The sequence below is a fragment of the Brevibacterium oceani genome (genome assembly GCF_013623835.1).
GTDB classification, from domain to species: Bacteria; Actinomycetota; Actinomycetes; order Actinomycetales; family Brevibacteriaceae; genus Brevibacterium; species Brevibacterium oceani.
The window spans coordinates 115,343-346,028 of the sequence record NZ_JABKDE010000002.1; the positions used below are offsets into that span (position 1 = coordinate 115,343).

The window sequence follows — 230,686 nt, forward strand, 5'->3', positions numbered from 1 at the left end:
CTCTTCTCCGCCCTCTACATCCCGCTGACCCTGTGCCTGCTGTTCCTCATCTTCCGCGCCGTGTCGATCGAATACCGAGGCAAGGGACACACGCAGGCCTGGAAGTCCTTCTGGACGTGGGCGATGGCGATCGGCTCGGCCGGCACCGCGTTCTGCGTCGGGGCGATGCTCGCGATCACGACGCTCGGCCTGCCGCTCAACGCCCACGGCGACATCGTCGGCGGTGCGTTCGCCTGGGCATCGTGGCCGGCGCTGCTCGGCGGACTGGGAGGGCTCGGATATGCCTTCGTCCACGGGCTCGTCTTCCTCGGGCTCAAGACCGAAGGCGACATCCGCGCACGGGCGCGGTCCTGGGCGGGGCGGATCATGCTGCCGGCCGCGGTGCCGTTCCTCATCTGGTTCGCCCTGTCGATCACGCAGCGCACATGGCTCGTCGTCCCGGTCCTCCTCGCGGTCATCGCGCTCATCGGTGCCTTCCTCGCGGTGCGCGCCGGAGCCGAGAAGCGAGCATTCGCCCTCCACGGCGTCTACCTCGTCGCGGGGCTGGGTTCGGTCTTCGCCGGCGTCTTCCCGAACGTGCTGCCCTCGACGCTCGACCCGGCTGATTCGCTGACGATCGAAACCGCTTCCTCCTCGGACTACACGCTGACTGTGATGCTCATCGTCACCGTGGTCATCCTGCCGGTGATCATCGCCTACCAGATCTTCAGCTACCGGCAGTTCCTCGTCCGCATCGCCGAGACCCACATCCCGGAGGCGCACAAGGTTCCGGTGGCGATCCGATCGTGAGCTCGCCCCTGTCGATCCTGCTCGAGCTGCCCCACGGTCGGCGGGGGTTCGCGCTCTCGGTGTTCGGTGCGCTGGCCCGCTCGGTGGGGATCGTCCTCATCGCCGAGGCGGTCGCGCGCGCGATCGTCGGCCACAGTGCCCCCGCTCTGTGGATCGTCCTCGGCCTCCTCGGTGCGATACTGCGCGGCGGGGGACTGTGGCTCGACCGCCGCCTCGGCGTGTCCCTGGCCGCCGAATCCAAACGCGGACTGCGCTCGGGGATTCTGTCGGCACTGCTGCGCGGACGCGGCCGGCCGCGGACGAACTCGGCGGTGACGGTCACCCGGGGCATCGATGACCTCGACGACTACTTCACCACCGTCGTCCCCGCGCTCGTCGCGACTGCTGTGGTGCCGATCGTACTGCTCGTGCGGATCGTGTTCAGCGATCTGCTCTCCGCGGTCATCATCGCAGCCTGCCTGCCGCTGATCCCGCTGTTCATGGTGCTCATCGGCCGCTACACCGCCGAGTCGACGTCGCGGACCGTCCAGGCGCTCGAGCGGCTGTCGGATCATCTGGCTGAACTCGCCGAGGGCCTGCCCGTGCTCATCGGCCTCGGTCGTTCGCGCGATCATGCCCGGCGGCTGCGCGAACTCGGCGAACGCTATCACCAAGCGAATCTGGCGACCCTGCGCGTGGCGTTCCTCTCGAGCCTCGCCCTTGAGCTCATCGCCACCATCTCCGTCGCACTCGTGGCCGTGGTCATCGGCCTGCGCCTGGTCAACGGGTCCATGGATCTCAGTGCGGGACTCTTCGTCCTCCTCATCGCACCCGAATGCTTCATCCCGCTGCGCGAACTCGGGGCCGGCTACCACGCGAGCGAGAACGGCCGCGAGGCCCGGACCCGAGCCCAGGCGCTGCTGCGCGAAGTCGAGACCGGGGCGGATGCCGACACCGGGGCGGAGACGGAGCTCGGAGCGGAGGCCGAGTTCGGGGCGGATGCCGACTTCAGCGGCGGCTGCGTGACCTACGGCGACGGCACCGTCATCTCCTGGACCGGGGCGATCGACACCCGTCCCGGAGTGACGACCATCAGCGGTCGCTCCGGGGCTGGGAAGTCGACGGTGCTGGCCGCCCTCGTCGGCGGGCTGCCGGCCGCGGCCCGCACGAACGTCGCACCCGTGGCTGCGGCCTTCGTCCCGCAGGCCCCGCGCATGTTCGCCTCCACGCTCGGTGCCGAACTCGAACTCTTCGGACTCGAGCCCGAGCCGGCCGGGCGCGCCCTCGCGACGGCGGGGCTGCCCACCGATCCGCTGACCTCGACGGCTGCGCTCAGTCCCGGCCAGCAGCGACGCCTCGCGATCGTGCGAGCGATGCACCACCTCGGTGATGGTGCCGATGTGCTCGTCCTCGACGAACCCACCGCCCATCTCGATGAGGACAATGCCGCCCTCGTCATCGACATGATCGCCGAGGCGGCCGCCACCCACCGAGTCATCCTCGCCAGCCACGACGACCGGGCCCGGGGCCTGGCCGACACCGAGATCCGACCCGAGAAGACCCGCACCGTCTCTGCCGAGGGTGCCGAGGGATCGCAGGCCGACTCCAATGGTGAACTCGTCGGCGCCCCGGGGGAGTCGTCGAGCTTGTCCACGATGGGTGTGTACGGGACCTCGACCGCGACTGCGACCCTGACCTCGGCAACGGCAGAGACCGGGAAGTCGGCGCGGACGCGAGTCCTGCCCCGTACGGATCCGTCGTCGGAGTCCGTGCGACCGCGCGATGGCGCCTCGCAGTGGGGCGGACCCTCGACCGCGGACGCTTCGCCGGAGTCGCCGACCGCGGTACTTCGCCGACGGTGGGCGATCCTTACGCAGAGCCTGCCGCTGTTCACTCCGGCGATGCTCATCGCCGCCCTCACCGCCTGTGCCTCCGGCCTCGCCGCGATTGCGCTGACCGCTGTCTCCGGCTGGCTCATCGTCGAGGCCTCGTACCAGCCGCCGATCATGCTGCTCCTCGTCGCCATCGTCGGAGTGCGGTTCTTCGGGCTGAGCCGGTCGGTGCTGCTCTATGTCAGCCGTCTGCGACTCCATTCTGCGATCTTCTCCGCCCTGACCCGGCTGCGCGCGAGCCTGTGGGAGCACTTCGAGCGCGTGGGCATGAGCGATCGGAAGCTGCTCACCTCGGACTCTGCGCTGCGCGCCATGGTCGCCGACGCCGATGACGTGCGCGACCTCGTGCCCCGGACCCTGTTCCCACCGATCGTCTCGGCGATGGTCGTCCTCGGCGTCGGCATCACCGTGGGACTGCTCGACCTCGGCTCCCTGCCGTGGTTCGTCCTGCTCGCCGTCGTCGATCTCATCGTGCTGCCGCTCATCGTCATCCGCGCCGAGACCAAACTGGCCCGGGGCGTCCGAACCGACCGCAACCGCATCCTCTCCCTGCTCACTCGAGCATTGGACGCGAAGGACGATCTGCACATCAACGGAGCCGACGGCCGCGTCCTCGGCCTGCTCGCCGACCACGAAAAGAGCCTCGAAGCCAAGCAGGCCGCCTCGGCCCGCAACTTCGGGATTGCGCAGGTGTGGCTGCAGCTGAGCACGACGGCCACCGCAGTCATTGTGGCCATGACATCGGGTGCGCCCACCGAAATCGCTGCAGTGCTCGCGCTCATGGCTGTAGGACTCGGCGACGCGTTCGCCTCAGGTATTGATGCCTTCCGGCAGATGCCTGCCCTCGCCGCGGCCCTCGACAGTCTTCCCGAACCGCAACCGGCTGCGGTCGCCTCGGGTGCGTTCGGTGCTGTGGAGGACGGGGTCACCTCGGTGACGGGCGGGGATGTTCCTGCTGACGACGGGGCTGCTTCAGGGGAAGGCAGGACCACCTCGGCGCAAGGCTCTGTAACGGGGGAGAACAGGACAGGGACGGTCCCCGGCATCGAGGAACTCGACCTCGAGGCGATCACCGTGGGCTGGGACGACGAACCCGTGCTCGACGGACTCGATCTGCACGCCGAACGCGGCGGCTGGACCCTACTGTGCGGTGACAGCGGGACGGGCAAGTCGACGAGCCTGAGTGTGCTGCTGAGATTCCTCGATCCCTGGGCCGGCCGCTACAGTGCTCGGACCGAACGTGACGAGGACATCGATATGCTCACCGCCTCACCGTCCGACCTCGTCGGTCGCATCGCCTGGTGTCCGCAGGAAGCCCATATCTTCCGTTCGACGGTCCGCGGGAACCTCGCACTCGCGGGGCAGGGCGTGCCGGACGACGATGAGATGATCTCCGCGCTCCGCGGGGCCGGCCTGAGCGAATGGGCCGATGCCGACGGCCTCGAACGCTGGGTCGGCGACCACGGTTCCGAGATCTCGGGAGGTCAGCGGCAGAGACTCGCGGTGGCCAGGACGCTGCTCACGGGAGCCGACGTCATCGTCCTCGACGAACCCACCGCCCACCTCGACGATGAGACCGCCGGCCGGCTCATCGGCGATTTGCGGGAGAATCTGCGCTCACGCACGGTCGTCATGGTCACTCATGACCGTCGCCTCATCACGGACGAGGACACTGTCGTCGACCTCGGGAGCGAACGGCCGGCGCTCAGTCGCGCAGTCGGCGGCGTCGGTTCGTGGCCCCCGGTTCCGGCCGTCGGCCCTTCGACGCTCAGTCCCGCTTCGAGCCGAACATGATCTCGTCCCAGCTCGGGATCGAGGCACGCGAGTTCTTCTTCGACTTCGACTTCGCATCCTTCGCGGGAGTCGAATCCCTGTACTGATCGGATTGATCGCTGACGCCGGGCTCATTGAGCAGCGAGAGCTGATTGTCATCGTCGAAGGTCCCGACCTTCTCCGTCGGCTCCTGCGGGTCGTCTGAGTCCTGTGCCGGGGCCTCGAACGCGAAGACCTCGTCATCGGTCGCGGCTTCCGGCTGACCGGGTGCGGTGTGAGCGCCCTGCGGGTGCGTCTCGGGATCCTCGGTCACCGCACGCAGACGCGTCCGCGGCTCCTCCTCGGCCTCATGATGACGACGCTTGCGCAGGTTCTCCAGGATCCGGCCTGTCTCGGCCTGGTGGTCGCGTGCCTGCTGAGAGGGCGCCGAACCTGCGGTCGGACGCGCCGGGGGATCGGCGGCGATGCCCTCGGCGGAGTCGACCTGCGGGAGGACATCGACCTCCTCGGTGTTCTTCTGCCGTTCGGCACCGGAACCGTAGTTCGGGATCGGGCCCGTATCGGTCGGACCCGAATCGGCCAGCCATTTGGCCTCATCGTCGATCGGGGTGAGCGAGCGGCGGTAGTAGTGCCAGCTGGCCGTCCGGACGCGATCGGCGGCGACGAAGCTGAGCTGGACATACCAGTTGCCGTCCTGCTGCTTCCAGGAATCCCATTCCATCGTCTCGATGTCGACATCGCGCATGGCCAGGCGCTGCTGACACAGCTCGATGAGAGGGGTGGGTTCCCCATTGGGATCGTGATCGGAGTAGATCGGGTGGCGGCTGGCGAGGTAGGCGGTGCGCGAACGCTCGGCCATCGCCGGTCCCTCGTAGGTGCGCACGTACTCCATGTCGGCACCCGTCGAGGCCACGACCTCCTCGGCGTCCATGCCCCCTCGGATCATGGCCTGGATGTCCTTGGGACGCACGGGAGTGTCGGACTTGTGGTGGGTGCGGTCCTTGCGCACCGCGGCCATGAGAGCGTCGTCGAGAACGACTCGGTACTGAAGCCCGTTCTCGTCGTTCAGCAGCAGATGGGTGCCATCTGCGTCGACTCCGTTCAAGATCAGTTCACGCATGCCTGTAGCTCCTTTATCGCGTCTCCTCTGCATCGTGTCACGTTCGGCAGGGCGAGTCGGGCAGATTTGCGCGCGAGTCGCGAAATCCCGGGCCGGTTCGGCCCTCGACGATCTGAGCACGCTCTCAGGACGTGAACTCGGCCACGAATGGGCTGGATGCCTGCATGGGTCGGGCAGGCGATCTCGCGTGCGGACGGGTTCGGAGTTCGAACCGTGAGTGGCGAAGGCTCACTCTGCGGACAACGGGCCCTGTGTCTCTACAGCCTGTAAAATCGTGAGCGTGAATAAAACTGCACCGATCGATGCCCTGATCCTCATGTCATTCGGAGGACCGGAGGCTCCAGAAGAAGTGGTTCCCTTCCTCCGCAACGTCACCGCCGGCCGCGGCATCCCCGAGGAGCGGCTTGAGGAAGTCGGTGAGCACTACTTCGGGTTCGGTGGCAAGTCCCCGATCAACGATCAGAACAAGGCGCTGCTGGCGGCCCTGCGCGAGGAACTCGATCGCCGGGGAATCGACACTCCGCTGATCTGGGGCAACCGCAACTGGGAACCCTACCTCACCGATGAGGTGCGGGCGCAGGCCCTGGGGGGACGGACCCGCTTCCTCTCGATCGACACGTCCGCCTACTCGTCCTACTCCTCATGTCGGCAGTATCGCGAAGACTTCGCGAAGACGGTCGAGACTCTCGAGGCCGAGGGCCTGAGCGTCCAGATCGACAAGATCCGACAGTTCTACAACCACCCCGGATACGCGGAAGCATGCACCGACCGCCTCGAAGCCGGCCTCGCCGACTTCCGCAGCCAGGTCGGCGAGCTCGATCCCGCTCAGCACCGCCTGCTGTTCGTCACCCATTCGATTCCGAATGTCATGCAGGACGCCTCGGCCGTGGCGACGAACGGCTACCTCGCTCAGCATGAGGAGCTCATGGGCCGCCTCGTCGGGCGGCTCGACGAAGCCGATCGTCTGCCATGTGAACTCGTCTTCTGCTCCCGGTCGGGTTCGCCCGAGGTGCCGTGGCTCGAACCCGATGTCAATGATCGGATGGAAGAGCTCGCCGAGGAGGGGGTGACCGGGGTCATGCTCGCGCCCATCGGCTTCATCTCCGACCATATGGAGGTCGCCTTCGACCTCGACACCGAAGCCAAGGAGACCGCCGAGAAGCTCGGCTTCGCCTTCACCCGTGTCGCCACCGTCGGCACCCATGAGACATTCGTCTCCGGTCTCGTCGACCTCGTCGAGGAGCGCGTCGCCCAGCTGCGCGGAGATGCCGTCGAGGCTCCCGCGCTGCCCGGCACGACGGCACTCGTTCCCGGCAGCGGAGCCTGCAGCATCGAATGCTGCCGCGGCCGGATCGAACGCGCCACGCACCCGAACTGGGCCAGCTGAACTGGCGTCGGGTCGGCAGCCCGGGCGCTTGGCCGGCTGACCCGAACCGGGCGAGCTGAACCGAGCGCAGACGAAGGACCCTCCCTCACCGAATCGGTGAGGGAGGGTCCTTCGTCTCAGCGCCCGCTGACGGCTGCCCGCCGCCGGGGGCGAATGTCTTATGACTCTTCTGGGCTCGGGATGACGGGCAGGGCGCCCGTCTCGGCCTGGATCACCTCGGCGATGGGGCCCGTGTCGACGTCATTGCGTCCGGCGAGCTCCATGAGGTTCTGCAGGTCGTCGATGAGATTCTCGACGAGGAAGTCGTCACCGGCGGACCGGGCCTCGTGAATGCGATGACGGACATCATCGATTCGGGTGTCGAGCTGATCTGCGAATTCACTCATTGTGGATCCGTCCTTCCTCGGGTGACCCCCGAAGGGGACGATCCCGGTCATCTACCGGCAGCCTGGCTGGCGGTATTGTCCATCACAAGTATTCTTGCAGAGCTTTTCGAGAACTCTATGTGTGGCTGACATATGCGGACAAGCAGGTGACGAGAATCACCGCATAGGGTACCCGTTCCATCTTGCCAACGGCAAGCATACAGTGCACAATGCTGGGGACACACTCCACGAGAGGATTCGACGATCCTCTTCGGCACCCCCTGGACAGAGAGCGATGAGGCCATATGGCAACAGATTACGACGCACCTCGCAAGCAAGATGATGAGATCAAGAGCGATTCGATCGAGCAGCTGAAGGCTCAGCGTTCGCAGGCACAGGCGAGCAAGATCGACGAGGACGAGACAGCGGTCGCCGAAGGGTTCGAACTCCCCGGTGCGGACCTGTCGAACGAAGAACTCTCCGTTCGTGTCCTCCCCAAGCAGAACGACGAGTTCACCTGCATGGAATGCTTCCTGGTCCGCCATCGTTCGCAGCTTGCGAGCGAAGAGGGCGGTGTACCCATCTGCACGGACTGTGCAGGCTGAATCGCTTCAATCCCCTCAGACGGAACGCGCCGATCACATCGATCGGCGCGTTCCGCATTTCCGCCCTTATTACTACGTGACGGCGGCCCAGCAACCTCGCGCCAGGTTGCTGGGCCGCCGTCAGGTAGCAATTAGGGGGTGAGAGCGGCGGCCAGTTCCTTGGGGCGTCGGGTGGAGACCAGCCAGTACGGTGTGGGGTCGTTGTCGTCGTCGAGCTCGATGCGCACCACCGGCTTCACCCACGGACGGATCTTGAGGAAGGCGCGTGCGTCGAGGTCGACGCCGCGGGCGGCACGGGCCTCGTCGCCGTCATAGGCGGTCGCGCCGGGGACGAACCTGCGGTCGATGTGCGCCTCGCCGACGAAGAGCTGCCGCTGCGTGACGATGATCGTAAGCGTCAGCGAATTCAGCCACCAGGCGAAGAGGACGAAGCTGATGACGGGCAGGATGATCGTGCCCAGCTTCCACACGGGCAGAACCATGAGTGCCGTCGATGCCGCAGCCACCACGACGAGGATCCACATGCCGACCGAGGGCCGGACCTTCTCCTGATAGACCACGTTGGTCCCCGATTGCGTTGTTGCCATGGGTTCATTGTCCCATAGCGAGAAGTTTGGCCGCGTTCAGGCTTCGGCGTTAGAGTGCATCTTTGTGACGGAAACCCTCAAGATCGACCTGCAGCTCCTCGACGCGGGCGCCAACGCCCCCGCCTACGCTCACGCGAGCGATGCCGGAGCGGATCTGCGCTCGACGATCGACATCGTCCTCGAACCCTTCGAACGGCATGTGGTGCCCACCGGCATCGCGATCGCGCTGCCCGAGGGTTACGCGGCCTTCGTCCACCCCCGTTCGGGCCTGTCGAGCAAGCACGGGGTCACCGTCGTCAACGCACCCGGCACCATCGACGCCGGCTACCGCGGCGAGATCAAGGTGCCGCTCATCAACCTCGACGCGAAGACCCCGGTGCGCATCGCCCGCGGAGACCGCATCGCCCAACTCGTGATCCAACGGATCGCGCACGCCGACTTCACCATCGTCGACTCGCTCGACGACAGCGACCGCGGATCCGGCGGATTCGGATCCACCGGCGGAATCGACGCCGGGCTCAGCGACAAGGAGAAGTGAGAACTCATGGGACTGTTCTCCAGGTTCAAGAAATCCACCCCGCACACCGATGACGACGTCGTCACCGACGACGAACTCGGAGGCGATGAGGACACCGTCGCCGAGGCGGCCGACCGCGACGAGGCCGACGACGACCCCAGCGACACCGAGTCCGATGAGGCCGCGATCGCTGCGGACGCATCCGATGAGGACTCGGATGGCGAGGACTCGGACGACGAGCTCGACGACGAAGACGCGCTGCTCGAGAAGTCCGCACCGTTCGACCGGTCGGAGAAGGGTCCGTTCGACATCTCCGAGGACTACCCCGAACACGACCGCCTCGACCTCGGCGCCCTCAAGGTTCCCGTCGTCGACGGCATGCAGGTCCGACTCGACACCGACGACGACTCCCAGCGTGTGCTGGCCGTGACCCTCATCCACGAAGGCGGAGGCATCCAGCTGCAGGCGTTCGCAACTCCGCGCTCGGAAGGACTGTGGAACACGGTGCGTCGCCAGCTGTCCGAATCTGTGGACAAGCAGGGCGGCGAATCGAGCGAACTGCACACCTCGCTCGGCAAGGAGCTGGCCATCGAGGTTCCGGCGAAGACCGAATCCGGCCGCCCGGGCAAGCGGGCCATGCGCTTCGCCGGCATCGACGGTCCCCGCTGGTTCATCCGCGCCGTGTTCTCCGGCAAGGCCGTGACCGACGACGAGATCCGTGCCGAACTCTCCGCTCTCTTCCGCGGCGTCGTCGTCGACCGCGGCCAGGAGGCCATGGCTCCCCGGGAACTCATCGCACTCACCGCCCCGCAGGTCGACAGTGACAACGACGAGGAGACATCGGACGAGGACGAGCTCAACCCATTCGAGCGCGGCCCCGAGATCACAGAGATCCGCTGAGAACCGATGCTCGATCTCATCACCCGCCTGGTCCGCGACTTCGGCTCCCGCGATGCGGAAGCCCGCGCCGATCTGCGCCTGGTCTCACAGGTGCCCGGAGTCGTCCCGGTCGAATCGCTGGAGGCGCGGAAGGCCTCACGCATCGCCGGAGTCGTCTCCTCGGCGACCCGCTCATGCTCCGATGACAGCCCGCGGCTCGACATCACCGTCGCCGACGGCACCGGCGAAGCCCGGGCGCAGTTCCTCGGCCGGCGGGAGATCAGCGGCATCCGTCCCGGTGCCCTCATCGTCCTCGAGGGCCGATTCTGCGGCAGCGACGGAATGCTCACGGCCCACAATCCCGTCTACGAACTGCTTCAGACGAAGGACGACACCGAAGACTGACGGAGCCGGTCTCGGGTCGCGTCCGGTCTCGGTTCACAGCCGAGCCGGTTCGCGTCGGCCCTGAGCAGAGCCGAACACAGTTCGGTCAGCCCTCAGTCCGCGGCGGCCTCACCGTCGCCTGAGGACACTTGCAGCAGTGCCAGCAGTGCGTTCTCCTGATCAGGAGACGACAGGAAGAACAGCTCGTCGCCGGCTTCGATGACGTCATCGGCGCTCGGGGCGAAGGCCCGCGAATTGCGGATGATCGCCACCAGCACCGTATCCATCGGAAACGCGATGCCGCCGACGCGCTCGGCGACGAGTTCCGCGTTCTCATGCACGGTGAACTCCAGCAGCCCGGCCTGTCCGCGTTCGAAGCTCATGAGATGCACGAGCCCTCCGACCTCGACGGCCTCCTCGACCAGCGCGGTCATCAGGCGCGGGGTCGACACTGCGACGTCGACGCCCCAGTTGTCGTCGAAGAGCCATTCGTTCTTCGGGTTGTTCACCCGCGAAACGGTCCGCGGCACCCCGAATTCGGTCTTCGCCAGCAGGGACAGGACGAGGTTGGTCTTGTCGTCCCCCGTCGCGGCCACGACGACATCGGCCTCCTCGAGCCCCGCCTCGGCGAGTCCCGCGAGCTCGCAGGCGTCCGAGAGCAGCCATTCGGCGCCGGGAATGCGTTCATGCCCGAGCGCGTCCTTGTTCTGATCGATGAGGAGCACCGAATGATCCTTGTCGAGCAGCTCCCGGGCCACCGATCGGCCCACGGAGCCGGCTCCGGCGATGACGACCCTCATTCTTCTTCCTCCACGGTTCGTACGGGCTGATCGAGGATCCGTTCGATCTCGCCGAGGCGGTCGACCGGACACATGAGATGGACGAGGTCCCCGTCCTGGAGGAGCAGGTCGTCGTGGGCGACGATGCCCTCCGACAGTCGGGTGACGTAGGCGACGCGTGCCTTGGTCCTCGACTCGACGTCCTTGATCGGTCGGGCCACCCAACCGGGATCGAGGTGCACCTCGGCCAGCACGAGGTTGCCCGAAGGCTCCCGGTACTCGGTGATCGACCCCTGCGGGACAAGCTTGCGCATCACCTGCTCGGCCGTCCACCGAACGGTGGGAACGGTGGGAATGCCGAGGCGTTCGAACACCTGCGCCCGATTGGGATCGTAGATCCGGGCGGCGACATTGCTCACCCCGAAGGTCTCCCGGGCGACACGCGCGGCGAGGATGTTCGAGTTGTCACCGCTCGAGACGGCCGCGAAGGCGAAGGCGTCGGCGGTCTTCGCCTGGGAGAGGGTCTCCCGGTCGAAGCCGACTCCGGTGATCGTCGACCCGCTGAAATCGCGACCGAGTTTGAGGAACGCATCCGGATCCCGGTCGACGACCGCGACGGAATGCCCATTCGCGTCGAGGGCTTTGGCCAGGGAGGCCCCGACTCGACCGCAGCCCATAATCACGAAGTGCATGGGGTTTTCCTCTCCGCAGTGATCTACCATTGGTTGCCGTGGCCAGCAGTTTTTCTGATGCCGTCAAAAGACTACTCGTTGGACGGCCCTTCCGCAGTGAGGACAGGCGCGCGCCGGCGCTGAAGAAGCGCATCGCGATGCCCGTCTTCGCCTCCGACATGCTCTCATCGGTGGCGTACGCTCCGGACGAGATCCTGCTCGCGCTCTCACTGACCTCGCTCGTGGCGCTGACCGTCGCTCCGTGGATCGGTATCGCCGTCGGCATCGTCATCCTCGTCATCGTCGCCTGCTACCGCATCAACGTACGGGCCTATCCGTCCGGCGGGGGAGACTACGAGGTGGCGTCGAAGAACCTCGGCGCCGGTGCCGGGCTCGTCGTTGCGGCGGCTCTGCTGGTGGACTATGTGCTCACCCTGGCCGTGTCGATGACGGTCTTCGCCGCCTACATCACCACCGCATTCCCCGCCCTCGCTCCCTACCGGGTGCCGGTGGCCATCGTCGGCATCCTCGTCATCTCGCTGGCCGGTCTGCGCGGCTCCAGGGCGACACCCGTGCTGCTGGCCGTGCCGACCTACCTGTTCCTGGGTGCGGTGTTCCTCACGATGTGCGTCGGTCTCATCCGCGTCGGCGTCGGCGACACCCCGCACGCCGAGACCGCCGACTACACGATCGTGCACAGCGGCATCGGCGATGAGGCGACGCTGGGCCTGGCCACGGTCCTCATCGTGCTGCGCGCGTTCTCTTCGGGATCGGTGGCCCTCGCCGGCGTCCAGACGGTGGCCACTGCCGTTCCGGCGTTCAAGAAGCCGCGCGGGAAGAACGCGGGCAACACTCTGCTGCTGTCGGGTCTGCTCGCGGCCCTCATGCTCACGGGTCTGACGTATCTCGCATCTGTCACCGGCATCAAATACGTCGATGACCCGCACATCTACCTCGTTCGCGGCGACGGCAGCCCGATCAGCGCCGAATACGAGCAGGAACCCGTCCTCGCGCAGCTGGCCCACGCGATCTTCGACAATGCGCCAGTGATGTTCTACGTCGTCGTCCTCATCACCGCGCTCGTGCTCATCGTCGCCGCGAACACGGCTGTCGAGGGATTCCCCGGACTGGCCTCCCGGCTGGCCCGCGACGAGTTCCTGCCCAAGCAGCTCGCCACGAAGGGCGATCGTCTGACATTCTCCAACGGGATCCTCCTGCTGGCCGCCGCGGCGATCGTGCTCGTCGTCGCCACATCCGCCTCGGCGACCGCCCTCATCCAGCTCTACCTCGTCGGAGTCTTCGCGAGCTTCGTCCTCGGCCAAGCTGGAATGGTCCTGCACTGGACGAAGCGCCTGCGCCTGGTCATCGACGCGAAGGTGCGGCTGCGGATGCACCTCAACCGCATCGTCAACGGCGTCGGATGCGGCCTCGCCGCCGGCGTGCTCATCGTCGTCATCGTCTCGAAGTTCCTCGCCGGGGCCTGGCTGGCCGTGGTCGCCATGGCCGGTCTCTACCTCATCATGGGCACCATCCACCGCCACTACGCCCGAGTGGCCAGGGAGCTGGCACCGGATCAGGACGTGAACTCGCGGACGATCCCGTCGAACACCCACGCCATCGTCGTCGTCGCCGAGATCGACAAACCCACGATGCGGGCTCTGTCGTACGCGCGTGTCACCCGGTCGAGTCAGCTCGAGGCCGTCACTGTGTCCGTGGACGAAGAAGCTGCGGCGGCGCTGCAGAGGAAATGGAACGACATGGAACTGCCGGTGCCGCTGACGGTGCTGGCCTCTCCCTACCGCGAACTCGTCCGTCCGATGCTCGCGCACATTCTCGCCATCCGCCAGCGCTCACCGCGGGACCTCGTCATCGTCTACATCCCGCAGTTCGTCGTCGGTCGCTGGTGGGAACACCTCCTGCACAACCAGGTGGCGCTCAAACTCCGGACCCGCCTGCTGCTCGTGCCCAACGTCGTCGTGGTCTCCGTGCCCTGGCGGCTCAAATCCTTCTCCCGGCAGTACGGGGGAGACGGCCCCGATACCGACACCGCGCTGTACAGATAGGGATAGACGCCCAATGAGCGACACCATGATCCCCGCCCGGGAACTGATTCTCGACATCGAATCCCCGGCGGCCGGAGGGACGTCCATCGCCCGGCACGACGGCCAGGTCGTCTTCGTCTCCGGGACACTTCCCGGTGAGAGGGTCCGAGCCGTCACCGAGGCGGGTCCGGCCGGGAGATTCCTCCGCGCCGAAGTGGTCGAGGTCCTCGAAGCCTCACCGCACCGGGTACCCGATCGTCGTGCCGGATATGCGCCGGCCCGGCGTGCCTCGGACCGGGCTGCGAACTGTCGGCTCGGCAGTGCCGAGTTCGGCGGGATGGAATACGCGCACGTCGACCTGGCGCACTCCCGGAAGCTCAAGGCCGAGGTGCTGACCGATCAGCTGAGCCGCATCGGACACATCGACCGCGATGTCGAGGTCCGATCCGCGCCGGGGGAGACCGACGGCACCGACTGGCGCACCCGCGTGCAGCTGGCTGTGGATGCCGATGGCCGGGTGGGCATGCTCGCTCCGCGGTCCCACGACGTCGTCCCCGTGGCGACCCCGCCATTGGCGGCGGGAGCGCTGCACGACCTCGAACTCGTCGCGCTGCGCCTGCCCGGGGTGCGCCGCCTCGAATTCGCCTGGGCCGGTGACCACGGGGCGCTCATCGTCCGCGGCGCTCCGTCGGGCGAGGGTCTCGAGACGCTCGAGAACTGGCTGCCCGACTCGTTCTCCCTGCTCACCGAGGCGGCCGCCGGTGAGTCCGGTGACGACCGCAGGAGCGGTGACCGGAAGTCCGGACGAAGCGTGGGACAGCCCCGCGGTCGGGGTTCGCGTGGGAAGGGCCGCGGACCTTCCACGTCCGGACCTGCCGAACTGCGGGTCATCCGCGGCGGCCCCACCCTGACCGAAACGGTCGCCGGTCGGGACTTCACGGTGGGTGCCGACGGGTTCTGGCAGGTCCATCGGAGCGCCGCGGAGCTGCTCAGCAGCGAGGTCATCTCCGCCCTGCCGGAGCGCGTCGCGGCGATCGCCGACCTCTACTGCGGAGTCGGGCTGCTCGGCATCGGTGCGGCACGGGCCACCGGGGCACCGCTGTTCGGAGTCGAAGGCGTCCCCACCGCGATCGAATACGCCCGGGCCAATGCCGGTGACCTCGACGCTCGGTTCCTCGCGCGCGGCGTCGATCGCACCCGCCTGCCCGATTCGGACGTCATCATCCTCGACCCGCCGCGAGCGGGAGCGGGGAAGGCGGTCACCTCGGCGCTCATCGGATCGCAGGCCGGCACGCTCGTCTATGTCTCGTGCGACCCGGCCACCCTGGCCCGGGATCTCGCCCGGCTCACGGCCGGGGGATTCGACATCGAGAGCCTCGCCGGGCACGATCTCTTCCCTCTCACCGCGCATCTGGAGACGGTCACCGTCCTCCGACGGTGAGGACCGGATCTCGGGGGCACCGCCTCGGCGCGAGTGGAAGACTGGGTCGGCGTCACCTCGGCGGCGGGTGCGGACTGAGTCGGCACTGCCTCGGCGCGGAACCGGGGTCAACAGCTCAAGCAGCGGTCTTGCGGGGGAGGAGGACGAGCGCGATGAGGGCGATGAACGTCGTGAGGAAGCCCCACAGGCCCCACCAGCCGGCGGATCGGCCCTTCTCCTTGGCGAACGAATTGCAGATGACGGCGAAGATGACGCCGACGAGCAGCGCGCCGAAGCCGAATCCTGCGCCGAGCGTGAACGGGTCCATGAGGTCTCCTCGGTGACGATTTCCCGGTGACGACAGCCGAGTCCGGCGGTGTCGTCGTTATCGATTCCAGGCTATGAGCCGGGGGGTGCCCGAGTCCCTGGTGATCGCCGGATTCGCGGCGGAGGAAAACCCCCTGAGGTGCTGTCGGCCCACCGTGTCGCCCGGTGGTCAAAGCACTGCGGATGCGATAGAATTTATCTTGACGTCAAGATACTTTTGGAAACATATGTGTCGCGTAAATCGGTGCGCGGCGCAAGGGCATGCCCCGGTTTCCCGGATGGGTATCGGATGAAACAGGAGAATCACGATGAGCAACGTCGACACGTTCAAATCGAAGAGCACCCTGACCGTGGGCGATAAGGACTATGAGATCTATCGCCTGGACAAGGTCCCAGGGTCGGAGAAGCTTCCCTTCAGCCTCAAGGTGCTGTTGGAGAACCTGCTGCGCACGGAAGACGGCGCGAACATCACAGAGGAGCACATCAAGGCGCTCGGCAGCTGGGATCCCAGCGCCGAACCCAACACGGAGATCCAGTTCACCCCGGCTCGTGTGGTGATGCAGGACTTCACCGGTGTACCCTGCATCGTCGACCTCGCCACCATGCGCGAGAAGGTCGTCGAGCTCGGCGGCAGCCCGGATCAGGTCAACCCGCTGGCTCCGGCCGAGCTGGTCATCGACCACTCGGTGCAGATCGACCGCTTCGGCACCGCCGACGCCGTCGAACTGAACATGGACATCGAATACCAGCGCAACGGTGAGCGCTACCAGTTCCTGCGCTGGGGCCAGACCGCGTTCGAGGACTTCAAGGTCGTGCCCCCGGGCATGGGCATCGTCCACCAGGTCAACATCGAGCACCTCGCCCGCGTGGTCATGCCGCGTGAGGTCGACGGGGTGCTCCGCGCCTACCCGGACACCCTGGTCGGCACCGACTCGCACACCACCATGGTCAACGGCCTCGGTGTGCTCGGTTGGGGCGTCGGCGGCATCGAGGCAGAGGCGGCCATGCTCGGCCAGCCGGTGTCGATGCTCATCCCGCGCGTCGTCGGATTCAAGCTCACCGGCGAGATCCCTTCGGGTGTGACCGCAACGGACGTCGTGCTCACGATCACCGACATGCTCCGTCAGCACGGCGCCGTCGGCAAGTTCGTCGAGTTCTACGGCAAGGGCGTCGCCGAGGTGCCGCTGGCCAACCGCGCCACCATCGGCAACATGAGCCCCGAGTTCGGTTCGACCGCCGCGATCTTCCCGATCGACGACGTGACCATCGACTACCTCAAGCTCACCGGTCGTTCGGCCGAGCAGATCCAGCTCGTCGAGGACTACGCGAAGACTCAGGGGCTGTGGCACGATCCGGACAACGAGGTCGAGTACTCCGAGTACCTCGAACTCGATCTGTCCACCGTGGTGCCTTCGATCTCCGGGCCGAAGCGTCCGCAGGACCGCATCGAACTCTCCGATGCCAAGAGCCAGTTCGCCAAGGACATCCACAACTACGCCGCGCCCGGCGAAGAGAACAAGTCCGCTGAGGTCAGCACCGCTGACGGACGCAACTTCGAGCTGGCCAACGGCGCCGTGGCGATCGCCTCGATCACCTCGTGCACGAACACGTCGAACCCGTCGGTGATGATGGCCGCCGGCCTGCTGGCCCGCAACGCCCGCAAGCGCGGACTCAACTCCAAGCCGTGGGTCAAGACCTCGATCGCACCGGGTTCGAAGGTCGTCACCGACTACTACAACAAGGCCGGCCTCATCGAGGACCTCGAGGCGCTGAACTTCTACATCGTCGGCTACGGCTGCACGACCTGCATCGGCAATTCGGGTCCGCTGGACACCGAGATCTCCGAGAGTATCCAAGACAACGACCTCTCGGTCACCGCCGTCCTGTCGGGCAACCGCAACTTCGAGGGCCGCATCAGCCCCGATGTGAAGATGAACTACCTCGCCTCGCCGCCGCTGGTCATCGCCTACGCGCTGGCCGGAACCATGGACTTCGACTTCGAGAACCAGCCCCTGGGCAAGGACTCCGAGGGTGTCGACGTCTACCTGGCCGACCTGTGGCCCTCGCCTGAAGAGGTCGAGTCGGTCATCGCCGATTCGATCTCGACCGATATGTTCGACAACGAGTACGGCCGGATCTTCGACGGTGACGAGCGCTGGCAGCAGCTCGACACCCCCGAGGGCAAGGTCTTCGAGTGGGACGACAAGTCGACCTACGTGCGCAAGCCCACCTTCTTCGACGGAATGGGGCTCAAGCCCGAAGCCGTCTCGGACATCAAGGGTGCACGCGTGCTGGCGAAGCTCGGCGACTCGGTCACCACCGACCACATCTCGCCTGCAGGTTCGTTCAAGGCCGACACTCCGGCCGGCAAGTACCTCATCGAGCACGGTGTCGAGCGCAAGGACTTCAACTCCTACGGTTCGCGCCGAGGCAACCACGAGGTCATGATCCGCGGAACGTTCGCGAACATCCGCCTGCAGAACCAGCTCCTCGACGGAGTCCAGGGTGGCTTCACCCGCGACTTCACTCAGGAAGGTGCTCCGCAGACCACGATCTACGATGCCTCTCAGAACTACCAGGCAGCCGGCATCCCGCTGGTCGTCCTCGGTGGCAAGGAGTACGGTTCGGGATCCTCCCGTGACTGGGCCGCCAAGGGCACCAAGCTGCTCGGAGTCGGCGCCGTGATCACCGAGAGCTTCGAGCGCATCCACCGCTCGAACCTCATCGGCATGGGCGTTCTGCCGCTGCAGTTCCCCGTCGGCGAATCGGCCGAGTCCCTCGGACTCGACGGCACCGAGACCTTCTCCATCGAAGGCATCACGGAGCTCAACGAGGGCAAGACCCCGGCAACTGTCAAGGTCACTGCCGAGAAAGAAGACGGCACGACCGTCGAGTTCGACGCAGTGGTCCGCATCGACACCCCGGGTGAAGCCGACTACTACCGCAACGGCGGCATCCTGCAGTACGTGCTGCGCCAGCTGGCCGAGGGCTGATCCTCAGGTTGCTCTGACCCAGTTCGGTTGACGACCGGGTGAGCGCTGGTGACGAAGGCCGGTGGGTATTGAACCCACCGGCCTTCGTCGTCCCCCGGGCTCGACGGCGGGCGTTCGAGGGCGCGGGTACGACGGCGTGGCTCGACGGCGGGCGCTCGACGGCGTGGCTACGACGGCGTGGCTCGACGGCGGGCGCTGGACCTCGAGGCTACGACGGGGCGAGCATCACGCACCGGCAGCGGCATATCCTCCCATTGCTGCAGCATCCGACACCGTCAGCGGCACAACTTCCCGTTGCACCGGGGTGGTGTGCCGCGAAAGGTGCGGGATGGTGCGCTGCCGGCGGCGGAGCTGCGCCAGGCTACATGCTCAAGCAGCCGGGCCCGCCTTCCCGAAGTGCGGCAGCGGCACGGGCGACGGTCGGTCCTCGCTTTCCGCGGCTGGCTCGGACAACCTCGGCGACGTAGCGAGGATCTGCCTGAGGACGATCCGGTGCGCCTGCGTCGAACGGAGGATCCGGGTCGTACTCGATCGTCAGCTGAGCGGTTCTGGCCACCTGCTCGCCGCAGAGCTCAGCCGCGACCGTGAGCGCAAAGTCGATCCCGCTCGTCACTCCTCCTCCCGTAACGACTCGGCCGTCTCGAACGACTCGGCCGTGAGTAGGGATGGCACCGAGTTTCGCCAGCAGCGAATGCACCGCCCAGTGCGTCGTCGCCCGCCGACCTGCGAGCAGCCCGACAGCCCCGAGGACGAAGGCACCGGTGCACACGCTGGTGACGAACGTCGCACCGGCTGCCTGGCGGGCGACGAAGTCGAGGATCGCCGGATCGTCGAGGGCATCGAACGCCCCCTGACCACCGGGAACCATGAGCACATCGGCCTGAGGCGCCGATTCGAACGTCGCGGTCGGGTTGATCGAGAATCCGGCGTCGGTGTCGACAGGCTCGAGACCGTGCCACACGAGGTCGATCGTCGCTCCGGGCAGCAGCGAGAACACCTGCACTGAGCCTGTGAGATCGAGCTGGGTGACCTGCGGAAACAGCAGCGAGACGAAACGGATCGGAGTGGTCATGGTCTGTTGTCCTGTCCTTGGGTGGTTGTCAGAAGGGCCCGGGCTCTCCGAGTGGGGGAGCTCGGGAGTCTCATGGTCACTGCGGAGGCTGCGGCCGCGGCCAGGGTCGCCAGCGCATACACCACAGCCGCCCACCGGAGGCCGATGCTGTCGCTGAGCAGTCCGGCCGCGATGGCGGAGAGTCCGTACGCAAGGTATCCCACGAGGTAGAAGGCGGCGAAGAATTCCGCTTTCTCATCGTCCCGGACGTTCGGCAGGAGCTCTCGCAGAATGCCGGAGAACACCGCTCCGAACCCGAACCCTGTGATCACCGCGCCGAAGACGAGCACAGGCGCTGCTTCGGTGAGGAACGACGCGCCTTCCGCCGTGACGCCGACGATGACCGCGGTCGTGCCTGCGGACTGGAGCAGCCTCGGGCGCAGGTGGGGAGCGATGACGATCGTGCAGACAGTGGCGGTGAGAGGCTGCAGCGCGACGACGAGTGCAGCCGCGAACCCGTCGCCGAGGTGGAGCGTCGCATGGGCGAGCGACGCTCCGAGCCCGAGAATGAGTCCCGCCGACATCCAGATGCCGACGATCGCTGGGATGAGTCGGATGAACCGCGGTCTCACGGCCTCCGCGATCCGGACCCGAGGGAGTGCGGGAACCCGACGCCTGGGACCAGCCGACACCGACTCCGGAGATGCCGACAGGATCGCCCCGGTGATGACGATGACGACGAGCGCCGCGCCGAACACCACGTTGTTCGGCGCGCTCGTGTCTTCGGCCGCTGCGCCGGCGAGGACGGCTCCGATGCCCAGTCCTCCTGCCGTCGTGATGATGACGATGACCTCCGCGGTGCGCCGACCGCGCGGAGAGGCGAGCTCCATGATCCACGCGCTGAAGACGGTCGTGGCGACGCCGGTCGCCGCGCCCTGGACTGCCCTGGCCGCGATGAGCTCACCGATCGTGTCGGCGGTGAGGAACTGCACCATCGCGATCGCGTTGAGCGCCAGCGCTGCGACTGCCACCGGACGTCTTCCCACGCGATCGGAGACCGAGCCGCAGACGACGAGTGCGCCGAGGAGGACCAGAGCGTAGATCGAGAAGGCGACGGTGAGAGCGGCGTCCGGGAACCCCCACGCCTGCTGGTCGCGGCTGAGCAGGACGCTGGGTGCGCCGGCCGCGGCCATGACTGAGAGGAATGCGATGATCGCAGCGACGAACGCCAGCGGCTGCGGAACGGTTCGGACTGACATAGGGCTCCTTTCCCTTGGTGGCATCTCCATATTCGTCGGGTCCGGACCGACACGACAGTGGCGGAAACGGCGACATTCGTTAGGATTACGTCATGATCGTCAGTGAGTCCTCGCCTGCGCACAGAGTCGTCGTCGTCATCATCGAGGGAGCTCTCGTCATGGACGTCGGCATCCCGCTTCAGGTGTTCGCGGACAGACCAGGCTTTCCCTATCAGCTGCGTGTCTGCGCCGAAACCGCTGGCATCGTGAACACCTCCTCGGGAATCGGGATGTCGGTGCCGTTCGGGTTGGAGGCGCTCGAGGATGCGGACACCGTCATCGTGCCGGGGTTCGCGCCGGCCTCACGACCGACGCCGCTGCCCGTCTGCGAGGCGCTGGTCGCCGCCCACGCGCGCGGGGCGCGAATAGTCTCCATCTGCTACGGTGCCTTCGCCCTGGCCGAGGCCGGACTGTTGGAAGGTCTGCGGGCAACGACCCATTGGGAAGCGGTCGGCGAGTTCGCACATCGGTATCCGAACGTTCAGGTCGAACCCGATGTGCTCTTCGTCGATGAGGGCTCCGTCCTCACATCAGCGGGAGTGGCGGCGGGACTCGACCTGTGCCTGTACATCGTCCGCAAGGACCTCGGAGCCAAGGCGGCCACCGAGATCGCCCGTCGACTCGTCACTGCCCCTCGTCGCTCCGGCGGACAATCTCAGTTCATCCCGACGGCCGGCGTTGACATCGGTGCCGGTACGTCGCTCGATGACCTGCGCGCGTGGGCAGCTCAGCACCTCGGCGAGCGACTGACCGTCAGACAGCTGGCCGAACGGGCGAATCTGTCCACCCGTACATTCGAACGACGATTCGCGGCCGAGACCGGAACAACACCGCATCGCTGGCTTCTGCGCGCCCGCCTCGATGCCGCGCGACTGCTGCTGGAGGACACCGACTTGCCGATCGATCGTATTGCCGGGCAGGTCGGATTGGGAACGGGGGCGAACCTGCGACTGCATTTCCGCAGGTCCTTCGAGGTGTCGCCGGTCGAGTACCGCAGAACCTTCACCTCGATGTCATCGTCGGAGTGAGAGGCTAAGATGTTCCGATGGAAACCGTGCGCAATGAGGCAGCCAGGAGCGAGACCGAATGACATTTCTCGAGTCGATCACGTCGCCCGAACAGCTGCGCGCGCTCGACGCCGGCGAATGTGAGGTCCTCGCCGAAGAGATCCGGGACCACCTCATCACGACGGTCGCCGGCACCGGCGGACATCTCGGCCCCAACCTCGGCGTGGTCGAACTCACCATGGGCATCCACCGGGTCTTCGATTCCCCACGTGACACCATCATCTTCGACGTCGGCCACCAGACCTATGTGCACAAGCTGCTCACCGGCCGGCACGACCGCCTCTCGACGCTGCGTCAGCAGGGCGGGCTCTCGGGCTATCCGAGCAGGTCCGAGAGCGAACACGACGTCGTCGAGAACTCCCACGCCTCGGCCTCGCTGTCCTGGGCCGACGGCATCGCCAAGGCCCGTCAGCTCAGAGGCGAGGACGACCGCCACGTCGTCGCGGTCATCGGCGACGGCGCACTGACCGGAGGCATGGCGTGGGAGGCGCTCAACACCATCGCCGCCGATACCTCGAGTCCGCCGCGCCGACTCGTCATCGTCGTCAACGACAACGGCCGCTCCTACGCCCCGACCGTCGGCGGATTCGCAGCCCACCTCGACGAACTGCGCACCATGTCCGGCTACGAGAAGCTCCTGACCTGGGGGAAAGAGACGCTCCGATCGTCCGGTGCCCCCGGCCGTGCGGCCTACAGCGCCATCCACGGAGTCAAACGCGGGCTCAAGGACATGGTCAGCCCCGCCCAGACCGGAATGTTCGACGAACTCGGCATCAAATACTTGGGCCCCATCGACGGCCACGACCTGTCCTCGGTGGAAAAGGCTCTGCAGCTGGCCGAACAGTTCGACGGCGGACCCATCATCGTCCATATGATCACTCAGAAGGGCCACGGCTTCGACCCGGCCGTCAACGATGACGCCGACCAGTTCCACTCCGTCGGCGTCATCGACCCGGTCACGGGAAAGTCCACCCCGTCGAAGTCGACGTCATGGACCTCCGTGTTCGGCACCGAGGTATGCGATCTCGCCGCAGAGCGCGACGACATCGTCGCGGTCACCGCGGCCATGCTCATGCCGGTCGGGCTCGCGAAGTTCGCGGAGGAATTCCCTGCCCGCGTCTTCGACGTCGGCATCGCCGAAGCGCACGCGGTCGCCTCGGCGGCGGGCCTGTCCTACGGAGGACTGCACCCGATCGTGTGCATCTACTCGACGTTCCTCTCCCGCGCCTTCGACCAGATGCTCATGGACGTCGCCCTGCACCGGCAGGGCGTGACCTTCGTCCTCGACCGCGCCGGCATCACCGGGCCCGACGGCGCCAGCCACCACGGCATCTGGGACATCGCCATGCTGCGCATCGTCCCCGGACTCCGGCTCGCTGCACCCCGCGACGCCGCACGGCTGACCGAAGAGCTGCGCGAGGCCGTCGCCGTCACCGACGGGCCGACGGTGCTGCGGTTCCCACGTGGCAGCGTCGGTGCCGACATCCCGGCGCTGAGGCGGCTGACCGACGGCGTGGATGTCCTCCGTGAGGTGCCGGCCGGGTCCTCGGCCGAGGTGCTCATCGTCTCCGTCGGACCGTTCGCACGGCTGGCGGGGAACGTGGCCGATGAACTCGAGCAGCGCGGAATCCCTGCCACGATCGTCGATCCGCGGTGGGTGCTGCCGGTGCCCGAATCCGTCGTCGACCTCGCCGCGAACCACAGCCTTGTCGCCGTCATCGAAGACGGAGTGAAGATCGGCGGCGTCGGTTCGCAGATCCGCTCGGACCTGCGCGAGGCCGATTCCCGGATCGGCGTGCTCGAACTCGGTGTTCCCGACGAGTTCCTGCCGCAGGGTACGCGCGAGGAGATCCTCGACCACGTCGGCCTCGACACGGACACGATCGTCGGCGACATCGTCAGGGCCCTACCCGCCGAGGTGGCTGACCGGGCCGCGAAAGGCACGCGCCGAGCCGTGTGAGAGCACACCGGCGAGGTGGGGTGGATCAGGTGCGGGGGAGGCCCGCCAGGGTCTTCGTCAGCACCGGGGCACTCAGCTCGATCTGCCACGGACGTGCCCCCGCCTCGGCGAGGTAGTCCGCGACATCGACGTGCGTCTGTGCGGCCAGCGACTTCACGAGCGTCGGCTGGAGAAGGACGTCGTGGGGAATCGACAGCGACTCGGCCAGCTCGGCCATCGCCGACTTCAGCGCGGCAACCCGATCTTTGAGATCCGTGTGGCTGAACGGAGTGCTCTGCGTACGTCCGCGCTCCTGCCGGCTCGGCAGCTCATCGACGGTGAGACGAGACGCCTTGCGATAGGCCCGGAAGAGTCGAGCCGCCTCGGCGCGGGAGAGTCTGCGCCACTTGGTCATGATGTCATCGCTCGACTTCACCCCGGACTGGGCGAGAGCGACGAGGTCGCGATCACGCAGAACCTTGCTGGGCGCCAGATCGGCCTCGCCGGCCATGGCATCTCGGGCCAGCCAGAGTTCGCGGACGCGGGCGATGTCGCGGCGCGACTTGAGCTTGGAGAGGCCATGCGTGCGCCGCCACGGTTCGGCGAAGTGCTTGGGCTGGAAATCGAGGAGATGGTCGAACTCCTGCTGTGCGAACTCCCACCGGTCGGCATCGAGCAGCTGCTGGTGGAGGATGTCGCGGATGGGCAGCAGCACCTCGACGTCGAGGGCCGCGTAGTTCAGCCATGCCTTCGGCAGGGGACGCGTCGACCAGTCGGCCGCCGAATGCTCCTTGGCCAGCCGGACCCCCAGGGTGCGTTCGGCGACGGCGGCGAGTCCGAACTTCTCCCACCCCAACAGGCGAGCGGCGAGTTCGGTGTCGAAGAGCGCTGCCGGTCGCATCCCGCGGTCCTGCAGGCAGGGAAGATCCTGGGTGACGGAGTGGATGACCCATTCGTCGGAGCCGAGAGCGGGATTGAGGCCGCTGAGATCGCCGAGCGTCTCGGAATCCAGCAGGAAGGTCCCTGCCCCGTCCCGCCGCAGCTGGACGAGGAACGCCCGCTGGCCGTAGCGGATTCCCGAGGCGCGTTCGGCGTCGATGGCGATCGGACCGGTCGCGGCCGCGAGGCTGGCAACGGTCGAGGAGAAGTCCTCCGGGGTGTCGACGACGTCGGGGATGCCGTTCGCGGGTGTTTCCAAAAGCGGTAGTTCAGATGTCATCGACGACGCCCGGGCAGGGCTGTGACTCCTTCAGGAAGTGGTGGCAGTCCGGCGACTGTGCTGAGCAGATCGATCCAGGCTTCGAAGTGATTGCCGATCAGATCCGGCTCGTCAATCACAGGCGTCCACGAAGCCCGCAGCTCCAAGTCTATCGTGGCCGGACGTTCGGCCAACGTCCCGAAGCTCTCGGACAGCACCCGGGTCGTCGTCCCGCCGGCAGCGAGGACCTCACAGTTGTTGGATTCGAGCGCGTCCTCGAGCCAGCTCCATGCCACATGACCCAACAGGGTCTCATTGCCCAGTTCGTGTTCGAGCTCGGCACGGATATAGGAGACGATGCGGAAGCGGCCCTCCCATTCCTCGGGAGCGGCCGGGTCGAAGAGGACGACGATGCGCCCAGTGGCCAGTTCGTCGATGGTCTCCCCACTCGCGCGCAGGAAGGTCTCGTCCGCGCTGACCTCGGCACCGAGCGCATAGGAATAGGGTGCGAGGCGGGCCGGCGCGGGAATCTCCGAGATCGTCACATTGTTCGTGCTGCGTGCTTCACGCAGCACCGACGTCACGGCCGAGAACTCCGCCGGAATGCGATTGAGAGGTGAGGTGTTGACCACACTTGCCACGATAGATCAGCCGTCGTAGCGGGGGAATCATCCACGCCGAGGAGGAACCGGAGAATTCCCGTCTCGCCACGTTCGCGAAGTGGGGCAGGACTGTCCGCGGAGTGGGGCAAGACACAGCGTCTTGAAACCGGCCTCCGGTGGGCATCGACGTGAGAAGGATGGGAGGATGGAGCCATGACATCACCCCTGTTGGCCGCGCTGCGTTCGGAGCCGGTGTCCCATACTCCCGTCTGGTTCATGCGGCAGGCAGGCCGTTCCCTGCCCGAGTACCGGAAGCTGCGCGAAGGCACCGCAATGCTCGATGCGTGCCGGAACCCCGAACTCGTCTCCGAGATCACCCTGCAGCCGGTCCGTCGGCACGGGGTCGACGCAGCCATCTTCTTCTCCGACATCGTCGTTCCGCTGCAGGCGGCCGGTGTCGATGTCGAGATCGTGCCCGGCACCGGCCCCGTCATCGCCGACCCCGTGCGCAGCCGCGCCGACATCGACGCCCTGCCCGAACTCGATGCCGATGACATCCCTGACATCGCCGAATCGATCGCTCGGATCACTGCCGAGCTCGGCGACACTCCGCTGATCGGTTTCGGCGGCGCCCCATTCACCCTGGCCAGCTACCTCATCGAGGGCGGCCCGAGTAAGAACCATGAGAAGACGAAGTCGCTCATGGCCTCCGATCCCGAAGCGTTCTCGGCCCTGTTGGCCAAGCTCGCCCGGATCTCCACGACCTTCATCGACGTGCAGCTCAGTGCCGGCGCCAAGGCCTTCCAGCTCTTCGACTCCTGGGCCGGCTATCTCTCCCGCCGCGACTACGACGACCATGTGCTGGCGCACTCCGCCTCGGTCTTCGACGGCCTGGCCCACCACGCGGTGCCCAGCATCCACTTCGGCGTCCAGACCGGCGAACTACTCAACTCCATGTCCCGGGCCGGTTCGACCGCCGTCGGCGTCGACTTCCGCGTCGACCTCACCGACGCCGCCACTCGTGTCCAGCCCGGTCAGGCCCTGCAGGGCAATCTCGATCCGGCGCTGCTGTTCGCCCCCTGGGAGGCGCTGGCCCCGCGGATCGAGGACATCGTCAGGGCGGGACTCGACCTCGACCGCGGTTTCGTCTTCAACCTCGGCCACGGCGTGCTTCCCGACACCGATCCCGAGGTTCCCGGCCGCATCGTCGAGCACGTGCACCGGGTCTCGGCCGAGATCCTCGGCTCCCGCTGACCCGATGAGCGACATCACCGTCGTCGGGGGAGGGGTCTCGGGCCTCGTCACCGCCTACCGGCTCAGCGCCGACCACCGGGTCACCGTGTTCGAAGCCGGCACCCGGCTGGGCGGATGCCTCAAGGCCACCATCCTGTCCGGTGCCGTCGAGACAGGCATCGACACCGGTGCCGAGGCGAGCCTCAACCGCCGCCCGGAGACGAAGAGCCTGGCCGCCGAGCTCGGCATGCCCACCGTCTTCCCCTCGACCGAGCACAGCTCCCAGGTGCTCAACCGGGGCGAACTCCACCCGATCCCGAAACGACAGATCATGGGCGTCCCCGCCGACGCCGCCGAGGTCGAATCCCTCATCGGCGCCGAGGCAGCCCGTCGTCTCGCCGCCGAGGAGCTCACACCCCCGATCGGGGGCGAGGACGTCTCACTCGGAGACTTCCTGGCCGAGCGCCTCGGCGATGCCATCGTCGATTCCCTCGTCGATCCGCTGCTCGGAGGCGTCTACGCCGGTCGCTGTCGTGACCTGTCGCTGGCCGAAACCGTTCCAGCACTTCTGCCCGCCGCCGTCGACGGCACCTCGGTCCTCGATCTCGTGGCCGGCCTGCTGGCCGCCAGGGACGCCCGCGCCGCCGAGTCGACCGGGGCAGCCGAACCGGTGTTCATGAGCTTCGAGGGCGGCATCAACCGGCTCATCCCGGCCCTGCACAAGGCGATCGAAGCGCGCGGCGGGACGATCCGCCTCGGCGCCGGTGTCACCGGAATCGCGCGAGACGAGCAGACCTGGCAGGTCACCGGGAAGGGATTCGACATCGAATCCGACGGGCTCGTCCTGGCCACGCCCGCGCATGTGAGTGCGCGGCTGCTGACCGACATCGCACCGGAGTCGTCCGCGGCACTCGGTGAGATTCCCTATGCGTCCACCGCGTTGGTTCCGGCGCTGATCGACCTCGACGGGACCGAGCTGACCGGTTCGGGATTCCTCGTCCCGGCGCCGGAAGGCACCTACATCAAGGCCTCGACATTCGTGTCGAACAAATGGCCGTGGACCCGCAGCCACATTCCATCCGGCACCGCATTGGTGCGGATGAGCATCGGTCGCTTCGGCGACGGACCCGAGGGATGGCGCAGCGACACGGACGCCGAGATCATCGACCGGGCCTTCGCCGACTGGCGCACGATCACCGCGCGACCGACCGCTCGCATCCTCGCCGCCGAGGTGGAGCGCTGGGACTCCGCATTGCCGCAGTACCTGCCCGGCCACGCCGCCCGCATCGCCGCCGTCGATGCGCAGATCGCCGGCATCGACGGACTCGAACTGGCGGGATCGGCCTTCGACGGGGTCGGAATCCCCGCCTGCATCGCCCGCGCCGAGGCGGTTGCTGCGCGCCTGAGCTCACCCACCGACCGAGACACCGAATGAACAGATCACAGAAGGAGCACGAATGAGCGACTACACACAGCCCACGGACGCCCAGATCGAAGAAGCGAACTCGCAGACCCGGTACATCGCGTACTCCGTGTACGCCTCGGCCGGGGAACTCGGCGACGCCGACCGCACCGAACTCGCGAACGAGCTAATCGCAGCCCTCGAACCCCTCAAGGAGCAGGGGCTCGTCGTCCGCGGTATCTACGACGTCTCGGCCCTGCGTGCCGATGCCGATGTCATGTTCTGGTACCACGCGCCGACCATCGAGCTCGTGCAGGCCGCGTACTCGGTGATCCGTCGGAGTCTGCTCGGCGGCATCCTCGAACCTGTGTGGTCGGTCGTCGGCCTCCACCGTCCGGCCGAGTTCAACAAGGGGCATCTGCCGGCGCTGCTCGTCGATGACGTCCCCGGCGACTACATCTGCGTCTACCCCTTCGTGCGTTCCTACGACTGGTACGTCCTCGACCCGGCCGAGCGGTCGACGATGCTGCGCGACCACGGCATGGCCGCCGCCGCGTACAAGGACGTCAAGGCGAACACGATCGCGTCCTTCGCCCTCGGTGACTACGAGTGGCTGCTGGCGTTCGAGGCACCCGAGCTGCACCGCATCGTCGACCTCATGCGGGACCTGCGCAACACCCAGGCTCGCCTCCACGTGCGCGAGGAGATCCCCTTCTACACGGGACCCCGCCGCGAACTCGCCGACATCATCACCGACTGGCGCTGAGCCGTCCGAGGCCCGGCACTGGGCCACTTGCCGGCGCCTGACAGCTGAGCAGACAGTCGGAACCGCCGCCGCACTCGAAGGTGCGGCGGCGGTTCCGACTGTCCGGGGCCTCGTGACCCGGCGTTCGTCAGTCGGCGGCCGTCAGTCGGTGGTCTTCTTCACGACATAGGAATGGCCGTTGGCGTCGGTGCGCATCTCCAGACCCATGGCGTCGAGCTGCTGGTGGCGCAGGGACTCGTCTTCGAAGTAGCCGCCGGGCCGCGTGTTGTCGACCTGTGCGGGTCCGATGATCTTGCGGAAGAAGTTGTTGAGCCAGCCGACTCCGCGCTGCGAGTCCCGGGTTGCGCGAGAAGAGCGGTCGGAACCGTCAGGGGGTGTCTGCGAGGCGGGCGACATGGGTGGGTCCTATCGACGAGGCGCGCGGAACGGGCTGGTGGACGAAGGCTGAATCTACGGACAGTGTACACTAATGGTTAGTGCACTAACTAATTGTCGGCAGTGCGGTGCATCGGTGCGGCGGCAGCCGATGGGCAGAGGCGAAGGAGAAGCGATGTTCGGATCCGAGGGGACGACGGAACCACTGGAGAATCCTCTGGCGCTCGAAAGTCAGATCTGCTTTGCACTGGCGGTCGCATCACGAGGGGTGATCGGCGCCTATCGGTCGGTGCTCGATCCGATCCATCTCACCCATCCGCAGTACCTGGTCATGCTCGCCCTATGGCAGCACGAGAAGCTGACGATGCGTGAGATCGCGAACCTCCTGCGGCTCGAACCCGCCACCGTCTCGCCGCTGGTCAAACGTCTTGAGACCCTGGAATATGTGACGAAGACGCGGTCGGATCACGACGAGAGGATCGTCGAAGTCACGCTCACCTCCACCGGAGCCGAGCTGCGGACGACCGCGGAGGAGATTCCGGGGACGATGATGAAGAAGCTCGGCATGGACGTCGACGGAGTGCGCGAGCTGCATGCCGTCATGCAGCGCATCATCGCCTCCGTCGACGCCGCCGAGGCTGAGGTGCACTGAGCCGAGCTGTGGCGGTTGCTCAGTTGGCGAGGCGCTCCATCGGGGTGTGTTCGATCCCGTCCTCGAGGAAGCGCGGACCACTCGGTGTGAACCCGAACGACCCGTAGAGCCCTTCGAGATGGGACTGCGCGTTGAGGGTGAGATCGTGGTCAGACCAGCGTGTGATGAGGTCGGCCAGCAGTCTTCTGGCCCATCCCCGGCCGCGCGCATCGGGATGGGTGATGACCCGGCTGATGCTCCGGGCGCCCGGTCGTGCCGCCGGACCGTCGGGGACGTCGGCGGGCAGGAGCCGCGCATAGGCCCAGGGCCCGAAGTCGCGGCCGAATTCGGATCCATGAGTGTCGCGCATCGGCTGCGCCGGTCGCGGGTAGAACACGTGCAGGGTCTCCGGCAGTGCATCCACACCGTCGGGATCGAGGAACACGCATTCCTGTTCGACGACGAAGACCCTCGATCGCAGCTGCAGGATCCCGTAGAGCTCGACGGGCGTCAGCTCCGCGAAGGTGCGGATGATCGGCTCGGCCGTTCCCACGGTCACTCGCGACGGGATGCCCGAATCGGTCGGGGCCGCCTCGGCGGATCGCGCTGCCTCTGCGGATCTCACCGGCTGGACGGAATTGCCCGCCTCGGCGGATTGCTTCGTCTCGGTCGTGGACCCCATTCCCTCAGCCTTGGGCATCGGCGGTGGTGAGCTTGAGCGAGATCGAGTTGATGCAGTACCGCTGATCGGTGGGGGTGTCATAGCCCTCACCTGCGAAGACGTGGCCCATATGGGAATCGCAGTTCGCGCAGCGGACCTCGATGCGCTCCATGCCCATGGAGGAGTCGCGGATGTAGCGGACTCGATCCTCGGCCAAGGGTGCGTAGAACGACGGCCAGCCGCAGTGCGAGGCGAACTTCGTCTCGGACGGGAACAGGTCGGCCCCACAGGCCCGGCACTGGTACATGCCAACGGCGGTTTCGTCGTTATACTCGCCGGTGAAAGGGCGTTCGGTCGCGCCCTGACGCAGGACGGCGAACTCTTCGGGGGAGAGCACGTCCTGCCAGCGGATCTCCGGACCGGCCGACTCGGTCGCAGCGCTGTTCGATCCAGCGGATTCGGCGCCCGCCGTCTGGGGTGCTGCGTTCGTGTTCTGTGTCATCGTGACCTCCGGTGTGCAGTGACGGTTCTGAGCGAACGGACGCATGTGTGCGTGTGGAATCCATTGTCCCACCGACTCCTGACACGGGCGTTCGTCCCTCTGTGTGGGACAACAGCGTTTGGCTCCTGCTCATTCCTTAGGCAACAATGAACCCAGGAGGTTTTCATGGTCCGCGAGACGAAATTCCCCACCCGTCTGCTGGTGGCCGCTGTCGGCATCGGCGCCGGAGCCGGCGCGCTGATCTCGGTGGCGTCCTCGGGGCTGGCCGCCTACTTCGCTCGTCGGATCGTGGTTCCGGAGAATGCTCCCGAAGAACTCGACATCCTCCACATCGACGGCTTCCCTCCGAATATGCGCATCCACTTACCGGCGGATGAGGAGACGACGGTGCCCGGCACCTACGGTCTCTACTTCAACCAGGGCTCCGGTCACGCAGTGATCGGGGACATCGTCGAATACGATCCGCGCTCGCGCACCGTCTCCCGTGAGATCATCTCCGTGACCAAGGGAGACATCCGCCGGGCCTGGCGAGGACGCTGGACCGGGGTCGTCTACCCCGATCCGCTGGCCGCCGGGGTGAACTTCGAGGACATCGAGATCGTCTCCGACGCCGGTAGTCTGCCCGCATGGCTGCTGCCCACCGATCACCCGGAGCCGCAGGAGACATGGGCGATCCTCATCCACGGTCGGGCGAGCACTCGCGCCGAAGGGCTGCGCGCCGCCGGCGTGCTCAACACCCTGGGTGTGCCCGCGATCGCGATGTCCTACCGCAATGACGCCGAGGTACGGGTGGAGACCACCTCCCGCTACGGACTCGGCGACACCGAATGGATCGACGTCGATGCGGCCATCGACTACGCCGTGTCACAGGGGGCGAAGAACGTCGTCCTCTTCGGGTGGTCGATGGGCGGAGCCATCGCCCTGCAGGCGGCCTCACGCGGACGCAATCGCCGCTACGTCACCTCGCTGGTCCTCGACGGTCCCGTCGTGGACTGGGTGAACGTGCTCGACGGGCAGGCGCGGCGGAACCTGCTGCCGACCCCGGTCGCGAAGCTCACCCTCGAGATGATCACGCAGCCCTGGGCCCGGCCCATCACCGGGCTCGAGACCCCGCTCGACCTCGACCGGATGGATTGGGTCACCCGGGCAGCCGAGCTCGACGTGCCCGTCCTGCTCATCCATTCCGATGACGACGAGTTCGTCCCCTCGGGGCCCTCGCACGCACTGGCCTCCGTCCGCCGCGATCTCGTGACGATGCCCGCCTACAGCAAGGCCCACCACACGAAGGAATGGAACATCGACCCGGTGCGCTGGGAAGACGATGTCGCGAACTTCCTCGAAGCGAAGATCCTGCCGAAGACCTGAGCCCCCTCGGGGTTGGAGCGCGCTCCTCAGGGTTCGAGGGTGAGCGTCTCCTCGGCCGCCGCGTCGACGGCCTGCGGCGAGTACGGCCAGGGCCGATTGACGTTCGCCGCCCAGTCGTTCGTCTGATCGTCATAGTGCGGGTGGTAGGCGTGCCCCGAGGCGCCGGTGAGGTTGATCCAATTCGACCTGTCGAAGTTGGACAGATCGACGATCTGCCGCATCGAGGGCACCCAGTTCGTCTCGTATCCGACCGAAGCGTCCCATCCAGTGGCGTGGACGACTCCCGAACCTCCCGAGACCTCGTAGGGTCCGCGGTTGAACAGCTTCTCCACCGGAGTGATCCCCGATTCGCCGAGGCTGGCGTTGCGGATCGTCAGCCGGTGCAGGATGCCCCACCGCCAGGTCACCGGCTCGGGACCGAGCAGGTCCTCGGTCTCCGTCCACGCGTCCTTCATCGCCTTGCGCAGCGCATCGTCCTGACTGTCGACGCCTTCGGACTTCCACCACGAGGAATCGGGATCGTCAAGCAGATTCGACAGCACGAGGTACCAGCGCGAACCTCCTGCCGGTGCCACGCCCTTGGGCAGCTTCTGCGTGATCGTCTGGTCGAGCAGGTTCTTCGTCAGCACGTTGAAGTAGGCAGCTCCGGCGCTGCTGGCGGCATCATGGCCGTTCCAGCCCTTGAGCAGCTTCTTCGCCCGGAGGATGTCCTCATCGCCGTGGGAATGGATCTTCACGGCCGCCGGCACGAGCTTCGCGGCGAACGGGTTGAGGTCATCGTCTTGGATCACGGACATGTCCGCGGCGGTGAGCTTTCTGTTCTCGGCCACGGCGTCGTTGATCCGCTTCGTGATCCGTCTGGCCCGGTCCCCGTAGTCGTAGTCCTTGGTCAGCTCGTCTGCCTCACCGGGAGCGGTGACGGGATTGTTCGCGGTGACGATCCAACCTCGCTTCGGGTTGTACAGGCTCGGCAGGTCGTCGAAGTCGATCCAGCCCTGCCAGTCCTCGGCGGATTTCCAGCCGCGCCGGGGCAGCGTCCCGTCGGTGTCACCTCGGCGGGGGATCATCCCCGGGGCCTGATAGCCGATGTTGCCGGCGACGTCGGCGTAGATGAGGTTCTGCGAGGGCACGTCGAACTTCTTCGCCGCCTGCCGGAACTCGGACCAGTTCGTGGCCTTGTTGATCGCGAAGATCGCCGAGGCGGTCGTGCCCGGACGCAGTGCCGTCCAGTCGAGGGCGAGACCGTAGTGCTCCTTCGCCGGCCCCGACTTCGTGTCCGTCGAGTCCGCTCCGGTGGCGGCGTCGAGGGCGCGCCGGTAGCTGCCGTCGAGCGTGGAGACGAGCGGACCGTTGCGGGTGGAGCGGATCGTGATCTCTCGGGATTGGCCTCCGGCGACCTTCACCGTCTCCTTGCGCGTCCGGACGGGTTCGTCGCCGTCGTCGTGGACGACCGTTCCGTCGCGGAGCTTCTCGACGACGAGGTCCGTGACGTCGGCGCCGAGGTTCGTCAGCCCCCACGCGATCGACTGGTTGTGGCCGATGACGACGCCGGGCAGTCCGGAGAACGAGAACCCGGTGGTGTCGAACGGGCAGGCCTCGGTGACTTCCTTGCAGCGCAGCCCGACCTGGTACCAGACCGAGGGCATCGACGGCGACAGGTGCGGGTCGTTGGCGAGCAGAGGCGCGCCGGTCTTCGTATGCTCTCCGGAGATCACCCACGAATTCGACCCGATGTCGTCGCTGCTCATGCCCAGCAGCTGCGGGAGGGAAGCGACGCGCTCCCGCAGATCGAGGAGGTCATCGATCTGGGCGCTGTCGTCGGCCGGTGACGGGGCATCAGTGACGGAGCCGCCTGCATTCGCCTCGCCCTCGGTCGAGTTCGCAGCGGAGTCGCTCGGGGCAGGGGAGCCGCCGGATGTCGGTGTGCCGCCCGGCGCGGGGGCGCGAACCTTGTCCTGGCCGCTCTTCGCGGCTTTCTGCCCTGCGATGCCGCCCATGATCGTCGGGCGCGTGGCATAGGGGTAGTCGGGGAAGAGATCCTTGACCTGATCGTCGTCGAGCTTCGACGTCAGCACTGCGCGGTCGATCTCGTCCTCGAGATTCGAGCGCAGGTCCCAAGCCATGGCTTTGAGCCAGGCCACGCTGTCGACGGGTGTCCACTTCTCGATCTCGGTCCCACCGTTCTGGAGGCCGAGGACACCGTATTCGAGGGACACCTCGGTGGGGGACTTGTCCTTGAGGTACGCGTTCACTCCGTCGGCGTAGGCCTGGTAGTAGGCAAGACTCTGCTTATCGAGCTTCTTCACCTCCTGCTCGGCGACCTTCCGCCAGCCGAGGGTGCGGATGAAGGTGTCGGTCTCGAGCTGAGACTTCCCGAAGAGTTCGGACAGCCGCCCGGAGGTCACATGGCGGCGGAAGTCCATCTCCCAGAAACGGTCCTGAGCGTGTGTGAAGCCCTGGGCGAGGAAGAGGTCATGGGCGGTCTCGGCCTCGATCGTCGGAACACCCGATTCGTCCCGATGGACGGTGACCGGACCGTCGAGTCCGGGCAGAGAGATCTCACCGTCAGTGGTGGGGAAGGACCGGCGGACAAAGAAGACGCCGATGAGAGCGAGGATGAGGGCGAGGACGACGATCCCGGCGATCACGCGGAGAATGACGCGTGCGCTCACCGGCAGGTGCGAGCCCCTTGATGGTCGGAGCACCCTGAGCAATGCACTCGGTTCCCTCTCCTCCTGCGCACCGGGTGCTGCCATGAGTCTCCTTCTCCACGTCCACAATCGTTGGGATTCACAGTATCAGCGTCGACCGTGGTGACCGGGGGTTTCCGCCGATTTCACGCGGGTGTCGGCGGCGCCTCGTCAGGGCCCGCAGGAGACGTGGACTCCGGCTCCGGAGGTCTGGGTCGGTGGACGAAGGTGACGAGGACGACGGAGATCATCATCAGCAGGAACCAGGCCACGAGCTTCGTCAGGGGCACCATGTGCCACCCGTCGTCCTGGCTCGGATACAGCCAGGCCCCGGCGGCCGTGCCGATGTTCTCCGCCAGCCAGATGAAGAATGCGACGAGGACGAAGGCGAGCAGCACGGGCATCGACAGCGTGATCCGGTGCACGCGGAAATGCATGCGGCAGCGGACGTAGACGATGACGGTGGCGGCGACGAGGACGAGACGGAGGTCGAGGACGAAATGATGGGTGAAGAAATTGATGTAGATGGCGGCGGCGATGGCCGCGGTCAGCCACCTCGGCGGGTAATGGCTGAATCTCAGATCGAACAGTCGATGCACACGGACGAGGTAGGAGCCGACCGAAGCGTACATGAAACCGGTGAACAGGGGAACGGCACCGATATGGAGGACGCCTCCGGTCGCGTAGTCCCACGAACCCACCGCGGTCTTGAAGATCTCCATGCCCGTGCCGACGATGTGGAAGACGATGATGACGATGAGTTCTCTGCCGGTCTCCAGGCGAGCGAGGAGCATACCGGCCTGGATGAGGACGGCGAGGATGACGAGCAGGTCGTTGCGGGCCAGTGGGGCGTCGTCGGGGTAGAGCAGGGAGGTGCCGATGATGGCCGTGAGCATGAGGGCGCCGAAGAGACACGCCCACGCCTGTTTGATCCCGAAGGCGAGGAACTCGCGGATGCCTGCGGGGATGCCGACCAGCCAGCGGTTCGCCATCCGATCGAGCAACCATTCGAGTCGGGTGAGCTCAGAGTTCTCTGCCATGGATCCTTCGTGCGGTCGACGTGTCAGCACTCTATCGCGGCCGGGCCGGTGAGGCCGCCGGTACGCACCCGTGTCACGACTGCGCGAAGGCTGAAAGAATTCCTCACGAATTCTGCGAGTTCTCTTCTCTCGCGGGGAGTTTCTCTCTACGCTGAGCAAGTAGTGATGATGACTCGTCCCGTCCACTGGCGGACTCGGAGACGGGCACGATGCAAAGGACCGAACACCCATGACCCTGACCCGACGACTCTCTGCCGCCGCGCTCGCCGGAGCCCTGCTCGCTGCCTCTCTTCCCTCGGCCGCGTCCGCACAGGCCCGGCCCTCTCTCGGAGACGGAGGCGCAGCGTCGCCGGCACCCTCTAACGAGAAGGCTGCTCGCGGAGGCTCCGATTCGAAGGACGCCCCGACGGTGACCCGCAGCGCGGGGTCGACGACGAAGACCTATGCGACCGAGCCGGACGACCTCACAGCCATCACGCTCGACGACGATGAGGTCAACATCGTGGGCGCGAGCTGGACGGGAGACGATCCCGAGCTCGAGATCCGCTACCGCGACGCGGACGGCTGGTCGAGCTGGGAGGAGCTGCCGGTCGACGACGAGGGCGGACCCGATCCCCGGTCGGCCGAAGGTCGGCAGCTGCCCGTCAGGGACGCCACGGTCCACTCGGCGGCCGTGCCCGTGGTCGACTCATCGAAGGTCCAAGTCCGCTCGACGGGCGCGACGAACGGCACCGACGATCTCGAGGTCACCACCGTCGCCACTCCAGTCACCAAGGCCGACACCGCGGTCGCGAAGAAGGCGCCGGAGGTGCTGTCCCCGCAGGTCGCCCATCATGAGCTCAAGGCGAACATCGTCACACGCAAGGAATGGGGCGCCGACGAGAAGCTCGTGCGCTGTGCGACGGACAAGACCGCCTCGGCGAAGGGCGTGTTCATCCACCACACGGCTGGGTCGAACACGTACACGAAGGCTCAGGCTCCGGGCATCATCCGCGGGTACCTCGCGTATCACACGCAGCAGCTCGGCTGGTGCGACATCGGCTACAACTTCCTCGTCGACAAGTACGGGACGATGTACGAAGGGCGGGCGAAGAGCATCGACCTCGCCGTCACCGGAGCACACGCCTCGGGATTCAATTCCTCGACGATCGGCATCAGTGTGCTGGGCACGTACACCTCCGCGGCACCGAGCACCGCAGCCCAGAACTCCGTCAAGCGCCTCATCGCGTGGAAGGCCAACCAGTACGGCTTCAACCCGACCGGGTCGATGACGCTGACCTCGGGCGGCGGCGGAACGAGCAAGTACCCGGAGGGAAAGAAGGTCTCGCTCAAGGTGGTCTCGGGACACCGCGACACGAGCTATACCGAATGCCCGGGAACGGCGTTCTACAACAAGCTCGGCACCATTCGCTCAGGGGCCAAGACGATGCAGTCGAAGGTCGGCGGATATCCGGTCAAGGGCGCGATCGGCACGTACTTCCGTGCTCACTCGTCGCAGACCGGCGAGGCCCGCAGCGTCGAAGGGTCGCTGAAGAATCCGAACGGGTCCTATCAGCGATTCGCGAAAGGCACCGTGTACTGGTCGTCGAAGACCGGCGCCCACCTCAACAAGGGCGGCATCCGCAACGGGTATCAGCGGGCCGGCTACACGAAGGGAATCCTCGGATTCCCCACCGGAGACGAGAAGACCTTCGCAAAGACGAAGGGCGCGCACTACCAGAAGTTCCAGAAGGGCATCATCACCTGGTCTACGAAGACGAAGGGGCATGCGCTGCGGGGCGACCTGCTCAGCAAGTGGAGGAGCACCGGCAGAGAGCGCGGAAGCCTCGGTCTGCCGACGAGCGGCGAGTTCTCGTCGAAGGGCAAGACCCGACAGAACTTCGAGCACGGCTACATGACGTACAAGAAGGGCGAAGGAGTCAAGGTCTACGCAGGCTAGTAGTCCTCGCGAGATAGTCGGGGACCGGGAATGGGGCTCATGGGCCGTCTCGACTCATGAGCCCTAGACTCGGGAGCATGCACATACTCATCTTCGGTGCCTCGGGGCACGTGGGAACCGCGTTGGCGAAGCACCTCGGCGACGGGGACATCGGCGGTCATCGGATCAGCGGAGTCGTGCGCTCGCAGCCGGACGGGCCGGTGCCCTACGAGCCGATCGTCCTGCCCGACTGGGTCGACGACCCGGACAAGGCCGCCGAGGCGATCCGGACTCGGTCCGGCCCACCCGTCGACGCGGTGATCGCCGCGGTGGGCGGGTGGTACGTCGACGAGGCGATGCTCGAGCGGGGGATCGAGTCCTTCGACGCAGACTATGGCTCCTACCTGCGGGGACACTTCTCCGCGTGCGCAGTGTCGAAGCTGCTGTCCGAAGCAGGGAAGACACGCATCGTCCACCTCGCACTCAATGGTGTCGCCAGCGTCGAAGCCTGCATCGGTTCGGGGGCGATCAGCGTGTTCGGTGCCGCTCAGAACATGCTGCTGCGGGTCGCCGAGGCGGAGACGGACGCCGTCGACTTCCGCGAGCTGAGGGTGATAGCGCCGATCGACGGCGACGATCGCAATGACCTGACCGGGGGAGTGGAGACGATCGGCATCGCCGAGGTGGCCGCGTCGGCCGCACGGATCATCAGCAATCCCGGCGACGTCGAACTGAGCTCCGAGATCTCACCCGAGTAGGCCGCGTCAGCGAGGAATCGGCGTCGTCACGGAGATTTCGACCTTGTCACCGATGTTGTCCCGACTCGGCCGGTCGTTCTGCGGCGGAAAAGTCCTCAGTTTTGCCGGCTGTCTCGTAGCAGACGAAGGCGCCGCTGTCCTTCTTCCAGCTCGGCGATGATCCCCTCGCGACTGCTTTTGTCCAGTCGCCGCAGCTGAAGGTCGAGGATTGCATTGGCCTGCAGGTCGTTGATGCCCAGTATCGTGCTCAGTTCATCGGCAGCGGATTCCGGGTTCGGCGCAGTCTCGAGGAGGTCGAGAACCTCTCGGCGTCGTTCAATGGCTGCACGGTAGCCCTCAAGGATCGAGATCTTTTCGAGCAGAGACTGTTCTTCATCGTTTCGACCGTCCATGGGTCACTGCCTCTCGTTTTTCACGTAGCGGATGAAGATCTGATCGTCGACGGTGCGGACATCGGTCACCCGCAGGGCGATATCGGCTTTGAGCCGGGAGAAATGGCTGCCGGAACTCCGGATATAACGGGGGCTGAGGCTCAGATGCAGCTCGGCGGCTGGATACGACTCGAGAAGTCGGAAAGCGAGATTCGGGCCCGACTCGCAGAGCACGTAGCCCGCATCAGAGGTGCCCGCTCCTCCCGGAGGAGTGGCAGTGGCCAGGGATTCGACCACCTCGGCGATGGTGTCGGGGGTGAAACTGCGGGCACGGTAGTCGAGTCCCGCCTCGGTGAGGGCCGCCTGCAAGGGAACCGGGTCGGATTCGGTCAGTACGTGCACGGGGGTGTGTTCGAGGGCCTTGCCCGGGGTGTTGACGACGGGCAGCTGCGGATTGAGCGCAGTGCGACGGTCGATGACGATCGCACTCGCGCCTCGGCGAAGGGCGATGAAGTTCCGGAAGTCGGCGTCGGTGGAGACTCCGGTCGACCAGCCGTCCTGCGCAAAGGAGCCATTGATCGATTGGACGAGAGAGATGACGAGGCGACGCACGCGGGCCTACTTCTCCACTTCGGGCGCCGGCCCCATCGCGATGCGCGGGTGGGCGTCGGGATCGATCGTGCCGAGAATCCACTTGAGGTCGGCTTCCTTGAGGGTCACGCAGCCGTTGGTCCCAGAATCATGGTCGAGGTGGAGCCAGATTCCGCCGCCCTTGTCCCAGCCCAGCGGGCGGGTCTTATCGGTCGGCGCCGTCCCCGGCTTCCGGTTGTAGTCGATGGCGATGATGTAGTCGAAGACGGAGTCGTAGTCCGCACCGTAGGCCACCGTCGCCGAGGAGGGCAGACGGTCATCCTGCGTATAGGGCAGCTTCGTGCCCGGGTCGGCCTTGAAGCCGCCAGCGTCGGAGAGCGTGAACACGCCGATCGGGGTCGTCTTATCGCCCTCGCGCCTGTCCTTGAGCCAGCCGTTGCTGCCGTTGTGGGTCGAGAAGGTCTTGAGCTTCGTCCACTTCTCGTCCTCGAACTGATAGAAGCTCAGCGTCGACGTCTCCGACTTCGCATTCGGGGACGTGGCGACGAGGACCTGGGAGGTCTCCTGCGGAATCTGATCGGCATACTCCTTCGCCAGCCCCGGGACCGGGACCGAATGAGCCGGACCCGTTGCGTCGGAGTCCGCTGTCGAATCGGAGCCTTGGTTCGAACCCGAGCCGCTGCCTGAGCCCGAGCCGTTGCCCGAACCCGAGCCGCTCGAAGTCGTCGCGGCATCGGATCCTCCGCCGGACGGGGAAGACTGAGCGGGAGCGGCGAAATCACCGTAGCTCGTCTGCTGCGCGGGTGCGGCCAACGCCGCGGAATCGGCGTCTGTCGAGTCGCCTCCGCCGCCGCCGGCATCGGTGCCGCAGGCGGTCAGCATGAGAGCAAGAACGACGACGGCGGTCAGCCCACCGCGCCGAAAGACACCACTGGTCATGAGGTCATCCTCTCACGAACCTTGAGAACCCACCGGTAATGACTATGCGAAAATGACCCCATGAGCATTCCACCTGTGCCGAACCATCCTCCGCGCCCCGGGCGTCGGAAGCCGGCCGAGGAGTCTCCGGAATCGATCACAACCCAGTTGTTCATCGGCCAGGACGAATCGGCGCCCGCGGATGGCTCTACCCAAGCACTGACCTCCGAGGAGCTGCGTCGACTGCGGTCGATGGTCGACTCCGACGGCTCTGAAGCCACCGAGGTCCTCAGCCTCGAGGAGCTGCGCCAGCTCGCCGCGGCCGAGGGTCACGAGACGGGAGGTCTTCCCGCCGCGCCCCGGAAGGCGAATTCCGATGACATCGCCGCTGCCGAAGAGCCGTCGGCGCCCAAGCAGTGGAACCCGCTGGGTGCCCCGTCTTCGCAGACGGGATCGCCGCAGGACTCGGCGCAGGCACGCGCCCGGTCAGGTGATATGCCGACAGCGGCACAGTCCGGACAGCCGCAGGACTCGAACTGGTCCGGACCGCCGCACCCGCATCAGGGGCAGTGGGGAGCGGAGTTCGGTGCCGCCGGAGCGGCTGCTCAGGCACAGAACTCGCAGGCCGCGCCCGGTGCCCCGCAACCGGCAGGCGCCGGTCTCCCCCCGGGCGGGCACCAACAGCCACCGGCCGGCCCCGGCTACCCCGGAGCCGGCGGTGGGGGCCACCCCTCCGGCGGCTACCAGCCCACGGGCTCCGGCGGCTACCAGCCTGCCGGCGGTCCTCCTGCCTATGCGGCCGCACCCGTGGCCGGGTACGGCGCCGGCGGGCCGGGCGGGCCTGTCGGCCCTGGTGGTCCTGGTGGCCCCGGGGGACCGAACGATCCCTACGGTCGGCGCTCCGAGACGAAGAAGGTTCCGGCATGGCTGTGGATCCTCGCCGTTCTCGCGCTCGTCCTCGCGCTCGGCATCGTCGGATACATCGTCTGGGACTCGACTCAGGGCCCCGACGAGACCACAGCGGCCCCGAGCGACGACCCCTCCATCGGCCGGACCGATGATCCGGAGCCGTCCGACTCCGCCAGCTCCGAACCGCCTGTCGCCGAGGAGACCTTCACCTCACCCTCGGGCAACATCGCGTGTACGATCGATTCCGAGCGTGCCCGCTGCGTGATCAAGGACTACGACTACTCGCCGCCGCAGAAGCCCGACGACTGCACACTCGACGACTGGGGTGCGATCGTCGTGGCCAACAACGACGGCGCCGGATTCTCCTGCGTCGAGGCACCGGAGACCGATGGGCCCGCCCGGGTCCTCGGGTACGGCGATTCGATCTCAGCCGAAGGCATGACCTGCACCTCCTCCGAAGAGGGAATGGAATGCAAGTCTGACGAATCCGGAATCGGATTCAACGTACGCCGCGCCTCGGTCGACTTCCTCAAGTGAGTCGGCCCGGGGCCGGGCGGTGTCCGTCGGCCCCGACCGAGCCGCCTCGGTGCGGGTGACCGTACGGTCAGGGAAACGTGCGTACTGGGCGTCGGGGCCACCTCGGCGATCTTAGGATGTGGACAAAATTAGGAGCGGCGGCGGAATGAGGTCTACGGTGATGACGTGGCACACAGGTTCCTCCTCCTTCCTTGCCGCGACGAGTCCTGATCGGACAGCACACTCGTCGCGGAGTCTTCCTATGCTGGTCATGCGTTGAGAAACTGAGATAGAGGAACAATGAAACTGCAGAAGCCATCTCCCATGCCGTTCGGCAAGTACAAGTCCTTCCAGGACCGCATCGCCCTGGATATGCGCGACCGCACGTGGCCTGATCAGCTCATCCGCAAGGCTCCGCGCTGGCTGAGCACCGACCTGCGTGACGGCAACCAGGCCCTCATCGATCCGATGACGCCGGACCGCAAGCGCAAGATGTTCGACCTGCTCGTCAAGCTCGGCTTCAAAGAGATCGAGATCGGATTCCCCGCCGCCAGCCAGGTCGACTTCGACTTCGTCCGCGAGATCATCGAACAGGACGCGATCCCCGACGATGTCCGAATCTCCGTGCTCACCCAGGCCCGTGAGGACCTGATCGAACGTACCGTCGAATCCCTCGTCGGAGCGAAGATGCCCACGGTCCACCTCTACAACGCGACCGCGCCCGTCTTCCGCAAGGTCGTCTTCGGCTTCGACGGCGAAGGCTACGACCAGACCCGGGAGATCGCCACACGCGGCACCCAGGCCGTGATGAAGCACGCAGAGTCCCTCCTCGGCGACGCTGACTTCGGCTACCAGTACTCGCCGGAGATCTTCGTCGACACCGAACCCGAGTTCGCCCTCGACATCGTCGGCTCCGTACTCGACATGTGGCAACCCGCCGCCGGTCGCGAAACCGTCGTCAACCTGCCCGCCACCGTCGAACGCGGCACCCCGAACACGTACGCCGACCAGATCGAATGGTTCTGCCGGAATATGCCCTACCGTGACGAGGTGGCTGTGTCCCTGCACCCGCACAACGACCGGGGCACCGGCGTCGCGGCCGCAGAGATGGGCATCATGGCCGGCGCCGACCGCATCGAAGGATGCCTGTTCGGCAACGGCGAACGCACCGGCAACCTCGACCTGGTGACGGTGGCGCTCAACCTCTACACGCAGGGTGTGGACCCCGAACTCGACTTCTCCGACATCGACGAGGTCATCCACACCGTCACCGAATGCAACCAGATCGGTGTCCACGAGCGTCACCCCTACGGCGGCGACCTCGTCTTCACCTCGTTCTCCGGATCGCACCAGGACGCGATCAACAAGGCGTTCGCCGACCGGGAGAAGAACGCGAACGCGCAGGGCACCCCGGTCGACCTGATGGAATGGGACATGCCCTACCTGCCGGTCGACCCGAAGGACCTCGGCCGGTCCTACGAGGCGATCATCCGGGTGAACTCGCAGTCCGGCAAGGGCGGAGTGACCTACCTGCTCAAGAGCGAGTATGGTCTCGACCTACCGCGTCGTATGCAGGTCGAGTTCTCCCGCGCCGTTCAGCAGCACACCGAGGGCGGCGGCGAAGTCAACGCCGAAGAGATCCGCAAGATCTTCAACTACGAGTACCTGCCCAGCGACGATGAGGACAGGACCTGGGGCCGTTTCCAGATCGTGGGTCTGCGCACCGACTCGGGCACTGTCGACGACTCGGGAGCCTCCGAACGCGTCGAGGTCGACCTCATCGTCGACGGTCAGGAACGCTCCTACGAAGGTCGCGGCAAGGGTCCGATCGATGCGCTCGTGAAGATCCTCATCGAGAACTTCGACGTCGACATCCGTCTCCAGGACTACCACGAGCACGCGATCGGCTCGGGCGCGGACACGATGGCGGCCGCCTATGTCGAACTCGCCGTCGAAGACCGGGTCTTCTGGGGTGCCGGTCTGCATCCGAACATCACGAAGGCCTCGCTCAAGGCCGTGGTCTCCGCGGTCAACCGTGCGGCCCGCGACCGCGACGCCGACCGGCAGGGCTGAGGCGACTGGCACGATTGAGGCGACGGCAGGGCTGAGGCGGCCGCAGCGCTGAGCCGGCCACAGGCTGAGTCGGCGGCAGCGCTGAGCCAGCCGCAGGTTGAAGTCTCAGCGGGCGATCTCACAGCAGTCACGGAGCGCGGCGGGGATGATTCCCCGCCGCGCTCTGCGATAATGGCCGGGTGCACAACTATCGTGATGAAGGCATCGTGCTGCAAGGGCACAAGCTCGGCGAAGCCGACCGCATCGTCACCGTGCTCACCCGCAGCCACGGGCTCGTCCGAGCCGTCGCCAAGGGGGTGCGCCGGACGAAATCGCGGTTCGGCTCCCGCCTCGAACCTTTCATGTTCGTCGACCTCCAATGCCATGTCGGACGCAACCTCGACATCGTCACCCAGGTCGAACTCATCGAACCCTTCGCCCGCGGAATCGCCGCCGACTACGATGTCTACTCGGCCGCCTCGGTGATGGCCGAGACCGCACGCAGCATCACCGAAGCCGAGCCCCAGTCGCGCACCCACTTCCTCCTCCTCGTCTCCGCGATCCGATCCCTGTGCAACCGCGAACACCCGCCGAGGCTGTCCCTCGACGCGTACCTGCTGCGCGCGATGTCCGTGGCCGGGTGGGCACCGAGCCTGCTCGACTGCGCTCAGTGCGGTCGACCCGGCCCTCACCGGGCATTCTCGGCCGCGCTCGGCGGGGCCGTGTGCACGAACTGCCGGCCCTCCGGTGCGGCACTGCCGGACACCGATGCCCTGGAGCACATGGCCGCGCTGCTGTCCGGGGACTGGGAGAGAGCCGAGGCGTCTGACCGGCACGACCAGATGGACGGGTCGAAGCTCGTGACCGACTGGGTGTCCTGGCACCTCGAACGCAACATCCGATCACTGAGAGTTCTGGAGAGCACATGAGCTACCCCGCACCACCGGCCCATCCCAGCGGGGCGAAGCCTCCGCGCATCGACGCGAAGTTCGTGCCGCGGCACGTCGCGATCGTCATGGACGGCAACGGTCGGTGGGCGAATCAGCGGGGACTGCCGCGCACCGAGGGGCACAAGGCCGGCGAGGCCTCACTGCTCGACGTCATCCACGGTGCCATCGAGATCGGCGTGGACTACCTGTCGGCGTACGCCTTCTCGACCGAGAACTGGAAGCGCTCACCCGAAGAGGTGCGCTTCCTGATGGGCTTCAACCGTGACGTCATCCGCCGTCGTCGCGATGAACTCAACGCCCTGGGCGTGCGCATCGTGTGGTCGGGTCGTCCCGGTCGGCTGTGGCGATCGGTCATCAACGAACTCGAGACCGCGGCCGAGATGACCAAGCACAACACAGGCCTCATCCTGCAGTTCTGCGTCAACTACGGCGGCCGGTCCGAGATCATCGACGCGGTCAACGAGATCACCGCCGAGGTGGCTGCGGGCAGGCTCAAACCCGGCAAGGTCACGGAGAAGACCCTGCGGTCGCGCCTGTACTCACCCGAGGTTCCCGACGTCGACCTGTTCATGCGCTCCTCGGGGGAGCAGCGGACCTCGAACTTCCTGCTCTGGCAGTCCGCCTATGCCGAGATGGTCTTCCAGGACGTACTCTGGCCCGACGTCGACCGGCGGACCCTGTGGGCAGCCATCGAAGAGTACGCCCGCCGTGACCGACGTTTCGGCGGAGCGGTCGACACGCCGACTGCCTGAGGTGGGTCCGCGCAGGCGACGTTCCGCAGGCCTGCCGCATCAGCTTGGTGAACCTGCAACAGCTTGGTCTCTGCACCGAGCCGTTGCAGGTTCACCGAGCTGATGATCAGTACGGCACTGCTGGGACTCGACCACGTACGCACAACGGCCCCGCAACCATCAGGTTGCGGGGCCGTGCCGTTGAGAGAGCTCCTCAGCCGCTGAACTCTAACGCAGCTGCGGCTCAGTAGCGGTCGCGGGGGCGGTCGCCACGGCCGCCGCCGAACTTCTTGCCGCCGCCTCGGCGGTCACCGCGGAAGTTGCGGCTGTCACCGGGCTGCTTATCGAAGTTGCGCTTCTTGAACGGGCGTCCCGGGCGTCCGGAGTCCGGGCGGATGTCGATGGGGCGTCCCTGGATCTCGGTATTCGCGAGCTTGCGCAGCACCGACGGGTCGAGGTCCTTGGGCAGGTCGACGAGCGTGTGGTTCGAACGTATGTCGATGTGGCCGATCTGCTTCGAGGTGATTCCGCCTTCGTTCGCGATCGCACCGACCACAGCACCCGGCTGCAGGCGCTCATTGCGTCCGACGGCCAGACGGTAGGTCGTCATATTCTCATCGCGGACGCGACCTCCCCGGGCCGGACGGCCACCGTCACGGCCGCCGTCACGGCCGCCGTCGCGATCGCGGTCGCGGTTCTGACGACGCGCCGGCTCGGGCATCGGCTCGGCCCTGAGGGTGTTCGACTCGAGGACGAGCGAGGCCAGTGCGGCGGCGATGTTCGACGCCGGCACATCGCGGGAGAGCGAGTACTGTTCGAGGACCTCGGTGAGTTCGGAGAGTTCGGTGGTGGCCAGCACGTCGTCGATGCGCTTGGTGAACTTCTCCACTCGCGTGTTCGTCAGCTGCTCCACGCTGGGCAGGGTTAGCGGTTCGACCCTCTGCTTCGTGGCGCGTTCGATGGAGCCGAGCATGCGCTGCTCACGCGGGGTGACGAAGAGGATCGCCTCGCCCGAGCGTCCCGCACGACCGGTGCGGCCGATGCGGTGGACGTAGGACTCTGTGTCGTGTGGGATGTCGTAGTTGACCACGAGCGTGATCCGCTCGACGTCGAGTCCGCGAGCGGCGACGTCGGTGGCGACGAGGATGTCGATCTTGCCCTCGCGGAGCATGTCGATCGTGCGCTCACGCGCCTGCTGCGGGATGTCACCGTTGATCGCGGCCGTCTTGAACCCGCGGGCACGCAGCTTCTCGGCCAGCTCCTCGGTGGCCTGCTTCGTGCGCACGAACATGATGATGCCCTCGTACTCCTCGACCTCGAGGATGCGGGTCAGGGCGTCGAGCTTGTGCGAATGCTGAACCATGAAGTAGCGCTGGCGGATGTTCGCACCAGTCTGCGACTTCGCAGCGACCCGGACTTCCTTCGGATCATTGAGGTACTTGCCGGTGATCCGGTGGATCGAGGTCGGCATCGTCGCGGAGAACAGCGCCACCTGGCGGTCCTCGCCGACCTGACCGAAGATCTCCTCGATGTCCTCGGCGAAGCCCATCTTGAGCATCTCGTCGGCCTCATCGAGGATGAGGTGCTTGAGGCTGCCGAGTTTGAGGGAGCCCTTCTTGAGGTGGTCGATGACACGACCGGGAGTGCCGACGACGACCTGAGCGCCGCGACGCAGACCGGCCAGCTGCGGGCCGTAGGCTTGACCGCCGTAGATCGGGAGCACGGAGAAGTCGGGCAGTTCGGTGGCGTAGGAGGTGAACGCCTCGGCGACCTGGATGGCCAGCTCACGGGTGGGGGTGAGGACGAGGGCGAACGGGCCATCGTCGGCGCGCCCCGCCTCGGCGAGGTCGGACAGTGCCGGCAGAGCGAACGCGGCGGTCTTGCCGGTTCCGGTCTGAGCCAGGCCGATGACGTCTTGGCCGGACAGGAGGGTCGGGATGGTCTCGGCCTGGATCGGGGTGGGGGTCTCGTAGCCCTGCGCCTCGACGGCCTTGAGCACGAGGGGATGGAGTCCCAGTTCGGAGAATTTCGGAGTGGTCGGTTCGTCGGTGGTGGACACGTCTGTCATGAGTGATCTCTCTCACGTCGGCACACACTTGATCGCAGATGACTGTAGTGGCGATCTACCCTGCGGCCGCTTGTGCAATCATCGTGAGCAATCCGGGCCGAAACCGTAGAGATCCAAGAACTCGCTTGGACAGACGTGGAAGACGTCCGTACGGAGAAAGGTTTGGGTGTAGTCCAAGTCTACATGCCACACCCGCGCCGAGGTGGCCCCGATGTGGGAGAGGAAGTGTGAGATCAGTCGCCTCCCGCGCTCATCGACCACGGTCGGGTCGTCGTTGAGGACGGGACCGGCCGACCCGTTAGGCTGGTACCTGCGAGCCACGGCAGCCGGCCGTAGGCGAACCGAAACAAGGAGAGAACAAGTGGCACAGTCGAAGTTGGATGCCGTCATCGCGCTGGCAAAACGCAGAGGATTCGTCTTCCAGGCCGGTGAGATCTACGGCGGTTCCCGCTCGGCATGGGATTACGGGCCTTTGGGTGTCGAACTCAAGGACAATATCAAGTCCCAGTGGTGGCAGACCTTCGTCCGCGGTCGTGAGGACGTCGTCGGACTCGACTCCTCGATCATCCTGCCCAAGCGCGTGTGGGAAGCCTCCGGCCACGTCGCCACATTCGTCGACCCGCTCGTCGAATGCCTCAACTGCCACAAGCGCCACCGGGAGGACCACCTCGTCGAGGCCTATGAGGCGAAGAACAAGAAGGCTCCTGAGAACGGCATGGCCGATGTCGTGTGCCCCGACTGCGGCACCCGCGGTCAGTGGACCGAACCGCAGGAGTTCTCCGGACTCGTCAAGACCTTCCTCGGGCCCGTCGACTCCGAATCGGGCCTGCACTATCTGCGTCCCGAGACCGCGCAGGGCATCTTCGTCAACTTCAACAATGTGCTCACCGCCGCGCGGAAGAAGCCGCCGTTCGGCATCGGCCAGATCGGCAAGGCCTTCCGCAACGAGATCACGCCCGGCAACTTCATCTTCCGCACACGCGAGTTCGAGCAGATGGAGATCGAGTACTTCGTCCACCCGGATGAGGCCGACGGCTTCTACAAGCAGTGGGTCGAAGACTGCTGGAACTGGTTCATCGACCTCGGCATCTCCGAAGACAACGTCCGCCGCCTCGACGTGCCGGCCGAAGACCGCGCTCACTACTCCTCGGGTACGATCGACGTCGAGTACCGCTTCGGTTTCCAGGGCTCCGAATGGGGCGAGCTCATGGGCGTGGCCAACCGCACCGACTACGATCTGGGCACCCATACCGAGGTCTCGGGAGCGAAGCTGCAGTACTTCGACCAGGCCAGCGGCGACCGCTACACCCCGTATGTCATTGAGCCCTCGTTCGGTCTCACCCGGTCGATGATGGCCTTCCTCGTCGACGCGTACACCGAGGACGAGGCACCGAACACGAAGGGCGGGGTCGACAAGCGCGTCCTGCTCAAGCTCGATCCCCGTCTGGCTCCGGTCAAGGCCGCCGTGCTGCCGCTGAGCCGCAACGAGAAGCTCACGCCGGCGGCGAAGGACCTCGCGGCGACGCTGCGCAAGCGCTGGAACATCGACTTCGACGACGCCGGCGCCATCGGGCGCCGCTACCGCCGGCAGGACGAGGTCGGTACGCCGCTGTGCATCACCGTCGACTTCGACTCGCTCGATGACAATGCGGTCACGATCCGCAAGCGCGACGACATGAGCCAGGAACGCGTGAGCATCGACCAGGTGGAGAAGTACCTGGCCGACCACCTCGGCGAGGTCTGACCCCTCCCAATTGCTACCCGACGGCGGCCCAGCAACCTGGCGCCAGGTTGCTGGGCCGCCGTCGGGTAGCACCATCATCGGGCGCCGTCTCGAATCGAGCAGCTATCTTCTGAAGGTCCGCCATGCATATGACGCTCCACCACGAACCGAAGGCTTCCCCGCGGGTTCGACTGATCATGATCGCCTGCCTCGTCCCGCTCGTCGCGGTCACCATTGCAGGTCTGCTCCTGCTCTGGCCCGACGGGCCGGACACCGATCTGCCCGGCGGCGGACCGACGACGAACGCGGCGGAGGGCGTCTCCGACACCGAGGCGACCGTCACGGCCGTCGACGCCTCGGAGTGTGAGACAGGGGAGACGGACCCCACGATCATGGCCGACTGCGTGGTCTACACCGCCGAGGCGGACGGCCATGACGGCAGCCTCTACGTCACTCCCGATGCCATCAAGGCAGGCGTCGGCGTCGGTGACAAGGTCAAGGTCCTCGACTTCACCGAGTCGCCCGACCGGGCGGAGACCGGATCGGACTTCGTGTTCATCGACTACGACCGGGATGTTCCGCTGGTGGCGTTGGCGATCGTCTACGGACTCGTCGTGCTCGTCGTCGCGGGTTTCCGGGGACTGCGGGCACTCATCGGGCTCGGCTTCGCCGGTGTGGTGCTGCTCGTGTTCATGCTGCCGGCGATCCTCGACGGCAAACCGCCGATCCTCGTGGCGATGATCGCGGCGAGTGCGATCATGGTCATCGCCCTCTACCTCGCCCACGGGATCTCGACACGGACGACGACCGCACTGTTCGGCACCGTGCTCGGAATCATCATCACCGGGGTGCTGGGCGCTTGGATGAGCTCATGGGCGAACCTCGGCATCGCCTACACCGAGGACGGCTATCTGCTCACCGACACGACGAATCTGTCGATGACCGACCTCATCGTCTGCGCGATCCTCATCACCGGCCTCGGCGTGCTCAACGACGTGACGATCACTCAGGCCTCGGCAGTCTGGGAACTGGCGACGGTGGCACCGGATCTCAAGGGCCGACAGCTCTTCGCTCGCGGCATGCGCATCGGCCGTGACCACATCGCCTCAACGGTGTACACGATCACATTCGCCTACGTCGGTTCGGCGCTGACGACGCTCATCATCGTCTCCGCCCACGACCAGTCGTTCTTCGACACTCTGACACTGGGGGAGATGTCGATCGAAGTCGTAAGCATCCTCGTGTGCTCGATCGGACTGGTCGTCGCGATCCCGCTGACGACCGCGCTCGGTGTGCTCGTCGTCCGCTCCGGTGTCCGTCCGCCCCGAGTTCCTGCGCGTTCAGCCGACACGGCGCGACCGGAGGCGACGAACGCGCCCACAGAGCTGACGAACGCACCCACGGAGTCATCATCGCAGACGTCGGCCGACGCACAGCCGATGACTCGTTGCGAGGCCCTCCGGCGCAACCGCTGACGCTTCAGACAACCTGACGGCGGCCCAGATACCCCGCAAGGTATCTGGGCCGCCGTCAGGTAGCAAGTGGGGAGGGTCAGAACATAGTCCAGGCCTCGTTGAGGACGCCGCGGATGATCTGCTCCATCTCGTCGAACTCGCTCTGGCCGACCGTCAGCGGCGGCGAGAGCTGGATGACCGGGTCGCCACGGTCGTCGGCACGGCAGTACAGACCGTTTTCGTACATCTTTGCCGACACGAAGTTCTTGAGAATCCGCTCGGACTCCTCCTCGGTGAACGACTCCTTCGAGTCCTTGTCCTTGACGAGTTCGATTCCGTAGAAGAACCCCTCACCGCGGACATCGCCGACGATCGGCAGGTCCTTGAGCTTCTCGAGCGTGAACTTGAACGCCGCGGCGTTCTCGTGCACGTGGTCGTTGAGCTTCTCGGCCTCGAAGACGTCGAAGTTCGCCATCGCAGCGGCACAGGCGACGGGGTGTCCGCCGAAGGTGTAGCCGTGGTAGAACGTATCGTTGCCGCCTGGGCCGAAGGGCTCGAAGAGGCGGTCGGAGGCGATCATCGCACCCAGCGGCGCATAGCCGGAGGTGATGCCCTTGGCCGAGGTGATGATGTCGGGCACATACCCGAAGTCATTGCAGGCGAACATATCGCCGATGCGGCCGTAGGCGCAGATCGTCTCGTCCGAGACCAGCAGCACATCGTACTCGTCGCAGATCTCGCGGACCCGGTCGAAGTAGCCGGGAGGCGGCGGGAAGCATCCTCCGGAGTTCTGCACGGGCTCGAGGAAGACGGCGGCGACCGAGTCGGCCCCCTCGAATTCGATGGCCTCGCCGATGCGGTCGGCGGCCCAGCGGCCGAAGGCCTTCTCATCGTGAGCGTAGGGCTCGGGTGCGCGGTAGAAGTTCGTGTTCGGCACCTTGTGGGCACCGGGAACCAGGGGAGCGAACTGCTCGCGCAGACCCGGCAGCGAGGTCACCGACAGCGCACCGTGCGGCGTGCCGTGGTAGGCCGTGGCCCGCGAGATGATCTTGTGCTTGCCCGGCTTGCCGACGAGCTTGAAGTAGTTCTTCGCCAGCTTCATCGCCGACTCGACCGAGTCGCCGCCGCCGGAGGTGAGGAAGACCCGGTTGAGGTCGCCCGGCGCGTAGCTGGCCAGTCGCTCGGAGACCTCGATGGCCTGCGGGTGGGTGTACGACCACAGCGGCATAAATGGCAGCTGCAGGGTCTGGTCGTACATCGCCTTGGCGATCTCCTCGCGACCGTGTCCCACCTGAACGGTGAACAGGCCGGCGAGACCGTCGAGGTACTTCTTGCCCTTGTCGTCGAAGATGTGGTGGCCTTCACCGCGTACGATGACCGGCGCCTCACCACCTTTGAACAGTGCCTGGTGTGGTGACATATGCATCCACACGTTGTTGCGGATGGCCTCCTGGTAAGGAGTGCCGGCCCTGGTGACATTCTCAGTCATCGTGTCCCCCAATTGTATTTCTGCTTCTCCAGTGAGAGGTACATGAAGAGCTCCGTATCCACGACAGCATCGATCGAACGGAGCTCCTCATTGACGAACTCGATCAGATGCCGATCCGATTCGCAGACGATCTCCACGAGGAGGTCGAATGAGCCTGCGGTGACGACGAGGTAATCGATCTCGTCGTAGTCGTGGAGCTGTTCGGCGACCGCGGAGATGTCCCCGCGGACCTTGAGACCCACCATCGCCTGCCGTGCGAAGCCGAGACTCAAGGGGTCGGTCACGGCGACGATCTCCATCACGCCGGAATCGATGAGCCTCGAGACTCGCTGACGCACGGCGGCCTCGGACAGGCCGACGGACTTTCCGATGGCCGAGTAGGACTTCCGTCCGTCGTGCTGCAGTTCGACGATGATCGCCTTCGACTTCTCGTCGAGGTTGCCCAGACGGGAACTGCCGCCGTTCGACAGGAACTGGTCCATTCTTCACCTCCGTGATGTGCGTCTCACGCCAATCTATCACCGATTCAATCGGAATGAGTAGTCGAATATGCGGAATCAGTCGAAACCTGAAAAATATGATTCTGGATTCGTCAGTTTCGTTCGGCTTGGCCGTCGATGTACTGCGCGCCGAGGTGCGCGGCGAGGTGCGCGAAGGTGTGCACCCGTGGGGCGGCAGGATCGCGCGGCCGGAATCCACTCGCAGCACCCGTCTGAGCGGCCCCGGCAACACGCGCGTGAACAGTGATTGACAGGCTGTGAGCAGGATCACCACACTGTAATCATGAATGAGGGTGAGCTGTTCTACTCCGCCGAAGAGAATAGGCCGGATGTCCACGGAATGCGGCCCGGTGCCGAGCAGGGTCAGGCCGGCAAGGAAGTCAAGGCCAGGCCCCAGCCGATTCCCGGCGAGGTCGACACGATCGGAGCCGAGGAGCTGTCCTTCAGTCCCGAGGAATACCTCGGGCGCATCGCCTCGGTGCGCAATCGAATGGTCGACCAGGGGCTGGCGGCGCTCATCGTCACTGATCCGGCGAACATCTACTACCTCACCGGGTACAACGCGTGGTCGTTCTACACCCCGCAGCTGCTCTTCGTGCCCTCATCGGGCCCGATGACGCTGTTCATGCGCGATATGGACGCACGCGGAGCCTCGCACACCTCGTGGCTGCCGCCGGAGGACATCGTCGGCTACCCCGAGCGCTATGTGCAGCGCCCGCACATCCACCCCTTCGACTGGGTCTCGTTCGCCCTGCGCCAGCGGTGGGAGGTCGCTCGGGCCTCGACCTCACCGGTCGGCGTCGAGATGGACTCGCACTTCTTCTCCCCGAGAGCCTTCCGTGCGCTGGTCAACGGGGTGCCCGAATGGCGCCTCGTCGACTCCTTCGAACTCGTCAACTGGATCCGCGCGGTCAAATCCCCGGCCGAGATCGCCCTCATGCGCAAGGCCGCCGAGGTGACCACCGCAGCCATGGACGCAGCGCTGGGAACCATCGGAGTCGGGGTCGGCCAGCATGAGGTGGCCGCCGCGATCTCGGCAGCGCAGATCCGCGGAGGCGAAGAGGCGTGGGGCGACTATCCGGCGATCGTTCCCCTCATGCCGACCGGCGAAAGCGCCGACACCCCGCACCTGAGCTGGACCGATCGGACGTTCGTCGCCGACGAGTCGGTGAGCATCGAACTCGCCGGCGTCCACCGTCGCTACCATGTCCCCTTGGCCAGGACCGCCGTGACCGGCAAACCGAAGCAGGAGCTCGTCCGACTCGAGGGTGTCGTCGCCGAGGCGCTGACCGCGGTCCTCGACGTCGCCGCTCCCGGGGTCCCCACGGCCGAACTCGCTCGCACCTGGAATCGTGTGCTCGCTCTGTCCGGACTCGAGAAGCCGAGCCGCCTGGGCTACTCGATCGGCATCGGCTACCCGCCGGACTGGGGCGAGCGGACGATCTCAATCCGCACCGAGGACGATCAGGTCCTCGAATCCGGAATGACCTTCCACCTCATCGGCGGCATGTGGATGAACGGCTACGGAATCGAGATGTCCGAACCGGTCCTCATCACCGACTCCGGCTGCGATCAGTTCACGCACTTCCCTCGCGATATCATCCGCGTCTGACCGGCGGAGCCGTACTCACGCGAAGAACTGGATCCACAGCCCCAGCAGGAGCGCATCGATCCCGGCCACGGCCAGTGCCCGACCCTGGACCCAGGAGACGTCCCGCGCCGAGGCGGGGGATCCGGGATCGGCCATCTGCACGGCCATCGCCACCCGCGGGGGAGCTGCGAGAGCCGCCAATGATCCTGCGGCGTTGCCGGCCGCGACGACGGGCAGTGCGGCCACGTGCGAAGAGCCGGCCACGGCCGTCAGGGTGCCGGTGAACATCGAATTGGCCCCCGTGTTCGAGCCCGTGAGTACGGCGCCCGCGGAATTGAGCCAGGGGGTGAGCAGGACGAGTCCGGCCGGCAGTGCGGCACCGATGGCCTCACTCATCCCGGTCGTCGTCATGATCCAGCCCATGAGCATGAACGCCGCCGTTCCCACCCCGATGGGCACCCACGATCGTGCGGCCGAGACCATGACACCTCGCCGGCCGGGCACCCTGAGGGAGGCGATGAGGCAGGCGACTGCCAGCCAGAACGGAGGTGAGGCGATGATCTGGGTGGCCACCGACGGCAGAGTCGCATGCAGCCACCGTGCCAGCAGGAGCCCGACGGTCAGGCAGCCGTAGGGCAGCACGGCCAACCCGAGGTTCCGCGTGAGGCCGGCGCTGCGCTGGCGGAGGATGAAGACGACGCCCATGACGATGATGACGAGGAGCGAGCCGACGATGCCGGCCGGTGCCATGCCGATGACGGAGCTGGCGGCGAGGATGCCCGCCCACATCAGCGCGGCAGCGCCGACGATTCCCAGCGCCGAGGCGGGGGATGGACGCATGATCGCAACCACCGCAACCGTGACGACGATGACCGGGATCGCGTTGAGCCACGCGGTGGTCAGCCCGAGTTCGTCGACGTCGAGACCGGCGAGCGCGGCTGCGACCGTGGTGCCGGGGCCCAGCGCGCCCCACGGGACGGCGATGAGCCCGAGGAGTCCGAGGATCGCCGACTGCCGCAGGGAGCAGGCGAGGTGGCGCAGGACCGGAACCCCGATCGTCACGCCGATCCCGAAGCCGGTGACCGACTCGGCGAACGGGACGAGGCCGAAGACGACGAGCGCGACGCCGAGCGAACGGCTGGGGGAGCGGGATTCGACCCATGAAGAGATCTGCGCCATGGACCCGGCGGACTCGAGCAGGCGCGCGAGCATCATCCCGAACAGCAGGATGAGTGCGACCTCGAGGATGAGTGGGAAGTAGTCGATACCGGATTCCACCAGCGCCGAGGTGGGGGTGGGGAAGGCGACCGCGACGAGGATCGCCGCGGCGACGGCTCCGGCGAGCGCCGCGATCCATGAACTCTGCTTGAATAGCAGCAATGCGACGGCCACGAGGATCGGGGTGAGGGCCAACACAGCTATCATGTGCACAAATTTCCTTTGTGAGAAGTAAATCTACTATTCAAGAATAGTCTATGATTCGACCATGGTGAAAGAAGAGGATCTCGGGGCGCGCGTCTTCGGTGCCCGGATCAGAGCGCGGCGCAAATTCAACAACCTCACCCTCAACGAACTCGCGGTCCGGGCGGGTCTGTCCCGCGCGGCGCTGTCGAAGATCGAACGCGGAGAGCAGGACACCTCGGTCTCGAATGCCATGGGCCTCTCTCGTGCGCTCGGCGTCGACGTCGGCGAGCTGCTCGCGGCCCCCGAAGTGACCATCACTCGCGCCGAGGCGATCCCCGCGTCCTCGAAGTTCGGCCACGGAGTGTGGCGCCGAGACCTGCCCTCGGCGTTCGAGAACATGGACGTCGTCCACTACCGTCTCGATCCGCGCAGTGAGACCTCCGCCTTCGCCGCTCATCGCAGCGGTTCGCGTGAGAGCTTCTTCGTCCTTGCCGGCAGCATCGAGATCGTCACCATCGACCGCCGGACCACTCTCCATGCCGGGGACTGCGCTCAGGCCCCCGGCGATGTTCCGCACCAGCTGGCAAACCCCAACGATGAGCCCGCCGAGCTCATGCTCATCATCGTCTGAACCGCCCGAAACCCCCTTTCTTACTACCCGACGGCGGCCCAGCAACCTCGCGCCACGTTGCTGCGCCGCCGTCGGGTAGTAAGAGGGGCTGGGTCGGAGGGTGGTCTTGACTCGTCGAGGCGAGTCGGCGATCCTTGTTCTGTCCCATTTCCTAAGAAGGACGTCTCTGCAGTGAAGTGAATCCTCATGCCGTGATCAGCGGGTGCCACGGGCCCGCAGCGCTTCTGCGTACACGAAATGAGGACCCTCATGCCTACCGCAATCACTGTGTCCGAACTGGACTACCGCCTCGGCGACGATACCGAGATCTTCTCCAGTCTCTCCGCCTCCATTCCGGCCGCACTCGTCGGATTGGTCGGTGACAACGGGATCGGAAAATCCACATTCGCGAAGATCCTGGCAGGATTCATTCCCGCCACGGCCGGATCTGTCACCGGTGCGGATGGTGTCGTCTACATCGATCAGCTCCTGCCGCATTCGCAGCAGCGCGTCGATGAGGCTCTCGGCATCGCCGACGTCCGTTATGCCCTTCGCCGCGCCCTGGACGGAGACGCCGGCGAAGACGACTTCGTGCTCATCGGGGACGACTGGGACATCGAAGAGCGGGCGCTGGCCGCGACCGCCGATCTCGGGCTGCACCTCGAAGCAGGCGACCTCGACCGCAGCCTCAGCAGTTTCTCCGGTGGACAGGCCACCCGGATCGGTCTGGCCCGAGCGGCTCTGGCCGGTGAGGCCTGGCTCATCCTCGACGAACCGAGCAACAACCTCGATGAGGATGGGCGCGGACTTCTGCTGACGCTGCTGAGGGCGCGTCGCGGGCCGACCCTGGTCATCTCCCACGATCGCCCCCTGCTGACGCATATGGACTCGATCGTCGAGATGACCGACCGTCTGCGTGTCTACGGCGGGAACTTCGACGACTACGATGCGATGGTCGCTGCCGAGGAGGCGGCGAAGGCCCAGCGCGTCGTCGATGCGAAGAAGGCCCACGCGATCGAGAAGCGCCAACGCATCGATCTCGAGACGAAACTGGCCCGGTCAGAACGCAAGGGAGCCAAAGACAAAGAGAACAAACGCCGTCCCAAGATTGCGATGAACGGGCTGGCGAACTTCGCCGAGAAGTCGGCGGCCAAGCGGCGCGGGGACACAGCCGCGGACGAAGCGAAAGCGCTGGCCGAGCTCGACGCTGCCAAGGATTCGCTGCGCCGCAGCACAAACGTGCGGCTCGACCTGCCCGATACACACGTGCACGCAGGCAAACGCATCCTCCAGCTCGCCTCGGCGAATCTGGACAGACCCGCCGAGATCGTCGGACCCGAGCGGATCCGTCTGACGGGACCGAACGGGGCAGGCAAGTCCACCCTGTTGGCGGCCGTCATGGCAGCCGCTGACGGACAGGGTGCCGTCGAAATCGGCCCACCGATCACCGAGCTCTTCGGCAATCTGTCGATCACCGTCTCCGTGCCCGTGGCCCACCTCGATCAGCAGTATCGGCTGCCGGCCGAACTCACGGTGATGGAGGCGGTGCGTTCGGGCAATCCGCATCTGGACCCGCATCGCGTCCACGAAGTGCTCGCGGCCATGGGGCTGCGCAGAGGTCGCACCGAGCAGATCTGTGGAACCCTGTCCGGCGGGGAGCGCTTCCGCGTCGCTCTGGCCGCAGGACTCCTGCAGGAGCCTGCCCCGCAGCTGCTCGTGCTCGACGAGCCGGGCAACAACCTCGACCTGTCCTCACTCGAGGCGCTGGTGACCGCGCTCGACGGATTCGGGGGAGCGATGATCGTGGTCACCCATGACGACCGGCTCGCATTGGAACTCGCCTTGGACACCGAATGGGACGTGCGGGAATTTCTGGGGTCCGAATCCGTTGACATGGACAGATGAACCGTCGATCTCAACCGTCGGACAGAGTCGGGCACGGCACCGGCGGAAAGCGCGCCTGGCACGCTTGCCGACCTGCGGCGGCCAAGGATGATGAGAGGTGAACATGAGCTGTTTTGACTGCACTGGGATAATGGTTTCGTGAGTGTTATCAGCCCAGCCTCAGAAACCGTGTCCCCGGCCTCCGCAGCACCCCTGCGCATCGGCCCCATCGAGCTTTCCTCACCGGTCGTGCTCGCACCGATGGCCGGGATCACGAACACCGCCTTCCGCCGCCTGTGCCGCGAATACGGAGCCGGACTCTACGTCACCGAGATGGTCACCACCCGGGCGTTGGTCGAGCGCAGTCCGAAGACGATGCGCATCATCCACCACGAACCGTATGAGACCCCGCGCTCGGTCCAGCTCTACGGCGTCGACCCGGTGACGATGGGCCAGGCCGTGCGGATGCTCGTCGATGAGGATCGGGCCGATCACATCGACCTCAACTTCGGCTGCCCCGTGCCCAAGGTCACCCGCAAGGGCGGCGGCTCGGCCCTGCCGTGGAAGCAGGACCTGTTCACCGCCATCGTCACCACCGCGGTCAACGAGGCGGCCCGCGGCGACATCCCCGTGACCGTGAAGATGCGCAAAGGCATCGACGCCGATCACACCACCTTCCTCGACGCCGCTGAGACCGCGCGCAACGCCGGGGTCGCCGCCGTCGCGCTGCACGGCCGCACGACCGCCGACCTCTACTCGGGGACGGCGGACTGGGAGGCGATCGCCCGACTCAAGGACCACCTCGGCGACACCGTTCCCGTGCTCGGCAACGGCGACATCTTCGCCGCCGAGGATGCCCTGGACATGATGGCCAAGACCGGCTGCGACGGCGTCGTCATCGGCCGCGGCTGCCAAGGCCGACCCTGGCTCTTCGGCGACCTCGCGAACGCGCTAAACGGCAGTGAGGAACGCCATCGTCCCGGCCTCGCCGAGGTGGCCCGTGCCGTGTACAAGCACGGCGAATATCTCGTCGACCATTTCGAGGACGAGTTCTACGGTGTCCGTGACCTGCGCAAGCACATCGCGTGGTACTTCAAGGGCTATCCGGTCGGGGGAGAGCTGCGCAGCCAGCTGGCGATGGTCTCCTCGCTCGAGGAACTGGCCGGACTGCTCGAACAGCTCGACAAAGACGCACCGTATCCCGGAGAGGCAGCCGAAGGCTCGCGCGGACGCACGACGAGGCCGAAGCGTCCGCACCTTCCCGAGGGCTGGTTGGATTCCCGCATCTTCGACCCCAGCGGCAGATCGCTGCTGTCCGAGGCCGAACTCGACATCTCGGGAGGATGAGCATGTCTTTCGACACTCACCCGCGCGCCTCCGTGCGGACAGGGACCGTGGCGGTGTACACGCCGCGTGACGAGGAACGGTGGGTGAGCGAACCGGCGAAGAATCCGCGGCGCTCGGCCTTCCAACGCGACCGTGCCCGCGTCCTCCATTCCGCGGGTCTGCGCCGCCTCGGGGCGAAGACGCAGGTGGTCTCTCCCGGCACCGATGACTTCGTGCGCACCCGGCTCACCCACTCCCTCGAGGTGGCTCAGGTCGGTCGTGAACTCGCCCGTTACCTCGGCTGCGACCCCGACATCGTCGACACCGCCTGCCTGTCCCACGACCTCGGCCACCCTCCCTTCGGACACCACGGTGAGACGATCCTCGACGCTCTGAGCAAGGACATCGGCGGGTTCGAAGGCAATGCGCAGACCCTGCGCCTGGTCACCCGGATCGAACCGAAGGTCATCGGCGCCGACGGCAGGCCGGCCGGACTCAACCTCACCCGCGCCAGCCTCGACGCCCTGACGAAGTACCCGTGGCCGCGGGCCGAAGCCACAGCCGGCCGCCGCGACTCAGGGGTGCGCAAGTTCGGCGTCTACGACGACGACACCGACGTCTTCGACTTCTACCGCGAGGGAGTCAAGAACGGACAGAAGTGCATCGAGGCCCAGGTCATGGACTTAGCCGATGACATCTCGTACTCCGTCCACGACGTCGAGGATGCGATCGTCGCCGGCCACCTCGACCTCGCCGACTTCGCCTCCGGCACTGTGGGGGAGGCCCGCCGGACCGAACTCTTCGAGATCACCCGCCAGTGGTACCTGCCGGAGACCAGCGACGCGGAGATGGACAAGGCGCTCGGCCGTCTGCAGGCAACCGCCTACTGGCCGAGTGAGGCCTTCGACGGGTCCCGTCGGGCCCAGGCCGGCCTCAAACACATGACCAGCCAGCTCATCGGCCGCTTCGTCGGCGCCGCGGAATCAGCGACCCGTGAGGAGTTCGGGTGGGAGCCGCTGGCCCGCTACTCGGCCTCCCTCGTCGTCCCCGAAGCCACCTCCATCGAGATCGCCGTGCTCAAAGGCATGGCCACCCTCACAGTGATGGTCGCCGAGGACCGACTGCGGCTGCACGACATCCAGGCCGCCGTCATCGGCGCACTCGCCGAGTGGTATTCGGAGAACCCGGAGAAGCTCGATCCGATGTTCCGCGCCGACCATGCCGAGGCCGCGAACGACTCGGTTCGCCTGCGGGTCATCGTCGACCAGATCGCCTCCCTGACCGACCATTCGGCCTGGGCGCTCTACCACCACCTCAACGCAGGAGCGGGGGATCGGCTCTAGACCATGGCCGGACTCATCAAGCGCGAGGACATCGACGAACTGCGCACCCGCACCCGCATCGACGAGGTGATCGGGGAGTTCGTCACCCTCAAGACCGCCGGCATCGGCTCGCTCAAGGGACTGTGCCCCTTCCACGACGAGAAGACCCCGTCGTTCACCGTGCGCCCGCAGGTCGGGATGTACCACTGCTTCGGCTGCGGGGAGTCCGGGGACGTGTTCACCTTCCTCCAGAAGGTCGAGCAGCTCAGCTTCGTCGAAGCCGTCGAGACACTGGCCGGCAAGGCCGGAATGCACCTGCGCTACGAGGACGGCAAGGGACCCGACCGCGAACAGGCGAGTCGGCGGCAGCGCCTGCTCGAGATGCACGAGGTCGCCCAGCGCTTCTTCACCCAGCAGCTCGACGCCGAGGCCGGACAGATCGGACGTGACTTCCTCACCGGTCGCGGCTTCCCACCCGAGTCCAGCCGTGAGTTCGGCATCGGCTTCGCCCCGAAGTCCTGGGACGCCCTGACCGCCCATCTGAGACGAGCCGGCTTCACCGACGAGGAGATCCTCGCCGCGGGACTGGCCAGCGAGGGCGGCCGCGGCATCTACGACCGGTTCCGGGGACGGGTGATCTGGCCGATCAAGGACATGACGGCCCGCACCATCGGATTCGGCGCTCGTCGACTCTATGACGACGACAAAGGCCCGAAGTACCTCAACACCCCGGAGACCGCGCTCTACCACAAGAACCAGGTCCTCTACGGGCTCGACCTGGCCAAGAAGTCGATCGCGAAGACCAAACGGGTCGTCGTCGTCGAAGGCTACACCGACGTCATGGCCGCGCACCTGGCCGGAGTCGAACAGGCCGTGGCCACGTGCGGAACGGCCTTCGGTGCTGAGCACGTCAAGATCATCCGCCGACTCCTCGGCGACGACCCCACCGGACAGGTGATCTTCACCTTCGACGGCGATGCGGCAGGTCAGAAGGCCGCGCTCAAGGCCTTCGAGTTCGAGAGCCTGTTCACCGCGCAGACCTTCGTCGCCGTCGAACCTGACGGCCTCGACCCCTGCGACCTGCGCATGCAGAAGGGCGATGCCGCCCTGCGGGAACTCATCGACGGGTGCAAACCCCTCTTCGAATTCGTCATCACCACCGCCATCTCCCGGTTCGACCTCGACACCGTGGAAGGCCGCATCTCCGCAGTGAAGGCCGCCGCCGAGGTGCTCACCGACATCCGGGATCAGGGCAGCCTCACCCACTACTACCGGTTCGTCGCGGGCCGCATCGGCGTCGACATTGACGAAGTCGAATCTGTCGTCCGGACGGCGCAGCGCCGCCCGCGACAGAATCGGCAGCAGAGCACCGAGGCGGCTCCGCGGCAGACGTCGTACCGTGACGGTCCGCCGCCGAGCGAACGTATGAGCGGGGCCGCTCACCGGGACCATGGGACAGGTCCGAGACAGCCGAACCCGGGGGCAGCCTCGGCGGGGGAGACCGGCGACGATAGGAGCATCGAATACGTCTACGATGAACGCCCCGACGTCTCCAACCTCTCGGCGCCGATCAGCCCGACGCGGCTGAAGACCGAAAAAGGCGCGCTCATGGTCGCTCTCCAGCACCCCGAGGCCGTCAACGCGAAGCTCTTCGACTCACTGTCGTCGAAGGCCTTCGAACACCCCGGGTACCGGCGGATCCAGGACGCGATCAAGCAGGCCGGGGGACTGACCTCGGCAGGAGCCGAGCAGTCGAAGTGGGCAGAGCGGGTCCTCGAGGCCAGCGATGACGAGCTCAAACCCTATGTCGCCCAGCTGCTCGTCTCACCGCTGCCGATCATCGAAGGCACGGAGACCAGCCGCTTCGCCCGGGGAATCGTCGCGCGTCTGTTCGACCACGACCTCGAGCGCATCGCCAAGGAGCTCCACTCTCGGCTGCAGCGCCAGGACACGGCCGACGGTGCGGGACAGGCGGCGCTGCTCGGCCAGCTGCAGACGCTCGAACAGCACCGTGCCAGGCTGAAGACGCTCATGTGAGTTCTGCGGTGCAGGAAGTCCGTGCCGAATCGGCGTCTGTTCAATCGCAGGTCTTCGGTTGGTGAGAACCTGCGTGAGGTGCAAGCATGGTCCTATGCCTGCAGAAGAATCCCTGCGCTCGAAGAAAGCGCGGATGACTCGCAACGCCCTCCACGAGGCCGCGATCACCCGCGTCCTCGAAGACGGACTCGCTGCCGCCACCGTCGCGACCATCGCCGCCGACGCCGGCGTGTCCACCCGTACCTTCTTCAACTACTTCGACACCAAAGAGGACGCAATCGTCGGACTCGGCGCCGATGTCAGTGTCGACGAGGGCCTCGCCGACGACTACGTCCATTCCGATTCCGGGCTGAGCACTCTGGCCGAGGACACAGCACGCTTCGTCCGCGAGGCTCTGCTCATCGGCTCGGTCGACCCCGAGCTGCCGGCGCGCCGGCGTCGTCTTTTCGCCCTCTACCCGGAGCTCGTGAGCAAGAGCTTCGACCGGGCCGAAGCCCTCGAAGAGATCGTCGCCGGACATGTGCTGCGCCGACTGCGACACCTCGGCCAGGAATTCTCCACCGAGGACTCCGCCTGGCGCAGTGCGCGCATGCTCACCCAACTCTGCCGCGTCCCCCTCAACCATGCTGGCCAGACGATCAAGCGGAACCCCGAGGCGGTCGAGGAGAAGGGCGGCACGCCGGCGATCTTCGACGACTCCCTGGGTCTCTTCCTCAAGGTCCTTGACCGACTCCGGTGAGCCGGTCTCGGTGAGCCAGCCTCGGTGAGCCAGCCTCGGTGAAGCAGCCTCGGCGCTTGGGCGGACCAAATCCGTTAGTCTGGCAGAAAGCACCCTGCCGGAGGAGATGAGGAATGACGGTACTGACGATTCTCAACGCGCCCGGGACCGAGATCCCCGCCCTGCTCACCGACCTGGGGGAGCGGGACGGCGTCGAGCTGCGGATCGCCGAGGCGGACACGCTGGGCCAGGCGCTGCCGGGCACCGATGTGCTGCTGATGTGGGACTTCTTCTCCACCGCGCTCAAAGACGCCTACGGCCACGCCGACCGACTCGAATGGGTGCATGCGGCGGCCGCAGGCGTCGACTCCCTCCTCTTCGACGAACTCGTCGACTCACCGGTGACGGTGACCAATGCGCGTGGGATCTTCGACCGTCCGATCGCCGAATTCGTGCTCAACTACATCCTCATGCACGCGAAGAGCGCGATCGGCTCCCTCGCCGATCAGCGTGCGGCGAAATGGAACCGGCGATCGACTCGTGACATCACGGGTTCCACAGCGCTGGTCGTCGGCACCGGGGCGATCGGTCGGGAGATCGCCCGACTGCTCACAGCCGTGGGCATCGACGTCACAGGGGCCGGTTCCCGCGCCCGCAGCGGGGACGCCGATTTCGGTGAGGTCATCGACTCGGCCACCCTGACCGAGCACGTCGCCGGCTTCGACTGGGTGGTCGACATCGCGCCCCTGACCGAGCGGACGGAGAGGCTCATCAACGCCGAGGTGTTCGCGGCCATGGGCGACACCGCCGTGTTCATCAATGTCGGTCGCGGCGACACCGTCGACACCGATGCCCTCGTCGACGCACTGCGCACCGGCCAGATCGCCGGAGCCGGCCTCGACGTCTTCGATGAGGAACCGTTGCCTGCCGGGCATCCGCTGTGGGCGATGGACAACGTCATCATCACTCCGCACATGAGCGGGGACACCGACGGGTGGCGGATGCGCTTGGCGAGTCAGTTCCACCGGCTCTTCGAGCAGTACCTGGTCGGCGAAGCCTTCCCGCACACCGTCGACAAGACCGTCGGGTACGTCCGTTGAGTCAGGCTGAGGACCCTCGGGCCGACGGCTCTCGGGCAGACGGTGTGCAGGGTGACGGCCACCAGGCTGACGGTGCTCACGCCGACGACGCTCAGGCAGATCGGGCGTATCTGGCTCGGGTGCTCGCCGAACTCATCGCGGTGCGCCGTGCCCGGCTGCTGAGCATGCTCGTGCTGGCCGGCGCGATGCTCGTGGCCGGTCTGGGTGCCGCCCTGCAGGCACAGGGCGATCACATCGATGCGGTGCTGCTGTTCTCCGCCTTCAGTCTCATCATGATCGGCATCGTCTGCGCGCTCGGAGCGATCATCGCGTGGACCCGGATCAACCGCGACATCCTCGATTCGGTCGCAGCGACCCGACCTGCGAAGGCGAAGGCCCCGCGCACCCGCTCAGCAGGAATGGCCGTGGCCATCGGCTTCGTCGTGGTGGGAATCCTGTTCGGAGTGCTGCTGTGGTCGCAGACCCCGATCCTCGCCGGAGCCGTCGTGCTGGCCTGCCTGCTGTTGGCCTGCCTGGGACCGATCTGGGCGGGGGAGCTCTCAGCGGCCGATGACCGGCTGGCCGTCATCCTCGACAGCGACGATGAACTCGCCGCTCGATTCGCCGACTTCACGCCGATCTGGCTGCACGAGGCGATGGAGGCCGACGCCGCGGAGTGATGCGGTGTGGCGTGGATTCTCCTACGGAAACGACCCGTATGCGGCACGCCTACGAAAGCGGCCCACTCTCGGCTGAGCAGCCCAAGTTTGGAACCGGGCTGCTCAGCCGAAAGTGGGCCGAATCTCAAATGTCCTTGAGCGCCTCACCAAGGAATCATCACAGGATTCGGTGAGCCGCCTCGGCGATATCAGCTGCTCTGCGAGATCAGGGGAATGCGGGAACGTCGACGTCGGCCATCTTCGCCACACAGCGGATGACCTGGCAGGAGTAGCCGAACTCGTTGTCGTACCAGACGTAGACGACGACGCGGTCGTCATCGACGATCGTGGCAAGTCCGTCGACGACGCCGGCGCGCTTCGAACCGACAAGGTCGGTCGAGACGAGCTCAGGGGAGGTGACGTAGTCGACCTGGTTGCGCAGGCTCGAATGCATCGAGACTTCGCGCAGGAAGGTGTTGAGCTCGTCGACGCTCGTCGCGGTCTCGAGGTTGAGGTTGAGGATCGCCATCGACACGTTCGGGGTGGGAACGCGGATCGCGTTGCCCGAGAGCTTCCCGGCCAGCTCAGGCAGCGCCTTGGCCACGGCCTTGGCGGCACCGGTCTCGGTGAGCACCATGTTCAGCCCGGCCGCCCGACCGCGTCGCGAACCCTTGTGGAAGTTGTCGATGAGGTTCTGGTCGTTGGTGAACGAGTGCACCGTCTCGACGTGACCGTTGCGCACACCGAACTTGTCGTTGATGGCCTTGAGCACGGGAGTGATCGCGTTCGTCGTGCAGGACGCGGCCGAAACGATCCGGTCGGAGTCGAGGATCGCATCGTCGTTGACACCGAAGACGATGTTCTTGACATCGCCCTTGCCGGGCGCGGTGAGCAGGACCTTCGCTGCTCCCGGGCAAGCGAGGTGCTTGGCCAGCCCGTCCTCGTCGCGCCACTTGCCGGTGTTGTCGACGATGATCGCATTGTCGATGCCGTAGGAGGTGTAGTCGACCTGCGAGGGATCGTCGGAGTAGATGACCTGGATGAGGGTGCCGTTGGCCTGGATGGTGTTGGCCACCTCGTCGACGACGATGCTGCCGTCGAAGGCCCCGTGGACCGAGTCACGGCGCAGCAGCGAGGCACGCTTGATGATGTCGTTCTCTCCATTGCGGCGCACGACGATGGCGCGCAGGCGCATCCCGGTGCCGCCGGCGCGGTCGATGAGGATGCGGGCCAGCAGACGGCCGATGCGACCGAATCCGTAGAGGACGACATCGCGGACCTCACCCTTGCCCGACTGGGAGTCGACGACCTCGGCGAGTGCTTCGGCCAGGTAGGCGTCGATATCGCCGCTCGGATCGTCCATCTTCTCGACGAGGCGGCCCAGATCGATGCGCGCCGGTGCCAGGTTGAGTCCGGCTAGGGCACTGACGATGCGGTGGGTGACCTCGATGTCGAGGTCCTCGCCGAGGAAGTGGCGGGCGTAGCGGTGCGCCTTGATCATGCCGGTCACCGACTTGTTCAGCAGCGACCGTCCGAACAGCGTGAGCAGCACGTCGTTCTCGCGGTACAGGCGTCCGACTAGCGGAATGAGTTCTTCGGCGGCGGTCTGCTTCTTCGCCCAATCGTTCAGGCGTGCCGTCGTTGCGTCAGTCAAAGGTCGTGTCCCCTCGGTCAGTTGAAACGGATGCGGGCTCAGTCTATCGCTTCGCCTATTCCTCAGCCGACCGGTGCTCCTCCCAGCGCCTGAAGCCGAGCAGGGTCAGCGTGACGATCCCGGCACCGGCGAGCAGCGCGCCGAGGCTCTGTGCCTGCACCTTGGGTTCGACGAAGCGGTATTCCGGTTCCTCCTCCTGCAGCCGCGGCGGGTTCGCGGTGCCGATCCATGCGGCGATGAAGAGGACGATGCGGGCGAACACATTGAGGGTGAGCATGATCGCGATGATCGAGCCGAAGACACCCGCGGCCTTGTTGCCCGAGAAGAGATTGATCAACACGGTGGAGAAGTTGATGAGGATGACGAACGCCACCGCGCCGATGAGTGAACCGCGGATCTTGGCCCGTTTGTCCACCGGCTTCTCCGGCAGCATCGTGAACAGGAACATGAAGATCAGCCAGGCCGCTGCGAAGACGAGCAGCAGCGGGACGATGAAGAGCAGGCTGCCGGCGAATCCGCCGAGACCGAGGAGGTCGGCGATGACCGACCGCAGTCCGGTGCCGACGACGGTGAGCGCCACAGCAATGAGGAGACCGACGATGAGACCGATGAGGGTGACGACGTTGTTCAGGATCTTCTTGACGAAGGACTTCTCCACGACATCGTCGAAGTCCTCATGCAGCTGGGCACGGACAGCCGCACCGAGGTTGCCGATGAATCCCTGCCCTGTGTAGAGGCCGGTGATGATACCGATGATCCCCACACCCTGCCAGTCGAGCAGATAACTCTCGAGCTGCTCTGTCAGAGAGGAGTTGCCTGCCGTGAACGACTCGATCTGCTCGGTGGCCATGGACAGCAGGTCGGGGCGGGCGACGTCGAGGACGAAACCGATGCTCGCGAGGCTGACCATCGCGATGGGCATGACCGCGAGGACGAGGAAGTAGGTGATCGCAGCACCGAACTGGTTGCCCAGACGCTGGCCGAAACGCTGAACGGCGCGCATGAGGTGTGCGGGTCCCGGCCGGTTGACGGCGTTGTGGCCGGCCTCGGCGACGTTGTTGCGCGAGGCCAGTACTTTGGCTGGTGCCACGTGGTTGCTCCTTCGATGTCGATGGCAGAAGTGCCTTCGATTCCTCCCTGAGGTGTCCGTTTCCACACTAGCCGCTGTGAGCGCACTGTGAGCGGCAGGCCGTGCCCTTATCTAGACTTTTGCCCATGCCGATTTCTCTAGCAACCGGTTCTGCTCCCGATTTCGTGCTCACCTCCGAGGGCGGTGCAGCTGAGAACCTCAGCGGGTTCTCCGCCTGGACTGTGACCGTCATGGAAGCCCTCGGGCCACTCGGCGTCGGATTCATGGTGTTCCTCGACAACATCTTCCCGCCGATCCCCAGCGAGCTCGTGTTGCCCTTGGCCGGCTTCACTTCGAGCCAGGGTCAGATGAACATCGTGCTGGCCATCGTCTGCGCGACCCTCGGTTCGCTGATCGGTGCGATCATCCTATGGGCCCTGGGCAAGTGGATCGGCATCGAGCGCATCGCCCGCATCGCGGTGAAGATGCCCCTCGTCGACGTCGACGATGTCCACAAGACCGTCGACTGGTTCGACCGGCACGGCGACAAGGCCGTGTTCTTCGGCAGGATGATCCCCATCTTCCGTTCACTGATCTCGATCCCCGCGGGCATGCGGGACATGCGCCTGGCCAAGTTCGTGGCCCTGACGACGGCCGGCAGCGCCATCTGGAACACCATCCTCATCATCGCCGGCTTCTACCTGGGCGAGAACTGGGCGGTCGTCGAGACCTACGCCGGCTACTTCCAGAAGATCGTCATCATCGCCGTCGTCGTCTTCCTCATCGTGTGGATCGTGCTCAAGGTCCGCAAACACCGGCGGAAGCGGGCGGCAGGCATCGACGTTTCACGCGCCGACGTCATCGAACCCGGAGAATTCGACTCATGATCACTTCGTCCAGGCGGCAGCCGTGTGATCGAACGGAACCTCTTCGCCCGGCTTGACCGGTCCCGGAGGGGTGCCGTCGCCGAAGGGCGAACCGCCGAACTTCCGGTCGCGTCCGTGGTCGCTGAGCCAACCGGAGAGGTCGGGCCCCTGGGGAACGATCTGCGTCGGGTTCACGTCCTGGTGGACGATGTAGTAGTGCTGTTTGATCTGCACGAAGTCGATGGTGTCCCCGAAGCCGGGCGTCTGGTAGAGGTCTCGGGCGTAGCCCCAGAGGTTCTCGAACGCCGTCAGCGGCTGACGGTTGCACTTGAAGTGGCCGAAGTACACAGGGTCGAAGCGGGCGAGCGTGGTGAAGAGTCGGACGTCCGCCTCGGTGATGGTCTCACCCATGAGGAAGCGGGACGTGCTCAGACGCTCCTCGACGATGTCGAGAGCGTTGAACAGGCGGTCGAAGGCCGCCTCGTAGGCTTCTTGTGATCCGGCGAACCCGCATCGGTAGACCCCGTTGTTGATCTCCGTGTAGATGTGGCGCATCACCTTCGCCATCTCGTCCCGTGACTCCTCGGGCCAGAGATTCGGGGCGCCCTCACGGTGATAGTCCGTCCACTGTGTGAAGAAGTCCTCGGTGATCTGGGGGAAGTCGTTGGTCACGACGACCCCGGTGGGGACATCAACCATGGCGGGCACGGTGATGCCGCGCGGATAATCGGGAAAGCGGGCGAAGAACGCCTGCTGCAGGCGCTCGATGCCGAGGACCGGGTCGACGCCGCCGGGATCGAGGTCGAAGGTCCATGACCGGGCATCGTGGGTAGGACCGGGCATGCCGAGCGAGATGACGTCCTCGAGCCCGAGGAGCCGGCGGACGATGATCGTGCGGTTGGCCCACGGGCACGCACGCGCGGCGATGAGGCGGTAGCGGCCGGGTTCGACGGGCCACTGGGCACCAGGATCATTGAGGATGCGGTCTTCGATGTAGTTCGTGTCTCTGTTGAACTCCTGCCCCGCGGCTACGTAGCTGGGTGTGTGATCGGTGTCCTCGGACATGAGTGTCGCCTCCATCGGATCGGTGAGAATCGGCTTCTGCCCTCAGCTTACGACGGGTGCCCCGACCCCGGCGACCGTGTCGGCCAACGACGAGAAGGCCCGGGCGCGAACCCATGATGGGTTCATGCCCGGGCCGATTTCCGGTGATCGCCGCTGATCGGTGTGCGATCGTCGCTGAGCGGCGCGTGATCGCCGCCGATCGATGCGCTCGGCGGCGATCACGCGCCCGATCAGTCCGCGTAGATCGCTTCGATGTCCTCGGCGAAGTCCTTGTTGATGAGGTGGCGCTTGACCGACTGCTTGGCCGACAGGTAGCCGTTCTCCTCGGTGAGTTCGATCGGCAGAATCGTGAACTTCTTGATTCCCTCCGCGCGCGAGACCGTCTTGTTCACCTGCTCGACCGCCTTGGCGACCTCGGCGTGGATCGTGTCGTCGTCGGCGGCTTCGTGAAGATCCATCTGCGGCAGGTCGTGGTTCTTCAGCCAGCCCGGCAGCATCTCCGAGTCGAGGAAGATGAGTGCGGAGACGAACTTGCGGTTCTCGCCGACGAGCACCGGCTGCCCGATGATCGGGTGACGGCGGAGGATGTCCTCGAGTGGTGCGGGGGCGATGTTCTTGCCGCTGGAGGTCACGAGGATCTCCTTCTTGCGCCCGCTGATGGTGAGGTAGCCGTCCTCGTCGAGGGAGCCGAGGTCACCGGTGCCGAACCAGCCGTCGTGGAATTCCTTGGCCGTGGCCTCCGGGTTGTCCCAGTACTCGCGGAAGATCGGCACGCCCTTGGCCAGCACCTCGCCGTCCGGAGCGATCGCCACCGAGACTCCCGGCAGCGGAACCCCGACGGTGCCGATCTTCGACCTCTCGGGAACATTCACAGTGATGGGCGCAGTGGTCTCGGTGAGTCCGTAGCCTTCTAAGACGATGATGCCGAGCCCACGGAAGAAGTGACCCAGGTGGGCTCCGAGCGCCCCACCGCCGGAGACCGCATGAGTGACGTTGTTGCCCATCGCCGCCCGCAGCTTCCGATAGACGAGTCGGTCGAAGAGGGCATGCTGAAGCTTGAGGCTCATCGGCACTTTGCCGGTGTCGAGCGCCTTCGAGTAGGCGACGGCGACCTGCTCGGCACGGCGGAAGATCTTCTCGTTGCCGCCGGCCTGAGCGGTTGCCAGCGCGGAGTTGAAGACCTTTTCGAAGACGCGTGGGACACCGAGGATGAACGTCGGGTGGAAGGTGCCCATCGCATCGGTGAGCTTCGTCAGATCGGACTGGTGGGCAAGCAGCGCTCCGTTGCTGATGGCGAGGACCTCGATGAAGCGCGCGAAGACGTGAGCCTGCGGGAGGAAGAGCAGGCAGCGCATCGACGTGTCCAGAACGCTGGGGATCTGATAGCGGGCCGCCTGCCCGGTCTGAACGAAGTTCGCGTGGGTGAGCACGCAGCCCTTCGGTTTGCCCGTGGTGCCCGAGGTGTAGATGATCGTGGCCACGGAGTCGGATCCGACCTGGGAGCGAGCGGACTCCAGCTCTTCATCGCTGATGTCCTTGCCGGCCTCGGCGAGCTCGGCGAAGGCGCCGTCCTCCCAGACCCTGAGCGCAGGCTCGGGGCGTCCGGCGGCAGCGGCCGCCGCGCGCACCCGTTCGGCGTGTTCACGTGTGGCGACGAGCCCGCGAGAGACATCGGCATTGGTGAGCATCCAGCTCAGCTGCGCCTCGGACGAAGTGTCGTAGAACGGCACGGAGATGCCGCCGGCATACCACACGGCGTAGTCGCTGAGCGTCCATTCGTAGGCGGTGGGCCCGAAGATCGCGATCCGATCGCCGACGCCGACGCCCAGGGCGATGAGCCCCTTCGCAGCCGCGCGCACCTCGGCGAGGAATTCTGCACCCGACAATTCGAGCCAGCCTTCCCCGTCGGGCTTGGCGACCATCGGACGACTCGGGTCCTCGGCGACTGTGCGGAGGAAGACATCGGTGGTCGAGGAGGTGGAATCGACCTCGAAGCCGACGACGGGGGTTGACGACTGCGGCATTGTCGTTGGGCTCATGGGTCTCCTTCGAAGACGTAAGTTACTGCCCGGTTATCTTACAGTTCAGCCAGGTCTCAGTGAAATCGATCACGTTTCCCGGGCGATCCACGCGCTCGATGCCCTGTGAGCAGTCTAACCAAGACGGATCAGGGAGTGTTCAGAGTACGATGGACGGAATCCGCCCACACCCGCTCAGTGAAGGAAGGTAATGACGACGAACCCTGAGGAGACCGGTTTCCGCTATGATGCGGCGCTGGCCGAGAAGATCGAGAAGTCGTGGCAGCGCACATGGGAGACGTCGGGAACGTTCCACACCCCGAACCCCACCGGAGACCTCAGCGAGCCCGCTTCCCAGGACACCCCGTCGCCATACAGCCCGCCCGCCGATCTCAGTGAGCGCGAATCCCTCTACATCATGGACATGTTCCCGTATCCCTCGGGCGTCGGCCTGCACGTCGGCCACCCACTGGGATACCTGGGCACCGACGTCTACGGCCGCTACCAGCGGATGCGCGGCCACAACGTCATGCATGCCCTGTCCTACGACGCCTTCGGTCTGCCCGCAGACCTCTATGCGGTCCAGACGGGGCAGCACCCGCGGATCACCACTGATGCCAACATCGCGAACATGACCGAGCAGCTGCGCCGTCTGGGCCTGGCACACGACGTCCGCCGTCGCTTCGCTACGACCGACGACGAGTTCGTCAAGTGGACGCAGTGGATCTTCCTGCAGATCTTCAACTCCTGGTATGACACCGAGGCGGACACCCCCGACGGCGAGGCCAAGGGACGGGCGCGTCCGATCGAGACACTGATCGACCAGTTCGCCTCCGGCTCTCGTCCCACCCCGGACGGCCGCGCCTGGGTTGATCTGACCGGTGCCGAACGCGAAGACGTTCTGCAGGGCTACCGTCTGGCCTATGTCTCCGAATCGCCGGTCAACTGGTGCCCGGGACTGGGCACCGTGCTGGCCAATGAGGAGGTCACCGCGGAAGGGCTGTCCGAGCGCGGCAACTACCCGGTCTTCACCCGCCGACTGCGCCAGTGGAACATGCGCATCACCGCCTACGCCGACCGTCTCATCGACGACCTCGACGCCCTCGACTGGCCCAACGCGATCCATGCGATGCAGGTCAACTGGATCGGCCGCTCGAAGGGTGCGCTGCTGCGCCTGCCCGTCGCCGGCGAGTCCTCGTCCGAGGTCGAGGTCTACACGACCCGCCCGGACACCCTCTTCGGTGCCACCTACCTCGTCCTCAGTCCCGAGCACCCGCAGGTCGCGTCGCTGACCGCGGCGTCCTGGGACGAATCCACGCCCGAATCCTGGCGCGGGGGTCGGGCCACCCCCGCCGAGGCGATCGCCGCCTACCAGCGTGCCGCCGCTGCGAAGACCGACGCCGATCGGCAGCAGAGCCGGGAGAAGACCGGCATCTTCACCGGCTCCTACGCATCCAACCCGGCCACGGGTGCGCAGGTGCCGATCTTCGTCGCCGACTACGTGCTCATGGGCTACGGCACCGGTGCGATCATGGCTGTGCCAGGCGAGGATGCCCGTGACTGGGACTTCGCGAAGGCCTTCGGCCTGCCCTATATCCGCACCGTCCAGCCGCCGGCCGATCACGACGAGGACACCCCGTTCACCGGCACCGGCGCGATGATCAACTCGGCGAATGCCGAGATCGACATCAACGGACTCGACATCGAAGCTGCGAAGGCGGCCGTGACGACGTGGCTGAAAGACAAGGGACTGGCCACCGAGTCCACGCAGTACCGTCTGCGCGACTGGCTGTTCTCCCGGCAGCGCTACTGGGGAGAGCCGTTCCCGATCGTCTATGACGAAAACGGCACCCCCATCGCCCTGCCCGATGAGATGCTGCCCGTGCAGCTGCCCGAGGTCGACGACTTCGCGCCGCGCACCTATGCGCCCGACGATGCCGACAGCCGACCGGAACCCGCGCTGAGCCGCAATGCCGAGTGGACGAGTGTCGAGCTCGACCTCGGCGACGGTCCGAAGACCTATCAGCGCGAGACGAACACCATGCCCAACTGGGCCGGTTCGTCGTGGTATCAGCTGCGCTACGCCGATCCGCACAACGACGAACGCCTCGTCGACCCTGCGAACGAGGAATACTGGCTGGGTCCGCGGGCCTCGAAGCCGCGCGGCGGCGCCGATCTCTATGTCGGCGGTCAGGAGCATGCCGTGCTCCACCTGCTCTATGCCCGGTTCTGGCACAAGGTGCTCTTCGACCTCGGCCACATCTCCTCCTCGGAGCCCTTCCACCGCCTGGTCAACCAGGGCTACATCCAGGCGTACGCCTACACCGACGCCCGCGGAGTCTACGTTCCCGCCGCCGAAGTGGAGGAACGCACCGAGAGCAACGGTGAGCTGACGTTCTGGTACAACGGCGAGCAGGTCAACCGCGAATACGGGAAGATCGGCAAGTCGCTGAAGAACTCGGTCATGCCCGATGAGATGTATGACGCCTACGGGGCCGACACCTTCCGCGTCTATGAGATGTCGATGGGCCCGCTGGAGCAGGATCGTCCGTGGGAGACCCGTGCCGTCGTCGGCGCTCACCGCTTCCTGCAGCGGGTGTGGCGTCTCTTCGTCGACGAGACCACCGGCGAGTCCGTGGTGCGTGAGGGCGAAGCCGACGCGGAGTCGCTCAAGGTCCTCAACCAGGTCATCAGCGGTGTCCGCGAGGACATGGACCATCTGCGCTTCAATACCGCGATCTCCAAGCTCATCGTGCTGACGAATCACGCGACGAAGCAGGGCGGGGCAACCCGTGACCTCCTCGAACCGCTGACGATCATGCTCGCTCCCTTCGCGCCGCACCTGGCCGAGGAGCTGTGGGCGCGTCTCGGCCATGAATCGACGGTCACCTATGCCACGTTCCCCGAGGCGGACCCGCGTCACCTCGTCGCCGACACCGTCACGTGCGTGGTGCAGGTCAAGGGCAGGGTGCGCGCCCGCCTCGAGGTCGATCCGGATATCGACGCCGCCGAGCTGGAGAAGCTCGCCCTGGAGTCGCCGAATGCCGTCAAGGCCCTCGGCGGAGCTGGGGTGCGCAAGGTCATCGTGCGTGCCCCGAAGCTCGTCAACATCGTCCCCGACGCGTAAGGCACGGTTGACACATCGCCGTAACACGGGATCTGGGAGACTGCACGAGTACTTGCGGCGATGAGCGCCGAATCGCCCCCGACTATGACTGGTGAGAGCATGACGAACGACAGAGCACAGGATGAGATCCGGCACGCCCTCGGCGTGCGACCGCGGATCGACCCGGCTACGGAGATCGAGCGGAGGGTCGAATTCCTCGTCGACTATGTGCTCACCACAGGGGCCAAGGGGCTGGTGCTGGGCATCAGCGGCGGTCAGGACTCGACCCTGGCCGGGCGTCTGTGCCAGCTGGCGGTGGAGGACCTGCGCCGTCGCGGTGCTCAGTCCGAGTTCTGGGCTGTGCGGCTGCCCCACCACGTCCAGGCCGATGAGTCAGACGCCCAGGATGCGCTGTCCTTCATCAGCGCCGACCATGAGGTGTCCATCAACATCGGTGCGGCCACCGACGCCGCCGCGAAGGAATATGCCGAGGCGACCGGCGAGGCGATCACCGACTTCGGCAAGGGCAATGTCAAGGCCCGGATGCGCATGATCGCGCAGTTCGAGCTGGCGGGGGAGAAGCGCCTCCTCGTCGTCGGCACCGATCATGCCGCCGAGGCGGTCACCGGGTTCTTCACGAAGTTCGGCGACGGAGCCGCCGACGTCATCCCCCTGTCGGGACTGAACAAGCGGCAGGGACGAGAACTGCTGAGCCACCTCGGAGCTCCCGATCATCTCGTCGTCAAGGCGCCGACCGCGGATCTGCTCGACGAGGATCCCGGGCAGACCGACGAATCATCGCTGGGGCTCAGCTACCACCAGATCGACGACTTCCTCGAGGGGAAGGAGATCGAGCCCGCAGCCGCCTCGGCGCTCATCGAGAAGTACCGCCGGTCCGAGCACAAGCGGCGCACCCCGGTGGCGCCGACGGACACGTGGTGGATCCGGCACTGACCCGGACGGGCCTGTTCTGATCGGGGCCGCAAGGGAAACGACCGCCGCTGACGCATTCGTCGGCGGCGGTCGTTTCGTACGAGGACCGATTCGGTCGGTGAAGGCTCGGGCCGGTGGAGGCTCGGTCGGTGAAGGCTCGGGCCGGTGGAGGCTCGGTCGGTGGGAGCTCAGTCGGTGAACGGGGGTGCGCCGGAGACGAGTCCGAGTTCGAGGGCCGTCTGGTTGAACTCCCAGCGGGAGGAGACGAAGTCGTCGCTGAGGCGCTCACCCCGGCTGCGCGCCTCCGTGTACTCCCGCCATCCGTCCTCGCGGGTGTCACCAGGGCGGATCTCACGGGTCGAGGAGTCGTCGGCCGAGACCGCGGTCTCCTCATTGACCCAGATCGACAGGCCCTCGGCGGCGCGGTAGAGGTTCATGAACGCGGTGTGCGAGCGAGGGTTGTCGAAGCTCGACTTCTTGAACTCCTGGCAGAACGTGTGCAGCGGTTCGAGTTCGTCGACCGCGAGGGTGCCGAAGGTCGCGTCGAGGCGCAGCGATTGGACGAGTCCGCCCGAGTCGGGGAGCAGCTCGAGGATGCGACGGGCTCGCTTCTCGTCGGGCAGCAGCTCGACGGCCTCTTCGACCGGGGTCAGGCCGAGGGTGTCCATCCGTCCGCGTTCGACGCTGAGCTGCTGACGCAGGGCATCGATCTGCTGCTGGGCACGGCGCCATTCGCCGTGGAACAGCAGCAGGGCCGCGATCATGCCCAGGCACAGGACGAGGCCGATGATCCAAGCCGCGCCCTGGAGTCCGGGAATCGCGAGCGCCACGATTCCGAGCACGGTGAGCACCGCGATCGTCACGGCCGCCGGTGAGTTGGTGAGGAAATCCAGGAAACGCTTCACATTTCCAAGCCTACTGTTTCAACCTCCACATATCGTGCAACCGGGTGGCATATAGTGTGGTGCGAAAACGCATGCCTATACGCAGGAGAGCTCAGCTTGAAGATTTCAGTCATCGGTTGCGGGTATCTGGGTGCGGTGCATGCGGCGGCGATGGCCTCTTTGGGGCACGAGGTCGTCGGAGTCGACGTCGACGAAGGCAAGGTCGAGGCTCTGTCATCGGGTCGTCCGTCATTCTTCGAACCGGGGCTCGGTGAACTGTTGGTCAGGGCTCAGGACAAGGGCCGCCTCGAGTTCACCACCGATGTCTCCCGTGCCGCCGAGGCGGTCGTGCACTTCGTGTGCGTGGGCACTCCGCAGAAGCCCGGCGAGTTCGCCGCCGACGTCACCTATGTCGATGCGGCCGTTGAATCGCTGCGTCCCCACCTGACTCGGACGTCGGTGGTTGTGGGCAAGTCCACCGTTCCCGTGGGCACTGCGGACCGTCTCGCGAAGGTCATCGCGGAGACGGGTGCGACGATGATGTGGAATCCCGAGTTCCTGCGCGAAGGGCATGCCGTCGATGACACCCTGCATCCGAACCGTCTTGTCTACGGCGTGACCGACGGTGACGCCGGGCACCGAGCGGCGGCGACTCTCGACGAGGTGTACGCGACGATGCTGGCCGAGGACACGCCGCGGATGATCACAGACTTCGCGACCGCGGAGCTGGTGAAGACAGCAGCGAATTCGTTCCTGGCCACGAAGATCTCGTTCATCAACGCCATGGCCGAACTCTGCGAGGCCTCCGGCGCCGACGTCACTCAGCTCGCCGATGCGATCGGCATGGATGATCGGATCGGACGGAAGTTCCTCAACGCCGGACTCGGCTTCGGCGGCGGCTGCCTGCCCAAGGACATCCGCGCGTTCATGGCCAGGGCCGGTGAGCTCGGCGCCGATCAGGCGGTGGCGTTCCTCAAGGAGATCGACTCGATCAATATGCGCCGTCGCGTGCGCATGGTCGACATCGCCCGCGACGCGTTGGGCGGGTCGTTCATCGGCAAGAAGATCACGGTGCTGGGTGCGGCGTTCAAACCCGACAGCGATGACGTCCGGGACTCCCCGGCATTGGCCGTGGCCCGACTCATCGCCACACAGGGCGGCATCGTCACCGTCACCGACCCGCAGGCCATCGACAATGCACAGCGGGCGTTCCCCGAACTCGGGTACGTCACCGACACCTCGGAGGCGCTGACCGGGGCCGATGCGGTGCTGTTGCTGACCGAGTGGAAGGAATACCGGGAGCTCGATCCGGCGGCCACGGCCGAGCTCGTGGTCGGCAAGGTCCTCGTCGACGGACGCAATGTGCTCACGCCCGAACTGTGGCGGGGCGTCGGCTGGACCTATCGCGCCCTGGGCCGTCCATGAGGGTCGGGCTCGTCACCGACTCGACGGCGCAGCTGACACTGCCCGAGCGGAACCGGCTGACCGTGGTCACCGGCGGTCTGTTCCGGATCGTCCCGCTGACCGTGCTCATCAACGGAATCGCCCACACCGACGGGGAGCTTGCTCCCAGCGTCCTCTGCCATCAACTGTCCGACCGGGCGGAGGTCACGACGTCGATGGCCACTCCCGCCCAGTTCGCCGCCGCGTTCCAGGAACTCATCGACGACGGCGCGGAAGCGATCATCGTCGTGACGATCTCCGGGGAACTCTCGGGCACGCGGGATTCCGCGGTGACGGCCGCCGCCGACGTCCCCGTGCTCGTCGAGGTCGTCGACTCACGCACCACCTCGGCGGGGCTGGCCGGGGCCGTGTCCGTCGCGGCCGCGGGCATCGCTGCCGGTGAGTCGGTGTCATCGGTCACCGGGACCGTCGCCGACTGGTGTGCGAGCGAGACCGTGACGATCTTCGCTCCCGAAACCCTCGAATATCTTCGCCGAGGCGGCCGTATCGGAGCCGCGTCCTCCCTCCTCGGTCGCGCCCTGCAGATCGTGCCCGTCCTCGGACTCAAGTCCGGAGTGGTCGTCCCGATCGCGCGGGTGCGCACCCGGGGCAAGGCCCTCCAGCGGATGAGCGCGATCGCCGCCGAAACTGCCGCCGACCTCGCGGTCGAACCCGCGGAGCTGCAGGCCGAGATCCAACAGTCGGAGGGCCTCACAGACGATCGAGACGTCATCGAACTCGACCAGCTGCTGACCTCCCGCGGCTTCACGACGAGCTTCCGCACGCTCTCGCCGATCATCACCGCCCACGTCGGTCCCGGCGCCCTCGGCGTATCGGTGCAGACGACGCCGTAAGGGGCCTCACTCCGACGCCGCATCCTGTGGACAGCGCCTCGACTCCACCGTCGTGAGCCTGTGGACGCAGACACGGTGTCCACAGGCCTCACTCCGGCCCTGGTCGTTTCCCTGCGCAGTCTCATAGCCTCGCGGGCATGGCTGTGTCTCCGGATGATCGATTCGCCGGCCTCCTGAACTCCAGTGCCGAACGGGGCGGATGGGTGCCGGGAGACGTCTTCACCGCCGATTCCGCCGGCGAGGAGGAGGTCGTCGAACCCCGGAGAGTGCGGCTGCCGGTGCTCGTGGCGGTCGCGATCGCCACGGTCGGCATCCTCGTCCTCGCGTTCTTCCTGTTCCGCCCCGCGGCCCAGCACGCGCCCACGGGTGCCGATGCCGACGAGCCGGCGGCCGGATCGGACGGGACGAACCCATCGACCGCCGAGGCGGGCTCGCCCGCCGGTGGGAGCACCGGGCCGGCCGAGGGCGCGCAAGGAGTCGGAGCAGGAGGTGCGGGCGCAGCCTCCGCGGCACCGTCGGGCGATGTCATCGTTCACGTCACCGGGGCTGTGAAGAAGCCATCGGTGGTCACGCTCAAGGCCGGAGCCCGCGTCCAAGACGCCGTCGAAGCGGCCGGCGGCCTGAGCAACGGCGCCGATGCCGAGTCGATCAATCTCGCTCGAGTCCTCGCCGACGGAGAGCAGATCCACATTCCGAAGGAAGGAGAAACCCCGCCCGGTGATGGGGCTTCCGGTGGAGCCGACGGGGCATCGGGAGGTGCAGACGCAGCATCGGGTACATCGGGCGGAGCATCTGATGCTGCGGGCGGAGCACCGGGTGCAGGCGGCAAGATCGATCTCAACGCCGCCGATGCCGCGGCCCTCGAAACCCTGCCCGGCGTCGGTCCGGTCACCGCCGAAGCCATCATCGCCCACCGCCAGTCTCAGCCGTTCGCCTCCGTCGATGATCTGCTGCTGGTCAAAGGCATCGGGCCGAAGACCTTCGAGAGTCTCAGAGACCTTGTCACCGTCGGCTGAGCCTCCACCGCACAGGAACGGACAGGAATCCCGATCACGCGGCGGCGGGCGCAGCGGTCGGGAGTCCGAACCTCGCGGGGGCCGGTGCGCCAGGCGGGACCTCCACACAGGCTGGGACAGGCTCAGAGACCGGGCGCACCGGTCGGCTGCGGCGATCGGCGGGTGGATGCGTGTTCAGGCGCGACTGTGGCCGGGTTCGGTTCGCCTGCTGTGCTGCGCGGCCGGACTGTGGACGACGGCACTGCTCGCACCCGGCCCGTGGGCACTGCTTGCGGCCCCCGTACTCGGAGCCCTCGGATTCCTCACTCTGCACAGGCACCACCACCTCGGCGTCGGGCTCCTCGTCTTCGCATGCCTGCTGACGACCCAGATCACTGCGCTGTCGACGGCGCGCGGACCCGAGGCCGCAGTCGAAACGGTCGGCACCGTCATCGGGCACAGCACTCCCGGGCCCAGCGGATGGTCACGGCTGACCCTGGTCACCGCCACCGGCTTCACGGAAGTGCTCAGTCCCGAGGTCGTCGCCGACGGGTCCCGGGTGCGGATGATGACCGAGCGGCTCGACGACATCCGGCTCAGCAGCGACGATCCTCGCGTCGTACGCGAACCGGGCGGCCTCTGGCAGTGGCGGGAGGTGCTGCGCGACCGATTGCGGGAAGACTCCCTGGCAGCGGGCAACGACGGTGGACGGCTGCTGCCGGGACTCGTCGTCGGCGACACCGGCCCGCAGGACGAGCGCATGCTCGACGACATGCGCGTGGTCTCACTCACCCACGTCTCGGCGGTCTCGGGCAGCAATGTCACGATCGTCAGCCTCGGCGCGGGACTGCTCGCAGGTTTCTGCCGGGCAGGACCACGGCTGCGGGTGAGCATCGGGGTGCTGACCTGCCTCGGCTACGTCTTCGTCGTCGGCTTCGAACCGAGCGCGATCCGGGCAGCGGGTATGGCGATCGCCGCCGCCGTGGTGTTCCTGCGCGGGGGAGGGATCTCCCCGGTGGCGGTGATGTGCTCGACGGCGAGCCTGCTGTTGGCCTTCGTGCCGGTTCTGGCGACCTCGGTGGGGTTCGTGCTCTCCGTCGTCTCCACGGCTGCGATCATGTTCGTCGTCCCGGTGCTGATGCGGCGGTTGGCGGTGCACGTGCCGTTCGTGCCTGCGGTGCTGGTGACCGCGCTCGTCGTACCTCTCGTCGCGCAGCTTGCGTGCACTCCGGTGCTCGTCGGCATCGATCCGCGCATCGGCCTGTGGTCGGTGGCCGCGAACGCCTTGGCCGCGCCTGCCGTGCTGCCGGCCACCGTGGCCGGTTTCCTCAGCCTCGTCTTCACAGGGACGGCCACGACGGGTCTGCCCGGGCCGGAGTTCGCCGCAGCCTTCCTCGCCTGGCTCGGGTCATTCCCGGCATGGTGGATCGTCGGGGTCGCCCGTGCCTGTGCGTCGTTGCCCGGTGCCGCGCTCGACTGGCCCACACCACCGGTGGGGACGTTGCTGGCTCTAGGGCTGTTGGCCGTCGCTGCTGTGGGCACGTGGATGCTCTTGCGCCGGCGGATGTGGGGACTGCCCATCCTCGTCCTGTGCATCGTGCTCACTGCTGCGGTCGTCGTCACGGTGCGCAGCAAACCGCCGGGGCCCGATTGGCGGGTGCTCGTCTGCGACGTCGGGCAGGGTTCGGGTGCGGTGATCAACCTCGGCGATGGGAAGGGGCTGGTCATCGACACGGGCAAGGAGTCGAAACCCATCGATATGTGTCTCGACGAATCCGGGATCAAGGAGTTCGACCTCATGCTCTCTCATTTCGACGCCGACCATTTCGCCGGCTATGCAGGTACGACGTGGGGGAGGACGATCGGCAAGCTGTTCGTGTCCGCAAATGTCGCGGACACGGCCGAGGCACGCAGGGTGGCGACGGACACGGGCGCCGAGGTGGTGGCCACCGACCGCGGGCAGAGCCTGAACATCGGGTCTGCTTCGGTGGAGGTGCTGTGGCCGCCGCTGCGCCCGACGGTCGGGGGAGAGGACGAGGAGCTGCGCAATGAGGATTCGCTCGTCGTCCGCGTCGAACAGGACGGGCTGTCCACCCTGCTGCCAGGGGACGTCGGGGAGGATGAGCAGTACGTGCTCGCGCAGGGGCTGAGTCCGGTCGACGTGCTCATCGCACCGCATCATGGTTCTTCGGATCTGGCGCCGGAGTTCTTCACCGCGGCCGCACCGCGGTTGGGAGTTGTGTCCGTGGGGGAGAACAGCTATGGGCATCCGACGCAGAAGTCGCTGCGCGCCTTCGGACCCGTCCCGGTTCTGCGCACCGATCACTGCGGGTCGGTCGCGATCTATGCCGACGGTCACTACAGCACCGGACGGGGATGCTCGGAAGACCGCCGGTGAGGACAGGCGAAACCGGTGAGGACAGGCGAAACCGGTGAGCGGGAGCCGGGCGGAGGCTCGGGTGGCCCCCAGGTGAGGGCCGCCTCGGCGAGTGCCACGTGTGTCGGCCCGCCACGATAGGCTGGTGGTCATGGCAGTGAAGAAGACCCTCGTCCCGTGGAGTTCGGCGAAACCGGCCCCGGTCGTGATGATCTCCGGCGGCGAATCGGTGCTCGTGCGCATGGCCAAGGACAGGATCGTCTCGGCGGCACGGAAGAAGGATCCCGAGGAGATCGAATTCGACGCGGCAGCGTATCAGTCCGGCGAATTGGCCATGGCCGCCTCACCCTCCCTGTTCTCCTCCGCGAAGCTCATCATCGTCGATTCCGTGGAGAAGTGCTCGGAGGACTTCCTGAGCGATGCGCTGGCCTACCTCGACGAACCGAATGACGACGCCGTCGTGCTGCTCATGCACGCCGGCGGCAATCGCGGAGCGAAGCTCGTCAAGAAGATCGACGCCGCGGGCTTTCCCCGCATCGATGCGGCGGTGTTGAGGAACGAGAGCGACCGGGCGAAGTTCGCGCAGAGTCGGTTCAAAGCCGCCAAACGCCGGATCGACGAGGCGGGCATGGCCGCGCTCATGTCGGCGCTGGGCTCGGACCTTGCCGAACTCAACGCCGGAGTCGACCAGCTCATCGAGGACACCGAAGGCACGATCACCGCGCAGACCGTCGACCAGTACTACGGCGGACGCGTCGAGGCCACCGGGTTCAAGGTCGCCGATGCGGCGGTGGCCGGGGACGCGAAGAACGCACTCAGCCTGCTCCGCCACGCACTGTCGACCGGTTCCGACCCGGTGCCGCTCGTTGCGGCGGTGGCGATGAAGCTGCGGGGAATGGCCAAGGTGCAGGGGTTCGCCGGCTCGAGCGGAGAGCTCGCTTCGGAGCTGAAGATGGCGCCCTGGCAGGTCGACCGCGCCAGGCGGGAGGTTCGGCGGTGGAACGAGGTCGCACTCGGCCAGTCACTCATCGCCGCGGCAGAAGCCGACGAGGCCGTCAAGGGCGGCGGCAGGGACCCGGTCTATGCCGTCGAATGGTTCGTCTCCGAAGTCAGCCGCTTGGCCCGCGTCCGCTGACCGCCCCAGTTGCTACCTGACGGCGGCCCAGCAACCTCGCGCGAGGTTGCTGGGCCGCCGTCAGGTAGCAATTGAATGTGCGCAGGGCCCGATCCGTGGTGGATCGGGCCCTGCGAAGCTACAGCCTCAGTCGTCTGCTCAGAGAGCGTTGATCTGCGTAGCCAGACGCGACTTGCGGTTCGCAGCGTTGTTCTTGTGCAGAACACCCTTCGAAACAGCCTTGTCGAGCTTGCGGGCGGCCACAGCATAAGCCTGCTGTGCCTCGTCCTTGTTGCCGGCAGCAATGTTCTCGCGGACGACGCGGACGTAGGAGCGAACCTCGGACCGGACAGCCTTGTTGCGCTGACGAGCCTTCTCGTTCGTCTTGATCCGCTTCATCTGGGACTTGATATTAGCCAATTTCAACACTCTTTCGTGTGAGTACTACATGGTCGTGAGGGCGCGTCGAACCGACCTGATCATCTCCGCGGGGAAACACATCGACGACATCGGATCCGACGGCGTCTTCACCCGACCGCGGCGAGACACACGCCTTGATGAAGACACAGCTGTCAATCATACAGCCTCCGTGCCCGGGCGGGAAATCCCGCGACGGACGAATCCGCCCTCAGCCGGCGATGGTCTTCGCCACGTGGTCGAAGACCTCACGCGGCATGATCGCGCCCTCACGGCGGATCGAATCCGGGTCGAGGCGGATGACGCGATCGAGTCGGATCTCCGAGGGCCGGCCCTGCGAGTCCCACTCGCCCGTGCCGATGTTCATCCAGCGCGCATGCCGGTCCTCACGCACCTCGCCGACTCCGCCGGGAATGTGGTCCTTGCTGGTGAGCATGAGTGCGAGTAGCCACCGCCCGTCGCGTCCGACGACGAGCGAGGGACGATCCTTGCCCTGGGAGTGATCCTCTTCGAAGGGGACCCATCCCCACACGACCTCGCCCGGGTCGGCATCGCCGTCGAGATCAGGGGAGTAGCTGACCGTGATCGGGCCCTCGTAGTCACCCGGATAGGAACCGCCGGATCCGCCGGCACCGCCCGACTGACCCCCACCGCCCGACTGAGGGGACGGCCTCGCCGAGGTGGCCCTGGTCTCGGATCCGCGCGATCCGGAATCCCGCCGGCGGGCGTCGGGACGACCGGCCTCCGGACGGTCGCCCTGGGGCGCGCCCCCGCTGTTCTTCTTCGACTGTGACTGGCGCAGGTAGCGCAGGCCCTCGCGGACCCCGATCCGCGCGGCACGGTTGACGATCGATCTCCAATTCATGTCCTCAGCCTAATCGAGGCCGCCTGATCGAGGCAGGGGAACGCGAGAGGATGACCGAACCGCGCACACGGACTCAATCGCAGGGTCACCAGGAGAAGACCGTGCCCTCACTCGAAGTCGAGGACGGCTTCGACAGGGAAATGATCGGAGGGGTACGTGCCGTCGAGGTTGAACGTGTCGATCCTCGTCGAGACCGTGCGCAGCCCCGCGGTGGTGAGGATCCAATCGATGCGCGGCTCACCCGCCTGCGGTCCCTTGTACCGGTGGAAGGTGCCGATGTCCTCACCGGGGACCTCGGCGGCGGTGTCGGTCAGCCCGAGTTCGGTGCAGAAGAGGTCGTAGATAGGGGATCCGGTGGCGACATTGAAGTCTCCGGTGACCACGGAGGGGAAGGCCGCCTCGGCGATCGTCTCGGCCATGATCCGGCCCGACTCCACCCGGGCGCGTTCGGACCGGTGGTCGAGGTGGGTGTTGAGCACCCGCAGACGTCGCTTCGTGACGAGGTCGCGGACGTCGACGGTCGTCAGCGTCCGCGCATGGGAGACGCCCCACGATTCCGAAGCCACGGTCTCGGGCTGCTCGGACAGCCACGAGATGTCAACCGCATCGACGTCGAAGCGGTGCGAGTCGAGGATCACGGCGGTGAACTCTCCGGCGTTGCCTCCGGAATGGCCTTCGCCGAGCCAGATGTACTCCTCGGGCAGCATCCCGATGAGGGTTTCGAGCTGATCGAGCTCACCCTCCTGAGTGCCGACGATGTGGGGGTGGGCGCGGCGGATGAGCTCGGCAGCGACCGGCAGCCGCTGCGCCACGGGATGACCGTCCATGGCGGGGTAGCGGAGATTGAAGCTCATGACTGTGAAATCGCTCATGCTCCCATCTTCCCCGATCGCGGCCCGTTGCGGCGGTGTCGGTGTGGATTCCGAGTCCGCACACAAGTCATGAAAGAATGAGATCTCTGGTCTGTTCTCAGATCCGATCTGTCAAAGGAAGGGCGTTCATGTCACCTCAGGTGAACAAGGAAGCATTCGCGCGGATCTCACCGTCCGCCACCTCACCCGAGCTGATCCGCAATTTCTGCATCATCGCTCATATCGACCATGGCAAGTCGACGCTGGCCGACCGGATGCTCCAGATCACCGGAGTCGTCGAATCACGGGATATGCGGGCCCAGTACCTCGACCGGATGGACATCGAACGCGAACGCGGCATCACGATCAAATCCCAGGCCGTGCGCATGCCCTGGGAACACGAGGCCACCCCGTATGCGCTCAACATGATCGACACCCCCGGTCACGTCGACTTCAGCTACGAGGTCTCACGGTCCCTGGCCGCGTGCGAGGGTGCACTGCTGCTCGTCGACTCCGCGCAGGGCATCGAAGCCCAGACCTTGGCCAACCTGTACCTGGCCATGGAGAACGACCTGACGATCATCCCCGTGCTCAACAAGATCGACTTGCCCGCCGCGCAGCCGGAGAAGTACGCCGAGGAGCTCGCGAACCTCATCGGCTGCGAACCCGAGGACTGCCTGCTTGTGTCCGGCAAGACCGGTGAGGGCGTCGAGGAGGTCCTCGACCGCATCATCACCGACATCCCCGCCCCCGTCGGCGACGCCGAGGCACCGGCCAGGGCGATGATCTTCGACTCCGTCTACGACACCTACCGCGGCGTGGTCACGTATGTGCGCGTCATCGACGGTTCGCTGTCCCCACGCGAGAAGATCGAGATGATGTCGACCGGCAGCACCCACGAGCTGCTCGAGATCGGAGCCTCCTCACCCGAGCCGAAGGCGACGAAGGGCCTCGGCGTCGGTGAGGTCGGCTACCTCATCACCGGCGTCAAGGACGTGCGCCTGTCCAAGGTCGGCGACACCGTGACCGCGGCCGCGGCTCCTGCGACCCAGGCGCTCGAAGGCTACCGCGAGCCCAAGCCGATGGTGTTCTCCGGACTCTTCCCCATCGACGGTTCGGACTATCCGGTGCTGCGCGACGCGCTGGACAAGCTCAAACTCAACGACGCCTCCTTGGCCTACGAACCGGAGACGTCCACGGCGCTGGGCTTCGGCTTCCGCTGCGGATTCCTCGGTCTCCTCCACCTCGAGGTGCTCCGGGACCGGCTCGAACGCGAATTCGACCTCGATCTCATCTCCACCGCCCCCTCCGTCATCTACGACGTGACGATGGAAGACGGCACCGAGACCGTGGTGACGAACCCGAGCGAATACCCCACGGGCAAGATCAAAGAAGTCCGTGAGCCGATGGTCCAGGCCACGATCCTCACCCCGAGTGACTACATCGGTGCGGTGATGGAGCTGTGCCAGGAGCGCCGCGGCAAACTCCAGGGCATGGACTACCTGTCCTCGGACCGGGTGGAGATCCGCTACCGCCTGCCGCTGGCCGAGATCGTCTTCGACTTCTTCGATCAGCTGAAGTCCCGCACCAAGGGCTATGCCTCACTCGACTACTCCGACGACGGGCGCGACGCCTCCGACCTCGTCAAGGTCGACATCCTGCTCCACGGCGATCAGGTCGATGCGTTCTCCGCGATCGTCCACCGCGACAACGCCTACTCCTACGGGGTGGCGATGGCCGGGAAGCTGCGCAAGCTCATCCCGCGCCAGCAGTTCGAAGTCCCGATCCAGGCGGCCATCGGCTCACGCATCATCGCCCGCGAGACCATCCGCGCGATCCGCAAGGACGTGCTGTCGAAGTGCTACGGCGGCGACATCAGCCGCAAGCGCAAACTGCTCGAGAAGCAGAAGGAAGGCAAGAAGCGGATGAAGATGGTCGGCACCGTCGAGGTTCCGCAGGAGGCGTTCATCGCCGCCCTGTCCTCCGACGAACCGGAGAAGAAGGACGCCAAGAAGTAAGTGCCGGCACAACCGAGCGGCGAAGTTCCCCCGCGTGACGGCTCCCTTCCCGCGTCGGCGGGCATCGGCGCCGGCGACCGGGGCCTGAGCCTCTACGTCCACGTCCCATACTGCCGGGTCCGCTGCGGCTACTGCGACTTCAACACCTACACCGCCGAGGATCTCGGTCCCGGCGCCTCCCGTGAGGACTACCGCGGCAATCTCGCCCGTGAGCTCGATCTGTCGGTGTCCACCCTCGCCGAGGTGGGGGCGGGCAGCCGTGAGGCGTCGACGATCTTCTTCGGCGGGGGCACCCCGACGATGCTCGCCGCCGAGGTGCTCGCCGGCATCATGGACGACATCCGCTCCCGTTTCGCCCTCGCCGCCGATGTCGAGGTGACCACGGAGGCCAATCCGGACACGCTCGATCCCGCCTACATCGCCACCCTCGCGGCTGCCGGATTCACCCGGATCTCTATGGGAATGCAGTCGGCCGTGCCGCATGTGCTGGCCACTCTTGACCGGACGCATGATCCCGAGAAGATCCCCGAGGTGGCCCGCTGGGTCAAGGACGCCGGTGTCGAACTCAGCCTCGATCTCATCTACGGCACCCCGGGGGAGTCGATCGACGATTGGCGGCGGTCCCTCGAGGTCGCCCTGTCCAATGAGGTCGACCACATCTCCGCGTACTCCCTCATCGTCGAACCCGGAACGAAGATGGGCGCGATGGTCAGACGCGGTGAGCTGTCGATGCCCGATGAGGACGACCTGGCCGACAAGTACGAGATCGCCGATGCCGCGATGACTGCGGCGGGCCTGCACTGGTACGAGGTGAGCAACTGGTCGACAGGGCCTGAGACCCGATGTGAACACAACATGGCGTATTGGCGCAATGCCGACTGGTGGGGCTTCGGCCCCGGTGCGCATTCCCATGTCGGGGGAGTGCGGTTCTGGAACGCGAAGCACCCCCGAGCCTGGTCGGACCGGCTGCTGGCGGGGGAGTCTCCGGCGATCGGCCGGGAGGTCCTCGACGATGCGACCCGAGAGATCGAACGGATCATGCTCGCCGCCCGCATCGACGACGAACTGCGCCTCGACTCCTTGGCCCCCGGCAGTGCGCAGGCCGTGCGCACCTTCGTCAAGCAGGGACTGCTGGATCCCGACGGAGTCTCAGCGGGCTGGTTCCGACCCACCCTGCAGGGGCGTCTGCTCGCCGACCATATGGTGCGAATCCTCACCGAGTACGTCTGAACGGACCATGCGCCCGAACGGGCTTGTTCGAGGAAGAAGACGAAACCGGGCCGCTCCCTGAATGCGGAAGCGGCCCGGAGGCGGGGCTGAGGGGAAGTCCTACTTGACGAGCTGGATGCTCATCGGAACCTTGTAGACCTCTCCCTTGTTGGCTGCCACAGCAGCGATGATCATGAAGACGAGAGCGACGATCCAGATGACGAAGTAGAGGATCGCGCCGAATCCGAAGGTGATCACTGCGAAGATGTCCGCCACGATGTAGGCGATGATCAGCGTCAGCTGGAAGTTCAGCGACTGGCGGGCCTGTTCGCGGATGAACGGCGACTCGTCCTTCTTCACAAGGAAGACGATGAGCGGGACGATCCACGCGGTGAAGATCGCTCCCACCTGTGTCCACGTCGCCGTGGAGCGCTCGGACGGCGAAGGCTGCCAGAAGCCCGCCGAACCCGGGCCGTAGGCCTGCGGAGGCAGGGCCCGCGAATCGAACGATCTGGTATTCGCCGCCGAGCCGGGGCCGTAGCCCTGCGGGCCGCCGTAGCCCTGCTGGGAGCCGTACGCCTGCTGGCTGCCGTATCCGGGCTGCGATCCGTAGGGTGATTGCGAGCTGGGCTGCTGCGATCCGTAGACAGGCTGACCACCCGGTTGCTGAGAACCGTACTGCGGTTGGGAGCCGTAAGGCTGCTGGGAACCCTGCTGTGGCTGCGATCCATAGGGCTGCTGCGCGCTCGGCTGCTGAGACTGCGGCTGCGATCCCGGCTGCGATCCCGGCTGGATGTATGGCTGCTGTGGCCCCGATTGAGCGGAGTAGTCCGGAGGCATCGGCTGTGCTCGGTTGTCGTTCGGCTGCTGGGGGTTGTCCGACATTAGCGTCCCTTCTCACGTCTGCGTCACACCACACTAGCTCAGTCTCTCCGCCGGAGAGTGTCTCCGAGGTGAACGGGGCCGAGCGCGATTACGGTTTCACGAACAAGATTACTTGACGAACTCGAAGACGAGGGGGATCTTGTAGCCCTCTCCGCGGTTGGCCGCGATGCCGGCGATGATATAGAGGACCGTGTACACCAGCGGGATGACGAAGGCACCGAAGACGATGAACATCCCGAGTCCGAAGGTGACGAAGGAGAGGACGAACCCGAAGAACATCAGGATCAGCGTCGCCGCCGTGGTGGCGATCGTGTTCGTGATCATCGCGTTGAGGCCCTGACGCGTGTGTTCGCGGACGAAGGGCGACTCGTCCTTCTTGACGAGGAACATGATGAGAGGGAGGTATCCGAAGAGAAGAGTGCCCAGATGCGACCACATCGCGGTGGTTCGCTCCCGCTCACCGGCCATCCAGAACAGTTCGGAGCCCGGACCGTACGCGTCATCGGGAAGAGCCTGAGAATCGAAGAGCACGGGATTGACGCCGGGCTGGGGCGGACCGAAACCGGGCTGCTGCCCGTGATTCGGCTGCCCATAGTTCTGCTGCGGGCCCTGCGACGACTGGGGTCCAGCAGCTTGTCCGTAGTTCGGCGGCATGGGGCGGCCGCTGTTCGGCGGTTGGGGGTTGAACGACATGATGGTCCTTTCACTGCCTCTGTCGTTTCACACTATCCCAGCGCCGTGTGCCGAGACATGCCGAAAAGACCCGATCGTGTTCCAACTCGGCAACACGTCTCAGCCGACGGTGACGAAGTCGATGAGCTCCTCGACGCGTCCGGACAGAGTCGGTTCGACGTCGGCGATCGTGCTCACCTTCCCGAGGATCCGCACCCACCCTCGGGCGACATCGCGATGATCGGCATGCGGCCAGCCGATGCGCCGCAGGATCCCGGTCTTCCAATCCTCGCCGCGGGGCACGACCGGCCACTCCCTGATTCCGACCACATGCGGTTTGACCGCCTGCCAGATGTCGACATACGGATGGCCGATGATGTGGACGACATCGCGGTATCGAGGATCCGCGCGCACCGCCTCGGCGATCTTGGACTCCTTCGTCCCGGTCACGAGGTGATCGGCAAGGACCCCCACCCGATGATCCTTGTCGGGGCCGAAGGCCGCGAGCTTGTCGGCGACGTCGTCCAGACCGCCGAGAGGTTCGACGACGACGCCCTCGATGCGCAGGTCATCGCCCCAGATCTTCTCGACCAGCTCCGCATCGTGTTTGCCCTCGACCCAGATCCGGGAACCGCGGGCCACGCGCGCCTTCGCTCCCTCCACCGCACGCGAGCCCGAGGCAGTGCGGCCCGGAGTGGTCGCCTTCTTCTTCGCGGGCAGGCGGACATCGACGGGCTGGCCCTCGAGAAGGAACCCCGGCCCCAGCGGAAAGGCGCGCACCTTGCCCGCCCGATCCTCGAGATTGACGACGACTCCCGCGGTGGTCTTCTCGGCACCGACCACTGCGCCGACGTACCCGCTCATCGCATCCTCGAGCACCATCCCGAGCCCGAGCTCGACGGGTCGGGACTTCTTCGGACGGTGTGAGGAGGGGGAGCTGCCGGAGAGGACGTCGGGCCCGTAGCGATCGAAAGCATTCACGCTCACCCACGATAATGGGCAGTCGGCGAATATTCCCGGTGCCCCACCGCGGCGTGCCGGACGGCACGTCCGGAAAGGCGTGCCGGACAGCGCTCCCGCGACGTGCCGCACGACACATCCTGGTAGGAGTGCCGGACGACACATCGCCGAGCGCGTGCCGGACGGCACGCCCCAGACGTGAAATCGACTGCCAAGAAGCGTAGAATTGGCACTCAGTGCTAGCGAGTGCCAAACGTGTGGGGAGGTCAGCGATGAACGACAGCAGGAGAGCTCAGGTGCTGCGCGCCATCGTCGAGGACTTCGTCGCCACGAACGAACCCGTCGGTTCGAAGGCCATCGTCCAGCGGCACACCCTCGGGGTGTCGCCGGCGACGATTCGCAACGACATGGCCCAGCTCGAGCAGGACGGGTACATCGCTCAGCCCCACACCTCCGCCGGTCGGATCCCGACCGACCTCGGCTATCGGATGTTCGTCGATCGCATCGACGAGTTCAAACCGCTCACGCAGGCCGAACGGCGTGCGATCTTCCAGCTCATCGACGGCGACGTCGAACTCGATGAGATGCTCGACCGCACCGTGCGCGTGCTCTCGGGTCTGACCCACCAGGTCGCGCTCATCCAGTACCCGACTGTGTCGCTGGCCCGCATCAAGCACATCGAGATCGTCGGGCTGGGACCAAACCGCGTCCTCGTCGTCCTCATCACCGACGCCGGCCAGGTCGAGCAGAAGACCGTGACCGTGGCGCAGGGACTCGATGACGACGGAGTGCGTGCGCTGCGCGACCGCATCAACGTCGAGTTCTCCGGCAAGAAGCTCTCCCGAGTCATGGGGGAGGCCGGAGCATCGTCACAGACCCCGACCGGCGCCGAGGCGGACCCGGCCGATGCCGTCGATCCCGACGTTGGCGAGGTGGAGAAGGTCAAGGCCGCGGTCGTCGACCTCGTCGCCGCGACCCGGGAGGACCGACTCATCATGGCCGGCACCGCGAACCTCGCCCGGTCCGGACGCGAATTCGGTGAGCAGATGGCCCCGATCCTCGAGGCCTTCGAGGAACAGGTCGTGCTGCTGCGGCTGCTGACTTCGATGGCCGAGGACCACGATGAGATCAGCGTGCGCATCGGACGTGAGAACACTCACGAATCGTTCAGTTCGACATCGGTCGTGGCCGCCGAATATGGTCATGACGCAGGTTCCTCGGCCCGCCTGGCGGTGCTGGGGCCGACGCGGATGGACTACCCGACGACGATCTCGGCCGTCAGGGCAGTGGCGAAGTATGTGTCCTCGCTCCTCGATCGAGGATGAAGCGACACCGCACCGGACCGGGCCCCGAGCCCGCCACCATGAACACGAAGAACACACACCACCAGGGAGAGAGAAGTTTCTGTGGCCGATCACTATGAAACACTCGGAGTGTCCAAGGACGCTTCCGCGGCTGAGATCAAGTCGTCGTACCGGAAGCTGGCACGCAAGTACCACCCGGACGTCAACCCCGGCCACGAAGACGAATTCAAGGCCATCTCGCTGGCCTACGATGTGCTCTCCGATCCGGAGAAGCGCCGCAACTACGATATGGGCGGCGGAGAGAACGGCCAAGGCGGATTCCCCGGCGGCGGCGGATTCGGAGGCTTCGGAGACATCTTCGAGACCTTCTTCGGCGGTGGCGGTGGGCAGGCCGGCGGCCCGATCCCACGCACCCAGCGCGGCAAGGACGCCCTCGTCGGTGTCAGCATCGACCTGAAGACCGCTGCCTTCGGCGGCACCGTCGACCTCGACGTGACCACCGCCGTCGTGTGCGAGACCTGCTCGGGTGCCGGCACCCAGGAGGGCACCTCGGTCGAGACCTGCAGCCTGTGCCACGGAGCCGGCAGCGTCCAACGTATGACCCGGACCCTGCTGGGCCAGATGGTCACGAACCAGACCTGCAACTCCTGCCACGGCTTCGGCACCGTCATCCCCAACCCCTGCCTCAACTGCCAGGGCGACGGCCGGGTGCGCAAGCAGCGGACGATGAAGATCCGCATCCCCGCCGGCGTCTCCGACGGAACCCGCATCCAGCTGAGCAGCCAGGGCGAGGTCGGACCCGGCGGAGGACCCGCCGGCGACCTCTTCGTCGAGGTCATGGTCACCCGCCACGAGGTGTTCCAGCGCGACGGCGACAACCTCCGCGCCTCGGTGTCCGTGCCGATGACCGCCGCCGCTCTCGGCGCGACCATTCCGTTCGAGACCTTCGACGGCACCCAGGACCTCAGCATCGCCCCGGGCACCCAGTCGGGCACGGTCGTCAAGCTGACCGGTCTCGGCGCCTCCCGTCTGCGCTCGGAGACCCGCGGCGACCTGCTCATCACCGTCGACGTGCACACGCCGGACAAGCTCGACGACGAACAGCGCGAACTGTTCGAAAAGCTCGCCGAGCTGCGCGGTGAAGAGGCCCCACGGGCTCAGATCACCACCGAGAAGTCCGGCATGTTCTCCCGCATGCGTGAGAGGTTCGCCGGTCGGTGAGTCTGCCCGTCTTCCACACCGCTGCCGCCGTCGAGGCGGTGCCCGGTCACGTCCTCACCGTCGGTGAGGACGTCGCCGGACACGCGGTGCGAGTGCGTCGGATCGGCCCCGGTGAGCAGATCGAGGTCGTCGACGGTCAGGGCACACGTGCCCGCGGACAGGTCACGGCCGCCTCGGCGACGGGCATGGATATCGACGTCACAGCGGTCACGCGCGAGGACGAACCCCGTCCCCGCCTGGTCCTCGTCCAAGCCCTGGCGAAGGGCGACCGGGACCTGCAGGCCATCGAGGCGGCCACGGAGATCGGCGTCGACGAGGTCATTCCCTGGGCCGCAGAACGTTCGATCGCCGACTGGCCGGCGAAGAAGCGGGAGAAGATGGCGGCGAAGTGGGAGAACCTGCTCCACGCAGCATCCCTGCAGGCGAGACGCTCCCGCTTCCCCCGACTGCACGAACTCGTCCGCGGCACCGCACTGACCCGGTCGCTGGGCAGGTCGGATGCGGTGTTCGTCCTCCACGAGACTTCGCAGACGAGACTCTCCAAGGCACTTGCCGAACTCGGCTCCGGCAGCACACCCGTACAACCACCCGAACGCATCGTCCTCATCGTCGGTCCCGAGGGCGGCATCAGCGACGGCGAACTCGAGGCCCTCATCGGTGCCGGCGCACAGCCGGTGCTGCTCGGGCCCACTATTCTGCGCTCCTCCTCGGCCGGATCGGCCGGCCTCGTCATGGCCCAGAATTCATTGGGCCGTTGGTGAGCCGAGCGACTACGATGGAAGCACACACAGGCGCCGTCTGAGACGGCGGCCCCGCACGCGAAGGAACATTCTGGACATCACCCCCACCACGAACCCTGCGAACACCACCGACCAGCAGGCACCCGGCGGCGACGGCACCGATGCCGCAGCGTCCGGCAGCGACAGCGTCCGCCTCGTCATCCCCGACTCCATCGACCTCGTCGAATTCTTCGGACCCGGGGAGGCGAACCTGCGAGTGCTGGAGAAGATCTTCAGCGACCTCGACATCCACGTCCGTGCCAACCAGGTCCAGGCCGCCGGCGATCCGAAGCGCCTCGAGGCCTTCGTCGCAGTCATCGGAGAGCTGAAGAAGCTCCACGCGGCGGGACACCGCATCAACGAGGAGACGATCGAGCGCGTCACGTCGTTCTCCGCCGAGGGGGCGGCCGCCTCGGCGGTGCTGGGCACGAACATCCTGTCCACGCGGGGCAAGTCGATCCGACCGAAGACGATGGGCCAGCACGACTACGTCAAGGCCATCCGCAATCACACGATCACCTTCGGCATCGGTCCCGCCGGCACGGGCAAGACGTACCTGGCCATGGCGATGGCCGTCAACGCCCTCCAGCACAAGGAGGTCTCGCGGATCATCCTCACCCGGCCCGCCGTCGAGGCCGGAGAGTCGCTGGGCTACCTGCCGGGCACACTCAACGAGAAGATCGACCCCTATGTGCGCCCTCTCTACGATGCGCTGCACGATATGGTCGACCCCGAATCCATCCCGCTGCTCATCGAGACCGGCACGATCGAGGTCGCACCGCTGGCGTACATGCGCGGACGGACCCTCAACGACGCCTTCATCATCCTCGACGAGGCGCAGAACACCACGGCCGAGCAGATGAAGATGTTCCTCACGCGACTGGGATTCGGCTCGCGGATGGTCGTCACCGGCGACATCTCGCAGATCGACCTGCCGGGCAAGACCCGCAGCGGCCTCAAGGTCGTCCGCGACATCCTCAGCGGAATCGAGGACCTGCAGTTCTGCGAGCTCGGCAGCAAGGACGTCGTCCGGCATTCGCTGGTGACGAAGATCGTCGACGCCTACGACCTGTGGGGGAGTGCCGAATGAACACCGAGCTGCTCAATGAGACCGACACCGAGGTCGACCTCGACGAGGTCGTGGCGCTGACCGAATACTTAGGCGAGGCCCTTCACATGCACCCGGGCGCCGAACTGGCTGTGACTATGGTCGACACCGAGGCCATGTCCGAACTCCATGTGAACTGGATGGATCTCGACGGTCCGACCGATGTCATGTCCTTTCCTATGGACCAGCTCCACCGGGGCGAACCCGACCGTCCCACCGAAGGCCAGATGGGCGACATCATCATCTGCCCCGAGGTGGCCCGCACCCAGGCCGAGACGGCCGGGCATTCGACGATGGACGAGATCCTGCTGCTGACCGTGCACGGATTCCTCCACCTGCTCGGCTACGACCACGGCGAGCCCGAGGAACGCGAGGAGATGTTCGCTCTCCAACGGCATCTGCTGCTGACCTTCTTCGCCGCCCGCTACGACGGCCGCACCGACATCCCCACCCCCACCGAGGTCTGAGCGTGTTCGCCTACTTCCTCGGAGCGGCCCTGTGCCTGGTCATCTCCGCGACCCTCTCTGCCGTCGACGCGGCACTGCTCAACGTCTCCCACCATGCGGTGGAAGAGGCGAAGGAGGAGGGCAGCCGTGCGGCCGTGCGGGTGGAGAAGATCCTCGTCGACCTGCCCACGAACATCAACGTCATCATCTTCGTGCGCAACTTCCTCGAGGCGCTGGCCACGGTCTTCATCGCCCTGGCCTATGACTCGACGTACTCCGTGGGACCGCTCATGGTCTTCCTCACGGTGCTCACCGCCTCGGTGGCGGTCTTCATCATCGCCGGAGTCTCCCCGCGCACGATCGGCAAACGCCGTTCCCTGGCCGTGTGCCTCAACCTCAGCTGGGTCGTGCGCATCGTCCTCGTCGTCCTCAAACCCCTGACGCGGATCCTCGTCGTCCTCGGCAACCTGCTGACCCCGGACAAGGTGTACAAGGACGGACCGTTCGTCACCTCCGAACAGCTACGCGACCTCGTCGAGCGGGCCAGCGAATCGGACATCATCGAAGACGGCGAACGCGAGATGATCCAGTCCGTGTTCAACCTCTCGGACACCTCGGCGAACGAGGTCATGGTCCCTCGCACGGATCTCATCACCGTCGACGCCGAGGTGGGGCTGCAGAAGACGCTCAACCTGTTCTTCCGCTCGGGGTTCTCCCGCATCCCCGTGTGCGGGGAGGACCTCGACGACGTCCGCGGTGTCGCGTACCTCAAAGATGTGGCCCGTCGCCTCCACCTGCATCCGGAGGACGCGGACCGGCCCATCGGCAACCTCGCCCGCAGCGTGCTGTTCGTGCCGGAGACGAAGCCCGCGGACGATCTGCTGCGGCAGATGCAGCTGGACTCGACTCACCTGGCGATCCTCATCGACGAATACGGCGGCACCGCCGGGCTCGTGACGATCGAGGACATCGTCGAGGAGATCGTCGGTGAGATCGAGGACGAATACGACAGCAGCGATGACGAACTCGTTGCCGAACCCGACGGTTCGTTCGTCATCAGCACCCGCATGTCGATCTCGGACTTCGCAGAGTACTTCGACGTGCGCATCGACGAAGACAACGTCAACAGCGTCGGCGGACTGCTCTCGAAGCTCATCGACCGGGTGCCCATCGACGGTTCGCATGCGAGCATCGAGGGCCTCGAGATCGAAGCGATGGAGGGGCAGGGTCGGCGCCACCGGATCACCCATGTGCGGGTCACCCGCTTGGGCGACGAACGGCAGGATCCCCGGATCGTCGGTGCCCCCGGGGCTGGCCGACCGGGACCGAGCGGATTCGGCGTCAAGGCCGGTCACACGAAGGAAGAGGACTGAGATGGAATTCCGCACGGACTACCCCGAGGACTACAAGGCGGGATTCGCCTGCTTCGTCGGCCGCCCGAACACCGGCAAGTCGACGCTGACGAACGCCTTGGTGGGGGAGAAGGTCGCGATCACCTCGGCGAAGCCGCAGACGACCAGGCACACCATCCGCGGCATCGTCCACCGCGATGACCACCAGCTCATCCTCATCGACACCCCGGGCCTGCACAAGCCGCGCACCCTGCTGGGATCACGCCTGAACGACCTCGTGGCGATGACGCTCAGCGAGGTCGACGTCATCGGCTTCTGCCTGCCCGCCGACGAGCCGATCGGACCCGGCGACCGCTACATCGCCTCTCAGCTGGAGCTGCTCGACGGGCGCACGCCGATCGTGGCGCTGGTGACGAAGACGGATCTCGTCCCCAAGGACGAGGTCGCCGAGGCGCTGCTGGCCGTCGGCGAACTCGCCGACTTCGCCGACGTCGTCCCCGTCTCCGCAGCCGAGGGCTTCCAGGTCGACACCGTCGATTCGGTGTTGGCCGGTCATCTGCCCGTCTCACCCCCGCTCTACCCGGACGGGGACCTCACCGACGAGCCCGAAGAGATGATGATCGCCGAACTCGTCCGCGAAGCGGCCCTCGAGGGCGTTCGCGACGAACTGCCGCACTCCCTGGCCGTCCAGGTCGAGGAGATGTACCCGCGGGACGGACGCAGCGAAGACAATCCGCTGTGGAACGTCCACGTCAACCTCTACGTCGAACGCCCCAGCCAGAAGGCGATCATCATCGGCAAGGGCGGCAGCAGGCTCAAGGCCATCGGATCCGAATCGAGGCAGGGCATCGAACGGCTGCTCGGCACGAAGGTCTACCTCGACCTGCACGTCAAGGTCGCCAAGGACTGGCAGCGGGACCCCAAACAGCTCGGACGCCTCGGCTTCGACTTCAACCGGAACTGAGGTCATCGGAGGGGCGGTTCGTGCCCTTGCCTGAGGCGACTGTCACAGGGTCCCGGTTGAATCGGCGGCTTCCGCCTGCCATAGACTAGGCCGAGTGAATGCCGAGCAGACTCTGGTCGCCCTGAGCGATCGATCCCCACAGGTTGCCCCCGAAGAGCTCATCGCAGGTCTCGTCCCGCCTCCGCAGTTCGAGGACGTGTCCTTCGACAGCTATCGCACCGACCCGGCCGAACCATCCCAGGCCGAAGCGCGCGCCAAGCTCGAACAGTTCACCGCTCAGTCGAACTCCCCGGGATTCTTCGGCAAGCTCTTCTCGAAGGGCAAGTCCGGCCCGAAGGGCGTCTACCTCGACGGCGGATACGGTGTCGGCAAGACCCACCTCCTGGCCTCTGCCTGGCACGCCAATGAGAAGCCCGCCACCTTCGGCACATTCGTCGAATATACGAACCTCGTCGGCGCCCTCGGCTTCGCCCGGGCTCGAGACGACCTGTCGAAGATGAAGCTCGTCTGCGTCGACGAGTTCGAACTCGATGATCCCGGCGACACCGTGCTCATGTCTCGGCTCATGCGCGAACTCACCGACGCCGGAGTGAAGATCATCGCCACGTCGAATACTCTGCCCGGATCGTTGGGGGAGGGGCGCTTCGCCGCTCAGGACTTCCTCCGCGAGATCCAAGCCCTGGCCGATCAGTTCGAGGTCTATCGCATCGACGGTCAGGACTACCGCCACCGCGCCCTGAGCTCCCCGGCAGATCCGCTGCCCGCAGACGAACTCGATTCGGCCACAGCGGAACTCAGCGGCGTCGTCGCCCGCGATGACTTCTCCGAGCTGGTCAGCCATCTCTCGTCCGTGCATCCGTCCCGCTACGGGCGCATGGTCGACGGCATCGACAATGCTGTGTGGGAGAACGTGAAGACCATCGAGAACGAGAGCGTGGCGCTGCGCTTCGTCGCCCTCGTCGACCGGCTCTACGACCGCAACGTCCACATCATCAACTCCGGCGTGCCCCTCGACAAGGTCTTCACCGAGGAGTCGCTGGCCGGCGGTTACAAGAAGAAGTACATGCGCTGCCTGTCCCGGCTCACCGCCCTGTCGTCCTGAGGGATCAGCGGCTCTGAGCGAATCGCACGGCCCGGGTCCGTCTGTGGTCACTGAACCGAGGAGTTTCGGCAGATTCACCGCGATCACCTCGGCGCAGTGACCGCACATCGCAGCTGTACGGGGAATCGCGGCGCTTGATCCATGAAACGGTGCGACCGAAGTCGGTCGTGTCGTTGTTCACGAACGTGCTGATGCCGCGAGGATGAACGCGAGGAGGCGGCGGACGCGAGGAGGCGGCGGCCTCAGCGCAGGCTGAGCAGTTCGAAGATGGGCAGATCCGGCACCCAATCCGGCAGGCCGACCACCTTGAGCACACCCCAGACGACCACAGCGACGAAGGCCGCCGTGACGGCGCCGACCGTCCAGCGGACCCAGAGTCGCTGAGCCATGATCCAGCGCGTCCACTTCTCGACATTCACCCGCACGAAATGGAGTAGTCTGCGCGCCCACTGGAACTCGCTCGAGATGATGAACAGCCCGATGATGACGATGAGCCAGCCGGGGCCGGGCAGCGGCACGAGGACGAGCCCGATGAGGACGATGAGGGTGCCCAGGCCACCGACGATGGTGCGATAGAGACGAGCCGTATGCGGGTTCGCCAGCACAGTCTGCCGCCAGCGCAGAAAGCCCAGCCGCAGCTTTCGCCACGGTCTCGGGCCCTGTCGATGATGGCGGGAGAACCACCTGCCGGGACGGCTGGATGGGGGATCGGGGTGCACTCAACCACTATAGGTCGGCGACCCTGAAAGCTTGATCAGCGCCTGTGACGACGATCACCCGATTCTGATTTTGCGTATGCCGCCACCTGCGTATAGAGTTGTATCTCGTTGCGAGGGAAACCGAGCAGCGAGAAATGCGGATGTGGCTCAGTTGGTAGAGCATCACCTTGCCAAGGTGAGGGTCGCGGGTTCGAGTCCCGTCATCCGCTCGGAGGCGTCATGGCACTGCCTTGGCGGTGGCGTGGCCGAGAGGCGAGGCAGCGGCCTGCAAAGCCGTATACACGGGTTCGAATCCCGTCGCCACCTCGGATGGGTTGACAGCAATGTCGATCAATCAGCGCGATTGGCGCAGCGGTAGCGCGCTTCCTTCACACGGAAGAGGTCACTGGTTCGATCCCAGTATCGCGCACAGGGACTTCACGGTTCCGGTGCAACAAATGAATAGAGCGCGATTGGCGCAGCGGTAGCGCGCTTCCCTGACACGGAAGAGGTCACTGGTTCGATCCCAGTATCGCGCACAGAAGAAGCCCCGAGTGATCCACTCGGGGCTTCGTGCATGTCTGCCTCTTGAGTCCTCGCCCCGCGTTACCGGGGGTCAGAAGTGCGGGCGTAGTGCACAAATGCAGGGTCGTATGCACGTTCGATGCACAGTTGTATTGAGTACGCTCGCCGAGCTCTCGTTCAAGGCGGAGCGCATGTGTCGACCCGTCCCTCGCTTAAAACGGGGCGTCGTTGGCTCGTTCAAGGCGAGGCGGACCTGTCGACCCGTGCGCCTTTCCGCAAGTGCGCTGCGGCTTGAACGACAGATTTGGGCGAGAGGCTACGGCTTGAACGACCATCTGGGCACGCTCGGGCAGTGCCGCCGAAACCCTGCGCTCCGAACCGATGGTGACGGTGAACGCCCTGATCGCCGTCGTGTGGCCGCTCTGTTGCAGGTCTGGAACGTGAAAAGCATGCGGAAGTAAGCCCGATTGCTAGTACGCTAGGCGTTGTACCTAACGACGAAGACTTCGGAGCACCTATGTCTACTCCTCAGAACCCGTACGGTTCCGGTGACGGTTCGGGCGACAACAACCCGAACAGCCAGAACCCCAACAACCAGCCGAGCGCCCCCGGCCAGGGCGGCGATCAGAACCCGGGTCAGCAGCCTCCCCAGTACAGTTCTCAGCCGCAGCAGCCGAACTACGGCCAGGGTGGCAGCGACGGTTCTCAGGGATACGGACAGCAGCCTCCGCAGTACGGATCGTCGAACGATCAGAACCAGTACGGCCAGAATGCCGGCGGTCAGGACCAGAATCAGTATGGTTCGCAGCCGCAGTACGGTCAGAATGCCGGCGGTCAGGATCAGAGCCCGTACGGTTCGCAGCCGCACTACGGCCAGAACCAGGATCCGTACGGGCAGAACCAGTACGACGCGAACGCGCAGTACGATGCCAACCAGTACGGTCAGCAGCCGGCCTACGCGGGAGCCGACGGTTCCTCCGATCAGTTCATCCCGGCCAACCCGAACGCGGCCTACGGCCAGTACCCCACGGGTTCGGGCGGCAACACCTCGAAGAACATCTGGGGAATCCTCGCCCTCATCGGCGGCATCGTCGGCATCCTGACATCCGGGTTCATCATCGGTGGCTTACTTGGTGTGGCGGCTGTGATCTTCGGGTTTGTCGGCCTTTCGGCTATCAAAAAGGGACTTGCGACGAACAAGGGCCTGAATATCACGGGCATCATTCTGGGCTTTGTCGCGATCGTCTTCACCATTATCGCTGTGATCGTCTACTTCGTCCTCGGCGTCGGTTTCATCTCGGCCGTCGATCAGGCTTCGAGTCAGTCACCGACAGCAGATCCCAGCCAGGGCGCCGGCCAGGATCCGGCCCAGGACCCGAGTCAGGGCTCCGACAGCTCCGACGGCGGAGACCCTGCCCCCGCACAGGGCGGCGAAGTCACGATCGGCGACGACCTCACTGCCACTGTTTCGGTCAAATCGGGCACCGCACCTTCGAGCGCCTCGGGCGCGGACTCGACGAACGGCCAGATCGCCGTGGTCACCATGACCGTGAAGAACAATTCGAGCGACGACGTCGAAATGACGCTGTCCGACCTGAGCGCGAACGACGGCAGCGGCAAGGACTACGACGATGTCTTCGACGGCTCGAACTACCGCGGTTCGCTCGCCTTCACCGATCCCGTCCCCGCCGGTGGCGAGAAGACGTACGAATTCGCCTTCGCCGTCGAATCGGCCGATATCGACGCCATGCACGTCCAGCTCAAGCTGAACGAGGACCACGGCAACGGCACGGACTTCGAGTGGAAGAAGCAGTGAAGCGAAGCACTCCGAACATGCGCTGAATGCGCGTGATCAGAGGCTCACGCGGCCTCCGCGGAACACCTCGATGAACACAGTTGGGTGGCAGTCGACCGACTGCCACCCAATTGATTTGGCCCCGCCGAATTGGTACTAGAATCTGATGGCGGGACGTCCTGGTTCAGGACGCACTCGAACGAAGACTCAACGAACGGAGAAGATCAGTGGCAGACAGCATCGACTGCGCGGGCGAAAGCATCCCTTGGAAAGAGGGGCTGACCGGAACGGAGATCTTCTCCTCCGACCGCACGGTCGTTGCGATGTGGCTCGGCGGCGAACCCGCCGACCTCAGCCGCGAGCTGGCGCCGGGTGACCAGATCGCACCGATCACCATCGACTCCGACGCCGGACTCGACATCCTCCGCCATTCGACCGGCCACGTCACCGCCCAGGCCGTCCAGGAGCTCTTCCCCGGCACCAAGCTCGGCATCGGCCCCTACATCACCGACGGCTACTACTTCGACTTCGACGCCGCCGACCCCTTCACCCCCGATGATCTCAAAGCGATCCAGAAGAAGGCCGCCCAGATCGTCAAGGCCGGCCAGACCTTCAACCGCGTCGTCGTCACCGAAGACGAGGCCCGCCAGCGTATGGCGAACGAGCCCTACAAGCTCGAACTCATCGACGACAAAGGCAAGTCCTCTGATGACGAATCCTCCGTCGAGGTCGGCAGCGGCGAACTCACCGTGTACGAAAACGTCGACCGCAAGGGCGAGGTCGTGTGGCAGGACCTCTGCCGCGGACCGCACCTGCCCAACACCAAACTCATCGGCAACGGCTTCGCCGTCACCCGTGCCTCGGCGGCCTACTGGCGCGGCGACCAGGCCAACGCCAGCCTGCAGCGCGTCTACGGCACCGCATGGGCGAGCAAGGACGACCTCAAGGCCTATCAGGACCGCATCGCCGAAGCCGAGCGCCGCGACCACCGCAAGCTCGGTGCCGAGATGGACCTGTTCTCCTTCCCCGAAGAGCTCGGCTCCGGCCTGCCCGTCTTCCACCCCAAGGGCGGTGTGATCAAGCGCGAGATGGAGGACTACGTCCGCGCCCGCCACATCGACGAGGGCTTCGAATACGTCGGCACACCGCACATCTCGAAGGAGACCCTCTACTACACCTCGGGCCACCTGCCCTACTACGGCGAGAACATGTTCCCGCCGATGTCCGTCGACGAGGTCCGCGACGAGGAGACCGGCGAGATCGTCAAGGAGGGCACCCCGTACCGCCTCAAGGCGATGAACTGCCCGATGCACAACCTCATCTACCGCTCCCGCGGACGCTCCTACCGCGACCTTCCGCTGCGCCTCTTCGAGTTCGGCACGGTCTACCGTGACGAGGCCTCCGGCGTCATCCACGGCCTCACCCGCGTCCGCGCCCTGACCCAGGACGACTCCCACTCCTACGTCGCCCAGGAGGACGCGGCCAAGGAGATCCGCCACCTGTTGAACTTCGTGCTCAGCCTGCTGCGCGATTTCGGGCTCGACGACTTCTACCTCGAACTCTCCACCCGCGACGAGGACGGGAAGAAGGCCGACAAATTCATCGGCTCCGACGAACAGTGGGCCGAAGCTACGCAGGTCCTCGAAGAGGTGGCCCAGGAGACCGGGCTCGAACTCGTCCCCGACCCGGGCGGCGCCGCCTTCTACGGCCCGAAGATCTCCGTCCAGGCGCGCGACGCGATCGGCCGCACCTGGCAGATGTCGACCGTCCAGCTCGACTTCAACCAGCCCGAGCGCTTCGGACTCGAATACGTCGCCGCCGACGGAACACGTCAGCAGCCGGTGATGATCCACTCGGCGAAGTTCGGATCCATCGAACGCTTCCTCGGCGTACTCACCGAGCACTACGCCGGAGCATTCCCCGTCTGGCTGGCCCCGGTGCAGGTCACCTGCATCCCCGTGGCCGAGGAGTTCAACGACTACCTCGCCGAGGTGGCCGCGCAGCTGCGCAAGGCAGGTGTGCGCGTCGAGATCGACGACAGCGACGACCGCTTCCCGAAGAAGATCCGCAACGCCTCGAAGTCGAAGGTCCCCTTCACCCTCATCGCCGGCGGTGAGGACTGCGACGCCGGTGCCGTGTCCTTCCGCTTCCGTTCGGGTGAACAGGACAACGGGGTGCCCGTCGCCGAGGCGGTGCGCCGAATCCTCGAAGCGATCGAGACCAAGGCCCAGGTATGAGCCACGACGCCGACCCGACGGCACAGGACCAATCCGGCGGCAGCCTCGGCGAAGGGATCCCCTTCCCCGAGTCGGCCGCCGGGTTCCCCGGCGAACCCGACGGCTTCCAGCGTCTGTGGACCCCGCACCGGATGGTCTACATCGACGGTCAGGACAAGCCGAAGGACGACGGCGAGAAGGAATGCCCCTTCTGCACCGCCCCGTCGAAGAGCGACGAAGACGGCCTCATCGTCGCCCGCGGTGAGACCGTGTACGCCGTCCTCAACCTCTACCCGTACAACCCGGGCCACCTGCTCATCTGCCCCTACCGTCACGTCGCGGACTACACAGACTTGAGCGAGGACGAGACGATCGAACTCGCTCACTTCACGCAGAAGGCGATGCACGTCATCCGCGCCGTGTCCGGACCTCACGGGTTCAACCTGGGAATGAACCAGGGACCCGTCGCGGGCGCCGGCATCGCTGCCCACCTGCACCAGCACGTCGTCCCACGCTGGGGCGGAGACTCGAACTTCCTGCCCGTGATCGCCCAGACCAAGGCCCTGCCGCAAGTGCACGCCGATGTGCAGGCACGCCTGTCGAAAGAATGGAATCGATGAATCCCGAAGACCTCGACACCCTCGCCGAGTACTCGACCCCCGTGCTGCGCGGCGATGAGGCCGTCATCACGATCCGCCGTCCCGACCTCGAGTCGAACACCTACCTGTCCCAACTGTTCGCACTCACCGAGACCAGCTCCCGCCGGCTGACCCACGCATGGAACGACTCCGCCCCTCAGGTGGGCCGGAACTTGTCGGGCTACCTCGGTGCGGAGAAGAAGGCAGCCCCTCAGCTCTTCGCCGGCCCCACCCTGGAGTCGGCGCACCAGATCACCGACAACCACCTCGGCGTGTCCGAATTCGCCCTCGACGACACCGGGAGCCGTGCCCTCTACACCGCACGGGTGGCCGAGCCCGGTCGCTACGGCTCCGATGACGACGTCCCCGCCGCCGAGGAGGCTCCGCGGCGGATCTCGTCCTCGAAATACCTCGCCAACGGGCTCGGCTACACCACCGACCGCCCCTCCCGGGCGTTCCTCGTCGACCTCGCCGAACCCGGACTCGGGAAGGCCGGGCTGCGCGGCGCCGCCGAGGTGCCTCTGTCGACCCTGCTGACGACCCCTGAGTCCGATGTGCACGACCCGCAGTTCTCTCCCGGCGGACACTGGGCAAGTGTGATCGCCGCGGTCGAACCCGATCACGGGCGACCCGATCTGCGCAGCACCGTGTGGCTGCTCGGCCTCGAGGAGTCGCGCCCGCTCGACCTGCCGCCGATGGACGTGAGCCTGCACGTGTGGATCGACGACGACACCGTGCTGCTGCTCGGCAACGCCCTGACCCGCGACGAACTCGACTTCGTCGGGCAGATGCCCGGGCTCTTCGTCCATGACCTTCACACCGGATCGACGAGGCGGCTGACCGATCCCGAGACCGTTGCCCTGGCCCCGATCCGTCCGCAGATCAACGGGGGAGAGGCGATCGCCGTCGTCGACTCCGACGGTGCGTCCCGCCTCGTGCGCATCGACCTCGGAGCCGAGGGGCTCGGTCTCGACGAACTGACGTTCCTCAGCGACGACACGACCGTGGTCACCGGCTTCGACGTTGCTGGCTTCGAGACGGCCGCCGACGCCGACGCCGGCACAGGCGCCGCCACCCTCGTCTTCACCGGGTCCACCCCGGAATCCCCGGCAGTGCTCGGACGTCTCGACCTCAGCACCACCTCGGCGGTGGATCTCCCCATCATCGACCTGCAGCATCCCGCGCCGGCGAACTCCGTGCTTCCCGAAGTGCTGCGAGTGCCCGGCGAAGGCGGCACGATCACCGGCTGGCTGGCGAAGCCGCAGGGTGAGGGACCGTTCCCGGTCATCCTCAACATCCACGGCGGACCCTTCGCGCAGTACACCCACTCCTGGTTCGACGAGACTCAGGTGCTCACCTCGGCCGGATACGCGGTCGTGTATTCGAACCCGCGCGGTTCGGGCGGTCGCACCCGCAGCTGGGGGACCGCCGTCCAGGGCAACATGGCGGCGCCGGCCATGTCCGACGTCCTCGCCGTGCTCGACCACGCGCTGGCGGCGAATCCGGACCTCGACGCCGGTCGCCTCGGCATCCAGGGCGGATCCTACGGCGGCTACCTCACCGCGATGACCATCGCTGCCGATCACCGCTTCCGCGCCGCGATCGTCGAACGCGGATACCTCGACCCGGACAGCTTCGTGGGCACCTCGGACATCGGACGCTTCTTCACCGAGGAATACACGAGCCGCAGCCGAGCGGCGATCGAGCGGCAGTCACCTCTGGCCCATGCGGACAAGGTGGGAACTCCGACGCTGGTGATGCACTCGGAACTCGACCTGCGCTGTCCTTTCGAACAGGCACAGCAGTACTATGCGGCTCTGCAGCGCGCCGGCGTGGAGACCGAGATGCTCGTCTTCCCCGGAGAGAACCACGAACTCTCCCGGTCAGGACAGCCACGCCATCGCCGGCAGCGCTTCGAAGCGATCCTCGACTGGTGGGACCGACATCTGGCCGGTGCTGAGACCAGCCCGGACGATGCCGCTGCGGGGCAGGCCGCCGCGGGTGAGAGCGATGCCGCCGGTGTCGCCGGTGCCGCACCGGCCGACTGAGCCCATGAACTCCCGCAGCGCCGCCATGGCGATCCACCGACTCCGTCGTGAGTCTCCCTTCGAGCGTGAGTCTCCGTCCGAGAGCCTTCCCGACTTGGAGGGAAGACCCCGATGCCGATATCGTTCTCTGGGCCCACTTCGGGCTCTTGCCGAAAACCCCCAGCATCACTATTCTGCAAACACTTGCCTCCCCTCGCCGTCGACCACTGGAGAACCATGAAACCTCGTAAAGCCTCACGGGTCGTATTACTCAATGAGCGCGACGAGGTTCTCCTGATTCGAGCCCAGGATCTGCTCACGCCCAGCCACCAGTGGTGGATGACCTGCGGCGGCGGTTCCGAACTCGGCGAATCCGCCGCACAGACCGCCGCACGCGAACTCGCCGAAGAGACCGGGATCGAATGCGAACCCCATGAACTCATCGGTCCCCTGGCCACGCGCGACGAAGTCTTCGAATTCACCGAGAAGAAGCTGCGGCAGCTCGAGACCTACTTCGCCTTCCGCACGACCGAGGACATCGAACTCGAGGATGCGGTGTGGACGGACATCGAGAAGCGCAGCCTCCTCGAATTCCGCTGGTGGACACGTGAGGACCTGATGTCGACGACGGAGACGATCTACCCGAAGAACCTGCTCGGCCTCATCGATCTGGCCACGACGGGCTCCGTGCCCGAAGTTCCGCTGGTCATCGACTGAGCGCCCCTGGTCCCCGGCAGCCGCCGGTGACGATGGGCAGGGAGCAGAGCGCCTCTGCGAGCATATAGACTTGAGAGGCTGAACTACAGGAAGGAACACCAGTGTCAGGTCATTCCAAATGGGCAACGACTAAACACAAGAAAGCTGCCATCGATGCCAAGCGCGGCAAACTCTTCGCCAAGCTGATCAAGAACATCGAGGTTGCCGCTCGCAACGGTGGACCTGATCCCGACGGCAACCCGACGCTCTTCGACGCGATCCAGAAGGCGAAGAAGAACTCGGTTCCCGCCGACAACATCACCCGCGCGGTCAAGCGCGGCGGCGGACTCGACGGCTCGGCAGTCAACTACGAGACGATCATGTACGAAGGCTACGCCCAGGGCGGCGTGGCACTGCTCATCGAATGCCTCACGGACAACCGCAACCGTGCGGCCTCCGAAGTGCGTGTGGCCGTGACCCGCAACGGCGGCTCGATGGCCGACCCCGGATCAGTGACGTACAACTTCAACCGCAAGGGCGTCATCACCGTCAATGCGGAGGAGACCGACGAAGAGGCCGTGCTGCTGGCGACGATGGATGCCGGCGCCGAAGAGGTCAAGGAATCGGGCGACAAGTTCGAAATCATCTGTGAGGCCACCGACCTCGTTGACGTTCGTACGGCCCTCGTCGACGCCGGAATCGACTACGACTCGGCCGAGGCCTCGTTCGTCCCCGAGCTCGAGGTCAGCCTCGACGCGGCGACCGCGCAGAAGGTCTTCAACCTCATCGACGCACTCGAGGACAGCGACGAGGTCCAGAACGTGTACTCGAACGCCGACGTCAGCGACGAGGTCCTCGCCGAACTCGATGCCTGATGCGCATCCTCGGCGTTGACCCCGGCCTGACCCGCTGCGGGCTGGGTGTCATCGACACCCTGCCCGCGCGGAAGGCGAGAATGGTCGCCGTCGACGTCCTGCGGACACCGTCCGCGGACTCCGTCGACCTCCGCCTCGGCGCCATCGCCGAGGCGTTCGACACCTGGCTGGACGAGTACCGTCCGGACATGGTCGCGATCGAGCGGGTCTTCGCCCGCAACGACGTCTCGACGATCATGGGCACCGCCCAGGTCTCGGGCCTGACGATGGGGCTGGCGGCCCGCCGCGGACTGCCCGTGGCCATGCACACTCCCTCGGAGGTCAAGGCTTCGATCACCGGCTCCGGTCGAGCCGACAAGAAGCAGGTGACGACGATGGTCACGCGGATCCTCGGACTCGAGGCACCGCCGAAGCCCGCCGACGCAGCCGATGCCCTGGCGATCGCCATCTGCCATTCCTGGAGAGGGGCGCTGTCGGCCCAATCCACCCCGGGGCAGAACAAGGATCTCACCCAGCGCAAGTCCGCCGGTCGGGAAGGATCGGGGCTGACGAAGGCCCAGCAGCAGTGGGCCGAGGCTATGCGTCGAGCCACCTAGCCGCGGGCGTGCCGCACCCGGCGGGACACACGGCTCCTGCTAGGGTGTATTCGTACACGTGTTCCCACTCGAAAGGCAGTTCGTGATCAGTTTCCTCAGCGGTACGGTGCATCGGATCGCAGCTGACCACCTCGTCGTCCTCACCTACGGCGTCGGCCGCAAGGTCCACGTCACCCCGGACACCCTCACGCACACCCGCCACGGAGCGGAGATCGAACTCGTCACCAGCCTCGTGGTGCGGGAGGACTCGCTGACCCTCTACGGATTCGCCACCGAGGATGAGAACCACACCTTCGAGGTCCTTCTGTCCATCTCCGGAATCGGCCCCCGGCTCGCGATGGCCATCCTGTCCGTGATGGGTCCCGACGAACTCTCCGCGGCGATCGCCTCACAGGATGCGAACGCACTGACCAAGGTGCCGGGCATCGGGAAGAAGGGCGCCTCGCGGATCATCCTCGAACTCGAGAACAAGCTGCCGAAGCTCTCCTCCTCCACGCCCGGACCGCCCCTGTCCTTCGGCGGCGGGAACCAGCAGGTCGTCGACGCGCTCGTCGGTCTCGGCTGGAAGGAAGCACAGGCCGAGGAGGTCGTATCCGAGGTCGTCAAGGAGACCGGAGCCGAGGCCGGCACCTCCGTCATCCTCAAGGCCGCGCTCAAGGTCCTGGGTGCGCGCAAATGACTTCCGGACCCGAGCACGCAGGCCGCTTCGACGCCGAGTCCTATGAGATGGACTTCGGCGACCAGGGGATGACCGGGGCCGAACGCGACCGACTCGTCTCCGGGCGCGCCGAGACCGCTGAACGCGACGCCGAGGCAGCCCTGCGCCCGAAGGGCCTGGCCGACTTCATCGGCCAGCCGCAGGTGCGCGAACAGCTCTCCCTCGTCCTCGACGCCGCGAAGGCCAGGCAGAAGGCCCCCGACCACGTTCTGCTCTCCGGGCCGCCCGGACTCGGCAAGACCACTCTGGCGATGATCATCGCCCACGAGATGAACTCGAGCCTGCGCGTGACCTCCGGTCCGGCCGTGCAGCACGCCGGAGACCTCGCGGCGATCCTCTCCTCCCTCGAAGAGGGTGAAGTCCTCTTCATCGATGAGATCCACAGGATGGCCCGAGCCGCCGAGGAGATGCTCTACGTGGCGATGGAGGACTTCCGCGTCGACGTCATCGTCGGCAAGGGCCCCGGTGCCACCGCGATCCCGCTCGACCTGCCGCAATTCACCCTCGTCGGGGCCACCACCCGCTCCGGTCTGCTGCCGGCACCGCTGCGCGATCGCTTCGGCTTCACCGCACTGCTCGACTTCTATTCGAGTGCCGATCTGCTCACCGTGCTCCATCGTTCGGCACGGATGCTCGGCATCGATGCCGAGCCTGCCGGGCTGAAGGAGATCTCCACCCGCTCCCGCGGCACTCCGCGCATCGCCAACCGGCTGCTCCGCCGAGTCCGCGACTGGGCCCAGGTGCGCGGCACCGGCGTCATCGATCTCGACGCTGCCCTCAACGCGCTGGAGGTCTACGAGGTAGACGGGCTCGGCCTCGACCGCCTCGACCGCTCGGTCCTGCACGTGCTGTGCAAACGCTTCGGCGGGGGACCGGTGGGCCTGGGAACCCTCGCGGTCTCCGTCGGCGAAGAGGCCGACACCGTCGAAACCGTCTCCGAGCCATACCTCGTGCGAGAGGGGCTCATCAGTCGCACGCCACGGGGTCGAGTGGCCACTACGGCTGCCTGGAAGCACCTGGAAATGCAGATCCCAGCAAACTATGAGTACTGAACCCGGCAATTGAGTTCGCCATGGGCAGTGAGGACGCACTAAGCTGGATCACTGGTTCATTCCTATGAAAGGCTGATATCTGTGGATTTGCTGATCCCTCTTGCGCTTGCCGCGCTGCTGATCTTTTTCCTGTTCAATTCTCGGCGTAAGCAGAAAGCGCGTGCGGAGCAGATCAAATCGGGCCTCGTGCCCGGCGCGACTGTGATGACGACCTTCGGTGTCTTCGGAACGGTCCTCTCGATCGATGAGGAGAACAATCAGGTGACCATCGAATCAGGTCCCGGCACGGTTCTGCGCGTCCACCGTCAGGCCATCGGCCAGATCGACAACCCCGAGGCAGCGACCGCCGTCGACGCACCTGCCGCCGACGTGCCAGCTGCCGATGCCTCTGCCGCCGATGCCGAGGGGGCCGCAGCGGAGACCGATGGCGAGAAGCCTGCGATCACCGATGCCGAACTCGACGCCATGAACGCTCGCAAACGTGCCGAGAAGGACTCCGACATCGATCCCGAGAGCACAGACGTCGCCGAGTCGAGTGACACGATCGCAGGGGCAGATAACAAAGCAGTCGAGCCGGCCGACTCCGACTCCGACGGCGAAGCCGATTCCGCTGTCGTCGACGATTCCGCTGCCGACACCGACGGGGCCGATGACGCCGCCGAGATCGATTCGGACGTCGATGAGGCCGATTCGACCGATTCGGACACCGACAAGAAGAACTGATCCGACCGCGCACTCTGCTCCCGATCGAAAGCTGAAACGTGTCCGATATCGAAGAAAAGCCACGCCCTGGTCTGCGCTTCCTGTGGCTGGTGATCGTCACCCTCGTCCTCGCCGGCGTCATCGCCGCGGGCGTCATCTGGTCGAATGCCACGGCGAGTCCCAAACTCGCCCTCGACCTCGAAGGCGGAACCTCGATCATCCTCGAACCGCAGGTGTCGAAGGATACGGACATCAGCAAGGAGCAGCTCGATCAGGCCGTGGCGATTATCCGTCAGCGCGTCGACTCGACGGGTGTCTCCGAAGCGGAGATCACGACGCAGGGCGATCGCAACATCGTCGTCAACCTCCCTGGCAACCCCGATGAGGAGACCCGCAACCTGGTCCGCTCATCCGCACAGTTGGTTTTCCGGCGGGTCGCGCTCGTCGGAGACCCGCGGTCCCAGGAGCAGATCCAGAAAGAGCAGGAGAAGAGCGGCGAAAGCAGCGACAAAGGCGATTCCTCTGGTTCCGATGACGGACTGAGCGACGAAGAGCGCAAGCGGATCGAAGACCTCACCGGAGGCGACTCCGCGTCGCAGGGCGACGCACAGGGGCAGGACCAGGCTCCGTCCGGCGGCGGCGAGGTCGCCAAACCGGGCGGAACCACCTCGGCGAAGGACTCGGACAAGACGTCATCGACTGGTGAAGAGTCCTCGGGATCGGCGAGCGAACCCGCCTCGGAGAAGACCGAGGGCAGCGGATCGAGCGATGACACGAAGGTCACCGACTCGACCCCGCGGCCGCTGTTCGACCCGGAGAAGGACACCAGCGAATGGCAGACCGAGGCGATCATCAAGAAGTACAGCGAGCTCGACTGTTCGAATAAGAAGAACCGCACGGGCGGTCAGCAGCAGCCCGCTGACGAACCGGTCGTCGCATGTTCCGAAGACGGCCAGGCGAAGTACATCCTCGGTCCCGTCGAACTCTCCGGTGACCACCTCGCCGACGCCAGCGCCGGATACCAGTCGGGGGCCAATGGCGTCCAGACCAACCAGCCGGCCGTCAACCTCAAGTTCGACTCCACCGGTCGGGAGATCTTCAAGCAGATCACCTCGGACATCACCGGAAAGCAGCAGCCGTACAACCAGTTCGCCATCGAACTCGACGGCCTGGTGCTCTCCGCACCGACGTCGAACGCCGCAATCACCGACGGCAACGCGGAGATCTCGGGCAACTTCACCCTCGATTCGGCCCAGACTCTGGCCGATCAGCTCAAGAACGGTTCGCTGCCGTTGAGCTTCCAGGTCCAGAGCGAAGAGCAGATCTCACCGACCCTGGGATCGAACTTCCTGAAGATCGGTATCTTCACCGGCCTGGCCGGTCTCATCCTCGTCGTCATCTACTCGCTGCTGCAGTACCGGGTGCTCGGCCTCGTCACGGTCTCGAGCCTCGTGGTCGTCGGCGTGCTGACGTATCTGCTGCTGCTCCTGTCCTCGTGGAGATACGGCTACCGACTCTCGCTGGCCGGGCTCGCCGGTATCATCATCGGCATCGGCATGGCCGCGGACTCGTTCATCGTCTACTTCGAACGCGTCAGAGACGAGCTGCGCAGCGGCCGCAATCTGCTCTCGGCCGTCGAAGTCGGTTGGGATCGGGCGAAGCGCACCATCTACGCCTCCAAGGGCGTGAACATGCTCGCCGCGATCATCCTCTACATCCTGGCCGTCGGCTCGGTGCGCGGATTCGCGTTCACCTTCGGCCTGGCCGTGATCGTCGACGTCATCGTCGTCTTCCTCTTCACCCACCCGATGCTCGAGGTTCTCGCCCGGACGAAGTTCTTCGGCCAGGGGCATCCGCTCTCGGGCATGGACCCGCGACTCCTCGGCGTCAAACCCGCCGCCTATCGCGGGGCGCTCGGCCTGTCCATCGACGACAGCGGCAAGTCCCCGGAGGCCAGGCGACGGGAGAAGGCCCGCCTGCGCAAGGCCGGACTCACCGCCGAGGACACGTCGGCCGAGACGAGTCAGACTGCCGATGCGAAACCGGCGAAGAAGTCGAAGAAGCGCGGGTCGACCGACGGGGCCGCTGCCGCGGGACCGACGATCGCCGAACGCAGACGTCGGAAGCAGGTCGAGGAATCCGACGACGAGCCTGTGACAAAGGACGATTCGGAGGGCACGACCTCGTCGAGCAGCGACGACTCCTTGACCGAGGCTGATGCGGCCACTGACGATTCGGCGGAGTCGAATACGTCGGCCGACGCGGATGACTCGGCCGAGTCTGAGGACTCGGCCGACTCCGAGGACACATCCGAGACCGACGGCCCGGCCGCCTCGGCGAAGGAGACCGCAGCGAAGTCCCGACTCAACGGCGGATCGATCGCCGAACGGAAGGCGGCCAGACGCGCCGCCGAGAAGAAGGCTGCCGAAGAGGGCAAGGAGGCAGACAAGTGAAACGGTTCTTTGCCTGGGGCAATCGCCTCCACAACGGAGAGACGTCGATCCCCTTCGTCGGCAAGGCGAAGCTGTGGCTGAGCATCGCCGGGGTCCTCGTGATCCTGTCCCTGCTCGTGCCGCTCATCGCCGGATTCAACTTCGGCATCGCCTTCAAGGGCGGTTCGCAGTTCCAGATCGACCACGTCAGCGACACCTCGGCGCCCAAGGGTGAGGGCATCGTCAACGATGTCGTCTCCGGTTCCGAACCGCGACTGACGCCGACCGGGGACACCGCGGTGCAGATCGAGACGAACCAGCTCTCGGACGACCAGATGCAGCAGGTCCGCGACGCACTCGTCGATGGCTACGACGTCCAGACCGAGGACGTGACCTCCACGTTCGTCGGTCCCGAATGGGGCCAGGACGTCACCGAGAAGATGGTCCGCGCGCTCGTGATCTTCGTGGCGATCGCGATGATCGTCATGGCGCTGTACTTCCGTACGTGGAAGATGTCGCTGGCTGCGATCATCGGACTCATCGTCGTCATGGTCGTGACCATGGGCATCTACTCGGCCACCGGCATCGAGGTCACCCCCGAAGCGATCATCGGCTTCCTCACCGTCTTGAGCTTCTCGCTCTATGACACGGTCGTCGTCTTCGACAAGATCCGCGAGAATACGGCCCGATTCAAGGACAAACGCAACCTCAAGTTCTCCGAGCTCGTCAACCTCGGCGTCAATCAGACGACCGTGCGCTCGATCAACACGACCGTGGTGTCCGTGCTGCCCGTGGCGTCGATCCTCTTCATCGGTGCGCTGGCGCTCAACGCGGGAACGCTCATCGACATCTCACTGTCCCTGTTCATCGGTATGATTGTGGCAGCGTCGTCGACGCTGTTCGTCGCCAGCCCGCTCTACGCTCTGCTCCGTGCCAACGAACCGGCCGTCAAGGAGCAGGAAGAGGCCGTGCGTGAACTACGCTTGAGGAACGGGGAAGCAGACGTCCCACCGGTGATTCACGCCGAAGTCTGACCCGCAGAGAGGAGATGTAATGGCTTCTTCAGCCGATTCGCGCCGTCCGCGAGGCATCTCCCGACTGGCATGGTGGGCGGCCCGGGCCCAGAACAACCCCGGCTACCCACAGGTGCTCGGGCCGATGATCCGAGCCCTGCAGTCGAACCATCCGAAGGCCGACATCGACCTCGTCGTGCGTGCCTACAAGATCGCCGAGGAGGCCCACCGCGGGCAGACCCGGAAGTCCGGGGACGCCTACATCACTCACCCGATCGCGGTGGCGACGATCCTCGCCGAGATCGGCATGCTCCCGGTGACCTTGGCCGCGGCCCTGCTCCACGACACCGTCGAGGACACGTCCTATTCCCTCGACGCCCTGACCGAGGAGTTCGGCTCCGAGGTCGCGGCCATGGTCGACGGGGTGACGAAGCTCGACAAACTCACCTACGGGCAGGCTGCGCAGTCCGAGACGGTGCGCAAGATGATCGTCGCGATGGCCAAGGACATCCGCGTCCTCGTCATCAAGCTCGCCGATCGTCTCCACAACGCCCGCACCTGGCGGTTCGTGCCCGCTTCCTCGAGCACGAAGAAGGCCAGGGAGACCCTCGACATCTACGCTCCGCTGGCTCACCGGCTGGGCATGAACACGATCAAATGGGAACTCGAGGACCTCTCCTTCCAGGTCCTCCACCCCAAGGTCTACGACGAAGTCGTCAGACTCGTCGCCGACCGTGCACCCGAACGTGAGAAGTACCTGGCCACGGTCTCGAGCGAGCTGCAGAGCGAGCTGCGGGAATCCGGCATCGAGGCATCGATCACCGGGCGACCCAAGCACTACTACTCGATCTATCAGAAGATGGTCGTGCGCGGACACGAGTTCGCCGACATCTACGACCTCGTCGGCGTCCGCGTCCTCGTCGAATCCGTGCGCGAATGCTATGCGACCCTCGGCATCGTCCATGCCCGGTGGAACCCGGTTCCCGGGCGCTTCAAGGACTACATCGCGATGCCGAAGTACAACATGTACCAGAGCCTGCACACCACGGTGATCGGGCCCGCCGGCAAACCCGTCGAGATCCAGATCCGAACCCATGAGATGGACCGGAGGGCAGAGTTCGGCGTCGCCGCCCACTGGAAGTACAAGGACCTGGGCAAGTCGTCGAAGGCAGTGACTTCGAACACCGCTCGCTCGGTGAAGGTCTCCGATGCCGGAGAGGTCGACGACGCGGCATGGCTGCGGCAGCTGCTCGACTGGCAGCGTGAGGTCAGCGACCCCGACGAGTTCCTCGACAACCTGCGCTACGAGGTGAATTCGAAGGAGGTCTACGTCTTCACCCCCAAGGGCGATGTGATGAGCCTGCCCTCGGGAGCGACCCCCATCGACTTCGCGTATGCCGTGCACACCGAGGTCGGTCACAAGACGATGGGAGCCCGCGTCAACGGGCGCCTGGTCGCGCTGGACACGGAACTGAAGAACGGCGACTCCGTCGAGGTCTTCACCTCCAAGGACGAAAACGCCGGGCCCAGCCGCGACTGGCTCGGATTTGTCCGGAGCCCTCGCGCACGCAGCAAGATCCGCCAGTGGTTCTCCAAGGAGCGCCGGGAAGAGGCGATCGAGAACGGCCGCGAACAGCTGGCCCGGGCGATGCGGCGCCACTCCATCTCGGCCGCGTCCCTGATGAGTCAGGAAGCCCTCCAGGTCGTGGCCACCGAGTTGCACCTGCCCGATGTCAGCGCCCTGTATGCGGCCATCGGCAACGGCGTGACCTCCGCGCAGCACGTCGTCGACCTGCTCGCCAAGGAGGTCGGTGACGATGACGACGAGGTCGTGCTTCCTCCGGAGCCGCGCAACCGCACCGGACAGTCCTCGGGGCACCACTCCTCATCTGAGGCGGTGAGCGTCAAGGGCGTCGACGATGTGCTCGTCAAGCTCGCCCGCTGCTGCACCCCGGTGCCCGGAGACGAGATCGTCGGCTTCGTCACGCGCGGTTCCGGAGTCTCCGTCCACCGCGTCGACTGCCCGAACGTCGTGTCCCTCGAACGCGAACCCGAACGGATGGTCGAGGTCGAATGGGGTGAGAAGACCAGCGGCGTCTACCTCGTGCAGATCCAGGTCGAGGCCCTCGACCGGTCGGGACTGCTCTCCGACATCACCAAGGTGCTCACGGAGACCCACGTCAACATCCTCTCCGCCTCAGTCGGCACCTCACGAGCGCGTGTCGCCCAGTCGAAGTTCGTCTTCGAGATGAGCGATGCCAGCCACCTCGACACGGTGCTCTCGGCCGTGCGCAAGGTCGAAGGCGTCTTCGACGTCTACCGCATCTCCGGCGGCTGATCCGCCCCGTTGTGTGCCGTGCCGACAGGTAGGCCCCGTTGGTTGGGCATAATGGTCGGTCGCTTCCCGAGATTCTTCCGACCGGAACGCCCACCTAGGCTTCGAACAGTGATCTCATCTGGGCCACGAAAGGGCGGCGGGAGACCACTGAGAGATAGAGCCCGAACCGGCGCCGCAGCCCCGTCGGGATCTCATCGATGATGCCGCGCAGCGCTTGGGCGGATTGACCGTTCGGGTGGTGGAAGTGGGGGAGGAGCACATCGTAGAGAGTCCTCTCCTCCCGTGTGATCGGCAGTGAACGGATGCGCTGCCACTCATCGTCGGCGAGAGCGATCTCATGGACGTCGAAGTCATCATCGGCGATCCACCGCCGTCGCGGAAGGGTGATGAAGCTCAGCGGGGTCGGCACTCGTCCCAGCCCGCGATGGACCCACCAGGCGCTGTCATGAGAGAGGACGAGACCGGGCGGTACGAGCGAATGCAGAGCCTCCATCCGGTCCTCCGGTGAGAGGATCGCCCCCTTGCGCACCCACGTGGTCTCGGTCAGACGGATGAGCAGACCGTCGAGAGTGAGCTCGGTGAGATGCTCGTACCCGTAGTCACGCAGATGAAACAACGCCTCCATACACCGACTATCGCCGGGTACGGAGGCGTTGGCAAGGGTTCGCATCGAGCCTGTGGACAGACACCGACTCGAACGCCGCTGTCTGTGGAATCAGTCGAGTTCGGCGGCCGTCTGCGCCAGCTGGTCACGCCACGCGCGACGGGCGTCGAGGGCGTCCTGTGCCTCGGCGACGGCCTTCTCGTCACCGCCGGACTTCGCGTCCTCGAGCTTCTTCTCGAGCTCTGTGATCGAATCGTCGAGCTGGCTCAGCGCTCCGGAGGTGCGGGCCTTCGTCTCCGGGTTGCTGCGCTGCCATGCGGCTTCCTCGGCCTCCGACAGTGCCCGCTCGACCTCGCGCAGACCGTTCTCCATCCGCGAGACGTCGGCCCGGGGAACCTTCCCGGCTTCCTCCCACTCGTCCTGAATGGTGCGCAGATCCCGCTTCGCGGCCACCGGGTCTGTGATCGGCAGCAGCGCCTGCGCCTTCTTCAGCAGCTCCTCCTTGACGACGAGGTTGCCCTTGTACTCCTCGTCGAGCGCGGCGTTCTCCGCGTCCCGAGCCGAGAAGAACACGTCCTGAGCGGCACGGAACCGTGCCCACAGTGCGTCATCGTCCTTCCGGGAGGCGCGCGGGGCACGCTTCCACTGCGTCATGAGGTCTTTGTACTTCTGCGACACCGTGCGGAAATCGGTCGAGGCCGACAGCGACTCCGCCTCGGCGACGATCTTCTCTTTGATCCGCTTGCCCTCGGCATTGACTTTGTCGAGCTCTGCGAAGAACTCCTTGCGCTTGTGCTCGAAGGTGTTCCGGGCCTGGGAGAACCGGCCCCACAGCTCCTGATCGACCGAACGCGGCAGACGCGGTCCGGTGCGCTGCATGTCCTTCCACTGTGCGAAGAGCTCACGCAGACGCGCACCCGACTGCTTCCACTGAATCTTCGACGGGTCCTGTTTGGCCAGGGACTCCGCCTCGGTGACGAGTTCCTCCCGCTCCTCTGCGGCGGCGAGCTTCGCTGCCTGAGCCTTCGCGGCCTGGCGGGACTCGGTGGATTCGGCATCGGAGATGAGAGTGTCCAACGTCGCACTCAGCCCCTTGAGATCGCCGACGACATTGGCCTCGGGCAACGACTCCTTGAGCGTCGTGGCCGCGGCCACGATCTCGCGTCCCGGGGCACCGGCAGACAGCCGATTGCGCAGCAGAGCCGCACTCTCGACGAGCTCGACGTACTTCTTCGCGAAGTACTCGAGCGCCTCGTCGGGGGTGGCATCCGGGTACTGTCCGACCGCACGCTCACCCTCGGTCGTCGTGACGAATACGCTGCCGTCTGCATCGGCGCGACCGTGCGTCACCGCGCGCGCCACCTCGGCGTCGTGGTCGATATGGCTGGCATTGACCACCTGTGCCGCCTGCGGGCGGGGCAGAGACGACGGGCGGGGGGTCGGCTTCGGTGTCGGGGTCGACATGGTTCTCACCTTGTTTCCATCGGTCGAACCGGCAGGTCTTCACACCCGCCGATCACTCGATTGTGGGATAGACGTTATCCCAGCATAACCATCAGGACGCTGCCAGATAGACTTTGCACATGGATGTATTCACAACCCACGCCGAATTCCTCGACGTCAACTGCTATGCCGTGCGAGCCGAGGGCCGCAGCGACTGCATCCTCATCGATTCCGGTTACGACTGCGCACCGGGTCTCGAGCGCCTCCTGACCGAGGAGGAACTGGACCCGCAGGCGATCTTCCTCACCCACGGCCATCCCGATCACATCCTGGGCCTGACCAACGTGCTCGCACGCTGGGATGTGCCCGTCCACCTCGGCGGGGCCGATCGGTACCGGCTCGACGATCCGGCTTCGACGCTCAGCCCCCAGTTCGCTCCGATGCTCGCGCCACTCGTCGCCGACTGGACGACCCCGGATGTCATCGACGTGCACGACGGTCGGAGCTTCGAGATCGCGGGACTGACCATCACGGCCGTCGCCGCACCGGGACACACCGAGGGTTCGACGCTGCTGCGCGTGAGCGACGGCGACGAGGAGATCATCTTCACCGGCGACGTCGTCTTCGCCGGGGCCATCGGCCGCGTGGACCTGCCCGGGGGAGACGCCCAGGCGATGCAGGACTCACTGCGGCTCTTCGCCGACCTGCCCGACGTGCCCATCTATCCTGGACACGGTCCGGCCTCCCGCGTCGGTCGGGAACTGGCCTCGAATCCCTTCTTCTGACCACGAGCGCCCACCACCGCAAGAACCACATCGCACCGAAAGCAAGGAGCACCATGGCGAAGTCAGCCCGTCTGTCCGGATTCCCGGAACGGCTACCGGCCGAACGCGTGATCGAGAAGACCATCATCGACACGCTCGAACACACCTTCGCTCTGCACGGGTTCTCCGCCCTCAACCACCGCGCCGTCGAACCGATCAGCCAGCTGGCCAAGGACGGGGAGATCGACAAGGAGATCTTCGCCGTCTCCCGTCTGCACTCCGACGGCTCCGAGCGCAATCCGCTGGGACTGCACTTCGACCTCACCGTGCCGCTGGCCCGCTACATCGCCGACAATGCGAACGAGCTGAGCTTCCCGTTCAAGGCCGCCCGCGTCCAACCCGTCTGGCGAGGCGAACGGCCGCAGGCCGGCCGCTACCGCGAGTTCATCCAAGCTGATATCGACGTCATCGCCGATGGTGAGCTGCCCGGCCACTTCGAGGTCGAGATCCCCCTGGCTGTCGCCGACGCCTTCAGACGCCTCGCACCCCTGGGCGTCCCGGGCATCAAGATCGTCGTCAACGATCGTCGCCTGCTCGAAGGCTTCGCCCGCGGCATCGGACTGACGAACATCCAGGCCGTGCTGCGGTGCCTGGACAAATACGACAAGATCGGACCCGACGAGGTCGCGAAGCTGCTCGCCGCCGAGGCCGGCGCGGATGAGAAGCAGCAGCAGCTGTGCCTTCAGCTGGCCGCCATCGAATCGGACTCTCCGGACTTCGCCGACGAGGTCCGCGCCCTCGGCATCGAACACCCGCTGCTCGATGCCGGCCTCGACTCGCTGACGACGATGCTGCGCGCCGCCCACGAGCGGGCTCCGGGCGTCGTCGTCGCCCAGCTCAAGATCGCTCGCGGACTCGACTACTACACGGGAGCCGTCTACGAGACGCAGCTGATCGGTCACGAGGAGCTCGGCTCCGTGTCCTCCGGCGGCCGATACGACTCGCTGGTCACGGTCGGGAAGAAGAACTATCCGGGTGTGGGCATGTCCATCGGCGTCTCCCGTCTGATGGCATTCATCCTCGGCGAGGACTCGAACATCCGCGCCACCCGCGGCACGCCCTCGGCGGTCGTCGTGGCCGTGACCGACGAAGCCCGCCGGGGCGAAGCCGACGCCGTGGCCACCGAGCTGCGCGCCCGGGACATCCCGTGCGAGGTCTCGCCGAACGCCGCGAAGTTCGGCAAGCAGATCCGCTACGCCGAACGCCGCGACATCCCCTTCGTGTGGTTCACCGACGGAGAGACAGGTCACGAGGTCAAGGACATCCGCTCCGGCGAGCAGTCCGCGGCCGATCCGGCCACCTGGACCCCGCCCGAGGACGACCTCTGGCCACGGGTCTACGGCGCCTGAACACGTTCACCGACCGTGCCCGCACCCGTCGTCGAGGCGAGTGCGGGCCGCCGGTCGTGAGCGACTATCATTGGTCACGCGCTGAACATCAACATCACTAAGGAGCCCTAGGTGCTGCGAAGCCACGAAGCCGGAAGCCTGCGAGCCGCGAACGCAGGAGAAACCGTCACCCTCACCGGGTGGGTCGATCGTCGTCGCGATCACGGAGGTGTGGCCTTCATCGATCTGCGTGACACTTCGGGAATCGTGCAGGTCGTCGTCCGCGAGGACGACGCCCACCAGCTGCGCAATGAGACCGTCGTCAAGGCCACCGGCACAGTCTCCCCGCGTCCCGAGGGCAACACGAACCCGAACCTGCCCACCGGCGAGATCGAGATCGTCGACACCGCCGTCGAGGTGCTCTCCGAGGCCGCGGCCCTGCCGTTCCAGGTCTCGGATCACGCCGAGGACTCCGGCACCGTGGGTGAGGAGACTCGCCTGCGCTACCGCTACCTCGACCTGCGCCGGTCGGGTCCGGCGAAGTCGATCCGTCTGCGCTCCGACGTCAACAAAGCGGCACGGTCGGTCCTCGATGCTCATGACTTCGTCGAGATCGAAACCCCGACGCTGACGAAGTCGACGCCCGAGGGCGCCCGGGACTTCCTCGTCCCCGCACGTCTCAAGCCGGGCTCCTGGTACGCCCTGCCGCAGTCGCCGCAGCTGTTCAAGCAGCTGCTCCAGGTCGCCGGCATGGAACGCTACTACCAGATCGCCCGCTGCTACCGCGACGAGGACTTCCGCGCCGACCGTCAGCCCGAGTTCACCCAGCTCGACATCGAGGCCTCCTTCGTCGAGCAGGACGACATCATCGCCCTGGCCGAGGAGATCCTCACGGCTCTGTGGAAGCTCATCGGCTACGACATCACCACGCCGATCCCGCACATCACCTACCACGAGGCGATGGAGAAGTACGGTTCGGACAAGCCCGACCTGCGCTTCGGCCTCGAGCTGACCAATCTCACGGAGTTCTTCGCCGACACCCCGTTCCGCGTCTTCCAGTCCGACTACGTCGGCTCCGTCGTCTACCCCGGCGGCGGCTCGCTGCCCCGCCGCCAACTCGACGCTTGGCAGGACTGGGCGAAGCAGCGCGGTGCGAAGGGTCTGGCCTACGTGCTCATCGGAGAGGACGGCACCCTGTCGGGTCCCGTGGCCAAGAACATCTCCGATGCCGAGAAGGCCGGACTCGCCGAGGTGACCGGAGCGAACCCGGGCGACGCGATCTTCTTCGCCGCCGGGTCCCCGAACGACTCCCGCTCCCTCCTCGGTGCCGCCCGCAACGAGATCGCCGAACGCACGGGACTCATCAAGGACGGCGACTGGGCGTTCGTGTGGGTCGTCGACGCGCCGCTCTTCGAATCCGCCGCCGATGCGCAGGCCGCCGGCGACGTGGCCGTCGGCGGGGGACAGTGGACCGCCGTCCACCACGCCTTCACCGCGCCGAAGCCCGAATTCCTCGATTCTCTCGAATCCGATCCCGGTGCCGCCCTGGCCTACGCCTACGACATCGTGTGCAACGGCAACGAGATCGGCGGAGGCTCGATCCGCATCCACCGCAAGGATGTGCAGGAGCGCGTCTTCACGATCATGGGCATCACCGAGGAAGAGGCGCAGGAGAAGTTCGGCTTCCTCCTCGAGGCCTTCAAGTTCGGTGCACCCCCGCACGGCGGCATCGCCTTCGGCTGGGACCGCATCGTGTCCCTGCTGGCCGGGGTCGATTCGATCCGTGAGGTCATCGCGTTCCCGAAGTCCGGCGGCGGATTCGACCCGCTGACCCAGGCTCCGGCTCCGATCACCGACGCCCAGAGGGCCGAGGCCGGCGTCGACTACAAACCGGAAGACGACGACGCCGAGTCCTGATGAGCCAGGAACCGAATCTGTTCTCCGACGGCCCGGACCAGGAATCACCTGGCCCGGGCTTCGCCGGTTCCTCCGGATCCTCGTCGACCGGGCGGGCGCTCGATCCGCTGGCAGTGCGGATGCGTCCACGCACCATCGCCGAGGTGGTCGGACAGGAGCATCTGACGTTCCCCGGATCCCCGCTCAACCAGCTCGTCGAAGCCAGCGGGGGAGACCGGGCGGGGGCCTCCTCGGTGATCCTGTGGGGTCCTCCCGGGGTCGGGAAGACGACGCTCGCACACGTGATCTCGCACGCTCCGGGACGCACCTTCGTCGAACTCTCGGCGATCACCGCCGGGGTCAAGGACGTCCGCCAGGTCATCGAGAACGCCCGCCGCGAACGTGAGATGTACGGCAGAACCACCGTGCTCTTCCTCGATGAGATCCACCGCTTCTCCAAGGCTCAACAGGACGCACTGCTTCCGGCGGTGGAGAACCGCCTCGTCGTGCTGGTGGCGGCCACGACGGAGAACCCGTCGTTCTCGGTCATCTCCCCGCTGCTGTCCCGTTCGCTGCTGCTCACCCTGCGGCCGCTCGACGACGAGGCGATCGGCAACCTCCTCGATCATGCCGTCGAATCCGATCGCGGCCTGGCCGGCGGCTTCGAACTCAGCGACGAAGCACGGGCCTTCATCGTCCGCATCGCCGGTGCCGATGCCAGGCGGTCCCTGACAGTGCTCGAGGCCGCCGCAGGCATCGCTGCTGCTCAGGCCGAGGACGACACCCCGCCGATCCTCATCACCGAGGAGGCCTGCGCCGAGGCGAGCAGTGAGACGGTGCTGCGGTATGACAAGAACGGCGATCAGCACTACGACGTCGTCTCCGCGTTCATCAAATCCATCCGCGGCTCGGATGTCGACGCCGCACTGCACTATCTGGCGCGGATGATCGTCGCCGGTGAGGACCCGCGCTTCATCGCCCGCCGCGTCGTCGTCTCCGCCGCCGAGGACATCGGCATGGCCGACCCACAGGCGCTGCCTATCGCAGTGGCCGCCTCGACGGCGGTGCAGAACATCGGCATGCCCGAAGGGCGGATTCCCCTCGCCGAGGCGGTCACCTACCTAGCGCTGGCTCCGAAGTCGAACGCGAGCTACCGGGCGCTCGATGCCGCGATCGCCGATGTCAAGAACGGTCTGGCCGGGCAGGTCCCCACTCATCTGCGCGACGCCCACTATCCGGGTGCGAAGGAACTCGGCCACGGTGAAGGCTATAAGTACTCGCATGACTTTCCGCACGGGGTCGCGGATCAGGAGTACTTGCCCGAATCACTGCGCGGCAAACGCTATTACACCCCGACGGGCAACGGCATGGAGCGGTCCATGGCGGAGAGGTTGGAGAACCTGCGGCGCCTGCTCCGGCCCGAGAACTGATCAGCCGACCGCAGGCAGAAGGCCCTTCTGAGCGGCAACCAGACGGGCGACGAGCAGGCAAGGATCGACGATTCCGCCGCGACTGACCAATCGGTCGAATTCGTCGACCGTCATGTCGACGGCACGAACGACCTCCTGAGGGTCGTCGGTGATCTTTGTGCCCGGCACTGTGCGGGTGCAGAAACAGAGATGGATCGGATAGGCGTGCCGGCCCGGGTTCTGGCTGAACGTGTAGAGATGGGTGAGATCGGCCGGCCGCAGTCCGAGTTCTTCCTCATATTCTCGACACGCCGCCTCGGCAGGCGCCTCGCCTGGCTCGACGCCACCGCCGGGCAGTTCGAAGATCGAGCGATCGAGCGGGTATCGGTACTCCCTCGCAATCCGCATCTGTCCGGATTCGGTGATGCCGAGCACTGCGACTCCACAGGGAATCGATTCGTCGACCTCGTGGATGATGCTTTCACCACTGGGGAGTTCGACCTCGTGCTCGCTGAGGATGACGAATCCGCGGTGCGTCTCACGTCGAGAACGCAGAGTCCAGTGGGGTTCCTCCATGGAGCGGGGCCCTATCCGAGACTCGCTGCGATCATCTTTCGGATCGCGGTGCTCGCGGGCTCTCGGGTCGGTGGGGTCGTCACCGATCCTTTTCCAGCTTTGCTCGGTGAATCAGCTCAAGGGCCGTACGCAGTGCTCGGGTTCGCTTCGTCATCAGTGTCGTCCTCGACGGGCTGAGTGTCGAGCCTTGGAGAACTGATTCGCACTTGTGCAGCAGAGAATCCAGTTCCTTTTCTGCGTTGTCCAGATCGGCGGTATCCATGGCACCCATCGTCACACACTCGCCTCGCGTCTGGCCCTGCGAACCGATCTCTCGGTGGAACTGACAGTGCAGTCGGGCTGCTTCGCACTCACCGGAGACCCGTCATCGATGGTTCCGGATTTCTGTGCGGCGCAGGGTGGGCCTTCGACCAGTGGGCGGTGGTGATTTTTCGCCTCCCAGGTCAAACGCGGTATTTTTGTCATAGCTGAGCGGCGAAGACGCCCGCTGAGACAGCGGCCGAGCGAGGAGGACGGCATGGCAGACATCGTCATCACCATCGCAGCCGCCCTGGCCTTCGGCATCCTCGCCCACGAGATCCGCATCCCACCCCTCGTCGGGTTCCTCGCCGCGGGTTTCTGCCTCCACCTCTTCGGCTTCACCGCCTTCGCCGGTCTGCAGGAGATCTCCGACCTCGGTGTCGTACTCCTCCTGTTCACGATCGGGCTGAAATTCGACCTGCGCTCCCTCCTTCAACCCGAGGCCCACGGGACCGCGCTGCTGCACATGGTCACGGTCGTCCTCCTCGGCGCCGGAACCATCGGGTTCGCCACCGTCATCGGCGTCGTCAGCGTCGGTGGGGATTTCGGCACGCTGGCTCTGCTGGGATTCGCGCTCTCGTTCTCCTCGACGGTCCTCGTGGTCAAAGTCCTCGAGGACCGGTCGGACGACGGATCGTACTACGGTCAGATCGCCATCGCCATCCTGGTCCTGCAGGACCTCGCCGCCGTCGCGTTCATCACCATTGCCGGTGAGGAGCCGCCCAGCCCCTGGGCACTGGCACTGCTCCTGCTCATCCCCGCGGTCTGGGTGCTGCGGCGGATCCTCGATCGGATCGGCCGAGGCGAACTCCTCGTCCTCTTCGGCGTGGTCATGGCCCTGGGTCCGGGATACGTCGCCTTCGAATCCGTGGGTATCCACGGCGACCTCGGTGCCTTGGTCCTCGGTCTGCTCTTCTCCACCCATCCGCGCGCCGTCGAGATGTCGAAGTCCCTCTTCAGCGTCAAGGAGCTCTTCCTCGTCGGCTTCTTCGTCGTCATCGGACTGCAGGCGGTCCCGACCTGGTCCGACCTGATCATGGCGTTCCTCCTGTGCGCGGTCCTGCTGCCGTTCAACTTCGTCAGCTTCTTCCTTATGGGCAGGCTCTTCGGGCTGCGCAACCGCACGAGCGTGCGCACGAGTCTGGCACTGAGCAACTTCTCCGAATTCGCTCTCATCGTCGTCGCCGTCGGCATCGACAGCGGCCTGTTCGACGGCGACTGGCTGACCATCACCGCACTGGCCGTGGCTCTGGGCATGATCATCTCCTCGCTGGCCAACGCCTACAGTCTGCAGATCGTGGCGAAGCTCGACGAGGTCCTGCCCGACGAGAACGAATCCCGACTGCGCAGGAACGACCGCCCGCTCGACACCGGCACCGCCGAAGTCGTCGTCCTCGGGATGGGGAGGATCGGGCGCGGCGCCTACGAGCGCTTCGTCGAACGCGGCGACAGCGACGTCATCGGCATCGACAACGACCACCTCGTCATCGAGGCACTGCGCGAGGACGGCTTCACCGTCCTCGAAGGCGATGCCACCGACCACGAATTCTGGCACCGCCTCGTCGTCGGCGGCACCGCGCACACCGTGGTGTTGGCCATGGCGCTGCACGATTCGAACACCTTCGCCCTCGAACAGCTGCGCATCGCCGACTTCCCGGGCACCATCGCCGCCGTCGTCCAACGTCCCGATCAGGCCGACCACTTCATCAAGGCCGGAGTGCATGCGGTGATCAACATCTACAGCGGCTCAGGGGCGGCCGTGGCCGATGCCGCGATCGACTGCCACGGCCGGTGAGCCGCCGTCGCCGGAAGGGTCGGCAACATCACAGCGGCAGTCGCGCCGATCGGCTTTGCGGCGCGGGTCGTGCACCCGCTAAGATGGGCAGCTGTTGTGCCTGCACCCTAAAGGCGGTCGGTGCGAGCGGATCTCGACGCTCAATCCCTCTTTCCCATCCGGGGAAACAACGGTCGCGTTCGGGGCGAGAACCTCAAAGGGCCCATCGTGACAGAACACATTGATGAAAGGTAATACAGTGCCAGCACCAGCACGTAATCGCCGCATGACGCGCCTCTCGCGCGCCCTCGGCATTGCTCTGACACCCAAGGCCGAGAAGTACTTCGAGCGTCGCCCGTACCCTCCAGGCGAGCACGGACGCGCCCGTCGTCGCAACGACAGCGACTACTCGGTCCGCCTCAAGGAGAAGCAGCGTCTGCGCGCGCAGTACGGCATCCGTGAGGCTCAGATGCTCAAGACCTACAAGGAAGCCAACCGCCTCCCCGGCCTGACCGGTGAGACCATGGTCGAGCTCCTCGAATCGCGTCTCGACGCCCTCGTCCTGCGTTCGGGCTTCGCCCGCACCATGGCCCAGGCCCGTCAGTTCGTCGTCCACCGTCACATCACGGTCGACGGACAGCGCGTGGACCGTCCCTCCTTCCGCGTGAAGGAAGGCCAGACCATCCAGGTGCACGAGCGTTCGGCATCGATGGATCCGTTCCAGGTCGCCGCCGCCGGTGGTCACAAGGACGTCCTGCCCGCAGTTCCGGGCTACCTCAACGTCAACCTCGAGGGCCTGCAGGCGACCCTGCTGCGCACCCCGAAGCGCGAAGAGGTGCCGATCACCTGCGACGTTCAGCTCGTCGTCGAGTTCTACTCGCGCTGATCGCCTGAACACAGGCCATCGCGCCACCACGACTGCCCGGAACCATCGGTCCCGGGCAGTCGTGCATTCACCACCCGCAGCGCAGAGGCGCCCGCCGAAGCGCCGCCGCGCGGACCGGAATCGGCGTCGTTCAAGGCGGAGCGCGGATGTCGAATGGCGCACGGGTCCACAGATGCGCTGCGCCTTGAACGAGGGGAAACCGGCCGCAGAACCGCTGGCAGCGGGTCGGGCGCGGCGGGACGGCGTCGACGCCCCGCCTTCGGCACGCCGCGCGACCTCGCATATTGCGGCGGAGCCATTAAACTAGTCCCTGGTAAGTGCGGATACGCATGAGTAAGTGCGGTGACGCACCGGCAATACGCGAAAGGTCTTGGATTGAAGACGGCAGAGATCAAACAACGCTGGTTGGACTACTTCGAAGCGAACGGGCACACCGTGGTCCCCTCGGCGTCGGTGATCAGCTCCGATCCGTCCATCCTGTTCAACATCGCAGGCATGGTCCAGTTCATCCCGTACCTCACCGGCCGCGAACCCGCCCCTTTCAACCGCGCCACGAGCGTGCAGAAGTGCGTGCGCACCGGAGACATCGAAGAGGTCGGCAAGACCACCCGACACGGCACGTTCTTCCAGATGAACGGCAACTTCTCCTTCGGTGACTACTTCAAGCGCGACGCCATCAAGTTCGCCTGGGGCCTGCTGACGAACTCCGTCGACGACGGCGGACTCGGCTTCGACCCGGAGCTGCTGTGGGCGACCGTGCACGAGGACGACACCGAGACCATCGACATGTGGCTCGAAGAGACGTCGATCCCGCGTGAGCGCATCCAGCTGCGCGACAACGAGGACAACTACTGGCACACCGGTCAGCCAGGACCCGGCGGCTACTGCTCGGAGATCTACTTCGACCGCGGCCCCGACTACGGCGTCGACGGCGGCCCGGTCGCCGACGAGGACCGCTACATCGAGATCTGGAACCTCGTGTTCATGGAGTTCGAACTCTCCGAGGTCCGCTCCAAGGTCGACTTCGACGTCGCCGGCGAACTGCCCGCGAAGAACATCGACACCGGCATGGGACTCGAACGCGTGGCATTCCTGCTCCAAGGTGTGGAGAACATGTACGAGATCGACGAGGTGTTCCCCGTCATCGAGGCCGCCAGCCGACTGTCCGGTCGGGCCTACGGTGACGACGAACATTCCGATGTGCAGATGCGCGTCGTCGCCGATCATGTCCGCTCCTCGCTCATCATCATCGGCGACGGAGTCCGCCCCGGCAATGAAGGCCGCGGCTACATCCTCCGCCGCCTGCTCCGCCGTGCCGTGCGCGCCATGCGTCTGCTCGGGGTCAAGGACGAGGTCCTGCCCGAACTCCTCCCCGTCTCGATGCAGGCGATGAAGCTGTCCTACCCGGAGTTGGAGACCGACTTCGACCGGATCTCCCGCATCGCCTACGCCGAGGAGAAGGCGTTCCTGCGCACCCTCGAATCCGGCACCCAGCTGTTCGAGAACGCCGCCGGATCGCTGTCAGGGACGAACAAGACCATCAGCGGAGACGTCGCCTTCGCCCTCCACGACACGCATGGATTCCCCATCGACCTCACCCTTGAGATGGCCTCCGAGGCGGGACTGAACGTCGACGAATCCGGCTTCCGCTCCCTCATGGATGAACAGCGGACCCGCGCCAAGGCCGATGCGAAGGCGAAGAAGGGCGGCGGACACACCGACCTCTCCGCCTACTCGGCCCTGCTCGACGAGGGGCAGAGCGAATTCGTCGGCTACGACCAGCTCGAAGCAGATTCCCGCGTCCGCGGAATCGTGTCAGGCGGCGTCGCGACCGAAGTGCTCACGACCGGGCAGAGCGGCGACGTCATCCTCGACCTCACCCCCTTCTACGCCGAATCCGGCGGCCAGCGCGCCGACGTCGGCCTCATCAAAGGCCACGGCTTCACCGCCCGCGTCACCGATGTGCAGAACCCGATCAAGGGACTGCCCGCCCACCACGTCGAGGTCACCGACGGTGAGCTCCACGTCGGCGACGAGGTGCTCGCCAGCGTCGACCACGATCACCGCTTCCAGGGATCCCAGGCCCACACCGCCACCCACCTCGTCCACGCCGCCCTGCGGGAGATCCTCGGCAGCCACGCCGTCCAGGCCGGTTCGCTCAACCAGCCGGGCTACATGCGTTTCGACTACTCGTTCCCCGAAGCTCCGAGCACCCAGATGCGCGGCGAGATCGAAGAGGTCGCCAACCTCGCAGTGCGGTCGAACTACGAGGTCGGAACCGAATACATGCCCTTCGATGACGCCCGGAAGTCCGGCGCCATGGCACTGTTCGGAGAGAAGTACCCGAACGTCGTGCGTGTCGTCGACATCGGCGGGCCCTTCTCCCGCGAACTCTGCGGAGGCACCCATGTGGGAGCCTCATCCGAGGTCGGCCCGATCTCCGTGCTCTCCGAAGCCTCCGTCGGCTCGGGAGTCCGCCGCATCGAAGCTGCCGTCGGCATGGACGCCTTCCGCTCCCTGGCCGCCGAACGCACGATCGTGTCCAACCTCTCCGAGATGCTCAAGGTCCCCGGCACCGACGTGCCTGGCCGGGTCTCCGACCTGATGACCCGGCTCAAGGACGCGGAGAAGGAGATCTCCCGCCTCAACGCTCAGCAGCTGCTCGCCGGCGCGGGCAAGTTCCTCGACGACGCACGGACCGTGGGGGAGACCCTCTTCGTCGTCGCCGACCTCGGCGTGGTCGGCAACGCGGGAGACATCCGCACCGTCGTGACCGATCTGCGCGGACGCGTGAGCGACCGTCAGGCCGTGGTTCTCGGCCTCGGCGTGACGGGCGGCAAACCCGTCGTCGTCATCGCCACCACCGAGGCGGCCCGCACCGCCGGTCTGCAGGCCGGCAGGCTCGTGTCCCTGGCCTGCGGCGAGCTCGGCGGCGGAGGCGGCGGCAAGCCCGACCTCGCCCAAGGCGGCGGCAGCGACCCAGCCGCGATCCCGGCCGCCATCTCGGCCGTCAAGGCGGCTATCCAGTGACATTCCGCCGAGGTCGTCGCTTGGGCCTCGACATCGGTTCGGTGCGGATCGGGGTCGCCGCCAGCGACCCCGAAGGGATCCTCGCGACCCCGCTGACCGTCGTGCGGCGCAAGGACGAACCGGCGGCGCTGCGAGAGCTGCGCGAGGTCGTCGCCGAGTACGAACCGATCGAACTCCTCGCGGGGGACCCGAAGTCCCTCGACGGGGCCGCCCGCGCGGCAGCCGCCTCGGCGCTGGAATTCGCTCGCAAGGTCGCCGCGGCGACCGGCACACCCATCCGCCTCGTCGACGAACGCTTCACCACCGTCGAAGCCCACCACGCCCTCGCCGCGGCCGGGAAGTCCTCCCGCCAGCGGCGAGAGATCGTCGACGCACAGGCAGCCGTCATCATCCTTCAGAACGCCCTCGAGTTCGAACACAACACCGGTGTCCCCGCCGGACGTGAGATGCCCGACGAGGAGAGTGAACAATGAGCCCGCTTCCCACTGAGTTCTCAGCAGACGAAGGTCTGAGCCGATCCGAGGTGAGAGCGAAGAAGCGGCGGCGGATGCTGCGCCGGCGGCGGACGACGACGATCATCATCATCTGCATCCTCGTCTTCGGAATCGGCGGCTTCTTCGGCGTCAAGGCCGCCGGGGGAGTCTTCGACGACCTCTTCGGTCCCAAAGGCGACTACGAGGGACAGGGCACCAACGAGGTGTCCATCGACATCGCTCCCGGCTCCTCGGCCCGCACCGTGGCCAACCAGCTCGTCGAGGAGGGTGTGATCATGAACTCCGAACCCTTCCTCGACGAGGTCGAACGCCGTGAGGCGACCATCCAGGCCGGCACGTGGACGATGCGGGAGAAGATGAGTTCGAAGGCCGCCGTCGAAGCGCTCATCAATCCCATTGCGCCTCCGCGGATCACCGTGGCCGAAGGCAAGCAGGTCGAAGAGATCAAAGCGATCATGATCGAATCCGGGATGAACGCCGACGAGGTCGACAAGGCCATCGACGACAAGACCCCGAAGGACTACGGCCTCGAGATCGACGCCCCCAGCCTCGAAGGCTACCTCTACCCGGCGACCTACGATCTGGACAAGACGAAGACAGCAGAGGACGTCGTCCAGGAGATGGTCGACAAGACCGAGTCCGAACTCGACGAGTTGGGCATCGAGGACAAGGACGCCAACCGTATCCTCACCATCGCCAGCCTCGTGGAGAAGGAGTCCCCGGGTGATGAAGAGGTGCGCAAGAAGGTCGCTCGCGTCTTCCTCAACCGGATCTCCGATCATTCGAAGACGGGCGGACTGCTGCAGTCCGATGCGACGGTCGCCTACATCCACGGAGCCCGCTCGGACCTGACGACGACGAAGAAGGAACGCCAGTCCGATTCGCCGTACAACACGTACAAGAAGAAGGGCCTGCCTCCCGGACCCATCAACGCTCCGAGCTCCGGTGCGGTGGAAGCGGCGCTCAACCCGTCGAAGGGCGACTGGCAGTTCTTCGTCGCGACGAACCCGGACACGGGTGAGACGAAGTTCGCGAACACGTACGACGAACACCAGAAGAACGTCGAGATCTATCGCAAGTGGCTCAAGGACCACAACGGGAACGGCGACAAGGAGTGAGGATCCTCGCCGCTGTGCTCGGGCGGCCCATCGACCATTCGAAGTCGCCCTTGCTCCACCGTGCCGCCTTCGCCGCGCTGGGCCTGACGACGAGCGAATACGGTCGCGTCGACCTCGGTGCCGATGAGCTCGAGGACTTCCTCGACTCGCACCCTGACGAGACCGGGTTCTCGCTGACCATGCCGCTCAAGGACCGCCTCGTGAAGCTGGCCGCAGAACGCGGTTGGACGATCGACGACACCGCCGCGCTGACCGGTGCAGGCAACACCGTCGTGCGCTCGGGTGAGCAGATTCAGGTGGCGAACACAGATGTGCGCGGCATCGTCGGCGCGATCGCCCCGCACCTGAGCGTCGCCGAGCGGGAGGGAACCCGCGGTGCGGGAGCCGGACGGGCGACGATCCTCGGTGCTGGTGCGACCGCCGCCTCGGCGCTCGTGGCCTGCCGGGACCTCGGCATCACCGAGGTCGAATTCCTCGTCCGCAGTCCCGACCGGGCCCGGCGGGTGGTCGAACTCGCCGAACAGATCGGGCTGTCCGCCTCCCTCGCCCCGCTCGAGCGGATCGGCCCCTCGGCGATCGTCATCTCCACCCTTCCCGCCGAGGCGGCCCCGCACCTCGAGTGGGACGCGTCCTTCACCGCCGGCGACGTGCCCAGCGGCGATGTGCACAGCGGCGTCGCCCTCGACGTCGCGTACGCCGAAGCCTCTTCCTTCCTCGCCGCCGCAGCCGCACACGGACTGCTGCCCGTCGACGGGACCGCGATGCTCGTCGAACAGGCCGTTGCCCAATCCGAGATGTTCGTCGGGGCGGCTGCGATGCCGTTCGACCTGCCGACCGGGCAGGAGCTGCGGGACCGGATCTCTGCGGCCATGTACTCCGCGCTGCGGGACACCGCGGCCGCCTCCCGGGACTGAGCCGAGGCAGAGACTGTGGACGCCGGGGTGCTGCACGCAATGGTCATCGGTCTCACGGTGCTCATCGCCCTCGCCGTGGGACTGGTGCTTTCCAGAACCACCCGATTCTGGCTCAACGACGAATCCCAGCTCGAACAGCTGGAGAGGTCCACGATCTCCCGGGCCTGGGTGCCCGTGCTCGCGGGCCTCGTCCTCGCCGCCGTCGCTGCGTGGGCTTTCCCGCTCCACCAGATCGTCGCCGGAGACGGCGGGTGGAGCGCCTACGCACCGCTGAGCGGGACCACATTCATCCCGCCGCAGCCGAACTCGGCCGACCGGATCGGCACCGCCTGCTTCCTCGGACTCGTCGCCGGAACCACCCCGTTCCTCTTCACCACCGACATCCTCGTGCGCCGACTGCCCGACCGGATCACGCTCCCGACCACCCTCCTCGGACTCGCCGTGATCATCATCGGCTCCACCCTCGGCGCCTCCCACATGTGGTTCACGGCTTTCTTCTCCGGCACCATCGTCCTCATCGCCTTCGGACTCCTCCACCTGCTCGGCCGACTGCTGCGAAAGAAGACGATGGGTCTGGGAGACGTGAAGCTGTCCTTCATCGTCTTCGCCGCTGCCGGACTCTTCGACCCGTGGGCACCGGCCGTGGTGTTCGTGGCGATGATGCTCATCGCCGGTGTCTGGGCACTGCTCGGAGTACTCCGCGCCCGCCGCCTGCGCGGGGTGACGATCGCTTTCGGGCCCGCGATGCTATCCGGAATGTGGCTCGGGTCGGTGACCGCCCCATTCGTTTTGTAGAATCGGTGGAATGTTGAGATGGCTGACTGCAGGCGAATCCCACGGCGAGGCGCTGACCGGGATCATTGAAGGGCTTCCCGCCCATGTACCGATCACCAGGGACGATATTCGAGCGAGCCTGGCCAGGCGTCGACTCGGCTACGGCCGCGGCGCGCGAATGAAGTTCGAAGCCGACGAGGTGCGCCTCCTCGGCGGCGTCCGCCACGGCACAACGCTCGGCTCACCCGTGGCCATCGAGGTCGGCAACACCGAATGGCCCAAATGGGAGACCGTGATGAGCGCGGACCCCATCGACGAATCCGAGCTCGAGGGCCTCGCCCGCAACGCTCCGCTGACGCGGCCCCGTCCCGGACACGCCGACGTCGTCGGCATGCAGAAGTACGCCTTCGACGAGGCCCGTCCCGTGCTCGAACGCGCCTCGGCCCGGGAGACCGCGATGCGGGTCGCCCTGGGCACCGTGGCTGCGAAGTTCCTCGGCGAACTCGGCATCACGCTCGTCGCCCACACCGTGGCCATCGGCACGGCCGAACACGCCGCCGATGCCGCACCCGACCTGCCGACCGCCGCCGACGTCGACGCCCTCGACGCCGATCCCGTGCGCTGCTTCGACGCCGAGCTCTCGGCCGCAATGGTCGCCGAGATCGACGCGGCGAAGAAGGCCGGGGACACCCTCGGCGGAGTCGTCGAGGTCCTCGCCTACGATCTGCCGCCGGGACTCGGGTCCCACGTGCACTGGGACCGGCGTCTCGACTCCCGCCTCGCCGGCGCCCTCATGGGCATCCAGGCCATCAAGGGCGTCGAGGTCGGAGACGGCTTCCTCACCACGAAACGACCGGGTTCGCAGGCGCATGACGAACTCGAGGTCGGCCCCGACGGATTCCGCCGCACCAGCAACCGCGCAGGCGGGACCGAAGGCGGTATGTCCACGGGCGGTCCGCTGCGGGTGCGCGCCGGGATGAAGCCCATCGCCACGGTGCCCCGTGCGCTGTCCACCGTCGACGTCACCACCGGCGAGGCGGCGAAGGCCAACCACCAGCGCTCCGACGTGTGCGCGGTCCCGGCATCCGGCGTCGTCGCCGAGGCGATGGTCGCCCTCGTCCTCGCCGAGGCCGTCGTCGAGAAGTTCGGCGGAGACTCGGTGGCCGAGACGAAGCGGAACCTGGACGCCTACGTCGCGGCCATTCCGGAGAACCTCCGCATCGGACGATGAACGAGACCCCGATCCCGAAACCGGTTCCGCCCCTGGAACCGGTTCCCGCCGCGCTCTCACGCATCGTGCTCTCCGGTCCTCCCGCCGCAGGGAAGTCGACCATCGGGCGGCTGCTCGCCGACCGCTTGGGCCTGCCGCTGATCGACACCGACGCGAACATCGTCGAACAGTACGGAGTCATCGCGGAACTGTTCGTCGAACGCGGGGAGGACCATTTCCGACGCATCGAACGCGAAGTCGTGCGCAAGGCACTGCGCCGCCTGCTCGATCGGCCGGGCATCGTGTCCCTGGGCGGGGGAGCGATCCTCAACCCCGGCACCCGCGCCCAGCTCAAGCACCCGGCGATCAAGGTCGTCCACATCGACATCGACGTCGACACCGTCGCGCAGCGGATCAACGCCCCGCACCGGCCGCTGCTGCGGGGTGCCGGCTCCGCCGTGGAGAACTGGATGGCGCTGGTTGCCGAACGCGAACCGCTCTACGAACAGGTCGCGACCTTCCGCGTCCAGGCCTCGAACTCACCGCCGTCGACCGTGGTCAACCGCGTCGTCGACGTCCTCACCGGTCTGCGGCGGGCCGAGGAGTACGCGAAGTACGCCCACCTCGACGAGGGCGAGCCCGGCACTCGGCTGTGAGACGGCTCCGCCCATGGTCGGCAGGCGTTTCGCCGCCGCCGGACCTGCAGGACTAGGCTGGGCCGGGGCAGCGCCTCGCCTCGGCGAGACCCGCTCGAACACACGCGCAACGATCAGGAAGACGGACGAATGAGCACCACACGCATCGATGTCGACGCCGGCGGGACCTACCCGGTCCTCGTCGGACAGGGACTGCTGGGCGAACTGCCCGAACTGCTCGGCAACCGGGTGGAGAAGGTCCTCGTCATCCACCCACGGGCTCTGCGCACCACCGGCGAGACCGTCCGCGACGACCTCGCGGCGACCGGACTCGAGGCCGTGGCCGCGGAGATCCCCGACGCCGAAGAGGCCAAACACATCCAGGTCGCCGCCTTCTGCTGGCAGGTGCTCGGACAGTCCGACTTCACCCGCACCGATGCCATCGTCACCGTCGGCGGAGGAGCAGTGAGCGACCTCGGCGGTTTCGTCGCCGCCACCTGGCTGCGCGGCATCCGCGTCATCCACATCCCCACTACGGTCCTCGGCATGGTCGACGCCGCCGTGGGCGGAAAGACCGGCATCAACACCGCCGAGGGCAAGAACCTCGTCGGCTCCTTCCACGCCCCGGCCGGTGTCCTCGTCGACCTCGACACGCTCGCGACCCTGCCGGAGAACGAACTCTTCACCGGCCTCGCCGAGGTGGTCAAGACCGGCTTCATCGCCGACCCTGCCATCCTCGACCTCGTCTCCGCCCATTCGAAGGAGGAGATCGGCGACGTCGGCGGGCCCGTCCTGCGCGAACTCATCGAACGCTCCATCCGCGTCAAGGCCGATGTCGTCTCCGACGACTTCGAGGAGTCCGGGCGACGAGAGATCCTCAACTACGGGCACACGCTGGCCCACGCGATCGAACACAAGGAGCGCTACCAGTGGCGCCACGGAGCCGCGGTGTCCGTGGGAATGGTCTTCGCCGCCGAGGTCGCCTCGATGGTCAAGAGCCTCCCGTACGAGACCGTCGACCTCCACCGCGAGCTGCTGAGCAAGCTCGGCCTGCCCACCGGATACCGCTCCGATGTGTGGCCGCAGCTGCTGGACACGATGAAACGGGACAAGAAGGCCCGCGGAGCGATGCTGCGGATGGTGCTGCTGTCCGACATCGGCGAACCCTCGACCGTCGAGATCCCCGACGCCTCGATCCTCCACACCGCCTACCAGGAGATCGGCGAGACGTCACCGACAGTGCCGCTGCACACCGAACTCGGCTGAGGCAGCACTCGACACGCCGACACAGCACCCAACATGCTGACACAGCACTCGACACGTGCGGATGCACGGCGCTGGGCGGGCTTGCTAGAATCGTCCAGGAATGAGTCTCGCCTGCCCTCCTGCAGGGCGGCGGAGATGCCTGACCAATCGGCGATCATCGATCGGTGATCCGTTATGACGCGAAGAAGGACGAATTAGTGGCGACAACCAACGACCTGAAGAACGGCCTTGTGCTCAACATCGACAACCAGCTGTGGCAGGTGCTCGAGTTCCAGCACGTCAAGCCCGGCAAGGGGCCGGCGTTCGTCCGCACCAAGATGAAGAACGTCACCTCCGGCAAGATCATCGACAAGACCTTCAACGCCGGCACGAAGGTCGAGACGGCCAACGTCGACCGCCGCGACATGCAGTACCTCTACCATGACGGCACCGACTACGTGTTCATGGACTCGAAGGACTACGACCAGGTCAACATCTCCGCCGAGCTCGTCGGCGACGCCGCGAACTACATGCTCGAGAACCAGGACCTGCAGATCTCCTTCCATGAGGGCACCCCGCTGTCCGTGGAGCTGCCGCCCTCGGTCGAACTGACCATCACCCATACCGAACCCGGCCTCCAGGGCGACCGCTCGACCGGCGGATCGAAGCCCGCTACGCTCGAGACCGGCTACGAGATCCAGGTGCCGCTGTTCCTCGAAGAGGGCACCAAGGTCAAGGTCGACACCCGCAGCGGCGACTACCTCGGACGCGTCAAGTAAGTGGCCTCGGCACGCACACGAGCCCGTCGCCGGGCTCTCGAGCTGCTCTTCGAAGCCGGGCAGCGACGACTCGCGATCGACGAGCTCGTCACCATGCGGTCGAACGATCCCGACTACCCCATGAAGGAATACGCGGTCGAGATCGTCACGGGCATCACCGAGAAGCAGGAGGAGATCGACGAGATCATCTCCACCTACGCGCAAGGCTGGACGCTCGACCGGATGCCGGCCGTCGACCGGTCCCTGCTCGAGATCGGCACGTGGGAGATCCTGTTCAACGACGAGGTGCCCGACAAGGTCGCCATCGACGAGGCGGTCTCGCTGGCCCGACAATTCTCCACCGATGACTCACCCGGGTTCGTCTCGGGCCTGCTCTCACGCATCCTCGACGTCAAGCCGACGCTCATCTGACGCCGGCGGGTCCGCACTCCGGACCCGCCTGCGAGAGCGCCTCGCACGAGGTCTACAATCGAATCGAACCACTCCTTTAACCACCGTCCGGAGAGGCGGAGAAGGGGAACCATGACACAGCGAACAGTGCTGGACGCAGCTGATGTCTCACGGGCGGTCACCCGCATCGCCCACGAGATCATCGAGTCCAACAAAGGCAGCGAGGACATCGTCCTGCTCGGGATTCCGCGCCGCGGAGTCCCGCTGGCCCACCGGCTCGCCGAGGCGATCGCGGCGATCGAAGGCAGCCCTGCCTCCGCCGGCGAACTGGCCGGAAGCCTCGACATCACCATGTACCGCGACGATCTGCGTGGCGGCTCCTACCGGGCACCCGAGCCCACCTCGATCCCCGCCGCGGGCATCGACGCGAAGACCGTCGTCCTCGTCGACGATGTGCTCTTCTCTGGCCGCACCATCCGCGCGGCGCTCGATGCCCTGGCCGATCTCGGCCGGCCCTCGAAGGTGAGACTCGCGGTCCTCGTCGACCGCGGCCACCGCGACCTGCCGATCCGGGCCGATCACGTCGGCAAGAACCTCCCGACGTCCAGCAGCGAACGCGTCAACGTCTCTTTGTCCGAGATCGACGGAACCGATGCCGTGACCATCTCGGGAGGTCGCGAATGAAGCACCTGCTCGACACCGCATCACTGTCCCGCGAGGACGCCATCGGCATCCTCGACATCGCCGAGGAGATGGCGTTGGTCTCCCAGCGCGAGATCAAGAAGCTGCCCGTGCTGCGCGGTCGCACGGTGGTCAACCTCTTCTTCGAGGACTCGACCCGCACCCGCCTGTCCTTCGAGGCCGCGGCGAAGCGACTCTCCGCCGATGTGCTCAACTTCTCCGCGAAGGGCTCGTCGGTGTCCAAGGGCGAGAGCCTGCAGGACACCATCCAGACGATCTCGGCGATGGGCGCCGACGCGATCGTCGTCCGCCACTCCGGAGCCGGTACAGCCCATCGCCTCGCCCACACCGGGTGGATCGACGTGCCCGTCGTCAACGCCGGAGACGGCACCCACGAACACCCCACCCAGGCCCTCCTCGACGCCTTCACCCTGCGTCGGGCACTAGCCGGGGTCCCCGCCTCGGGGCCGGTGTCCGGAGGACCCCGCGGGGCCGGCCTCGACGGGGCGAAGGTCGCCATCGTCGGCGACGTCCTCCACTCACGAGTGGCACGGTCGAATGTGCATCTGCTCGACCGCCTCGGCGCCGACGTGCACCTCATCGCCCCGCCCACGCTGCTGCCGTGGGGAGTGGAGAACTGGCCGGTGACCGTCCACTACGACTTCGATGCCGCACTGGCCGCCGCTGACTTCGCGGCGGTGATGATGCTGCGCGTCCAACACGAACGCATGCACGAGTCGTTCTTCCCCAACGCCCGCGAATACGCGCGGCTGTGGGGGCTCAGCCCCGCCCGACTCGAGACCCTGCCCGAGAGCACGTTCGTCATGCACCCGGGCCCCATGAACCGCGGCTTCGAGATCTCCGCCGCCGCAGCGGACTCACCCCGCGCCCTCGTCCTCGACCAGGTCGAGAACGGTGTGAGTGTGCGCATGGCGGTCCTCTACCGCCTGCTGACAGGTCAGGAGGAGACCAATGACTGACTACCTCATCCGCGGAGCGAACGTGCTCGGACGCGGAACCGCCGATATCGCCATCTGCGACGGACGCATCGTCGATCCCGAACTCCTCGACGCCACCTCCGCCGAGGTCATCGACGCCGCGGGACTCGTTGCCCTGCCCGGCCTCGTCGACATGCACACGCATCTGCGCGAACCCGGCAAGGAAGACGCCGAGACCGTGCTCACCGGATCCCGCTCGGCCGCAGCCGGCGGCTTCACGTGCGTGCACGCCATGGCGAACACCGCCCCCGTGGCCGACACGGCCGGCGTCGTCGAGCAGGTCCACCGGCTGGGCCGCTCGGCCGGCTTCACCGAGGTCGTGCCCGTCGGCGCCGTGACCATCGGCCTCGAAGGCCGACAGCTGGCCGAACTCGGTGCGATGGCCAGATCGGCCGCACGGGTGCGGATGTTCTCCGACGACGGCATCTGCGTCTCCGACCCGCTGCTGATGCGCCGCGCCCTCGAATACGTCAAGACCTTCGACGGCATCATCGCCCAGCACGCCCAGGAACCGCGGCTGACCGAAGGCGCGCAGATGAATGAGGGGGAGGTCTCCGCCGAACTCGGACTGCCCGGCTGGCCCGCGGTCGCCGAGGAGTCGATCATCGCCCGCGACGTCCTGCTCGCCGAGCACGTCGGCTCCCGACTGCACGTCTGCCACGTCTCGACCGCCGGCAGCGTCGACCTCATCCGCTGGGCCAAGGCCAGGGGAGTGGCCGTCACCGCCGAGGTGACCCCGCACCATCTCATGCTCACCGATGAACTCGTGCGCACCTTCGACCCCGTCTACAAGGTCAACCCGCCGCTGCGCACCGACTCCGACGTCCACGCCCTGCGTGAGGCGCTGGCCGACGGCACCATCGACGTCGTCGGCACCGACCACGCGCCGCACACCGCCGAACACAAATGCAGCGAATGGAGCGCGGCGGCCATGGGCATGGTCGGCATGGAATCGGCGCTGTCCATCGTCGTCGAGGCGATGGCCGACCACGACTTCGACTTCGGCGACGTCGCCCGTGTGATGTCCGCGGCGCCGGCGAGGATCACCGGCGCCTCCGGTCACGGCAGCCTCGAGATCGGGGCGAGCGCGAACATCGTCCTCGTCGACCCGAACCGACCGCACCGCATCGAACCCGCAGATCACGCCACGAAGGGCCGCAACAACCCCTTCGCCGGCATCGAGGTGAGCGCTGCGGTCACCGACACCTTCTTCTACGGCCACCGGGTACTGGCCGCAGGAGCACTGACAACACCCCACCCGGCAGGAGCAACATGGACCGATCAGTAGGCACCCTCATCGTCGCAGTCGTCATCCTCCTGGTGATCATCGCGATCGCCTGGGGATGGAGCCGACGCAAGCGGGCGCAGTCCGATGTCGCCACCCCGCCGAAGCCGCATCTGGGGATCACCCCTGTGGCCGATCCTGTCGAAGGCTCCTATGTCTCGACGACGAAGGCCGGGCACCCGCTCGAACGCGTCGCCGTGCACGGGCTGGGCATCCGCACCACAGGAGAACTCGTCATCACCGACGGGGGAGTGATCATGGACCTCGCCGGACGTGAGGACTTCCTCATCCCGCGCCGTGACATCGTCTCCGTCGACACCACCTCGGGGATGATCGGCAAGTTCGTCGAACGCGGCGGCATCGTCCGCATCACCTGGCGGCTCGGCGACACCCTCGTCGACACCGGCTTCCGAGCCCGCTACGCCGCATCCACCGCCCCCACCGTCGACCGCATCCGTGAAATGATCGAAGAGGCACAATGAGCTTTTCCACCACCCCCGCAGTCCTCGTCCTCGAAGACGGACGCACCTTCTCAGGCTCCGCATACGGCAGCGTCGGTGAGACCACCGGTGAGGCCGTGTTCGTCACCGCCATGACCGGCTACCAGGAGACCCTGACCGATCCGTCCTATCATCGGCAGATCATCATCCAGGCCGCCCCGCACATCGGCAACACCGGCGTCAACCGCACCGACGACGAATCGGGTCGGATCTGGGCCGCCGGGTACGTCGTCCGCGACGCCTCCCGGATCTCCTCGAACTGGCGTTCCGAAGGAGACCTCGCCGACTGGCTGAACGAGTCCGGCATCGTCGGCATCTCCGATGTCGACACCCGCGCCCTGACCCGGCACCTGCGCGACAAGGGAGCGATGCGCATGGGCATCTTCTCCGGACCAGCCGCCGAGGCCCCCGCCGACGAACTGCTCGCACGCGTGCAGGCCGCACCCGAGATGGCCGGTGCCAACCTCGTCGACGAGGTCACCACCGAGCAGGCGAGGCTCATTCCCGCCCGAGGGGAGAAGCGCTTCAGCGTCGCCGCCGTCGACCTCGGCATCAAATCGATGACACCCGAACGCATGGCCGAACGCGGCATCGACGTCCACCTCGTTCCGGCTTCGATCACACTCGAGGAGGTCCAGTCACTCGGCGTCGACGGGGTCTTCTTCTCCAACGGGCCCGGCGACCCCGCGACCGCCGATGATCAGGTGGAGCTGCTGCGCGGCGTCCTCGACGCACGCCTGCCGTTCTTCGGCATCTGCTTCGGCAATCAGCTGCTCGGTCGGGCGCTGGGCTTCGGCACGTACAAACTGCCCTTCGGACACCGCGGCATCAACGTGCCGGTGATGGACCGCACGACGGACAAGGTCGAGATCACCTCGCAGAACCACGGTTTCGCCGTCGACGCGCCGCTGACGGGGGAGACGACCGCCCCGCACAGTCCCGACTACGGGCGGGTCATCGTCTCACACGTGTGCCTCAACGATGATGTCGTCGAAGGCCTCGCCTGCCTCGACATCCCCGCCTTCTCCGTCCAGTTCCATCCCGAGGCCGCGGCCGGGCCGCACGATTCGAGCTACCTGTTCGATCGCTTCATCGACCTCATGACCGCTTCCCAGGCCGATTCGGCTGCCCAGGCCTAAGGAGAGACCACCATGCCACTGAGACACGACCTGAAATCCGTCCTCGTCATCGGCTCCGGCCCGATCGTCATCGGTCAGGCCTGCGAATTCGACTACTCGGGCACTCAGGCCTGCCGCGTGCTGCGGTCCGAAGGCCTGCGTGTCATCCTCATCAACTCGAACCCGGCGACGATCATGACCGATCCCGACATCGCCGACGCCACCTATGTCGAACCCATCGACCCGCAGGTGATCGAGACGATCATCGAGAAGGAACGCCCCGACGCGCTGCTGCCGACCCTCGGCGGGCAGACCGCGCTCAATGCGGCCATCGCACTCCACGACGCCGGTGTGCTCGAGAAGTACGGCGTCGAACTCATCGGCGCCGACGTCGACGCCATCCAGCGCGGTGAGGACCGCCAGAAGTTCAAGGACATCGCCGAGGAATGCGGCGCCGAGGTGGCCCGCTCCGCGATCTGCCACACCCTCGACGAGGCGATCGCCGCCGCCGAAGAGCTCAGCTACCCCGTCGTCGTCCGCCCCTCGTTCACGATGGGCGGGCTCGGATCGGGCATGGCCTACGACGAGACCGATCTGCGCCGCATCGCCGGCGCCGGCCTGTCCGACTCCATCACCCACGAGGTCCTCCTCGAGGAGTCCATCCTCGGATGGAAGGAGTACGAGCTCGAACTCATGCGCGACAACAATGACAACGTGGTCGTCGTGTGCTCGATCGAGAACGTCGACCCCGTGGGCGTGCACACCGGTGACTCGATCACCGTGGCACCTGCCCTGACGCTGACCGACCGCGAATACCAGGAGATGCGCGACATCGGCATCGCCATCATCCGCGCTGTGGGCGTCGACACCGGCGGCTGCAACATCCAGTTCGCCGTCGACCCCGCGACCGGTCGCATCGTCACCATCGAGATGAATCCGCGCGTCTCCCGCTCCTCGGCACTGGCTTCGAAGGCCACGGGCTTCCCGATCGCGAAAATGGCCGCGAAGCTCGCCGTCGGATACTCCCTCGACGAGATCCCCAACGACATCACGAAGGTCACCCCGGCCAGCTTCGAACCGACCCTGGACTATGTGGTCGTGAAGATTCCGCGCTTCACCTTCGAGAAGTTCCCCGCCGCCGACCCGACGCTGACGACGACGATGAAATCCGTCGGAGAGGTCATGGCCCTGGGCCGCAACTTCACCACCGCCCTGCAGAAGGCGATGCGCTCACTCGAACAGAAGGACTCCTCGTTCGGGTGGGACGACCTGCCCGATGTCAGCGATGACGAGGTGCGCGAATCCCTCCTCGAGGCGATCTCGCATGCCACCGCGGATCGCCTCCACTCCGTGCAGCGGGGACTGGCCGCAGGGCTGAGCCCCGCCGAGGTCTTCGACGCCTGCGAGATCGACCCCTGGTACCTCGACCAGATCCAGCTCATCAACGAGGTCGCCGCCCACATTTGCGACGCCGAGGAACTCGATGTGCAGGTTCTGCGCATCGCCAAGCGCCACGGCTTCTCCGATGAGCAGATCGCCCGGCTGCGCAGCCTGGACACGGACGTCGTCACCGGCATCCGCCGCGCCCTGCGCGTGCGTCCGGTGTTCAAGACCGTCGACACCTGCGCGGGAGAGTTCGAGGCGCACACCCCCTACCACTACTCGAGCTATGACGACGAGACCGAGGTCGCCCCGCGGTCGCGTCCGGCCGTGATCATCCTCGGCTCCGGACCGAACCGGATCGGCCAGGGCATCGAATTCGACTATTCGTGTGTGCACGCGACCATGGCGATCGGCTCGGCGGACTTCGAGACGGTCATGGTCAACTGCAATCCGGAGACCGTGTCGACCGACTACGACACCGCCGATCGCCTCTACTTCGAACCCCTGACCTTCGAAGACGTCATGGAGGTCTACCACGCCGAACTCGCCGCCGGTGAGGTCCTCGGCGTCGTGTGCACCCTCGGCGGGCAGACCCCGCTGGGACTGGCGGACAAGCTCAAGGCCGCCGGCGTGCCGGTGCTCGGCACGCAGCCCGAGGCCATCGACCTGGCCGAGGACCGCGGCGAATTCGGAGCGGTCCTCGACCGTGCCGGACTCACCGCACCGAAGCACGGCACCGCCGTGACCGCTGCCGAGGCGGCGGAGATCGCCGAGACCATCGGCTATCCCGTGCTCGTGCGTCCCTCCTACGTCCTCGGCGGTCGCGGCATGCAGATCGTCTACGACCGCACCCAGCTGTTCGACTACATGGCCACGGCCACGGAGATCTCCGTCGACCGTCCCGTCCTCGTCGACAGGTTCTTGGAAGACGCCATCGAGATCGACGTCGACGCCCTCTACGACGGGTCGGAGGTCTACATCGGCGGCATCATGGAGCACATCGAAGAGGCCGGAATCCACTCCGGCGACTCGGCCTGCGTGCTGCCCTCGCTGACCCTGGGCGACGACGTGCTCGAACGTGTCAGGCAGGCCACCGCGGCCATCGCAGAGGGAGTGAGCGTACGTGGTCTGCTCAACATCCAGTTCGCCATCGCAGCCGACGTCCTCCACGTCATCGAAGCCAACCCGCGAGCCTCCCGCACCGTGCCCTTCGTCTCGAAGTCCACCTCGACTCAGCTGGCGAAGGCGGCCGCGCTCGTCGCCGTCGGACGCTCGATCGCCGATCTGCGCGGTGACCTGCTCGCCGCCGAGGGTGACGGTTCCACCCTCGGCCTCGATCACCCCATCTCCGTCAAGGAGGCGGTCCTGCCCTTCCGCCGGTTCCGCACCGTCGAGGGCAAGGTCGTCGACTCGGTGCTCGGACCGGAGATGCGCTCGACCGGTGAGGTCATGGGCATCGACCGCGACTTCCCGACCGCATTCGCCAAGGGCCTCCTCGGCGCCGGAGTGCAGCTTCCGACCTCGGGCACCGTGTTCGTGTCCGTGGCCGATCGAGACAAGCGGGCCATGGTGCTGCCGGTCAAACGGCTCGTCGACATGGGCTTCGACGTCGTCGCCACCACCGGCACCGCGGCCGTGCTCTCGCGCTACGGGATTCCGACCACCCAGGTGCACAAGCACTTTGAGGCCGCCGACGAGGACCGCACGGTGCTCGACTACCTCGCCGCGGGCACCATCGACATGGTCATCAACGTGCCCTCGGGCCGCCAGGAACGTGCCGACGGCTACGAGATCCGTGCCGCCGCCACCGCGAACTCCGTGCCGCTCATCACCACCCTCGCGGAGTTCGCAGCCGCCGTGACCTCGCTCGAGGTGGTCCGGGATGAGAAGTTCGACGTCCGCAGCCTCCAGGACTGGAGCGCCTGATGTTCGGTGAGCGACTGGCCCGGGCGATCGCCGAACACGGCCCGCTGTGCGTGGGCATCGACCCGCACGAGCATCTGCTCGAGTCCTGGGGTCTGCCGGCCACGGCGGCCGGGGTGCGGGAGTTCGCCCTCCGCACGGTCAGCGGGCTGAAGGGACGCGTCGCCGCGGTCAAACCCCAGTCGGCGTTCTTCGAGCAGTACGGTTCGGCCGGGGTCGCCGCGCTCGAGGAGACGCTGGCCGCGGCCGCCGAGGCGGGGATCCTGACCGTCCTCGACATCAAACGCGGAGACATCGGATCGACGATGGGAGCCTATGCGAAGGCCTATCTCGATCCCGCCTCGGCGCTGGCCGCGGATGCGATCACCGTCTCACCCTTCCTCGGCTTCGGTGCGCTCGAACCCGCGTTCGCACTCGCCGCCGCCCACGGTCGTGGAGTGTTCGTCCTCGCGCTGACCTCGAACCCGGAGGGGCGGGAGGTCCAGCACGCCGGGGGCAGCGGCGACTCCGTGGCCGGGCACATCGTCGCCCAGGTCGCCGACCGCAATGCCGCCGCCCTCGCCGAGGCGGGGGAGGTGTCAGCGGGACTCGGTCCCTTCGGCCTCGTCGTCGGCGCGACCATCGGCTCGGCCGCCCGCGACCTCGGGGTCGACCCCGTCGACTGCGGCGGACCGATCCTGGCCCCCGGCGTCGGGGCCCAGGGGGCGGGGATCCGCGAGCTGCGAGACGTCTTCGGTCCCGCGGCCCTGGCCTCCGGCCAGGTGCTCGCCACCGCGTCCCGTGCCGTTCTCGGAGCCGGCCCCGAAGGGCTCGCTGCGGCCGCGGACGAGCTCAACCGTGCGCTGATCGGCGAGAGCTGAGTCCGCGTCGATCAGGATGAATTTCCGGGGCACCGGGAGTTTTATTCGACTCATTCCGCACCTCCGCAGGGATTTTGACTTAGACTGAGACGACTTCCCTACCTGCCCGTTCATGGTGACAGAGGAGATAATGTGGCACTCGAACCGTTGACCCCGCAACAGCGTTCCGCTGCTCTGGACAAGGCGTTCCAGGCGCGCCAGGCGCGAGCCGAAGTCAAGACGGCGCTGAAGAACGGTCAAACCGATCTCGCTGCCGTGCTCAAGAAGGCCGCAGGCGATGAGGCACTCGCAAAGATGCGCGTCCTCGATCTGCTGCGCGCCCTGCCCGGTGTCGGAGACCGTCGAGCCGAAGCCGCGATGGACGAGGTCGGCATCGCCACCTCGCGGCGGATCAAGGGCTTGGGCGTGCACCAGAAGTCCGCCCTGTTGGAGAAATATTCCTGAGTGTGACAACCTCGGATCTGTGAACAATCGACTCACCGTCCTCGCGGGTCCGACCGCCGTCGGAAAAGGCACCATCAGCAGCTATATTCGGCAGAATCACCCCGAGGTCTGGTTCTCCGTGTCCGCGACGACGCGGCCCAGGCGACCCGGTGAGGTCGATGGTGTCCATTATCACTTCCTCACCGATGATGCGTTCGATGCGCTCATCGCCGACGGCGAACTGCTCGAATTCGCCGTCGTCCACGGTCGCCACCGCTACGGCACTCCTGCCGCGCCGGTGCGGGAGAGTCTCGCCGAGGGGATCCCGAGCCTGCTCGAGATCGATCTGCAGGGCGCCCGTCAGGTCAAAGAGAAGATGCCCGACGCGCGCTTCGTCTTCCTCGCACCGCCCAGCTGGGACGAACTCGTGTCCCGACTCACCGGGCGCGGCACCGAAACCGAGGAGGAGCAGGAGCGACGACTGGCGACGGCGCGACGCGAACTCGCCGCCGAATCCGAGTTCGACGTCACGATCGTCAACGACCACGTTCGCACTGCGGCCGAAGAACTCCTATCATTGATAGGTATATCCACCTCCGATTAGATGGGAATCTCCTTGCCCGCACAGCCCGAAGGCATCACCAATCCTCCGATCGACGACCTGCTCAGCGTCACCGGATCGAAGTACGAACTCGTCTCGATCGCGGCCAAGCGTGCCCGCCAGATCAACTCCTACTACGCCCAGCTGCAGGAGGGCCTGCTCGAGAACGTCGGTCCGCTCGTGACGCCCGGCACCAACGAGAAGCCGCTGTCGATCGCTCTCCGCGAGGTCAACGAGTCGAAGATCGTCGCCCGTGAGGTCTCCGAGGCCGACTTCGTCCAGGCCGCACCCGAGGCCGAGCAGCCTGCACCCGTGAGCAACGACGGCGCGATCGACTTCAGCGACCAGTGAGAATCGTACTCGGCGTCGCCGGTGGGATCGCCGCCTACAAGGCCGCACACATCATCCGGCGACTCCGGGAACTCGACCACAGCGTCAAAGTCGTGCCCACGGCCCACGCTCTCGACTTCGTCGGCGCCCCCACGTTCGAGGCCCTCTCGGGCCAGTCCGTGACCACCGACGTCTTCGACGAGGTCGAATCGGTCAACCACGTCCGCATCGGGCAGGAGGCCGAACTCGTCATCATCGCTCCGGCGACCGCGAACATCCTCGCGAAGATCACCGCCGGGATCGCCGATGATCTGCTCACCGCCACCGTGCTCACCACCACCGCCGAGGTGGTCGTGGCCCCGGCCATGCATACGGAGATGTGGCTCAACCCCGCCACACAGTCCAATATCGCCACGCTGCGCTCCCGCGGCGTCCACGTCCTCGACCCGGCCGTCGGGCGCCTGACCGGACCCGACTCCGGACCCGGGCGCCTGCCCGAACCCGAGGACATCATCGACTTCGCGCTGTCCGCCAAGGACGGGAGCACGCCCGGCGGCCTCTCCGGCCGGCGCATCGTCATCAGCGCCGGAGGCACCCGCGAGGCCCTCGACCCCGTGCGCTTCCTCGGCAACCGCTCCTCGGGCAAACAGGGCATCGCCCTGGCCAAGGCCGCCCACGCCGCCGGAGCGGACGTCGAACTCGTCGCGGCCAACATCGACTCCGGTCTGCTCACCGGGCTGCCGGAGAACATCGCGATCACCCCGGTCGAATCCACGCTCGAGCTGCAGGCGGCGATGCGTACGGCACAGCCGAATGCCGACGCCCTCATCATGGCCGCGGCCGTGGCCGACTACCGTCCGGTCGAGGCCACCGACTCGAAGATGAAGAAGACCGGGGACGAGGGACTGACCCTGCGGCTGACGCAGAACCCAGACATCCTCCGCGGACTCGTCGACGAGCGTGTCGGCACCCAGCTCATCGTCGGATTCGCCGCCGAGACCGGGGACCGGGCCACCTCGGCGCTCGACTATGCCACGGCGAAGTTCGACCGCAAGGGCGTCGATCTGCTGGTGTTCAACGACGTCTCGGACGATCGCGCCTTCGGCCACGACGACACCGCCGTCCAGATCATCGCCTCCGTCGACGGCCAGACGAAAGTCGGGGAGGAATTCCACGGTACGAAGGACCATGTTTCACAAAAGGTCATCGCCGCACTGACCGACCAGTTCGCCCACGTAGAATCGACGACGTGACTCAAACAAATCTCCGCTACTTCTCATCCGAGTCCGTCACCGAGGGACATCCCGACAAGATCTGCGACCAGATCAGCGATGCGGTGCTCGATGACCTGCTCTCCCAGGACCCCAACGCGAAGGTCGCCGTGGAGACGATGGTCACCACCGGACTCGTCCACGTCGCCGGTGAGGTCAACACCGCCGCCTATGCCGATGTCGCCGGCATCGTGCGCAGCCTCATCACCGGCATCGGCTACGACTCCTCGGACACCGGCTTCGACGGCCACTCCTGCGGAGTCTCCGTGTCCATCGGCAGCCAGTCCACCGACATCCACTCCGGAGTGACGAACCCGCTGGACTTCCGCGAGGCCGTCGAATCCGACGATCACGGCACGAGCCTCGGCGCCGGCGATCAGGGCCTGATGTTCGGCTACGCGGACAACTCCACCGATGTGCTCATGCCGCTGCCCATCCACCTGGCGTCGCGGATGGCCGAGCAGCTCTCCGCAGTCCGCAAATCCGGCCGGCTGGACTACCTGCGACCCGACGGGAAGACGCAGCTGACCCTGGGCTACGACGGCAATGAGGCCGTATCGATCGAGAACGTCGTCGTCTCCACCCAGCATTCGGCCGATGTCAGCCAGTCCCAGCTGCACACCGAGATCAGGGAACTCGTCATCGACCCGGTGATCTCGGAATCCGGTCTCGACACGACGGGGGCGAACGTCCACATCAACCCCGCCGGTCCGTTCGTCACGGGCGGACCGATGGGCGACGCCGGCCTGACTGGGCGCAAGATCATCGTCGACACCTACGGCGGCTTCTCCCGCCACGGCGGCGGCGCGTTCTCCGGCAAGGACCCCTCGAAGGTCGACCGTTCGGCCGCGTATGCGATGCGCTGGGTGGCGAAGAATATCGTCGCCGCCGGACTCGCCGACCGCGCCGAGGTGCAGGTCTCCTACGCCATCGGCCGCGTCGACCCGATGGGTCTCTACGTCGAGACATTCGGCACCGAGAGGGTCGACCCCAACGCGATCTCCGCGGCCATCCGCGAGGTCTTCGACCTCCGTCCGGCCATGATCATCCAGGAACTCGACCTGCTGCGACCCATCTACCTGCAGACGGCGACCTACGGTCACTTCGGGCGGGAGCTGCCGGACTTCACCTGGGAGACCACGGACCGCACCGACGACCTCGTGCGCGCCGTGTCCTCTCACTGAGCCCGGGTCGGCTGCGTGGACGAACCCCTCCCGATCGACACCGGCACCTCCGCCGAGGGCCAGGTTCCGGTCGCGGCGAACGACCCCGTCGCCCGCGTGCTCATCGACCATCCGGTGCCGCACCTCGCACGCGTGTTCGACTACGCCGTGCCGGAGAAGCTCGCCGAGGCGGCCCTGCCCGGGGTGCGGGTGCGGGTGAAGTTCGCCGGCCGACTCCGTGACGGGTACCTCCTCGAACGCGTCGAGTCCTCCGACCATCTCGGACCGCTCGCGACGATCCAACGGGTGAGCGGACCCGTGCAGGTGCTCGGCCCCGACCTGCTTGCACTGTGCGAGGCCACCGCCCGCCGCTACGGTGGGACCCTGGCCGACGTCCTCCGCCTCGCCGTTCCTCCCCGCCACGCCCGCGGCGAGAAGGCCGTGCTCAAGGCCGAGAAGGCACGCATCGCCGCGTTGGACACGGACGCGGCAGGGGACGCCGCCGCCACTGGGGGCACGGACGCCGACGGGGAGGCCGTCGACGGGGACGCCACCGAAACCGGGGACGGGCCCCTGCTCGAACGCTTCGGGCGGTGGATCGTCGACGCGGACACCGACGTCGACCACGGCACGGCAGCGCCGCCTCGGCGCAGGGCCCTGGCCGTCACCCCCGGAACCACGCCCGGGCTGAGCTGGATCCGGGTCGGTCTGAGCGCGGCTCGGCCCCACCTGGAAGCCGGACGCGGCGTGCTCTGGCTCGTGCCCGACCACCGGGAACTGAGCGTGCTCCACGCCGGCCTCACCGCCGCCGGCATCGCCGATGTGGCCGTCCTCAGCGCCGATCAGTCACCGGAGCAGCGCTGGCAGTCCTGGCTGCGCGGACTCTTCGGCCACACCCGGATCACGATCGGCACCCGCGCCGCGGCCTTCGCCCCCGTGAAGGATCTGGACCTCATCATCTGCACCGACGATGCCAACAGGAACTACCTCGACCAGCACGCGCCCTACCCGCACGCACGCGAGGTCAGCCTGCTGCGGTCGACGATCGAGGACACCGAGCTGCTCTTCGTCTCCACCGACCGCAGCGCCGAGGTGCAGCGACTCGTCGAGATCGGCTGGCTGAGCGACCTCACCCCTGGAGGCCCCATCCGCCGCCACGCGGCCCCCGTCGTCTTCGTCCCCGACGAAGACCGCGACCCCTTCGCCTGGCAGCGGATCCCCAGCCGGGCGTGGCAGATCATGCGCACCGCGCTGCACCCGCGACCCCGTGACGGCGGTGTGCCGGGGCCCGTCCTCGTCCAGGTTCCCCGCTCCGGGTACTATCCGGTCTTCGCCTGCGCGCGCTGCCAAGAGGTCGCCCGCTGCCCGCGCTGCCAGGCGACGCTGACCACGCAGTCCGAGGTCGGGCCCTTCGCCTGCCGCTCCTGCGGCTACCACGCTGAGGACTTCACCTGCTCGAGGTGCCGCTCCCACCAGGTGCGCTCGATCGTGCGCGGACGCGCCCGCACCGTCGAAGAGCTGCGCCGCGCTCTGCCGGAGACCGAGATCGTCGAATCCGGCGGCGACGACATCTCCACCGTCCTCGATGAGACGCCGCGCCTCGTCGTCGCCACCACCGGGGCCGAACCCTATGTGCTCGGCGGCTACGCCGCCGCGATCCTCCTCGACTCACTGTGGCCGGGCCCCTGGATGCGCTCGCTCGACGACGGCGTCGGCCGCCGGCTCCGCGCGGCAGCCCTCGTCCGCTCACGCGAGCAGGGCGGGGTCGTCTACCTCGGCGACGAGGACGAACTCATCCGCCGGACGCTGACCGCCTTCGACCCCGTCACGTTCATGTCCCGCCAGCTCGCCGACCGCAGGACTCTCGGCTTCCCACCCTACCGACGCATCATCGAACTCACCGGCTCCGGAACCGACATCGATGCGGTCCTCAGCGAACTCGTCGAGGTCGAGGAGCTGCTGCGCGATGCGACCGAGGACGGTCAGCGATGCGTCGGGGCCTACCCGATCTCGGCCGGGGACCGCGTCGGCACGAGGGCCGCGGAGATCACTGCCGCACGGTCGGCGAAGAAGCAGCCGCAGGTCCGCATCCGCATCGACGATCCCCGGTCACTGTGAGCGGTGAGGGAACCAGTAGAATCCGTCGGGTGGATATCGTCTTCGCCGGAACCCCGGATGTCGCAGTGCCGGCCCTTGAGGCCCTGGCCGAATCCGAGCACCGCATCCGTGCGGTCCTCACCCGCCCCGATGCGCCGGTGGGTCGCAAGCGCATCCTCACGTCCTCACCGGTGAAGACCCGCGCCCGCGAACTCGGACTCGACGTCATCGAAGCCGACCGGCTGCGCGGAGACGTCATCACCACGCTGCGCGGACTCGAGGTCGACGCCGTGGCCGTCGTCGCCTTCGGCGCCATCGCCGGACCCGCCGCCCTGGCCACCGCCCGACTCGGCTGGTTCAACCTCCACTTCTCACTGCTGCCGCACTACCGCGGCGCGGCCCCCGTCCAGCGCGCCCTCATCGACGGCGTCGACCGCAGCGGAGTGAGCGTGTTCAGGATCGACGAAGGCATGGACACCGGTCCCGTGCTGCGCCGCCGCGAACTCGACCTCGACCACCCGGACGTCGCCGCCGCCCTCGACGACTACGCGCACCGCGGCGCCCCCGAACTCGTCACCGCCCTCGACGAACTCGCCGCAGGAACCGCGACGGAGACCCCGCAGACCGGCGAGGCGAGCCACGCGGAGAAGATCACCGTCGCCGACGCCCGCCTCGACTTCACAGAACCCGCCGCCCGCGTCATCGACCGCGCCCGCGGCACCAGCCCGAGCCCCGGCCCGTGGGCGGAACTCGACGGCAGACGAACGAAGCTCTTCTGCCTCACCCCGGCCCCCGAGATCACCGCGGACGCGGACCCCGGCACACTGCGGACCGCGCAGACCGCGGCCGTGCTGCGCTGCGGGGACGGCTGGGTGCACGTCGCCTGGATCCAGCCCTTCGGCAAACCCCGGATGTCCGCAGCGGACTATCTGCGCGGACACGGCGAGATCCGCTTCGACCAGATCACCGACCAGGGAGCATGACACGCATGGCTGAGACAGCAGGCACCGGCGCAGGCCGTGGAGGCCGAACAGACAAGGGAAAGAACCTGCCTCGCCGCATCGCCTGGGAGGTCCTCCTCGACGTGGCGACGAAGGACGCCTACGCCAACCTCCTGCTGCCGGCGAAGCTCGCCCGCACCCGACTGAACGCCCAGGACGCCGCCTTCACCACCGAACTCACCTACGGCGCGCTGCGCCGCCAGAAGTTCTACGACGCCGTCATCGCAGCCGCGGCGGCCCGGCCGGTGGAGAAGATCGACGCCGAACCGCTGGCCGCGATGCGCCTCGGCGCCCACCAGCTGCTGTCCATGCGCGTGCCCGACCATGCGGCGCTCTCCGAGACGGTCTCCGTGGTCAAACGCTCGGCGCCGAAGACCGCCGGATTCGTCAACGCGGTGCTCCGACGCATCTCCGAGGCGACACCCGGAGAATTGCTCGACCGGGTCACCGACGGCACCTCTGAGACCCAGCGCCTGGCCATCGAACACTCCCACCCCGACTGGATCGTGCGCGCCCTGACCCAGGCGCTGAAGGGACACGGACGCGACGCCGGCGAACTCGACGACCTCCTCATCGCCGACAACGCCGCGGCCAAGGTCGGCGTCAGCGCCCTGCCCGGCCTCATCGATCGCGCCGAACTGCCCGGAGAGGCGACCCCGCTCTCACCCATCGGCGTCACCCTGGACACGGCAGTCCCACGGGACGTCCCGGCCGTCGCCGACGGGCGAGCCCGCGTCCAGGACGAAGGCTCGGCACTCGTCGCCCTGGCGCTGGCCGAGGTCGACGCCCCCGCGGGCACCTGGGCCGACCTGTGCGCCGGCCCCGGGGGCAAGGCCGCCGTCCTCGGTGCCGCGGCCGCGCAGTCGTCGACGCAGCTCGCCGCCTTCGACTCGAGCGAACACCGTGTCGACCTCGTGCGCGACTCCACCCAGGCGCTGCACAACGTCACCGCCGAGGTCCGCGACGGCCGGTCGGCCCAGGGCCCCTACGCCAAGGTCCTCGTCGACGTGCCCTGCTCCGGACTCGGTGCGCTGCGCCGTCGCCCCGAGGCCCGCTACCGCCGGCAGCCGAACGACATCACCGCTCTGACCGGTCTGCAGCGAGAACTGCTCACCGCGGCCCTCGACGCCTGCGCACCCGGGGGAGTGGTGGCCTACTCGACCTGCTCACCGCACTATGCCGAGACCGTGCTCATCGTCGACGAGGTGCTGCGCACCCGGACGAAGGCCGGCGATGGAGACGTCGAGGTCCTCGACGCCCCAGGCGTGCTCGAGACCATCACCGGCACCTCGGCGGCCGACTTCGCCTCGGTGACCCGCGGCGAGGGACGCTTCGCCCAGCTCTGGCCCCACCTGCACAACACCGACGGAATGTTCCTGGCTCTCCTGCGAAAGGCGAAATGACCCCATGGCGATCGACATCAACCCCTCCATCCTGTCCTCGGACTTCTCCGACCTGCGCGGAGAGCTCGAGAAGATCAGCACCGCCGATATGGCCCACATCGACGTGATGGACAACCACTTCGTGCCGAACCTCACCTTCGGCCCGCCCGTGGTCGAACGCATCCAGGCGATCTCCCCGATCCCGCTCGACGCCCACCTCATGATCGCCGACGCCGACCGCAACGCCCCCGTGTACGCGGAGATCGGCTGCGCCTCGGTGACCTTCCACGCCGAGGCGGCCGCCGCACCCGTGCGCCTGGCCCGGGAACTGCGGAAGCTCGGTGCCAAGGCCAGCCTCGCACTCAAGCCCGCGACCCCGATCGAACCCTTCGTCGACCTCCTCGGCGAATTCGACCAGATCCTCATCATGACCGTCGAACCCGGCTTCGGCGGACAGAAGTTCCTCGACGTGTGCCTGCCGAAGATCGCTCGGACCAGGGAAGCCATCTCCGCGTCCGGCCTCGAGATCCGCCTCCAGGTCGACGGCGGAGTCTCCGCCGCGACGATCGACCGAGTCGTCGACGCCGGCGCCGACGTCCTCGTGGCCGGCTCCGCTGTCTACGGCGCCGAGGACGCCGCCTCCGCGATCTCGCAGCTGCGCGAACTCGCCGCCGCCCACACCCACTGACCGTCCCGGGTCGAGACCCTTCGACCCGCTGTCCGAAATGAGCCGCCGATGGAACTGCTCGACTGGTTGAACACTCCCGCTTTCGAGCTGCTGGGCAAGCCCGTGCCGTACTCCGACCTGTTCGGCAACATCTGCGCCCTGGCCACGGTCGTGCTCGCCCTGCGCCGGAACATCCTGTCCTGGCCGGTGCAGATCCTCGGGTCGATCCTCCTCTTCTCCGCCAGCGTGTCCGCCGGACTCGGCGGCAACGCCTCGCGGCAGGTCGTCATCATCGTCGCCGCAGTCTGGGGCTGGACCCAGTGGAAGAAGTCGCGCGAGACCTCCGGTGAGGTCATCGTGCGGTGGGCCAGCTGGAAGGAGCGGGGTCTGCTGCTCGCCGCCCTGCTCATCGGCACCGGCGTCTTCGGATGGATCCTCGCCCTCGGCGGCTGGTCATGGAACCCGTACCCGGACGCCTACATCTTCATCGGCTCCCTCGTGGCCATGTACGCCCAGGGCCGGGCCATCGTCGAGTTCTGGTTCGTCTGGCTGGCCGTCGATCTCGTCGGGATCCCCCTGGCCGTGGCCGGCGGCCTCGTCTTCTCCGGAGCCGTCTACCTCATCTTCCTCGTCATGGTCGTCCTCGGGCTCCTCGACTGGTCGAAGCGATCGAAGCAGACGATCTCGGCCCCGCACCGCTCGGCCACCGAGATCGGCCGCGACCCCGACGACTGAGCCCGCACTGCCGGTGACCGTTCGGAACATGAGACCCCTTAAGCCTCGGTTCGGACAGATGCATTAGGCTGGTCGGGTGAAGACCTTTGAGACTCTCTACGCCGAACTCCTGCAGAAATCCCACGATCGACCGACCGGCTCGAAGACCGTGGCCGAACTCGATGCCGGAGTCCATGCGATCGGCAAGAAGGTCGTCGAGGAAGCCGCCGAGGTGTGGATGGCCGCCGAATACGAATCCCGCGAGGAACTCGCGTCCGAGATCTCCCAGCTGCTCTACCACGTGCAGGTGATGATGATCGCCAAGGGGCTCAGCCTCGACGACGTCAACGTCCATCTCTGAGACCTCCGCGACATCCGCCCGAACCTTCAGCCCCACAACTCACAAGGGACCCCATGCTGCGTGTAGCCGTGCCCAACAAGGGCGCACTCTCCGAAGCCGCCTCCGACATGCTCAGCGAGGCCGGATACTCCACCCGACGCGGAACCAAGACGCTCGTCCATCAGGATGAGTTGGGCGGGGTCGAATTCTTCTACCTGCGCCCCCGCGACATCGCCATCTACGTCGGATCGGGCATCCTCGATGCCGGCATCACCGGCCGGGACCTGCTGCTCGAGTCGAAGGTCGAGGCCCAGGAAGTGCTCGGCCTCGGATTCGGCGCCTCCCGCTTCTTCTACGCCGGCACCGCCGGTGCGTTCAGCTCTCCCGACGAACTCGGCGGGGCCCGCATCGCCACGAGCTTTCCGAATCTCGTCGCCGCCGACATCGAACGGCGCGGCATCGACGCGAAGACCGTCCAGCTCGACGGGGCCATCGAGGTCTCGATCCAGCTCGGCGTCGCCGACGCCATCGCCGATGTCGTCGAGACCGGCTCGACGCTGCGCGCCGCCGGGCTCGAGACCTTCGGAGAGCCGCTGCTCGAATCCGAGGGCGTGCTCATCCAACGCGAGGGTGCCGAGGAGCGTATCAGTGTGCTCCGTCGCCGCCTCGAATCCGTCATGGTCGCCCGACAGTACGTGCTCGTCGACTACAACATCGAAGAGCGGCTCGTGCCCGAGGCGATCTCCCTGACCCCGGGACTCGAGTCGCCGACCGTCTCACCCCTGCAGGAGACCGGCTGGGTCGCCGTGCGGGTGATGGTCGAGGCCAAGGAGGTCAACAATGTCATGGACCGCCTCTACGGAGTCGGAGCCCGTGCGATCCTGGTGACGAACATTGGCGCCTGCCGAATCTGATCTGCGGATGTTCCGGCCCCGACAGGTGCGCGTGATCAGCCTCGTCGGCGCCGTCGTCGTGTTCGCAGGCTTCGCGATCCTGTCCGTGGCGCTCTTCGCCGTGGACTGGGAACCCTGGACCGTGCTCGACATGGTATGGATGAACCTGCTGGGCATCGGCTTCGGAGCGGCCCTGCTGCGCATCGCCGACATCCACGCTCGACCGAGCGAGACCGGGCTGATGGTGCGGAACATGGTGCGCACGCGCCGCTTCGAATGGGGGCAGATCCTCGGGGTGACGTTCTCATCCGAGGGCGACGATCCCTGGCCGCTGCTCGACCTCGCCGACGGCACCACGTACCCGGTGATGGCGATCCAGCATGCCGACGGCCCCCGCGCCCACGCGGAGGTCGCACGATTGCGTATGCTCGTCAGCAGACGCACCCACTTCAAGGAGGACTAGGAATGGCGAACGAGACACCGACGGGGCCGCTGACCGGATACACCGTCGTCGATCTCTCCCGTGCCCTCGCCGGACCCCACGCGGGAATGATGTTCGGCGACCTCGGTGCCCGAGTGATCAAGGTCGAGAACCCGGGCAGGGGTGATGACTCCCGCTCCTGGGGACCGCCCTTCGTCGGCCCCGAGGACGATCCGCAGGCCACCTACTTCTTCTCCTGCAACCGCAACAAGGAATCCATCGCCCTTGACCTCAAGTCCGAGACCGGCACGGACACGCTGACCGCGCTCATCGCCCGCGCCGACGTGCTCATCGAGAACTTCCGCTCCGGTGTCCTCGACCGCCTCGGCTTCTCCACCACCCGGTGCATGGAGATCAACCCCCGTCTCGTCATCCTCTCGATCACCGGGTTCGGGCACGACGGCCCCGAGGCCGCCCGCGCCGGTTATGACCAGATCGCCCAGGGCGAGGCCGGGCTGATGTCCCTGACCGGGTCCGGACCCGAGGACATGCAGCGTGTGGGAGTGCCGATCGCCGACCTGCTCGCCGGCATCTACGGCTCGTACGGAGTCCTCGCGGCCCTGCTCGAACGCGAACGCACCGGCAGGGGCAAGGTCGTGCGCACCTCGCTCATCGCCGGCATGGTCGGCGTCCACGCCTTCCAGGGCACCCGGGCCACCGTGGCCGGTCAGGAACCGCAGCCCGGCGGCAACCACCATCCGTCGCTGTCTCCCTACGGACTCTTCGCCTGCCGCGACGGCGCCGTGCAGATCTCCGTGGGCAATGAGAACCTGTGGCAGAAGTTCTGCGCGGCCTTCGACATCGACCCCGCGAAAGACGGCTTCGCCGACAATGCCGCCCGCGTGGCCAACCGTCCTGCGCTCATCGAACTCATCGAGGATCGCTTCGGGTCCTTCGACTCCGCCGACCTGCTGGAGAAGCTCACCGCAGCGGGCATCCCCTCGGGCACCGTGCGCACCCTGCCGGAGGTCTACGAATGGGAGCAGGCGCTGAGCCAAGGACTCAAGGTCTCCGTCGACCACCCGGTCCTCGGCGACATCGACTTGCCCGGCCCGCCGCTGCGGTTCTTCGACGCGGGCGCCGACGGCGAGGTCGAGACCACGCGCACCGCCCATGACGCTCCGCCGCTGCTCGACGAGGATGCCGAATCCATCGCCGCGTGGCTCGCCGGCGGAAACTGAGAGGGTCCCCATGGCACGCCTGAACGCACACGAACTCGTCGACATCGTCCTCGACGAGGGCTCCTTCGTCTCCTGGGACACCACCCCCATCGAACCCGCGGGAGGGATCTCGGAGGGCTACGCGGCCGAACTCGCCGCCGCTCGGGAGAAGTCCGGGGTCGATGAGGCCATCATCACCGGTGAGGGGACCATCGCCGGGCGTCGGGTCGCCGTGGTCGCCGGAGAGTTCCGGTTCCTCGCCGGCTCGATCGGCGTCGCCGCCGCGGAACGTCTCGTCGACGCCATCGAACGCGCCACCCTCGAGGGGCTGCCGCTGCTGGCCGGCCCGGCCTCCGGCGGCACGCGGATGCAGGAGGGTACGATCGCCTTCCTATCGATGGTCAAGATCACCAACGCCGTCGTCGCCCACCGCCGTGCCGGTCTGCCCTACCTCGTTTACCTCCGGCACCCCACGACCGGCGGAGTCTTCGCGTCCTGGGGGTCGCTGGGACACGTCACCGTGGCCGAACCCGGTTCCCTCATCGGCTTCCTCGGACCCCGTGTCTTCGAAGCCATCTACGGGGAGAAGTTCCCGGAGAACGTCCAGACCGGTGAGAACCTCCACAAGATGGGCATCATCGACGCCGTTATCGGCCCCGAGCGGATCACCGCAACCGTCGCGCGCGTCCTCGACGTGCTCATGGGTGCCAAGGAGGTTCCCGCACCGGTTCCGAACCCGGACACCGCGCCCGCCGAGGTCGACCCGGACTCCGACGCGTGGGCGGCGATCACGATCTCCCGCCGACCCGAACGACCCGGAGTGCGCGACCTGCTGCGCACTGCGGCGAACACCGTGCTCCCGCTCAACGGCACCGGCGAGGGGGAGAAGGACCCCGGACTGCTCCTGGCCCTGGCGAAGTTCGGTTCGGCACCGTGCATCGTGCTCGGTCAGGACCGGTTCAGGCAGGACTCCCGCGCCCCGCTGGGACCGGCCGCGCTGCGCGAGGCACGCCGCGGCATGCGTCTGGCCGCCGAGCTGCACCTTCCGCTGGTGACCGTCATCGACACCCCCGGGGCCGCGCTGTCGAAGGAAGCCGAGGAAGGCGGCATCGCCGGTGAGATCGCCCGCAGCCTCGCCGATCTCGCCAACCTCGACGCCCCGTCGGTGTCCCTCATCCTCGGTGAGGGATCCGGCGGAGGCGCGCTGGCGCTGATCCCGACCGACCGAGTGCTCAGCGCCGAACACGGCTGGCTCTCACCGCTGCCGCCCGAGGGCGCCTCGGCGATCGTGCACCGCACCGTGGACAGGGCACCGGAGATGGCTCAGAGCCAGGGTGTGCATGCCCCCATGCTCCAGGCCACCGGAGTCGTCGACCGGATCATCGCCGAAGCCCCCGATGCCAGTGACGAGCCGCTGGACTTCGTCGCCAGGGTCGGTGCCACACTCGAATACGAACTCATCTCGCTCATGCGCGAACCCTCGGCGAGGCGACTGGCCCGCAGGATGGATCGCTATCGGGGTCTGGGAATCTAGGAGGACTGAGTGGTAGCTGTCAGAGTCATCCCCTGTCTCGACGTCGACGGCGGTCGTGTCGTCAAGGGCGTGAAGTTCGCCGACCTCAAGGACGCCGGAGATCCCGTCGAACTCGCGCACCGCTACGGCGAATCCGGGGCCGACGAACTCACCTTCCTCGATGTCACCGCGAGCAGCGGAGACCGCGAAACCGTCCATGACGTCGTCCGCTCCTGCGCAGAACAGGTGTTCATCCCGCTGACCGTCGGCGGGGGAGTGCGCAGCGCCTCCGACGTCGACCGGCTGCTGCGCGACGGTGCCGACAAGGTGTCCGTCAACACCTCGGCGGTGGCGAGGCCCGAACTCATCAGCGAGATCTCCCACCACTTCGGCAACCAGGTCCTCGTCCTCTCACTCGACGCCCGGCGCACTCAAGGGGCGAGCACACAGTCGGGATTCGAGGTCACCACCCGCGGCGGACGCGAAGGCACCGGCCGCTGTGCGATCGACTGGATCCGTGAGGCCGCCGACCGCGGAGTCGGTGAGATCCTGCTCAACTCCATCGACGCCGACGGCACCCGGGAAGGATTCGACCTCGAACTCATCTCCGCAGCCCGCGCCGCCGTCGACGTCCCGCTCATCGCCTCCGGCGGAGCCGGCCGGGTCGAACACTTCGCCCCCGCCGTCGCCGCCGGCGCCGATGCGCTCCTGGCCGCGAGCGTCTTCCACTTCGGGACGCTGAGCATCGCCGAGGTCAAAGCGGCCCTGGCCGCCGAAGGGATCGACGTCCGATGAGCCGCGACGTCGACGCGACCCCCGAGAACTGGCGGGAACTCATCCGGCCCAATGCGGACGGGCTCGTGCCCGTCATCGTCCAGGAGGCCACGAGCCGCGACGTGCTCATGCTCGCCTGGATGGACATCGAAGCCGTCCAGCGCACCCTGGACACGCGGCGGGCGACCTACTGGTCGCGCTCCCGACAGGAGTACTGGGTCAAGGGCGAGACCTCGGGGCATGTCCAGCATGTGCGCTCACTCAGCCTCGACTGCGACGCCGACGCCCTGCTGCTGAGCGTCGACCAGACCGGACCCGCCTGCCACACGAACACACCGACCTGCTTCACCGGAAGGACCATCAGTGCCGACTGACTACTCGGCGACCGACAGCGAGCTGCCGATCCGACCCAGCCTCGACGAATTCCGCTCCCTCGGCGCCGGACACCGGCTCGTGCCCGTCCACACCCAGGTGCTCGCGGACTCCGAGACCCCGCTGAGTCTCTACCGCAAACTCACCGACGGCGGTCCCGGCAGCTTCCTCTTCGAATCCGCCGTCGCCGGCTCCTGGGCCCGGTACTCCTTCATCGGGTCCGCCCCGGTCGCGACCCTGCTCTCGACCGCCGACGGGTTCCGATGGACCGGCACCCCGCCGGTGGGGATCCCGACCGAGGGCGACATCCTCGACGCCGTCACAGCAACGCTCGAGCTGCTCGCCGTCGGCTCCGACGAGTCGAGTCTGCCGCCGATGGTCTCGAGCTTCGTCGGCTACTTCGGCTGGGACATCATCCGCCGCTTCGAACGTCTCGGTCCACCCCGCCCGAACGAACACCACCTGCCCACCGTGCAGCTGATGATCCCCGGCGACATCGCCGTCTACGACCATTACACGAGCATGGTCACCCTCGTGGCCAACGTCTTCAATGTCAACGGCGCCGACACCGGCATCGACGAAGCCCACGCCTCGGGAGTCGAACGCATCACCGCGATGCTCGACCGCCTGCGCAGACCCAGTCCGGCCGACATCATCGACGTCCGCCCCACCGACCCCGAGGTGACCACCCGGACGCCGCGCCAGGTCTACCTCGACGGCGTGAACCAGGTGAAGCAGGAGATCGTCGACGGGGAGGCCTTCCAGGTCGTGCTCGGCCAGCGCTTCGACACCCCGTGCACAGCCGAGCCGCTGAGCGTCTATCGGATGCTGCGGCACTCGAACCCCAGTCCGTTCATGTACCTGCTCAACCTCCACGACGACGAAGGGGAGCCGGCGAGCATCATCGGCTCCTCACCCGAAGCGCTCGTCACCGTCCGCTCCGGCGACGTCGTCACGCATCCGATCGCCGGCTCCCGGCCCCGCGGGGCCACGCCGGAGGCCGACGACTCCCTGGCCCGCGAGCTGCTGGCCGATGAGAAGGAACGAGCCGAGCACCTCATGCTCGTCGACCTCGCCCGCAACGACCTCGCGAAAGTCTGCGCCGCGGGCACCATCGACGTCAGCGAGTTCATGGACATCGTCCGCTACAGCCACATCATGCACATCTCCTCAACGGTGCGCGGGGAGCTCACCCCGGGGACCACGGCCATCGACGTCCTGCGGGCGACGTTCCCCGCGGGCACCCTGTCCGGAGCGCCCAAACCCCGCGCCCTGCAGATCATCGACGAACTCGAACCCATCGGTCGCGGCATCTACGGGGGAGTCGTCGGCTACATGTCCTTCACCGGCGACCTCGACCTGGCGATCGCCATCCGCACCGGTGTCCTCCGCGACGGCACCATGAGCGTCTACGCCGGAGGCGGACTCGTCGCGGACTCGGTACCCGAGACCGAATACCGGGAATCGGAGAACAAAGCCGCAGCCGTGCTGCGGGCGGCGGCCGCCGCGAACGCCGCAGCGGTCGCCGCGGGAAGTCAGGAGTGACCCAGATGACCAAATCGCGCGGCGTCCTCATCGTCCTCATCATCGCCGCCGCCCTGTGGGCGCTGACGATCTCGGCCTGGCAGGCGGGTGCCGTCGGTGACACACTCGGCCCGAGCGGTGTGGCCGAGGTCACCGACGAGACGAACTCCCAGGCCTCGCCGGTGGCCACAGCGTGTGTGGCGATCATCGCCGTGACCGGCCTGCTCGCCGCGATGCTCGGGAAGATCGGACGCTTCGTCGTGCTCGGACTCGCCGCCGTCGCGGCCGTGGGCTACGGCATCACCGCACTCACCGCCGCCGGCGCACCGGGCGCCACCTCATGGCCGATCATCGCCGCTGTGGCGTCCGGGATCGGCGTCATCGGCATCATCTGGGTGGCGACCGCCTCGGCGACATGGACGAACTCGAACCGCTACGCCCGCACCGCCGAGGCCGCCGACGGCGAATTCGACTCCGCCGCAGCCTGGGACGCTCTCTCCCGTGGGGAAGATATCCCGGGCGAACCCGACGCGAAGGTCGACGACGACGGCCCCGAGGCCGACGACGAGCCCGATTCGAAATGACCTTGTGACCGGGTCGGTGCCCGGTCCGCATCCGAAGCGTGACACAATGGAGGAAAGAATCCCACCAGCGTGCCACGCAGTCACACTAAGGAGCACCATGTCGCAGTCCCTCGCCCGCAACGGGGCCTCTGATCTCGACAAATCCACGATCGACTACGCAGCGATCGCCGATCCCGGCCACGGCAACTCCGTCGCCGGATGGACCGGCGTCATCATCATGCTCGTGGGCGTCTGCGTCGGCTGTGTGGGCTTCACCATCCACAACCCGATGATCACCTACATCTCCATCGGGATCGTCGCCCTCGGCGTCATCGTCGGCATGATCCTGCGCGCCGTCGGACTGGGCAACAAGCCGAAGCGGAAATGACGGTTCTCAACGACATCGTCGCCGGAGTGCGTGAGGACCTGCAGGGACGTCGCAGCGCCGTCCCGCTGCCGGAGATCGTCGCGGCCGCACAGGCCGCAGCACCGGCCCGTGTCGTCGACCTCCACTCCGACTTCGGCGTCATCGCCGAGGTGAAGCGCAAGTCCCCCTCCCGCGGGGACCTCGCGCACATCCCCGATCCGGGCACCTTGGCCGGCCTCTACGCCGCCGGCGGAGCTCACGCGATCAGCGTGCTCACCGAGTCCCGACGCTTCTCCGGCAGCCTCGACGACCTCGACGCGGTTCGCGCCGCCGTCGACATCGCGGTCCTGCGCAAGGACTTCATGGTCGACGAATACCAGTTCCACGAAGCCCGCGCCCACGGCGCCGACATCGTGCTGCTCATCGTGGCGGCGCTCGACCCCGCACAGCTGAGCGAGTTCCACGCCCTGGCGACGGAACTGGGCATGACCGCGCTCGTCGAGACCCACAACCGCGACGAACTCGAGATCGCCGCCGACCTCGGCGCCGAACTCATCGGAGTCAACACCCGCAATCTCAAGGACCTCAGCGTCGACACCGACCGCTTCGCTCCGCTGGCCGAACTGGCACCGACCGGGTGCACGCTGGTCGCCGAGTCCGGTGTCGCCGGATCCGCCGAGGTCGCCAAGTACGCCGATTCAGGAGCCGACCTCGTGCTCGTCGGCGAAGCCCTCGTCACCGGCGGCCATCCGCAGGCCGCCGTCGAGGAGTTCACCGCGGTCGGTCGGGAACACCGCCGAGTGTCCGCATCCTGAACCCCGACCGCTCCCGTCGGTCCCCGTGACCGACCATGAGCGAAGACCGGCACCCATCCGGCCGACGTCCGGGCACGAGGCGCAGCCTCACCCGCGCACGGCCACGAGGAGATCGAGAAGGACCGCAATGACCGATGTGAGCGAGGAGACCGGACCGTACTTCGGTGCGTTCGGAGGCAGGTTCATCCCCGAGGCGCTGATCCCGGCGCTCGACGAGATCGAGGAGACCTGGCGCAAGTCCCAGGTCGACCCCGCCTTCACCGATGAGCTCCTGGACTACCAGCGCAACTACATCGGCAGGCCCTCCCTGCTCACCGAGGCCACCCGCTTCGCGAAGCACTGCGGCGGAGCCCGCGTGTTCCTCAAGCGCGAAGACCTCAATCACACGGGCAGCCACAAGATCAACAATGCCCTCGGGCAGGCTCTGCTGGCCAAGCGGATGGGCAAGACCCGCTTGATCGCCGAGACCGGTGCCGGACAGCACGGAGTCGCCACTGCGACCGTCGCCGCGCTGCTCGACATGGAGTGCGAGGTCTATATGGGCGAAGAGGACACCCAGCGACAGGCTCTCAACGTCGCCCGGATGCGTCTGCTCGGAGCGAAGGTCAATGCCGTGACGAACGGCACCCGCACCCTCAAAGACGCGATGAACGAAGCGATGCGCGATTGGGTGGCCAACGTCGACGCCACCCACTACGTCATCGGCACCGTCGCCGGACCCCACCCGTTCCCCGCGATGGTCCGCTCGTTCCAGAACGTCATCGGCGTCGAGGCTCGCGAACAGATCCTCGAGGCCGCAGGCAGACTGCCCGACGCCGTGTGCGCCTGCGTGGGCGGAGGCTCGAACGCCATGGGCCTCTTCGCGGCCTTCCTCGGCGACGAACAGGTGAAGATCTACGGCTTCGAAGCCGGCGGAGAAGGCGTCGAATCGGGCCGTCACGCCGCCCGCTTCTCCGGCGGACGCCCCGGCGTCCTCCACGGATCCGCGACCTACATCCTCCAGGACTCCGACGGCCAGACGCGCGCCTCGCACTCTGTCTCGGCGGGCCTCGACTACCCGTCGGTCGGCCCCGAGCACTCGCATCTTCACGACACAGGACGCGTGACCTACGAACCCGTCGTCGACGATGAGGCGATGGAGGCCATGCGCCTGCTCTCGCGCACCGAAGGCATCATCCCCGCGATCGAATCCGCCCATGCCCTGGCCGGGGCGATGCGCATCGGCCGCGAGCTCGGCTCCGATGCGGTCCTGCTCATCAACCTCTCCGGTCGCGGCGACAAGGACATGACCACAGCAGCGAAATGGTTCGACTACATCGATGAAGGGGCGGTGCAGGTATGACGCACTCAGGTCCACGCACAGGCACGACGTTGGCCTCCGTCGCCGAGGCGGGACGCAGCGCCGCTCTCATCGGCTACCTCCCCGTCGGATTCCCGAGCGTCGACGGATCCGTCGAGGCGATGGTCGAACTCGTCCGCGCAGGCGTCGACATCATCGAGGTCGGCCTGCCGTACTCGGACCCCGGCATGGACGGCCCGGTCATCCAGCACGCCGCCGAAGCGGCACTGGAATGCGGTGTGCGCACGAAAGACGTCTTCACTGCCGTCGAGGCCATCGCCGCGGCCGGAGGCACCGCCGTGGTCATGAGCTACTGGAACCTCGTGCTCCAATACGGCGTCGCGGACTTCGCCCGTGATCTCGACTCCGCCGGCGGCGGAGGAATCATCACCCCCGACCTCATTCCGGATGAGGCCGGGGACTGGATGGCAGCGTCCGACGACTACGATCTCGACCGGATCTTCCTCGCCGCACCCTCCTCGACACCCGAACGGCTCGACCGCATCGTCGGGGCCAGCCGCGGCTTCGTCTACGCCGCCTCGACGATGGGCGTCACCGGCGTCCGCTCCGAGGTCGACGACCATGCCCGCGGACTCGTCTCCCGACTGGGCGAGGCCGGCGCCGAACGCGTCTGCGTCGGACTCGGGGTCTCGACCCGAGACCAGGCCGCCGAGGTCGCCGCTTACGCCGACGGCGTCATCGTCGGCTCCGCATTGGTCAGAGCCCTGGACTCCGACGGTGTGGCCGGCCTCGGCCGCCTCGCCGCCGAGCTCGCCGAAGGGTGTGCATGAGCTTCAGCCCTGCCTGGGCCGTCTTCATCGCCCTCGGCCTCGGACTCGCCCTGTGGATGACGAGCATCCAGTGGCAGTCTCGCGGCGGCCACCGGGGAGACATGTGGGCGATCGCAGTCGTCGGTGTTCCAGCCGCCGTCATCGGCGGCCGGATCGGCCATCTCCTGTCCGCTCCCGACACCTACTTCGGTCCCTCCAGTCACCCCCTGCAGGCGTTTGCGCTGTGGGACGGCGGCTTCAGCTTCTGGGGTGCGAGCCTCATCGGCCTGCTCGCTGTCTGGCTGCTCACCCGCTTCCAGGGCATCCGCTTCCTGCCGCTGCTCGACTCCGTCGCCCCCGGGCTCATCCTCGGCCATGTCGCCGGAGCCTTCAGCGACTGGTTCGCCGGACGCACAGCGCTCATGACCGTGCTGGCCGAATCGATCTGGAACCTGCTGGCCTGCATCGTCCTCATCGTCGTCGCGAAGCGCCTGCGTCTGGGCTACGGCCAGGTCTTCGCTCTCTACCTGTGCCTGTTCAGCCTCGGGCGCATCCTCCTCGAAGCTGTGCGACTCGGCACTCCCGAGGCGGAGGATGCCCGGATGCTGCTCGGCCTGCCCGTCAACGTCTGGACGGCCGCTCTCGCCCTTCTCATCGGCGTCGTCTGGCTCATCGTCTCGAGGATCCGGCATCGGAGTCCCGAACACGGCGTCTATGTCCACATGGCCCGCACTCTGCTGCGCCGCCGTGATCGCGGGAAGCATACGTTCGGGATCAATGAGCCGATGACCGGTTCGATGCCCATCGTCGACGATTCGCAGGGCACTGGCCGGACGCCCGCAGCCCCGACGACACCGCACTCGTCGGCACAGGGCCGATCAGCACAGAGTGGGACGACACCGCCGATGTCGACTCAGCGGCAGGAGGAGGCACGGGCCGCGGGTGCGGCTCAGCCCTCGGCACCGGAGGACGAGAGCGACGCGGTGACCCAGCTCGCCGGTCGGCACAGCTTCGGATTCTTCGGAGCGGTCACCTCGGCGATCTCGATCGTGCCCGACGTGAGGGGAAACTCCACGCCGTCGGTCCGCGACGACGACCATCGTTCGTCCGAGCACTGAGACGAATTGGTTCACCTTTCGCTCCTTTCCTGACTTTGGCATCCGCTGGCCCGGGGTGTAAGTTGTTATACCGGCTGTGAGAGCCATCTCACAGCCGCCGCCCGGCTGGCGCCGCTTCCGGGCTTGCCCAAGCCGCAGAGGACAGCGTCGTCTTTTCGGAGACCGTCACAACCCCGAGAAGGCCCCATATGAATCACAGGACTTCGCCGAGCCAGAAAACTCCGGCCCCGCCAGGTCGCGCAGGACTCTACGATCCGGCGCTCGAACACGACGCCTGCGGACTCGCTCTCATCGTCCGCTACCGCGGAGACGCCGACCACGAGGTCGTCGATCAGGCACTGACCGCGCTGCGCAAGCTCGAGCACCGCGGCGGCATCGGTTCGGACGAAGGCACCGGCGACGGAGCAGGCATCACCCTGCAGATCCCGCACGACTACTTCGCCGAGGAGCTCTCGGCACACGGCATCACCCTCCCGGCGCCCGGCCAGTACGCAGTCGGCATCGGATTCTTCTCTCAGGACTACCGGTCCGACCTCGTCGGTCGGAAAGCCGCCGTGAGCCCGGCGAGCACGAGCGAGCTGCCGCAGGCCGGCGCCGAAGATGCCGACGCCGAAGAGGCCACCGTCAGCAGCATCGCCGGCGAGGAGGGACTGATCGTCCTCGGGTACCGGGATGTTCCCCGCGACGATTCGGTCCTCGGTGACATCGCTCTGAATACTCAGCCGCGGATGCGTCAGGTCTTCTTCGGCTTCGACGAACGCTACCCGGCTCGCGACGATGCCGATCTGCGCAGGCGTGCATTCATCGTCCGCAAGCGACTCGACCACGAGGGCATCTACTTCCCGTCGCTGTCTCCGAGCACGATCACCTACAAAGGCATGCTCTCGACCGGGCAGCTCGCCAGCTACTACACCGAGCTCAGCGATGAACGCCTGACCTCGCGGATCGCGCTCGTCCACTCGCGGTTCTCGACGAACACCTTCCCGTCCTGGCAGCTCGCCCAGCCCTTCGGCACGATCGCCCACAACGGCGAGATCAACACCGTCCGCGGCAACCGGAACTGGATGCAGGCCAGGGAATCCCAGCTCGAGTCCGAACTGCTCGCCTCACCGGTGCCCACGACGAGTACGAGCGTGGACCGTCTGTGTCCCATCATCTCTCCCGGAGCCTCGGACTCGGCGTCGTTCAACGCCGTCGTGGAGCTGCTCGAGGCCTCCGGCCGGTCGCTGCCGCAGGCGATGCTCATGATGATCCCCGAGGCCTGGGAGAACAATCCGGGCATGGGGGATTCCCGCCGCGCCTTCTACGAATACCACTCTCTGCTCATGGAGCCGTGGGACGGTCCCGCCTGCGTCGCATTCACCGACGGCCGCCTCGCTGGTGCCGTGCTCGACCGCAACGGCCTGCGCCCGGCCCGCTACGTGATGACCGACGACACCGTGGTCCTCGCGAGCGAGATCGGCGTCGTCGACCTGCCCGAGGAGAGCGTCGTCGCCCGCGGTCGCCTGACCCCGGGCCGGATGTTCCTCGTCGACACCGAGACCGAGCGGATCATCTCGGACACCGAGATCAAGAACCAGCTGTCGACCCAGCACCCCTACGAGGAATGGGTCAAGCAGAGCTCCAAGCGTCTGGAGGAGCTGCCCACACGCGTCCACGTCACGCACCCGCAGGCTTCGGTCCGCCGTCGTCAGCGGACCTTCGGCTACACCGAGGAGGAGCTGCGCGTGCTCATCTCCCCGATGGCTGAGACCGGAGCCGAACCGCTCGGGGCGATGGGCACCGACACAGCGATCGCCGGACTGTCCACGCGACCGCGACTGCTCTTCGACTACTTCCACCAGAACTTCGCGCAGGTGACGAATCCGCCGCTCGACTCGATCCGCGAACACATCGTCACGTCCATGGCCGCCGGACTCGGCCGCGAGGGCAACCTGCTCAACCACGATCACCCGGATTCCGCGCACATCATGCTGCGCAGGCCGGTCATCGACAACGACGAGCTCGCCGCGATCGCCCACATCCGCGGGGAGCACCTGGGCACCGAGAACCCGCGACCGGCGGTGACCCTGTCCGGTCTCTACTCGGTCAACGCGGGTCCCGATGCGATGGAGGCCAGGATCGAGGCACTGTGCGCCGAGGCGAGCGCCGCCGTCGAGGCAGGCGTGGTCTTCATCGTGCTCAGCGACCGTGAGTCCACGGCCGACCTCGCGCCGATCCCGTCGCTGCTGCTCACCTCGGCACTGCACCACCACCTCGTGCGCGAGCGGACGCGGACGCGGGTGAGCATCGTCGTCGAGGCCGGGGACGTGCGCGAGGTCCACCATGCGGCCACCCTCGTGTCCTTCGGTGCTTCGGCGGTCAACCCGTACCTGCTCATGGAGACCGCCGAGGCGCTCGTGAGGGCCGACCGTCTTCGTGGGGTCAGCGAGACCGCTGCCGTGGCGAACGTGCTGTCCGCGCTCAACAAGGGCATGCTCAAGATCATGTCGAAGATGGGCATCTCGACCGTCCAGTCCTACCACGGCGCGCAGACGTTCGAAGCCGTCGGCCTGTCCGGTGACCTCATCGATCGCCACTTCACCTCGACGCCCCATCAACTCGGTGGCAAGACCATCGCGGACATCGCCGCGGACACCTCGGCCAGACACGCCGACGCCTACCGCGACGACCATCCGAAGCCGGCCCACCGCCCGCTGCGGGTCGGAGGGGAATACCAGTGGCGTCGGGAAGGACCGGGCCATCTGTTCAGCCCGGAGACGATCTTCAAGCTCCAGCACGCGACGGCGACGAAGCGCTTCGACATCTTCTCCGAGTACACGGCGATGATCGACGAACAGTCGCGCGAGCTGATGACCCTGCGCGGACTCTTCGACCTCGTGCCCGGCGAACAGGGCCCGATCGATATCTCCGAGGTCGAACCGGCCGAAGCGATCATGCGTCGCTTCTCGACCGGGGCGATGAGCTACGGCTCGATCTCGAAGGAAGCCCACGAGACACTGGCGATCGCGATGAACCGGATCGGCGGGAAGTCGAACACCGGTGAGGGCGGCGAGGACACCGACCGTCTCCTCGATCCCGAACGCCGCTCGGCGATCAAGCAGATCGCCTCGGGACGATTCGGCGTGACCAGCCACTACCTCACCGAGGCCGACGATCTGCAGATCAAGATGGCCCAGGGAGCGAAGCCCGGTGAGGGCGGACAGCTGCCGGGAGAGAAGGTCTACCCGTGGATCGCGAAGACCCGTCACGCGACGCCGGGAGTGGGTCTGATCTCACCGCCTCCGCACCACGACATCTACTCGATCGAGGACCTCGCCCAGCTCATCCACGACCTCGGCCGGGCCAACGCCCGCGCCCGCGTCCACGTCAAGCTCGTCTCGGCGATCGGCGTGGGCACCGTGGCTGCCGGTGTGGCGAAGGCCGGAGCAGACGTCGTCCTCGTCTCCGGACACGACGGCGGCACCGGTGCGAGCCCGCTCAACTCACTCAAGCACGCCGGCACCCCCTGGGAGCTCGGTCTGGCCGAGGCACAGCAGACGCTTGTGCTCAACGGTCTGCGCGAACGCGTGAGCGTCCAGGTCGACGGTCAGCTCAAGACCGGACGCGACGTCATCATCGCCGCCCTGCTCGGCGCCGAGGAGTTCGGGTTCGCGACCACGGCGCTCGTCGTCTCCGGCTGCATCATGATGCGCGTGTGCCACAAGGACACCTGCCCCGTCGGGGTGGCCACCCAGAACCCGGTCCTGCGCGAGCGGTACCAGGGTCAGGCCGACCACGTGGTCAACTTCTTCACCTTCATCGCCGAGGAGGTGCGCGGCTACCTCGCCCAGCTCGGCTTCCGCTCCCTCGACGAGGCGATCGGTGCGGTCGAGAGACTGCGCATCGATCAAGAGCGGGCGGCCGCCTCGGGGCTCGACCTCGATCTCGAGTCGATCCTCACCGTGCCCGCCGACCTCCACGGGTCGACAGAAGGACCGCGCAAGTGCGCGGGCCCCGTCATCCGCGACTTCGCCGGAGAGCTCGACCTGCGTCTGCTCGACCAGGCGAGCGAGGCGATCGCGACCGGCCAGCCGGTGACGATCAGCTCGGTCATCGAGAACACCGACCGCTCGACCGGCACCCTGCTCGGCCATCACGTCACCCGGGCCCATGCCGAGCGCGGACTGCCCGAGGACACGATCCGACTCGAGCTCCACGGCACAGCCGGACAGTCGCTCGGCGCCTACCTGCCCGCAGGAGTGAGCATCGACCTGACCGGTGACGCCAACGACTACGTCGGCAAGGGACTCTCCGGCGGCACCATCAGCGTCCACCCGGGCGAGGGCAGCCGGACCCGGCCCGAGCACAACGTCATCGCCGGCAATGTGCTTGGCTACGGCGCCACCTCGGGCAAGCTCTTCGTCTCCGGCCAGGTGGGGGAGCGGTTCATGGTCCGCAACTCCGGCGCCGAGGCGGTCGTCGAGGGAATCGGCGATCACGGGCTGGAGTACATGACCGGCGGCATCGCCGTCATCCTCGGCGGGACCGGCCGGAACTTCGCGGCCGGTATGTCCGGCGGCACCGCCTACGTCCTCGACTTCAACCCCGCTCGTCTCAATCCCGACGAACGTGCGGCCGGCGTCTTCCGGTTCACCGGGGTCGGCGTCGACGATATGACGGTGCTAGAGCGCCTCCTCGACGAACACGTCGAGTGGACGGGCTCACCGCTGGCGGCCGAGCTGCTGGGCGGGCTGCGCCGCGGAGAGGACGTCCTCTCGCGCTTCACGAAGATCATTCCCGTCGCGTACCAGGCGGTGCGCGACATCCAGGCCGAATTCGCCGCAGCCGGGCACTCCCCGGACTCCGACGCCGCCTGGAACACCATTCTGGAGGTCACCCATGGCTGATCCGCACGGATTCCTCACCGTCCCCCACCGCGAAACGCCCAAGCGCCGCCCGGTCCCGATCCGACTGCTCGACTACCGCGAGGTCTACGAGGCCGGAGACCCCGAGCAGCTGCGCCGGCAGGCCTCACGCTGCATGGACTGCGGTGTGCCCTTCTGCCACCAGGGCTGCCCGCTGGGCAACCTCATCCCGGAGTTCAACGACGCGATGTACCGCGGCGAGCTCGCCCGAGCCGTCGAACTGCTTCACGCGACGAACAACTTCCCCGAGTTCACCGGCCGGGCCTGCCCGGCACCGTGTGAGAATGCCTGCGTGCTCGGCATCAACCAGCCGGCGGTGACGATCAAGCAGGTCGAGGTGAGCATCGTCGACCAGGGCTTCGCCGCCGGGCTGATCACGCCGGAGATCCCGGAGAGGATCACCGGGTACACCGTGGCCGTGATCGGCTCCGGACCGGCCGGACTCGCCGCCGCACAGCAGCTCACCCGGGCCGGACACACCGTCGTCGTCTACGAACGCGACGACCGCCTCGGCGGACTGCTGCGCTACGGAATCCCCGACTTCAAGCTCGAGAAGCACCACATCGACCGTCGCATCGAGCAGATGCGGGCCGAGGGCACCAGGTTCGAGACCTCGGTCGAGATCGGTGCGGAGCTGACGCTGGAGGATCTGCGCGCCCGCTTCGATGCCGTCCTCGTGTGCACCGGTGCGACTGTGCCCCGGGACATGCCCGTCGCCGGCCGCGAGCTCGAGGGCGTCGAGTTCGCCATGGACTACCTCGTGCCCTCGAACCGCGTGCAGGCCGGGGAAACTGCGCCGCCTGCGATCGACGCGGCCGGCAAGCACGTCATCATCATCGGCGGCGGAGACACCGGCGCGGACTGCCTCGGCACCGCACTGCGTCAGAAGGCGGCCTCGGTGACGACGCTGGCGATCGGGGCGAAGCCCCCGACCGATCGCAGCGAAAACGACCCCTGGCCCACCGTGCCGCGGATCTTCGAGGTGCAGAGCTCCCACGAGGAGGGCGGCGTGCGGCGCTACCTCGCCTCGACGACCGGATTCCTCAGCGACGGGAACTCTCGGGTCCGAGGAATCGAGGTCGCCGAGACACAGTTCCTCGACGGCCGCCGCGTACCGACACCCGGCACCGAGCACGTTCTCGAGGCCGATCTCATCCTGCTGGCCCTCGGCTTCTCCGGACCCGAATCGGAGGCCCTCGGGCTCGAACTCGGTCAGGGCGGCGCCTTCGCCCGTGACGACTCGTATCAGACCGCGACGCCGGGCGTCTTCGTCGCCGGAGACGCCGGGCGAGGCCAGTCGCTCATCGTCTGGGGAATCGCCGAGGGGCGTGCCGCAGCGGCCGAGGTGGACACGTTCCTCACCGGTTCGACGCGGCTGCCGGCCCCGGTCGGCCCGCGCGACACCGGGTTCAAGTGCTAAGATGATCTGTGTCAAAAATTGAGATTTCGGCACGCTGAGGTGTCGGTTGTCGAACGCGATCGCACCGCGACGGACGGGTCGAACCCGCCGTCGCGGTGCAGGTAGGGTGGAGTGCATGAGGCGTGCAAAGATAGTCGCAACTTTAGGTCCGAACCAGAACTCCTACGAGAAGATCAGAGAACTCGTCGATGAGGGCGTCGACGTCGCCCGATTCAACCTCAGCCACGGCACCCGGGACGAACACGAAGAGAAGTTCGCCTGGGTCCGTCAGGCAGCCCTCGACTCCGGCCGTCCGGTGGCAGTGCTGCTCGACCTGCAGGGCCCGAAGATCCGGGTGGGCAACTTCGCCGAAGGGAAGGCCGAGCTCGTCGAGGGCGCGACCTTCACGATCACCAACCGGGACGTGCCCGGCACGGCTGAGATCGTCAGCACCACCCTGGCCACGCTGCCCGGCGACGTGTCCGTCGGCGATCCGCTGCTCATCGACGACGGACGCCTGCGTCTGCGGGCCACCGAGGTCACAGCCACGGATGTCGTCACCGAAGTCGAGATCGGCGGAACGATCTCCAATCACAAGGGCATCAACCTGCCCGGCGTGCCCGTGTCCGTGCCCGCACTGTCGGAGAAGGACGTCGAGGACCTCAAGTGGGGTCTGCAGCTCGGCTTCGACTGGGTCGCACTGTCCTTCGTCCGCAGCCCCGAGGACATGGACGACGTCCGTGCAGTCATGGACGAGGTCGGAATCACCGCCCCCGTCATCGCGAAGCTCGAGAAGCCGCAGGCTGTCGACCAGCTCGACGCCGTCATCGACGCCTTCGACGGCATCATGGTCGCCCGCGGCGACCTCGGCGTCGAACTCCCGCTCGAGCAGGTCCCGATCGTGCAGAAGCGCGCCGTCGAGATCGCTCGCCAGCAGGCGAAGCCGGTCATCGTCGCCACTCAGATGCTCGAGACGATGATCGACGCCTCCCGCCCCACCCGCGCCGAGGCCAGCGACTGTGCGAATGCGGTCCTCGACGGCGCCGACGCACTCATGCTCTCCGGCGAGACCTCCGTGGGTGCGCACTGGGTGGAGGCGATTCGGACGATGAGTCGGATCATCGAGTCGACCGAGGAGCACGGGCTTGAACGGATCCCCGCGCTCGGCACCGTGCCCCACACGAAGGGCGGCGCCGTCACCGCCGCGGCCGTGGTCATCGCCGAGCAGCTCGACATCGACCTGCTCTGCACCTTCTCCCAGACCGGTGACTCCGTGAGGCGCATGTCGCGTCTGCGCCCGGCCTGGCCGATCCTCGGCTTCACCCCGGATCCGCAGGTTCGTCATCAGCTGGCCCTGACCTGGGGTGTGCGCCCCTACCTCGTCAAGACCGTGCGTCATACCGACCAGATGGCACGCCAGGTCGACGCGGTACTGCTCGCCGACGGCACCGCCCGCGAAGGGGATCAGTCGATCCTCGTGGCCGGTTCGCCTCCCGGGATCCCCGGCTCGACGAACGCGCTGCGGATCCACACGATGGGCGACGCGGCGAAGGGCGTGGCAGCCGCCTACCAGGACTCCACGGACTCCGAGGAGGATCCGCTGGCCGGCTACGGCGTCGTCGCCGAGGCTCCGATCACCCGCGAGGTGCCGATCGTGGGGGAAGACCAGTGACGATGTGCTGAGCACGATCACTGGAACGGCATCGACGGCGTCCGCCGCATCACAGGGGCGGGCGCCGTCTGCGTATGCGGCTGTGTTCGCGGGCAGGCCGTCGGTGCGTCGCACCTCACATTGATTTGCGGAATTTCACAGATTGCTCAACAGTTGACCTCCGTGTTGCCTCACCTCCCTTCGGCAGACCGTGGGGAGGATCAGCTAGGAGAGGAATTCTATGAGACTGCCCGCGTGGAGCAAGTCATTCGGGGTGCAGGTGACGATCGCACTCATCGCCGGTGTCGTCCTCGGGCTCGTCGCCCGGTCCCTGGGACCGGTCAGCGAGGCTCAGGACAACTGGCTCAGTCAGACCCTGGACACTATCGGTTCGTCGTATGTCACCCTGCTCAAGGCGGCTGTCGTGCCGCTGGTCATCACCGCGATCATCGCGAGCATCGGCAACCTGCGCAAGGTCACCAATGCTGCCAGGCTCGCCGTGTCGACGCTCCTGTGGTTCGCGCTGACCGCCCTCATCGCCGTGATCATCGGTCTCGTCCTCGGCCTCGTCATCCAGCCGGGTGCGCATGCCGACGCGGCCTCGCTCAGCGGCCAGGCTCCCGACTCACAGGGCAGCTGGATCGGCTTCCTCACCGGACTCATCCCGCACAACGTGCTCGGACTCGAGGTCTCCACCGCCGCCGATGACGGCGGGGGACTGGCCTCAGAGGTCGACTTCAACATCCTCCAGCTCATCATCGTCTCCGGTGCCATCGGCATCGCCGCGGTGAAGGTCGGCAAGGCCGCAGAGCCGTTCCTCGAATTCGTCGAGGCGGCGCTGGCCGTGGTGCAGAAGGTCGTGTGGTGGATCGTGCGCATTGCGCCGATCGGCACCCTCGGACTCATCGGCAACGCCGTGAACTCCTACGGCTGGTCGACCATGGGCTCCCTGCTGTGGTTCGTCGTCGCCGTCTATGTCGGCCTGGCGATCGTGTTCTTCGTCGTCTACCCGCTGCTTGCGCGCGCCAACGGGCTCTCCGTGCGCCAGTACTTCTCCGGCGTGTGGCCGGCCACGCAGATGGGATTCGTCTCGCGGTCGTCGATCGGGACCATGCCGGTGACGCAGAAGGTCGCAACCGACAACTTCGGCGTGCCCGACTCCTACGCCGCGTTCGCCGTGCCGTTCGGGGCGACGACGAAGATGGACGGCTGCGCCGCGATCTATCCGGCCATCGCCGCGGTCTTCGTCGCCCAGTTCTTCGGCGTCGACCTCTCACTCATCCAGTACCTGCTCATCATCTTCGTCGCCGTGATCGGCTCGGCGGCGACGGCGGGCACGACCGGCGCGACCGTGATGCTCACGCTCACGCTGTCGACCCTCGGCCTGCCGCTCGAGGGGGTGGGCCTGCTGCTGGCCATCGAACCGATCGTCGACATGGGTCGCACCGGGCTCAACGTCTCCGGTCAGGCACTCATCCCCGCGATCGTGGCCAAGCGGCACGACATCCTCGACGTCGACCGTTTCGACGCTCCGCGCATCAACGGCTACGTTCCCGTCGAAGATGAGGACATGGACGAGGGCGATGCTGAGTCGGTGACCGGCGCTGACAGCGAGGTGCAGCTGCGCTGATCCTCCCACCGGAGGTTCAGGTCCTCCCACCGATGCCACGGGTCTCTTCAGGCAGAGTTCGTGCTTCCGCGGGGTCCTCGCGGAGGGGCTCGTCGGAGTGAATCCGGTAGGTTCGTCATCACAGGACGAACATCGATGGAGAGGATCCGTCATGGCGCAGCCATCCCCGCCCTCCGATAGACGCCCGGCCGGCGTGAGCATCTCGCTCATGCCGGCCGCTGGCGTCTCGGAGGCCGAACTCACGCAGATCACCGAGATCTTCGCCGATCTCGTCAGCGCGGGCGCCGCGCTCGGCTGGGTCGATCCGCCGGACCGAGAACAGGTGTCGGCGCTGCTGGCGAATGTGGCCGAGGGCATCACCGCGGGGGAGTCGAGCGTGGCGCTGGCCGTGCAGAGCGACGATGGGCGTCCCGGTTGTGATGGGACGGGAGAGCGCATCGTCGGCATCGCCTACTGGAGGCGCTACACCCGCCCGACCCACCGACCCCATGTCGACATCGAGAAGGTCGCCGTCGATCCCCGGGACCACGGCGGCGGCATCGGCAGGGGACTGATGCAGGCGCTCATCACCTCGGCACGGGAAGCCGGCGTCGAGGTCATCACCCTCGATCTGCGCGGCGACAACGTACGAGCGATCCGACTCTACGAATCACTCGGCTTCACCCGCTATGGGCTGCTGCCCGGATTCGTCGCGGTCGGGCAGCAGCGCTTCGACACTCATCTCTACGCCCTCGACCTCAGGGTCACCTGACCGGCGCGGCGCACATTTCGGCCTATCACCCGCAGGGGAGCCGGGACACACAGGAGGCACCGGGACACACAGAAGGCACTGTCGAGAACTCACTCGACAGTGCCTTCGTCCGTACCGGATGCGGGACTCGAACCCGCACGTCTTTCGACAATGCATTTTGAGTGCACCGCGTCTACCGATTCCGCCAATCCGGCACGCGCCAGGCTGCCCTCGGGCCACCTTGGCGACGGGATGAGTCTACTGCGGGAGTGCGCCGATTGCACAATTGTCACCGGCATCACCGGTCGTGGGCACCCTCACAGCAGAAACTTGTGCCACCGCTTTCCGGGAGCCAGCAGGGCTGGTCTAGACTGGTGACGTGCTTTCAAACAGCGAAGAATCAACGACAGATGAATCCGTGCCGGTCCGCCGCGTCGTCGTGGCCGAAGACGAGGCAGTGATTCGTCTCGATATCGTAGAGATGCTGCGCGAGGTCGGCTACGACGTCGTCGGCGAGGCTGCGGACGGCGAATCCGCCATCCGCCTGGCCGAAGAGCTCCGCCCGGACCTCGTCGTCATGGACATCAAAATGCCCATCCTCGACGGCATCTCCGCGGCTGAGCGCATCGCTCGCGCCCGCATCGCTCCCGTCGTCCTGCTCACCGCGTTCTCGCAGAAGGAACTCGTCGAACGCGCCCGCGACGCCGGCGCGATGGCCTATGTGGTCAAGCCGTTCACCTCGGCCGATCTCATCCCGGCCCTGGAGATCGCTCTCTCGCGTCACGCGGAGATCAGCTCCCTCGAATCCGAGATCTCCGATCTCACCGAACGCTTCGAGACCCGGAAGCTCGTCGAGCGCGCCAAGAGCCTGCTCCAGACCTCGATGGGTCTGAGCGAGCCCGAGGCCTTCCGATGGATCCAGAAGACGTCGATGGACCGTCGCCTGACGATGCGTGAGGTCGCCGAGACCGTGCTCAAGCAGATCGGCACGAAGAAGTAGAACCGCCCGGGTGGAGTCCACCCGCACCACTGTCCGAACAGAGAGGCCGACGAATCCGGACCGGATTCGTCGGCCTCTCTCATACGTCGGCGTCGGACGGCGCGATCGTGACCATCTCGGCGCGGTGGGTCGGCACCACCTCGGCGCTGCCGATCATCGGCTCATTTCGGTTCGGTTTTGAGGATCATGTTCGTGATCCGCACGATCGAGAGCAACCGCCCCGCCTCGTCTGTCATCCTCACCTCATGACTGACGATCGTGCGTCCCTGATGGAGCACCGAGGCGGTCCCGGTGACGGTGCCCTCCCTGGCCGCCCGCAGATGGGTGGCGTTGAGGTCGACGCCGACGACGTTCTTCCCGCCGGAGATGAGGAACGAATGCATCGAGGCCAGCGATTCCGCGAGCACGACGTGACCGCCTCCATGGAAGAGACCCATCGGCTGCGTGTTGCCCTCGACGGCGACGGAGCCGACGACCTGCTCAGGTGTCAGTGAGACGAACTTGATGCCCATGCGCTCGGCCAGCGCACCGCGAGCCCCGGGCCCGTTGAGCTGGGTCAGCAGCGTGGCGCACTGATCCTCGGTCGCATCGTCGGTCAGTGATACCTGTGGTCGGAACATCGCACTCCTTCAAGTCAGCTTCGAACGATAGGCTATGCCATGTGAGTCACTCAAACGAATCCCTCCTGCTCATCGACGGACACTCCCTGGCCTACCGGGCTTTCCACGCCCTGCCGGTCGAGAACTTCTCGACCAGCACGGGGCAGACGACGAACGCCATCTACGGCTTCATCTCCATGCTCATCAACGTCCTCCGCGATGAGGCGCCGAGCCATGTGGCTGTGGCCTTCGACCTCGGACGGCAGACGTTCCGGCTCGAGGAATACGCCGACTACAAGGCCGGGCGGGCGAAGACGCCGCCCGAGTTCCACCCGCAGATCGACCTCATCAAGGACATCGTCACCGCGATGGGCATCCGCGTGGTGACGAAGGAGGGCTTCGAAGCCGACGACGCCCTGGCGACGATGTCGCGACTGGGCACCGAGGCGGGTGCCGAGGTCGAGGTGATGAGCGGGGACAAGGACTCCTTCCAGCTCGCCACGGACACCGTGACGATCCTCTACCCCAAGCGCGGGGTCAGCGACCTCAACCGAATGACGCCGGAGGCGATCGAGGAGAAGTACGGCGTCACACCCGCGAACTACCGCGGCCTGGCCGCACTCGTCGGTGAGAAGGCCGACAACCTGCCCGGCGTCCCCGGAGTCGGCGACAAGACCGCCGCCAAATGGCTCACCGCTCACGGCGACCTGCCCGGTGTGCTCGAGCACGCCGAGGAGATCGGCGGCAAGGTGGGGGAGAAGCTGCGCGACCACATCGCCGAGGTGGAGCGGAACTATCGACTCAACCGTCTCCTCGACGACGTCGACCTCGGGCTGTCCTTCGACGACCTCGCCTGGGGCGAGGGCGATCCGACGGAACTGTCGAGCCTGTTCGACCAGCTCGAATTCCAGGCGCTGGGCAGACGGCTGGCCGCGATCTTCCCCGATGCCGCCGAGTCCGAGGCAGAGACCGCGCCGGCCCGGGAGACCCGGATCGAGACCGTCGACGTCGACGGTCTGCTCGAGAAGATCTCCGCACACGATGTGCTCGCGGTCGATTCGGATGCCCGATTCGAACTCGGCCACGGTGAGGCGCGGGTGCTCGCAGTCTCCGCAGAACCTGGCCAGGCGTGGGTCGTCGACCTCGCCGAGGCGGCCGCCTCGGCGATCGCCGCGCTCGGTTCCGCATTCGCGCAGCGATCGCTCATCCTCCACAGCGCGAAGCTGCAGATCAAGGCCTGGGATTCGATCGGTCTCAAGGTCCGCGACATCGGCGGCGACACTGCCCTGGCGGCGTACCTCCTCGTTCCCGATGCCCGTTCGTACGAACTCGGCCAGATCGCCGCCGACCGCGCGGGAATCGACCTGAGCGAACCCGAAGCCGATTCGGGCCAACTCGCCCTCGAACTCGACTCGGACGCGACGTCGACCACACATGGACAGCGCGCCGCCGCACTGCTCGAGGTCCACGAGGTGCTCGCGCAGGCCGTGGACGATGCGAACATGACCGAGGTCTACCGTGCCATCGAACTGCCGCTCGTACCCGTGCTCGCGATGATGGAGCTGCGGGGCATCGCCGTCGACGAGTCCGGTCTGTCCGAACTCATCGAGGAATTCACCAAACAGGCCGAAGCCAGCGCGCAGGAGGCCTACGACGCGATCGGACACGAGGTCAACCTCGGATCGCCCAAGCAGCTGCAGACCGTGCTCTTCGACGAACTCGACATGCCGAAGACGAAACGCACGAAGACCGGTTACACGACCGACGCCGATGCCCTGGCCGAACTCTTCGTCAAGACCGAACACCCGTTCCTCCAGCATCTGCAGGCCTACCGGGACTCGACGAAGCTCAAACAGACCGTCGTCGGGCTGCTGAAGACCGTCGCCGACGACGGACGCATCCACACCACGTATCAGCAGACCGTGGCCGCGACCGGGCGTCTGTCCTCACTCGACCCGAACCTGCAGAACATCCCGGTGCGCACCGAATCCGGACGCCGCATCCGCGAGATCTTCATCGCCGACCCCGAAGTGAAGGGCGGCTGCCTGCTCACGGCCGACTACTCACAGATCGAGATGCGCATCATGGCCCACCTGTCCGGGGACGCCGCTCTCATCCAGGCGTTCAAGGACGGCGAGGACCTGCACTCCTATGTGGGTTCGAAGGTCTTCGGCGTCGGCATCGACGAGGTCGACTCCGAGATGCGGTCGAAGGTCAAGGCGATGTCCTACGGTCTCGTCTACGGTCTCTCAGCCTACGGCCTCTCCCGCCAGCTCGCGATCGGCGTGGACGAGGCCAAGGCGCTCATGGAGCAGTACTTCGAACGCTTCGGCGCCGTGAAGGACTACCTCGATGAGATCGTCGAGCAGGCCCGGGCGAAAGGTTACACGGAGACCATCATGGGCCGCAGACGCTACCTGCCTGCCCTGCACAGCGATCGGCGGCAGCTGCGGGACATGGCCGAACGTGCCGCCCTCAACGCTCCGATCCAGGGTTCGGCCGCCGACATCATGAAGCTCGCGATGCTCAAGGTCGCCGGCCGCCTCGAGGACCTGGAGTCGCCGATGCTGCTGCAGGTCCACGACGAGATCATCGTCGACGTGCGACCGGACGAACTCGACGAGGTGAGCGCGATCGTCACGGAGGAGATGGGTTCGGCCTACGAACTCGACGTGCCCCTCGACGTCAACGTCGGCACCGGCATCTCCTGGCACGCCGCCGCCCACTGAACCGCCCGGCTCCCATGCTCGTTCAAGGCGGAGCGCACTTTTCGAGTCGTCAACGGATCGACACGTGCGCTCCGCCGTGAACGAGGTCGTCGCGCCTCAGGTCACGCGAAACTCGATAAAGTCGTCGCCAGTGACGACTTTATCGAGTTTCGCGTGACCTGAGCGCGTACTGCGTTAGCCGAGCGCGTACTGCGTTAGCCGAGCGCGTACTGCGTTAGCCGAGCGCGTACTGCGTTAGCCGAGCGCGTACTGCGTTAGCCGAGCGCGTACTGCGTTACTCGACGTCGCTTCGCGTCAGTCGACGTGCGGGCGGCCGCTTCAGTCCTTCGCCAGGGTCGTCGAGAAGATCACCGTGCCGGGCATGAGGGCTCCGCGCAGCGGTGACCATCCGCCCCACGCCGTCTGATTCGACTCGGGCCACTCGGGTTCGGTCACCGAGTCGATGGTGAAGCCGGCGGCCACGAGCTGGCGCACCCAGTCGCTCATCGTCCGGTGATGTTCGGCGTAGACCGGCTGACCGGCCGAGGACAGCTCGACGTAGGGGGTGCGGTCGAAGTACGAGTACTCGACCGTCAGCCCCGCCTCGCCGGGAACGTCGGGGAACATCCAGCGCATCGGGTGCGTGGTCGAGAACACCCACTGGCCGCCGGGGCGGACGACGCGGGCCACCTCGGCGAAGACCACCTCAGCGTCCTTGACGAAGGGGAGCGCGCCGTAGGAGGAGAACGCGATGTCGAAGCTGTTCGAGGCGAAGGGCAGCTGGCGGGCATCGGCCAGGAGGAACGTCGGGGGAGTGGCCTGGTCGCTCAGCGGGTGCTCACGCTGCAGCCGCGAGGCCTGTTCGAGCATTCCGGCCGAGACGTCGACCCCGGTGGCGATTCCGCCCTGTTCGGCCAGCCAGCGCGAACACTGCCCCGCACCGCAGCCGACCTCGAGGACCTGCCTGCGAGCGACATCGCCGAGGAGGTGGACGTCCGATTCGTGAATTCCCTCCGGACACCAGATGAAATCGGAGGCACCGAGGAAGGTGCCGTGTTCGGCCAAATACTCCTCCGCAGAGTTGTCCCAATAGCTGCGATTGGCCCGGACAGAGGCCTCTTCATCGATCGGGAGATAGCCGCCGCTGATGACCTCGGCTCCGTCAGTTCCCTCGCTCATCATTCCTCCGTGGCCACAAGTGCCGAAGATTCGAATCCTCGGCGTGCATTCACGCCCAGGATGGTGCTAGTATTGACAACCGTATGCGCCTGTGCATACGAGTCCAAATTCGCAATCGAGACCGGATTCGGTTCTGCTGGCAACATCAACGACCTGCCGACAGAGTATCGGATCTGGACCAATATTCCATCGGAGTCCCTACCTATATGACCACCACCACGCCGGAATCGGTGCAGCCGAAGCAGGTCGCTGTCAATGACATCGGAACCGCTGAGGACTTTCTCGCCGCCGTCGACGAGACGATTAAGTACTTCAACGATGGCGACATCGTCGAAGGCGAAGTCGTCAAGGTCGACCGCGACGAAGTACTCGTTGACATCGGATACAAGACGGAAGGCGTCATCCTCGCACGGGAGCTTTCCATCAAGCACGATGTCGATCCCGGCGAAGTCGTCGAGGTCGGGGACGAGATCGAAGCCCTCGTTCTTCAGAAGGAAGACAAAGAGGGTCGTCTCATGCTCTCCAAGAAGCGTGCTCAGTACGAGCGCGCCTGGGGCGACATCGAGAAGATCAAGGAAGACGACGGCGTCGTCACCGGCACCGTCATCGAGGTCGTCAAGGGCGGCCTGATCGTCGACATCGGGCTACGCGGCTTCCTGCCCGCTTCTCTGGTCGAGATGCGTCGCGTCCGCGACCTCGCCCCCTACATCGGCCAGCAGGTCGAGGCCAAGATCATCGAGCTCGACAAGAACCGCAACAACGTGGTGCTGTCCCGCCGCGCCTGGCTCGAGCAGACCCAGTCGGCCGTCCGCCACGACTTCCTGCAGACTCTGCAGAAGGGCCAGGTCCGTCCCGGCGTCGTGTCGTCCATCGTCAACTTCGGTGCCTTCGTCGACCTCGGTGGTGTCGACGGACTCGTCCACGTCTCCGAGCTGTCATGGAAGCACATCGATCACCCGGGTGAGGTCGTCACCGTCGGTGACGAGGTCACCGTCGAGGTCCTCGACGTCGACATGGACCGTGAGCGCGTCTCGCTCTCGCTCAAGGCCACCCAGGAAGATCCCTGGCAGCACTTCGCCCGCACCCACGTCATCGGACAGATCGTTCCGGGCAAGGTCACGAAGCTCGTTCCCTTCGGCGCATTCGTCCGCGTCGAGGACGGCATCGAGGGCCTCGTCCACATCTCCGAGCTGGCCGTGCGCCACGTGGATCTGCCGGAGCAGGTCGTCTCCGTCGACGAGACCATCTACGTCAAGGTTATCGACATCGACCTCGAGCGTCGCCGGATCTCGCTGTCGCTGAAGCAGGCGAACGAAGGCGTCGATCCCGAGGCCGAAGAGTTCCTCGACCCCGCTCTCTACGGCATGCCGCAGGAGTACGACGAGGACGGCAACTACAAGTACCCCGAGGGCTTCGACCCCGAGACCAACGAATGGGTCGAGGGCTACGAGGCTCAGCGCGAGACCTGGGAGCAGCAGTACGCCGCCGCTCAGGAACGCTGGGAAGAGCACAAGAAGCAGGTCGCCAAGGCCGTCGCTGCTGACGCCGAGGCCTCCGCCGCCGATGCCGTCGGCTCTGCCGATGCCGCACCGGCCACCGGATCGTTCTCCTCGGAAGAGGCGAACGACGAAGGCACCCTGGCCAGCGACGAAGCTCTCGCAGCTCTGCGTGAGAAGCTTGCAGGCAGCTGATAACAGCTACCCGAAGGGCTCCCGGTCGAAAGATCGGGAGCCCTTTGTGTATGCCCTCACGCCTCCCACACGCATGCAGCGTGCCCGGCCCTGGCTGTGGTACACAGTGCTGCTGTCCCTGGGCAGTCTGACGATCTTCGGCACCGTCGCGGCAGACCCGTCCGGGTCGGTCGTCGCCGACAACGACGACACGTCCCTCTTCATCTGGTGGCTCGGCCACGGTGCGCAGGTGCTCGCCGACGTCCTCGGCTTCGGATCCGGCCAAGCGGGCGGCCTGCTGTACACGGATTCGATGAACGCCCTCGGCGAGGGAGTCAACGGCGCCTGGAACACCTCGTTGGCCGGCATTGCTCTCCTCCTGGCCCCGCTCACCTGGGCAGCCGGGCCGATCATCAGCTACAACCTGCTCGTGCTGGCCACCCCGGTCCTCGTCAGCCTCGCCACCGCGGTGCTCTATCGCCGGTTCCTCGATCGACTTCCCGCCTTCATCGCCGCCGGCGGGGTCGGCTTCTCCAGCTACGTCATCGCCCAGCTCGGTGGGCATCCGAACCTTGCCTTCGCCGTCACCCCGCCACTGACCGCCTGGGCGATCCTCGCACTGCTCGGACTCGGCCGAACGAACGATGCGAAGACCGATGACCGGCGGATCTGGCGGATCGGCATCGTCTTCGGACTCGTGCTCGGGTTCCAGTTCTACGTCTCCACCGAGGTGCTCGCAGGAACGTTCCTCGCCGCCCTCTGCCTCCTCGTCGTCCTCGCGCTGTTCGCTCGTCGCGCCCTCACCTCACGCTCCTGGGCGGCCCTCGGCCTCGGGTCGGTCATCGCCGGCCTCATCGCCGCGATCTGCGCGGTGCCGCTGCTCATCACCATGGCCGGTCCGAACGCCCCCGACGGCGCCATCCGACCGCACGGCGTGTGGAACACCGACCTCCTCGACCCGATCCTGCCGGCTGCTCCTGCCTGGCTGAGCACCGGAGTGTCCCCACTTCCGCGCATCATGGACATCGACCCGGCCGAGCTCGGTGCCTACGTCGGTGTGCCCGCGCTGCTGGTCGCCCTCGTCATCCTCATCGGCCTGTCCCTTCGCTCGCGTTATCGTCGCATTCTTCGCGTCTCCGCGGCGACGGGAATGCTCGTGTTCGCCCTCGCGCTCGGATCGCCGATCCTGCTCGGCGGGCGGGTGCTCACCGAGACCGGGCCGTTCGCTCTCGTCGAAGCCGTTCCCGTCCTCAACAACATCCTGCCCATGCGGCTCGTTCTCCACTCGACGATCGCGCTCTTCGCCATCCTCGGCGTCGGCCTCGAGTGGTCGCTGAAGCACCGTGACCTCGTGCGCGCCCGCGTCCTCATCGGGCTGCTCGCCCTCGCAGCCGTCAGCGTCGTCCCTGGGCCGCAGATCGCGCGCGAAGTCACCGTCCCCGACTTCTACTCCGATGCCATCGCCGAGGTGGTCCCCTCCGGAGCAGTCGTCAAGACCTTCCCCCGCCCGCTGGCCTGGGCCGAACCTCACGCCGATGAGGCGATGGTGTGGCAGTCCGTGAGCGGATTCCGGTACAGGGAGACCGGCGGGTACTTCATCGGCTCGTCCCCCGACTCGTCCGTGATCTACACGGCGCCCGAGGACAGCCTCGATGAGCTGCTGCACGCCTCCGTGTTCGACGGTGACCCGATCCCGGACCCGCAGAGCGCCGAGGCGGCCGAGGCGATCGCCGATCTGCGCACCTCCGGCGTCGACTACATCGTCCTCGCCCCCGAGGCTCCGCTGCTGCCGGGAGGACAGCGCGCGTATGCACAGTTCCTCGACGAGGCCGTCGGGCAGCCGGAGTACGCCGATCAGGGCGTGCGCGTGTACAGACTCTGAGCGCAGGCGCCGGCTCGTTAGGATGACATCATGCTGAGAATCGGTCTGACCGGCGGAATCGGCGCCGGAAAGTCAACAGTGTCCGCGATGCTCGTCGACCACGGAGCGGCGCTCATCGACGCCGACCGAATCGCCCGCGAGGTCGTCGCGCCCGGTGAGCCGCTGCTCGACAGCCTCGTCGAGGCCTTCGGTCCGCAGATCCTCGATGCCGAGGGCGCCCTCGACCGTGCCGCACTCGCGGCCGCGGCCTTCGTCGACAGCGATCGCACCGCCACCCTCAACGGACTCATGCACCCTGCCATCAGGGACCGCACCGCCGAGCATTTCGCTCGCCACGCCGAGGCGGACATCGTCGTCCACGATGTGCCCCTGCTCGTCGAGAACTCGATGACTCCCGGCTACCACCTCAACCTGCTCGTCGACGTGCCCGCTGAGGTGCGTCTGGGCCGACTCATGGACTCCCGCGGAATGGACCGCGCGGACGCCGAGGCACGAATCGCCCGGCAGGCCGACGACGAGACCCGACGCGCCGCCTGCGATGTCATCATCGACAACTCGGGAGACATCGAAGCCACCCGCGACGCGGTGCGCCGGCTCCTCGAGACGAGGATCGACCCGTTCGCGGAGAATCTCGTCGCTCAGCGCCGTGCTGCCCGGCCGGCACTGCGCCTCACCGACCCCGCGGACGCCGACTGGGTCGGAGACGCCGCCCGCGTGATCGCAAAGCTGCGGCACGGAACCGGTGAGCGCTTCGCGATCGACCACATCGGATCCACCTCGGTGCCGGAACTGCCCGCCAAGGACGTCATCGATCTCCAGCTCATCGTCCCCGACCTCGACACTGCACGCTTGCTGGCACCCCGCCTCGCCGAACTCGGGTACCCCGGACGCGAACTGTCCGACCACCTCGGCGAGGGCGATCTCGAAGGGAAATGGTTCCACGCGAACACGGATCCCGGGCGAGCGGTCAATCTGCATGTGCGCACGGAGGGCTCGGTCGGGGCGCGCTTCGCCCTCGTCTTCCGAGACCTGCTGCGAACCGATGCGGGGGAGAGGGAGCGCTACCTGGAACTCAAACGCGGGCTCGTCGAACGGGTGATCTCCGAGGCAGGGACCGACGCCGAGGCGGCAGCAGGATCCGCGGCCGGATCCGACACCGAGGCGACGAACGCCTATGCGGAGGCGAAGGAGCCGTACTTCCTCGAGATGCGCCGGCGCCTCGTCTCGGAGAGCTTCGACTGAGCGGCCGATCTCGCGCTGCTCGGTCGCAGGCATCCACGGGTCGGAGGCACGGGTCTGTCCTGTGTCAGGGGCGGGGGTTAGTGTTGGACCATGAGCTCAGCACGACCCCTGCCCGCGATCGGCCACCGCCCCGACGTCACCCGTGAGGTGGCGCCCTTCGAGGTCGTCTCCGAATACTCGCCGTCCGGTGACCAGCCCACCGCCATCGAAGAGATCTCGGAGCGACTCGACGCAGGGGAGCGCGACATCGTCCTCCTCGGCGCGACCGGCACCGGCAAGTCCGCGACGACCGCCTGGCTGATCGAGCAGGTGCAGCGACCGACGCTGATCATGGCGCCGAACAAGACGTTGGCCGCCCAGTTGGCCAACGAGTTCCGGCAGCTGCTGCCGAACAACGCGGTCGAATACTTCGTCTCCTACTACGACTACTACCAGCCGGAAGCCTACGTCCCGCAGACGGACACGTTCATCGAGAAGGACTCGTCGATCAACGACGAGGTCGAACGGCTCCGGCACTCGGCGACGAACTCGCTGCTGACCAGGCGCGACGTCGTGGTTGTGTCGACGGTGTCCTGCATCTACGGCCTGGGCACGCCCGAAGAGTACGTCGACCGCATGGTCACCCTGCACAAGGGAGACGAATGCGATCGTGACGAACTGCTCAAGCGCTTCGTGTCGATGCAGTACGCCCGCAATGACATGGCTTTCACGCGCGGCACCTTCCGTGTGCGGGGGGACACCGTCGAGATCATCCCGCAGTACGAGGAGCTGGCGCTGCGGATCGAGTTCTTCGGCGATGAGATCGAGAACCTCCAGACCCTGCATCCCCTGACCGGGGAGATCGTGCGCGACGAAGAGACCATCCACGTGTTTCCCGCCAGCCACTACGTCGCCGGTGAGAACCGGATGGCCAAGGCCATCAGCGGGATCGAAGACGAACTGCAGCAGCGGCTGAGCGAATTCGAAGCCCAGAACAAACTCCTCGAGGCGCAGCGGCTGAAGATGCGCACGACCTACGACCTCGAAATGATGGAGTCGATGGGGTTCACCTCGGGCATCGAGAACTACTCCCGGCACATCGACGGCCGATCACCCGGATCGGCACCGAACTGCCTGCTCGACTACTTCCCCGAGGACTTCCTCCTCGTCGTCGACGAATCCCACGTCACCGTGCCGCAGATCGGCGGCATGTACGAGGGAGACATGTCTCGTAAGCGCACCCTCGTCGAACACGGCTTCCGCCTGCCCAGCGCCATGGACAACAGACCGCTGAAGTTCGATGAGTTCCGCGAACGGATCGGCCAGACCGTCTACCTCTCCGCCACCCCCGGCAACTTCGAACTCGGCAACGCCAACGGCTACGTGCAGCAGATCATCCGTCCGACCGGCCTCGTCGACCCGGAGATCAAGGTCAAACCGACCAAGGGCCAGATCGACGACCTCCTCGACGAGATCAGGACCAGGGTCGATGCGAACGAACGTGTGCTCGTGACCACTCTGACGAAGAAGATGGCCGAGGACCTCACCGACTACCTGCTCGAACACGACATCCGCGTCCAGTACCTCCACTCGGACGTCGACACCCTCCGCCGGGTCGAACTGCTCACCGAACTGCGAGCCGGAGAGTTCGACGTGCTCGTGGGCATCAACCTCCTCCGTGAGGGACTCGACCTGCCGGAGGTCTCGCTCGTCGCGATCCTCGACGCCGACAAAGAGGGCTTCCTCCGCTCCTCGACCTCCCTCATCCAGACCATCGGCCGTGCGGCCAGGAACCTGCACGGTCAGGTCCACATGTACGCAGACACCATCACGGACTCGATGCGCACCGCCATCGATGAGACCGACCGCAGGCGCGCCATCCAGATCGCCTACAACAAGGAACACGGCATCGACCCGGCGCCCTTGGTCAAACGGATCGCCGACATCACCGAACGACTCCAGCGTGAGGACGAAGACACCCGCGAGCTGCTCACCGAATTCGACTACGGCAAGGGCAAACGCGGCTACAACTCGACCATCACCGATGAACAGCGCGAAGCCGCGAACAAGTCGGGTTCGCTGCGGCCACCGGCCGCCGACCTCACCGAACTCATCGAATCGCTGACCTCGCAGATGCATTCGGCTGCCGCCGAACTGCAGTTCGAACTCGCCGCCCGGCTGCGCGACGAGCTCTCGGACCTCAAACAGGAGCTGCGCCAGATGAAGGAGGCCGGACACGCCTGACCGGTCACCGGGATGTGAGGACCACTGACGCTTCGTGACTATACTGGGGTGGCTGACGAAAGGGAGTATCCCGTCCATCCGTGCTCGTCACCACGATCCGCTCGAGGATCCGGGCGCGGAGCGCACGCCGCCACTGACGCAGTGGTCTTAGCGTGGGAGAGACTTTCGGCACGGGTACATCTCCGTCATCTCGAAAGGCATCATGGATATTCTGTCCTCCACCCTCGCCGCCGGCGGCAGCTCCGCTGCGGCGAGCGAATCACCCATTCCCATGTGGTTCATGATCGGTTCGAGCGTCGCCGTCGTAGCGATCCTCCTCATCGATCTCCTCCTCGTCATCAAGCGGCCCCACGTGCCGTCGATGCGCGAGGCCGGCATCTGGGTCGGCTTCTACGTCGCCCTCGCCCTCATCTTCGGCGCTTCGCTGTTCGCCATCGGCGATGCCCAGCACGGCAGCGAGTTCCTCACCGGCTGGCTGCTCGAATACTCTCTGAGCATCGACAACCTGTTCGTCTTCATCATCATCATGGGCAGCTTCTCCGTTCCGCGGAAGTACCAGCAGGAAGTGCTCATGGTCGGCATCATCATCGCCATCATCTTCCGCGGCATCTTCATCCTTGCGGGTGCGGCGATCATCAGCGCCTTCGTCGAAGTCTTCTTCATCTTCGGCATCTTCCTCCTGATCGTCGGCTATCGACAGGCCTTCAGCGATGAGGACGAGGGAGATGGAGAGAACGGACTGATCCGCTTCCTCCGCAAACGCATCAACGTCGTCGACGAGTACCATGGCAACAATCTTCGGGTCACCCTCGACGACGGTAAGAAGTACTGGACGCCGATGTTCATCGTGTTCATCGCCATCGGCTCCACCGACGTGATGTTCGCGCTCGACTCGATCCCGGCGATCTTCGGCGTGACGCAGAGCGCATTCCTCGTGTTCACCGCGAATGTGTTCGCGCTGATGGGTCTGCGTCAGCTGTACTTCCTGCTCGGCGGGCTCGTCGACAAACTCGTGTACCTCCACTATGGAATCGCCGCGATTCTCGCGTTCATCGGCGTCAAGCTCATCATCCACGCCCTGCATTCGAGCGATTGGGACTTCCTCTCCTGGGGCCACTCGATCCCCGAGGTGCCGACGTGGCTGTCGCTGACCTTCATCGTCCTCGCCATGGCCGTGGCGACGATCGCGTCACTGATGAAGATGCGCAAGGACGGCGTGAGCTTCAAGGACCTCCGATCCGAGGACTCCGAAGAGGCCTGAGCCCACCGAAGCTCGCCCGCCTGCGGCCAGCTCCCGGATCAGACACAGGCGGGGCCCGTCCTGATGATCAGGACGGGCCCCGCTCGCGCATCGTCGGCCGGTTCGCGGCTCGGTCGGTTTGAGACTCGGTCGGTTTGAGACTCAGCCGTTCGAAAACGGCCCGAAGACCGGTGTCCACTCGCGCACGGACACGGATTCGATGACTCCGATCGACGCGTAGGGATCCTCGGCGAGGTGGCGCTCGACCTCCGCGCGGTCGGCTGCGGCGAAGATCAGGAGGCCACCCGGCTGGGGTTCGTCATCGAGGGGACCGGAGGCGAGGATCACCCCGGCCTCGACGAGGTCCGACTGCCACTGGCGATGACTCGGGCGGTTGTCCATCCGAGTGGCGGTGTCCGGACCATAGGTGTAGGTGGCGGCGAAGACTGGCATCGATGAGCTCCGTTCGGCTATTAGGATTGAACACGAATCAGTCTAATCGGAAAGGTCCGTGCATCAGCGTGGCGAGATTGCAGGAGATCCCGGCGGAATTCGCCGACGACGACTCCGTCTACGAGTCCTTCGGCGAATACTGCGCGGAGATCGGCGTCGAACCCTATCCGGCCCAGGACGAGGCGTTCCTCACCATCCTCGCCGGAGACAACACGATCATGGCCACCCCGACAGGCTCCGGGAAGTCACTCGTCGCGCTCTTCGCCCTCTACCAGTCCTACACTCGCGGCATCCGCGCCTACTACACGGCCCCGCTCAAGGCACTCGTCAGCGAGAAGTTCTTCTCCCTCATCGGCGCGCTCGGTGCCGAGAACGTCGGCATGATCACCGGCGACTCCACCGTCAACGGGGATGCTCCGGTCATCTGCGCCACGGCAGAGATCCTCGCGAATCAGTCGCTGCGCGAGGGCGGACTGCTCGACGCGGGAATGGTCGTCATGGACGAGTTCCACTACGTCTCCGACCCCTCTCGCGGCTGGGCATGGCAGGTGCCGCTGCTCGAGATGCCGCAGGCACAGTTCGTCCTCATGTCCGCCACACTCGGCGACACCACGGAGATCCAGCGGACGATGCGGGAGACCACGGGCCGCGATTCCTCCGTCATCACCTCCGCGACGCGACCAGTGCCGCTCGAATACGAGTACTCGACCGAGACGCTCTCGGACACGCTGCGCGCACTCGTCCGGGGCGACAAGGCCCCCGTCTACGTGGTCTCCTATTCGCAGAGCGGTGCGATCGACCTCGCCACGAATCTGCTCTCGGTCGATCTCGCCTCGAAGGAGCAGAAAGCCGCCGTCGCGGAGGCGATCAAAGGCTTCGCCTTCTCCAAAGGGTTCGGGCAGAACCTGCGCAAGCTGCTCCTCCACGGAGTCGGCGTCCACCACGCCGGGATGCTGCCGAAGTACCGCCGCCTCGTCGAACAGCTCGCCCTCAAGGGCCTCCTGCTCGTCATCTCCGGCACGGACACCCTCGGGGTGGGCATCAATGTGCCCATCCGGTCGGTACTGCTGACCGGGCTGACGAAGTTCGACGGACGCAAGATGCGCAGGCTCAGCGTCCGCGAATTCCAGCAGCTGGCCGGACGCGCCGGCCGTGCGGGCTTCGACACCCGCGGGTACGTCATCGCCCAGGCTCCCGAACACGTCGTCGACAACCTCAGGGCCGAGGCGAAGGCGGCGAACGATGACAAGAAGAAAAAGAAGAAGGTGAAGAAGAAGGCGGCGCCGGCCGGATTCGTCGGCTGGTCTGAAGAGACCTTCGACAAACTCATCACCGGCGAATCCGAAACGCTGCGCCCGCGGATGAAGATCGACCACTCGACGATCCTCAACCTCGTCGCCCGCCCCGGATCGACCGTGTCGACCATCAGCGACTTCATCGACAAGACCCACGAAAGCCGCGAACGCAGGCTCGACCTCAAACTCACCGCCATCAGTATCGGACGGTCCCTCATCGACGCCGGCCTCATCGACAGCAGGGGAGACGAACTGCTGCCGACCCAGGACCTCGGTCCCCAGTTCGCACTCAACCAGCCGCTGGCGCCTTTCGTCCTCGCCGCCCTCGATCTCGTCGACGAGGAAGACGAGACGTACGCCCTCGACGTCGTCTCGATCGTCGAATCGACCACCTCGGTGCCGTTCCAGATCCTCAAAGGACAGCTCGACAGGATCAAGGCGAACACCCTCGCCGAACTCAAGGCCGAAGGGGTCGACTACCCCGAACGCATGGCGATCCTCGACGAGCTCGAGGGACCGAAGCCATTGGCCGACGTCCTCGAACCCGCGTTCGACCACTTCGTCGAGACCCACCCATGGCTGCGCGGCGGCGGCTTCGAACCGAAATCGGTCGTCCGCGACATGATCGAGCAGGCCATGGGCTTCACCCAGTTCGTCGGCTACTACTCCCTCGCCCGGGCCGAAGGCAGCCTGCTGCGCTACCTCACCGATGTCTACCGGGCGCTGCTGCACAACGTGCCCGATGAGAGCCGCACAGAGGAGCTGTCGACGATCATCGAATGGCTCGGAGAGACCATCGCCCGGACCGACTCCTCCCTGATCGACGAATGGCGGACCCTGCAGGGACTCGACCCGACCGGCTTCGACGCCGACGAGCTGCCCGATCTCGAGCGGAGATTCTCCGAGAACACGAAGGTCTTCACCGCCGAGATCCGCAATGCCCTGTTCCATCGTGTGCTCCTGGCCGAACGCGCCGACTACACCGAACTCGGTCGCCTCGACGTCGATTCAGGCTTCGACGCGAAGGCCTGGGAGGACGCGATCGAGGACTTCTACGACGAATACGGCGATCTGCTCATCGACCAGTCGGCACGCGGTCGGGAATATATCGACATCGAACCCGGTTCCTCCACGTGGAACGTCCGCCAGATCCTGGCCGACCCCGAAGGGAACCGGGACTGGGCCATCGACGCCGAGGTGGACGTGGCCGCGAGCGACGACGCCGGAGACATCGTGCTGCGCATCGTCTCCGTCGGCGAGATCGGCCGGTGAAGAACCCCGATCCGCAGGCGATGTCGTGCCCCGCGCAGGAGCTGCGACCACCTCCGTGGCTGCGGCGGAGGACGCCGCGAATGAAGCAATGTCAGTGCCGAGTAATACAGTGGTCAGGTGATGAAAACCAATAACGGTGAGCAAGTGCCAGGCGTCTCCCATCTCGACACGCTGTGGGTCAAGGGTGCGCGGGCGCACAATCTCAAGAACGTCGAGGTCGCCCTGCCGCGCGACTCCATGGTCGTGTTCACCGGTCTGTCCGGATCGGGGAAGTCCTCACTGGCGTTCGACACGATCTTCGCCGAGGGCCAGAGACGCTATGTCGAATCCCTGTCTTCCTACGCCCGCATGTTCCTCGGGCAGATGGACAAGCCCGATGTCGACTTCATCGAAGGACTCTCCCCAGCAGTGTCGATCGACCAGAAGTCGACCTCGCGCAATCCGCGTTCGACCGTGGGAACGATCACCGAGGTCTACGACTTCCTTCGTCTGCTGTGGGCGCGCATCGGCGTCCCACACTGCCCTGTCTGCGGTGAGGTGATCACGAAGCAGACTCCGCAGCAGATCGTCGACCAGCTGCTCGAGCTGCCCGAACGCACGAAGTTCCTCGTCCTCGCTCCCGTCGTTCGCTCCCGCAAGGGTGAGTTCGTCGACCTCTTCACCGAGCTCCAGGCCAAGGGATTCTCCCGAGCCGTCGTCGACGGCGAGCAGATCACCCTCAGCGATCCGCCGACCCTGGAGAAGCAGTACAAGCACACGATCTCCGTGGTCGTCGACCGCCTGGTCGCCAAATCGGGGATGCGTCCGCGCCTGACCGACTCCGTCGAGACCGCACTCGGGCTCGCCGACGGCCGCATGGACGTCGAACTCGTCGACGAGGCCACGGTGCGCACCTTCTCCGAACACATGTCCTGCCCGAACGAACACCCGCTGGCGATCGACGAGATCGAGCCCCGGTCGTTCTCCTTCAACTCGCCCTTCGGCGCCTGCCCCACCTGCGACGGCATCGGCACCCGCCTCCAGGTCGATGAGAGCCTCGTCGTCCCCGATGAGGACCTCAGCCTCGGTGCCGGTGCGATCGCGCCCTGGTCCGGCGGCAAACAGGTCTCGAAGTACTTCAACCGTCTGCTCAAGGGCCTCGGCGACGAACTCGGCTTCGACATGAAGACGCCGTGGAACAAGCTGCCGAAGTCGGCTAAGTCCGCGATCCTCACCGGCAAGGACTACAAGGTCCACGTCAAATACAAGAACCGCTTCGGCCGGGAGCGGACCTACTCGACCGGCTTCGAAGGCGTCTACCAGTACATCCAGCGCAAACACGATGAGACGGAATCGGACTGGTCGCGCGAACGCTACGAGTCCTATATGCGCGAGATCCCGTGCGCGAGCTGCGACGGGACCCGCCTCAAACCCGAGATCCTCGCGGTCAAGGTCGGTGACCGCTCCATCGCCGAGGTCTCCGAACTCGCCCTCGACGAGGCTGCGACCTTCCTCTCCTCGCTCGAACTCAGCGATCGTGACGCTGCCGTGGCGGCTCAGGTGATGAAGGAGATCAACGCCCGTCTGGGCTTCCTCCTCGACGTCGGCCTCGACTACCTCAGCCTCAACCGCGCCGCGGGCACCCTCTCCGGCGGCGAGGCGCAGCGCATCCGCCTGGCCACTCAGATCGGTTCGGGCCTCGTCGGCGTCCTCTACGTCCTCGACGAACCCTCGATCGGGCTGCACCAGCGCGACAACCGCAGACTCATCGAGACCCTCAACAAGCTCAAAGACCTCGGAAACACGCTCATCGTCGTCGAACACGATGAGGACACCATCGAATCCGCGGACTGGATCGTCGACATCGGCCCCGGCGCCGGCGAACACGGGGGAGAGGTCGTCTACTCCGGCCCCGTCCCCGGGCTCAGAGACGCAGACGGATCGGTCACCGGCGACTACCTGGCCGGTCGCCGCCGGATCCAGATGCCGACCACGCGCCGACCCGTCGACAAGGACCGCATGGTCACCGTCGAGAAGGCCGTGGAGAACAACCTGCGCGATGTCACCGTGTCCTTCCCGCTCGGCGTCCTCACGGCCGTCACCGGCGTATCCGGCTCCGGCAAGTCCACGCTGGTCAACGAGATCCTCTACACACAGATGGCGAACGTCCTCAACGGCGCCTCGAGAGTCCCCGGCCGCCACAAGCGGGTGACCGGACTGGACAACCTCGACAAGGTCGTCCACGTCGACCAGTCGCCGATCGGGCGGACGCCCCGGTCGAACCCCGCCACGTACACCGGGGTCTTCGACCATGTGCGCCGGCTCTTCGCCGAGACCGAATCGGCGAAGGTCCGCGGCTACCTGCCCGGACGGTTCTCCTTCAACGTCAAGGGCGGACGCTGCGAGAACTGCAGCGGCGACGGCACCATCAAGATCGAGATGAACTTCCTGCCCGACGTCTATGTCCCCTGCGAGGTCTGCCAGGGCGCCCGCTACAACCGGGAGACCCTCGAGGTCACCTTCAAGGGCAAGAACGTCGCCGAGGTCCTCGACATGCCCATCGAGGAGGCCAGCGACTTCTTCGCCGCGATCCCCGCGATCTCGCGTCACCTCAAGACCCTCGTCGAGGTCGGGCTCGGCTACGTCCGCCTCGGACAGCCGGCGACCACCCTCTCCGGCGGTGAGGCCCAGCGCGTGAAACTCGCGGCCGAACTGCAGAAGCGCTCACGCGGACGCACCGTCTACGTCCTCGACGAACCGACCACGGGGCTGCACTTCGAGGACATCTCGAAGCTGCTCATGGTCCTGCAGGGACTCGTCGACAAGGGCAACACGGTCATCGTCATCGAGCACAACCTCGACGTCATCGGCAACGCCGACCACATCATCGACCTCGGCCCCGAAGGCGGCCGCGGCGGCGGACAGATCATCGCCCAGGGCACGCCCGAGGAGGTCGCCGAGGTGAGCGCCTCGCACACTGGCCGATTCCTCAAGCCGATGCTCAACCGCTGATCACCATGCCCGATCCGTCCAGCTACCGTCCGGCCACGGGGTCGATCCCGACCTCGCCAGGGGTCTATAAGTTCCGCGACCCCGATCGCCGCGTGATCTACGTCGGGAAGGCGAAGAACCTCCGCAACCGGCTGAACTCGTACTTCGCGAATCCTGCGCAGCTGCACCCGCGGACGTCGACGATGGTCCACACCGCGAACTCCGTGGAATGGACCGTCGTCGACACCGAGGTCGAGGCCCTGCAGCTCGAATGGACGTGGATCAACGAATTCAATCCGCGGTTCAACGTCATGTTCCGCGACGACAAGTCCTACCCGTACCTGGCGATCACCATGAACGACGCGGTGCCGCGGGCGTACATCACCCGCGGCAGACGCCGGAAGGGCATCAAGTACTTCGGCCCCTTCGCCCAGGTGTGGGCGATCAAGGACACCCTCGACCTGCTGCTCAGGGCATTCCCGATGCGCACATGCACCCCTGGCGTGTACCGTCGCGCCGAACGCAGCGGACGCCCCTGCCTGCTCGGCTACATCGACAAATGCGCCGCTCCCTGCGTCGGCCAGATCAGCAAGGACGATCACAAGGAGCTAGCGCGCAGCATCTCGGACTTCATGTCCGGCAACACCGGCCGGTTCATCAGCTACCGGCAGAAGGAGATGGCGGCCGCCGCGGCCGACCTCGACTACGAACGCGCCGCGAAGCTGCGCGACGAGATCGCAGCCCTGCAGAAAGTGCTCGACAAATCGGCGGTCGTCCTGTCGGTGAGCGCCGACTGCGACATCTTCGCCCTTGTCACCGAAGAGCTCGAAGCCTCGGTGCAGGTCTTCCACGTGCGGCAGGGCCGCATCCGCGGCCAACGGGGCTGGATCATCGAACGTTCCGACGACCACACCCCGGCCGAACTCACCACGGACTATCTGCGCCAGGCCTACTCCGGCCTCGACGCGGATGCGATCCCGAAGGAGATCCTCGTCGACACGCTGCCGGCCGACCTCGAATCGCTCGAAGCCTGGCTGAGCGAACAGCGGGGTTCGCGAGTGACGGTGCGCGTGCCCGAACGCGGAGAGAAGAAGGCAGCGCTGGAGACCGTGACGAAGAACGCGAAGGAAGCGCTGATCCAGCACAAGCTCAAACGCTCTTCCGACCTGACCACGCGCAGCCAGGCGCTCAAGGAGATCCAGGAGCATCTCGGGCTGCCCGAGGCACCGCTGCGGATCGAATGCATCGACATCTCCCACACCCAGGGGTCGAACGTCGTCGCGTCCCTCGTCGTCTTCGAGGACGGTATGGCCAAGAAGCGCGACTATCGGCACTTCGCCATCCACGGCGAGGCCGCAGCCGATGATACGGCCTCGATGTACGACGTCGTGTCCCGTCGCTTCAGCCGCTACCTCGAACAGATGACCTCCGAGGAGCCCGACGAGCGCTTCGGCTACCGTCCCAGCCTCCTCGTCGTCGACGGCGCGGGACCTCAGGTGGCGGCGGCCATGAGAGCACTGAGCGACCTCGGCATCGTCGACATCTCCGTCGTCGGCCTGGCCAAGCGTCTCGAGGAGATCTGGGTTCCCGACGATCCGTTCCCGGTCATCCTGCCGCGCAACTCCGAAGGCCTGTTCCTCATGCAGCGTCTCCGCGACGAAGCCCACCGCTTCGCCATCACCTATCACCGTTCCAAACGGGCGAAGGCGATGACGAGCTCCGTCCTCGACGACATTCCCGGGCTCGGGGAGTCAAAACGCACCGCCCTGCTGCGGCATTTCGGATCCGTGAAGAAGGTGCGCGCCGCGGGCCTCGACGAGATCTGCGAGGTCAAGGGAATCGGTCCCGCGCTGGCCGAGAAGATCGTCGCCGCCCTCGCCGACTGAGCAGGTCCGATCTGGCCTAGAGTAGTGGCGAGAGGCACAGTGCCCGAACCGCCGAGGCGCAGACAGAGGAGGACGTGTGAGTACACCGGCCGAACCGAACGGTTCCGACCATCCGATCGAGGTCGTGCTCGTCACCGGCATGTCCGGGGCGGGGCGGTCCACCGTGGCCAATGTGCTCGAGGACATGGACTGGTACGTCGTCGACAACCTGCCTCCGCAGATGATGCGCCCGCTGGTCGAACTCGTCGCCCGCGCCGACGGAGCACTGCCGAAGATCGCAATCGTCATCGATGCCAAGGGGCGCACGAAGTACACGGAGCTGCAGGAGACCATCAGCGACTTCCTCGATCAGGGACTGTCGCTGAGCATCCTCTACCTCGAAGCCTCCGACGAGGTCCTCGTCCGCCGCTTCGAATCAACCAGGCGACCCCATCCGCTGCAGGCAGACGGCACCCTCCTCGACGGCATCGAAGCCGAGAAGGCCCAACTCGAGAGCCTGCGGCACCGAGCCGACATCATCGTCGACACCTCGGATCTCAACGTCCATCAGCTCTCCGCCGAGGTGCGCAAGCGCTTCAGCGACGACGACACCCCGCCGCTGCGTCTGACGGTGATGAGCTTCGGGTTCAAATACGGTCTGCCCAAGGACGCCGACCACATCGCCGACGTCCGCTTCCTGCCCAACCCGTACTGGATCCCGCATCTGCGCGGACACAACGGGCTCGACTCGGATGTCGCCGACTATGTGCTCGAGCAGCCCGGCGCGGAGCAGTTCATCGAACGCTATGCTGCGACCCTGGCCACAGTGGCCGAAGGCTATCTGCACGAGGGCCGCGGGTACGCGATGATCGGCATCGGCTGCACCGGAGGCAAACACCGTTCGGTGGCGATCAGCGAACGCGTCGGCAAACTCCTGTCCGCGCAGACCGGAATCCCGATCACCGTGCGTCACCGCGATCTGGGGAGAGAATGACATGGAGACCGAAGATCTTCCCGTGATCTCCTCGAGCGCCCAGAACGAGGGACCGAACATCGTCTCCTTCGGCGGCGGACACGGGCTCTACGCGGCGCTGCGAGCCTTCCGCCTGCTCACCGAGGACCTCACCGCCGTCGTCACCGTCGCCGATGACGGCGGCTCCTCGGGACGTCTCCGCGACGAACTCGGCGGACTGCCCCCGGGCGACCTGCGAATGGCGCTGGCGGCCCTGTGTGATGACGGAACCTGGGGTCAGACCTGGCGTGATGTGATCCAGCACCGCTTCGAATCCGATGGTGAGCTCTCCGGCCACGCCGTGGGCAACCTCCTCATCGCCGCGCTGTGGCAGATCCACGGCGACCATGTGGCCGGCCTCGACTGGATGGCCCGCCTGCTCCGTGCCCACGGCCGAGTGCTGCCGATGTCCTCCGTGCCGCTGACGATCGAAGCCGATGTGAAGTTCCCCGGCTCCTTCCAGGTCGTCCGCGGCCAGTCCGTGCTCGCCTCCACCCGCGGTCACGTCGAGACGGTGAGACTCGATCCGGCCGCGCCGCCGGCCCGCTACGAGACCATCGACGCCGTCCGCGAAGCCGACGTTCTCAACCTGGGACCCGGATCCTGGTACACCTCGGTGATGCCGCACCTGCTCGTGCCCTCCCTGGCCGAAGCCATCGTCGCCTCGACGGCGGTGAAATCGCTCACGCTCAACCTCAGCTCCACCGACGGGGAGACGAAGGACCTCAGCCTCGGCGAGCACCTCGTCTCACTGCACCGTCACGCTCCGTCCCTGCGTCTGGACTACGTCCTCGTCGACGAGGCGGCCACCGAGCTCGAACCCGATCTTGCCCAGCGGGCGGCAGACATGTTCGATGCGAAGCTGTGGGAGCATCCGCTGCGGTCGAGGAGGCAGGGTCAGCATGACAGCCTCAAACTCGCGGCATGCTACCGTGACATGTTGGTGGACGCCGGGATCGGCGTCGCCGAGCAGTGGTAGGACATCGGGTGCAGGAGGACGAACTATGGCACTGACCGCTCAGGTCAAGGACGAGTTGGCGCGGGTGACGATCACTCGCACCTCCGCCCGCAAGGCCGAGGTCTCGTCGATCTTCCGCTTCTCGTCGGCACTCCACCTCGTCAACGGCTCGATCGTGCTCGAGGCCGAACTCGACACGGCTCAGGCCGCCAAACGGCTGCGCGCAGAGATCAAGGACCTCTACGGCCAGCACGCCGACATCGTCGTCATCAACGCCGCCGGAATCCGCCGGTCGAACCGCTACCTGCTGCGGGTGACCCGCGACGGCGGTGCCCTGGCCCGCCAGACCGGCCTCGTCGACAACCGCGGGCGTCCCGTGCGCGGCCTGCCCTCGGCCATCGTCAACGGCTCCGTCGCCGACGCCGAAGCCGCCTGGCGCGGGGCGTTCCTCGCCCACGGCTCCCTGACCGAACCCGGCCGATCCTCGGCGCTCGAGGTCACCTGCCCCGGCCCCGAGGCGGCCCTCGCCCTCGTCGGCGCGGCCCGCCGTCTGGGCCTGAGCGCGAAGGCCCGCGAGGTCCGCGGAGTCGATCGCGTCGTCATCCGTGACGGAGACGACATCGCCGCCCTGCTCACCCGGATGGGATCCCACAGCGCGGTTCTCGTGTGGGAGGAGCGGCGGATGCGCAGAGAGGTCCGCGCCACCGCGAATCGCCTCGCCAACTTCGACGATGCGAACCTGCGCCGTTCGGCCCGTGCCGCCGTCGCCGCCGGTGCCCGCGTCGAACGTGCCCTCGAAATCCTCGGTGACGAGGTCCCCGAGCACCTCCGCTACGCCGGGCAGCTGAGAGTCACCCACAAACAGGCCTCCCTCGAAGAGCTCGGACAGCTCGCCGACCCGCCGATGACCAAGGACGCTGTGGCCGGTCGGATCCGACGGCTGCTGTCGACGGCGGACAAGCATGCAGAGGAACTGGGAATTCCCGGCACCGAAGCCAGTCTGACCCCCGAAATGCTCGAGGATCGCTAAGATCGAGGCATGAGACGAATCGCCATCAACGGCTTCGGCCGCATCGGTCGTGCCCTGCTCCGTCTGTCCCTGACCCCCGACACCGACTTCGAGGTCGTCGCCGTCAACGATCTCACCGACACCGCGACGCTCGCACACCTGCTCACCCATGACTCCGTGTGGCCGCGCTTCGACCACGAGGTCGAGGTCGCCGACGATTCGCTGACCATCGATGGTCGCCGCGTCGCTGTGCTCAGCCAGGCCGAACCCGCATCCATCGACTGGTCGGCACACGACGTCGAACTCGTCGTCGAATCCACCGGCCGCTTCACCCGACGCGACCAGGCCGAGGCCCACCTCGGCGGCACCGTGTCCACCGTCGTGCTCTCGGCCCCCGGCAAGGACGTCGACGCGACCTTCGTGATGGGCGTCAATGAAACCGACTACGACCCCTCGGCTCACACCGTGGTCTCGAATGCCTCGTGCACGACGAACTGCATGGCGACCGTGGTCAAAGCCGTCGACGACGCGATCGGCGTCGAATCCGGTCTGCTCAACACCGTCCACGCATACACCGGCGACCAGATGCTCGTCGACGGACCCCACCGGGACCTCCGACGCGCCCGCGCCGCTGCCGTCAACATCGTCCCCACCACCACCGGTGCCGCACGCACCGTCGGCCGCGTCCTGCCCCACCTGGCCGGCAAGCTCGACGGACTCGCGATCCGGGTGCCCGTGCCCGCGGGGTCGATCATCGACTTCACCTTCAACCCGAGCCGCAACGCCGACCGTGACGAGGTCAACGCGATCCTGCGTGCAGCCGCGGAGGACTCGCGCTATCTCGACTACTCCACCGATGAACTCGTCTCCACCGACATCGTCGGCACCACCGCCTCGGCGATCGTCGACTCCAAGCTGACGATGGCTCTGGGAGACCAGATCAAGGTCGTCGCCTGGTACGACAATGAGTGGGGTTACACGAACAGGCTCAAAGACATGGTCAGCTACATTCTCAGCGAAAGGGACTCATGAGGACATTCGACGATGCGGGCATCTTCGCCGGTCATACGGTACTCGTCCGCAGCGATCTCAACGTGCCGATGGACAACGGCACGATCACCGACCGCGGTCGCATCCTGGCATCGGCCGGGACGATCAGGGATCTCGCCGAGGCGGGAGCCAAGGTCATCGTGATGTCGCACCTGGGTCGCCCGAAGGGCACCCCGGACCCCCAGTACTCCCTCGCGCCGATCGCGCCCGAACTCGCCACGGCGATCGGACGCGACGTCGCCTTCGCAGCTGACACGGTCGGCGAGGATGCCCAGTCCAAGGCCGCGGGACTCGAGAACGGTCAGGTGCTGCTGCTGGAGAACCTCCGCTTCAACCCCGGTGAGACGTCGAAGGACGAGTCCGAGCGCAGAGAATTCGCCGCACAGCTGGCGGTCCTCGCCGATGACTTCGTCTCCGACGGCTTCGGCGTCGTCCACCGCAAGCAGGCCTCCGTCTACGACATCGCCGCCTTGCTGCCGCACTACGCCGGTTCACTCGTGCGCGCCGAGGTCGAGGTCAGCGACCGACTCCTCAACGAACCGAAACCACCGTTCACCGTCGTCCTCGGCGGATCCAAGGTCTCGGACAAGCTCGGAGTCATCGACAACCTCATCGATCGGGCCGACAACCTCCTCATCGGCGGGGGCATGGTCTTCACCTTCCTCGCCGCACTCGGCCACGACATCGGGTCGAGCCTCGTCGAGTCCGACCGCATCGACGATGTGAAAGGCTACCTCGACCGCGCCGATGCCGGGGGAGCGCGCATCGTGCTGCCCACCGACATCGTCATGGCGGCCTCGTTCTCCGCCGACGCCGAGCACTGGGTGCGCCCGGTGACCGCACTCGAGGACACCCCGGCCGGATCCGACGGACTCGGACTCGACATCGGGGAAGAAACGGCTCAGACCTATGCAGAGATCATCCGGTCATCTGCGACAGTGTTCTGGAACGGCCCCATGGGCGTCTTCGAATTCCCAGCATTCGCCGCCGGAACGAAGGCCGTCGCGCAGGCGCTGACGACCGATGCCGGCACCGAGGCGGCCCAGCGACTGACCGTCGTGGGAGGCGGCGACTCCGCGGCGGCTGTACGCAGCCTCGGCTTCGCCGACGACGACTTCGGCCACATCTCCACCGGCGGCGGAGCCAGCCTCGAATACCTCGAAGGCAAGACGCTGCCCGGACTCGAAACACTCGCGTGAGGAAGAAGACGACAATGAGCGACCGCACCCTGCTGCTGGCAGGAAATTGGAAGATGAACCACGACCACCTCGAGGCGATCTCGAGCGTGCAGAAACTCGCGTGGGCCCTCGAAGACGCCAAACTCGAGGAGGGCAGCTGCGAGGTCGTCGTCATCCCGCCCTACACCGACATCCGTTCGGTGCAGACCCTCGTCCAGGGAGACAAACTGTGGCTGAAGTACGGAGCCCAGGACGTCTCCCAGCACGAGCCCGGGGCGCATACCGGTGAGATCGCCGCGTCCTTCCTCTCCCGGCTCGGGTGCGCCTACGTCGTCATCGGCCACAGCGAACGGCGCGCCGACAACCACGAGACGAACGAGATCGTGGCCGCGAAGATCCGCGCGGCGCTGTCGGCCGATCTCACTCCGATCCTGTGCGTGGGCGAATCGCTCGAACAGCGGCAGGAGAGGACCCACATCGACTTCACCCTCGGACAGCTCGAGGAGTCCCTGGCCGGGTTCGGTGCGGATGAGCTCGACGGACTCGTCATCGCCTACGAACCCGTCTGGGCCATCGGCACGGGGGAGACAGCCACGGCTGCCGACGCCGCGGAGATGGCAGCGGCGATCCGCGCCCGACTCGTCGAGAGGTACGGCGACGCGACGGCCGCATCGACACGGATCCTCTACGGCGGTTCGGTCAAGACCGACAACGTCTCAGAGATCGTGGCCTCGGCAGACGTCGACGGCGCACTGGTCGGCGGAGCGAGCCTCAGCGGACCCGACTTCGCCGCTTTGTGCAAGGCCGCGGTCGCGAAGTAGACTGACAGACGCATCACTCGACGACACCCTCGACGAAACATAGGTTGAATCCGACGTGGAAATCCTCAACATCATTCTCATCGCGCTGCTCGTGATCACGAGCATCTTCCTCACCCTGCTGATCCTCATGCACAAGGGCAAGGGCGGTGGCATGTCCGACATGTTCGGCGGCGGAATGTCGTCCTCGCTGGGTTCGTCGGGAGTCGCCGAGCGCAACCTCAACCGCTTCACCACACTCATGGCGATCGTGTGGGCCGCGTGCATCATCCTGCTGGGCGTCCTCACCCGCTTCAACTCCTGAGGACCGCGCCGGCCCGGCCGCACCAGCGGCGGGCCCGGTCACGCTGAGAGGGACCCCGACCGATATGGTCGGGGTCCCTCTCAGTGTGTGCACCGCCGGGGGTACGTGAGGTGGGTCAGTCGACGCCGAAGTGGTGTCGGGGGCTGATGCGCCCGATCGCCTCGGCGAGCTGCTCGAGTCCGCGTGTGCGGTCGCGCAGATGCAGGCGCAGCACCGGACGTCCCTTGTCACCGAGCGCCGCCGCATCTCCGGCCGCCTGGGCCCGCTGCAGCTGAGCGAACCCGTAGCCGAGGCCGGGCACCAGCAGGTCGGTGCGAGCGTCGCCGGTGATCTGGAGGAAGACGCCGTTGGGGTGGCCGCCCTTGTGATACTGCCCTGTCGAATGCAGGTAGCGCGGCCCGAAGCCGAAGGTCGTCTGGACACCGGCATGCGTGGAGACCAGGGGCCGCAAGGCGGCCGCCTCGGCATCGGCGAGGCGGTCGAGGTACGCCTGAATTGCGACATAGCCGTACTCGTCGACCTCGGCGAACAGCTCCTGCAGTGCCCCGACGAGATCCGTGGCCTCGCCGACGACCGCGACGACGTCGATCTCTCCCTCGCGGAACGCGGGTTCGGTCGACTGCCCCGAATCGGGCTGGTCGAGCAGGTGCCTGGCCTGGACCTTCGCAGCCTCGACATCCGGCTGATCGAAGGGATTGACGCCGATGCTGTAGCCGGCGATCGCGGTGGCATATTCCCAGAACAGGAACAGCTCACCGAGGCTGCCGTCGACCACGGCCTCGAAGCCGGAGGGGGCACCGAGCTCGGGTGCCTCGGAGGCTCCGAGCAGGCACAGCAGGGCATCGGCGCGGGCATCGCTGAAGCCGATGTCATCGGTCGAGTCCACGACGACGGGCAGGATTCCCTGACCGTCCTTGCCCAGCGACTCGGCGACGAGCTGTTCGACCCAGGCCGCGAGCCCGCCGAGCGCTGGTTCGGTCTCCGCGAGGACGAGCTTCTCGGTGGAGCGGGCATGGCCGATGCTCAGCCATGTTCCGAAGCGCAGAGCCGGATTGTCCGCCTCATCGGCGGACAGACGATCGGAGGCGGCGGCCGCCTCGGCGACGATGGCGCGGACATCGGCACCCGCGAGTCCGGCAGGCACGAGTCCGAACGCGGAAAGGGCGCTGAAGCGTCCCCCGACGGTGGCGTCGGCACGGAACGTCGCGAGGAAGCCCTCGTCGGCGGCCAGCCGGTCGAGTGGGGTGCCGGGATCGGTGATCGCGATCATCCGGGACGCGGGATCGATTCCGCGGGTTTCGAAGGCCGCGGTGAAGCTGCGCCTGACCGCATCGGTCTCCACCGTGGTCCCGGACTTCGAAGCGATGACGAGGACGGTGTGTTCGAGGTCGGTGCCGACCGCCTCGGCGACCTGATTCGGGTCCGTCGAATCGACGACCTCGAGGCGCACGCCCGCCGCGGCGGCCATCACCTCGGGCGCCAGTGACGAACCGCCCATTCCGGCGAGGCTGATCGTGCGCAGCCCCTGTTCGCTCAGCTCGGACCGCAGCGATTCGATCCTGGTCAGCAGCTCCTCCGAGTGCTCCGCCAGATCGACCCATCCCATACGCTCTGACGCATCCGTCGCACCGGCGAAGAGCTCGGCATCCTGGTTGCGCAGGCGGGAGGCCACCCGGGCGTCGATGAGGCGCGCGGCCTCGGCGTCGAACTCTGCGGCGACGGGAACATCGAGGTCGAGTCTCATGATCGATCCAGCGCCGTCCGGACTGTGTCCTGGAGTTCGCTCCAGCTGACGTCGAATTTCTGCAGTCCCTGCTCTTCGAGCACGGTCATCACCTCCGCATAGTCGATGCCGAGGCGGGCCAGCGAGTCGAAGACCTCGTCGGCGGCCCGGTAGTCCTCGGCAGTGATCTGTCCAGAGACCTCGCCGTGATCGGCGAAGGCCTCGAGGGTCGGTTCGGGCATGGTGTTCACGGTGTCGGGGGAGACGAGCCCGGTGACGTACATCGTGTCTGGGTAGTCGGGATTCTTCACTCCCGTCGACGCCCACAGCAGACGCTGCGGCTTGGCGCCGGCGAGTTCGAGGACCCTGAATCGCTCCGAGGTGAACAGCTGCGAGTGGATCTCGTGCGCGAGCACGCAGTTCGCGATTCCGGCGCGGCCCTTGAGATCGGCCGCGGCGGGGGAGTCGAGGGCGTCGAGTCGGGCGTCGACCTCGGAGTCCACCCGGGAGACGAACACCGAGGCGACCGACCGGATCGTCGACAGGTCGTGACCGGCAGCGCGCGCCTTCTCCAGGCCCTGGACGAAGGCTTCGACGACGTGCCGGTACCGAGTCAGCGAGAACACGAGGGTGACGTTGACGCTGATGCCCGCGGCGATGGTGTCGGAGATCGCGCGCAGCCCCGCCTCGGTGGCCGGGATCTTGATCATCGCGTTCGGTTCGCCGACACTCTGCCACAGCGCCTTCGCAGACTCCACAGTGCCCTCGGCATCATGGGCCAGCGGTGGTGCGACCTCGATCGAGACGCGACCGTCGTCACCGTCGGTGTCGTCGTAGACGGGGCGCAGCAGCCGTGCCGCCTCGGCCACGTCGGCGGTGGTCAGGGCTTCGATGGCCGCATCGACGTCTGCCCCCTGCCGGCCGAGCTCGGCGATCGCCGAATCGTAGTCGTTGCCGGCCGAGATCGCGGCAGCGAAGATCGTCGGGTTCGTCGTCACTCCCGTGACCGCAGAGTGATCGATGAGTCGGGAGAGGTCCCCGGACTCGAGCCGGGTGCGGGAGAGGTCGTCGAGCCAGATGGAGACGCCGGCCCGGCTGAGCTGGTCGAGACGTTCGCTCATGCCTGTCCCTCCGCCGCTGCGATCGATTCCCGTGCTGCGTCGACGACGGCGGCCGGGGTGATGCCGAACTTCTCGTAGAGGGTGGCGTAGTCGGCCGAGGCGCCGAAGTGCTCGATCGACACGGCGCGTCCGGCGTCGCCCAGGTACTTGTGCCAGCTCATCGACGAGGCGGCCTCGATGCTCACGCGTGCCCTGAGGTCGCGCGGCAGCACCGTGTTCCGGTACTCCTCGGGCTGAGCGTCGAACCATTCCTGGCACGGCATCGAGATCACGCGTGCCGCGGTGCCTGCGTCCGCAAGCGCCTGCGCCGCCTCGAGGGCGATGGCGACCTCGGAGCCGCTGGCGATGATTGCGACCTGCGGTTCGTCACCGGTGTCGGTGAGCACGTAGCCGCCGCGTGCCGCCTCGGAGGCGGGAGCGTACTTCTCACGGTCGAGGACCGGCACGGCCTGTCGGGTGAGGACGAGGCCGGAGGGCCCATCGGTGCGATCGAGGATCTTCCTCCAGGCGACCGCCGTCTCATTGGCGTCGGCGGGGCGGACGACGTCGAGCCCGGGGATCGCACGCAGGGCGGAGAGGTGCTCGATCGGCTGGTGGGTCGGACCGTCCTCGCCGAGGCCGATGGAGTCGTGGGTCCAGACGAACAGGTTGGGCAGCTGCTGCAGAGCGGCCAGGCGCACTGCGGGGCGCTGGTAGTCGCTGAAGACGAGGAACGTGCCGTTGTACGGGCGCGTGCCGCCGTGCAGGGCGATGCCGTTGCCGATGAGGCCGGCGGAGAATTCGCGGACTCCGAAGTGGATGTTGCGACCGTATTCGTTTCCGGCGAACGCCCCGGTCGAACGATGCGACGGGAGGAAGCTCGGCTCAGCCTTGATCAGCGTGTTGTTCGATCCTGCGAGGTCGGCCGAACCGCCCCACAGCTCCGGCATCGGCTCGGCGATCGCGTTGAGGACCTGGCCGGAGGCGGCACGCGTGGCGACACCCTTCTCACTCGGTTCGAAGACCGGGAAGGCCGCGTCGAGTCCGTCGGGCAGTTCGCGCTTTGACAGGCGGTCGAAGCGTGCGGCATTGTCCGGGTTCGCGGACCGCCACGCTGCGAAGGCCTCGTTCCATTCCTGGTGGGCGGCGCGACCGCGGTCGAGGGCCCGGCGGGTGTGGGCGAGGACCTCATCGTCGACGACGAAGGTCGCTTCGGGGTCGAAGCCGAGGACCTCCTTCGTCGCGCGGATCTCGTCCTCGCCGAGCGCCGAACCGTGCGAACCGCCCGTGTTCTGAGCGTTCGGGGCCGGCCACGCGATGATCGTGGACAGGCGGATGAATGACGGGCGCGAATCGGCTCGTGCGGCCTCGACGGCGGCGTGGAAGGCCTCGATGTCCTCGTGGTAGTCGTCCCCGGCGGTGAAGTCCACGTGCTGGACGTGCCAGCCGTAAGCGGCGTAGCGCGCGGCGGTGTCCTCGCCGAAGGCGATGGCGGTGTCGTCCTCGATGGAGATGCGGTTGTCGTCCCAGATCACCAGCAGATTCGACAGCTCCTGTGTTCCGGCCAGGGACGAGGCCTCACCGGACACGCCCTCCTCGAGGTCGCCGTCGGAGGCGAGGACGACGATCGAATGGTCGAACGGAGAGGTCCCGGGCGCGGCGTCGGGGTCGAAGAGTCCGCGTTCGCGGCGCGAGGCCATGGCCATTCCCACCGCCGAGGCGAGGCCGGAGCCCAGCGGGCCCGTGGTGATCTCGACGCCGGCGGTGTGACCGACCTCAGGGTGGCCGGGGGTCAGTGATCCCCAGGTGCGCAGGGCCTTGAGATCGTCGAGCTCGAGGCCGAAGCCGGCGAGGTAGAGCTGAACGTACTGAGTGAGCGAGCTGTGACCGCAGGAGAGGACGAAACGATCACGGCCGACCCATGTCGGGTCGGCCGGGTCGTGATTGAGTCCGTGCTGGTAGAGGTAGTGCGCGATGGGCGCCAGGCTCATCGCGGTGCCCGGGTGTCCGTTTCCGGTCCGCTGGACCGCATCGGCGGCGAGGAGGCGGGCGGTGTCGACAGCGCGGTTGTCGAGTTCAGTCCAGGACAGTGATGTCATGTCGTCGAGCGATCCTTCGTTCGTCTGAAGAGCGTGCACTCAAACTCTACCGCGCCGGATGCCCGACGTGCTGAGCGTCCTCATCGGGCGGTCGGCGACGGAGCGAGACATTCCGGCTACCGGCGGGTAGAGTGTGGTTTCGCACACACCGCGTGACTCCGCCCTCGGAGTCCGCGAGGAGCCGACGACGAACAGTTCGAATGCGAAAGGGGACACGGTGGTCCGAGGAGCGAAGCCGAGTCGTGACGCCGTCGCAGTCGCACGTGAACGCTCGAAGCTCGCTTCGGTCCGCCGCCCGGACTTCGCCGAGGTGGCCGCACAGACCCTGGGTGCGCGCCGTTTCGTCTCCCGGGTCGGTGTGAGCATTCCGGTGCTGCTCATCCTCGCCACGATCGCCGTGTCCTCGACACTCGGGCAGCCGCTGCGCGGGGGCCTCGACCTCGGCGCCCTGATCCTCTGGGCGCTGATCACGCTGCTCCTGCTCATCCCGTTCATCGCCGCGCTCGTGGTCATGCTCACCGCCCGCCGCGGCGGGCTCGTCTCGTCCACCGCGCTCGTCTACTCCGTGCTGTGCGGGGTCGTGGGCATCGGCGTCGACACCGCGGTCCTCGGCAGCGACGTCTCGACCGCCTCGGTGAGTCTCGTCTCAGCGCTCATCGTCCAAGTTCTCCTGCTGGCGCCCGTCTGTGCGGCGGTGGCCTTCGTCATCAGCATCGCTCGCGATTCCGCGCGTCGGTGAGGGAGTCTCACAGGCCTGCCTCTGTACCTGAAAGAGGGCCGGGGACAGGGTGGGCACCGACTGGCAAAATATTCGACGAGAGGTAGAATCGAGGGCGTGAGCAAACTTCGTCAGAACCGTGAAGCGCAGAGTGAACGACCTCTGCAGAGGTCCATCGACGAGCAGAACCTCTCCACCCGACCCCGGTCGATCATCAGTGCCTACATCGCCCTGACGAAACCGCGCGTCATCGAGCTGCTGCTGGTCACCACCGCCCCGGTGATGTTCCTGGCCGCTCACGGCATGCCGAACCTCTGGCTCGTCATCAATACGCTCATCGGCGGTGCCGCCGCTGCGGCGTCGGCATCGGTGTTCAACTGCTATGTCGACCGCGACATCGACGCGAAGATGGAGCGGACGAAGGACCGCCCGTTGGTGACCGGCGAGATCAGCCCGCGCGCGGCTCTGATCTTCGCGACGGCGCTCGGCCTCGGGTCGATCTTCTGGCTCGGCGGCTTCACGAACTGGGTGGCCGCCGGCCTGACGGCCTCGGCGATCCTCCTCTACGCCGTCTTCTACACGCTCATTCTCAAACGCCGCACCTCGCAGAACATCGTGTGGGGCGGAGCGGCCGGCTGCATGCCCGTGCTGATCGGCTGGTCGGCAGTGACCGGAGGGGTGTCCTGGGAGCCCGTGCTGCTCTTCCTCGTCGTCTTCTTCTGGACGCCGCCGCACTACTGGCCGCTGGCGATCAAGTACAAAGCCGACTACGACGCCGCGGATGTTCCGATGCTGCCGTCGAAGGTGCCGCCGACCTCCGTCGGCCGCCAGATGATCCTCTACACGTGGGCGATGATCGCCTGCTCGCTCGCGCTCATCGCCGTGGCACCGATGGGCCCGGTCTACACGATCGTCGCAGTCGGCGCGGGCGCCTGGTTCCTGTGGTCGTGCTACTCGCTGGTCTCGCGGGCCAAGAAGGGCAAGGAGGGAACCTCGCTCAAGGCGATGAAGGTCTTCCACGGCTCGATCACCTACCTCTCGCTGCTCTTCCTCGCCGTGGCCATCGACCCCTTCGTCGACACCCTCATCCCCGGTCTCTGGTGAGCTGAGAGCCGCAACAGGCTCCACTCCCACCGCAAGCACACACGCAGAGGAGGCTCATGGCGAGCCCGACTGCACATTCGGCCCAATCTTTGCTGAATAGCCCAAGTTCGGAACCGGGCTGCTCGGCGCAGACTGGGCCGATTGTCACTTGAGCCCCGCTTTTTGGGCAGGAACGGCTGAGTCTCAGCCGGCGTTGACGAGCTCGTCGATGACGATCCTCTTCATCCCCATGAGCGCCTGCGTCTGTGCGGGCCCGGTCATGAGTTCGGCGAGATTCGCCGGCACGATCTGCCAGCTGATGCCGTAGCGATCCTTGAGCCACCCGCACTGCTCATGTTCGGGGGAAGCCGACAGGCTCCTCCAGTAGTGGTCGATCTCGTCCTGGTCGGCGCATTCGACGGTCAGTGAGATCGCCTCGTTGAAGGTGAAGACGGGTCCTCCGTCGAGACAGACGAAGGTCGTGCCGTCGAGGACGAATCTGCCGTTGAGGACCTTCCCGGACATCCCTGTGAAATGCTCGTCGAGGGACTCATCGGGATAGCGTTCGATGGAGAGGATCCGGGAGTTCGGGAAGATGGAGCAGTAGAACTCCATCGCCTCCTCGGCGCGATCAGGAAACCACAGACAGGGAACGATCGGACGAGACATCGGTGCTCCTCGGATAGGCGCTGTCCAGGACGGCCACAGCTGCCGCTATGGTAGCGGAGAGGCCGATCATATGGAAGGCCACGAGCAGTTCGGGAACGCCGAGGAAGTACTGGACGTAGCCGATGATGCCCTGGACGATCTCAACGCCGAGGAGGACCGAGAGCGGGGCGATCATCGCCGTCTGAGACTTCCGCTTCGCAAGCACGAGGGCGGTGACGGTGGTGATGACGAGCAGCCAGACCGGGAAGGCGTGAGCCCGGGTGATCCAGATGTTGTCGAGTCCGTTGCGGGTCGACATCGTCGAACCCGAGTGCGGACCCGCGCCGGTGGTGAGCACGCCGAAGACGACGATGACCGCCGTGAGAGCGAGGACGATCCAGCCCAGCGTCGGCAGCGGCGTCGATGCCCTCGTGCCCAGACGGACGCCCGTGTCGTAGGTGCGGCGGACGAAGTAGGCGGCCACGCCGACGGCGATGGCCGAGGGGACGAAGTGACCGGCGACGACCCAGGGGTTGAGCTTCGTCCACACGGTGATCCCGCCGACCACGGCCTGGACCGGGACGATGGCGAGCAGGCCGATGTCGAGCCAGAAGAGATCGGGACGCTTCTTCCGATGCCTCCACAGCATCAGCGCGATGAGTACGCCGAGGATCGCCAGGGCGATCGCGAGGAGGCGGTTGCCGAACTCGATGGCGCCGTGGATGCCCATCTCGCTGGTGGCCACGAGCGAGTCCGGGGTGCATTTGGGCCAGTCCGAGCACCCGAGCCCTGAACCGGTGAGCCTGACGATGCCGCCGGTCAGGATGATCCCGGCCTGGGCGATGAGCATCGCCCACGCGGCGATGCGGATCTTCTTCGTGACCACTTCACTCCTCATTCGAAACGGAACCACCTGCGCGCGGCAAGCGTTCCCACCAGCCCCCAGACGAGGAGCACGATGATTGCCTTGATGTCGATGTTGCCTGAGCCCACGGCTGCGCGCATCGCATCGCCGAGCGCGCCGGAGGGCAGGTAGCCCACGACCGTTCCCCATTCTCCCGGATGCGCGATGACGAGGCCACCGACCCCGGCCATGAGCACCCAGATGAGGTTCGATCCCGCCAGGGTCGCCTCGGCGCGGACGGTCCCGGCCATGAGCAGCCCGAGCGAGAGCAGCGCCGCGGTGCCGAACACCGTGGCCAGGACGGCTCCGAGGACGTCGATGGGTCCGCGGAAGCCGAGCACGAGAGAGACCGCGAGCACGAGCGCGAACTGGATGAGCACGACGATGATGACGGCGCCGAGCTTGCCGAGAATGAGACCGTTCGTGCCCAGCGGGGTCGTCGCCAGCTGGCGCAGAACCCCGTACCTGCGGTCGAAGGCCGTCGCGATCGCCTGACCGGTGAAGGCACTGGAGGCGAGGCTGAGGCTGAGTGCTGCGGGCACGGCGATCGTCAGCGGATCGGCGTCGGGGGCGATGACCCCGAGCCCGGCGAGCAGGGGAGTCTTCGCCAGGAAGATGAGCAGACCGAGCGGGAAGACCAGGGAGATGAGGAGCTGCTCGCCGTTGCGCAGCACGGCGACCGTCTCGAACTTCGCCTGCGAGGCGATGCGCTGCATTCTCATCGCAGGGGCCTCCCTGTGAGTTCGAAGAAGACATCGGCGAGGGACTGTGCGTGCATGTCGAGATCGGCGATCTGCGCCCCCGCCTCGGCGATCGCGGTGCACACCGCAGCGATCTGCGCCGCGGACAGCGCGCCCTCGACGGTGATCGTCGCGCCCTGCGCCGAGGCGGGGGCGATGTCGCACAGGCGCCTGATCAAGTCCGGGACGGCGGGGCGATCGAGCCGGATGTCGAGGCGACGGGAGTCATCGGAGGCATTGCGCAGGTCTTCGGGCGCACCTTGGGCGATGATCCTGCCGCGGTCGATGACGACGACCTCATCGGAGAGCTCTTCAGCTTCGGCGAGGTCGTGGGTGGTGAGGACGACGGCGACGCCGCGGTCGGCGAGATCGCGGATGAAGGAGTGGACGACCTCGCGCGCCTGGGGGTCGAGGCCGGCGCAGGGTTCGTCGAGGAAGACCAGGGACGGTCGGCCGATCAGGGCCGCCGCGAGTGCGACCCGCTGCTTCTGACCACCCGAGAGGCGACGCATCGCGCGGCCGGAGAACTCATGGAGCCCCAGGGGACCGGCGAGTTCTTCGACCGAGAGCGGGTCGGAATAGAGGGAGGAGAGATGACCGAGCACTTGCAGCGGCTTCGCGCTCATCGGCAGTCCGCCGTCCTGGAGCATCACTCCGGCCTGCTGGGAGGTCGCCTCATGATCGGTGACGGGATCGCGGCCGAAGATGCGCACCGTCCCGGCATCGGGGCGACGGGTGCCCACGGCCAGGGAGATGGTCGTCGACTTGCCTGCGCCATTGGGTCCGAGCACGCCGAGGATGGAGCCAGCGTGCGCGTCGAGATCGATTCCGTCGACGACGTGATGAGCGCCGTACGAGTAGTGGAGACCGCGAATGGTCAGGGCCGAAGATGACACCCGGCCATTCTACGACGCGTCGAAAGCCGCAATGGTTAGGCTCACCTAGTTTTACGGAACAAATTACGCAACACTATTGTTGTGTTAGTCAAGGAGGTGGATTATGGCTGCGAACGATACGGAGGACCGCCGCACCCGGCAGAAGGTCTTCCGATCGGTGCTCGACGAAGGACCGATCACCGCTTCGTCATTGGCCAAAGCCCTCGATCTGACCCCAGCGGCGATTCGACGCCACCTGGATGCCCTCGAGAGCGAGGGCCTCATCGAGGTTCGTGACCTCGCCGGCAAACAGGCGGGCAGAGGACGACCGGCCAGGCATTATGTGGTGACGACGGCCGGGCATGACTCGGTCAGCCATTCCTACGACGAACTCGCCGTCAACATCCTCCGCTTCATGGAGGATCGCCACGGCAAGTCGGCCGTCGAGGAATACACCGAGGATCTCGTAGCGCGTCTGCGCGATCGGCTCGGGCCCGAACTCGACAAGCGCGGGGGCACCACAGTGCCCTCACGCTCGCGCGCATTGGCTGCTGCACTCACCCGTGAAGGGTACGCCGCCTCGGCGACACCGGTTGCGGCCGGAACCCCGCTCGAGGCGATGCAGCTGTGCCAGGGGCACTGTCCGATCCAGGCCCTGGCCGCGGAGTACCCGGAGATCTGCGAAGCCGAGCTCGCGATGTTCTCCGACTACCTCGGCGTCGATGTCAGACGGCTGTCCTCGCTGGCGCAGGGTGACCATGTGTGCACCACCCACATTCCGACTTCGGAACTGACCAGACCACTCATCCACAGCAATGATCGACCTCAAGGAGGTTCACGATGACTGACACAGGCAATCGGATCATCGATGCGAATCCCGAGCTCAAAGACCTCGGGCAGTATGCATACGGTTGGCACGACGAGAACGACGCAGGTGCGACCGCGACCCGCGGACTGAGCGAAGAGGTCGTGCGCAACATCTCGAAGCTCAAGGACGAACCTGAGTGGATGCTCAAGCGTCGGCTCAAGGCACTGCGGCTGTTCGACAAGAAGCCGATGCCGAACTGGGGAGCCGACCTCACCGGGATCGACTTCGCCGACATCAAGTACTTCGTGCGCTCCACCGAGGGCCAGGCCACCTCGTGGGAGGACCTGCCCGAGGACATCCGCAACACCTACGACAAGCTCGGCATCCCGGAGGCGGAGAAGCAGCGCCTCGTCGCCGGCGTGGCCGCTCAGTACGAGTCCGAGGTCGTCTACCACCAGATCAACGAAGAGCTCGAGGCTCAGGGTGTCATCTTCATGGACACCGACACGGGTCTGCGCGAGCACCCGGAGATCTTCGAAGAGTACTTCGGTTCGATCATCCCCTCCGGCGACAACAAGTTCGCCGCTCTCAACACCGCGGTCTGGTCCGGCGGGTCCTTCGTCTACGTCCCCAAGGGCGTCCACGTCGAGATCCCCCTGCAGGCCTACTTCCGCATCAACACCGAGAACATGGGTCAGTTCGAGCGCACGCTCATCATCGCCGACGAGGGATCCTCGGTCCACTACGTCGAGGGCTGCACGGCCCCGATCTACAAGACCGACTCCCTGCACTCGGCCGTCGTCGAGATCGTGGCGAAGAAGGACGCGAAGGTCCGCTACACCACGATCCAGAACTGGTCGAACAACGTCTACAACCTCGTCACCAAGCGCGCCATCGCCGAAGAGGGCGCCTCGATGGAATGGGTCGACGGCAACATCGGCTCGAAGGTGACGATGAAGTACCCGGCCATCTGGCTGACCGGTGAGCACGCCCGCGGCGAGACGCTGTCCGTGGCCTTCGCCGGCGAGGGACAGCACCAGGACACCGGTGCGAAGATGGTCCACGCCGCTCCGCACACCCACTCCTCGATCGTGTCGAAGTCCGTGGCCCGCGGCGGCGGACGTGCCGGCTACCGCGGACTCGTCCACGTCCACCCGGGTGCCGAGGGCTCGTCGAACAACGTCCTCTGCGACGCTCTGCTCGTCGACAACGTCTCCCGGTCCGACACGTACCCCTACATCGACATCCGCGAAGACGATGTGACCCTCGGCCATGAGGCCACCGTGTCGAAGGTGAGTGAGGATCAGCTCTTCTACCTCATGTCCCGCGGAATGGAGGAGACCGAGGCGATGGCGATGATTGTGCGCGGCTTCGTCGAGCCCATCGCCCGCGAGCTGCCGATGGAGTACGCCCTCGAACTCAACCGCCTCATCGAACTGCAGATGGAAGGCGCGGTGGGCTGAGGCCCGCTCAGCACCCACACCGCGCTCAAAGGAGTATTTCTGTGACTGATACCACCAACCCGCTTGGCCTCTCGGAACATTCGCACGGTTCCGACGTCCAGGTGCCCGATTCGAAGCGCGACGCTCGCACCCGCAGCTTCGACGTCGCCGACTTCCCCGTGCCCACCGGCCGTGAAGAGGAATGGCGCTTCTCGCCCGTGCGCAAGATCAGCGACTTCTTCGACGATGCCGCCACAGAGGCGACGCTGAAGATCGACTCCGATCTGCCCGGGGGCATCTCCGTCGAGGAGATCTCGCTCGAGTCCGCCCAGGAGCTGGGCATCCTCGAGCCCGAGGACCGGGCCGCCGCCGTCGCTGCGAACCGTGCCTCCGCTGTGACGCACTACTCGGTCCCCGCCGACACCGAGCTCGACCGGGCCGCAATCATCCATGCCGACGGCACCGGTGAGACCATCGGCCACGGCCATGTCGTCGTGTCCGTCGGAGCGAACTCGAAGGCCACCATCGTCGTCGAACACGAGGGACTGGCCCGGTACTCCGAGCTCGTCTCCCTCGTCGTCGGCGACGGCGCGGACGTCACCTTCGTCTCGCTGCAGCTGTGGGAGGACGGTTCTCACCACCTCGGCCAGCACGATGCGATCGTGGGCAAGGACGCGAAGCTCAAGCACATCCACATCACCCTCGGCGGCGACATCGTGCGCCTGAACACGAACGTGCGCTACTCAGCGGCCGGGGGAGAGGCCGAACTCCTTGGACTCTACTTCGCCGATGCCGGTCAGCACCTCGAGCACCGCACCTACATCGACCACAACACGCCGAAGGCCCAGTCGAACGTCCACTACAAGGGCGCTCTGCAGGGCAAGGACGCGCGCAGCGTATGGATCGGTGACGTGCTCATCCGGCCCGAGGCCCTCGACATCGACACCTACGAGCTCAACCGCAACCTCATCCTCACCGATGGGGCACGCGCGGACTCGGTGCCGAACCTCGAGATCGAGACCGGCGACATCGCCGGAGCCGGCCACGCGTCCTCGACCGGACGCTTCGACGAGGAGCACCTGTTCTACTTGATGAGCCGCGGCATCCCCGAGGACGTCGCCCGTCAGCTCGTGGTCCGCGGATTCTTCAACGAAGTGATCCAGAAGATCCAGGTGCCCGAGATCGAGGAAGTGCTCAACGAACGCATCGAGGACGAACTGTCCCGGAGTGTTCTGTGACCATGATCGACGTGGCGGCCGCCGACGAGGTGGCCTCGGGAGCAACCATGCGCATCGAAGTCGGCGAGTTCGAGGTCTGCCTCGCCCGCGACTCCGACGGCACGCTCCACGCGATCGACGACCTGTGCACCCACGGTGAGGTGTCCCTGGCCGAAGGCGAGATCGAAGACGGCACCATCGAGTGCTGGCTGCACGGTTCGCAGTTCGATCTCAACACGGGAGTGCCGGTGAACCCTCCGGCCTTCGAACCCGTCGCAGTCTATGACTGCAAGGAGATCGCCGGGCGCATCCTCGTCGACCCGAAGACAACACTCAACTGACCTGAAGACCGAAGAAGAAGGATAAAATGTCCACTCTCAAGATCGAAGACCTCCACGTCGGTGTCAACACCGACAACGGCCTCAAGCCGATCCTCAACGGCATCAACCTCGAGATCAACTCGAACGAGACCCACGCCATCATGGGCCCGAACGGTTCGGGCAAGTCGACGCTGGCCTATGCGCTGGCCGGACACCCGAAGTACGAGGTCACCTCCGGTTCTGTCACCCTCGACGGTGAGGACGTCCTCGACATGTCCGTCGACGAACGGGCGAAGTCCGGCCTGTTCCTGGCCATGCAGTACCCCGTCGAGGTCCCCGGCGTGACCGTGACGAACTTCCTCCGTTCGGCCAAGACCGCCATCGACGGCGAGGCCCCGAAGCTGCGCAACTGGACCAAGGACCTCAAGCAGGCCATGGAGAACCTGCGCGTCGATCCCGCCTTCGCGACCCGCAACGTCAACGAAGGCTTCTCCGGCGGTGAGAAGAAGCGCCACGAGATCCTCCAGCTCGAGATGCTCAAACCGAAGTTCGCCGTCCTCGACGAAACCGACTCCGGCCTCGACGTCGATGCGCTGCGGATCGTCTCCGAAGGCGTCAACCGCGTCAAGGAATCCACCGACGTCGGCGTCATGCTCATCACCCACTACACGCGCATCCTCAATTACATCAAGCCCGATCACGTCCACGTGATCATCAAGGGCCGGGTGGCCGAGGAAGGCGGACCGGAGCTGGCCGATCGCCTCGAGAACGAAGGCTACGACCGCTTCTTCACCGCCGGCGTCTGATGTTCGCACGTCTGCGGGGCGACTTCCCGATCCTCGATGTCAGGATCGGGGAGTCGCCGCTGTCGTATCTCGACTCCGGGGCGACTTCGCAGAAGCCCCAGTGCGTCATCGACACCTTCACCGAGTACTTCCAGCAGCGCAATTCCGCTGTGCACCGGGGAGCGCACTCGCTGGCCGTCGAGGCCACGGACGCGTTCGAGAACGGTCGCATCGCCGTCGCCGGGCTCGTCGGCGGAAAGCCAGAGCAGGTGTGCTGGACGAAGAACGCCACCGAGGCGCTCAACGTCGTGGCACTCGGCATCGACCGCGCCAGCCGCGGATTCGGGGGAGAGGCCGCACAGCGTTTCGCCCTCGGACCCGAGGATTCGATCGTCATCACAGAGATGGAGCACCACGCGAACCTCGTTCCCTGGCAGCAGCTGGCCGCCTCGACGGGTGCGCAGCTGCGCTGGCTGCCGGTGACCGACTCGGGTGAACTCGACATGACCGACCTCGAGTCGATCGTCGACGAGACGACGAAGGTCTTCGCGTTCACCCACGTGTCGAACGTGCTCGGCACCATCAACCCCGTCGACACGCTCGTGGCCCGGGCCAGGGAGGTCGGGGCGTACGTCGTCCTCGACGCCTGCCAGTCGGTTCCGCATATGCCCGTGGACTTCGTCGGCCTCGACGTCGACTTCGCGGCGTTCTCCGCACATAAGGCGCTCGGACCCACCGGTCTGGGTGTGCTGTGGGGGAAGTCCGAACTGCTCGATGCTCTGCCGCCCGTGCTCACGGGCGGGTCGATGATCACCACGGTGAGCATGGATCAGACCGAGTTCATGCCCGCCCCGCAGCGGTTCGAAGCCGGCACCCAGCCGGTTGCCGAGGTCGCGGCGTTCGCGACCGCGGTCGGCTACCTCGCCGAGGTGGGGCTCGAAGAGATCTTCGCCCATGAGCGTGAGCTCGGCCGGCTCCTCCTGGACGGCATCGCCGAGATCCCCGGCATCCGTGTGCTCGGGTCCGCGCCCGAGCGCATCGGGACCGTGGCCTTCGACGTCGACGGAGTCCACGCCCATGACGTCGGTCAGTTCCTCGACTCCCAGGGAGTGGCCGTACGGGTCGGTCACCACTGCGCCCAACCGCTGCACCGACGTTTCGGCGTCACCGCCTCGACGCGGGCGAGCACGTACCTGTACAACAATGCCGAGGACTGTGACCGGTTCCTGTCCGCGCTGGCCGAGGTGCGCCCCTTCTTCGGGGTCGCGCAGGAAGGGGAATGAGCCGATGAGCACACAGATGCAGCAGCTCTACCAACAGGTCATCCTCGACCAGTCCCGTGCCCGAATCGGCAATTCCGCACTGTTGGGCGAGAAGGTCGACGGTCCCCACGGGTACTCCCACCAGGTCAACCCGACCTGCGGGGACGAGATCGAGCTCGAGACCGAGCTGACCGGGAACGGCCGCGTCGCGGTGCGCTGGAGAGGAGACGGCTGTTCGATCTCGATGGCCTCGGCCTCGGTGCTGTCCGAACTGGCCGGTGAGAACAGCGTCGAGGAGATGCTGGTCATCGAATCGGCGTTCCACGAACTCATGCACTCCCGTGGGACAATGGAGGCGGATGAGAGCGTGCTCGGGGACGCGGCAGCGTTCTCGGGAGTCTCGAAGTTCCCGGCCAGGATCAAATGCGCTCTGCTGTCCTGGATGGCCTTCAAGGACGCACTCAACCAAGCACAAGCAGCTCGTGAGGAGAAACACCATGCCTGAAGTCATTGACGCTCCGCAGAATGCCAGCGTCGACGAAGTGCGCGAAGCGATGATGGACGTCGTCGATCCCGAGCTCGGTGTCAACATCGTCGACCTCGGCCTCGTCTACGGACTCTCGGTCGAAGACGACGGCACCGCCGTCATCGAGATGACCCTGACCTCGGCGGCATGCCCGCTGACCGACGTCATCGAGGATCAGACCGCACAGTGCCTCGAAGGAATCGTGCCGGCCTACCGGATCAACTGGGTCTGGATGCCGCCGTGGGGTCCGGAGAAGATCACCGAGGACGGCCGCGAACAGATGCGCGCCCTCGGATTCAATATCTGAGTCACCCTGAACGGCCCCCTTGCTTGCGTTATCGCAGGTCAGGGGGCCTTTTCTGTCGTCTGAACGACACTTCCGCGTAGCAATGGCCTCGTCAGATTCGCCCAGATCCATGCGTCCAAATCCTGCAGTTTTCGCAGACAACGAATCTCCATACTGCAATTTTGGGTGCTACAGGGTGACCAAAGATGCCTCAAGGTACTGACACTGTGCGGGATTTTGTGCGGGACTGTGCGGGGCGATTGAGCAGGTGGCTCTACTCGGTATCGACCAGGTCAGCCGCTTGGGCGAGACCGCCCAGATCAGAGGCATCGGTGTAGTAGAGGTTGGCGACCTCGGTGGAATGACCGAACTGCGAGTTGAGCACGGCCTCGGAGACCTTGCCGACGTAGAACGAGCGCAGGGTCGTGCGCCAGATGTGGGAACGATGCTCTTCGAACAGCTCGATCTTCGTATGCTGTGCTATGCGCAGATAAAGGTCCTTGCAGACCTGACCGCACCTCATGCGATGCCAGGGCTTCAAGGTGTCCATCGGTGCACCGACGATGAAGCCCTTGCCGTGCTGTTCGTCCCGACGCTTCAATAGCCGTTCGGCGACTCTCTGGTCGAGAACCAGAACGACACGCGGATGCCCGCCCTTGGCAACGTGCTTGGGGACGTCGATGCTCATGACGCCGTCGGGGGAGATGTGGACCATGGACCAGTCCACAAACCTGGCCTCGCTCTGCCGCAGCCCAGTCGTCATCTGGAGAAGTGTCATGTCAATGCCGGCGAGGAATGTGTCGACCTGGACATCTGGCCGCCAGATCCAGCCGTATTTCTTATGCGAGACCGGCCAGTCCGTGGGATCGGCCTCCAGGAGCCACTGCAGAGTCAGGTCATACTCTTTGCGCGTCAAGGCCCTGCCGCCGCGGGTCCGCTCAGGCTTTTCCACGCCGGTGAGATCGCTGAGGCGCTCACCCATCACGGGGTTGAAGTCCATCACGCCGTCGAAGACCAAGCGTTTGGCAATGTATTTGTTCCACACGGTCCGACATGACTTCGCTGTGGACAGACCGTGCAGCTGAGCGATCTCAGTGAACGTTTCCTCGAGTGCTCGAGGCGTCGTGCCCGATCCGATCGTGTGCTGCTTGAAGCCATGTTTATGACGACGACCGGCACGTTTGCACTTCGCGCAATCTCCGAGAAGAAAGCGCAGTCCGGCCTCGTACCTCTCCCTGCTCAGGTCACCGAGCTTGGCCTTCTCGATCGCCGGCCGAGTCACCTTCTCGATGTAGTCCGGCAGGGGATCCGACAGACGCCAGACCCCTCCGCTTGTGCGGAGCAGATCCTTAGCCTTCTGCTTCGCATTGCGCCGGGCCTCGCCCTTGGTTGCGCCGTATGCGTCCTTCCGTTGCCTGCGCCCATCGCGGTACCTCAGTGTGAACGTAATGCGAAAGGTGCCGTCGGGCAATTCCTGCGGAGTTGACCGTTCTGCTGTGTGCTCTCCAGGAGCGAGCCTGCTTGTTGATGCGCGTGCCACAGAATCAGTGTAGGCGTCCTGGGCACTCGCGTGAAACCTGAGTAGCGCTTCATGACCTGTCATCTCCACCGAGCACCTCTCTCGACTCGCTATCGACTGGCCTCTCAGTGTCGAATCGAGTAGGCTTACCGACAGGAGGGCCGGATGGGGCCGGCATGATGCAGAGAGAGACCTGAGATGAGTGCTACAGCAAGCAGATCCACGAAGATCCGCCTCACGAGTTCGAACGACGCCGGTCGCGCTGCGCTCCCGACGGGTGACGCCGCGCACTACACAGGGCTCTCGTCCGCTACGCTGAAGAAGTGGCGCGTCACCGGCGATGGGCCTGCTTACGTCCGCATCGGCTCCCGCATCGTCTATCTCGTCGAGGATCTGGATGAGTGGCTATTCGCGCATCGAGTCGGGTAGCGCTCATTGGATCGCGAGCTCACTAGACCCCCGGAGACAACCGGTCTCCGGGGGCTTTTGTATCGTCTCGCCTGGTGTGGGTCACCCACCTTCGACTCTGCGATTGCTGAGTGCGAGCCGCTCGGCTAGCACTGCCAAAATCGCAGGTCAACGCCACCGGCCGGCTAAACCCGCAGGGTGCTCGACTCTCAATTTCCGTTGAAATACGATCGAGATGTGCCGCATGACCTCCCGCCCACGTCCCGCGCCTTCGCCGACGCCGTCCACCACTACCGCCAGCTGCGAGACCTCAGCCTCGACGAGCTCGCCTACGTCCTCTCTCAGCTCGGCCACGGGCTGACGACCGAGGACCTCCGCCGCATCGAGCACGGTGAGCGGGCTGCCACCGTCGATGACCTCATCGCCATCGCCGCCGCTCTCGGTGCGCGGCCGGCCATCCTGCTCAGCCACATCCCGATCGACATGCCCGTCCCGGACACGCCCCTGGCGACCGGCCTGCCGGCCGATGTCGAGCAGCCGGAGCTGCGCGCCTGGCTGGAGGGCAAGACGACGCTCGATCACCGCGCTCGGCTGCGCTGGGCGATCGACCAGGTCTCACGCCTGCAGATCCGCAGCACGCACTTCGAGGACCAGCTCAGAGCAGCCAGAGAAGAGCTGCACGAGCTCGGCGAGCTCGCCGACCGCGAGGCCGACGCTCCGCAGGTCATCGACCTCCACGACCGCATCCGCGAGGGCGAGCACGAGCTCACCCAGGCAGATTTGGGCTTGGCGCTGGCCGAGCGCCGGCTCGAAGACCTGAGGTCGCGCGCTTGACGGGCAGACGAGGGGGAGCGGCATGACCCGCATCGGACCGATCAGGTACTACCAGGGCCGCGTCGCCTATCCCAGCCAGGAGCAGATGCGGCAGGCGCGGGCGCAGTTCGACTTCATCGAGCACGACGACGGCGGTCGGCCCACCGAGGACCGCGACTGCACGCACGCGCAGCGGATCATCGCGCGCGGGCCCTCGTCGCAGATCCAGCGGATAGACGAGCAGGCCCAGCAGAAGTTCTTCGACTACATGGGCTACAAGCACGGCTTCCGCGTGCTCACGCACGAGCAGAGCAGCGACTCGCACCAAGGCGAAGTGACGATCACCCACGAGATCGTCTACGTCGTCGAGTCGCAGCCGACGAAGGGGTACGTGAAGCTCACGCTGAAGTCGGAAGTGCCGTCCTCGCGACCCGTCAGTGATCGAGGCGAGCACGAAGAAGGTACCAACGCGGCTTTCGACGGTCTCTTCTCGGACATGTTCAACCGACGGAAGCAATGAAGCCCACTCCGTGTCCCATTCGGTCACCGATCCTGCACAAGTGGGCCCGTGGGTGGTCCATTCGGAGCCACGACCTGAGAGAATGATCGTAAACGAATCACACTCGTGTGATTCGCCTCCCTGCGGGAGGGGCAGGGGAGTCCCAGCTTCGGCTCCCCGGGCGTGGCTCGGGGAGGCCTGGGTGCTCGGGAAGGCAGTTCTGCTGCTGGGAGCCGAGACGCTGGGACCCTCTGTTACATATCCACCGAACCGCCCGGACGAACGTCCGGCACGATGAGAAGGAAGAACGACCATGACCACCATCATCAGGACCGCTCGGCAGACGCGGACCAGGGTCGCCGCGACCGCCGCGGGCCTGGCGACGGCTGCGTTCATGCTCTCCGCCTGCAGCGGGGGAGCCGCCGGTGCCGACGACGCCAGCGGCGAGTACTACTACGACCGCCACGGATACACCGAGGGCCAACTCGTCATCGACGGGCAGAACGCGAAGTACTACGGCTTCGACTGCTCGGAGACCGACACGCCCGTCATCGAGGAGGAGCCGTCGGCCCAGGGCGAGATCACCGACTCGGGCGACCAGATCATCCTTGCCAGCGACGACGAGCACATCGGCAGCGACTCGCTCGGCGGCACGCAGTCGTTCGAGCTCAGCGTCTCGGGAGACACCAAGTCCGTGAGCATCGGCGGCTTCGACTTCGCCACCGGCGAGGAGGATGCCGAACTGGCCACCTTCAACAAGCGCTGTGGCGGCGAGGACGCCGAGGAGCCCCAGGCGGCGAAGATCCCGGACGGGACGTACTTCACGGGAGACGAGTCGATCGCCTACCGCCTGACGGTCGACGGCGAGGACGCGGTCCTCGTTCGTCAGAACTGCAGCGAAGAGGGCCCGATCACTCATGAGGGCACGATCGACGGCGACTCCTTCGAGTACACCTCCTCCGGCAACGGCCAGACGAACGAGGGCACCTACGACGTCGAGCTCGACGGCGACAAGGTCGTCATCGACTACTCCGGCGAGGAGCTCCACCTCCATCCGGAGGACGCCGCAGCCGCCGACAAGGCCATGGCCCCATACGAGCAGGGCTGCGACGCCGTCAACGACTCGCTCTGACGCCGAACATCCGACAGAAAAGAACCCCGTGGGCATCGTTCCCACGGGGTTCTGTCTTCGTCCGTCGATCAGAACCTGATCTCGCCTGTCGTCAGAGCGTCCCTGTACTGGTCGATGACCTCCTGCGCCCGACTGTGCGACTCGATGAAGTCGCGTGCGTCGGGGTGGATCATCGCGGCGACCTCGAGGATGTCGTCGTACACCTTCTGCAGCGGCGAGCGGTAGATCGGCTCATGGTGGGCGATCCGATTGCGCAGGACGCGGACGTCATCGAGACAGGCGTGGATGTACTTGCGCCGACGGTCGCCGCGATGCGGGAAGGAATGCTGGAGGCGCGGCTGCCACAGAGTCGTCTCGTAGCTGAGAAGTCGGTCACGCGGCACACCCGCCCCGGTGAGGCCCACCCACAAGCCGAACGACGTCGCAGCGACGATCTGGTCGCTGCTCGGCTCGGGGGTACCCCGACGCTGGAGGGTCGAGACGGCCGAGTCAATGGCCTCCTGCTCGTTGCGGCACAGGCGCACTCGGGTGTCCGACCACCAGTCGCCGCGACCGGTGCGCTCGACGAGCCTGTCGTGAATGGCGTTGCGCACGGCGATCTCGAGGATGTTGATCGGGCCCCACAGCGCTGAGCATGCCGCGAGGTTCCACGTGTAGAGCCGCAGGGCGAGCTTCCGGTCACCGTTGTACCGTGTCAAGTACCGGGCGAAGCGCGCTTCGC

The 230,686-nt window shown here is 66.4% G+C and carries 198 protein-coding genes and 5 tRNA genes (2 of these 203 cut by a window edge); 153 read left to right on the top strand and 50 right to left on the bottom strand.

What is annotated here, in order from left to right:
• Positions 1-789: the 3' portion of a cytochrome d ubiquinol oxidase subunit II gene (cydB, locus tag HK401_RS03775; RefSeq protein WP_181273358.1), read on the top strand. Its footprint begins 234 nt before the window's first position; only the last 789 of its 1,023 coding nucleotides appear in the window; its start codon lies beyond the left edge, outside the window; it ends in the stop codon at positions 787-789.
• Positions 786-4,454, top strand: a complete 3,669-nt coding sequence (gene cydC, locus HK401_RS03780; RefSeq protein WP_181273359.1) for a thiol reductant ABC exporter subunit CydC — start codon at positions 786-788, stop codon at positions 4,452-4,454. The genes cydB and cydC overlap by 4 nt, the downstream gene beginning before the upstream one ends.
• On the opposite strand, the gene sepH is transcribed toward cydC, so the two are convergent.
• On the bottom strand, positions 4,429-5,553 hold the full coding sequence (gene sepH / locus HK401_RS03785) for a septation protein SepH (protein WP_181273360.1): 1,125 nt from the start codon (positions 5,551-5,553) through the stop codon (positions 4,429-4,431). The two genes, cydC and sepH, sit on opposite strands and share 26 nt — an antisense overlap.
• A 280-nt stretch (positions 5,554-5,833) precedes the next feature.
• Here sepH and HK401_RS03790 point away from each other — a divergent pair, with 280 nt between their 5' ends.
• Positions 5,834-6,940, top strand: coding sequence for a ferrochelatase (locus HK401_RS03790; protein WP_181273361.1), 1,107 nt, complete (start codon positions 5,834-5,836; stop codon positions 6,938-6,940).
• 158 nt (positions 6,941-7,098) lie between these two features.
• Here HK401_RS03790 and HK401_RS03795 read toward each other — a convergent pair whose 3' ends face one another.
• On the bottom strand, positions 7,099-7,326 hold the full coding sequence (locus HK401_RS03795; protein WP_166972305.1) for a hypothetical protein: 228 nt from the start codon (positions 7,324-7,326) through the stop codon (positions 7,099-7,101).
• Positions 7,327-7,610: 284 nt separating this feature from the next.
• Here HK401_RS03795 and HK401_RS03800 point away from each other — a divergent pair, with 284 nt between their 5' ends.
• A complete protein-coding gene (locus HK401_RS03800; RefSeq protein ID WP_166972303.1) occupies positions 7,611-7,910 on the top strand; it encodes a DUF4193 domain-containing protein in 300 nt (99 codons plus the stop codon).
• A 131-nt stretch (positions 7,911-8,041) separates the two neighbouring features.
• Here the strand turns inward: HK401_RS03800 and HK401_RS03805 are convergent, their stop codons facing one another.
• Entirely contained in the window at positions 8,042-8,497 is a 456-nt protein-coding gene (locus HK401_RS03805) for a DUF3093 domain-containing protein (protein ID WP_181273362.1), read from the bottom strand.
• A 64-nt stretch (positions 8,498-8,561) separates the two neighbouring features.
• On the opposite strand from HK401_RS03805, the gene dut reads away from it, so the two are divergent.
• The 3 genes from dut to HK401_RS03820 are packed head-to-tail and all read left to right on the top strand — an operon-like array spanning position 8,562 to position 10,298.
• Positions 8,562-9,035 carry a dUTP diphosphatase gene (gene dut / locus HK401_RS03810; RefSeq protein ID WP_309135903.1) on the top strand — a complete coding sequence of 158 codons (474 nt, stop codon included), beginning with the start codon at positions 8,562-8,564 and terminating at the stop codon, positions 9,033-9,035.
• Between the two features lie 6 nt (positions 9,036-9,041).
• Entirely contained in the window at positions 9,042-9,914 is an 873-nt protein-coding gene (locus HK401_RS03815) for a DUF3710 domain-containing protein (RefSeq protein ID WP_181273364.1), read from the top strand.
• Between the two features lie 6 nt (positions 9,915-9,920).
• Positions 9,921-10,298: an OB-fold nucleic acid binding domain-containing protein gene (locus HK401_RS03820; protein ID WP_181273365.1), complete on the top strand. Its 378-nt coding sequence runs from the start codon at positions 9,921-9,923 to the stop codon at positions 10,296-10,298.
• Positions 10,299-10,390: 92 nt separating this feature from the next.
• Here the strand turns inward: HK401_RS03820 and HK401_RS03825 are convergent, their stop codons facing one another.
• Positions 10,391-11,077, bottom strand: coding sequence for a potassium channel family protein (locus HK401_RS03825; RefSeq protein WP_181273366.1), 687 nt, complete (start codon positions 11,075-11,077; stop codon positions 10,391-10,393).
• A complete protein-coding gene (locus HK401_RS03830) occupies positions 11,074-11,748 on the bottom strand; it encodes a potassium channel family protein (protein ID WP_166972292.1) in 675 nt (224 codons plus the stop codon). The genes HK401_RS03825 and HK401_RS03830 overlap by 4 nt, the downstream gene beginning before the upstream one ends.
• A 137-nt stretch (positions 11,749-11,885) precedes the next feature.
• Between HK401_RS03830 and HK401_RS03835 the strand changes: the two genes are divergently transcribed.
• Together HK401_RS03835 and HK401_RS03840 are read left to right on the top strand one after the other, a co-directional pair.
• Positions 11,886-13,790, top strand: a complete 1,905-nt coding sequence (locus tag HK401_RS03835; RefSeq protein ID WP_181273837.1) for an APC family permease — start codon at positions 11,886-11,888, stop codon at positions 13,788-13,790.
• A gap of 13 nt (positions 13,791-13,803) precedes the next feature.
• Positions 13,804-15,210, top strand: a complete 1,407-nt coding sequence (locus HK401_RS03840; RefSeq protein WP_258233997.1) for a class I SAM-dependent RNA methyltransferase — start codon at positions 13,804-13,806, stop codon at positions 15,208-15,210.
• Positions 15,211-15,325: 115 nt separating this feature from the next.
• On the opposite strand, the gene HK401_RS03845 is transcribed toward HK401_RS03840, so the two are convergent.
• Positions 15,326-15,517 (bottom strand): hypothetical protein, encoded by a 192-nt coding sequence (locus HK401_RS03845; protein ID WP_181273367.1) that lies wholly within the window; start codon positions 15,515-15,517, stop codon positions 15,326-15,328.
• A 307-nt stretch (positions 15,518-15,824) separates the two neighbouring features.
• Here HK401_RS03845 and acnA point away from each other — a divergent pair, with 307 nt between their 5' ends.
• Positions 15,825-18,509 carry an aconitate hydratase AcnA gene (gene acnA, locus HK401_RS03850; RefSeq protein WP_219921716.1) on the top strand — a complete coding sequence of 895 codons (2,685 nt, stop codon included), beginning with the start codon at positions 15,825-15,827 and terminating at the stop codon, positions 18,507-18,509.
• Positions 18,510-18,870: 361 nt separating this feature from the next.
• Here the strand turns inward: acnA and HK401_RS03855 are convergent, their stop codons facing one another.
• Together HK401_RS03855 and HK401_RS03860 are read right to left on the bottom strand one after the other, a co-directional pair.
• Positions 18,871-19,581, bottom strand: a complete 711-nt coding sequence (locus tag HK401_RS03855) for a DJ-1/PfpI family protein (RefSeq protein ID WP_181273368.1) — start codon at positions 19,579-19,581, stop codon at positions 18,871-18,873.
• On the bottom strand, positions 19,578-20,819 hold the full coding sequence (locus HK401_RS03860; protein ID WP_181273369.1) for an MFS transporter: 1,242 nt from the start codon (positions 20,817-20,819) through the stop codon (positions 19,578-19,580). Before HK401_RS03860 ends, HK401_RS03855 begins: the two co-directional genes overlap by 4 nt.
• Before the next feature lie 92 nt (positions 20,820-20,911).
• Between HK401_RS03860 and HK401_RS03865 the strand changes: the two genes are divergently transcribed.
• Together HK401_RS03865 and dxs are read left to right on the top strand one after the other, a co-directional pair.
• A complete protein-coding gene (locus tag HK401_RS03865) occupies positions 20,912-21,886 on the top strand; it encodes a GlxA family transcriptional regulator (RefSeq protein WP_181273370.1) in 975 nt (324 codons plus the stop codon).
• Positions 21,887-21,944: 58 nt separating this feature from the next.
• The gene (dxs, locus tag HK401_RS03870) at positions 21,945-23,885 is read left to right on the top strand and encodes a 1-deoxy-D-xylulose-5-phosphate synthase (protein ID WP_181273371.1); all 1,941 of its coding nucleotides are present in this window, start codon (positions 21,945-21,947) and stop codon (positions 23,883-23,885) included.
• A gap of 25 nt (positions 23,886-23,910) precedes the next feature.
• On the opposite strand, the gene HK401_RS03875 is transcribed toward dxs, so the two are convergent.
• Both HK401_RS03875 and HK401_RS03880 read right to left on the bottom strand, forming a co-directional pair.
• Positions 23,911-25,062: a ribonuclease D gene (locus HK401_RS03875; protein ID WP_258233998.1), complete on the bottom strand. Its 1,152-nt coding sequence runs from the start codon at positions 25,060-25,062 to the stop codon at positions 23,911-23,913.
• Positions 25,063-25,079: 17 nt separating this feature from the next.
• On the bottom strand, positions 25,080-25,694 hold the full coding sequence (locus HK401_RS03880; protein WP_181273373.1) for a DUF3000 domain-containing protein: 615 nt from the start codon (positions 25,692-25,694) through the stop codon (positions 25,080-25,082).
• Between the two features lie 183 nt (positions 25,695-25,877).
• Between HK401_RS03880 and hemE the strand changes: the two genes are divergently transcribed.
• The 3 genes from hemE to hemQ are packed head-to-tail and all read left to right on the top strand — an operon-like array spanning position 25,878 to position 29,065.
• Complete coding sequence (gene hemE, locus HK401_RS03885) at positions 25,878-26,918, top strand: uroporphyrinogen decarboxylase (RefSeq protein WP_181273374.1); 1,041 nt, start codon at positions 25,878-25,880, stop codon at positions 26,916-26,918.
• Positions 26,919-26,922: 4 nt separating this feature from the next.
• Entirely contained in the window at positions 26,923-28,332 is a 1,410-nt protein-coding gene (hemG, locus tag HK401_RS03890) for a protoporphyrinogen oxidase (protein ID WP_181273375.1), read from the top strand.
• A 22-nt stretch (positions 28,333-28,354) separates the two neighbouring features.
• Entirely contained in the window at positions 28,355-29,065 is a 711-nt protein-coding gene (hemQ, locus tag HK401_RS03895; RefSeq protein WP_181273376.1) for a hydrogen peroxide-dependent heme synthase, read from the top strand.
• 141 nt (positions 29,066-29,206) lie between these two features.
• Here the strand turns inward: hemQ and HK401_RS03900 are convergent, their stop codons facing one another.
• Positions 29,207-29,461 (bottom strand): hypothetical protein, encoded by a 255-nt coding sequence (locus HK401_RS03900; RefSeq protein WP_181273377.1) that lies wholly within the window; start codon positions 29,459-29,461, stop codon positions 29,207-29,209.
• A gap of 154 nt (positions 29,462-29,615) precedes the next feature.
• Here HK401_RS03900 and HK401_RS03905 point away from each other — a divergent pair, with 154 nt between their 5' ends.
• On the top strand, positions 29,616-30,092 hold the full coding sequence (locus HK401_RS03905) for a MarR family winged helix-turn-helix transcriptional regulator (RefSeq protein WP_181273378.1): 477 nt from the start codon (positions 29,616-29,618) through the stop codon (positions 30,090-30,092).
• 19 nt (positions 30,093-30,111) lie between these two features.
• Here the strand turns inward: HK401_RS03905 and HK401_RS03910 are convergent, their stop codons facing one another.
• Both HK401_RS03910 and msrB read right to left on the bottom strand, forming a co-directional pair.
• Positions 30,112-30,753 carry a GNAT family N-acetyltransferase gene (locus tag HK401_RS03910; RefSeq protein ID WP_181273379.1) on the bottom strand — a complete coding sequence of 214 codons (642 nt, stop codon included), beginning with the start codon at positions 30,751-30,753 and terminating at the stop codon, positions 30,112-30,114.
• 4 nt (positions 30,754-30,757) lie between these two features.
• Positions 30,758-31,234: a peptide-methionine (R)-S-oxide reductase MsrB gene (gene msrB / locus HK401_RS03915; RefSeq protein ID WP_181273380.1), complete on the bottom strand. Its 477-nt coding sequence runs from the start codon at positions 31,232-31,234 to the stop codon at positions 30,758-30,760.
• Positions 31,235-31,399: 165 nt separating this feature from the next.
• On the opposite strand from msrB, the gene HK401_RS03920 reads away from it, so the two are divergent.
• Positions 31,400-32,599, top strand: a complete 1,200-nt coding sequence (locus HK401_RS03920) for an alpha/beta hydrolase family protein (protein ID WP_181273381.1) — start codon at positions 31,400-31,402, stop codon at positions 32,597-32,599.
• A gap of 26 nt (positions 32,600-32,625) precedes the next feature.
• On the opposite strand, the gene HK401_RS03925 is transcribed toward HK401_RS03920, so the two are convergent.
• Both HK401_RS03925 and HK401_RS03930 read right to left on the bottom strand, forming a co-directional pair.
• A complete protein-coding gene (locus HK401_RS03925; RefSeq protein ID WP_181273382.1) occupies positions 32,626-35,355 on the bottom strand; it encodes a penicillin acylase family protein in 2,730 nt (909 codons plus the stop codon).
• 80 nt (positions 35,356-35,435) lie between these two features.
• Positions 35,436-36,329, bottom strand: coding sequence for a DUF817 domain-containing protein (locus HK401_RS03930; protein ID WP_181273383.1), 894 nt, complete (start codon positions 36,327-36,329; stop codon positions 35,436-35,438).
• A 229-nt stretch (positions 36,330-36,558) separates the two neighbouring features.
• Here HK401_RS03930 and HK401_RS03935 point away from each other — a divergent pair, with 229 nt between their 5' ends.
• Both HK401_RS03935 and HK401_RS03940 read left to right on the top strand, forming a co-directional pair.
• Complete coding sequence (locus HK401_RS03935; RefSeq protein WP_181273384.1) at positions 36,559-38,268, top strand: N-acetylmuramoyl-L-alanine amidase; 1,710 nt, start codon at positions 36,559-36,561, stop codon at positions 38,266-38,268.
• A 77-nt stretch (positions 38,269-38,345) separates the two neighbouring features.
• Positions 38,346-39,005 (top strand): Rossmann-fold NAD(P)-binding domain-containing protein, encoded by a 660-nt coding sequence (locus HK401_RS03940; protein WP_181273385.1) that lies wholly within the window; start codon positions 38,346-38,348, stop codon positions 39,003-39,005.
• 95 nt (positions 39,006-39,100) lie between these two features.
• Here HK401_RS03940 and HK401_RS03945 read toward each other — a convergent pair whose 3' ends face one another.
• From HK401_RS03945 to HK401_RS03955, 3 genes are read right to left on the bottom strand one after another with little or no spacing between them, the layout of a single operon-like run.
• Entirely contained in the window at positions 39,101-39,397 is a 297-nt protein-coding gene (locus HK401_RS03945) for a DNA gyrase subunit A (RefSeq protein ID WP_181273386.1), read from the bottom strand.
• 3 nt (positions 39,398-39,400) lie between these two features.
• Positions 39,401-39,988, bottom strand: coding sequence for a hypothetical protein (locus HK401_RS03950; protein ID WP_181273387.1), 588 nt, complete (start codon positions 39,986-39,988; stop codon positions 39,401-39,403).
• 6 nt (positions 39,989-39,994) lie between these two features.
• Entirely contained in the window at positions 39,995-40,906 is a 912-nt protein-coding gene (locus tag HK401_RS03955) for a L,D-transpeptidase family protein (protein WP_181273388.1), read from the bottom strand.
• 60 nt (positions 40,907-40,966) lie between these two features.
• Between HK401_RS03955 and HK401_RS03960 the strand changes: the two genes are divergently transcribed.
• The 4 genes from HK401_RS03960 to HK401_RS03975 all read left to right on the top strand — a co-directional run bounded on the left by HK401_RS03960 (position 40,967) and on the right by HK401_RS03975 (position 46,064).
• Positions 40,967-42,331: a DUF6636 domain-containing protein gene (locus HK401_RS03960; protein WP_181273389.1), complete on the top strand. Its 1,365-nt coding sequence runs from the start codon at positions 40,967-40,969 to the stop codon at positions 42,329-42,331.
• A gap of 279 nt (positions 42,332-42,610) precedes the next feature.
• A complete protein-coding gene (leuA, locus tag HK401_RS03965) occupies positions 42,611-44,383 on the top strand; it encodes a 2-isopropylmalate synthase (protein WP_181273390.1) in 1,773 nt (590 codons plus the stop codon).
• Positions 44,384-44,562: 179 nt separating this feature from the next.
• Complete coding sequence (gene recO, locus HK401_RS03970) at positions 44,563-45,291, top strand: DNA repair protein RecO (protein ID WP_181273391.1); 729 nt, start codon at positions 44,563-44,565, stop codon at positions 45,289-45,291.
• The gene (locus HK401_RS03975; protein ID WP_181273392.1) at positions 45,288-46,064 is read left to right on the top strand and encodes an isoprenyl transferase; all 777 of its coding nucleotides are present in this window, start codon (positions 45,288-45,290) and stop codon (positions 46,062-46,064) included. The genes recO and HK401_RS03975 overlap by 4 nt, the downstream gene beginning before the upstream one ends.
• A 223-nt stretch (positions 46,065-46,287) precedes the next feature.
• On the opposite strand, the gene HK401_RS03980 is transcribed toward HK401_RS03975, so the two are convergent.
• The gene (locus tag HK401_RS03980; RefSeq protein ID WP_181273393.1) at positions 46,288-48,111 is read right to left on the bottom strand and encodes a DEAD/DEAH box helicase; all 1,824 of its coding nucleotides are present in this window, start codon (positions 48,109-48,111) and stop codon (positions 46,288-46,290) included.
• Between the two features lie 361 nt (positions 48,112-48,472).
• On the opposite strand from HK401_RS03980, the gene HK401_RS03985 reads away from it, so the two are divergent.
• Complete coding sequence (locus HK401_RS03985) at positions 48,473-49,855, top strand: glycine--tRNA ligase (protein WP_181273394.1); 1,383 nt, start codon at positions 48,473-48,475, stop codon at positions 49,853-49,855.
• A gap of 122 nt (positions 49,856-49,977) precedes the next feature.
• Positions 49,978-51,309 (top strand): YibE/F family protein, encoded by a 1,332-nt coding sequence (locus HK401_RS03990; RefSeq protein WP_181273395.1) that lies wholly within the window; start codon positions 49,978-49,980, stop codon positions 51,307-51,309.
• Positions 51,310-51,385: 76 nt separating this feature from the next.
• Here HK401_RS03990 and HK401_RS03995 read toward each other — a convergent pair whose 3' ends face one another.
• Positions 51,386-52,777 (bottom strand): aspartate aminotransferase family protein, encoded by a 1,392-nt coding sequence (locus HK401_RS03995; RefSeq protein WP_181273396.1) that lies wholly within the window; start codon positions 52,775-52,777, stop codon positions 51,386-51,388.
• Entirely contained in the window at positions 52,774-53,259 is a 486-nt protein-coding gene (locus tag HK401_RS04000; RefSeq protein ID WP_181273397.1) for an Lrp/AsnC family transcriptional regulator, read from the bottom strand. Before HK401_RS04000 ends, HK401_RS03995 begins: the two co-directional genes overlap by 4 nt.
• A gap of 95 nt (positions 53,260-53,354) precedes the next feature.
• Here HK401_RS04000 and HK401_RS04005 point away from each other — a divergent pair, with 95 nt between their 5' ends.
• Positions 53,355-53,528 (top strand): hypothetical protein, encoded by a 174-nt coding sequence (locus HK401_RS04005; RefSeq protein WP_181273398.1) that lies wholly within the window; start codon positions 53,355-53,357, stop codon positions 53,526-53,528.
• Between the two features lie 32 nt (positions 53,529-53,560).
• Positions 53,561-54,889: a M24 family metallopeptidase gene (locus HK401_RS04010; RefSeq protein WP_181273399.1), complete on the top strand. Its 1,329-nt coding sequence runs from the start codon at positions 53,561-53,563 to the stop codon at positions 54,887-54,889.
• A gap of 15 nt (positions 54,890-54,904) precedes the next feature.
• On the opposite strand, the gene HK401_RS04015 is transcribed toward HK401_RS04010, so the two are convergent.
• Positions 54,905-56,293, bottom strand: coding sequence for an L-lactate permease (locus HK401_RS04015; protein WP_181273400.1), 1,389 nt, complete (start codon positions 56,291-56,293; stop codon positions 54,905-54,907).
• Positions 56,294-56,354: 61 nt separating this feature from the next.
• Between HK401_RS04015 and HK401_RS04020 the strand changes: the two genes are divergently transcribed.
• From HK401_RS04020 to HK401_RS04055, 8 genes are all read left to right on the top strand, one after another.
• A complete protein-coding gene (locus tag HK401_RS04020; RefSeq protein WP_181273401.1) occupies positions 56,355-56,903 on the top strand; it encodes a helix-turn-helix domain-containing protein in 549 nt (182 codons plus the stop codon).
• Between the two features lie 249 nt (positions 56,904-57,152).
• A complete protein-coding gene (locus HK401_RS04025) occupies positions 57,153-58,787 on the top strand; it encodes an ATP-binding cassette domain-containing protein (RefSeq protein ID WP_181273402.1) in 1,635 nt (544 codons plus the stop codon).
• Positions 58,788-58,925: 138 nt separating this feature from the next.
• Positions 58,926-60,113: a tRNA dihydrouridine synthase DusB gene (gene dusB, locus HK401_RS04030; RefSeq protein ID WP_309135904.1), complete on the top strand. Its 1,188-nt coding sequence runs from the start codon at positions 58,926-58,928 to the stop codon at positions 60,111-60,113.
• 2 nt (positions 60,114-60,115) lie between these two features.
• Positions 60,116-61,435 (top strand): deoxyguanosinetriphosphate triphosphohydrolase, encoded by a 1,320-nt coding sequence (locus HK401_RS04035; RefSeq protein WP_181273403.1) that lies wholly within the window; start codon positions 60,116-60,118, stop codon positions 61,433-61,435.
• Positions 61,436-61,438: 3 nt separating this feature from the next.
• Entirely contained in the window at positions 61,439-63,451 is a 2,013-nt protein-coding gene (gene dnaG / locus HK401_RS04040; RefSeq protein ID WP_181273404.1) for a DNA primase, read from the top strand.
• Between the two features lie 94 nt (positions 63,452-63,545).
• Positions 63,546-64,190 (top strand): TetR family transcriptional regulator, encoded by a 645-nt coding sequence (locus HK401_RS04045; RefSeq protein ID WP_181273405.1) that lies wholly within the window; start codon positions 63,546-63,548, stop codon positions 64,188-64,190.
• 113 nt (positions 64,191-64,303) lie between these two features.
• A complete protein-coding gene (locus tag HK401_RS04050) occupies positions 64,304-65,269 on the top strand; it encodes a D-2-hydroxyacid dehydrogenase (protein WP_181273406.1) in 966 nt (321 codons plus the stop codon).
• Positions 65,266-65,928, top strand: a complete 663-nt coding sequence (locus HK401_RS04055; protein ID WP_258234001.1) for a hypothetical protein — start codon at positions 65,266-65,268, stop codon at positions 65,926-65,928. The genes HK401_RS04050 and HK401_RS04055 overlap by 4 nt, the downstream gene beginning before the upstream one ends.
• Positions 65,929-66,133: 205 nt before the next feature.
• Here HK401_RS04055 and HK401_RS04060 read toward each other — a convergent pair whose 3' ends face one another.
• Positions 66,134-67,561 carry a glyceraldehyde-3-phosphate dehydrogenase gene (locus tag HK401_RS04060; protein ID WP_181273407.1) on the bottom strand — a complete coding sequence of 476 codons (1,428 nt, stop codon included), beginning with the start codon at positions 67,559-67,561 and terminating at the stop codon, positions 66,134-66,136.
• A 55-nt stretch (positions 67,562-67,616) separates the two neighbouring features.
• A complete protein-coding gene (locus tag HK401_RS04065) occupies positions 67,617-68,651 on the bottom strand; it encodes a YhjD/YihY/BrkB family envelope integrity protein (protein WP_181273408.1) in 1,035 nt (344 codons plus the stop codon).
• Between the two features lie 125 nt (positions 68,652-68,776).
• Between HK401_RS04065 and HK401_RS04070 the strand changes: the two genes are divergently transcribed.
• Positions 68,777-69,517: a DedA family protein gene (locus HK401_RS04070; RefSeq protein ID WP_373563638.1), complete on the top strand. Its 741-nt coding sequence runs from the start codon at positions 68,777-68,779 to the stop codon at positions 69,515-69,517.
• On the opposite strand, the gene HK401_RS04075 is transcribed toward HK401_RS04070, so the two are convergent.
• Together HK401_RS04075 and HK401_RS04080 are read right to left on the bottom strand one after the other, a co-directional pair.
• On the bottom strand, positions 69,518-70,561 hold the full coding sequence (locus tag HK401_RS04075; protein WP_181273409.1) for a glutathione S-transferase family protein: 1,044 nt from the start codon (positions 70,559-70,561) through the stop codon (positions 69,518-69,520).
• A 230-nt stretch (positions 70,562-70,791) separates the two neighbouring features.
• Positions 70,792-72,600, bottom strand: coding sequence for an AMP-dependent synthetase/ligase (locus HK401_RS04080; RefSeq protein ID WP_181273410.1), 1,809 nt, complete (start codon positions 72,598-72,600; stop codon positions 70,792-70,794).
• Between the two features lie 190 nt (positions 72,601-72,790).
• Here HK401_RS04080 and leuS point away from each other — a divergent pair, with 190 nt between their 5' ends.
• Together leuS and nadE are read left to right on the top strand one after the other, a co-directional pair.
• Entirely contained in the window at positions 72,791-75,706 is a 2,916-nt protein-coding gene (leuS, locus tag HK401_RS04085) for a leucine--tRNA ligase (protein ID WP_181273411.1), read from the top strand.
• 99 nt (positions 75,707-75,805) lie between these two features.
• On the top strand, positions 75,806-76,639 hold the full coding sequence (nadE, locus tag HK401_RS04090) for an NAD(+) synthase (RefSeq protein ID WP_181273412.1): 834 nt from the start codon (positions 75,806-75,808) through the stop codon (positions 76,637-76,639).
• Between the two features lie 167 nt (positions 76,640-76,806).
• On the opposite strand, the gene HK401_RS04095 is transcribed toward nadE, so the two are convergent.
• Entirely contained in the window at positions 76,807-77,523 is a 717-nt protein-coding gene (locus HK401_RS04095) for a hypothetical protein (protein ID WP_309135905.1), read from the bottom strand.
• A 96-nt stretch (positions 77,524-77,619) separates the two neighbouring features.
• On the opposite strand from HK401_RS04095, the gene HK401_RS04100 reads away from it, so the two are divergent.
• The 5 genes from HK401_RS04100 to holA all read left to right on the top strand — a co-directional run bounded on the left by HK401_RS04100 (position 77,620) and on the right by holA (position 84,306).
• Positions 77,620-78,927: a UDP-glucose dehydrogenase family protein gene (locus HK401_RS04100; protein ID WP_181273413.1), complete on the top strand. Its 1,308-nt coding sequence runs from the start codon at positions 77,620-77,622 to the stop codon at positions 78,925-78,927.
• On the top strand, positions 78,924-79,799 hold the full coding sequence (locus tag HK401_RS04105; RefSeq protein WP_181273414.1) for a DegV family protein: 876 nt from the start codon (positions 78,924-78,926) through the stop codon (positions 79,797-79,799). Before HK401_RS04100 ends, HK401_RS04105 begins: the two co-directional genes overlap by 4 nt.
• A 137-nt stretch (positions 79,800-79,936) precedes the next feature.
• Entirely contained in the window at positions 79,937-80,815 is an 879-nt protein-coding gene (locus HK401_RS04110) for a ComEA family DNA-binding protein (protein WP_181273415.1), read from the top strand.
• Between the two features lie 166 nt (positions 80,816-80,981).
• A complete protein-coding gene (locus HK401_RS04115; RefSeq protein ID WP_181273416.1) occupies positions 80,982-83,192 on the top strand; it encodes a ComEC/Rec2 family competence protein in 2,211 nt (736 codons plus the stop codon).
• 130 nt (positions 83,193-83,322) lie between these two features.
• Positions 83,323-84,306, top strand: coding sequence for a DNA polymerase III subunit delta (holA, locus tag HK401_RS04120; protein WP_181273417.1), 984 nt, complete (start codon positions 83,323-83,325; stop codon positions 84,304-84,306).
• Positions 84,307-84,444: 138 nt separating this feature from the next.
• Here the strand turns inward: holA and rpsT are convergent, their stop codons facing one another.
• The 3 genes from rpsT to HK401_RS04135 form a co-directional block, all read right to left on the bottom strand.
• Positions 84,445-84,705 carry a 30S ribosomal protein S20 gene (gene rpsT / locus HK401_RS04125; RefSeq protein WP_166972181.1) on the bottom strand — a complete coding sequence of 87 codons (261 nt, stop codon included), beginning with the start codon at positions 84,703-84,705 and terminating at the stop codon, positions 84,445-84,447.
• 208 nt (positions 84,706-84,913) lie between these two features.
• Entirely contained in the window at positions 84,914-85,567 is a 654-nt protein-coding gene (locus HK401_RS04130) for a type II toxin-antitoxin system PemK/MazF family toxin (RefSeq protein ID WP_181273418.1), read from the bottom strand.
• A 107-nt stretch (positions 85,568-85,674) separates the two neighbouring features.
• Positions 85,675-86,439 (bottom strand): endonuclease/exonuclease/phosphatase family protein, encoded by a 765-nt coding sequence (locus HK401_RS04135; RefSeq protein WP_181273419.1) that lies wholly within the window; start codon positions 86,437-86,439, stop codon positions 85,675-85,677.
• A gap of 128 nt (positions 86,440-86,567) precedes the next feature.
• Here HK401_RS04135 and lepA point away from each other — a divergent pair, with 128 nt between their 5' ends.
• Positions 86,568-88,436, top strand: a complete 1,869-nt coding sequence (gene lepA / locus HK401_RS04140; RefSeq protein ID WP_246490329.1) for a translation elongation factor 4 — start codon at positions 86,568-86,570, stop codon at positions 88,434-88,436.
• A complete protein-coding gene (gene hemW, locus HK401_RS04145; RefSeq protein WP_181273420.1) occupies positions 88,437-89,666 on the top strand; it encodes a radical SAM family heme chaperone HemW in 1,230 nt (409 codons plus the stop codon).
• Between the two features lie 99 nt (positions 89,667-89,765).
• On the opposite strand, the gene HK401_RS04150 is transcribed toward hemW, so the two are convergent.
• From HK401_RS04150 to HK401_RS04160, 3 genes are all read right to left on the bottom strand, one after another.
• Positions 89,766-90,530: a DUF4870 domain-containing protein gene (locus HK401_RS04150; RefSeq protein WP_181273421.1), complete on the bottom strand. Its 765-nt coding sequence runs from the start codon at positions 90,528-90,530 to the stop codon at positions 89,766-89,768.
• Positions 90,531-90,638: 108 nt separating this feature from the next.
• Positions 90,639-91,223, bottom strand: a complete 585-nt coding sequence (locus tag HK401_RS04155; protein WP_181273422.1) for a DUF4870 domain-containing protein — start codon at positions 91,221-91,223, stop codon at positions 90,639-90,641.
• A gap of 99 nt (positions 91,224-91,322) precedes the next feature.
• Positions 91,323-92,189 carry a DUF3097 domain-containing protein gene (locus HK401_RS04160; protein ID WP_181273423.1) on the bottom strand — a complete coding sequence of 289 codons (867 nt, stop codon included), beginning with the start codon at positions 92,187-92,189 and terminating at the stop codon, positions 91,323-91,325.
• Between the two features lie 245 nt (positions 92,190-92,434).
• Here HK401_RS04160 and hrcA point away from each other — a divergent pair, with 245 nt between their 5' ends.
• The 8 genes from hrcA (at position 92,435) to zapE (ending at position 100,438) form a co-directional block, all read left to right on the top strand.
• Positions 92,435-93,487, top strand: coding sequence for a heat-inducible transcriptional repressor HrcA (hrcA, locus tag HK401_RS04165; protein ID WP_181273424.1), 1,053 nt, complete (start codon positions 92,435-92,437; stop codon positions 93,485-93,487).
• Positions 93,488-93,568: 81 nt separating this feature from the next.
• Positions 93,569-94,687, top strand: a complete 1,119-nt coding sequence (gene dnaJ, locus HK401_RS04170; RefSeq protein WP_181273425.1) for a molecular chaperone DnaJ — start codon at positions 93,569-93,571, stop codon at positions 94,685-94,687.
• Positions 94,684-95,448 (top strand): 16S rRNA (uracil(1498)-N(3))-methyltransferase, encoded by a 765-nt coding sequence (locus tag HK401_RS04175; RefSeq protein WP_181273426.1) that lies wholly within the window; start codon positions 94,684-94,686, stop codon positions 95,446-95,448. The genes dnaJ and HK401_RS04175 overlap by 4 nt, the downstream gene beginning before the upstream one ends.
• Before the next feature lie 76 nt (positions 95,449-95,524).
• Entirely contained in the window at positions 95,525-96,556 is a 1,032-nt protein-coding gene (locus HK401_RS04180; RefSeq protein WP_181273845.1) for a PhoH family protein, read from the top strand.
• Complete coding sequence (gene ybeY / locus HK401_RS04185; RefSeq protein ID WP_181273427.1) at positions 96,553-97,041, top strand: rRNA maturation RNase YbeY; 489 nt, start codon at positions 96,553-96,555, stop codon at positions 97,039-97,041. Before HK401_RS04180 ends, ybeY begins: the two co-directional genes overlap by 4 nt.
• 2 nt (positions 97,042-97,043) lie before the next feature.
• Positions 97,044-98,393, top strand: a complete 1,350-nt coding sequence (locus HK401_RS04190; RefSeq protein ID WP_181273428.1) for a hemolysin family protein — start codon at positions 97,044-97,046, stop codon at positions 98,391-98,393.
• A 1-nt stretch (position 98,394) separates the two neighbouring features.
• Positions 98,395-99,336, top strand: coding sequence for a GTPase Era (gene era / locus HK401_RS04195; RefSeq protein ID WP_181273429.1), 942 nt, complete (start codon positions 98,395-98,397; stop codon positions 99,334-99,336).
• A gap of 94 nt (positions 99,337-99,430) precedes the next feature.
• Entirely contained in the window at positions 99,431-100,438 is a 1,008-nt protein-coding gene (gene zapE, locus HK401_RS04200) for a cell division protein ZapE (RefSeq protein ID WP_181273430.1), read from the top strand.
• A gap of 242 nt (positions 100,439-100,680) precedes the next feature.
• Here zapE and HK401_RS04205 read toward each other — a convergent pair whose 3' ends face one another.
• Positions 100,681-101,157: a TIGR02611 family protein gene (locus tag HK401_RS04205; RefSeq protein ID WP_309135906.1), complete on the bottom strand. Its 477-nt coding sequence runs from the start codon at positions 101,155-101,157 to the stop codon at positions 100,681-100,683.
• Between the two features lie 136 nt (positions 101,158-101,293).
• Here HK401_RS04205 and HK401_RS04210 point away from each other — a divergent pair.
• The 17 genes from HK401_RS04210 (at position 101,294) to HK401_RS04290 (ending at position 118,759) form a co-directional block, all read left to right on the top strand.
• Positions 101,294-101,366, top strand: a tRNA-Gly gene (locus HK401_RS04210).
• A gap of 26 nt (positions 101,367-101,392) precedes the next feature.
• Positions 101,393-101,463, top strand: a tRNA-Cys gene (locus HK401_RS04215).
• A gap of 31 nt (positions 101,464-101,494) precedes the next feature.
• Positions 101,495-101,566: transfer RNA gene (locus tag HK401_RS04220), tRNA-Val, on the top strand.
• A 37-nt stretch (positions 101,567-101,603) separates the two neighbouring features.
• Positions 101,604-101,675: transfer RNA gene (locus HK401_RS04225), tRNA-Val, on the top strand.
• A gap of 503 nt (positions 101,676-102,178) precedes the next feature.
• Complete coding sequence (locus HK401_RS04230; protein ID WP_181273431.1) at positions 102,179-103,477, top strand: DUF4190 domain-containing protein; 1,299 nt, start codon at positions 102,179-102,181, stop codon at positions 103,475-103,477.
• Positions 103,478-103,683: 206 nt separating this feature from the next.
• Entirely contained in the window at positions 103,684-105,693 is a 2,010-nt protein-coding gene (thrS, locus tag HK401_RS04235) for a threonine--tRNA ligase (RefSeq protein ID WP_181273432.1), read from the top strand.
• The gene (locus HK401_RS04240; RefSeq protein WP_181273433.1) at positions 105,690-106,292 is read left to right on the top strand and encodes an HIT family protein; all 603 of its coding nucleotides are present in this window, start codon (positions 105,690-105,692) and stop codon (positions 106,290-106,292) included. Before thrS ends, HK401_RS04240 begins: the two co-directional genes overlap by 4 nt.
• A complete protein-coding gene (locus tag HK401_RS04245) occupies positions 106,289-108,358 on the top strand; it encodes an alpha/beta hydrolase family protein (protein WP_181273434.1) in 2,070 nt (689 codons plus the stop codon). The genes HK401_RS04240 and HK401_RS04245 overlap by 4 nt, the downstream gene beginning before the upstream one ends.
• Positions 108,359-108,574: 216 nt before the next feature.
• Complete coding sequence (locus HK401_RS04250; RefSeq protein ID WP_181273435.1) at positions 108,575-109,054, top strand: NUDIX hydrolase; 480 nt, start codon at positions 108,575-108,577, stop codon at positions 109,052-109,054.
• A gap of 101 nt (positions 109,055-109,155) precedes the next feature.
• Positions 109,156-109,908 carry a YebC/PmpR family DNA-binding transcriptional regulator gene (locus HK401_RS04255; protein ID WP_181273436.1) on the top strand — a complete coding sequence of 251 codons (753 nt, stop codon included), beginning with the start codon at positions 109,156-109,158 and terminating at the stop codon, positions 109,906-109,908.
• Positions 109,908-110,504: a crossover junction endodeoxyribonuclease RuvC gene (ruvC, locus tag HK401_RS04260; protein WP_181273437.1), complete on the top strand. Its 597-nt coding sequence runs from the start codon at positions 109,908-109,910 to the stop codon at positions 110,502-110,504. The genes HK401_RS04255 and ruvC overlap by 1 nt, the downstream gene beginning before the upstream one ends.
• An 82-nt stretch (positions 110,505-110,586) precedes the next feature.
• Complete coding sequence (gene ruvA / locus HK401_RS04265; RefSeq protein WP_181273438.1) at positions 110,587-111,183, top strand: Holliday junction branch migration protein RuvA; 597 nt, start codon at positions 110,587-110,589, stop codon at positions 111,181-111,183.
• A gap of 47 nt (positions 111,184-111,230) precedes the next feature.
• Entirely contained in the window at positions 111,231-112,274 is a 1,044-nt protein-coding gene (gene ruvB, locus HK401_RS04270; protein WP_181273847.1) for a Holliday junction branch migration DNA helicase RuvB, read from the top strand.
• A gap of 81 nt (positions 112,275-112,355) precedes the next feature.
• A complete protein-coding gene (locus tag HK401_RS04275; protein ID WP_309135907.1) occupies positions 112,356-112,997 on the top strand; it encodes a preprotein translocase subunit YajC in 642 nt (213 codons plus the stop codon).
• Positions 112,998-113,035: 38 nt separating this feature from the next.
• On the top strand, positions 113,036-115,429 hold the full coding sequence (secD, locus tag HK401_RS04280) for a protein translocase subunit SecD (protein WP_309135908.1): 2,394 nt from the start codon (positions 113,036-113,038) through the stop codon (positions 115,427-115,429).
• A complete protein-coding gene (gene secF / locus HK401_RS04285; RefSeq protein WP_181273439.1) occupies positions 115,426-116,442 on the top strand; it encodes a protein translocase subunit SecF in 1,017 nt (338 codons plus the stop codon). The genes secD and secF overlap by 4 nt, the downstream gene beginning before the upstream one ends.
• Positions 116,443-116,461: 19 nt before the next feature.
• Entirely contained in the window at positions 116,462-118,759 is a 2,298-nt protein-coding gene (locus HK401_RS04290) for a RelA/SpoT family protein (protein WP_181273440.1), read from the top strand.
• Positions 118,760-118,853: 94 nt separating this feature from the next.
• On the opposite strand, the gene HK401_RS04295 is transcribed toward HK401_RS04290, so the two are convergent.
• Together HK401_RS04295 and HK401_RS04300 are read right to left on the bottom strand one after the other, a co-directional pair.
• Positions 118,854-119,384, bottom strand: coding sequence for a hypothetical protein (locus HK401_RS04295; protein WP_181273441.1), 531 nt, complete (start codon positions 119,382-119,384; stop codon positions 118,854-118,856).
• Between the two features lie 90 nt (positions 119,385-119,474).
• Positions 119,475-120,827, bottom strand: coding sequence for a DUF349 domain-containing protein (locus tag HK401_RS04300; protein ID WP_181273442.1), 1,353 nt, complete (start codon positions 120,825-120,827; stop codon positions 119,475-119,477).
• 119 nt (positions 120,828-120,946) lie between these two features.
• On the opposite strand from HK401_RS04300, the gene HK401_RS04305 reads away from it, so the two are divergent.
• The 4 genes from HK401_RS04305 (at position 120,947) to HK401_RS04320 (ending at position 126,284) form a co-directional block, all read left to right on the top strand.
• Positions 120,947-121,591, top strand: a complete 645-nt coding sequence (locus HK401_RS04305) for an MBL fold metallo-hydrolase (RefSeq protein ID WP_181273443.1) — start codon at positions 120,947-120,949, stop codon at positions 121,589-121,591.
• 53 nt (positions 121,592-121,644) lie between these two features.
• Positions 121,645-122,979: a histidine--tRNA ligase gene (gene hisS / locus HK401_RS04310; RefSeq protein WP_181273444.1), complete on the top strand. Its 1,335-nt coding sequence runs from the start codon at positions 121,645-121,647 to the stop codon at positions 122,977-122,979.
• A 111-nt stretch (positions 122,980-123,090) separates the two neighbouring features.
• Positions 123,091-124,875: an aspartate--tRNA ligase gene (gene aspS, locus HK401_RS04315; protein WP_181273445.1), complete on the top strand. Its 1,785-nt coding sequence runs from the start codon at positions 123,091-123,093 to the stop codon at positions 124,873-124,875.
• Complete coding sequence (locus HK401_RS04320) at positions 124,875-126,284, top strand: replication-associated recombination protein A (RefSeq protein ID WP_181273446.1); 1,410 nt, start codon at positions 124,875-124,877, stop codon at positions 126,282-126,284. Before aspS ends, HK401_RS04320 begins: the two co-directional genes overlap by 1 nt.
• Here HK401_RS04320 and HK401_RS04325 read toward each other — a convergent pair whose 3' ends face one another.
• The gene (locus HK401_RS04325; RefSeq protein ID WP_181273447.1) at positions 126,285-126,839 is read right to left on the bottom strand and encodes an NUDIX hydrolase; all 555 of its coding nucleotides are present in this window, start codon (positions 126,837-126,839) and stop codon (positions 126,285-126,287) included.
• Between the two features lie 517 nt (positions 126,840-127,356).
• Between HK401_RS04325 and HK401_RS04330 the strand changes: the two genes are divergently transcribed.
• The 48 genes from HK401_RS04330 (at position 127,357) to HK401_RS04565 (ending at position 181,152) form a co-directional block, all read left to right on the top strand.
• Positions 127,357-128,934, top strand: a complete 1,578-nt coding sequence (locus HK401_RS04330) for a cation:proton antiporter domain-containing protein (RefSeq protein ID WP_181273448.1) — start codon at positions 127,357-127,359, stop codon at positions 128,932-128,934.
• A 223-nt stretch (positions 128,935-129,157) separates the two neighbouring features.
• Positions 129,158-129,799 (top strand): 30S ribosomal protein S4, encoded by a 642-nt coding sequence (rpsD, locus tag HK401_RS04335; RefSeq protein ID WP_373563639.1) that lies wholly within the window; start codon positions 129,158-129,160, stop codon positions 129,797-129,799.
• A 375-nt stretch (positions 129,800-130,174) separates the two neighbouring features.
• Positions 130,175-132,829, top strand: coding sequence for an alanine--tRNA ligase (alaS, locus tag HK401_RS04340; protein WP_181273449.1), 2,655 nt, complete (start codon positions 130,175-130,177; stop codon positions 132,827-132,829).
• Complete coding sequence (gene ruvX / locus HK401_RS04345; RefSeq protein WP_181273450.1) at positions 132,826-133,302, top strand: Holliday junction resolvase RuvX; 477 nt, start codon at positions 132,826-132,828, stop codon at positions 133,300-133,302. The genes alaS and ruvX overlap by 4 nt, the downstream gene beginning before the upstream one ends.
• Positions 133,299-134,441 (top strand): endolytic transglycosylase MltG, encoded by a 1,143-nt coding sequence (gene mltG / locus HK401_RS04350; RefSeq protein ID WP_181273451.1) that lies wholly within the window; start codon positions 133,299-133,301, stop codon positions 134,439-134,441. Before ruvX ends, mltG begins: the two co-directional genes overlap by 4 nt.
• Positions 134,438-135,355: a shikimate dehydrogenase gene (locus tag HK401_RS04355; protein ID WP_181273452.1), complete on the top strand. Its 918-nt coding sequence runs from the start codon at positions 134,438-134,440 to the stop codon at positions 135,353-135,355. Before mltG ends, HK401_RS04355 begins: the two co-directional genes overlap by 4 nt.
• 39 nt (positions 135,356-135,394) lie before the next feature.
• Entirely contained in the window at positions 135,395-136,150 is a 756-nt protein-coding gene (locus HK401_RS04360; protein ID WP_181273453.1) for a prepilin peptidase, read from the top strand.
• Positions 136,151-136,160: 10 nt separating this feature from the next.
• On the top strand, positions 136,161-137,360 hold the full coding sequence (gene aroC, locus HK401_RS04365) for a chorismate synthase (protein WP_181273454.1): 1,200 nt from the start codon (positions 136,161-136,163) through the stop codon (positions 137,358-137,360).
• Positions 137,357-137,995: a shikimate kinase gene (locus HK401_RS04370; RefSeq protein ID WP_181273455.1), complete on the top strand. Its 639-nt coding sequence runs from the start codon at positions 137,357-137,359 to the stop codon at positions 137,993-137,995. The genes aroC and HK401_RS04370 overlap by 4 nt, the downstream gene beginning before the upstream one ends.
• A 129-nt stretch (positions 137,996-138,124) precedes the next feature.
• A complete protein-coding gene (gene aroB, locus HK401_RS04375) occupies positions 138,125-139,240 on the top strand; it encodes a 3-dehydroquinate synthase (protein ID WP_181273456.1) in 1,116 nt (371 codons plus the stop codon).
• Between the two features lie 197 nt (positions 139,241-139,437).
• The gene (efp, locus tag HK401_RS04380; protein ID WP_181273457.1) at positions 139,438-139,998 is read left to right on the top strand and encodes an elongation factor P; all 561 of its coding nucleotides are present in this window, start codon (positions 139,438-139,440) and stop codon (positions 139,996-139,998) included.
• Positions 139,999-140,409: a transcription antitermination factor NusB gene (nusB, locus tag HK401_RS04385; protein WP_181273458.1), complete on the top strand. Its 411-nt coding sequence runs from the start codon at positions 139,999-140,001 to the stop codon at positions 140,407-140,409. It begins immediately after the preceding gene.
• 111 nt (positions 140,410-140,520) lie between these two features.
• Positions 140,521-141,072, top strand: a complete 552-nt coding sequence (gene pyrR / locus HK401_RS04390) for a bifunctional pyr operon transcriptional regulator/uracil phosphoribosyltransferase PyrR (protein ID WP_181273459.1) — start codon at positions 140,521-140,523, stop codon at positions 141,070-141,072.
• Positions 141,069-142,049, top strand: coding sequence for an aspartate carbamoyltransferase catalytic subunit (locus HK401_RS04395; RefSeq protein WP_181273460.1), 981 nt, complete (start codon positions 141,069-141,071; stop codon positions 142,047-142,049). Before pyrR ends, HK401_RS04395 begins: the two co-directional genes overlap by 4 nt.
• Positions 142,042-143,355 (top strand): dihydroorotase, encoded by a 1,314-nt coding sequence (locus HK401_RS04400; RefSeq protein ID WP_181273461.1) that lies wholly within the window; start codon positions 142,042-142,044, stop codon positions 143,353-143,355. The genes HK401_RS04395 and HK401_RS04400 overlap by 8 nt, the downstream gene beginning before the upstream one ends.
• Positions 143,340-143,834, top strand: coding sequence for a PH-like domain-containing protein (locus HK401_RS04405; protein WP_166972090.1), 495 nt, complete (start codon positions 143,340-143,342; stop codon positions 143,832-143,834). The genes HK401_RS04400 and HK401_RS04405 overlap by 16 nt, the downstream gene beginning before the upstream one ends.
• Complete coding sequence (gene carA / locus HK401_RS04410) at positions 143,831-144,991, top strand: glutamine-hydrolyzing carbamoyl-phosphate synthase small subunit (protein ID WP_181273462.1); 1,161 nt, start codon at positions 143,831-143,833, stop codon at positions 144,989-144,991. Before HK401_RS04405 ends, carA begins: the two co-directional genes overlap by 4 nt.
• Positions 144,992-145,003: 12 nt before the next feature.
• Complete coding sequence (carB, locus tag HK401_RS04415; protein ID WP_181273463.1) at positions 145,004-148,279, top strand: carbamoyl-phosphate synthase large subunit; 3,276 nt, start codon at positions 145,004-145,006, stop codon at positions 148,277-148,279.
• Complete coding sequence (gene pyrF, locus HK401_RS04420; RefSeq protein WP_181273464.1) at positions 148,279-149,136, top strand: orotidine-5'-phosphate decarboxylase; 858 nt, start codon at positions 148,279-148,281, stop codon at positions 149,134-149,136. Before carB ends, pyrF begins: the two co-directional genes overlap by 1 nt.
• A 132-nt stretch (positions 149,137-149,268) precedes the next feature.
• The gene (mihF, locus tag HK401_RS04425; protein WP_181273465.1) at positions 149,269-149,580 is read left to right on the top strand and encodes an integration host factor, actinobacterial type; all 312 of its coding nucleotides are present in this window, start codon (positions 149,269-149,271) and stop codon (positions 149,578-149,580) included.
• Between the two features lie 19 nt (positions 149,581-149,599).
• Positions 149,600-150,163: a guanylate kinase gene (gmk, locus tag HK401_RS04430; RefSeq protein ID WP_181273466.1), complete on the top strand. Its 564-nt coding sequence runs from the start codon at positions 149,600-149,602 to the stop codon at positions 150,161-150,163.
• 12 nt (positions 150,164-150,175) lie between these two features.
• Positions 150,176-150,511 carry a DNA-directed RNA polymerase subunit omega gene (gene rpoZ, locus HK401_RS04435; RefSeq protein WP_246490325.1) on the top strand — a complete coding sequence of 112 codons (336 nt, stop codon included), beginning with the start codon at positions 150,176-150,178 and terminating at the stop codon, positions 150,509-150,511.
• Positions 150,508-151,743, top strand: a complete 1,236-nt coding sequence (gene coaBC, locus HK401_RS04440; RefSeq protein WP_181273468.1) for a bifunctional phosphopantothenoylcysteine decarboxylase/phosphopantothenate--cysteine ligase CoaBC — start codon at positions 150,508-150,510, stop codon at positions 151,741-151,743. Before rpoZ ends, coaBC begins: the two co-directional genes overlap by 4 nt.
• A complete protein-coding gene (gene metK, locus HK401_RS04445; protein ID WP_181273469.1) occupies positions 151,740-152,945 on the top strand; it encodes a methionine adenosyltransferase in 1,206 nt (401 codons plus the stop codon). The genes coaBC and metK overlap by 4 nt, the downstream gene beginning before the upstream one ends.
• A 15-nt stretch (positions 152,946-152,960) precedes the next feature.
• Positions 152,961-155,042 carry a primosomal protein N' family DNA-binding protein gene (locus HK401_RS20985; RefSeq protein ID WP_181273470.1) on the top strand — a complete coding sequence of 694 codons (2,082 nt, stop codon included), beginning with the start codon at positions 152,961-152,963 and terminating at the stop codon, positions 155,040-155,042.
• Positions 155,043-155,071: 29 nt separating this feature from the next.
• Positions 155,072-156,004, top strand: coding sequence for a methionyl-tRNA formyltransferase (locus HK401_RS04455; RefSeq protein ID WP_181273471.1), 933 nt, complete (start codon positions 155,072-155,074; stop codon positions 156,002-156,004).
• A gap of 5 nt (positions 156,005-156,009) precedes the next feature.
• The gene (locus tag HK401_RS04460; RefSeq protein ID WP_181273472.1) at positions 156,010-157,425 is read left to right on the top strand and encodes an RsmB/NOP family class I SAM-dependent RNA methyltransferase; all 1,416 of its coding nucleotides are present in this window, start codon (positions 156,010-156,012) and stop codon (positions 157,423-157,425) included.
• 4 nt (positions 157,426-157,429) lie between these two features.
• Positions 157,430-158,092 (top strand): ribulose-phosphate 3-epimerase, encoded by a 663-nt coding sequence (gene rpe / locus HK401_RS04465; RefSeq protein WP_181273473.1) that lies wholly within the window; start codon positions 157,430-157,432, stop codon positions 158,090-158,092.
• Positions 158,093-158,140: 48 nt separating this feature from the next.
• Complete coding sequence (locus HK401_RS04470; protein WP_181273474.1) at positions 158,141-158,806, top strand: nicotinamide mononucleotide transporter family protein; 666 nt, start codon at positions 158,141-158,143, stop codon at positions 158,804-158,806.
• Between the two features lie 76 nt (positions 158,807-158,882).
• Positions 158,883-159,146, top strand: a complete 264-nt coding sequence (locus HK401_RS04475) for a phosphoribosyl-ATP diphosphatase (protein WP_181273475.1) — start codon at positions 158,883-158,885, stop codon at positions 159,144-159,146.
• A gap of 53 nt (positions 159,147-159,199) precedes the next feature.
• The gene (gene hisG / locus HK401_RS04480) at positions 159,200-160,039 is read left to right on the top strand and encodes an ATP phosphoribosyltransferase (protein WP_181273476.1); all 840 of its coding nucleotides are present in this window, start codon (positions 159,200-159,202) and stop codon (positions 160,037-160,039) included.
• A 7-nt stretch (positions 160,040-160,046) separates the two neighbouring features.
• Positions 160,047-160,481, top strand: coding sequence for a PH domain-containing protein (locus HK401_RS04485; protein ID WP_258234004.1), 435 nt, complete (start codon positions 160,047-160,049; stop codon positions 160,479-160,481).
• A gap of 2 nt (positions 160,482-160,483) precedes the next feature.
• Positions 160,484-161,680, top strand: coding sequence for a CaiB/BaiF CoA transferase family protein (locus HK401_RS04490; protein WP_181273478.1), 1,197 nt, complete (start codon positions 160,484-160,486; stop codon positions 161,678-161,680).
• Between the two features lie 10 nt (positions 161,681-161,690).
• On the top strand, positions 161,691-163,193 hold the full coding sequence (locus HK401_RS04495; protein ID WP_181273479.1) for a carboxyl transferase domain-containing protein: 1,503 nt from the start codon (positions 161,691-161,693) through the stop codon (positions 163,191-163,193).
• Between the two features lie 9 nt (positions 163,194-163,202).
• Positions 163,203-163,967 (top strand): imidazole glycerol phosphate synthase subunit HisF, encoded by a 765-nt coding sequence (hisF, locus tag HK401_RS04500; RefSeq protein ID WP_181273480.1) that lies wholly within the window; start codon positions 163,203-163,205, stop codon positions 163,965-163,967.
• Positions 163,964-164,320 carry a phosphoribosyl-AMP cyclohydrolase gene (hisI, locus tag HK401_RS04505; protein ID WP_181273481.1) on the top strand — a complete coding sequence of 119 codons (357 nt, stop codon included), beginning with the start codon at positions 163,964-163,966 and terminating at the stop codon, positions 164,318-164,320. The genes hisF and hisI overlap by 4 nt, the downstream gene beginning before the upstream one ends.
• Complete coding sequence (gene trpE, locus HK401_RS04510) at positions 164,310-165,863, top strand: anthranilate synthase component I (RefSeq protein WP_181273482.1); 1,554 nt, start codon at positions 164,310-164,312, stop codon at positions 165,861-165,863. Before hisI ends, trpE begins: the two co-directional genes overlap by 11 nt.
• Before the next feature lie 5 nt (positions 165,864-165,868).
• Positions 165,869-166,426 (top strand): Trp biosynthesis-associated membrane protein, encoded by a 558-nt coding sequence (locus HK401_RS04515; RefSeq protein ID WP_181273483.1) that lies wholly within the window; start codon positions 165,869-165,871, stop codon positions 166,424-166,426.
• Positions 166,427-166,523: 97 nt separating this feature from the next.
• Complete coding sequence (locus tag HK401_RS04520; protein WP_181273484.1) at positions 166,524-166,793, top strand: HGxxPAAW family protein; 270 nt, start codon at positions 166,524-166,526, stop codon at positions 166,791-166,793.
• The gene (gene trpC, locus HK401_RS04525; protein ID WP_181273485.1) at positions 166,790-167,587 is read left to right on the top strand and encodes an indole-3-glycerol phosphate synthase TrpC; all 798 of its coding nucleotides are present in this window, start codon (positions 166,790-166,792) and stop codon (positions 167,585-167,587) included. The genes HK401_RS04520 and trpC overlap by 4 nt, the downstream gene beginning before the upstream one ends.
• Positions 167,588-167,714: 127 nt before the next feature.
• On the top strand, positions 167,715-168,929 hold the full coding sequence (gene trpB, locus HK401_RS04530; protein ID WP_181273486.1) for a tryptophan synthase subunit beta: 1,215 nt from the start codon (positions 167,715-167,717) through the stop codon (positions 168,927-168,929).
• Positions 168,926-169,717, top strand: coding sequence for a tryptophan synthase subunit alpha (gene trpA / locus HK401_RS04535; protein ID WP_181273487.1), 792 nt, complete (start codon positions 168,926-168,928; stop codon positions 169,715-169,717). The genes trpB and trpA overlap by 4 nt, the downstream gene beginning before the upstream one ends.
• Positions 169,714-170,814, top strand: coding sequence for a prolipoprotein diacylglyceryl transferase (locus HK401_RS04540; RefSeq protein ID WP_181273488.1), 1,101 nt, complete (start codon positions 169,714-169,716; stop codon positions 170,812-170,814). Before trpA ends, HK401_RS04540 begins: the two co-directional genes overlap by 4 nt.
• Before the next feature lie 188 nt (positions 170,815-171,002).
• Positions 171,003-175,703, top strand: coding sequence for a glutamate synthase large subunit (gene gltB / locus HK401_RS04545; protein ID WP_181273489.1), 4,701 nt, complete (start codon positions 171,003-171,005; stop codon positions 175,701-175,703).
• On the top strand, positions 175,696-177,141 hold the full coding sequence (locus HK401_RS04550) for a glutamate synthase subunit beta (protein ID WP_181273490.1): 1,446 nt from the start codon (positions 175,696-175,698) through the stop codon (positions 177,139-177,141). Before gltB ends, HK401_RS04550 begins: the two co-directional genes overlap by 8 nt.
• A gap of 115 nt (positions 177,142-177,256) precedes the next feature.
• Positions 177,257-178,792: a pyruvate kinase gene (gene pyk, locus HK401_RS04555; protein ID WP_181273491.1), complete on the top strand. Its 1,536-nt coding sequence runs from the start codon at positions 177,257-177,259 to the stop codon at positions 178,790-178,792.
• A 220-nt stretch (positions 178,793-179,012) separates the two neighbouring features.
• Positions 179,013-180,401: a dicarboxylate/amino acid:cation symporter gene (locus HK401_RS04560; protein ID WP_181273492.1), complete on the top strand. Its 1,389-nt coding sequence runs from the start codon at positions 179,013-179,015 to the stop codon at positions 180,399-180,401.
• Positions 180,402-180,552: 151 nt separating this feature from the next.
• Positions 180,553-181,152, top strand: coding sequence for a GNAT family N-acetyltransferase (locus tag HK401_RS04565; protein ID WP_219921717.1), 600 nt, complete (start codon positions 180,553-180,555; stop codon positions 181,150-181,152).
• A gap of 112 nt (positions 181,153-181,264) precedes the next feature.
• Here the strand turns inward: HK401_RS04565 and HK401_RS04570 are convergent.
• A tRNA-Leu gene (locus HK401_RS04570) sits at positions 181,265-181,346 on the bottom strand.
• Between the two features lie 164 nt (positions 181,347-181,510).
• Here HK401_RS04570 and HK401_RS04575 point away from each other — a divergent pair.
• A complete protein-coding gene (locus HK401_RS04575) occupies positions 181,511-182,131 on the top strand; it encodes an ANTAR domain-containing response regulator (RefSeq protein WP_181273493.1) in 621 nt (206 codons plus the stop codon).
• Positions 182,132-182,292: 161 nt separating this feature from the next.
• On the opposite strand, the gene HK401_RS04580 is transcribed toward HK401_RS04575, so the two are convergent.
• Complete coding sequence (locus tag HK401_RS04580) at positions 182,293-182,751, bottom strand: PaaI family thioesterase (protein WP_181273494.1); 459 nt, start codon at positions 182,749-182,751, stop codon at positions 182,293-182,295.
• 41 nt (positions 182,752-182,792) lie between these two features.
• Here HK401_RS04580 and polA point away from each other — a divergent pair, with 41 nt between their 5' ends.
• Positions 182,793-185,459, top strand: a complete 2,667-nt coding sequence (gene polA, locus HK401_RS04585; protein WP_181273495.1) for a DNA polymerase I — start codon at positions 182,793-182,795, stop codon at positions 185,457-185,459.
• Positions 185,460-185,777: 318 nt separating this feature from the next.
• Here the strand turns inward: polA and HK401_RS04590 are convergent, their stop codons facing one another.
• Positions 185,778-186,617 carry a class I SAM-dependent methyltransferase gene (locus tag HK401_RS04590; protein ID WP_181273496.1) on the bottom strand — a complete coding sequence of 280 codons (840 nt, stop codon included), beginning with the start codon at positions 186,615-186,617 and terminating at the stop codon, positions 185,778-185,780.
• Positions 186,618-186,823: 206 nt separating this feature from the next.
• Here HK401_RS04590 and rpsA point away from each other — a divergent pair, with 206 nt between their 5' ends.
• The 5 genes from rpsA (at position 186,824) to HK401_RS04615 (ending at position 194,895) form a co-directional block, all read left to right on the top strand.
• Positions 186,824-188,308, top strand: coding sequence for a 30S ribosomal protein S1 (gene rpsA / locus HK401_RS04595; protein WP_181273497.1), 1,485 nt, complete (start codon positions 186,824-186,826; stop codon positions 188,306-188,308).
• A 46-nt stretch (positions 188,309-188,354) separates the two neighbouring features.
• Complete coding sequence (locus tag HK401_RS04600) at positions 188,355-190,169, top strand: hypothetical protein (protein WP_309135909.1); 1,815 nt, start codon at positions 188,355-188,357, stop codon at positions 190,167-190,169.
• A gap of 30 nt (positions 190,170-190,199) precedes the next feature.
• Positions 190,200-191,411, top strand: a complete 1,212-nt coding sequence (gene coaE / locus HK401_RS04605) for a dephospho-CoA kinase (protein WP_181273498.1) — start codon at positions 190,200-190,202, stop codon at positions 191,409-191,411.
• Between the two features lie 90 nt (positions 191,412-191,501).
• Positions 191,502-193,634: an excinuclease ABC subunit UvrB gene (uvrB, locus tag HK401_RS04610; RefSeq protein WP_246490322.1), complete on the top strand. Its 2,133-nt coding sequence runs from the start codon at positions 191,502-191,504 to the stop codon at positions 193,632-193,634.
• A gap of 202 nt (positions 193,635-193,836) precedes the next feature.
• On the top strand, positions 193,837-194,895 hold the full coding sequence (locus HK401_RS04615; protein ID WP_181273499.1) for a TerC/Alx family metal homeostasis membrane protein: 1,059 nt from the start codon (positions 193,837-193,839) through the stop codon (positions 194,893-194,895).
• Positions 194,896-195,036: 141 nt separating this feature from the next.
• On the opposite strand, the gene HK401_RS04620 is transcribed toward HK401_RS04615, so the two are convergent.
• Complete coding sequence (locus HK401_RS04620; protein WP_181273500.1) at positions 195,037-195,327, bottom strand: YciI family protein; 291 nt, start codon at positions 195,325-195,327, stop codon at positions 195,037-195,039.
• 68 nt (positions 195,328-195,395) lie between these two features.
• Here HK401_RS04620 and HK401_RS04625 point away from each other — a divergent pair, with 68 nt between their 5' ends.
• The 10 genes from HK401_RS04625 (at position 195,396) to secG (ending at position 209,058) form a co-directional block, all read left to right on the top strand.
• Entirely contained in the window at positions 195,396-197,894 is a 2,499-nt protein-coding gene (locus HK401_RS04625; protein WP_309135910.1) for a DEAD/DEAH box helicase, read from the top strand.
• Positions 197,895-198,014: 120 nt separating this feature from the next.
• On the top strand, positions 198,015-200,885 hold the full coding sequence (gene uvrA / locus HK401_RS04630) for an excinuclease ABC subunit UvrA (RefSeq protein WP_181273502.1): 2,871 nt from the start codon (positions 198,015-198,017) through the stop codon (positions 200,883-200,885).
• A 5-nt stretch (positions 200,886-200,890) separates the two neighbouring features.
• The gene (gene uvrC / locus HK401_RS04635) at positions 200,891-202,750 is read left to right on the top strand and encodes an excinuclease ABC subunit UvrC (RefSeq protein ID WP_181273503.1); all 1,860 of its coding nucleotides are present in this window, start codon (positions 200,891-200,893) and stop codon (positions 202,748-202,750) included.
• Between the two features lie 76 nt (positions 202,751-202,826).
• Entirely contained in the window at positions 202,827-203,723 is an 897-nt protein-coding gene (gene rapZ, locus HK401_RS04640) for an RNase adapter RapZ (protein ID WP_181273504.1), read from the top strand.
• Position 203,724: 1 nt separating this feature from the next.
• On the top strand, positions 203,725-204,720 hold the full coding sequence (locus HK401_RS04645; protein ID WP_181273505.1) for a gluconeogenesis factor YvcK family protein: 996 nt from the start codon (positions 203,725-203,727) through the stop codon (positions 204,718-204,720).
• Between the two features lie 25 nt (positions 204,721-204,745).
• On the top strand, positions 204,746-205,729 hold the full coding sequence (gene whiA / locus HK401_RS04650; protein WP_025777783.1) for a DNA-binding protein WhiA: 984 nt from the start codon (positions 204,746-204,748) through the stop codon (positions 205,727-205,729).
• Positions 205,730-205,738: 9 nt separating this feature from the next.
• A complete protein-coding gene (gap, locus tag HK401_RS04655) occupies positions 205,739-206,740 on the top strand; it encodes a type I glyceraldehyde-3-phosphate dehydrogenase (RefSeq protein ID WP_181273506.1) in 1,002 nt (333 codons plus the stop codon).
• The gene (locus HK401_RS04660; protein WP_181273507.1) at positions 206,737-207,957 is read left to right on the top strand and encodes a phosphoglycerate kinase; all 1,221 of its coding nucleotides are present in this window, start codon (positions 206,737-206,739) and stop codon (positions 207,955-207,957) included. The genes gap and HK401_RS04660 overlap by 4 nt, the downstream gene beginning before the upstream one ends.
• A 14-nt stretch (positions 207,958-207,971) precedes the next feature.
• Positions 207,972-208,757, top strand: coding sequence for a triose-phosphate isomerase (gene tpiA, locus HK401_RS04665; protein WP_181273508.1), 786 nt, complete (start codon positions 207,972-207,974; stop codon positions 208,755-208,757).
• Between the two features lie 55 nt (positions 208,758-208,812).
• A complete protein-coding gene (gene secG / locus HK401_RS04670) occupies positions 208,813-209,058 on the top strand; it encodes a preprotein translocase subunit SecG (RefSeq protein ID WP_181273509.1) in 246 nt (81 codons plus the stop codon).
• Positions 209,059-209,173: 115 nt separating this feature from the next.
• Here secG and HK401_RS04675 read toward each other — a convergent pair whose 3' ends face one another.
• From HK401_RS04675 to tkt, 3 genes are read right to left on the bottom strand one after another with little or no spacing between them, the layout of a single operon-like run.
• Positions 209,174-210,802: a phosphoglucose isomerase-related protein gene (locus HK401_RS04675; protein ID WP_181273510.1), complete on the bottom strand. Its 1,629-nt coding sequence runs from the start codon at positions 210,800-210,802 to the stop codon at positions 209,174-209,176.
• Complete coding sequence (gene tal / locus HK401_RS04680) at positions 210,799-211,902, bottom strand: transaldolase (RefSeq protein ID WP_181273511.1); 1,104 nt, start codon at positions 211,900-211,902, stop codon at positions 210,799-210,801. Before tal ends, HK401_RS04675 begins: the two co-directional genes overlap by 4 nt.
• Complete coding sequence (tkt, locus tag HK401_RS04685) at positions 211,899-213,980, bottom strand: transketolase (protein ID WP_181273512.1); 2,082 nt, start codon at positions 213,978-213,980, stop codon at positions 211,899-211,901. Before tkt ends, tal begins: the two co-directional genes overlap by 4 nt.
• A 133-nt stretch (positions 213,981-214,113) precedes the next feature.
• Here tkt and HK401_RS04690 point away from each other — a divergent pair, with 133 nt between their 5' ends.
• Both HK401_RS04690 and HK401_RS04695 read left to right on the top strand, forming a co-directional pair.
• Positions 214,114-214,719: a hypothetical protein gene (locus HK401_RS04690; protein ID WP_181273513.1), complete on the top strand. Its 606-nt coding sequence runs from the start codon at positions 214,114-214,116 to the stop codon at positions 214,717-214,719.
• 96 nt (positions 214,720-214,815) lie between these two features.
• Entirely contained in the window at positions 214,816-215,802 is a 987-nt protein-coding gene (locus HK401_RS04695; protein ID WP_181273514.1) for a heme o synthase, read from the top strand.
• Between the two features lie 183 nt (positions 215,803-215,985).
• Here the strand turns inward: HK401_RS04695 and HK401_RS04700 are convergent, their stop codons facing one another.
• From HK401_RS04700 to HK401_RS04715, 4 genes are read right to left on the bottom strand one after another with little or no spacing between them, the layout of a single operon-like run.
• Entirely contained in the window at positions 215,986-216,450 is a 465-nt protein-coding gene (locus HK401_RS04700) for a VOC family protein (RefSeq protein WP_181273515.1), read from the bottom strand.
• On the bottom strand, positions 216,413-217,315 hold the full coding sequence (locus tag HK401_RS04705; RefSeq protein WP_309135911.1) for a COX15/CtaA family protein: 903 nt from the start codon (positions 217,313-217,315) through the stop codon (positions 216,413-216,415). The genes HK401_RS04700 and HK401_RS04705 overlap by 38 nt, the downstream gene beginning before the upstream one ends.
• Before the next feature lie 8 nt (positions 217,316-217,323).
• Complete coding sequence (locus tag HK401_RS04710) at positions 217,324-218,055, bottom strand: ABC transporter permease (protein WP_181273517.1); 732 nt, start codon at positions 218,053-218,055, stop codon at positions 217,324-217,326.
• A complete protein-coding gene (locus HK401_RS04715) occupies positions 218,052-218,969 on the bottom strand; it encodes an ABC transporter ATP-binding protein (RefSeq protein ID WP_181273518.1) in 918 nt (305 codons plus the stop codon). Before HK401_RS04715 ends, HK401_RS04710 begins: the two co-directional genes overlap by 4 nt.
• Before the next feature lie 103 nt (positions 218,970-219,072).
• Between HK401_RS04715 and HK401_RS04720 the strand changes: the two genes are divergently transcribed.
• From HK401_RS04720 to HK401_RS04755, 8 genes are read left to right on the top strand one after another with little or no spacing between them, the layout of a single operon-like run.
• Complete coding sequence (locus tag HK401_RS04720) at positions 219,073-219,792, top strand: helix-turn-helix transcriptional regulator (protein WP_181273519.1); 720 nt, start codon at positions 219,073-219,075, stop codon at positions 219,790-219,792.
• Positions 219,789-221,219: a Fe-S cluster assembly protein SufB gene (sufB, locus tag HK401_RS04725; protein ID WP_181273520.1), complete on the top strand. Its 1,431-nt coding sequence runs from the start codon at positions 219,789-219,791 to the stop codon at positions 221,217-221,219. Before HK401_RS04720 ends, sufB begins: the two co-directional genes overlap by 4 nt.
• 41 nt (positions 221,220-221,260) lie before the next feature.
• Positions 221,261-222,436 (top strand): Fe-S cluster assembly protein SufD, encoded by a 1,176-nt coding sequence (sufD, locus tag HK401_RS04730; RefSeq protein ID WP_181273521.1) that lies wholly within the window; start codon positions 221,261-221,263, stop codon positions 222,434-222,436.
• A gap of 2 nt (positions 222,437-222,438) precedes the next feature.
• The gene (locus HK401_RS04735; protein ID WP_181273853.1) at positions 222,439-222,756 is read left to right on the top strand and encodes a non-heme iron oxygenase ferredoxin subunit; all 318 of its coding nucleotides are present in this window, start codon (positions 222,439-222,441) and stop codon (positions 222,754-222,756) included.
• Positions 222,757-222,782: 26 nt separating this feature from the next.
• Entirely contained in the window at positions 222,783-223,541 is a 759-nt protein-coding gene (sufC, locus tag HK401_RS04740; protein WP_181273522.1) for a Fe-S cluster assembly ATPase SufC, read from the top strand.
• Complete coding sequence (locus HK401_RS04745) at positions 223,541-224,803, top strand: SufS family cysteine desulfurase (RefSeq protein ID WP_181273523.1); 1,263 nt, start codon at positions 223,541-223,543, stop codon at positions 224,801-224,803. The genes sufC and HK401_RS04745 overlap by 1 nt, the downstream gene beginning before the upstream one ends.
• A 4-nt stretch (positions 224,804-224,807) precedes the next feature.
• Positions 224,808-225,287 carry a Fe-S cluster assembly sulfur transfer protein SufU gene (sufU, locus tag HK401_RS04750; RefSeq protein WP_181273524.1) on the top strand — a complete coding sequence of 160 codons (480 nt, stop codon included), beginning with the start codon at positions 224,808-224,810 and terminating at the stop codon, positions 225,285-225,287.
• The gene (locus HK401_RS04755; RefSeq protein ID WP_166971948.1) at positions 225,280-225,615 is read left to right on the top strand and encodes a metal-sulfur cluster assembly factor; all 336 of its coding nucleotides are present in this window, start codon (positions 225,280-225,282) and stop codon (positions 225,613-225,615) included. Before sufU ends, HK401_RS04755 begins: the two co-directional genes overlap by 8 nt.
• A gap of 253 nt (positions 225,616-225,868) precedes the next feature.
• Here the strand turns inward: HK401_RS04755 and HK401_RS04760 are convergent, their stop codons facing one another.
• Positions 225,869-227,134, bottom strand: coding sequence for a hypothetical protein (locus HK401_RS04760; RefSeq protein WP_181273525.1), 1,266 nt, complete (start codon positions 227,132-227,134; stop codon positions 225,869-225,871).
• Between the two features lie 177 nt (positions 227,135-227,311).
• On the opposite strand from HK401_RS04760, the gene HK401_RS04765 reads away from it, so the two are divergent.
• The 4 genes from HK401_RS04765 (at position 227,312) to HK401_RS04780 (ending at position 229,965) form a co-directional block, all read left to right on the top strand.
• Complete coding sequence (locus HK401_RS04765) at positions 227,312-227,542, top strand: helix-turn-helix transcriptional regulator (protein ID WP_181273526.1); 231 nt, start codon at positions 227,312-227,314, stop codon at positions 227,540-227,542.
• Between the two features lie 216 nt (positions 227,543-227,758).
• Positions 227,759-228,355 (top strand): DNA-binding protein, encoded by a 597-nt coding sequence (locus HK401_RS04770; RefSeq protein ID WP_181273527.1) that lies wholly within the window; start codon positions 227,759-227,761, stop codon positions 228,353-228,355.
• A gap of 22 nt (positions 228,356-228,377) precedes the next feature.
• The gene (locus HK401_RS04775) at positions 228,378-228,854 is read left to right on the top strand and encodes a hypothetical protein (RefSeq protein ID WP_181273528.1); all 477 of its coding nucleotides are present in this window, start codon (positions 228,378-228,380) and stop codon (positions 228,852-228,854) included.
• 292 nt (positions 228,855-229,146) lie between these two features.
• Entirely contained in the window at positions 229,147-229,965 is an 819-nt protein-coding gene (locus HK401_RS04780; protein WP_181273529.1) for a hypothetical protein, read from the top strand.
• A gap of 68 nt (positions 229,966-230,033) precedes the next feature.
• On the opposite strand, the gene HK401_RS04785 is transcribed toward HK401_RS04780, so the two are convergent.
• A protein-coding gene (locus HK401_RS04785) for a hypothetical protein (RefSeq protein WP_181273530.1) crosses the window boundary here: on the bottom strand, positions 230,034-230,686 show its 3' portion. Its footprint extends 43 nt past the window's final position; the window shows 653 of its 696 coding nt (coding positions 44-696); the start codon falls outside the window, past its right edge; its stop codon occupies positions 230,034-230,036.

Bases quoted from the DNA above. Each gene is read 5' to 3' on its own strand.
- sepH (WP_181273360.1), bottom strand. From the start codon at position 5,553: ATGCGTGAACTGATCTTGAACGGAGTCGACGCAGATGGCACCCATCTG.
- HK401_RS03795 (WP_166972305.1), bottom strand. From the start codon at position 7,326: ATGAGTGAATTCGCAGATCAGCTCGACACCCGAATCGATGATGTCCGT.
- HK401_RS03800 (WP_166972303.1), top strand. From the start codon at position 7,611: ATGGCAACAGATTACGACGCACCTCGCAAGCAAGATGATGAGATCAAG.
- HK401_RS03805 (WP_181273362.1), bottom strand. From the start codon at position 8,497: ATGGCAACAACGCAATCGGGGACCAACGTGGTCTATCAGGAGAAGGTC.
- HK401_RS03815 (WP_181273364.1), top strand. From the start codon at position 9,042: ATGGGACTGTTCTCCAGGTTCAAGAAATCCACCCCGCACACCGATGAC.
- HK401_RS03820 (WP_181273365.1), top strand. From the start codon at position 9,921: ATGCTCGATCTCATCACCCGCCTGGTCCGCGACTTCGGCTCCCGCGAT.
- HK401_RS03825 (WP_181273366.1), bottom strand. From the start codon at position 11,077: ATGAGGGTCGTCATCGCCGGAGCCGGCTCCGTGGGCCGATCGGTGGCC.
- HK401_RS03830 (WP_166972292.1), bottom strand. From the start codon at position 11,748: ATGCACTTCGTGATTATGGGCTGCGGTCGAGTCGGGGCCTCCCTGGCC.
- HK401_RS03835 (WP_181273837.1), top strand. From the start codon at position 11,886: ATGCCCGTCTTCGCCTCCGACATGCTCTCATCGGTGGCGTACGCTCCG.
- HK401_RS03840 (WP_258233997.1), top strand. From the start codon at position 13,804: ATGAGCGACACCATGATCCCCGCCCGGGAACTGATTCTCGACATCGAA.
- HK401_RS03845 (WP_181273367.1), bottom strand. From the start codon at position 15,517: ATGGACCCGTTCACGCTCGGCGCAGGATTCGGCTTCGGCGCGCTGCTC.
- acnA (WP_219921716.1), top strand. From the start codon at position 15,825: ATGAGCAACGTCGACACGTTCAAATCGAAGAGCACCCTGACCGTGGGC.
- HK401_RS03855 (WP_181273368.1), bottom strand. From the start codon at position 19,581: ATGACCACTCCGATCCGTTTCGTCTCGCTGCTGTTTCCGCAGGTCACC.
- HK401_RS03860 (WP_181273369.1), bottom strand. From the start codon at position 20,819: ATGTCAGTCCGAACCGTTCCGCAGCCGCTGGCGTTCGTCGCTGCGATC.
- HK401_RS03865 (WP_181273370.1), top strand. From the start codon at position 20,912: ATGATCGTCAGTGAGTCCTCGCCTGCGCACAGAGTCGTCGTCGTCATC.
- dxs (WP_181273371.1), top strand. From the start codon at position 21,945: ATGACATTTCTCGAGTCGATCACGTCGCCCGAACAGCTGCGCGCGCTC.
- hemE (WP_181273374.1), top strand. From the start codon at position 25,878: ATGACATCACCCCTGTTGGCCGCGCTGCGTTCGGAGCCGGTGTCCCAT.
- hemG (WP_181273375.1), top strand. From the start codon at position 26,923: ATGAGCGACATCACCGTCGTCGGGGGAGGGGTCTCGGGCCTCGTCACC.
- hemQ (WP_181273376.1), top strand. From the start codon at position 28,355: ATGAGCGACTACACACAGCCCACGGACGCCCAGATCGAAGAAGCGAAC.
- HK401_RS03900 (WP_181273377.1), bottom strand. From the start codon at position 29,461: ATGTCGCCCGCCTCGCAGACACCCCCTGACGGTTCCGACCGCTCTTCT.
- HK401_RS03905 (WP_181273378.1), top strand. From the start codon at position 29,616: ATGTTCGGATCCGAGGGGACGACGGAACCACTGGAGAATCCTCTGGCG.
- HK401_RS03910 (WP_181273379.1), bottom strand. From the start codon at position 30,753: ATGGGGTCCACGACCGAGACGAAGCAATCCGCCGAGGCGGGCAATTCC.
- msrB (WP_181273380.1), bottom strand. From the start codon at position 31,234: ATGACACAGAACACGAACGCAGCACCCCAGACGGCGGGCGCCGAATCC.
- HK401_RS03920 (WP_181273381.1), top strand. From the start codon at position 31,400: ATGGTCCGCGAGACGAAATTCCCCACCCGTCTGCTGGTGGCCGCTGTC.
- HK401_RS03925 (WP_181273382.1), bottom strand. From the start codon at position 35,355: ATGGCAGCACCCGGTGCGCAGGAGGAGAGGGAACCGAGTGCATTGCTC.
- HK401_RS03930 (WP_181273383.1), bottom strand. From the start codon at position 36,329: ATGGCAGAGAACTCTGAGCTCACCCGACTCGAATGGTTGCTCGATCGG.
- HK401_RS03935 (WP_181273384.1), top strand. From the start codon at position 36,559: ATGACCCTGACCCGACGACTCTCTGCCGCCGCGCTCGCCGGAGCCCTG.
- HK401_RS03940 (WP_181273385.1), top strand. From the start codon at position 38,346: ATGCACATACTCATCTTCGGTGCCTCGGGGCACGTGGGAACCGCGTTG.
- HK401_RS03945 (WP_181273386.1), bottom strand. From the start codon at position 39,397: ATGGACGGTCGAAACGATGAAGAACAGTCTCTGCTCGAAAAGATCTCG.
- HK401_RS03955 (WP_181273388.1), bottom strand. From the start codon at position 40,906: ATGACCAGTGGTGTCTTTCGGCGCGGTGGGCTGACCGCCGTCGTCGTT.
- HK401_RS03960 (WP_181273389.1), top strand. From the start codon at position 40,967: ATGAGCATTCCACCTGTGCCGAACCATCCTCCGCGCCCCGGGCGTCGG.
- leuA (WP_181273390.1), top strand. From the start codon at position 42,611: ATGAAACTGCAGAAGCCATCTCCCATGCCGTTCGGCAAGTACAAGTCC.
- HK401_RS03975 (WP_181273392.1), top strand. From the start codon at position 45,288: ATGAGCTACCCCGCACCACCGGCCCATCCCAGCGGGGCGAAGCCTCCG.
- HK401_RS03980 (WP_181273393.1), bottom strand. From the start codon at position 48,111: ATGACAGACGTGTCCACCACCGACGAACCGACCACTCCGAAATTCTCC.
- HK401_RS03990 (WP_181273395.1), top strand. From the start codon at position 49,978: ATGCATATGACGCTCCACCACGAACCGAAGGCTTCCCCGCGGGTTCGA.
- HK401_RS03995 (WP_181273396.1), bottom strand. From the start codon at position 52,777: ATGACTGAGAATGTCACCAGGGCCGGCACTCCTTACCAGGAGGCCATC.
- HK401_RS04000 (WP_181273397.1), bottom strand. From the start codon at position 53,259: ATGGACCAGTTCCTGTCGAACGGCGGCAGTTCCCGTCTGGGCAACCTC.
- HK401_RS04005 (WP_181273398.1), top strand. From the start codon at position 53,355: ATGATTCTGGATTCGTCAGTTTCGTTCGGCTTGGCCGTCGATGTACTG.
- HK401_RS04010 (WP_181273399.1), top strand. From the start codon at position 53,561: ATGAATGAGGGTGAGCTGTTCTACTCCGCCGAAGAGAATAGGCCGGAT.
- HK401_RS04015 (WP_181273400.1), bottom strand. From the start codon at position 56,293: ATGATAGCTGTGTTGGCCCTCACCCCGATCCTCGTGGCCGTCGCATTG.
- HK401_RS04020 (WP_181273401.1), top strand. From the start codon at position 56,355: ATGGTGAAAGAAGAGGATCTCGGGGCGCGCGTCTTCGGTGCCCGGATC.
- HK401_RS04025 (WP_181273402.1), top strand. From the start codon at position 57,153: ATGCCTACCGCAATCACTGTGTCCGAACTGGACTACCGCCTCGGCGAC.
- HK401_RS04035 (WP_181273403.1), top strand. From the start codon at position 60,116: ATGTCTTTCGACACTCACCCGCGCGCCTCCGTGCGGACAGGGACCGTG.
- dnaG (WP_181273404.1), top strand. From the start codon at position 61,439: ATGGCCGGACTCATCAAGCGCGAGGACATCGACGAACTGCGCACCCGC.
- HK401_RS04045 (WP_181273405.1), top strand. From the start codon at position 63,546: ATGCCTGCAGAAGAATCCCTGCGCTCGAAGAAAGCGCGGATGACTCGC.
- HK401_RS04050 (WP_181273406.1), top strand. From the start codon at position 64,304: ATGACGGTACTGACGATTCTCAACGCGCCCGGGACCGAGATCCCCGCC.
- HK401_RS04070 (WP_373563638.1), top strand. From the start codon at position 68,777: ATGCCGATTTCTCTAGCAACCGGTTCTGCTCCCGATTTCGTGCTCACC.
- HK401_RS04075 (WP_181273409.1), bottom strand. From the start codon at position 70,561: ATGTCCGAGGACACCGATCACACACCCAGCTACGTAGCCGCGGGGCAG.
- HK401_RS04080 (WP_181273410.1), bottom strand. From the start codon at position 72,600: ATGAGCCCAACGACAATGCCGCAGTCGTCAACCCCCGTCGTCGGCTTC.
- leuS (WP_181273411.1), top strand. From the start codon at position 72,791: ATGACGACGAACCCTGAGGAGACCGGTTTCCGCTATGATGCGGCGCTG.
- nadE (WP_181273412.1), top strand. From the start codon at position 75,806: ATGACGAACGACAGAGCACAGGATGAGATCCGGCACGCCCTCGGCGTG.
- HK401_RS04105 (WP_181273414.1), top strand. From the start codon at position 78,924: ATGAGGGTCGGGCTCGTCACCGACTCGACGGCGCAGCTGACACTGCCC.
- HK401_RS04110 (WP_181273415.1), top strand. From the start codon at position 79,937: ATGGCTGTGTCTCCGGATGATCGATTCGCCGGCCTCCTGAACTCCAGT.
- HK401_RS04115 (WP_181273416.1), top strand. From the start codon at position 80,982: ATGCGTGTTCAGGCGCGACTGTGGCCGGGTTCGGTTCGCCTGCTGTGC.
- holA (WP_181273417.1), top strand. From the start codon at position 83,323: ATGGCAGTGAAGAAGACCCTCGTCCCGTGGAGTTCGGCGAAACCGGCC.
- HK401_RS04130 (WP_181273418.1), bottom strand. From the start codon at position 85,567: ATGAATTGGAGATCGATCGTCAACCGTGCCGCGCGGATCGGGGTCCGC.
- HK401_RS04135 (WP_181273419.1), bottom strand. From the start codon at position 86,439: ATGAGCGATTTCACAGTCATGAGCTTCAATCTCCGCTACCCCGCCATG.
- lepA (WP_246490329.1), top strand. From the start codon at position 86,568: ATGTCACCTCAGGTGAACAAGGAAGCATTCGCGCGGATCTCACCGTCC.
- HK401_RS04150 (WP_181273421.1), bottom strand. From the start codon at position 90,530: ATGTCGGACAACCCCCAGCAGCCGAACGACAACCGAGCACAGCCGATG.
- HK401_RS04155 (WP_181273422.1), bottom strand. From the start codon at position 91,223: ATGTCGTTCAACCCCCAACCGCCGAACAGCGGCCGCCCCATGCCGCCG.
- hrcA (WP_181273424.1), top strand. From the start codon at position 92,435: ATGAACGACAGCAGGAGAGCTCAGGTGCTGCGCGCCATCGTCGAGGAC.
- ybeY (WP_181273427.1), top strand. From the start codon at position 96,553: ATGAACACCGAGCTGCTCAATGAGACCGACACCGAGGTCGACCTCGAC.
- era (WP_181273429.1), top strand. From the start codon at position 98,395: ATGGAATTCCGCACGGACTACCCCGAGGACTACAAGGCGGGATTCGCC.
- HK401_RS04230 (WP_181273431.1), top strand. From the start codon at position 102,179: ATGTCTACTCCTCAGAACCCGTACGGTTCCGGTGACGGTTCGGGCGAC.
- HK401_RS04240 (WP_181273433.1), top strand. From the start codon at position 105,690: ATGAGCCACGACGCCGACCCGACGGCACAGGACCAATCCGGCGGCAGC.
- HK401_RS04245 (WP_181273434.1), top strand. From the start codon at position 106,289: ATGAATCCCGAAGACCTCGACACCCTCGCCGAGTACTCGACCCCCGTG.
- HK401_RS04250 (WP_181273435.1), top strand. From the start codon at position 108,575: ATGAAACCTCGTAAAGCCTCACGGGTCGTATTACTCAATGAGCGCGAC.
- ruvC (WP_181273437.1), top strand. From the start codon at position 109,908: ATGCGCATCCTCGGCGTTGACCCCGGCCTGACCCGCTGCGGGCTGGGT.
- ruvB (WP_181273847.1), top strand. From the start codon at position 111,231: ATGGACTTCGGCGACCAGGGGATGACCGGGGCCGAACGCGACCGACTC.
- HK401_RS04290 (WP_181273440.1), top strand. From the start codon at position 116,462: ATGGCTTCTTCAGCCGATTCGCGCCGTCCGCGAGGCATCTCCCGACTG.
- HK401_RS04295 (WP_181273441.1), bottom strand. From the start codon at position 119,384: ATGGAGGCGTTGTTTCATCTGCGTGACTACGGGTACGAGCATCTCACC.
- HK401_RS04300 (WP_181273442.1), bottom strand. From the start codon at position 120,827: ATGTCGACCCCGACACCGAAGCCGACCCCCCGCCCGTCGTCTCTGCCC.
- HK401_RS04305 (WP_181273443.1), top strand. From the start codon at position 120,947: ATGGATGTATTCACAACCCACGCCGAATTCCTCGACGTCAACTGCTAT.
- hisS (WP_181273444.1), top strand. From the start codon at position 121,645: ATGGCGAAGTCAGCCCGTCTGTCCGGATTCCCGGAACGGCTACCGGCC.
- HK401_RS04320 (WP_181273446.1), top strand. From the start codon at position 124,875: ATGAGCCAGGAACCGAATCTGTTCTCCGACGGCCCGGACCAGGAATCA.
- HK401_RS04325 (WP_181273447.1), bottom strand. From the start codon at position 126,839: ATGGAGGAACCCCACTGGACTCTGCGTTCTCGACGTGAGACGCACCGC.
- HK401_RS04330 (WP_181273448.1), top strand. From the start codon at position 127,357: ATGGCAGACATCGTCATCACCATCGCAGCCGCCCTGGCCTTCGGCATC.
- rpsD (WP_373563639.1), top strand. From the start codon at position 129,158: ATGAAAGGTAATACAGTGCCAGCACCAGCACGTAATCGCCGCATGACG.
- mltG (WP_181273451.1), top strand. From the start codon at position 133,299: ATGAGCCCGCTTCCCACTGAGTTCTCAGCAGACGAAGGTCTGAGCCGA.
- HK401_RS04360 (WP_181273453.1), top strand. From the start codon at position 135,395: ATGGTCATCGGTCTCACGGTGCTCATCGCCCTCGCCGTGGGACTGGTG.
- aroC (WP_181273454.1), top strand. From the start codon at position 136,161: ATGTTGAGATGGCTGACTGCAGGCGAATCCCACGGCGAGGCGCTGACC.
- HK401_RS04370 (WP_181273455.1), top strand. From the start codon at position 137,357: ATGAACGAGACCCCGATCCCGAAACCGGTTCCGCCCCTGGAACCGGTT.
- aroB (WP_181273456.1), top strand. From the start codon at position 138,125: ATGAGCACCACACGCATCGATGTCGACGCCGGCGGGACCTACCCGGTC.
- pyrR (WP_181273459.1), top strand. From the start codon at position 140,521: ATGACACAGCGAACAGTGCTGGACGCAGCTGATGTCTCACGGGCGGTC.
- HK401_RS04395 (WP_181273460.1), top strand. From the start codon at position 141,069: ATGAAGCACCTGCTCGACACCGCATCACTGTCCCGCGAGGACGCCATC.
- HK401_RS04400 (WP_181273461.1), top strand. From the start codon at position 142,042: ATGACTGACTACCTCATCCGCGGAGCGAACGTGCTCGGACGCGGAACC.
- HK401_RS04405 (WP_166972090.1), top strand. From the start codon at position 143,340: ATGGACCGATCAGTAGGCACCCTCATCGTCGCAGTCGTCATCCTCCTG.
- carA (WP_181273462.1), top strand. From the start codon at position 143,831: ATGAGCTTTTCCACCACCCCCGCAGTCCTCGTCCTCGAAGACGGACGC.
- carB (WP_181273463.1), top strand. From the start codon at position 145,004: ATGCCACTGAGACACGACCTGAAATCCGTCCTCGTCATCGGCTCCGGC.
- pyrF (WP_181273464.1), top strand. From the start codon at position 148,279: ATGTTCGGTGAGCGACTGGCCCGGGCGATCGCCGAACACGGCCCGCTG.
- HK401_RS04460 (WP_181273472.1), top strand. From the start codon at position 156,010: ATGGCTGAGACAGCAGGCACCGGCGCAGGCCGTGGAGGCCGAACAGAC.
- rpe (WP_181273473.1), top strand. From the start codon at position 157,430: ATGGCGATCGACATCAACCCCTCCATCCTGTCCTCGGACTTCTCCGAC.
- HK401_RS04470 (WP_181273474.1), top strand. From the start codon at position 158,141: ATGGAACTGCTCGACTGGTTGAACACTCCCGCTTTCGAGCTGCTGGGC.
- hisG (WP_181273476.1), top strand. From the start codon at position 159,200: ATGCTGCGTGTAGCCGTGCCCAACAAGGGCGCACTCTCCGAAGCCGCC.
- HK401_RS04485 (WP_258234004.1), top strand. From the start codon at position 160,047: ATGTTCCGGCCCCGACAGGTGCGCGTGATCAGCCTCGTCGGCGCCGTC.
- HK401_RS04490 (WP_181273478.1), top strand. From the start codon at position 160,484: ATGGCGAACGAGACACCGACGGGGCCGCTGACCGGATACACCGTCGTC.
- HK401_RS04495 (WP_181273479.1), top strand. From the start codon at position 161,691: ATGGCACGCCTGAACGCACACGAACTCGTCGACATCGTCCTCGACGAG.
- hisI (WP_181273481.1), top strand. From the start codon at position 163,964: ATGAGCCGCGACGTCGACGCGACCCCCGAGAACTGGCGGGAACTCATC.
- HK401_RS04515 (WP_181273483.1), top strand. From the start codon at position 165,869: ATGACCAAATCGCGCGGCGTCCTCATCGTCCTCATCATCGCCGCCGCC.
- HK401_RS04520 (WP_181273484.1), top strand. From the start codon at position 166,524: ATGTCGCAGTCCCTCGCCCGCAACGGGGCCTCTGATCTCGACAAATCC.
- trpC (WP_181273485.1), top strand. From the start codon at position 166,790: ATGACGGTTCTCAACGACATCGTCGCCGGAGTGCGTGAGGACCTGCAG.
- trpB (WP_181273486.1), top strand. From the start codon at position 167,715: ATGACCGATGTGAGCGAGGAGACCGGACCGTACTTCGGTGCGTTCGGA.
- trpA (WP_181273487.1), top strand. From the start codon at position 168,926: ATGACGCACTCAGGTCCACGCACAGGCACGACGTTGGCCTCCGTCGCC.
- HK401_RS04540 (WP_181273488.1), top strand. From the start codon at position 169,714: ATGAGCTTCAGCCCTGCCTGGGCCGTCTTCATCGCCCTCGGCCTCGGA.
- gltB (WP_181273489.1), top strand. From the start codon at position 171,003: ATGAATCACAGGACTTCGCCGAGCCAGAAAACTCCGGCCCCGCCAGGT.
- HK401_RS04550 (WP_181273490.1), top strand. From the start codon at position 175,696: ATGGCTGATCCGCACGGATTCCTCACCGTCCCCCACCGCGAAACGCCC.
- pyk (WP_181273491.1), top strand. From the start codon at position 177,257: ATGAGGCGTGCAAAGATAGTCGCAACTTTAGGTCCGAACCAGAACTCC.
- HK401_RS04560 (WP_181273492.1), top strand. From the start codon at position 179,013: ATGAGACTGCCCGCGTGGAGCAAGTCATTCGGGGTGCAGGTGACGATC.
- HK401_RS04565 (WP_219921717.1), top strand. From the start codon at position 180,553: ATGGCGCAGCCATCCCCGCCCTCCGATAGACGCCCGGCCGGCGTGAGC.
- HK401_RS04580 (WP_181273494.1), bottom strand. From the start codon at position 182,751: ATGTTCCGACCACAGGTATCACTGACCGACGATGCGACCGAGGATCAG.
- HK401_RS04590 (WP_181273496.1), bottom strand. From the start codon at position 186,617: ATGAGCGAGGGAACTGACGGAGCCGAGGTCATCAGCGGCGGCTATCTC.
- rpsA (WP_181273497.1), top strand. From the start codon at position 186,824: ATGACCACCACCACGCCGGAATCGGTGCAGCCGAAGCAGGTCGCTGTC.
- coaE (WP_181273498.1), top strand. From the start codon at position 190,200: ATGCTGAGAATCGGTCTGACCGGCGGAATCGGCGCCGGAAAGTCAACA.
- uvrB (WP_246490322.1), top strand. From the start codon at position 191,502: ATGAGCTCAGCACGACCCCTGCCCGCGATCGGCCACCGCCCCGACGTC.
- HK401_RS04615 (WP_181273499.1), top strand. From the start codon at position 193,837: ATGGATATTCTGTCCTCCACCCTCGCCGCCGGCGGCAGCTCCGCTGCG.
- HK401_RS04620 (WP_181273500.1), bottom strand. From the start codon at position 195,327: ATGCCAGTCTTCGCCGCCACCTACACCTATGGTCCGGACACCGCCACT.
- uvrA (WP_181273502.1), top strand. From the start codon at position 198,015: ATGAAAACCAATAACGGTGAGCAAGTGCCAGGCGTCTCCCATCTCGAC.
- uvrC (WP_181273503.1), top strand. From the start codon at position 200,891: ATGCCCGATCCGTCCAGCTACCGTCCGGCCACGGGGTCGATCCCGACC.
- HK401_RS04645 (WP_181273505.1), top strand. From the start codon at position 203,725: ATGGAGACCGAAGATCTTCCCGTGATCTCCTCGAGCGCCCAGAACGAG.
- whiA (WP_025777783.1), top strand. From the start codon at position 204,746: ATGGCACTGACCGCTCAGGTCAAGGACGAGTTGGCGCGGGTGACGATC.
- gap (WP_181273506.1), top strand. From the start codon at position 205,739: ATGAGACGAATCGCCATCAACGGCTTCGGCCGCATCGGTCGTGCCCTG.
- HK401_RS04660 (WP_181273507.1), top strand. From the start codon at position 206,737: ATGAGGACATTCGACGATGCGGGCATCTTCGCCGGTCATACGGTACTC.
- tpiA (WP_181273508.1), top strand. From the start codon at position 207,972: ATGAGCGACCGCACCCTGCTGCTGGCAGGAAATTGGAAGATGAACCAC.
- HK401_RS04675 (WP_181273510.1), bottom strand. From the start codon at position 210,802: ATGAGACTCGACCTCGATGTTCCCGTCGCCGCAGAGTTCGACGCCGAG.
- tal (WP_181273511.1), bottom strand. From the start codon at position 211,902: ATGAGCGAACGTCTCGACCAGCTCAGCCGGGCCGGCGTCTCCATCTGG.
- tkt (WP_181273512.1), bottom strand. From the start codon at position 213,980: ATGACATCACTGTCCTGGACTGAACTCGACAACCGCGCTGTCGACACC.
- HK401_RS04700 (WP_181273515.1), bottom strand. From the start codon at position 216,450: ATGTCTCGTCCGATCGTTCCCTGTCTGTGGTTTCCTGATCGCGCCGAG.
- HK401_RS04710 (WP_181273517.1), bottom strand. From the start codon at position 218,055: ATGAGAATGCAGCGCATCGCCTCGCAGGCGAAGTTCGAGACGGTCGCC.
- HK401_RS04720 (WP_181273519.1), top strand. From the start codon at position 219,073: ATGGCTGCGAACGATACGGAGGACCGCCGCACCCGGCAGAAGGTCTTC.
- sufB (WP_181273520.1), top strand. From the start codon at position 219,789: ATGACTGACACAGGCAATCGGATCATCGATGCGAATCCCGAGCTCAAA.
- HK401_RS04735 (WP_181273853.1), top strand. From the start codon at position 222,439: ATGATCGACGTGGCGGCCGCCGACGAGGTGGCCTCGGGAGCAACCATG.
- sufC (WP_181273522.1), top strand. From the start codon at position 222,783: ATGTCCACTCTCAAGATCGAAGACCTCCACGTCGGTGTCAACACCGAC.
- HK401_RS04745 (WP_181273523.1), top strand. From the start codon at position 223,541: ATGTTCGCACGTCTGCGGGGCGACTTCCCGATCCTCGATGTCAGGATC.
- sufU (WP_181273524.1), top strand. From the start codon at position 224,808: ATGAGCACACAGATGCAGCAGCTCTACCAACAGGTCATCCTCGACCAG.
- HK401_RS04755 (WP_166971948.1), top strand. From the start codon at position 225,280: ATGCCTGAAGTCATTGACGCTCCGCAGAATGCCAGCGTCGACGAAGTG.
- HK401_RS04765 (WP_181273526.1), top strand. From the start codon at position 227,312: ATGAGTGCTACAGCAAGCAGATCCACGAAGATCCGCCTCACGAGTTCG.
- HK401_RS04775 (WP_181273528.1), top strand. From the start codon at position 228,378: ATGACCCGCATCGGACCGATCAGGTACTACCAGGGCCGCGTCGCCTAT.
- HK401_RS04780 (WP_181273529.1), top strand. From the start codon at position 229,147: ATGACCACCATCATCAGGACCGCTCGGCAGACGCGGACCAGGGTCGCC.